The sequence below is a fragment of the Microbacterium sp. PM5 genome, from assembly GCF_003293595.1.
Lineage (GTDB): Bacteria > Actinomycetota > Actinomycetes > Actinomycetales > Microbacteriaceae > Microbacterium.
On sequence record NZ_CP022162.1, the window covers coordinates 651,737 to 876,238 of the forward strand.

Consider the following 224,502-nt stretch of genomic DNA (forward strand, 5'->3'; position numbering starts at 1 on the left):
AAGCCGATGACTTGATAACACACCGTTTTGGTGCTTGCGTCCACTGAGTGGTTCTCGATGTACGGTCGAGAACACACACAAACATCATTTTTGATCGTTGTGTGCTTGATGAAACATCAATAGTGTTTCGGCGGCCATAGCGTGAGGGAAACGCCCGGTCACATTCCGAACCCGGAAGCTAAGCCTCACAGCGCCGATGGTACTGCAGGGGGGACCCTGTGGGAGAGTAGGACACCGCCGGACTTCTTTTCAGGAAATGGCCACCCAACGCTGGGTGGCCATTTCCCGTTAACACGACTGAAAGGAACTCCTTCGATGGCACAGGATCGCGATCCCGAGAACCCGGATGCGACGCCCGAGCGCCGCCGGAGGTTTACCGACCGTGCTGGGTCGTCACGGGGCGCGGCCCGCTCCGACAACCAGCGCCAGCGCGGTGGTGAGCGTAAGCCGTACGTGGCGCGTGATGGTGAGCGTAAGCCGTACGTGAAGCGTGATGGTGAGCGTAAGCCGTACGTGAAGCGTGATGGTGAGCGTAAGCCGTACGTGAAGCGTGATGGTGAGCGTAAGCCGTACGTGAAGCGTGATGGTGAGCGTAAGCCCTACGCGGCGCGCGATGGTGAGCGTAAGCCGTACGTGAAGCGTGATGGCGACCGGACGTCGCGTGTTCCGGCTCGCACCTCGCGTCCGCCGCAGGGTTCGGACCGTCGCAGCGGTCCCGCGGCACCGCAGCTGCCCGATGATGTCACACCCCAGGACCTGCCGGCGTCCGCGCGTAATGAGCTCAAGACGCTGTCGAAGGAGAACGCCGAACAGGTCGCCCGTCATCTGGCCATGGCGGCGCGCCTCATCGACGATGACCCCGAGCGCGCACACGCGCACGCCCTCGCCGCATCCCGTAGCGCCGGCCGTATCGCCATCGTGCGGGAGACAGTGGCGATCACCGCGTACGCGCTGGGCGACTTCGCTCTCGCCGTGCGCGAACTGCGCACATATCGCCGCATCTCCGGCCGTGACGACCAGATCGCTCTTCTCGTCGACAGTGAGCGCGGGGTCGGCCGGCCCGATCGCGCCCTCGAGGTGGGGCGCGCGGTTGATCGCTCCACGTTGACGACGGACGTCCGGGTCGAGCTGGCGATCGCCATGTCCGGCGCCCGGCTCGATCTCGGCGAGACCGAACGCGCACTCAGCGAATTGGACATTCCGGAGCTGGATCCCGATCGGGCCTTCTCGTGGAGTCCGGGTCTGTTTGCCGCCCGCGCCGCGGTGCTCGAAGAGCTCGGGCGCCTCGACGAGGCCCAGCAGTGGCAGCGACGCGCCGAGGTTGCTGCTGAAGCCCTCGGTGCTGTCGACGCTGATCTCGAGGTGATCGAGGTCGACGAGATCGACGAGATCGAGGAAGCCGCCTCTCCGGTGGAGGAGGCGACCGACTGATGGCGCTGTTCTCGAAGCGCACGGCGCCGACTCCGCTCGACGGTGTCGATGTGGTGCTCGCAGACCTCGACGGGGTCGTCTACGCCGGTCCGGGCGCTCTCCCGTATGCCGTCGACAGTCTGAATGCCGCCGCCGCCTCGCGACGTCTGGGGTACATCACCAACAACGCGTCGCGCCGCGATGCCGTCGTGGCGGAGCACCTCCGCGATCTCGGACTGACATCGACACGTGCCGAAGACGTGGTGACCAGTCCGCAGGCGGCGATGCGGTTGCTACGTGGGCGGGTAGCTCCGGGTTCGACGATCCTCGTCGTCGGGGGAGACGGACTCGTGTTCGAGATCGAGAAGGCGGGCTATGTCGTGACCCGCAGCGCCGACGACGCGCCCGCTGCCGTCGTCCAGGGGTTCGCACCCCAGGTGGGGTGGGAGCAGCTCGCCGAGGCTGCATACGCCCTGGCCACACCGGAGGATTCCGGTGGCATCCCATGGATCGCGACGAACACGGATTGGACGATCCCCCAGGCACGTGGGATCGCGCCGGGCAACGGCACCCTCGTTTCCGCCGTGCACACGGCCGTCGGCCGGCTTGCCGTCGTCGCCGGCAAGCCCGAGCGTCCGATCTTCGATGAGGCGGTCGACCGCTTCGGTGCGCACAAGGCGCTCTTCATCGGCGACCGGCTCGACACCGACATCGCCGGCGCTCAGGCAGCCGGCCTCGCCTCGGTGCTGGTACTGACCGGGATCGACCGTCCGAAACACGTGCTCGCCGCTCCGCCGACGTCGCGGCCCACGTTCATCCTCGGAGACCTGCGTGAGCTGCACGAGGAGTATCCCGAGACCGTCGTGCGGGGAGATGTCACCTCGGTGCGAGATGCGGCCGTGCGCATCGACGGTGCCGACATCCACATCGTGTCGGAGGGATCGCGCCCGATCGATCTCGTTCGTGCCGGCGCCGCAGCAATCTGGTCCACCGGACGCGCCATCTACGGTTTCCGCGTGCCCGAGCGTCTCTACGCCGATCCCTTCCACCGCCCGTGAGGTCGCATCGGCACTGACCGTCCTGAGGTTGTCAACCCCTCCGCACCACGAGGGTCTGCAACGTAGCCTCATCGTACGTTTCGTTCGAGGAGGATCCATGTCCGGAGTGAAGTTCTGGCTCACCGCGGCGATCGCCGGTGGCGTCGGCTATGTGCTGGGCGCCCGCGCGGGTCGTGCACGGTACCGCGAGATCAGTGCAGCGGCGAAGCAATTGTGGGATGACCCGTCGTTGAAGAAGGCCCGCGCGCGTTCCCGGAAGCTCGTGGACAAGGCGGCCAAGCGAGCAGCGAAGAAGCTGGGCGTCTGAGGCGCGTTCGGCGGTCACTGCCACCCGAAGGTGTTGAACCACTCTGCGCGCGCTGCGGACTCGGTGACGTCGTCGGCGCCGCGGAATCGGTCGTGGACAGCGATGCGGCCATCGACGAGGGGCACGAAAGCATCGCACTCGAGGCATCGCGCCCGCCCGTCGGGAAATCCGGCAGCGGAGGAAGTGTCTGAGAGGCGAGGCGCGCTGACAGCCTGAACGCCTGACCCCGGGCACCGTGGGGCGTCGGCCTCGTTATCGGACCACATCTGCGACGTGCCGACGCGGTTGTGCAGCCCCGCATGTCCGGACGGTCGCGTACAGAGGGCGCTCCCGCGTCGACTGCGGCACCACCGTGCGGTCGGATAGGTCACTGCTTCAGCTTAGGTATCCTGGCCCGACTCGTGGTCGCCTCCGGTCAGTCCACGAGTGGGCCGCCGTGCTTCCAGTAGCCGAGGAACGAGACCCTCTTCGGCGTGATAACGCCGACCGAGGTGAGATGGCGACGGATCCGGGCCACGGCACCGGTCTCGCCGGCGATCCACACATACGATGTGGCGTCGTCGCGAAGCAGTGCGGACGCGGCATCCGCCCAGCCCCGTACGAGCCGTTCAAGCGCGGAGCCGGGCGAGACGTCGGGCGCGACCGCGGTGGTGAGCGTTGCGAGACCCCCCTCGCCGAGGTCGTCCGCGTCGGCGAGTTCGGCGAGGACCTCGATGCGCGTCGCGTTGCGGTGCGTCTGGACGATGTTCCTCATCGCCGGGATCGCGGACGCATCGCCGACGAGCAGAAGCCGCGTCGGCGGTGTGGGCGGAGTGAAGTGGATGCCGTAACCCGTGTATCCGGCGCGCGCATCGGGCCCCGTCACCATCAACTCGTCGCCGGGCGCGCAGGTCATCGCCCAGTGGGAGGCCGGTCCCGCAGGTTCGTGCAGGAACACATCGACATCGATCTCGGCCTCATCGGGACGGATGGCGGCTGGCGTGTAGGTCCGCAGCGGATTGCGCTGGGAGGCGGGAAGCGACTTCCAACGCGTGTACCACTCGCGCGGGTGCGGCGTCGGGACCTTCCGCAACCCGACGTCAACGATGCCGACTTCCGGCAGGGGGAGGACGAGCTTGATGCGCTGATCGAGTCCCCACGGCGCGAAGTGGCGGAGCGTCGGACCGGCCAGAGTGACGCGCTGGAAGTTCGGGGTCACGCGTCGCACGGCGGCGACGGTCACCGGAAACGCACTGTACTCCCACGGCCGCACGTCGCCCGATGCCAGAGCGGGTACGCTGGTCACCGTGCTCCCGCCGCGGTGTGTCGGGCGCCGAGTGGCACGACGAGCGGTCCGCGCGTGACGGGATCGGTGATCACCACGTTGGGCAGGTCGAAGACCTCCTCCACCCGTTCGGCCGTGATGACCTCGGCCGGGGGGCCTTCCGCTGCGATCCGTCCGTCTCTCATCGCAATGATGTGGTCCGCGTAGCGCGCCGCGTGGTTCAGGTCGTGCAGTACCGCGACGATCGTGCGACCGCGACGGTTGAGCGCTGCGAACAGCTCCATCAGCTCGACCTGGTGCGCGACATCCAGGAACGTGGTGGGTTCATCGAGCAGCAAGAGCTCGGTCTGCTGCGCGAGGACCATCGCGACCCACACGCGCTGGCGTTGGCCGCCCGAGAGCTCGTCGACACGACGGCCCGACAGTGCGCTGATCCCGGTTTCGGCCATCGCCTCACGCACCGCCGCTTCGTCGGCATCCGTCCACTGACGCCAAAGTCTGAGATGGGGATAGCGACCGCGCGCCACGAGGTCGGCGACGGTGATTCCCTCGGGGGCCGACGCGCTTTGGGGCAGCAGACCGAGGCGTCGAGCGACCTCTTTCGGTGAGCGGCGTGAGATGTCGGCACCGTCGAGCACGATGGTCCCGGCCGAAGGGCGCAGCAGTCGAGCCAGCCCTCGAAGAAGCGTCGACTTGCCGCAGGCATTCGGTCCGATGATGACCGTGAACGATCCATCGGGAATGTGCGTCGTCAACTGGGTGATGATCGACGCCTCGTCGTAGCCGAGCGACACCGCGTCGGCCGCGAGGCGGGCATGGCCGCGAGGTCGATCATGGGGGGCGAGGTCGGGAACGGGCTCAGACACGGCGGCGGATCTCCTGGATGAGGGTGAGGACGAGATAGAGACCGCCGACGGACACGGTCACGACCCCGGCCGGCAGCGCCACCGGCAGAAGGTGTTGGGCGATGATGTCGGCGGCGAGCAGCAGCGCCGCGCCCACGAGCGCGGACAGCGGCAGGGAGAGGTAGGGCGTCCGACCCAGCCGACGCGCGATCTGGGGCGCCGCGAGGGCGATGAAGGCGATCGGACCGACCACCGCTGTGGCGATCGAGACCAGCAGCACCCCGATGAACAGCGCGCCGCTGCGGATCATCGACGGGCGCGTGCCGGTCGCGATCGCCAGATCGTCGCCGAGGTCCAGCTGGCGCGGGCCCGGCGCGAGGGGGGCGAGCGCGATCAGCAGAGGGATGCCGCAGAGTGCTGCACCGGCCACCGCCGCCCCTGTCACGCCGTTGAGCGAGCCCGTTCCCCATGCGGAGGCGAACATGGCGGTCTCGAGCTCGATCTGCAGCAGCATCCAGGTGTTCGCTGACGCGAGCATGGCGGCGACGCCGATGCCGATCACGATGATGCGAAAGCCGTCGCTGCGAACGCGACCCGCCAGCAGCACGATGATGCCCGCCGTCAGCAGGCCGCCGACGACGGCGCCCGCCGCCAGGACGGTCCATGACGTGGAGATGAACAGCATCGCCCCCAGCATCCCCGTGAACGCCCCGTTCGAGAGCCCCAGGATGTCGGGGCTGGCGAGGGGGTTGCGGGTGACGGTCTGGAACAGCGCTCCCGCGATCGCGAGGTACGCCCCGAGAGCGATCGCGGCCAGCGTGCGGGGCAGCCGCCACTCGAAGACGACGGTGCGATCCAGGGGAAGGCCGCCGCCCGCGATGACCTCGACGACCGCTGTCGGAGACAGCGGGTACGAGCCGAGCCCGAGCGCGATGACCGCCGCTGTCAGGGTCGCCGCTGCCAGTGCCGCGCCCGTCAGGGCGCCTCGAAGACGGATGTGCACGACGTGCGGGTGCCGCCCGATCGGGATGCGGCGATATCCCCGGTCGGACGTCGTCGCCGGACGTGTTCGTGTCGCCGGCACGTTCATGCTGCGGTCGCCCTGCGACGACGGGCGAGAGCGATCAGCACGGGTGCACCGACGAACGCCGTCACCACTCCGACGGGGATCTCGGCGGGGGCGATGAGCACACGTCCGAGCACATCCGACAGCAGGACGAGGATAGGGGCGAGGATCATCGAGGCGAGCAGGATACGTCTCTGATCGATGCCGAACATCCACCGTGCCACGTGCGGAACCATGAGCCCGACGAACGAGACCGGTCCGGCGATGGCGGTCGCCGCTCCCGCCAGGACGGTGACCGCGGCGACGACACCGAAACGGATGCCGACGACCGAGGCGCCTTGCGCACGCGCGACGTCATCGCCGAGAGCGAGGGCATTCAGCCCCCGAGCGAGAAAGAGCGCGCCGACCACGGTGACAGCGACGAAGGGGAGGAGGGGGAGCAGGACGTCGAAGCCGCGACCCAGCAGCGAGCCGGCGTGCCACGCTCTCATGCGATCGAACGCGTCGGGATCGCTCAGCGTCATCCCCGTCGTCGCGCCCGCGAAGACCGCTCCCAGCGCGACACCGGCGAGCGTGAGACGCAGGGGATCCGCGGGACCCCGACCGGAGGATCCGATGATGGTGACGCCGATGGTCACCACCAGAGCGCCGGCGAACGACAACCAGATCAGCGAGGTGATGTCTCGCAGCCCGAAGACGGCGATGCCGATCGCGATCGCGAACGCGGCGCCGGCGTTGACGCCGAGGATGCCGGGGTCGGCGAGGGGATTGCGTGTGAAGCTCTGAATCAGAGCTCCTGCCGTCCCGAGCGCGGCGCCGACGATCAGCCCTGCGGCCGTGCGTGGCACCCGCAACTCTGCGACGATGTAGCGGACATCCGGCGAGCCGCCGCCGGCGAGGACATCGAGCACCGTGCCCGCGTTCAGCGGACGGGAGCCGATCATCAACGACAGTGCCACCGACACGGCCAGCAGGATGGGGAGCGCGACCAGCGCGAACGCGTGAATCGTCGCGCGTGGCAGGCGGGGCAAGGCAGGGGGGCTCGCCGGTGTGCGAGGCCCCCGGGGCGCGACGACGGTCACCGTGTCGACAGGAAACGCTCGACATCGTCGAGCACGCGCATACCGCCCTTGGGGCCGACGCCCGACACCCAATAGCTCGTGTCGACGAGGGTGACGGAACCGAACGCGTCGGCGTTCTGAGCGATGGCCGCCGGGATCAGGCTCCGGTCGTCGACATCGGCGGCGGTGACGAAGAGGTAGTCGGCGGCGGCGTTGCGGATGTTCTCCGGAGAGATGTCCGCCTGCAGGCCGTCCTTCCAGTTCTGGGCGGGAATCGTGAACCCCACGCACTCGAGGGCGCTGCCGGCGAAGGATGTCGGGCCGTACAGACTCAGCGTCGTCTCGTCGCGCGGTCGGATCATGTTCGCGGTCTTGCCGTCCAGGGCGAACTCGTCCTTGATGGAAGAGCATCGCTGGGTGAATTCGGCCAACAGCGCGGTGGTCTGGGCCGTCTTTCCGAGCGCCTCGCCCACCAGCATCGCGTTCTGCTGCCAGGGGTCGGACTGGGTGGTCATGAACACCGTCGGCGCAATGGAACTCAACTGGTCGTACAGCTTCGAGTGGCGCGACTCTGTTCCGAGGATCAGGTCGGGTCGTAGTGCCGCGATCGCCTCGAGGTCGGGCTCGGGCACCGTCCCCACCGGAGCGACGCCATCGACGCCGAGGTAGGCGGGGACGCCGGCCACGTTGCTCGCGACGGCGGCGCCGACGGGCGTCACGCCGAGCGCTACCGCGGTGTCCAATTCGACGGGTTCCAGCACCACGACGCGCTGCGGGTCGTCGGGTACCTCGGTGATTCCGCGGGCGTGCGCGACGGCATGGGTGCCGCCCGTCGTCGCCGCCGGTGCAGCATCCGCTGTCGACGAACATCCGCCGAAGGCGATGATGGCGGTCACCATGACGGCGAGGGCGGGCAGAGATCGTCGAGCGGGGGAGCGCATGGGGCTTCGCTTTCGTCGGACCGCACCCTCAGGGTGGGTGCGGATGAGGTATGGCTTACCTAACTATGCTCATGTCCGCGGGGTGCGTGCAAACTCGCCGCCTAGGATGGGGGATCGTGAGTGAGAACCAGCGACAGATCTTGGATGCCGACGTCCGCGACATCAGCTACCTCGACGAAGGCACCGGGCCCGCCATCGTTCTGCTGCCCGAAGCCGGACTGGACTTCGCCTACTTCGGCGCTCTGGCGAGCATCCTCGTCGAAGAGGACTTCCGGGTGGTGCGCATCGCCGCGCGACGCTCCGACGCGCAGACGCTGCACGAGCTCGCCCAGGACGTGGTCGACGTCCTGGAGCACCTGGGCATCTCGGAGGCATGGATCGGCGGGCACGGATTCGGCGGCGCTGTCGCGCGGACCGTCGCGATCGACCATCACGAACGAGTGAGCGGCGTGCTGCTGCTGGGTGTGACGCGTGACGCTCCGTACGGTGAGGATTTCGACGCGGAGGTGCGTGCCGTCTTCGGTGACTCGTTCTCGCCGCAGGCCGATGTGCGCCGGGTGCAGGCGGACGCGCTCGCGGCGACGGCTGCCGAGGCGTGGCAGCCCGTCGCGGACGCCACTCCCGTCCTCATCGTCCAGGGGACCGCGGATCGCGTCACGCCGGTCGAAGCCGGAGAGGCACTACGTGAGACCGCGCCGGGGCTGGTCAGCGTGAAGGCGGTCGATGGCGCCGGCCACTTCTTCCCACTGACCCACCCCGGCGAGACGTCGTGGTTCATCGAGGACTACCTCGACTGGGACTGAAAAGCGTCCGCTTCAGGCCGTCTGGCCGTCGTGTGTGCCTTCGCCGATCTCCTCGACGAGCTTCGCGGTGAAGGCGGGCAGATCGTCGGGCGTGCGGCTGGAGACGAACCCTTCATCGACGACGACGTCCTCGTCGACCCACGACGCGCCCGCGTTGGTCAGGTCGGTGCGAAGGCTCGGGAAACTCGTCATCGTACGACCCTCGACCACCCCGGCTTCGACCAGCAGCCAGCCTGCGTGGCAGATCGCGCCGACGGGCTTGCCCTGCGCGAAGAAGTCGCGAGCCAGCCGCACCGCGGCCTCGTCGAGGCGGAGGTTGTCGGCATTGACGACGCCCCCGGGCAGGACCAGGGCGTCGAAGTCGGCGGCGTCGGCCTGCGCCGTCGTCCTGTCGACAGGCTGGCGGTGACCATTCTTGCCCTCGATGTCTCCAGGGGCGGGCGAGATCATGACGGCCGTGGCTCCGGCATCCGTCACCGCCTGCCAGGGGGCGGTCAGTTCGCTGTCCTCGAAGCCGTTCGTCGCGATGAATGCCACCGTCTTGCCGGCGAGTTCGTCTGTCTGCGTGGGAGTGCTCATGTCATCGACGCTACGGATGCCGCCTCGGCCGCGCCCGGGGGTTGACACCGACGTAAGATCGACGCATGACCACTTCGAATCAGCCTGAGGTCTCCGTCGACGCTGACGCTTCGAGCGCGAAGGGCGTCACGACGCTTCTGCCGCTCGTGGACGCGAGCGTCGACGCCTCCGCGTCGTGCTGCGGTGGCGGGGCCTGCAGCATCGGCTGACGGACGGGCCTCCGCCCTCGGCGCCTGCGCCGGTCGGCGTGAGTTTCCTCAGTGCGCGGAGACACCCTCCGGTGCATCATCCGGCTTGCGGATGAGGACGGCGCTGATCAGCAGGGGCGTCCCGATGATCGCCGCGAGCAGGAAGGCCGCTCGGGCACCCGCTGCCCCGGCCGGCGCGTCGGCCGCTCCGCTCTGCGCCGCCGCCGCAGCCACAGACGACATCACAGAGATCAGCAGGGCGATCCCGGCCGCACCGGCGACCTGCTGGATGGTCGAGACCATCGCGCTGCCGTAGGAGTAGAACCGCGGCTCCAGCGAGCCCAAGGATGCCGTGAACAAGGGCGTGAACGACATCGCCAGTCCGATCGACAACAGCGTCTGCGTGACGACGAGGATCCACACGGGGGTCGATTCGGTGAGGAGTGTGAAGCTCCACAGGATCGTCAGCACGACGATGGTGCCCGGAAGCAGAAGCACGCGGGTGCCCCAGCGATCGTAGATGCGCCCGATGACGGGTCCGAGAAGACCCATCGCCAGTGCGCCCGGCAGGACGACGAGACCGGACGCACTCGCCGACAGCCCCAGTGTGTTCTGCAGGTACAGCGGGAGAGCGGTCAGCGTCCCGAAGAATGCCAGCGACATCACCGCGAAATGCGCGACCGAAAGGGAGAAGTTGCTCGAGCGGAAGATCCGCAGATCCAGGAGCGCCTCATCGCGCTTCTGGAGGATCAGCTGACGCCAGGCGAACAGGCCGAGGGCGACGAGGCCGACGCCCAGCGCGATGACGAGAGTCGTCGTCGCCGTCTCGGCGGCGGCGAGATCCGAGCCATGCCCGCCGATCTGGCTGAGCCCGAAGACGACACCGCCGAACCCGACGGCGGACAGCGCCACGGAAAGGATGTCGATCGGCGTGTGGGTGCTCTCACCCAGGTTGTGGATCCAGCGCACGCCCACGACCAGGGCCACCAGTGCGATGGGAAGGACGATCGCGAAGATCCACCGCCAGGTGAGATTGTCGAGGACGATACCCGCCATGGTGGGTCCGATGGCGGGAGCGAGTGAGATCACGACGCTGACACGGCCCATCATCCGTCCCCGCAGGTGCGCAGGAACGACGGTCATGAGTGTCGTCATGAGCAGCGGCATCATGATGGCCGTCCCCGACGCCTGGACGACACGAGCGATGACGAGCACCTCGAAACCCGGAGCGACCAGCGCGATGAGGGTACCCGCCGAGAACAGACTCATCGCCGTCGCGAACATCGCTCGCGTGGTGAAGCGGCGCAGCAGGAAGCCGGTGATGGGGATGACGACCGCCATCGTCAGCATGAACGCCGTCGTGAGCCACTGCGCAGCCACCGCGGTGATGCCGAGGTCGACGATCAGGTGCGGGATCGCGACGCCCATCGTCGTCTCGTTCAGGATCGCCACGAACGCGGCGGCCAGCAGCAGCCAGATGACGCGATTCTCCTTGGCTCCGACCTGAGCGGGTGCGGCCGGCGCGGTGGTCGTGTCGGGAGAAGTCATCGGGCTCCTGGGTGTCGTCGGGACGCTTTCCCGGCGGGCGGGGCAACTCTTCACTGTAACGGGAGGGTCGGACACGGCATTCCCGGTCGCGGTGGGAGCATCGAGGCATGAGTTCTCGCCGTCATCCGTCGCGGGTGGCCGTCCGCGGCCCCCTCTCCCTCGCCGTCGGAGTCGTGGTCGCGGTCGTCGTCTCGATCGCCGCCGGGATCTCGGTCGGTCTTCTCGCCGGCTGGGCCGTCGTGGCAGCGATCAATGTGGTGTGGCTGCTGAGCGTGGTGTGGCCGATGAATGCCGATCAGACGCGCTCGCACACGACGAGCGTCGACCCGGGGCGCCCCGTCGCACGGTTGATCGCACTCGCCGGCAGCGTCGCGAGCCTGGGCGGGGTGGTCGCGGTGCTGGTCGGGGGCGGCGGCGGCGGGCACGCCCGCGCCTTCCTCGTCGCAGGGGTCGCGATCGCGGCGGTGGTCAGCTCATGGGCGCTCATCCAGGTGGACTACATGCTGCGTTACGCCCGCGTCTACTACGCGCGCGTGGCCGCAGGGAAGGCGGGAGGGATCGACTTCAATCAGGACGATGCGCCGATGTACTCCGACTTCGGCTACTTCTCCGTCGGTTTGGGGATGACCTACCAGGTGTCCGACACAGACGTGTCCGCGAACGAGATCCGGCGGATCATCGTCGCGCAGACGCTGCTGGCCTATCTGTTCGGCGCGGTCATTCTGGCGTCGGTGATCAATCTCGTCGCTGGTCTCGGCTGAGCCGCCCCCGTCCGACACGGGGTTAGAGTGACCCGGTGAGCATGGGGATGGGCGGTATGGGCCCGGGCGGGCGTCCGGCGGCCTTTCGCGGTGTCGACGAGGGGGCCCAACGACGACGGAATGCCGAGGCCCCGGTCATCCCGAACCTCGGCGCTCGGGTCGTCGCCCTGTTCCGCCCCTACCGCGTGCGCATCCTGGTGACGGCGGTGATGGTCGTCGTCGGCGCGGCGATCGGCGTCGTACCGCCCCTCATCGTGCAGCGGATCTTCGACGACGCGCTCTTTCCCACCGACGGTGCGCCGCCGGATCTCGCGCTTCTGCTGCGCTTGGTGCTCACGATGATCGGACTGTTCCTGTTCTCCGCCGTGCTCGGCGTCACGCAGACCTGGCTCACCTCGACGGTCGGGAATCGTGTCACCGGAGACCTGCGGGTTCGCTTGTTCGATCACCTGCAGGCGATGGAGCTGGGTTTTTTCACCCGCACGAAGACCGGGGTCATCCAGTCGCGGCTGCAGAACGACGTCGGCGGCGTCTCGGACGTCCTGACCAATACGGTCACCAGCATCCTGGGAAACACGGTCACGGTGATCTCGGCGCTCGTCGCCATGATCCTCATCGATTGGCGGCTGACCGTCATCGCCGTCATCATGATGCCCGCGCTCGTGCTGGTGCAGAGGCGCGTGGGCCAGGTGCGGGCGCGCATCGCGGGTCAGACGCAGGAGTCGCTCAGCGAGTTGACCAGCATCACCCAGGAGACGCTGTCGGTGAGCGGCATCCTCCTGTCCAAGGCTTTCAACCGCCAGCGAGCGGAGTCGGAGCGCTACCGCGCTGAGAACCTCAACCAGGTCCGTCTGCAGGTGCGACGAGCCATGAGCGGCCAGGGCTTCTTCGCTGTCGTGCAGGTCATCATGGCGTCGGTGCCGGCGGTCATCTATCTGGTGTCGGGCTATCTCATCGCGGGCGGAACCGGCGCGATCACAGCCGGTACGGTCGTGGCGTTCACCACAGTGCAGGCGCGCCTGCTCCAGCCGCTGATGGGGCTGATGCGCGTCGCGCTGGATCTGCAGACCTCGCGGGCCCTGTTCGCGCGCATCTTCGAGTACCTGGACTTGACGCCGGCGATCGTCGACGCTCCCGGCGCGATCGAGGTGGGGCGCGCTCCCGGGCCGATCGGACGGGTCGAGTTCCGCGATGTCGTATTCCGCTACCCGGATGCCGCGGGTGACGCCCGCCCGACGCTCGACGGGGTCTCGTTCGTCGCCGAGCCCGGCCAGCACATCGCCTTCGTGGGGCCGTCCGGCGCGGGCAAGACCACCATCGTCTACCTGGCTCCCCGCCTCTACGAGGCGTCCGAGGGTGCGGTCGTCTTCGCCGGCCGGGACGTGCGCGGGCTCACTCAGGAATCGATCGTGGAGAACGTCGGGATCGTTTCCCAGGAGACGTACTTGTTCCACGCCACCATCGCCGACAACCTCCGCTATGCGAAGCCGGATGCCAGCGACGAGGAGCTCGTAGCGGCGTGCACGGCGGCGAACATCCACCACGCGATCGCGAACTTCGAGCACGGCTATGACACGGTCGTCGGCGAACGCGGCTATCGGCTCTCGGGCGGCGAGAAGCAGCGCATCGCGATCGCCCGCGTTCTGCTGAAGGACCCGCCGGTGCTGCTGCTGGACGAGGCCACGTCGGCTCTGGACACCGTGTCGGAACGGGTCGTGCAGGAAGCGCTGGACAATGTGGCGCGGGGGCGCACGACCATCTCCATCGCACACCGGCTGTCCACCGTCGTCGGTGCCGATGTCATCCATGTCGTCGAAGCGGGGCGCATCGTGGAGTCGGGAACCCATGCCGAACTCCTCGCCCAGGGCGGGCTCTATGCGGAGCTGGCCCTCGAGCAGATGGCGGCTGCGACGATCGAGGGCCTGGAGGCACAGGCGCGGGAACAGGCCTGAAAGAGCTCAGGCCGGCTTGTTCCCGTCTTCGGACCCGATCGCGTCCGTGGGGTACGGGATCGGCTCGTTCTCGGCGATCACCTTCGGCTTCGGGTTGACGAGATCCTCCGTGGAGAGGGCGGCGAGCTCGTCGATCTCGGCACGGATCTCGGCGAGATCGGGACCCGTGGGGCGATCGGGGAGGTGAGCGGCGTCGGAAGCGGTCATCCGCTCAGGATATCTCCGGCCCGTCTCACCACAGTTCTGCCGCGCTGCGCAACCGTGCCGCGGCGTGGTCGAGTTCGATGGACTCGGCATCCGCGCGATCATGGAGCACGCGGATGAACGCGCCGAGCGTGCGGCGGTACGCGTCGTCGGGACTGTCCTGCGCGATGCGGACGAGCGGAGGGACATCCATCTCCAGAATGAGACGGATGCGGGCACGGACGGCGGCGCGCTGGCCGGCGCCGTCGAGCACGGCGATGCCTCCGCTGAGGGCGTCGAGATAGTCCACGAGCACGGGGAGCAGATTCTTGTTCTGCGTGATCGATGAGCCATCGGCACGCTCGCGCCAGTGGACGACGACGTCGGGGATGACGTCGATGGCGCGCGCGGCCGTGTACAGGCGTTGCGCGACCAGCTGATCTTCGTAGAGCTTGCCCTCGGGAAAGCGCAGGCCTGTCCGCCGCCACAACTCCACCCGGCTGAGCTTCGACCACGCCACGATGTTGCCGGAAACCTGGGGATGCGCCGCCAGCGTCGTCGCGAGACGTGGCGGATCGGTGGCCGCGCGAACCCACGGCTGCACGGGACCGGGACGGTAGACGCCCGCCTCGTCGGCGCGCAGCCGGACATACGCGCCCACGACGACATCGCTGCCCGATCGTGTCAGCGTGTCGACGAAGCGCTCCAGTGCGCGCGGGGTGAGCACATCGTCGGCATCCAGGAATCCGACGAACGGTGTCTCGACGAGATCCAGTCCGGTGTTGCGGGCGGCTGACAGTCCACGCGCGACGGGATGGGTGACCACGTGGAAGCGATCGTCGGATGCCGCTGCCTCCGCGAAGACCTCTGCGGTCGCGTCGAGGGAACCGTCGTCGACCAAGATGGCGCGCCATCTCGTGAGCGTCTGGGCGCGGAGGGAGTCGACGGCCTCGTGCGCGTAAGCGACGACATCGCGTCCGGGGACGATGACGGTCACGACGGGTGTGCTCACGGCCCCGATCGTACCGCCGCCACCGATGCGGCGACCGCGTCCGCGGCCACATCGAGTATCGCTGTGGCCCGCTCTTCGTCGCCGACACCGAAGTCATGGCTCAGACTGAAGCGCACCGCGGTCTGGGCGAGCTCGGGACAGACGCCCAGCGCGAGCAGCACATGAGAGGGCTCATCGCTGCCGGCGGCGCACGCGGAGCCGCTGGAGGAGATCACCCCTCTGCGCTCGAGCTCCAGCAGTACCGACTCGCCGCTGGTTCCCGCGAAGGTGAAACTGGCCACGGAGGGCAGTCGCCGCGTGGCGTGGCCCGTGAGCCGGGACGACGCAACGAGGCCGAGCACGCGGGCGATGAACCGATCGCGCAACGCGCCGACGCGAGCCGCTGCGGCCACGCGCTCGCGCTCCGCGATCTCCAGTGCTGTCGCGATCGCGACGGCGCCGGCGACGTTCTCGGTGCCGCTGCGTCGCTCCCGCTCCTGGCCGCCGCCGTGCAGCAGCGGCTCCAGAGGCACGCGGCCTCGGAGCGCAAGCACACCGATGCCCGGGGGAGCACCGATCTTGTGTCCGGCGACCGAGATCGCATCGGCGCCCGTGCCGGCGAGCGGCAGCCAGCCCGCAGCCTGTACCGCATCGACGTGCAGCGCCACACCGGCTGCGCGCGTCACCGTCGCGATCGCGTCGAGATCCTGGACCGTGCCGATCTCGTTGTTCGCATAGCCGATCGACACGAGCGCGGTCTCGCGCCGAAGCGCCGCGGCGACGTCGGCGGCCGCGACGAGACCCGTCGCATCGACCGGCAGGTGGGTGATGCGTGCGCCGTGCACACGCTCGAGGTATTCGCAGGAGGCGAGGACCGCCTCATGCTCGATAGGTGTCGTGATCACGTGCACGGGCGCGTCTCGTCCTGTGCCGCGATGCAACGCCGTGCCGATCGTGATCCCCTTCACCGCCAGGTTGTCGGCCTCGGTGCCGCCCGAGGTGAAGACGATGTCGGCGGGGCGCATGCCGAAGACGGCGGCGACGCGCCGCCGCGCATCGGAGAGCACGGATGCCGCGGCTTCGCCGACCGTGTGGTGGCTGGACGGGTTGCCGAAACGATCGCCGAGGAAGGGCAGCATCGCCTCCCGCACTTCCGGACGCACCGGCGTGGTGGCAGCGTGATCGAGATAGAACACGGCTCCTCCGGTCAGGCTCCGACGTCGGCGCCCGACACGCGCGCGTCCAGGCCGAGGTCGAGCGCGCGTGCGGAGTGCGTCAGGGCGCCCACCGAGATCACATCGACACCGGTGGCGGCGATGTCGGCCACGGTGCGCAGACTCACTCCGCCCGACGCCTCGACGGTGGCGCGTCCGGCGACGAGCGCGACGCCCGCGCGGAGGTCGTCGAGGGTGAAGTTGTCGAGCATGATCGTGCCGACACGCGCGGTGCCGTCGCCGGCGGCGAGGACGGGTTCGATCTGCTCCAGTCGATCGACCTCCACCTCGACATGCGTCGTGTGGGGGAGCGCCGCCAGCGCACGGCGCAGCGCGCCCGTCAGATCACCGCCGTCGGCGGTCAGCACCGCGAGATGGTTGTCCTTGGCCATCACCGCGTCCGACAGCGAATAGCGGTGGTTGTGGCCGCCGCCGCTGCGGACGGCGTGACGTTCCAGTGCCCGCAATCCCGGAGTGGTCTTGCGCGTGTCCGCGATGCGCGCGCCGCTGCCTGCGACCGCGTCGACGTAGCGGGCGGTGAGCGTGGCGATGCCGCTCATGCGCTGCACGAGGTTGAGGCCCACCCGTTCAGCCGTCAGCACGCCTCGTGCCGGCCCGCTGACGGTCGCGAGCACATCACCCGCTCCGAAAGCGGCGCCATCGGAAACGGCCAGATCGACGGTGATGTCCGCGTCGGTGAGGGTGAACGCTGCCGCGAACACGTCGCCGCCGCTGAAGACACCGGGCTCGCGCGCGACCAGGTCGGCCGTGGCGGCGGCATCCGCCGGGATCAGATACTCGCTGGTGACGTCGCCCCACGGCGCGTCCTCCTCGAGGGCGGCGATGACCACGCGCTCGATCTGGCGTGGAGTCAGCATGCCGACGCCTGGAGCTCGGGGAGAGCCGGGACGGACGGTGAGCCCGTGTGCATGTCGTCGCGGCGCGCGTGCGCTCCCACCGAGGCTGTCCGCGCGAGCGCGGCATCCACCAGGCAGGCCGCGACGAGCAGCAGGTTGGCGTCCTCGAAGTCGGCCTCCCGGTGCGGCGGGTGCTGCGCGGCCCGCCAGCCGTCGATCACGGATGCGGCATGGCGGAGCCCCGCCGCATCGCGCACGAGTCCGGCGTGCTCCCACATCAGCATCTGCAGCGCCGTTCGGTGCCACGGCGTCGCATCCGCCGTGCTCGGATCGCCGACGACGGCCGTCGTCGCACGGGAACCGCCGACGACCGGCCAGGTTGCGGAGTCGGTGTCGCCCACGATCGCGTCACCGGCACGGGCGCCGAACACGGCGCCCTCCAGCAGCGAGTTGGAGGCGAGTCGGTTCGCGCCGTGCACGCCGGTGCGGGCGACTTCGCCCACCGCATACAGTCGCGGGACGCTCGTGCGTCCGTACAGGTCGGTGGCCACGCCGCCCATGAGGTAATGAGCGGCCGGCGTCACCGGAATCGCCTCCTGCGACCAGTCCAGCCCGCGTTCGCGCACGGCGGCGTCGATCGTCGGGAAGCGGCGTCGCAGGAAGGCAGCCGCCTTCTTGCGCGCCGAGCCCGTACCGGCGGCTTCGAGGCCCAGGCCGGTCGCGTCGAGGAGCACCGGCTCGCCGCCCTGCTCGTCCATCACCGCGGCGATCGCGCGGGCGACCACATCGCGGGGCGCGAGCTCGGCATCGGGGTGGATGTCGAGCATGAAGCGCCGCCCCTCCTGGTCGCGCAAGACCGCACCTTCGCCGCGGACGGCCTCCGAGACGAGGAAGGGCTCGGCGCCGTCGACCGACAGGACGGTGGGGTGAAACTGCACGAACTCCAGGTCGCACACATTCGCGCCGGCGCGTACGGCCGCGGCGATGCCGTCGCCGGTGGCGACGGCGGGGTTGGTGGTGTGCGCGTAGAGCTGACCGATTCCGCCGGTCGCCAGCACGACGGCATCCGCCGGAATCTGTTCGCGCCGCGCATCGCCGATGAGGAGATCGACGCCGGCCGCGCGCCCGTCGCCGTCGAGGATGAGATCGACGAGGAACGCGTGCTCGATGACACGGGCCCCGCTCGTGCGCACGCGCGCGACGAGCGCCTTCTCGATCACGCTCCCGGTCGCGTCACCCCCGGCGTGCAGCACCCGCGGGTAGGAGTGTGCCGCCTCGAGCCCCTTGACGAGAGCGCCGTCACTGCCGCGGTCGAAGGCGACGCCGAGCGCGATGAGCTCGCGGATGCGCTCGGGCCCCTCGGTCACCAGGACGCGGACGGCGGCGGGGTCGCTGAGCCCCGCGCCCGCGACGAGCGTGTCGTGTTCGTGTGCGGCGACGCTGTCGTCGTCGAACATGACGCCGGCGATACCGCCTTGGGCGTACCGCGTGTTGGCGTGTTCGAGCACGTCTTTCGTGACGAGCGTCACGCGGCATCCGGAGGCGGCGGCGTGCAGCGCCGCAGTGAGGCCCGCGATCCCCGAGCCGACCACGACGACGTCAGGTGCGTCCGCGCTCACGGCTTGGCCGCCAGCATCCGCTCGAGGGCGACGCGCGCCGGGTCCGCGACGTCGGCGGCGACCGTGATGCGGTTGACGACCTCGCCGGCGACGAGGCGCTCGAGCACCCAGGCCAGGTAGCCGGGGTGGATGCGGTACATCGTGGAGCACGGGCACACCACGGGGTCGAGGCAGAAGATCTCGTGCTGGGGGAACTGCGCCGCGAGTCGCTGCACGAGGTTGATCTCGGTGCCGATCGCGAAGGTCGTCGGCTCGGTGGCGGCGGCGATGGCCTTACGGATGTAGTCGGTGGAGCCGGCCTCGTCGGCGGCGTCGACGACGGCCATCGGGCACTCGGGGTGCACGATGACGCGCACGCCCGGGTGATCGGCGCGGGCCTTCTCGATCTGGTCGACGGTGAAACGGCGGTGCACCGAGCAGAACCCGTGCCAGAGGATGACGCGCGCGTCGGCGAGCGCGCTCTCGCTGGATCCGCCGAGCGGCTTGCGGGGATTCCACATCGGCATCTGCGTCAGAGGCACCCCCATCGCCTTCGCGGTGTTGCGTCCGAGGTGCTGATCGGGGAAGAACAGGACGCGACGCCCCCGTGCGAACGCCCATTCGAGCACGGTGCGCGCGTTCGAGGACGTGCAGACGATGCCGCCGTGTCGGCCCACGAACCCCTTGATCGCCGCCGAGGAGTTCATGTACGTGACCGGGATCACCGGGACGAGGCCGTCGGCGTCGGGGGCCGTCAAGTCGCCGTAGATGTCTTCGAGCTGCTCCCAGCACTCCTCCACGTCGTCGATGGAGGCCATATCCGCCATCGAACAGCCGGCGGCGAGGTTGGGAAGGATCACGGCCTGCTCCGGGCGGGAGAGGAGATCGGCGGTCTCGGCCATGAAGTGCACGCCGCAGAACACGATGGCCTCGGCGTCGGGGTGCTCCAGCGCCGCGTTCGCGAGCTGGAACGAGTCTCCGACGTAGTCGGCGTGCGTGACCACCTCCTCGCGTTGATAGAAGTGGCCGAGCACGACGACGCGCTCGCCGAGGGCAGCCTTGGCCGCGCGGATGCGTGCGTGCAGCTCGTCCTCGGATGCCGCGCGGTACTCCGCGGGAAGTTCGCCCTGACGCGGCGCGCCGGTGGGGATGACGTCGCCCATCGACGAGCCGGGGCCGTACCCAGGCCGCGCATCGAAGTCCCACGGTCCTGCCGCGAGATCGGTGTTGCAGGTCTCGGCCGTCGAGGCACCCGAGACGATGGCCTGGATGCCGTGGTCGACGCTGGGGTCGATCTCGTCGCCGGGACGGGGCTGGAGGGTGAGGAAGGTGGCGCTCATATCGTGACCTCTTCGGGAAGGGCGGATGGTGCGGACGCGGCGCCGCCGTCGCGGTCCGGGTCGGGTGGCAGGGGCCCGCGGTCGGCGAGCTCCACATCGTGGTTGTAGCGATACAGACGTGCGGGGCGGTGGCTGCCGGTGCGAAACGCGTCGGTGGGGATCAGCGTCGCCGAGTTCTCCACCTGACGGCGGAAGTTGGCGGGGTCCAGATCACGTTCGAGGATCGCCTCGTACACCTCGCGCAGATCCGACAAGGTGAACAGCTCCGGCAGCAGCCCGTGCGCGATCCGGCTGTAGCCGACCTTGTTGCGCAGCCGCCACAGCGCGTAGTCGACGATGTGGTTGTGGTCGAACGCGAGGGCCGGCAGGTGCGCCGCGTCGAACCACCTCACGTTGTGGGCGTCCTCGGGCAGCTGCGCGCCTTCGCGCAGCAGTGCCCAGTAGACGATGGACACGACGCGCCCGGGCGCGCGGCCGACGTCGCCGAACGCGTAGAGCTGTTCGAGGTAGCTCGGAGCCAGTCCGGTCGTCTCGGCGAGGGTCCGCGACGCGGCTGCCTCCAGGTTCTCCGCGGCATCGAGCCAGCCACCCGGAAGCGCCCAGAGACCGTCGTGCGGGTCGCGCGTGCGACGCACCAGCGGCAGGACGACGGCGAGCCGTCCCGACTCGTCGCGGCGCAGGCTGAAGATGACCGTCGAGACGGCGACGCGAATCGTGTCGGTCGGGGAACTTGTTCTTGTCATGATGACCATAACCTCGTCGTCGATCTTAGAGTCATCCGGACTCGAAGGGCAAACCGGCAGCGCCGCGAAAATCCCGTCGGCGCTCGACCGGCAGCATTCGTGCAGGAATCGCGGAGCCGCAGCGGCTACGGTGAGCGCGGAGGTCCCCGTGCTGATCGTCGACATCATCGCCGTCGTGGCGCTGCTTCTCGCCCTCGCGTCGGGTCTGGCGCGCGGCTTCTTCGCCAGCCTCGGCAGCGTCATCGGGATGATCGGCGGCGCGGCCGCCGCTCTCTGGCTGCTGCCTCTGGTGACCCCGTGGCTGTCCACCGTCGTCCCCTCCGGAGGCTGGCGCACCGCTGCGCTCGCCGCCGCCGCGATCGGGCTCGTCGTCGTCGGAACCGCGGCCGGCGCCGCCATCGGAATGGCCATTCGTCGCGGCGTCGACCGCGCGCGACTGCGCGGACTCGAGCGTTTCCTCGGCGGCGTGCTCACCACCGTGGCCGCCACGTTGGCTCTCGTGCTCGTCTCCTCGGGGCTCGCGACCGCGGGCATCCCTTACGTGTCGTCGGCGGTCGCCTCCTCGCGCGTCGTCGGTGCGCTGCAGGCGATCACGCCCCCGCCGGTCCAGGACGCGCTGGCCCAGGCGCGTGGTGCGCTGCTCTCGGACGGCCTGCCGCGGCTGGAGGCGGCGATCGGCGCGATCGTCACCCCCACCGATCCGCCGATCAGCCTCGACGACCCCGCGCTGCAGAACGCTGCGGCATCCGTGGCCCGGGTGAGCGGCACGGCCTACGCGTGCGGGGTCTCGATGACGGGATCGGGCTTCGTGGCCGCGTCGGGACTGGTGGTGACGAATGCCCACGTCGTTGCGGGAGTGGACACGCCCGTCGTGGAACTGCCCGGTGGTCGTGCGGGAGAGGGGCGCATCGTCCTCTTCGATCCGGTGGCCGACCTCGCCGTGCTCTCGATCGGCGGCCTGGCGGCGACCCCGCTCACCATCGCCGACCCCGCTGCCGCCGGAACGCAGGCGGCCGTGCAGGGATACCCGCACGGCGGCCCGTTCACCAACGTGTCGGCGGGGATTCTGTCCGTGTCGTCGGTGCCCGTGCCCGACATCTACGACTCGTCGGTGAATCCGCGGGAGATCTACGCCTTGCAGGCCGACGTCCAGCCGGGAAACTCCGGCGGCCCGCTGCTGGATGCCGCCGGCGACGTCGTCGGCGTGGTCTTCGCCCGCGGCGCGGACGGCGAGGGGCGTGGCTACGCGACCACGACGACCGTGCTGCGCCCGGAGCTGGAACGGGTCACGGCCGACTCGCCGACCGTCCCATCGGGACGCTGCACGCGCTAGCCGCTGATGTGCGTCGAGCCAGGCGCTATGCTGACAGGGCAACTGAAGACAGGCCGCATGACGTGTGCGGGAGAGCCCCGGCATCCAGCGTTTCTCGAGGATCCGGGCACCGAAGGAGCAAGCCTCCCCGCCAATCTCTCAGGTCCGCGTACCGCTCGCGTCCGGCCGCTCTGGAAAGCGATCCCGCAGTGGGGGATCCGCCGACGGTGAAAGCCGGTTCCGCGCAGGCGGGCCCGGCGAAACTCTCAGGCCGATGACAGAGGGGGAGTTCCCGGCTGCCGGTCCCGGCATCCGCCCGCCCGATGTCCCGGGGAGAACTCATGTCAGACCTCCGCACCACCGCACTCGCCGATCGCCATGCTGCGCTCGGCGCCTCGTTCACCGACTTCGGTGGCTGGAACATGCCCGTGCGCTACACGTCCGATCTCGCCGAGCACCACGCAGTGCGAACAGCCGCCGGACTGTTCGACATCTCGCACATGGCGGAGTTCCTCGTGACGGGTTCGGGGGCCGCGGCCTTCCTCGACTACGCGCTCGCCGGGCGGATCTCGACCATGAAGGTCGGCAAAGCGAAGTACTCGCTTCTGCTCGACGAGAACGGCGGCGTGATCGACGACGTCATCGTCTACCGCACCGGCGAGGACCGGTTCCTCGTCATCTCGAACGCCGGCAACCGCGCGCTCGTCGCGGAGGCGTTCGCGGCGCGGGTCGACCGGGCGGCGCAGATCGTGCGATCCGGCCGGGAGGTGCCCGCGGACGGCGTGTTCGGGTTCGTCGTCGGCACCGAGCCCGCTGTCGTCGAGGACATCTCCGATCAGACCGCGCTGATCGCGGTGCAGGGTCCACGTGCTCGCGAGATCGTGGAAGCGACCGCCGGCATCGCCGACGTGGAGCCCGCGCTCGCCGACCTCGGCTACTACGCCTGGTCGCAGGCGCGCTTCCAGGACCGGCCGCTGTTCATCGCCCGCACCGGATACACCGGTGAGGACGGCTTCGAGCTGATGCTGTCGAACGCGCTCGCCCCCGCGCTCTGGGACTCGCTGGTCGAGGCGGGGGAGCCGTTCGGACTCGTCCCCGCGGGGCTCGCCGCGCGCGACACCCTCCGTCTCGAAGCGGGCATGCCGCTGCACGGCCATGAGCTGTCGAGCGCGATCCTGCCCGCCCAGGCGGGGCTCGGGCGCGTCGTCGCCGCCGACAAGGACGAGTTCGTCGGCAAGGCCGCCGTCGCGGTGGACGCCACCGACCGGCCCGTGCTGGTCGGTCTCGTCGCCGAGGGCCGTCGCGCCGGCCGCGCCGGCTACGCCGTGGTGGATGCCGACGGCAACGTGGTGGGTGAGATCACGAGCGGGGCACTGAGCCCGACGCTCGGACACCCCATCGCGATGGCCTTCGTGCCCCCGACTTTCGCCGACCCCGGCACCTCGCTCTTCATCGACGTGCGGGGCACTCTGATCCCCGCGACCGTGACCGCTCTGCCTTTCTACCGGAGGACCGCATGACCGACCTGACCACCCTCAAGTACACCGAAGAACACGAGTGGGTCGCCCTCGAGGGCGATGTCGCGACGGTCGGCATCACCGACTACGCCGCGGACAAGCTCGGCGACGTCGTCTACGTCGACCTGCCCGCGGTGGGCTCCACCGTCACCGCGAACACGGTGTGCGGCGAAATCGAGTCCACGAAGTCGGTCGGTGAGCTCTACGCGCCGCTGTCCGGCGAGATCGTCGCCGTCAACGACGCCGTCGTGGACGACCCGTCCCTCGTCAACAGCGAGTCGTTCGAGGGCGGATGGCTGGTGAAGATCCAGGTCGATCCCGCCGATGTCGACGCCCTGCTCGATCGAGCTGCCTACGTCGCACTCACGGGCGGCGAGGAGTGAACACGGCGCCCTTCCGCGATCGGCACATCGGCACGGACGCCTCCGCGCAGGCGGAGATGCTGCAGGCGCTCGGCTACGAGACCGTGACCGCCCTCGTCGAGCGAGCGGTCCCGGCATCCATCCATGCCGCACCCGTCGCCGACAGCGCGATCCCTTTCGCTGCCACCGAGGCCGAAGCGCTCGCCGAGCTGCGCGAACTCGCGTCGCAGAACCGACCCGCGCGCGCCATGATCGGCCTGGGATACTACGACACGCTGACGCCGTCGGTGATCGCGCGGAACGTCTTCGAGAACCCCTCCTGGTACACGGCCTACACCCCGTACCAGCCGGAGATCTCTCAAGGACGGCTCGAGGCCCTCATCAACTTCCAGACGATGGTCACCGATCTCACCGGCCTTGCGACCGCGAACGCCTCGATGCTCGACGAGGCGACCGCTGTCGTCGAGGGGATGCTGGTCGCGCGCCGCGCCTCGAAGTCGGCCTCGAACGTCTTCCTCGTGGATGCCGACGCGCTGCCGCAGACGAAGGCGTTGCTCGCTCATCGTGCGGCGGCGCTCGGGATCGAGATCGTCGAGGTCGACTTCTCCGCGGAGACCGCGCGTGTGGAGGTCGCGGCGTTCGGTGCCTTCGTGCAGTACCCCGGTGCCTCCGGACGGGTGTGGGATCCCTCGGCCGTCATCGGGAGCGTGCAGGAGCAGGGCGGGCTCGTCGTCGTCGCGGCGGACCTGCTGGCGCTGACGCTGCTGCGCTCGCCCGGCTCTCTCGGCGCCGACATCGCCGTGGGCACCACGCAACGTTTCGGCGTGCCGATGGGCTTCGGCGGTCCGCACGCCGGATACATGGCCGTCAGGTCCGGTCTCGAGCGCCAGCTGCCGGGGCGGCTGGTCGGCGTTTCGGTGGATGCCGAGGGGCGCCCGGCGTACCGCCTGTCGCTGCAGACCAGAGAGCAGCACATCCGTCGCGAGAAGGCGACCTCGAACATCTGCACCGCGCAGGTGCTCCTCGCCGTCATGGCGTCGATGTACGCCGTCTATCACGGTCCGCACGGTCTGCGTCGCATCGCCGATGAGGTCGCGGGCAAGGCGCACCTGCTGCGTGACTGGCTGGTCGAAGCCGGCAACGAGATGCTTCACGACGACTTCTTCGACACCATCGTCGTGTCGGTGCCCGGCCGCGCCGGCGAGATCGTGGACGCGGCGCGGGAGCGCGGGTTCCAGCTGTGGTTCCGCGACAGTGACAGCGTCGGCATCTCCGTCGACGAGGCGACGACGGTCAGCGAACTACATGTGCTCGCCCAGGTCTTCGGTGGCCGCGCGCAGCGGGCCTTCGGGTGGACCGGCGGAGGCGGCGCCCCGTCGCTGCCCGAGTCGCTGCGGCGCGCGGACGAGTTCCTGACGCACCCCGTCTTCCACGCTCACCACTCGGAGACGGCGATGATGCGCTATCTCAAGCAGTTGGCCGACCGGGACTACGCTCTCGATCGCGGCATGATCCCGCTCGGATCCTGCACGATGAAGCTGAACGCGGCGACCGAGATGGCGGCGGTGTCGTGGCCCGAGTTCTCCCGCGTTCACCCGTTCGCACCGATCGAGGATGTCGCGGGCTACCTGGTGCTCATCGAGCAGCTCGAGTCGTGGCTGGCGGAGATCACCGGGTACGACGCCGTCTCCTTGCAGCCCAACGCCGGCTCACAGGGCGAGCTGGCGGGGCTGCTCGCGATCCGCGGCTACCACCACTCCCGCGGCGATGAGCAGCGTGACGTCTGCCTCATCCCCTCCTCTGCCCACGGCACCAACGCGGCATCCGCCGTCCTCGCCGGCATGAGGGTCGTCGTCGTCGCGTGTGACGAAGCCGGCAACGTCGACCTCGCCGACCTGCGCGCCAAGATCGCCGCACACGCAGAGGCGCTCGCCGCTCTGATGATCACGTACCCCTCGACGCACGGCGTCTACGAACAGGACGTCGTGAACATCACCGCCGCGGTGCACGACGCCGGCGGTCAGGTGTACGTCGACGGAGCCAACATGAACGCGCTGGTCGGATTCGCCCGGTTCGGCGACCTGGGCGGCGACGTCTCGCACCTGAACCTGCACAAGACGTTCGCCATCCCGCACGGCGGCGGCGGACCGGGCGTCGGCCCCGTCGCCGCGAAGGCGCACCTCGCGCCGTTCCTTCCCTCGCACCCGCTGGCCCAGCGCGCCGAGCACGCAGGCGGGTTCGTCTTCGACGGCGGACCGATCTCGGCCGCGCCCTACGGCTCGGCATCCATTCTGCCGATCTCGTGGGCGTACATCCGCATGATGGGTGCGGAGGGGCTGCGGGAGGCGACCGGGGCGGCCGTGCTCGCGGCGAACTACATCGCCGTGCGCCTTCGAGAGCACTACCCGGTGCTGTACGCGGGGGAGGACGGTCTCGTCGCGCACGAGTGCATCCTCGACCTGCGACCCCTGAAAGAAGCGACCGGCGTGAGCGTGGACGACGTCGCCAAGCGCCTGATCGACTACGGGTTCCACGCGCCCACGATGTCCTTCCCGGTGGCGGGCACGCTGATGGTCGAGCCGACCGAGTCGGAGGACCTGAGCGAGATCGAGCGATTCATCGAGGCCATGATCGCGATCCGGGCCGAGGCGGATGCCGTGGCATCCGGCACCTGGCCCGCCGATGACAATCCGCTGGTGAACGCGCCGCACACCGCCGAGGCGGCGATCGCGGGGGAGTGGACGCATCCGTATCCGCGCGAACTCGCCGTCTACCCCGTGCACAGCCTGGTGCGCACGAAGTACTGGCCCCCGGTCCGTCGGATCGACAACGCCTACGGCGACCGCAACCTCGTCTGCGCCTGCCCGCCCGTGGAGGCCTTCGCCTAGCCCCGAGCGGTCCGCGCGGTCTCGCGGTCCGTGTGGCCCGCGAGACACGCGTTCCGCACCGAGACACCGATGCACACCCGGTGTCTCGGTGCGGGGGCGGTGTCTCGCGGACGGAGCGGACGGAGCGGACGGAGCGGGTGCGGTCACGGCAGGCCGCGGAGGGCGCGGTCGAGCGAACCCAGCAGCCCGAGATCGGGCTGTCGAACGAGAGTCAGCCCCGCCGACAACAGGATCGCGCGGAGTTGGCTCGGGGCGATCACGTCGGCCCACGTCCAGTGATGGACCGTGTGGACTCCGCGTCGCATCAGCCGCGCGTCCCGAGCACGCCGTTCGCGGAGTGCGACACGAGCGTCGCCCAAGGCGCCGCTGTACTTGAGGTCTCCGTCGGCCTCTCCCGCCACGAGATGGCCGTTGCGCAGCCATGCGAAGTCGACGCGGTCGTCCTCTCCCGGCTCGGGACCTCGCACCCATCGCTGCATCTCCGGAACAGGAAAACCGAGCGCCTCGATAACCGTCGCGCTCACGGACTCCAGCGGCGACTCGGCAACCGCCGACGCGCGGTCGAACACGTCGCGTGCGCGACGGCGGCCTCGCGAGGAAGGGTGGGTCTCGCTCATCGCCCGCATGCAGCCGGTGGTGAGGTGCGGATCGGCCCGGAGTGCGGCATCGGCCGTCGCGCGGGCGACGGCGGGATGCCGTAGTCGTGCGGCATCCACGGCGACTTCGGCACCTGTCGCGACGAGCACACCGCTCACGTCGTCGAACTGCGGCGGGCGTTCGGCGGCATGCAGCCGGACCTCCCCGACGGCATGCGTCGCTCGCGAGCCGAGGGCGACGGCATGGACGTGCGGCGGTTCGCCGAAGACGGGGAGCCCGCGGAGCGCGGCCGCGGACTCTCGTACGAAGACGACGTCGGGGTAGCACCGCGCAGCCGCATGGACGCGAACGAGATAGCGGTCCCATGGCGGCAGGTCCCGCCACAGCCGCGCCGGAGCGTAGACCCCGCGCATCACGCGAACGAGCTCCCCGCGCCGCACCGCGCGATCGACGTGCGGCTCGCCGCCTCGCGTGATCAACGGCACCGGGCACTGTCGGACATCTGGCATAGCGATCGCGGTTGGCATGTCGCCATTGCACCCGGCGATGAGTTGCCGCCTCCGCTGCTCACCGCTTTCCGTGGGAGCCGCCACCGTCTCTCGATGTGGGGAGGAACCCGTGCTCGCCCAGCGAGACACGGTCCGTGCACCGAAACACCGGTGTGCGGCGCGTGTCTCGGTGCGCCACGCGTGTCTCGCGGACCGGGCGGTGGTCGGTGCGGGCCGGGCGGTGGCCGGCGCGGGAGCGTAGGGGGGTGGGTCAGGCGAAGACGCCGGGCCACCAGGCGGCGGCGAGCGGATAGCCGACGAAGGCGATGACGTCGATGAGGGTGTGCGCGATCACCAGAGGCATCACGCGGCCCCAGCGCCGATAGACCCACCCGAACACGATGCCCATCACGATGTTGCCGGCGATCGGTCCCCACCCTTGGTAGGCGTGATACGCGCCGCGCAGCGCCGCTGTGGACAGGATGATCGTCCACGTTCCCCATCCGAGCCGCCGCAGACGATCGAACAGGTAGCCGATGAAGATGACCTCTTCGGTGAGGCCGGCCCGCACGGCTGCCAGCAGGAGCAACGGAATCGTCCACCATGACGAGTCGAGTGGTGCGGCGTCGACCTGCACGGTGATCCCCAGCGCGCGACCGGCGACGTAGAGGCCGAGACCCGGGATGCCGATGACGGCGACGAGCAGCACGCCCGCACCCAGATCCCGCCCGAGAACCCGGAAATCCAAGCCGATGCGACGGAACGCCGAGATCCCGGGCTCCCACAGCAGGTAGATCGCCAGTGCGATGGGGGCGAACGCGAAGAACTGGGCCAGGAACTGGTTGAGGACATCCCAGAACTGGGCGGCGTTCGCGCCCGGGTTCAGCGAGGTCGACTGGTCTCCCAAGGCCTGGTCGCGCGTCAGCGCCTGCACGAGCGCGAGCACCGAGGACAGCGCCGAGCGCCCGACCGACAGAGCGAGCACAATGCTGATCTCCCACCACAACCGGGCGCGCGTGCCCCTCAGTCTTGGCAGTTCGGCGGCCTCGGAATCGATCACCTTGTCAGATTGCCATATCGGCCCTGAACTGAGTTAAGGGTCTGTAACGTTTTCCCTAACGGTTTTGATCAACGCTGATCAGAACTTATGGTTTCGGTATCCGCGCCGTGGGTGTTTCACCCGCCTGCGCATCCATCCCTTACCCAGGAGGAAAATTGAAGAAGTCACGCTGGGGAGCACTTGCCGCGGTCACCGCGGCCGGCGCCCTCGCCCTGACGGGCTGCACGGCCAGCGGCGGCGGCAACGCCACCAACGCTGCGCCGACCGGTGGCACCGTCACGATGGCCATCGTGAACGACCTGACGTCGCTGAACAGCAACACGCCGCAGGGCAACCTGGACACCAACGGTCAGTACGTCTACCTGACCACGGGCGGGTTCTTCTACCCGGACAACAGCTTCAACCTCGTCAAGGACGAGTCGTTCGGCACGTACGAGAAGACCTCGGACGACCCGCTGACCGTGAAGTACACGCTCAAGAAGGACCTGAAGTGGTCCGACGGCGAGCCGATCACGGCCGACGACATGGTGCTCGCGTGGGCGATCGCCTCGGGCCACTACGATGACGCGACCACCGACGCGGACGGCAACGTCACGGGTGGCACGCAGTACTTCCAGATCGCGGGTTCGACGGCGGGCATCAACTCGACCGACTTCCCCGAGGTGGGCGACGACAACACGTCGATCACGCTGAAGTACTCCGAGCCCTACGTGGACTGGGAGATCTTCAACCCCATCGCGCAGCCCGCGCACGTCGTGGCCAAGAAGGCCGGCCTCTCCTCGGCCGCTGACCTGACGAAGCTCCTCCAGGGTCTGCCCAAGGGCGACCCGAAGGCTCCCGTCGCCGCGAACGACACCCTGAAGAAGGCTGCGGACTTCGTCAACACGGGCTACGACATCACGTCGTTCCCGACCGACAAGGACCTCCTGGTCACCTCGGGCCCGTGGGTGCTCTCGGCCTGGACGCCGGGTCAGTCGCTCACGTTCGAGCACAACCCCAACTACAAGGGCAACCTCGCGCCGAAGATCGACAAGCTCGTCATGCGTGTCATCGGCGACGCCGCCGCGCAGGTCACGGCTCTGCAGAACGGCGAGGTCGACCTCGTCTACCCGCAGGCATCCGCCGACACGAAGAAGTCGCTCGAGGCCGTCTCGGGTGCTCAGGTCATGACCGGTGACCAGGTCTCCTACGACCACCTCGACCTGAACTTCGGCTCCGAGGTGTTCAAGGACCCGACCGTCCGCGAGGCCTTCCTCCTGACGGTTCCGCGTCAGCAGATCCTCGACGCGATCGTGACGCCGGTCAACCCCGACGCCAAGGTCCTCGACTCGCAGATCTGGCTGCCCAGCCAGTCGGAGTACGCGACCACGGTCGCTCAGAACGGCTCGGACAAGTACGACCCGTCCAAGCTCGACGACAACATCGCGAAGGCCAAGGAGCTCCTCGCCGGCAAGACGCCGACCGTGAAGATCCTCTACAACACGAAGAACCCGAACCGCGTGGACGAGTTCCAGGCGATCCAGTCCTCCGCGGCCAAGGCCGGCTTCCAGGTCGTCGACGGTGGCGACCCCAAGTGGTCGACCCTGCTGTCGGCGGGCAACTACGACGCGTCGCTGTTCGGCTGGATCTCCCCGGGTATCGGCACGGCGCAGATCCCGCAGCTGTTCTCGACCGACGGTGGTGGAAACTACAACAAGTTCACCGCTGCCAACGACGACGCGATCGCGTCGCAGACCACGGTTGACAAGGACAAGCTGACGCAGCTCCTCCTGAACATCGACAAGACGGCGTTCACCGAGGGCTACGGCCTGCCCCTCTTCCAGGCGCCCGGCATCTACGGCGTCTCCAGCAAGCTGGACGGCGTCAAGTACATGGGCAACCAGACCGGTCCGATCTGGAACAACTGGGAGTGGTCCGTCAAGCAGAGCACCAACACCAAGTAGTACCCACGCCAGGGTGGCGTCTACGGTAGATCCCGAAGGCGCCACCCTGGCCCCTGTCTGTCAACCGATGGGCAAGGCGATCGCAACCCGATGCCGCCCGCCCGTCGCACGTCGAAGTGAGTGACCTTTGGTCGGTTTCATTCTCCGTAGGGTCGGTGTGTCGATCCTCATCCTCCTCGCGGCATCCTTCGTGATGTTCAATCTGGTCGCTCTGTCGACGGATCCGCTCGAGGACCTCCGCTCTTCCAACAACCCGAACAAGCAGCAGCTGATCGAAGCGCGAATTCAGCTCGCCAACCTGGACGTCGCGCCTCCGCTTCGCTGGGCGATGTGGGTCGGCGGCGCCGCCAAGTGCCTCATCCCCTTCGCGAACGCCTGCGACCTGGGCACCACCTTCCAGGGTGCCCCCGTCACCGACGTCCTGCCGATCGCGATGGTGTCCACCATCCAGATGGTCACGGCGGCCCTGCTGCTGGCCATCCTCTTCGGCATCTCGACCGGAATCCTTTCTGCGCTGCGTGAGAACAGCGGCTTCGACGTGTCGTTCACCGTCCTCAGCCTGTTCCTCTACTCCCTGCCGTCCTTCCTGGCCGCCGCGCTTCTCAAGAACTTCGTCGCCATCGGCTTCAACGACTTCCTGCAAGACCCCGTCATCCCCATCGTCGTCGCGGTGATCGTCGGGATCGTGGTGGCCTTGATCGTGCAGGCGGTCGTCGGCGGTGACACCCGCCGTCGCCTCACGTCCGGGGGCACGAGCTTCGTGCTCACCACGGGCCTGCTCATCTACATGAGCGTCACCGGCTGGTTCCTCACGCCCGGGTTCGGCCCGGTCGGCGTCATCGTGCTGAGCGCAGGTGCCGCCCTCGGTGTGACCGTGCTGATCGCCGGCATCCACCAGCGCCGCGCGTTGCTGACGGCCGGCATCGTCGCCGTCGCCGGAATCATCAGCTACTTCGCGCTGCAGGGTCTGTTCGACGTGTCCACGTTCGCGACCATCGGCATTCTCTTCGTCGTGGCGCTGGCGGTCGGTTTCGCGGCCGGCTTCTTCGTCGGCGGAGACGACCGCTCCCAGAACATGCGCATCGGTGTTCTGGTCGCCGTGATCATCAGCGTCATCATTCTCATCGACCGCTTCATGCAGTCCTTCCCCGGCTACATGGAGGACATGAACGGACGCCCGATCGCCACCGTGGGCTCCTCGACGCCGGGATACGCTCCCGACAACATGTGGCGCGTCGGTCTGGACGTCTTCTTCCACCTGCTGCTTCCGACGATCTCGCTGCTGACGATCTCGTTCGCGGGGTACACGCGTTATGCCCGCGCCGGCATGATCGAGGTGCTCAGCCAGGACTACGTGCGCACCGCTCGCGCCAAGGGCATGCCCGAGCGGGTGGTGGTCGTCCGCCACGCATTCCGCAACGTGCTGATCCCGATCACGACGCTCGTGGCGACCGACCTCGGCGGGCTGCTCGGTGGAGCCATCATCACGGAGTTCATCTTCGCGATTCCCGGTATGGGTGCCCTCTTCCAGCGCTCGCTGGGTCCCGGTGACCTGTACCCGGTGATGGGCTACTTCATCGTCATCGCCTTCATGGCCATTCTGTTCAACTTCCTTGCCGATCTCGCGTACGCGGCACTCGACCCGAGAGTGAGGGTGCGCTGATGTCCAGCACCATCTCCGAAACCCCCGGCGACGTCGAAGAGCGCTCGATCAGTCAGAGCCGGATCATCTGGCGCCGTTTCCTCTCCCAGAAGGTCGGCCTCATCGCCGCCATCGTCCTGCTGGCAGTCGTGGCCTTCGCCACGAGCGCCGTCGGGCTCGGCCCGATTCCCGGCTGGTGGAAGTACAACTGGTACGACCTGTCGAACAGCGTCAACGGCGGAGAGCCGACTCTGAGCCTGTTCCCGTTCTCGCTCGGCGACCACCCCTTCGGTCAGGACCGCATCGGGCGCGACTATTTCGCGATGACCATGCGCGGCATCCAGAACTCGTTCGTGGCCATGGTGCTGATCACGGGCATCGCGCTGATCGTGGGTGTCACGGTGGGCGCGATCGCGGGCTACTTCCGCGGCTGGGTCGACGCGGTGCTCATGCGCCTGACCGACGTCTTCATCGTGATCCCCGCCATCGTGATCGCCGCCGTCGTCGGTAACTGGGCCGGCGCGGTCGGCGTATGGGTCTTGGGCTCGATGCTCGGGTTCTTCAGCTGGATGGTGATCGCGCGTCTCGTCCGCGGTGAGTTCCTCTCGCTGCGCGAACGGGAGTTCGTCGAGGCTGCCCGCGTGGCCGGCGCCTCCGATGCCCGCATCATCTTCCGGCACATCCTTCCGAACGCGACCGGCGTGATCATCGTGTCGGGATCGCTCCTGGCAGCCGGTGCCATCCTGCTCGAGGCGGCGATCTCGCTTCTCGGCTACGGCATCCGCTCTCCTGACGTCTCGCTGGGTCTGCTCATCGGTGTCAACCAGTCGGCCTTCACTGTGCGGCCGTGGCTGTTCTGGTGGCCGGCGCTGTTCATCGTCACGCTGGCACTGTCGGCGAACATCTTCGGCGATGCCCTCCGCGAGGCCTTCGACCCGCGCAGCCGTCGGTTCTCCCGTCGTCGCACGAAGGAGCGCGCCGACGGTGTCGAGCCCGATGTCGCCGCTCCGACGAGCCTGATGGATGCCGCGGCGCAGAACCCGCGCACCGGCACGCCGACCCTGCAGGATCCGGAGTAAGACCGGATGCCGTCAGAGGTTCAGCAGCGCCGGAACGGTCGCCGCGGCCAGCAGCAGGCTCAGCGCGAGGGCGGTGACGTGCACGTGCACGCGGGCGCGGTCGCTTCCCGCGCGACCCAGGGGGATGGCCTCGCTCTCCACGAGCCGATGCCATGCTCCCCGGATGATGTACGCGGCGTCACCGGAATCGGTGCCGAGGGCGTCGGACTTGCGCAGGACGCCGCCCTTCTGGTCGGGTCCGAGGCTGTCACGGCCTCCGCGCGGCATGGTGAGTGCGCCGGCCGCGGGCGCCGCAGACGATCGATATCGACGCGAGGGCGTCACCACGGTCAGCGCGAAGCGGGTGTCGATGTCGACGACCATCGTCCACGGGACGGTCGTGGTCGCGTAGGGGTTCACGAGCGTGATGGACTGCTCGTCCCAGATGATGCGCGGACGCCAGAACAGCTCGCCCACCAGCAGCGCGATCAGCGCCAGCGGCACCAGAGCCCACAGCTGCTGCGTCGACCGAGTCGCGCCGAGCAGAACCACCAGCGCCGCGCCGGCGGTCACAGCCACCCATGCGCCGATCGCGATCACGGTGTTCGTGGTCGATCGGTACAGGCGCACGTCATCTGTCATTACCCCATCGTCGCATTCCGGACCACGAGTCCGTTCGCACGCACAACAGAAGGAAACCGCCGATGAGAACCTCCCGCGGCATGCTGCCCACGACCGAGGCGCACCAGCCGGACAGCGGTCCGGTGCTCGAGGTCACCGACCTCAACGTCGACTTCGGCGTCGACGGGTACTGGGTGCCCGCCGCACGTCACGTCTCCTACTCGATCGCTGCCGGCGAAGTGCTCGCCATCGTGGGTGAGTCCGGGTCGGGAAAGAGCGTCTCGTCGATGTCGCTGCTGGGCCTGCTGCCGAAGAACTCCCGCGTGAGCGGCAGTGCGAAGCTGGCTGGCCGCGAGCTCATCGGCATGAAGCCTCGGGAGATGCAGGAGATCCGCGGCAACCAGATCTCGATGATCTTCCAGGAGCCCATGACGGCGCTGAACCCGGTCCTGACGGTCGGGTTCCAGATCGTGGAGACGTTGCGCCAGCACTTCGGCGTGTCTCCGGCGGAGGCCAAGGCGCGGGCCGTCGAGCTTCTGACGCTGGTCGAGCTTCCCGACCCGCAGAAAGCCTTCGACTCGTACCCGCACCAGCTGTCCGGCGGCCAGCGTCAGCGCGCGATGATCGCGCAGTCGCTGTCGTGCGACCCGCTGCTGCTGGTCGCGGACGAGCCGACGACCGCGCTGGATGTGACCGTTCAGGCGGAGATCCTCGAGCTCATGCGAAAGCTCCAGGACCGTCTCGGCTCGGCCATCCTGCTGATTACGCACGACATGGGCGTCGTCGCCGACATGGCCGACCGCATCGTCGTGATGCGTCAGGGCGACATCGTCGAGACCGGCACGGTCGCGAGCGTCTTCGCCGACCCGCAGCATCCGTATACGAAGGCGCTGCTGTCGGCGGTGCCGCGCATCACCACCGAGGATCTGCAGGCTCCCGATGCTGCCACCCCGTCCACTCCCGTGGTGGTGTCGTTCGACGACGTCGCGATCGAGTATCCGAAGCGCGGTCGGGTGCCGGCTTTCCGTGCGGCCGACCACATCGACCTGAAGATCTACCAGGGTGAGGTGCTGGGCCTGGTCGGCGAGTCCGGCTCGGGCAAGACGACGATCGGTCGCGCCACGATCGGTCTGCTGCCCATCCACTCCGGACGCCTGACCGTGGCCGGAATGGACATCTCGAAAGCGAACCGCGAGCAGCTGCACGCCCTCCACCACGAGGTGGGCATCGTCTTCCAGGATCCGTCGAGCTCGCTGAACCCTCGAATGACCATCGGCGATTCGATCGCCGAGCCGATCAAGCTGTCCGAGAAGATCAAGGGCGCGCCCCTCGACAAGCGCGTGCGAGCGCTGTTGGACTCCGTGCGACTGCCGCGCGATTATGCATCCCGTTACCCGCACGAGCTCTCCGGTGGGCAGAAGCAGCGCGTGGGCATCGCCCGCGCCCTCGCTCTCAACCCGAAGGTCCTGGTTGCCGATGAGCCCACGAGCGCACTCGACGTCTCCGTGCAGGCCACGGTTCTGGAGCTGTTGAAGGATCTGCAGCGCGAGCGCGGGTTCGCCTGCCTGTTCATCAGCCACGACCTCGCCGTCATCGATGAGCTGGCCGACCGGATCGCGGTCATGCGCCACGGCGCTCTCGTCGAGGTCGGCACCCGCGACCAGATCATGCGTCGCCCGCAGCAGGCCTACACCAAGCGTCTTCTGGCAGCCGTGCCGGTGCCCGACCCCGACATCCAGCGTGAGCGCCGTGACAAGCGTCTGGCCGATCTCGCCGCCGGTGTGGACGCCGATGAGACACCGGGGGATGCCGCCGCGCACGCCTGATCGAGCGGCGCGGGGCGCGGCGGAGGACGCCGCGGCATCCGGCTTGTAGAATGGGAGGCGCTCTGCTCGGAGCGTCTCCCTTTCTCGTTAGGTCATTTCATGGCGCACGCCCTCCGTCCGGATCTCCGTAACGTCGCGATCGTCGCGCACGTCGACCACGGCAAGACCACGCTCGTGGACGCGATGCTCCGTCAGACCGGCTCCTTCGGTGAGCATGCGCACGTCGAAGAGCGCGCCATGGACTCGAACGACCTGGAGCGTGAGAAGGGCATCACGATCCTCGCCAAGAACACGGCGATCACCTACAACGGCATCCACACCGAGGTTCCGGTGACGATCAACGTCATCGACACCCCCGGCCACGCCGACTTCGGCGGCGAGGTCGAGCGCGGCCTGTCGATGGTCGACGGTGTCGTGCTGCTGGTCGACGCGTCGGAGGGTCCGTTGCCGCAGACCCGCTTCGTGCTGCGCAAGGCGCTGGAGGCGAAGCTGCCCGTGATCCTGCTGGTCAACAAGACCGACCGTCCCGACGCCCGGATCGCGGAGGTCGAGGAGGAGGCCCACGACCTGCTGCTGGGTCTGGCCGGCGACCTCGTCGACGACGTGCCCGACCTCGACGTCGATGCTCTCCTGGACGTGCCGGTCGTCTACGCGTCCGGTCGCGCCGGCGCCGCGTCTCGCAACCGGCCCGCCAACGGCGAGCTGCCCGACAACGAGGACCTCGAGCCCCTGTTCGAGGCCATCCTCGAGCACGTCCCCGCTCCCGCCTACGACGACGAGGCGCCGCTGCAGGCCTGGGTCACCAACCTCGATTCCTCGCCGTTCCTCGGCCGTCTGGCCCTGCTCCGTGTCTTCAACGGCACGCTGAAGAAGGGGCAGACCGTCGCCTGGGTGCGTCACGACGGCTCGCACACCAACGCGCGCATCACCGAGCTGCTCAAGACCCGTGCTCTCGAGCGCTACCCGGCCGAATCTGCCGGCCCCGGTGACATCGTCGCCATCGCCGGCATCGAGGACATCACGATCGGCGAGACGATCGCCGACCCCGAAGACGTGCGGCCGCTGCCCGCGATCACGGTCGATGACCCGGCCATCTCGATGACGATCGGCACCAACACCTCGCCCCTCATGGGCAAGGTGAAGGGTCACAAGCTCACGGCGCGCATGGTCAAGGACCGTCTCGATCGGGAACTGATCGGCAACGTCTCGCTGAAGGTCGTCGACATCGGACGTCCCGACGCCTGGGAGGTGCAGGGTCGCGGTGAGCTCGCGCTGGCGATCCTCGTCGAGAACATGCGCCGTGAAGGCTTCGAGCTGACCGTCGGCAAGCCGCAGGTCGTCACCAAGCGCGGCGAGGACGGCAAGGTCAAGGAGCCGTTCGAGCACCTCACGATCGACGCCCCCGAAGAGCACCTCGGTGCCATCACACAGCTGATGGCCGCTCGCAAGGGCCGCATGGACACCATGACCAACCACGGCACCGGCTGGGTGCGCATGGAGTTCGTCGTCCCCTCGCGCGGTCTGATCGGCTTCCGCAGCGAGTTCCTGACCATCACCCGCGGCACCGGCATCGCGAACGCGATCTCGCACGGCTACGACGACTGGGCGGGGCAGATCACCACCCGCCAGAACGGGTCGATCGTCGCCGACCGTCAGGGTGTCGTGACACCGTTCGCCATGATCGCGCTGCAGGAGCGCATGAGCTTCTTCGTGCAGCCGACCGAAGAGGTCTACGAGGGCATGGTCATCGGCGAGAACTCGCGCGCCGACGACATGGACGTCAACATCACGAAGGAGAAGAAGCTGACGAACATGCGCTCGTCGACGTCCGACTCCTTCGAGTCGATGACGCCGCCGCGCGTGCTCACGCTGGAGGAGTCGCTCGAGTTCGCGCGCGACGACGAATGCGTCGAGGTGACCCCCGAGAAGGTGCGCATCCGCAAGGTCGTGCTCGACGCGACCGAGCGCGGCCGCGCCGCCTCGCGCGCGAAGCGTCAGGACGGCTGAGCGCCGCGGGAAGTCTCATGCCCGCAGAATCTTCTCGAGCGGGCGACCTCGCGCGACCTCGTCGACGAGTTTGTCCAGGTAGCGGATCTTCTGCATCAACGGATCTGCGATCTGCTCCACTCGCACACCGCAGATCACACCCGTGATCTGCGCGGCGCCGGGATGCAGACGCGCACCCGCGAAGAAGTCACGGAAGTTCGTCTGCGCGGCGAGGTGATCCGCGAGTTCCTGGGCGCTGTATCCCGTCAGCCATCGTGTGACGGCCTCGACGTCGTCCGCTGAGCGGCCCTTACGCTGCACCTTCTGGACGTAGAGCGGGTAGACGCGGGCGACGGGCATGTCGAAGATCCGCTCCATGATGGGCACCCTACTCGCCCGCAGGCGTTCGCGGGCAGACGAACTGTCAGGATGGTGGGCATGGATGCCGCAGCTGAGGCCCGAGAGGCTGTGCGTCGCGCGCGGCGCGAGGCCGTCGGCGTCGCCGTCGCGACGAGCGCATACGGTGTCTCGTTCGGCGCTCTGGCTGTGGCGTCCGGCCTCGACGTCTGGCAGACGTGCGTGCTGAGCCTGCTCATGTTCACGGGGGGATCGCAGTTCGCGTTCGTCGGTGTCATCGGCGCGGGAGGCATCGCCGCCGCGCCCGCGGCGATCGCCTCCGCCGCGTTGCTCGGCGTCCGCAACGTCGCCTACGGGCTGCGCATGGCTCCGGTGGTCGGGCGCGGCTGGCGCCGTCTCGTGGCGCCCCACGTCACGATCGACGAGTCGACGGCGGTGGCGCTGGCCCACAGCGATCCTGCGGCGCGGCGTGCGGGCTTCTGGATCACGGGCGTCGGCATCTACGTCGGATGGAACCTCTCGACGCTGGGTGGTGCGCTGCTCGGCGACGTCCTCGGCGATCCTCGTGTCTACGGGCTGGACGCGGCCGCGGCTGCGGCCTTCCTTGCGCTGCTGTGGCCGCGTCTGCGTCGCCGTCAGGCGATTGCCGTCGGCGTCGCCGCCGCGGTCGTCGCCACGGTTCTCACGCCCGTCCTCATGCCCGGCGTACCCGTGCTGGTCGCCGCCGTGGTCGCCCTCGCCGTCGGGTGGACCAACGCGTTCGCGGGCCGCGCATCATGACGATGTGGACGGCCGTGCTGGCGGCGTCGCTCGCGTGCCTGGCGCTGAAAGCCCTCGGGTACGCGATTCCCGCGCGATGGTTCGGCTCGGCTCGCGCGGAACGCTCGATCGACCTGCTGACGGTCGCGCTGCTGGCCGCACTGGTCGCCGTGCAGACGCTGGGCGCCGGTCCGCAGATCGTCGCCGATGCGCGCGTGCCGGCGATCTTCGTCGCCGCGGGGCTGCTGACGCTCCGCGCCCCCTTCCTCGTCGTCGTGGTGGCGGCAGCGGTCGTTGCGGCCGCGCTCCGGGCGCTGGGATGGGCGACGTAGAATCACGGCGTGAGAATCGCACGGATCGGGAGCTGGGCCGTCGCCGCGGTGATCGGCCTCCTCTATGGAGCTGCCGGGACCATCGGTCAGTCCGCACAGTGGGGGGTTATCCCACTGGGGCTGATCGTGGCCGTCGCCGGCACCGGTGCCCTGCTGCTCGCGGTACGACTGCTGACCGGCGACCGCTGGGCGGGGTTGGCGACCGGTCTCGGTGTCATGCTGACGACGTTGGTGCTCTCGGGTCGGGGCCCGGGCGGGTCGGTCGTCGTGCCCGCTCCCGCCGATGGTGAGATCTCCACCGGAGTGATCTGGACGCTGGCCGTTCCGGTGATGGTGGCCATCGTCGTGGCCTGGCCGCGCCTGGCGCCTCGTGCGTCGGCCTCCGGAGCGTCGTCGCTCGACGATGACCCGGCGAGCACGAACTAGACTCGACACGTGACATATGTGATCGCGTTGCCCTGCGTGGATGTGAAGGACCGTGCCTGCATCGATGAATGCCCCGTCGACTGCATCTACGAGGGCGAGCGCTCGCTCTACATCCACCCTGACGAGTGCGTGGACTGCGGCGCGTGTGAGCCGGTCTGCCCCGTGGAGGCGATCTACTACGAGGACGACCTGCCGGCCGAATGGCAGGACTACTACACCGCCAACGTCGAGTTCTTCGAGGACATCGGCTCGCCCGGCGGTGCCGCCAAGGTCGGTGTGATCGCCAAGGATCACCCCGTGATCTCCGCGCTTCCTCCGCAGTCGCACTGATGGCCGTCCGCGATCTCGACGACTATCCCTGGGATGCCGTCGCTCCCTTCGCTGCGCGAGCGCGGTCGCACCCGGGGGGCATCGTGGATCTGTCCATCGGGTCTCCCGTCGATCCGACGCCGGATGTCGTCGCCGAGGCGCTGCGTGCCGCGACGGATGCTCACGCCTACCCGCAGACGGTCGGCACCGCGGCGCTGCGCGGCGCCATCACCGCGTGGTACGACCGCCGCCGCGGGGTTCCCGGTCTGAGCGTCGACGAGGTCCTGCCGACGGTCGGTTCGAAGGAACTCGTCGCCCTCCTCCCGTTGCTGCTCGACCTGTCCGCCGGAGACATCGTCGTGCACCCGCGGGCCGCCTATCCCACCTACGAGGTGGGGGCCAAGCTGGTGGGTGCGACCCCGTTCGCCGCCGACGATCCCGCGCAGTGGCCGGTGGGCACGCGCCTGGTCTGGCTGAACACTCCGGGAAACCCCGACGGGCGGGTGCTCGACGTCCACGAACTCCGTGCCGCCGTCGCGCGTGCACGGGAGCTCGGCGCCGTGATCGTCAGCGATGAGTGCTACGCGGAACTCGGCTGGGACGGGCCCTGGGCCCACGCGCCGATCCCCAGCATCCTCGATCCGCGCATCGTCGGAGACGACCGGCGCGACGTGCTGTCGGTGTACTCGCTCAGCAAGCAGTCGAACCTCGCGGGGTACCGTGCCGCGTTCCTCGCCGGTGACGGCGATCTGGTGTCGCGCCTGCTGACGGCGCGCAAGCACCTCGGTCTCATGCTTCCCGGTCCTGTGCAGAGTGCCATGACGGCGGCGCTGGCAGACGATGCACACGTGGCTGCGCAGCGCGAGCGCTATCGCGCCCGGCGTGAGATTCTCCGGCCGGCACTCGTGGAAGCGGGATTTCGCATCGACAACTCCGAGGGCGGCCTCTACCTCTGGGCCACCGAAGGCGTCGATGCCTGGAAGACCATGGACCGCCTGGCCGATCTCGGCATCCTGGCCGGGCCGGGACACTTCTATGGGCAGCACTTCCCCGAGCACGTCCGCTTCTCCTTGACGGCGACCGATGAGCGGATCGCTGCAGCAGCGGAGCGCCTGGTGACCGTCTCGTAGGTTTCCTCCTACGAATTGCCCGTTCCTTTGCGCGCGATCTGCGTTGGACCGCGCGCCCAGTAGGCTGTAAAAGACCCCACCCACCGCAAGGAGGCTTCGTGAGCGACGCGGGACACCCCCAGAAGGCCACCGTCACCGTCGGTGACCGCACCGCCGAACTGCCGATTCTCTCCGGCACCGCCGGCGCACCCAGTGTCGACTTCTCGACCTTCACGAAACAGACGGGTTACACGAGCCTGGACTACGGCTTCGTGAACACCGCGGCGACCAAGTCGGCGATCACTTTCATCGACGGCGATCAGGGCATCCTGCGCTATCGCGGTTACCCGATCGAGCAGCTCGCGAAGAACAGCACCTACCTCGAGGTGGCGTGGCTGCTGCTGTACGGCGAGCTTCCCACAGCCGATGAACTGGGGGAGTGGGACGACAAGATCCGGCACCACACGCTGCTGCACGAGGACCTCAAGCGCTTTTTCTCGTCGCTTCCGCACACTGCTCACCCGATGTCGGTGCTCTCGGCCGCGACGGCGGCGCTGTCCACGTACTACGAGGGTCAGTCCGACCCCAACAATCCGGAGCACGTCGAGCTCAACACCATTCGGCTGCTGGCGAAGCTTCCGGTCATCGCGGCGTATGCCCACAAGAAGAGCATCGGGCAGGCGTTCCTCTACCCGGACAACTCGCTGAGCTTCGTCGACAACTTCCTGCGGCTGAACTTCGGCAACCTCGCCGAGACGTACCAGGTGAACCCGGTGACGTCGCGCGCACTCGAGCGTCTGCTGATCCTGCATGAGGACCATGAGCAGAACGCGTCGACCTCGACGGTGCGCTTGGTCGGGTCGACCGGCGCGAACCAGTTCTCCTCGATCTCCGCCGGCATCAACGCCCTCTACGGGCCGTTGCACGGCGGGGCGAACGAAGCCGTGCTCGACATGCTCGCGCGCATCCAGGACTCCGGGGAGAGTGTGCAGCGCTTCGTCGAGCGGGTGAAGAACAAGGAGGACGGGGTCAAGCTCATGGGCTTCGGCCACCGCGTCTACAAGAACTACGATCCGCGCGCGAAGCTCGTCAAGGAGTCGGCGGACGAGATCCTCGCCGAGCTTGGCGTCCACGATCCGCTGCTGGATCTCGCGCAGGAACTGGAGCAGGTCGCCCTCGAGGACGACTACTTCAAGGAGCGTCGCCTCTACCCCAACGTCGACTTCTACACCGGCGTGATCTACAAGGCCATGGGCTTTCCCACGCGGATGTTCACGCCACTGTTCGCGATCGGTCGCCTGCCCGGCTGGCTGGCGCACTGGCGCGAGATGCAGTACGACCCGCAGACGAAGATCGGACGTCCTCAGCAGCTGTACGTAGGCGCCGGCGAGCGCACCTACCCCGGGTCCGTCTGACCGGCGCAACACCCGGCATCCCGTGCGAGGCGTGGCGGGCCGATCCGCTAGGGTCGAGCCATGTCGCGTCTGCTCGTTCGTCGTCCTTCTCCGCGTCTCGCCGACGGCGAGGTGACCCACATCGGGAGGACCTCGGTCGATCCCGATCTCGCCCAACGTCAGTGGGAGGCCTACGTCGACGTCTTCCGCACCCGCGGGTGGGAGATCATTCAGATCGATGCGGCTGATGAACAACCCGACGGCGTGTTCGTCGAGGACGCCGTCGTCGTCTTCGGAGATCTTGCGGTCCTCTGCCGCGCGGGAGCCGAGTCACGTCGGGGGGAGGCTCCGACGGTGCGGGAGGCCGTGGCCGCCACCGGCCTCGAGGTTGCCGAGATCGTCGCCCCCGGCACCCTCGACGGGGGCGACGTTCTGAAGATCGGCTCGACCGTGTATGTCGGTGCCTCATCGCGCACGAACGCCGACGGCATCGCTCAACTGACCGCACTGCTTGCTCCGCGCGGATGGCAGGTCGTCGCGGTCCCCGTCGAACGCGTCCTACACCTGAAGAGCGGTGTGACGGCGCTGCCCGACGGGACCGTCGTCGGTTTCGAGCCCCTGGTCGACGACCCGGCCGCGTTCCCGGCGTTCGAGAGCGTGCCCGAGGAGCACGGTACGGCGGTCGTCGTCCTCGGCCCCGACGAGGTGCTGATGTCCTCCGACGCCCCCGAGACCGCCGCCCGCTACGAGGCGCGTGGGCTCCGCGTCGTCGCGACCCCGATCACCGAGTTCGAGAAGCTCGAGGGCTGCGTCACCTGTCTGTCGGTGCGCATCCGCGACTGAGTTCTCCGACCGGCGTCCGGCTCGTGCCGCAGCGGACGCGGACCAACGCAACGGATGCGGATCGCGGGGGGCGCGGCATCCGATTCTGTTGCTGATCTCCGCTTCTGCGGCCGTGATCAGTCCGCGAGCGTCGCCGCGTAGTCGGGGACGTAGTTCTGCAGCTCCCGCGGCGGGCGTTCGTAACCACCGGATGCCGGGCGGGCTGGGATCGCGATCGGCGCGCGCTCGACCTCTTCATAGGGAATCTGCGAGAGCAGATGGTGGATCATGTTGATGCGTCCGCGGCGCTTGTCCTCGTTGTCGACCTCGAACCAGGGCGATTCCGGAATATCGGTGTGCACGAACATGGTGTCCTTCGCGCGTGAGTAGTCCTCCCACTTGGTGATCGAGAGGACGTCGTTGGGGGAGAGCTTCCAGCGTCGCATCGGGTCGTCGTTGCGAGAGCGGAACCGCTTCTCCTGTTCGACGTCCGACACACTGAACCAGTACTTCTTCAGCAGGATGCCGTCTTCGACCAGCATGCGTTCGAAGATGGGCACCTGATGCAGAAACCGGTGGTATTCGGCGTTCGTGCAGTAACCCATCACATGCTCGACACCGGCGCGGTTGTACCAGGACCGGTCCATCAGCACGATCTCGCCCGCCGCGGGAAGGTGGGCGATGTAGCGCTGGAAGTACCACTCGCTCTTCTCGCGCTCGGTCGGAGTGGGAAGGGCGACGACGCGTGTGACGCGAGGATTCAGGTACTGCGAGACGCGACTGATCGTCGAGCCCTTTCCGGCTGCGTCTCGCCCTTCGAAGATGACCACGATGCGTGATCCGGTGCTCTGCACCCACGCCTGCATGTCGACCAACTGCGCCTGCAGCCGCTTCAACTCGCGTTCGTACGTCTTCTTCGGCATCCGGTCGCTCATGACCAGATGCTATCCGTCGGGGGCGCCCGCGTGCTCAGGCGTGCAGCGCCTCGTTCAGGGTCACTCCGACGCCCTCGCGGCGCACTGCTTCGACCGCACCCGTCAGCGAGTTGCGGCGGAAAAGCAGGCTGTTCTGCCCCGACAGCTGGGCGCCCTTGACGATCGGGCGCGACCCGTCGTGCAGCGGAGGCTCGTTCGGGAGCACGATCTTGGATCCGGCCGTGACGTAGAGCCCGGCCTCCACGATGCAGTCGTCGCCGAGCGAGATGCCGATTCCGGCGTTCGCACCCAGAAGTGTGCGCGCACCGATCGATACGCGGTGCGTGCCGCCGCCCGACAGCGTGCCCATGATCGACGCGCCGCCGCCGATGTCCGAGCCGTCGCCGACGACGACGCCCTGCGAGATGCGTCCCTCCACCATCGAGGAGCCCAGAGTCCCCGCGTTGAAGTTCACGAAGCCCTCGTGCATGACCGTCGTGCCGGGAGAGAGGTACGCACCGAGACGCACGCGGGAGGCGTCGGCGATGCGCACACCCGGAGGGGTCACGAAGTCGAGCAGGCGGGGGAACTTGTCGAGGCTGTGCACCTGGATGCCGGCGCGCTGCAGGGCCGGGCGCAGGCGTTCCGCGTCGTCGGGGTGCATCGCGCCCGCCGTGGTCCACGCGACGATGGGAAGGTGGGCGAAGATGCCGTCGAGGTTGAGCTCGTTGGGGCGGACGATGCGGTGCGACAGTGCGTGCAGGCGGAGGTAGGCGTCGGGGGTGGACTCCGGGGCGGCGTCGAGGTCGATCGTGACCGTGACGATGTCGACGTTCACCGCGCGACGTGCGTCGTGGCCCGCATACTCGGCCCAAGCCGGCGTGGCGGCCGTGTCGGCGTCGTCGGGGGCGCCGGTGTGCACCACCGGAAACCAGCTGTCCAGGATCGTGCCGTTCTCGCTCGTCGTCGCGAGGCCGATGCCCCATACCGTCCGCTGTTCGCTCATGCCCTCCAGGCTATCGAAGGCGGACCCCTCGATAGACTCGCCCCATGCCCGTGCTCGACCTCACCGCATCCTCCGTCGACCTGACCCGAGCACTCTGTGACGTCCCGAGCGTGTCGGGCGACGAGACGACACTCGCCGACGCGATCTTCGCGGCGATCTCGCCGTTGGAGCACCTCGACGTCTACCGCGACGGCGACACGATCGTCGCGCGCACCCACCTCGGGCGCGCGCAGCGCGTGGCGATCGCGGGTCACATCGACACGGTGCCGATCAACGCCAACCTGCCGACCCGCGACATCGAGATCGACGGCGAAGCCTTCCTCTGGGGTCGGGGGACCGTGGACATGAAAGGGGGCACGGCGGTGCAGCTGAAGCTGGCCGCCGAGCTGGTCGAACCTCGAGTCGACATCACGTGGCTCTGGTACGACAACGAGGAGGTCGCATCGGACCTCAACGGTCTCACGCGCCTGGCACGCACGCGCCCCGACCTGTTCGCCGCCGACTTCGCGATTCTGGGGGAGCCGTCCAACGGTCAGGTGGAGGGCGGGTGCAACGGCACCCTGCGCGCCGTCGCCCGCACGCGAGGGGTCCGTGCCCACAGCGCCCGCTCGTGGATGGGGGAGAACGCCATCCACGCAGCGGCGCCGATCCTGGCGCGCCTGGCCGAGTATCGACCCCGCGAGATCGACGTCGACGGCCTCGTGTATCGCGAAGGGCTGAACGCGGTGCGCATCTCGGGCGGCGTCGCGGGCAACGTCATCCCCGACCTCTGCGAGGTGGAGGTCAACTTCCGTTTCGCTCCCAGCCGCAGCGTTGCCGACGCCGAAGCCCACGTGCGCCATGTGCTGGACGGATTCGATGTCGAGGTGGTGGATGCCGCAGCCGGCGCCCGGCCGGGACTGGACGCACCGCTCGCACAGGAGTTCCTCGCCGCGGTGGGTGCCGAGGCCCGCCCGAAATATGGCTGGACGGACGTTGCGCGTTTCTCGGCGCTGGGCGTGCCCGCTGTCAACTATGGACCCGGCGACCCGCTCTTGGCCCACCATGACGAAGAGCGGGTGCCGCTCGTCCAGATCGAGGACGTCGAGCGGAGCCTGAGGGCATGGCTGAACGGGCGCTGACCGCCGCCGCGCCGCTGCGAGGGACAGGTCCGCTCGGGCGGCTGCTCGTCCTGCGCCCCGCCGTTGCGGTCGCCGTCGTCTACCTCGCGGCCCGCGTGGTCACCACCGGCTTCCTGCTCGTCGCGGCCGAGCTGTCCGGCCCGACCTCGCGCTTCGGCGCGGATGCGACGATCGGAACCCTGTCGATGGGATGGGATGCCCAGTGGTACTGGGTCGTCGGCAGCGCCGGCTACCCCACGCACCTTCCCGTCGACGCGACCGGCGCGGTGACGCAGAACGCGTGGGCGTTCATGCCCGTCTATCCGGCGTTGACGCGGGTCTTGTCGGTGGTGTTCGCGGGCAACTACCCTCTCTCCGCTGTGGTCCTCGCCATCGTCGCCGGATACGGAGCGTGCCTCGCGTTCTTCCATCTCCTCCGAGAGAAGCTCGAGGCGGATGCGGCGCTGTGGGCGGTCGCGCTGCTGGCGGCATCGCCCCTCGCGGCGCTGTTCCAGATGGGCTACGCCGAGTCGCTGTTCCTGCTCTGGCTGTTCCTCGCCCTGCGGCTTCTGCTGCGGCGCCGGTTCGTGTGGCTGTACCCGTTGATCGTCGTCATGGGATACACGAGACCCGGCGTGCTGGCGTTCGCACTCCTGCTCGGTGCCTACGGCGTCATGCGATGGGTGCGCCGGCGCGACGACCCGCTCCCGCCGGCGCAGGTGATGCACATCGTGGCGCTCGGCGTTCTCGCCGTGGCGGTCGGCTTCTCATGGCAGGTGATCGCGGGCATCGTCACGGGGGATCCCGCCGCCTACATGGAGACCGAGCTGTCGTGGCGGCGCGGGTGGATCGGCGAGGGCGGCTTCGTGCCGTTCGACGGGTTCGTGCAGGGGGCGGCGCTGTGGTTCCGCCTGTGGGGCCTCCCCGAGATCGCGGGATACGTCGCCCTCGCGGTGGCCGTGCTGGCCGTCGCGGCCGTGATCGCGTTCGAGCCGCACGCGCGGCGACTCGGCCCCGAAATGCGACTCTGGTCGGCGAGCTACGTGCTGTATCTGCTGGTCGTGTTCTTTCCGCAGTCGAGCATCTTCCGCCTCCTTCTGCCTCTCGCGCCGCTCTACGGGGCCATCGCCGCCCCGCGGCACGCTCTCTGGCGGTGGGGGATGCTCGTCGTCGGGCTCATCGGCCAGTGGTGGTGGATCTACCAGATGCTGGCGTTGGGCAACTCGTACACCCAGATTCCCTGAAGACGACCCTCCGGCACGCCGCGTGCGGCCGGTGTCTCGGCATACCGATAAACTTGACAGGTAGTCCGACGACGAAAAGGAGCCCGCGATGGCAGCCATGAAGCCGCGAACCGGTGACGGACCGATGGAGGCCGTGAAGGAGGGGCGCCTCATCATCGTGCGTGTTCCCCTCGAGGGCGGCGGACGACTCGTCGTCTCTGTCAATGACGAAGAGGCCAAGGAACTTCACGGCGTGCTCGGCGACGTGGTCGGCGCAGCCTGACGATCTCGCACGTGAAAGGGTCGGTCCTCGGACCGGCCCTTTTCCGTACCCTGCGGTGCGCCGCCGACAGCCCTCAGCCAGCGTTCAGCGCAGATCCGGGGCGACGGTGGTCAGCTGCAGGAGCCCTTCGCCCACGATGGAGAGCGCACCGAGAACCGCGGGCGAGGCCTGTGTCTCCTGGATCAGCGTGCGAAACGCGGTCGTCACGGGTTCGCGGCGCACCGGGTCTGCGATCGCGCCCCCGGACAGCACCCGCGGAATGAGGACGGTGCCGCCCGCGCGGACCAGCCGCAGGCCGTGCTCGACGTGGTCGATGACGCTCTCGGGATCGGCATCCACGAGCACGATGTCGTAGGACGCCTCGTTCATCCGGGGCAGCACGTCGCTGGCGCGGCCGGTGATGAAGCGGGCGCGAGCCGGCGGTACCTTCGCGTCGGCGAATGCCGTTCGTGCCGCCGCCAGATGCTCGGGCTCCTTGTCGATGGTCGTGAGTGTCGCGCGGGGCGCACCGTGCAGCAGCCACAGGCCCGACACCCCCGCACCCGTGCCGATCTCGACGACGTTCAGCGCCGCGGTCGCTGCGGCGATCACGGCGATCTGGGCGCCCACCGCCGGGCTGATCGGATCCGCACCCAGCTCGAGCGCGTGCGCACGGGCGCGCTCGATCGCTTCGGGTTCGACGGTGACGTCGTCGACGTACCTGCGGATCGCGTCCTGATCGGCCATGTGGTTCCTCCAGTCCCCAGCGTACGGGGCGCTCGGCGTCGTTTCCGGCAGGCGCACGGGTAACCTGGAGGCATGTTCTTCGGCCTCGACTGGGACAAGCTCGTCCTGCTCCTGATCGTGGCCGCCCTCCTGGTCGGACCCGAGCGGCTGCCGCAGTATGCGGAGACCCTCGCGAGGTTCACCGTGCGCGCGCGTGAGTGGCTCAGCGGAGCCAAGACGCGCGTGAAGGAGGAACTCGGCGACGACTTCGACGACGTGGAGTGGCGCCGTCTCGACCCGCGTCAGTACGACCCGCGGCGCATCATCCGCGACGCCCTCCTCGACGACGCGCCCGTTCCCACGGTCCGTGCCGCGGCCGTCGGCACGGCGATCGCGGCCACCGCGCCCGCGCCGCCGCTGTCGACGTTCGATCCGAACGGTGAGGTCCCGTTCGACGACGAAGCGACCTGAGCGGCCGACGTCAGCGCGGCGTGACCGGCAGCGACCTGCGGGCCAGCCCGCGGGGCGTCGTCGCGATCCGCTCCGCCAGCGCGGCGATCGCGCGCGCGGCCGCATCATCGGGTCGCGAGACGACCACGGGGGCTCCCTCGTCGCCGCCGCGCCGCAGATCGACACTGAGCGGAACCGAGGCGAGGAGCGGAACGACGTGGTCTGGCGTCGACAGCGACGCGGCCACGGCCTCGCCCCCGCCGGCTCCGAACAGATCGAGGGTGCTGCCGTCGGGAAGGGTCATCGCCCCCATGTTCTCGACGACGCCGATCACCCGCTGGCCGGTCTGCGCCGCCACGAGTCCGCTGCGGACCGCGACGTCGGATGCCGCGGTCTGCGGCGTCGTGACGACGAGCACGTCGGCGTGCGGCAGCAGTTGCCCGACCGAGATCGCCACGTCGCCCGTCCCCGGAGGCATGTCGATCAGGAGCACGTCGAGGTCGCCGAAGAACACATCGGTCAAGAACTGCTGCACCGTGCGGTGGAGCATCGGCCCGCGCCAGGCGACGGCCGCCGAAACGGGCTGGTCGCGCGGGAGGAACATGCCGATCGAGATCGCCTTCACGCCGAAGGCGACGGGAGGGAGCATGAGGTCGTCGATGCGGGTCGGTGCGGGCGGTCGGCCCTCGGCATCCACGAGGCCGAGCAGTCCCGGGATCGAGAAGCCGTGCACGTCGGCGTCGATCAACCCGACCGCGAGCCCGCGCTGCGCCAGGGCGACGGCGAGGTTCGCGGTGATGCTGGACTTGCCGACGCCACCCTTGCCGCTCGTGACCGCGATGACGCGCGTGAGGGCGTCGGGCCCGAAGGGCATGGTCCGCGTGGCACGATCTCCGCGCAGCCGCGTGGTGAGCGCCTGGCGCTGTGCCGAGGACATCACTCCGACGACGACCTCGACATCGGAGATGTCGGAGGCGGTGGATGCCGCCGCGCGCACATCCCGCTCGATGCGGTCGGCGGCGGGGCAGCCCACGATCGTCAGCGCGATCTCGACGCGCGCGCGGGTGCCGGTGACCGCCACGTCGCGGATCATGTCGAGTTCGGCGAGGGGACGGCGAAGCTCGGGATCGACGACGGCGCCGACGGCTCGCCGCACGTCATCCGCTCGCGCGTCGTCGCCGGTGGCCTGCTCAGAACCGCTGGGAGCAGACGTCACGGCTGGTCGGACCTCTCGCCGCGGCGATCCAGGTCGCGGGAATCCTCCAACGACTCGAGCAGAGCCTTCAGCTCCTGGCGCAGCACGTCGCGGGTGACGACGTGCTCGGAGACGTCCGTCATCGCCATGCGGAGGGCGACGACCTCGCGGGCGAGATACTCGGTGTCGGCGAGGTTGCGCTCTGCGCGCTGACGATCCTGCTCGATCTGCACGCGGTCGCGGTCGTCCTGCCGGTTCTGGGCGAGAAGGATCAGCGGCGCGGCGTACGAAGCCTGCAGCGAGAGGATCAGGGTCAGCAGCGTGAAGTTGTTCTCCGCCGCGTCGAACTGCATCTCGCGCGGCATTGCGGTGTTCCACCAGAGCCACACCGCAACGAACACGGTCATGCCGATGAGGAAGCCGGAGGTCCCCATCGCGCGGGCGAAGGCTTCGGAGAAGCGGCCGAACCGGTCGCGAGAGGGCTGCGGGCTGCGGCTGAGCATGCCCGCGCGGCCGCGCGGCGCATCCAGCGAGAAGGTGCGGCGATCCTTCGCCATCAGGGCCTCCTCGGAAGCATCGCGGTCGTCGCGGGGGCGGTCAGTGCGTCGTCGTCGCCGTCGTGCGAACGCCAGTCCTCGGGCAGCAGGTAGTCCAGCACGTCATCGACACTGACCGCGCCGACGAGCCGGTGTGCGGCATCCACGACGGGGAGGGAAACGAGGTTGTAGCTCGCGAGCAGGCGCGCCACTTCGGCGGCGGATGCGGTGACGGGCACCGGATCGAGCGTGTCGTCGATGATCGCGCCGAGCCGCTCGTGCGGCGGGTACCGCAGCATCCGCTGGAAGTGCACCGTGCCCAGCAGTCGCCCTGTCGGGGTCTCATACGGCGGAAGGGTCACGAACACCGCCGCGGCGAGGGCCGGGTGCAGCTCGTGGCGGCGGATCAGGGCGAGAGCCTCCGCGACCGTCGCGTCGGCCGACAGGACGATCGGTTCGCTCGTCATGAGACCGCCGGCCGTGTCGGGGCCGTACTTGAGGAGGGCGCGGACGTCCTCCGCTTCCTCCGGCTCCATGAGCTCGAGGAGCTCCTCTCGCTGCTCCTCCGGCAGCTGCGCCAGCACGTCGGCGGCGTCGTCCGGCTCCATCTGGTCGAGGATGTCGGCGGCGCGCTCGTCGCCGAGAGCCTCGAGGATGTGCACCTGGTCGTCTTCGGGCATCTCCTCCAGCGCGTCGGCGAGACGGTCGTCGGAGAGCTCCTCGGCGACCTCGAGGAGGCGCTCGTCGGGCAGATCGAGCAGGGTGTTGGCGAGGTCGGCGGGCTTGAGCTCGGAAAAGGTCGCCACGAGCTGTTCGGCCGACTGCGCCTCGCCCGGTACGGCCTGTTCGCGCACATCGCCCCAGCTCGCGAACGTGGTCGGTCCCTTTGCGAAGGGGGACGCGCTGGTCTTGGGCTTGCGGAGGAAGAGCTGGCCGATGTCCCACTCGCCGAGACGGTTGCGCTCGATCGCGGCGTCCTCGATCACCGCGTGTCCGGATCCGTCGGTGAAGTACACCCGACGACCGAGCAGCTCGCTCATGACGCGCACCTCGCCACCGCGCTGCTGGAAGCGTCGGACATTGATGAGGCCCGTCGTGATGACCTGCCCGGATTGGATCGAGGTGACGCGCCCGATCGACAGGAAGACGTGGCGACGCCCCGGAATCTCGACCACGAGGCCCACCACACGCGGCGGGTCGTCTTTTCGATAGATGACGACGACGTCACGGACTTTGCCGAGCCGGTCGCCCGCGGGGTCGAAGACGGTGCAGCCCACCAGGCGTGCCACGAAAACCCTCTGCGTACTCACTCGACCAGCGTAGTCCGCGCCTGCTGTCGCCCGGGGCAGACGTCCGTCGCGCCGCGGCGGATGCACAGGGTGCTCATGCGAAGATGGATGCGTGAGCATGTTGGGCGGAATACCCCAGGAACACGGCGAGAAGATCGCCGACTTCGCGACGTATCCGGCGGCGCAGAAGGCGGTGTCTCAGCTCGTGGAGGCGGACATCCCGGCCCGGGACATCGCGATCGTCGGACACGGCCTGCGCTCCGTCGAGACCGTCACCGGGCGTCTCGGATACGCGGCGGCCGCGCGCTCGGGAGCCGTGAACGGCATCCTGCTCGGCCTCCTCTTCTCGGCCATCTTCGTGCTCGGCACGCCGAATGCGGCGATCCAGCTGTTCATCGGCGTCATGCTGGTCGGCATCGCGCTCGGCATGCTCATGAGCATCATCACGTACTCGATCGTCCGCCGCCGCCGCGACTACACGTCGATCACCCAGGTGCTGGCCGACCGGTACGAGGTGACCGTCCTCCCGCGCAGCATCCACCGTGCCCGGGAAGTCGTCGGCAGAACGGTCACGCCTGCGGCCGCCCATCGCGCGCCCTCGGCGCCGGTGTCCGCACCCGTTCCGGACACGAGCGCACCCCCGCAGTACGGAGAGCGCGTCGATCCGCCGCAATACGGTGAACGTCTGGCGCCGCCCGTGGAAGCGCCGACCCAACCCAGCGCCCCGCCGGCCGGAGACGCCGGTGTCCGCGACGGCGGAGAACAGGGACCGACAACGCCGGAGCGGTGATGGAGGTCGCTCTGCCGACGGGGTCCGTCGTCGTCTCGACCGCTCTTCATCAGGCGGTCGACCCGTGGGCGGTGATGGCGCTCGCCCACGGTGCCGGGGCCGGGATGGATCATCCTTTCCTGCTCGGCCTGGGCGAGGGGTGCGCGCGTCAGGGCGTCAGCGTGGTGCGTTTCGCCTTTCCGTACGCGCAGGTGGGACGCAAGATGCCGGGACCTGCGTCGCACGCGATCGCCGCCTGGACCGCCGTCGAGGCGGTAGCGCGCCAGACGGCTCCCGGCGTGCCGTTCGTGGCGGCGGGCAAGTCCTACGGCGGACGCATGGCGTCGATGGCGGCCGCGGAGGGGGCGATCACGCCCGCGGCGCTGGTGTACCTCGGCTATCCGCTGCATCCGCCCGGCGCTCCGGAGAAGCTGCGTGCCGCGCACCTTCCGCAGATCGCGGTGCCGCAGCTGTTCGTCGAGGGGACGAACGATCCGTTCATCCATCCCCGTGAGCAGTACGATCAGGCGCTCAGCGGATGCCGAGACGCCACCACGGTCTGGATCGACGGCGCCACCCACTCCTTCGAGATCAAGGGGCGCCGCCGGCCCGCCGATCAGATCGGCGGCGAGCTCAGCGACCACGTCGTCCCGTGGCTGCGCCGGCGGCTGTGAGCGCTGTCAGCGTGTGGCGTTGTGCCCCGCGACCCACGCCTCGACCTCGTCGGCGGTGCGGGGGATGCCCGCAGACAGGTTCACGGGACCGTCGGCGGTCATGAGGATGTCGTCCTCGATGCGCACGCCGATGCCGCGGAACTCCTCCGGCACCGTCAGATCGTCGATCTGGAAGTAGAGCCCGGGCTCGATCGTGAAGACCATTCCCGCCTCCAGAATGCCGTCGTAGTACATCTCACGCCGCGCCTGGGCGCAGTCGTGCACGTCGAGCCCCAGGTGGTGGCTCGTCCCGTGGACCATGTAGCGGCGATGCTGTCCGCCGTTGTCGGCGTCGAGCGCCTCGTCGGCGGTCACGGGGAGCAGCCCCCACTCGGCCACGCGTTCGGCGATGACGCGCATGGCGGCTTCATGGATCGTGCGGAACTTCACGCCGGGCCGGGCCGCCGCGAAGGCGGCGTCGGCGGCCTCGCGGACCGTCTCGTAGATCATGCGCTGGACGGGCGAGAAGGTGCCGCTGACCGGAATCGTGCGGGTGATGTCCGCGGTGTAGAGGCTGTCGACTTCCGCACCGGCGTCGATGAGGATGAGGTCGCCCGGAAGGACGGCGCCGTCGTTGCGGGTCCAGTGCAGATAGCAGGCGTGCGGACCGGATGCCGCGATCGTGTCATACCCCTCGCCGTTTCCCTCGATGCGGGCGCGATGGTGGAAGATGCCCTCGACCGCACGTTCTCCGCGGGGCGTCTCGATGATCCGCGGCAGATCGGCGACGATGTCGTCGAAGCCGCGAGCGGTGACCTCGACGGCAAGGCGCAGCTGCGCGATCTCGTAGTCGTCCTTGACGAGGCGCAGCTCGGAGACGACACGCGTCAGTTCCGGGTCCTCATCGAGAACCAGGTCGCCGTCTTCCGCCGCGAAGTCCTCGATCGGGGCCGTGGTGAGTCCGAGCTCGCCGGCGACGCCCGCCAGGGCGGGGCGCGGCCCGATCCAGAACTCCCCGATGGTCGCGTCGCTGTAGAACTCAGCGGTGGTCCGGTCGGCGCGCTCGCGCAGGTAGAGCGTCACGTCGTGGCCGGCGCCGCCCTCACGCGGGTCGAACACGAGGACCGAATCCGGCACGCTGTCGCTCGCCCAGCCGGTGAGGTGCGCGAAAGCCGAGTGGGCGCGGAACGGGTAGTCGGTGTCGTTCGAGCGCTGCTTGTACGTTCCCGCCGGCAGCACGAGACGCTGCCCGGGGAAGGCGGCGGACACGACAGCGCGGCGCGCCGCCGTGTAGGGCACCTGCGGCCGTGGCGAGGGGGTGAGCTCGGGCCGTTCGGCCCAGCCGGTCGAGATGGTGTCGAGGAAGCCGCGCGGGAACGGCTGCTTGCGGTTCGCGTTCTCAACGGGGGTGACGTCGGTGTCGGTCGTGGCGATCGTGTCGCTCTCGCTCGTGCTCATGGCACCAGTCTCGCACCTCCTTCTGTGCGACGGAGGGCGGGCGTGAGTCGCTGCTCTTACCGTGCGGCCTCGTACTGCACGACGAGCGGACGGTGGTCGCTGCCGCTCCCGTCGAGCGAGCCGAGAACGACCGATCCCGTCGGCGTCCAGTTCGCCGTCGCCATGATGTGATCGATCGGGGTGCCGATCAGCGGCGGCAGCGACGTGGACCACGTGCCCACCGCCCCCGATCCGGTGCGGGCCGCGGCATCCGTGCATCGGCCCAGGTCGCCGCCGTCGACGCCCAGACGAGCCATGTTGTCGACCGTGGCATTGAAGTCCCCGGCCATGATCACGTCGTCGCTCGCGCACTGATTCGCGATCCAGGTCAGATCGCTGCGCCAATCGTCCATGCGGTCCTGGCGGGGCGCGACCGCGTGGACGGCGACGATCGTGGGGCCGCTTCCGTCCACGGGCATCGCGACGACGCTGGGGACGGCGGAGGTGTTGCTCGCTCCGTCGGAGGTGGACGCCACGACGGCGTAGTCGCCGAGGGCGGGGGAGATGAGCAGGGTCGTGGAGTTCGCGGCCCAGTCCGGGTATCCGGGACGCTCACCGTAGTTCTCGTGATGGGCCCACATCGGCGCACCCATCTCGCGCATGGCGATCGCCACGGCTTCGCCGGTCTCGATCGTCGTCTCGGGCAGAGCGACGACGTCGGCTTTCATCGCCACGGCGGTGCGGGCGATGAGTTCGGCGTCGGTGGCCGCACCGGCGGTGTTCCAGGTCATGACGCGGATGCTCGAGTCCGTCGCCGGCGGAAGGCTGCCGGTTCCCACACCGCGCGCGAGCAGGATGCCGCCGTTCGCGAGTGCTCCGAGCAGGGCGATGACCGCGATCGCGCTCGCGAACGCTCGCAGCGGGCGGGCGAGGGCCAGAAGCAGACCGAGCACGAAGAGAGCCCCGAGCACTAGGACGACGACAGGGCGCAGGGACACGATCTGGGCGAACGGGAATGTCTGCTCGAGGCGGAAGAACTGTGGCCACGTGACGACCGCCGTGGCGATCGCGGCGGCCACCGTCACGAGGATTCCGAGCAGGCGCAGCACGTGTGGGACTCTACGGCAGTGCTCCTGGGAGTTCCCGGACCGTGAGCGGTGGACGCCGGTCCCGTGCGCGCCGGCGGTACGCTCGGGGCATGGTTGTCTCGTCGACTGCGGAGTGGATGCCGCGGTTCCGCGGGCCCAGCGACCTGCACCTGCACTCCGACCATTCCGACGGCACGGAGCCTCCCGCGCGGGTGATGGCCGCCGCTCACGCCGTGGGTCTACACACCGCGGCGCTGACCGACCACGACACCACGTCCGGCTGGTCAGAGGCGGCAGAGGCGGCGGCGTCGCTCGGGATGACGTTGATTCCGGGGATGGAGCTGTCTGCCCGTCACGAGTGGCGCAGCGTCCATGTGCTCGCCTACCTGTTCGACCCGGAGCATGCGGTGCTGCGCGCACTCACCGACCGGATACGCCACTCGCGTCTGACTCGTGCGCAAACGATGGCCGAGCGCATCGGCCGGGATTACGACCTCACCTGGGACGACATTCTCGCCCAGACGACGGTCGGAGCGACCGTGGGGCGGCCGCACCTGGCCGACGCGCTCATCGCACGCGGCTACGTCCGCGATCGGGGTGAGGCGTTCGCCGGCATCCTTCACCCCGGCAGCGACTACTACGTCGACCTGTACGCGCCCGATCCCGTGACCGCGGTGGCGGCGGTGGTGGATGCCGGAGGTGTGCCGATCATCGCTCATCCGGCGGGCAGAGGGGGCTTGCTGCCCGAAGGTCTCGTGGGGCGCATGCTCGATGCCGGGCTCGCGGGCTTCGAACTCGGCCATCGGGAGAACCGGGAGCCGGCACTGGGGGCGCTGCAGACGCTCGTGGCCGAGCGGGACCTCATCGTCACCGGTTCCAGCGACTATCACGGACTGGGAAAGCCCAACCAACCGGGAGAGTTCACGACCGCCGACGAGATGGTGCAGCGCATCATCGGGAGGGCGACGGGCAGTTCGCCCGTTTTCGCCTGATCTCGCGATGCAGCAACCCACACCGCTCGAGCGGCGCATCGATGCGGCCGCTCACCGCGTGCTTCGGGGCGCGCCCGACCGCGGCGCGCGCGCGACAGCCGTGGAGTTGGCCGTCTTCGTGGTCAAGCAGGCGTGGGCCTGCGTGTTCGGCTTCTCGTTGCTGGCGGTGATCGTCGCGGCCCGATTGTGGTGGCCCGACGATGCTGCGGTGGCGCGCAACGACGCGTTGACGATCGCGGCCGTACTGATCCAGATCGCGATGCTCGCGGGGCGGCTCGAAACCGGCCGTGAACTGTGGGTGATCGTGCTCTTCCATGTCGCCGGCACGGTGATGGAACTGTTCAAGACGGATGCCGGATCGTGGACCTACGCGGCCGATGGCGTGCTGCGAATCGGCGGCGTACCGCTGTTCAGCGGATTCATGTACGCCGCCGTCGGCTCGTACATGGTGCGCGTCTACCGGCTGTTCGATCTCGCGTTCGTCCGCTACCCGCCGCGGTGGATCACGACGATCGTGGCGGCATCGATCTACGTGAACTTCTTCGCGCATCACTTCGTCTGGGATCTGCGCTGGGTGCTCCTTGTCGCTGTCGCGCTGCTCTGGGCTCGGACGGTGATGCACGCGCGCGTCTGGCGTCGCACGCTGAGGCTGCCGCTCCTGGCTGCCTACGCCGGCGTGGCGCTGTTCATCTACCTCGCAGAGAACATCGGCACGTGGGCGGGTGCGTGGGCGTACCCCGACCAGCTGGATGGATGGCATCCCGTCTCGATCACGAAACTCGTGTCGTGGTTCCTGCTGATGATCGTGTCGGTCGTCATGGTGACCTGGGTCTACCCGCCGCAGGCGCCGGCGACCGAGCCTGCGGGGCGGTGAACGGCCTCGGCGCGGTGCCCGAGGCGATGCGATCAGCGCGTAAGGTCAGGCTCCCGCGACAGGCGGAGTGGCCGGCGCGCCGCCGCCCGAGCCGCGGCGACGACGGCGGCGACGCGCGGGCGCGGCGTTGCCGTCGCGGTGCTCCTTGCCGGCGCCGTCGTGGGTTCCTGCGCCCTCGGCGGCAGCGGCAGCATCGCCGGTGTGCGCCGTCTCGGCATCCGCGCCCGTCGACGATCCTTCGGCGAACGTCGAGCCGATCGTCGACGATCCGGAGCGGCGACGGCGGCGACGGCGGGTGCCGGTCTCAGCGGCTCCCTCGGCCGCGGCATCCACGGCGCGCTCGGGCGCCGGGCGCTGCGTGCGCACCGACTCCGTCTTGGGCGCCTTCGCGATGCGGCCCTTGGTCCCCGCCGGGATGTCCAGGTCGGTGTACAGGTGCGGGCTCGACGAGTACGTCTCGACCGGCTCCGGCTGCCCGAACTCGAGCGCCCGGTTGATCAGGGCCCACTTGTGCAGGTCGTCCCAGTCGACGAAGGTGATGGCGATACCCGTCTTGCCGGCGCGGCCGGTGCGTCCCGCGCGGTGCAGGTAGGTCTTCTCGTCGTCCGGGATCGTGTGGTTGATGACGTGGGTCACGTCGTCGACATCGATACCGCGGGCGGCGACGTCGGTGGCGATCAGCACGTCCTTCTTGCCGGCCTTGAACGCGGCCATCGACCGCTCACGCGCCTCCTGGCTCATGTCGCCGTGCACGGCACCCGCATTGAACCCTCGGTCGTTCAGCTCGTCCACCAGCTTCTGAGCGGCGCGCTTGGTGCGGGTGAAGACCACCGTCTTACCCCGGCCCTCCGCCTGCAGGATGCGGGCGATCACCTCGTCCTTGTCGAGCGAGTGGGCGCGGTAGACGAGGTGCTTGATGTTGGCCTGCGTCAGTCCCTCATCGGGGTCGGTCGCCCGGATGTGGATCGGGTTGCTCATGAAGCGGCGCGCGAGGGCCACGATGGGGCCGGGCATCGTCGCCGAGAAGAGCTGGGTGTGGCGCACCGGCGCGACCTTCTGGAAGATCTTCTCGATGTCGGCGAGGAAGCCCAGGTCGAGCATCTTGTCGGCCTCGTCGAGCACGACTTCGATCGCACCGCTCAGATCGAGCAGGCGCTGGTTGTTGAGATCGATCAGGCGACCCGGTGTGCCGACGACGATCTGCGCACCGGCTTTCAGCTGGTCGATCTGGCCTTCGTACGCCTTGCCGCCGTAGATGGCGACCACGCTCGTGGAGCGGTTCTGGGTGAGCATGTCCATGTCTTCGTAGACCTGGACGGCCAGCTCGCGGGTCGGAACGACGATGAGCGCCTTCACACCCGGCGCCGGGTCGAGGCCGAGACGCTGGACGACGGGGATGCCGAAGCCGAAGGTCTTGCCCGTTCCGGTCTTGGCCTGGCCGATGATGTCCTGGCCCGGCAGCCCCAGCGGAATCGTCTGCTCCTGAATGGGGAAGGCGTCCACGATGCCCTTGGAGGCGAGGGCCTCGACGATGTCGGGATCGATTCCGAGTTCAGCGAATGTCGTCACAATACGTGCCTGTCTGGCGGTGAGAAGCCGCCGGTGAGGAAGTCCACGCCTTCTACTCATCCGCAGGCGCGGGGGTCTCGATCCATCGCCGAGACCTGACCAGCCTACCGGAGGGTGTCGTGACGACCTCGGAAGCGGCGGGTCGCATCTAGGCTGGGGGCGTGGTGACCTGGCCCTGGCAGCGCGACCGCACCGTCGCACGGACGCTGCGCGTGCGCTCTCGCGGCGACTTCGGCGACGTCCGGCGCGTCGACTTCGAAGAGCTCGCACCCGACATCGACACGTTCCTCGGTCAGGCCGCGTACCTGCAGCTCGGATACTTCGAGACGCTCAGCGAGCTGATCGCACCGACCCCCGAGCTGACGCAGAAGGAATCGATCTCGGTGGCTGCCGGAGCAGCCCTGCACAAACACCGCGCGATCCTCGCCCTCATCCGTGAACGCGGCGACGATCCCCTCGATCTCATGCTTCCCTTCCGTGAGCCGCTCGACGCATTTCGCCGGTCGACGCACGGTGCCCGCTCCCTCGAGACGATGCTCTCGGTGCACATCACGGCGGGCATGCTGGACGACTTCTATCTGGCGCTGTCCTCCAGCTACGGCGTGACGGGCCGGCGGGTCGCGGAGATCCTGCGCGGCGACGACGACCGGCAAGCCCTCGTCGACATCATCGCGGGCGCGATCGCCGCCGATGAGCAGTGGAAATCGCTGCTCGCTCTGTGGGGACGTCGCCTCGTGGGCGACACCCTGCTCATCGCCCGCGCCGCGCTTCGTCCTCAGACCTTGGATGCCGCGGAGGAGCGCAAGGTCGAGCCGGTGTTCACCGACCTTCTCGGTGCGCACTCGCGTCGCATGTCTGCGATGGGGCTCGACGCCTGACAGAGGGGCCGCGCCGTCGGCCCGGCGAGCTCAGGAGATCTTCAGCCGCAACCGCTCGCGCGCGTCGTGGTTCGCGCGCACTCGCGTGAGGATGGCGAGGACCGCGGGTACGACGACCGCGGGGACGGCGATCGAAAGGATCCACAGCCACGGATCCAGCGTCGTCAGACCGGCCCAGGTGAGGGCCATCCAGACCACTCCGCCCAGGACGGCACCGAGCACGGGGGCGACGGCGCTGCCACGCGAGGGGCGTCCGGGCATGAGGTAGTGCAGGACGCCGCCGTAGGCGCCGCCGAAGATGAACGCGAGCAGGATGTCCACGGTGGGATGCCGGTGCTCAGGCGACGAAGCCGACGCGCCGGGACTCTTCCGTGCCGACCTCGATGAAGGTGATGCCGGCCGTGGGAACGATGTAGGTGTTGCCCTTGACGTCGGTGAAGGTGACGAAGGACTCCGAGGCCTCGAGGGCCTTCTGGATCGTGCTTGTCACGGCATCCGCCGACTGGGCCGACTCGAAGCTGAGCTCCCGAGCGGTGTTCGCGATGCCGATGCGGATCTCCACGGTGATTGCCTCACTTCTGTTCATGACCCGCCGCCGTCGGCGGCCGGAGCGGACCGGTACCCCGGCCGCACCTCGACTCTACGACACCGGATCGGGCGCGGGATCGCGCGCAGGGCAGTGCGCCGCTCGCTGTGCGCGAACGCTCGTGTCGGTGTGTCCGGCTAGCGTGAGAGGCATGGATCGTGTGACGTGGGATGCCGCTCAGCGTGCCGTCATCGACCTTCCCGCCGACGCGTCCGGCGTCGTGGTGGGCGCCCCGGGATCGGGTAAGACCGCGACCGCGATCGCGCGGGTCGGCGCACTCGTCCGGCCGCCCGCGGGCCACACCCGCGGCGCGTTGCTGCCGGACGAGGTGCTCGTGCTGACTCCGTCTCGGACCTCCGCGACCGCACTGCGTGATCGCCTCGCTCTCGCCGTCGACGTCGCCACGCCCGGCGCATTGGCGCGCTCGATCGTCGCGTTCGCCTATCAGATCATCCGCGCCGACGCCGTCCATCGCGGCGACCCGGCGCCCCAGTTGCTGACCGGCCCGGACGAGGATCAGGTCATCGCCGACCTCCTGGCCGGGGATTGCGAGGATGAGGCCGAGGGCTTCACCCGGTGGCCGTCCTCGCTGCCGGCCGCGGTGCGCTCCACACGGGCGTTCCGCGCGGAGCTGCGGGCTCTGCTCGCCGAGTGCGCCCAGCTCGGGATCTCGCCGGACGGTCTGTCGGACCTCGCGGCGCAGCACGGCGTCGCGGAGTGGGCGGCGGCGGCGTCCTTTTCCCGGGAGTACCTGTATGCGCGCGACCGCATGCGCGGCGCCCACCGCGACGCCGCGGGTCTCGTGCGCGAGGCACTGGGCCTGGTCCGCACGCTCCCGGCCGGAGCGCCAGGACTTGCCGCGCTGGAGCGGCTGCGGGCGATCGTGGTGGACGACGCCCAGGAGCTGACTCTCGGCGGGATGGAGCTCCTGGAGGCGTGCCGCTCTCGGGGTGTCGCCGTGCTGGCGTTCGGCGATCCGGATGTCGGCTCGGGGAGCTTCCGCGGCGCCAGCCCGGAGAACTTCTCCCGCCTCGCAGCCGCCGGGCCGGTGCACGTGCTGGAGCGGATGCACCGCGGCACCGACGCCCATCGACGCCTGATCGCCGCCGTCACGGCCCGCATCGGAGCTGCCGGCCTCGTCGCGCACCGCCTGCGCCCTCCCACCGCCTCCGACGCGCCGACGGTCGACGACGAGAGTGTCCGTGCCGTCACCGCCCGTTCCGCGTCGGAAGAGCATGACGTGATCGCACGTCTGCTCCGAGAGCGCCACGTCCACGACGCGGTGCCGTGGTCCTCGTGCGCCGTCATCGCGCACGACAGTCGACAGGTTGCGACTCTCGAAGCCGAACTCGCCGCTCGCGAGGTGCCCACGCGCACCCGCGGGCAGCGACCGCTGGCTGAGGCCCGCGCGGTGGCGGATCTGCTGCGCATCGCACTGCTGGCGGAGCTCGATCCCGCCGGCTGGAGCCTCGAGGACGCCGTCGATGCCCTTCGCGCCGGCGGGATGGATCCGGTCGAGATCCGCCGGCTGCGTACCGCCCTGCGGCTGTCGGCGCTCGCTGCGGAGCCGCCGGCGGAGGCTGCCTCCGACGAGCGGGTCGTCTCCAGCGCCGAGCTACTGGTCTCCGCGCTCGGTCATCCCGTCGCGTTCGCCCTGCTCGACACCCGAGAGGGTCGCCGCGCCGAGCGGATCGCGCGGACCCTCGCGGATGTCCGCGCTCACTGGGATCTCGTCCACGCGGGCGGGGCCCAGGCGCCCACCGCCCACGAGATCCTGTGGAGTGCGTGGGACGGCCTGGGTGCCGAGCGGTCATGGGTCGCCGCAGCCGAGGGGTCGGGGCCGCTCGCCGCACAGGCCGGCAGAGAGCTCGACGCGCTGGTGGCACTCTTCCAGGCCGCCAAACGTCACGGCGAGAGAGCGGACGGCACCTCACCCGGGGCGTTTCTGCGCGGCATCCTCGATTCGGACGTCGCCGAAGATCGGCTGGTCGACGATTCCCGGGCGGATGCCGTCGACATCCTCACCCCCGCCGGCGCTCTCGGAGCCGAGTACGACACCGTCGTCGTCGCCGGGGTCCAGGAAGGCGTCTGGCCGAACCTGCGGGCGCGAGGAAGTCTGCTGCAGACCTGGCGGCTGGCGCCGCTCGCCCTCGGGGGCTCCGAAACCGCCGACACGCTGGATCGACGACGAGGGGTGCTCCACGACGAGTTGCGTCTGTTCGCGCGCGCGTGCTCCCGCGCCCGCCGACGCGTCATCGTGACCGCCGTCGACGACGACGACACGGGGCCGAGTCCGCTCTTCGAGATGCTCCCGCAGGCGCAGCCCGCCGCACGCTCGGCGGCGCATCCGCTGACCCTGCGTGGGCTGGTTGCCCAGCACAGACGTGCGCTCACGGAGCGTCGAGCAGACCCCTCCACGCGACGCGCCGCCGCCGAGCAGCTGCGGCTGCTCGCTGCGGCGGGCGTTCCGGGCGCCGCGCCCGACGAGTGGTATGGCATCGCCCCCGTGACGTCCACAGCGCCGTTGCGCGATCTCACGCGCGAGGACGTGCGCGTATCGCCGTCGCGGCTCCAGACGGTGGAGGAGTGCGAGCTCAACTGGCTGCTCGCCGACCTGGGGGCGGATGACGGGGGAGCCGTCGCGGGCCTCGGCACGCTGGTGCACGCGGCGATGGAGCGCGCAACGGGCTCCGACGAGGACGCGCTGTGGGCGGTCGTGGACGCGCGGTGGAGTGAACTGGAGTTCGAGTCCGCCTGGCGCGAGCGCTCGGAGCGCGTGCGGGCGCGCGAACTCGTGCGGCGACTGTCGCTGTATCTGCGGCGGTTCGAACTCGCGGGCGGAACCGTCATCGGCGCGGAACCGCATTTCGAGGTCCCGGTCGCCCTCGATCCGGTCGGCGATCACGGTGCCATCGTCAGCGGCTACATCGATCGCGTGGAGCGCACGGCCTCCGGGGAGGTGGTGATCGTCGATCTCAAGACCGGAAAGCGTGAGCCGCAGACCGATGCGAAGGTCATCGACAATCCGCAGCTCGCCGCCTACCAGCTGGCGCTCGATGCGGGCGCCATCCCCGAGGCTGCCGGCCTCACGCCCGGCGGGGCGAAGCTGCTCGTGCTGCGCCCGTCCGCGGCCACGAAGGATTATGTGGAACCCCGCCAGCCGCCGCTGGACGACGTCGCTCGCGACGCCTTCCTCGCCCGAGTGCGGAGGGCGGCGACCGTCATGAGCGGCGCGGAGTTCTCGGCGCCGTATGAGGAGCACTGTCGCGATGATCACTCCTACGGCCTGTGCCGCATCCACACGATCAACGCGGTGAGCGCGTCATGAGCGCCGTCTCTCCGGCCGCGCTCGCGGCCGCCCTCGGCCAGTTCCCTCCCACGGACGAACAAGCCCGCGTGATCGCGGCGCCCCTTGCGCCCGCGCTCGTCGTCGCCGGCGCCGGCAGCGGCAAGACCGAGACGATGGCGGGACGCGTGGTGTGGCTCGTGGCGAACGGCCTCGTTCCGCGTGACGCGCTGCTGGGTCTGACGTTCACCCGCAAGGCCGCCGGCGAACTCGCCGAGCGCGTGCACCGGCGACTGCAGCGGCTTGCGGAGTTCGAACGCCGCGGACTCGTTCCCCATCTCGAGGCCCTGCACGCGCGGGGGCAGCTGGGGATCCTCGGCGAGCTCGAGCGCAGCGGTGCACCGTCGTCGTCGCGGTACACCGTGCTCGATGAACTCGTCGTCGCCACCGGCGCCGTCGCGGTCCCCGATGAGGTGTCGGCCGACGCGCTGCTGGAGCGGCCGACCGTCTCCACGTACAACAGCTTCGCCGACAGCATTGTCCGCGAGCACGCCGTCAGACTCGGCCGCGACGCCGAAGCCGCCGTTCTCAGCGAGTCGGCGGCCTGGCTGCTGATGCGACGTGTCGTGCTCGAGTCGGACGATCCGCGGCTGGAGGTACGCGAAGAGGCGCTGCGTTCGATCATCGATGCCGCCCTGCGCATCGCCCGTGACGCTGCTGACAACCGCGTCGACCTCGAGCAGCTCGCGCGCTTTCCCGCGCGCTTCTCGGACGTTCTGGAACGGCCATCGACGTCGGCGCGCGTCACGGTGTACGCCGACATCGCGAAAGCGCAGGTGGCCGTCGGCGCACTGGACGTCCTCGCGGATCTTGCACGGGAGTACGCCCGGCGAAAGCTCCGTCGAGGGGTGATCGATTTCTCCGACCAGGTCGCGGGCGCCTGCGAGATCGTCGAAGCGCATCCGACCGTCGGAGAGGAGTTGCGCGATCGCTATCGCGTGGTGCTGCTGGACGAGTACCAGGACACCTCCGTCGTGCAGACCCAGCTGCTCGCCTCCGCCTTTCGCGACGCGGCCGTCATGGCCGTCGGAGACCCTCACCAGTCCATCTACGGCTGGCGGGGGGCGAGCGCCGGCAACCTCGGCGACTTCGCGACGGCATTCAGCAGCACCGGTCGGGCCGAGACCTTCGCGTTGATGACGAGCTGGCGCAACAGCGTCGACGTGTTGCGCGCGGCTGACGCCGTGCTCGCGCCTCTCGCCGAGAGCGTCCCCGTCGTCGTCGAAGGCCTGCGACCTCGTCCGGGAGCGGGCTCGGGCGAGGTGGAGATCCACATCGACACCGACATCGATGCGGAGGCCGACGCCGTGGCGGACTGGTTCGCGCGTGTACGGCACGAGCGCGCCCAAGCGGGCGCCGCGACGACAGGAGCCGTGCTCTTTCGCAGCAAGAAGCACATGGTGCATTTCGCGGACGCCCTGGGCCGGCGCGGCATCCCGCACCGCATCCTCGGCCTCGGCGGGCTGCTGTCCACTCCGGAGGTCGTCGACGTGGTCGCGACGCTCCGCGTGATCAGCGACCCGCGCGCGGGTTCGTCGCTGATCAGGTTGCTTGCCGGCCCGCGCTGGGGGATCGGCGTGGCTGATCTGCGGGCATTGAGTGAGCTGTCCCGCAGGATCAGCCGTCACGACGCCGCGCTTCGACCCTTGGAGCCCGACGTCGTGGCGCGGATGCGTTCGTCGGCGGGGGATGACCAGGGCTCGCTCATCGACGCCCTCGACTTCTTCCTGCGCCACGGCGTCGACCACGGTTGGCTGTCCGACTTCACGGCCGCGGCGCGGGAACGCCTGCGCGAGGCGGCCGCCGTCTTCGCCGGCCTGCGTCGGCAGGCGACGCTGCCGATCCCGGAGCTCGTGCGCATGATCGAACTCGAGCTCCGCCTGGACATCGAGCTCGCCGCGAATGAGGCGCGCGGTCCGGCACGGGTCGCCGGCGATCAGCTGCGCGCTTTCGTCGATGAACTGCACGGCTTTCTGGCGACGGATGACCGTGGTTCGCTGCCGAGCCTTCTCGCCTGGCTCGACCACGCCGAGCGCCTCGATGAGTTCGCACCCCGCACGGAGCCGCCCGAGGACGATGTCGTGCAGCTGCTCACGATCCACGGGTCCAAAGGCCTCGAATGGGACGCCGTGGCGGTCGTCCGCCTGGTCGAGGACGAGCTGCCCTCGCGGCCGAAGGACACGCGTGGGTGGCTCGGGTTCGGCGTTCTCCCGTACGAGTTCCGCGGCGACGCGGATTGGTTGCCCGACTTCCGGTGGGATGCCGACCGGTCCCCGACGCAGCAGGATCTCGTCGGCGCCTTGAACGACTTCGTCGCGGCCGGGCGCGCGCGCCAGCGTGATGAGGAGCGTCGGCTGGCGTACGTCGCCGTCACTCGTGCACGCGACCACCTGCTTCTGAGCGCTTCGCACTGGTCGGGCACCACGTCGCCGCGTCGCCCGAGCGCTTTCCTGGAGGAGATGGCCGCGGCCCTGGGCCGGACGATCGACCCGGACGTCGACCCGGGCGAGAACCCTTTCGAGGGTCGCCGCCGCCTCCTGACGTGGCCGCTCGATCCCCTCGGAGCGCGGCGCGGCACCGTCGCCGCCGCCGCCGATGACGTGCGCCGGGCGGCGGACGCCGAGCCCACCGCCGAACTCGCCCTCCTGCTCGCCGAGCGGGCGGAGCGGCAGCGCTCGGCGCGACCGGCGGCGCCCGTGCGCATCCCGGCATCCCGTTTCAAGGACTTTCTCGGCGATGCGCCGGCGCTGCGCCGTGCGCTGCCCGAGCGTCCGTATCGCCAGTCGCGCCTGGGCACCGCGTTTCATTCGTGGGTGGAGCAGCGTTCCGGCATCGTGGGGGCCGGCGTCTCACTCGAGGACGCGCTGTGGGACGACGATGACGCGAACCCCGCTGCCGACGTTCCGTCCGCCTCGACACCCGCCGACCTCGCGCAGCTGCAGGAGCGCTTTCTGGCGTCGGAGTGGGCGTCGTTACGGCCGTTGGAGGTCGAGACGGAGATCGACGTCACGATCGACGACGCTCTCGGCGACGGTCGGGCGCACGTCGTGATCTGCAAGCTCGACGCCGTCTACCGGCGCGGCGATCGCATCGAGATCGTCGACTGGAAGACGGGCCGTGCGCCGCGCACCGCCGCCGAGAGGGAAGAGCGGATGATCCAGCTGCGCCTGTACCGCGAGGCGTACCACGCCCGGCACGGCATACCGCGAGAGCAGATCGACGTGGTGCTCTTCTACGTCGCCGAGGGGCTCATCCTCCGGGACTGATGTTCGCGGCGGCGCGCGCGGCCGGCGTCAGGCCGTTCCCGTCCACCGCCGCAGCGCGTTGCGGGCGGCGGTATCGCGGTCGATGTCGTCGGGCGAGGGCTCACCGGGGGTGTCGTCTGCCACGGCATCGCCTCGACCGTCCTCGGGCGCGGAGCCGTCGTGCACGGGAATGTCGGACGTGTGCACCGGAACGCGCGTGGCTGACGCGTGTGCCGGCTGCGCCCACTCGGACATCTCGATCGCGACGGTGTCGAGGCGGCTGGTCTCGACCATGCCGGTCGCATTCTCGTCGGCGAGGAAGGTGGCGAGGGTCTCGGGGTCGAAGCTGTCGGTCTGCATCGAGGTGTCCGCGGCCTCGCCCGCTCCGGCAGGCACCCGCTGGGTCGCTGCGAGCGCCTGATCGAGCGTGACGTCATCACGTGCTCGCACGGGCTCGTCGCGAACGTTGGCGTCGAGCGATTCGAGCAGTGCCACGGCGTCGCGGACGACGTCCTGCTGACCGGCCTCGTGGCCGTGCACCAGCCACTTCGCGAACTCCAGCTCCGCGTGCAGCCGAGCCCGCTCGGCGAGAAGGGCGTCGGGCGCGCGGTGCGAACGACGCGCGTACTCGTCGAGCACGTCGGCCTGAGCGGCCGGGGCCGAGGCCGTCCAGCGCACATCGATGGCCGGGTCCCCGACGCCGAGCGCACCCCAGGTCAGAAGGCCGGTGACGGCGGGGGTGCCGTCGGCATCGTCTTCGAAGACGAAGGATGCCGGGTCCACCCCACCCAGAACGACGGTCGTCTCGAAGCGCCACAGCGGATCGGAGCCGATGGCGGTGCTCCAGCGTCGCAGCAGACCGAAGGGCAGCAGGCCCGTCGACTCCGCCCGATCGAGGAGGCGCTCGGCCTCGTCGCGCACCTGCGCAGACGTCAGCATCGGCAATCCCGCGTCGCGGATCACCGTCACCGGGAGGTCGTGAACCGCCGCGATCGCGGCGGCGAGAGCGGTGGCGACCCCCCGGCCCGCGGGCACGTGGGCGGCATCGACCCGGTAGCCGGGCAGCAGGGTCTGGACGAGGGCGCTGCGGCCATCGACCGTCGTCTGACCGAGCACATCCGGGGCGCCGAACGGCAGCACTCCACGCACCCCCGCGGTCAGCGACGTCAACGCCCGCGCCTCGGAGCGCAGATCCTGCTCGGCCTGGTCGTTGACGGGTACGCGCACCACGACTCGTCGGCCGTCGTCGAGCGTGGCGATCGCGCTGTCGTAGCGGCCGGAGACGCCCTCGGTCAGCGGCGCCACACCGACCACCGCGACGCGGGGAAGGGCCGACGTGACCGACGCGGCTAGAGTGAGTGGTGAGCGTGCCATGCCCCCAGGGTAGGTGTGCCGCGCCCCGTCCCCGTGTGCGCCACGCCCGTCGAGGAAGGTCCCGGATGTCGCCATCGGCTGAGCCGCCCGTTCCCGTTCGTCCGCCCGCTCTTGCGCGCGGCGGCATCGACCGCTGCGCCGAGGAGCGCGACGCACCGGACCTGCTTGCGCGTCTTCGCGCGGAGAGGTCGACGCGGGTGGTCGCCGTGCACGGCGATCGCGCCCCGCTCGACGGCGACGGGACGCTGCGCACCGTGCCGGTCGAGAGCATTCGTGACGGGGTGTCGTGGGCATTCCTCGGACGCGACGGCGCAGGCGCCGCGGTGCTGCTCGCGGCATCCGGTGCCGACCATGACGTTCCCCTGAGCGCGCATCCCGCCGACGGGTGGGCAGCGCTGCGGGCGGTCGGCGGAGAGATGTCGGCTACGGACGCCGGACTCCTCGTCGAGGCGGTCGCTCTGGGGCGATGGCTGGTGGAAGCGCCCTTCTGCTCCCACTGCGGTGCGCGCACCGAGGAACGTGCAGCGGGCTGGGCGCGCCACTGCCCGGTCTGCGGGCGCGAGCATTTTCCCCGCACCGACCCCGCCGTCATCGTCGCCGTGATCTCTCCGGACGGCTCGTCGTTGCTGCTCGGCAAGAACGCGCTGTGGGCGGATCGCAACCTCTACTCGACGTTCGCCGGCTTCGTCGAGGCGGGGGAGTCGCTGGAGTCGGCGATCGTGCGCGAGGTGCAGGAGGAGGCCGGCGTGATCGTCGAGGCGCTGCACTACCGGGGGTCGCAGTCGTGGCCCTACCCGCGCTCGCTGATGCTCGGATTCCATGCGACGGCGGTCAGCATGTCGGCGGCCTGCGCCGACGGCGAGGAGATCGTCGACGTCCGGTGGTTCTCGCGCGGGGAGATCCGTGGAGCGCTGCGCGGCGAGGGCGACGTGCTCCTGCCAGGCATGACATCCATCGCGCACCGGCTGATCGCAGACTGGGCGGGAGATCCCGCGTGAGCGGACGCGCACTGGAGGGCCTGGACGACGAGCAGCGGGTCGCGGCGGCGACGCTGCGCGGACCCGTGTGCGTGCTTGCGGGGGCCGGCACGGGAAAGACACGGGTGATCACGCACCGCATCGCCCACGGCGTCGACACGGGGGCTTATTCGCCGTCGAGAGTCATGGCGGTGACCTTCACAGCGAAGGCGGCGGGGGAGATGCGCGGGCGGCTCCGCGCGCTCGGTGTCGAAGGGGTCGCCGCACGCACGTTCCATGCGACCGCGCTGGCGCAACTGAACTTCTTCTGGCCGCAGCTCGCCCGTGACACCGCGCCCTCGATCATCGACAACAAGGTACGCGTGCTCGGGCAGGCCGCCGACAGCCTGGGCCTCCGCCTGGACGGCACCACCCTGCGCGACGTCGCCAGCCGCATCGAATGGCGCAAGGTCGCGATGCGCACGATCGATCAGGATGCCGCGGCGCACCCCGAGGGGCTTGGCGCCGCCCTGGATGCACCGGCGCTCGCAGACCTGCAGCGCCGATACGAGAAGGTGAAGGACGAACGCCGTCAGCTGGACTTCGAGGATGTCCTGCTCGCGTGCGCCGGGATGCTGGAATCGGAGCCGCGCGTCGCGGCGGCCGTGCATGAGCAGTACCGCCACCTGACGGTCGACGAGTTCCAAGACGTCTCGCCTGTGCAGCACCGCCTCCTGGAGCTCTGGCTCGGAGACCGACGAGACCTCTGCGTCGTCGGCGACGCGAGCCAGACCATCTACTCGTTCGCCGGCGCCGACCCGCGCTACCTGCTCGAGTTCCCCGACCGCTACGAGGATGCCACCGTCGTGCGGCTGGAACGCAACTACCGCTCCGACCCGGCGATTCTCGGTGTCGCGAATGCGCTCATGCGCGGACGCCCCGGGGCCCTGGTCCTGCGTTCGGACCGACCGACGGGCCCCGTCCCGTCGGTCACCGCCTACGACGACGATCAAGCGGAAGCCGACGGCGTGGCTGCGGCGGTGGCGGCCCAGCTCGCGTCGGGCATCGAGCCGAACGAGATCGCCGTGCTGTATCGAGCCAACGCGCAATCAGCGCCGGTGCTCTCGGCCCTCGCCTCGCGCGGCATCGCCGCGACCGTGCTCGGCGGCAAGCGATTCTTCGACCTGCCCGAAGTCCGCCAGGCGGTTTCGCTCCTGCGCGGTGCCTCTGTCGCACCGACTGGGGATGGTCTGGTGCGGGCGGTGCGGGACGTGCTGCGGTCGGTCGGCTTGACCGATGATCCGCCTCCGGCCGGTGGGGCACTTCGCGACGCGTGGGAGGCGCGAGCCGCCGTGCTGCGTCTGGCCGAGCAGGCACCGGAAGACACCACCCTGCGGGCGTTCACCGACGAGCTCATCCTTCGTGGGCGCAGTCAGCACGAGCCCACTCTGCGGACGGTGACGCTCGCTACGCTCCACGCGGCGAAAGGCCTGGAGTGGGATCACGTCCACCTCCTCGGGCTCGCGGAGGGACTGCTGCCGATCTCTTACGCCACGGGCTTCGACGAGATCGACGAGGAACGAAGACTCGCCTACGTGGGGGTCACGCGGGCTGCGCGTACCCTTTCGATGAGCTGGTCGGAACGGTCGGGATCGCGCCCGCGTCAGCGTTCCCGCTTCCTTCAGGAGATCGGCACAGGCACCGTGCGTGCGGGCGATGCGCATGCCACGTCCGCCGGACGCGCGCGGCGCTGAGCCCCACCGAGAGGCTCGACTGCGGCTCATCGGGGCGTGACCCAGAGGAATCGAGGGCGTCGCGCAGAAGCCTGCCGGTGAGGATGCCGGCTTCGATCAGCAGGCCGGGATCCGTGCGTACCGGATCACGACCGAGCAGCTGCGCAGCAAGGAGCGGCCACTGCGGGTCTTCGGCGGTGCGACGTGCGTGCTCGCACGCGGTGCACGCCGTCACGCCGGGGACGACGACGGGTCCGACGTGCACGCGGTCGCCGGCGAGTTCGATCGGGATATGGGTGACGTCGGCACGCATGAGCCGCGCGGCACGGCGCGGCTCGATGAGCCGGTCGGCGACGACGATCACCGGCACCCCCTGCTGCGGCGCGTCCACGGCCCAGGTGTCGACCGACACGCGCGCCAGGCCCGCGGCATCCCACCCCGCCATCAGCGCTTCACGCTCGATGCTCGTCAGCGATTCGGGCACCTCCACCCTGACCGCGCGCGGCGTTGGTGACTCACGGGTGAGCGCTTGCTCGATTCGTGCCGCGAACTCCGCGGCTTCCGCCGCGGTGGCGCCGAAGCTGCGTGCCAGAGGCACCAGCCCCGCGTCGGCCACGCCATCGGCGAGGGCATCGAGGAGGCGCTCCTGCCACGGGAGCACGCCGTCGACGCGGATCGCCGGATCCGTGCCGAGTTGGAGGCTGGACGGCGTGCGCCACAGCGGCGGGGACGAAGCGGCCAAGCGGAGCATGCCCCGATTCTGAGGCCCGACGCGCCCGCCTGCCGCGACTGTCCACAGACGCGGCACGGGACACCGGAGAGGTTCCGGCGGGGGAGGAGGCGGTGCCGGTTCACACCGGCCGGGGATCCTCCGGACCGTCGTCATCGGTGGTGCGCGCCTCGGGTGCGCCTCCGCCCTGCTCCGCCTCTCCAGCCGCCTCCTCGGCCGCTTCGGCCAGCAGCGCGTCCAGTGCCTCGTCGAGAGCATCCCGTTCGGGGTCCTCGCCGCGTTCGTGGGCGACCAGACGCGCGACGAGCGCCTGCGGGTCGTCGATGTCACTCGCTCCCGGCATGAGGTCGGGGTAGTCCCAGAGGCGATCGCGCGCCTCGATGCCCACGGCATCCGTGACGGCCCGCCACATCGCCGCCGCTTCGCGCAGTCGTCGGGGGCGCAGTTCCAAGCCGACGAGGGAGGCCATCGCCTGTTCGGCGGGACCGCCCACCGCTCGGCGGCGACGCACCGCCTCGGCGATCTTCGCCGAGGCGGGAAGACGCGAGGTCGCATCGGCGGTCACGACCTCCACCCAGCCTTCGATGGTCGCCAGGAGGTTCTCGAGCCGGCCCAGCGCGGCCTCCTGCGCGGGCGTGCGTTGGGGAAGCAGCGCTCCGGACTCGAGAGCCGAGCGCAGTTCCTCCGGCGAGGACGGGTCGAAGCGTGATGCGAGGTCTTCGAGGGCCGTGGTGTCGACGTGGATGCCGCGGGCGAACTCGGTCACCTGGGTGATCACGTGCAGCCGCAGCCACCGGGCGTGGCGGAACAGGCGAGCGTGCGCCAGTTCGCGGGTGCCCAGATACAGGGCGAGCTGGTCATCGGTCACATCGAGATCGCGGGCGAAGTCGGCGAAGTTCTGCGGCAGGATCGCCGCGATGCCGTCGGGCATGACGGGAATGCCGACGTCACCGCCGGAAACCACCTCCTGCGACAGACGTCCGATGACGCCGCCGAGCTGAGCGGCGAACAGAGAGCCGCCCACGCGCCGCATGAACGTGCCCGCTCCGGCGACCAGCTGTCGCATCTCTTCCGGGGTCTGCTCGTCGATCGCGGCGGTGAGTGCCCCCGCGATCGAATCGGCGACGGGCTCGGCCAGCTCCTGCCAGACCGGAAGTGTCGCCTCGACCCACTGTCCGCGGGTCATGGCCTGCGCCGGGGCCGCGAGGTCGGAGATCGTCGTGGCTTCGCTCAGCCAGAGGGTCGCGAGGCTGAAAGCCTGGTCGAAGTCCTGACGATCGCCCGACGTGATGCCGAGCCCGTCCTTGTTCGCCAGGTGCAGCGCTTGTGTCTTCGCGGCGCTCCAGTCGATGCCGTCGTCGCTGCCGGTGGCGAAAGCGTGCTGCATCTGCGCCATCATCTGCTGCAGCATGGCGGGATCCACGCCCATGCGGGAGAGGCTCTCGAGCTGTTCGGGGTCGAGGCCTGCACCTCCACCGCCGAGCAGGTTCCGCAGCAGTTCTTGGAATTCGTCCTCGGGGCGGTCGGGAGTCTCGTCAGCCATATCAGGCGCCTTTCAGCAGGCGGATATCGTCGCGTTCTACGCTAATGGCTGGACTTCCCCGCACGGCCGCCTCGGCCCGCCACGGAGGATGTCCCGTGTACGCCGATCGCGAACGATCGGCCGGGAGGATCTGCTGTGGCACTGTTCGACGAGGGCACGACGGTCGTGCCCGCTCGCCGCCGTCCGGTGTCTCGCCCCCTGCGCGTGGGCGTGTGGGCTCTTGCGGTCGCCTTGGTGGCGCTGCTCGCCCTCACGCTCCTGCCCACCAACTACGTCATTCAGCGTCCGGGGCCGGTCTTCAACACGCTGGGGTCGGCCCCCGACTCGTCGGGCGCCGACGTGCCGCTGATCACCGTGAAGGGCGCCCCGACCTACCCGACCTCCGGTGCACTGGACCTGCTGACGGTGCAGGTCGTCGGCAATCGCGAACGGACGCCGTCGTGGTTCGAGCTCGCTCTCGCCTGGTTCGACCCGGCGAAGGCGGTGCTCCCCTTGGACGACGTGTTCCCGCAGGGTCAGACGACCGAGCAACGCAACCAGGAGAGCGCGGTGATGATGGTCGACTCTCAGAAGGAGGCGACGGCTGCCGCTCTCACGCAGCTCGGCTACGACGTCAAGCCGATGGTCGAGGTCTACGCGCTCACCGACGACTCGGCGGCGCAGGGCATCCTCCAGAAGGGCGACATCATCCGCAGCGCGAACGGTCAGGCGATCACCGAGACCGATCAGCTGCGCACCATCATCAACGCCGGCGCGGGCGCTCCCGTTCGGCTCACGATCGACCGCTCCGGGGCCAGCGAGAACGTCGAGGTGACCCCGAAGCAGGCCACCGTGGACGGCAAGAGCACGTGGCTCGTGGGAATCTCGACCATGCACGACTACGACTTCCCGGTCGACGTCACCCTGCAGCTGAACAACGTCGGCGGGCCCAGCGCCGGCATGATGTTCGCCCTGGGCATCATCGACACGCTCAGCGACGGGAACCTCAACGGCGGCGAGCAGGTCGCCGGAACCGGCACGATCGATGCCGCCGGCACCGTTGGGCCCATCGGTGGGATCCGCCAGAAGATGTACGGGGCGGTGGGTGCCGGAGCGACCTACTTCCTCGCCCCCAAGGACAACTGCGACGAGGTGGTCGGACACGTCCCATCCGGTCTCCGGGTGTTCTCCGTCGCGACCCTGAAGGACTCGTTGCAGGTGCTGGCGACGATCCGCGACAAGGGTGACCTCGACGCGCTTCCGACCTGCCGCTGACCTCACGGCATCCTGGAAGGTTGCTCGGCATCCCTCCAGAATCACCCCACCTAGGATGGTGGTGTGACCACGACCTCAGCGCCGAACCAGGCCACGCCGAACCCCGTCCGTCGCGCGATCGCCATCACGCTCGCGGTCATCGCGGTCGTCGTCGTCGGCTTCTTCATCTTCGCGAGCCTCTACGCCGACTGGCTCTGGTACGACCAACTCGGGTTCTCGAGCGTGCTGTGGACGCAGTGGACGGCGCGCGTGATCATGTTCGTCGTCGGCTTCCTGGCGATGGCCGTGCCCGTGTTCATCGCGATCCAGCTCGCCTACCGACTGCGTCCGGTCTATGCCCGGCTGACGTCTCAGCTCGATCACTACCAGGAGGTCGTGGAGCCGCTTCGTCGGTTGGCGATGTGGGGCATCCCGGTGTTCTTCGGGTTCTTCGCGGGCTTCGCCGCCTCGGCGCAGTGGGAGACGGTCTGGCTGTGGTTCAATCGCGTCGATACCGGCGACCTGGACCCGCAGTTCCAGATGGACACCGGCTTCTACATGTTCTCGCTGCCGTTCTTCAGTTCGGTCCTCGGGTTCGCCTCGGCTGTGCTGCTCGTCTCGCTGCTGCTGTCGGCGCTCGTGGCGTATCTGTACGGGTCGGTGCGCATCGGGCAGCGCGAGCTGCGCATCTCGAAGGCCGCGCGCATCCAGCTCGCCGTCCTCGCCGGCCTCTACCTGCTCGTGCAGGGCGTGAGCATCTGGCTCGACCGCTACAAGACGCTGACGCAGCAGAGCGATCGCATCACCGGCGCCAGCTACGTCGACGACCACGCGGTCATCCCCGGCCTCACGATCATCGCCATCGCGGCCGCGATCGTCGCCGTTCTCTTCTTCGTGACGGCGATCATAGGCCGGTGGCGGTTCCCGCTGATCGGTGTGGGCCTTCTCGTCGTTTCGGCGCTGGTCGTCGGCGTTGCGTATCCGTGGGTCGTGACCAACCTGCAGGTGCGTCCCAACCAGGAGACCCTGGAGAGCCCGTACTACCAGCGCAACATCGACGCCACGAAGAAGGCGTACGGCATCGACGGCCTGACCAAGAGCGACTTCCAGGCGGTCACGAACGTCGCCCCCGGCCAGCTGCGCTCCGACGCCCAGACGACGGCGTCGATCCGCATCATGGACCCCGCCATCATCTCGCCCACGGTGCGCCAGATCGAGCAGTACCGCGCGTACTACCAGTTCACCAACCCGCTCGACGTCGACCGCTATCAGATCGACGGCAAGTCGCAGGACACCGTCGTCTCGGTGCGCGAGTTGAACATGGCCCAGCTCGGACAGGCCGCCTCCTGGTACAACTCGACGCTCGTCTACACCCACGGTTACGGCATGGTCGCGGCGAAGGGCAATGAGCGCACCGCCGACGGCAACCCCGTCTTCATCGAGCGCGGCATCCCGACCACCGGCGCGCTCACCACGAGCGAGAAGTACGAGCCGCGCATCTACTTCGGCGAGAACTCCCCGCCCTACTCGATCGTGGGTGCGCCGGAGGGCACGCCCGACATCGAGCTGGACTATCCGCGGGGCACCGGTGACGCCGCCCAGACGAAGACGACGTTCCAGGGCAACGGCGGGCCGAACGTGGGCAACCCGTTCAACCGCCTGATCTACTCGTTGAAGTTCCAGTCGACCGACATCCTGCTCTCCGACGGCATCAACGCGGACTCGCAGATCCTCTACGATCGCGATCCGATCGACCGCGTGAACAAGGTCGCGCCGTACCTGGAGCTCGACAACGACCCGTACCCGTCGGTCGTCGACGGACGCATCGTCTGGATCGTCGACGGCTACACGCTGAGTGCCAACTACCCGTACTCGTCGATCGTGAGCCTTCGCGATGCGATCAGCGATACGACGAACACCACGCCGCGGGTGGCCCTTGACGACGTCAACTACATTCGCAACTCCGTCAAGGCCACCGTCGATGCGTATGACGGCAAGGTGACCCTGTACGCGTGGGACGACACCGATCCGCTGCTGAAGGCGTGGCAGAAGATCTACCCCTCGACGGTCAAGCCGCTGTCGGACATGAGCGCCGACCTCATGAGCCACGTGCGCTACCCGACCGACCTGTTCAAGGTGCAGCGCGCGATGCTGGGCACCTACCACGTCGACGACGCGGGCTCGTTCTACCAGCGCGACAACGCCTGGAAGACCCCGAACGATCCCACGCAGAAGAACCCGGTGCTCCAGCCGCCGTACTACCTGACGATGAAGATGCCGGGGCAGGATGCCGCGAGCTACTCCATGTTCACGACGTTCATCCCGGGCGGTGACGACACGCGCAACGTGTTGATGGGATACCTGTCGGTGGACTCGGATGCCGGAGCCACGGCGGGTGTCAAGGACCCGAACTACGGCAAGCTGCGCATGCTGGAGATCAACGCCGAGACACCCGTCCCCGGACCCGGACAGGTGCAGAACACGTTCGATGCCGATCCGAGCGTGTCGGCGTTCATCAACATCCTGAAACAGGGGCAGTCGGAGGTCATCAACGGCAACCTCCTCACGCTGCCGGTCGGTGGAGGACTGCTGTACGTCCAGCCGGTGTTCGTGCAGTCCTCCGGGTCGACGAAGCTCCCGACCCTGCAGAAGGTGCTGGTCGCCTTCGGCAACCAGGTGGCCTTCGAGAGCACGCTCCAGGATGCGCTCGACAAGCTGTTCGGCGGCGATTCGGGCGCGAGTGCCGGCGACGGCGACGTCACCCCGTCGGCGACACCGAGCCCGGCTCCGACCGACGGCTCGGGCTCCGGCTCGGGTGCGACCGGCGGCGGCACCGGGACGAGCGTCGAGTTCCAGGCGGCACTCAAGGACGCCCAGCAGGCGATGATGGACCGGCAGAGCGCCCTGACGCAGGGCGATTGGGCCAAGTACGGCGAAGCCGACGCGCGGCTGACGGCGGCGCTGCAGAAGCTCATCCAGCTGGAGGGTCAGGGCTGAGACCCGGACGCCCATGCACACGGGCCGGAGGCGGTGACGCCTCCGGCCCGTGTGCATGGGCGCGAGGATTCTCGCGGAGGGGTCAGCGGCTGAGCGCGTACCAGATGAGAAGCAGCGTGACCGCGAATCCGGTGAACTGGTTGAGCCACAGGAAGCGTTCCCACCCGCGGGTGGCACGCTCGGCATCCTGGTCCGCGACGTTGCGGTACGGCCAGACGGTGACGATGTAGGGCAGCGCGAGGAGAGCCGCGAGCGGTCCCGGCCACGCGGTGCCGAACATCGCGACGCCAGCCGCCGCATACCCGGCGATGGCGAGGCGGACGGTGGTGCGGGCACCGAAGACCGTCGCGATGGACGAGATGTCGGCCTCTCGATCCGCCACGACGTCCTGCACGGCCCCGAAAGCGTGTGAGGCGATGCCCCAGAGGGCGAAGGCGACGATCACGGCGCTCAGCTGCCACGTCCACGTCGCGCCGGCCAGCACCAACCCGTACACGGCGGGGGAGAAGAAGTGGATGCTGCTGGTCACCGAGTCCGCGACGGGACGTTCTTTCAGACGAAGTGGCGGCGCGGAGTAGAAGACGACGAAGAAGAGGCTGATCGCGAGCACCAGCCAGGAGATGGGTGTGCCGACCAGCGCGAGGTAGACGACGAACGGCAGGCACGACAGAGCGGCCGCCCAGAGCGTGGTGGCGTGCAGGCGACGCTCGAGCACGGCGCCGTGGGCGCCACCCTTGCGGGGGTTGCGCAGATCGGACTCGTAGTCGAAGACATCGTTGATCCCGTACATCGCCAGGTTGTAGGGGATCAGGAAGAAGACGGTGCCGACGATGAGGGTCGCATCGATCCTTCCGGTCGTGAGGACGGTGGCCGCCGCGAAGGGGTAGGCCGTGTTGATCCAGCTGACGGGTCGAGACGAGAGGAGGAGCTGGCGGGCGGTGGCGGTCGCGGTCATCGTGCGGAATCCGTCTCGGTGTCGGTGGGGGAGGAGGGGTCGCGTCGAGGCGGGCGGAGGAGCTCGGCGACCGCGGGGACGGCGAAGGCGGCCACGATCGGATAGGACAGATCCTCGATGGGAGCCAGGCCCACACGGATGCCGCTGATGAGCGCGTCGGGATAGGTGAACAGGCCGGCGGCGATCATCGCGTTGTCGAAGATCACGGTGAGCACGACCAGAACCACAGCGGTGATCACGCTCGCCGTCAGTCGCATGCCGAGCCCTGGACGGCGAGCCGTCGCGGCGAAGGCGATCGCCCCGACGAGGGCGAACGGCGCGACGATCAGAGGATACGTCACGGCATCCTCCGCACTCGCCGGGCCCGTGCCGTCAGCGCGCGGATCGCCGCAGCATGCACCACGAGCGCCAGATAGCACAGGAAGGCGAGGAAGACGGGCTCTTCGACCGGAAGGTGCGGCGCCAGATCGATCCCCAGGAGATAGGGGCTGTCACCCTTGACGAACACGCCGGTGGCGATGCCGACGGCATCCCAGAGCAGGAAGAACGCCGTCGCGACGAGGACCGTGGCGATCGCGCGCCCGCGGCGGCGCTCGGCCGTTCGGGATGCCGGCCACAGGACGAGGCGAAAGCGTGCATCCAGCGCGATGATCCCGCCCAGCGACACCAGGAGGACGAGCAGATAGGCGCCGGGCATGTCAGTCGTCGCCGGCGCCGCGGCGGATGCTCCGTCCTGCTCCCACGCCGCTCGGCTCCGGGAGGCGGGCCGCTCCGTCGTCTCCACGAAGTCTCTTGACGACCAGCTCGGCCGAGATCAGGCACATCGGAAGGCCGATGCCGGGCAGCACGGAGGTGCCGGCATAGAAGAGCCCGTCGACCTTTCGTGACGCGTTCCGAGGTCGGAAGACGGCACTCTGGCCGAGCGTGTGCGCGAGTCCGAGGGCGCCGCCCCGCCACGCTCCCAGATCGGCTTCGAAGTCGGCCGGTGCGATGGTGCGCCGCACCCGGATGCGTGCGGCGAGGTCCGGGATGCCGGTCCATGCCGCGATCTGCGCGATGACGCGATCTGCGGCTGCCTCGATCAACGGCGCGCCTGCCCCGTCGACGCCGCCGTGCCCGAGTGACGGATCGGCGGGCATCGGAACGAGCACGAAGAGGTTCTCGCTGCCCGCCGGGGCGACCGATGGGTCCGTCGCCGAGGGGCGGCACACGTACAGGGAGGCAGGATCGGGAATCCGCGTGTCGCGGCCGAACACATCGCCGAAGTTCTTCTGCCAGTCCCGGGCGAACAGCAGGGTGTGGTGGGCCAGCTGCGGAAGCTCGCCCTCGACGCCGAGCAGCAGCAGAAGGGCGCCGGGTCCGGGGTTGCGCCGTCGCCACCACCGTTCCGGGTAGGTCTGCAGCGACTCCGGCAGCATCGTCGTCTCCGTCGCGTGCAGGTCTGCGGACGACACGACGATGTCGGCTTCGTGCACCGTGCCGTCGGCCAACCGGATGCCGATCGCGCGCGCATCGTGGGTGAGGATCTCCGCCACGGGCGACGCCGTGTGCACGGTGGCGCCCTGGGCCTCGGCCACGCGGGAGACGGCCGCGATCACCTCGGTGAAGCCGCCCTGTGGGTAGAGGACGCCCTCGTCCAGGTCGAGGTGGCTCATGAGGTGGTACAGGCTCGGCGCATCGTAGGGGGATGATCCGAGGAAGACCGCGGGGTAGCCCAGGATCTGGCGCAGGACGGGATCGGCGAAGCGCCGCGCGACGTGGTCGTTGAGCGATCGCGTGAGCAGGGGAGCGAGGCGAGGCAGCTGACCGGCCACGGCCGGGGCCCGCAGACCCTTCGTGGAGGCGTAGGTGTCGTAGAGGAACCGCGACACGGCGAGGTCGTACGCATCGTGGGCCGAATCGAGGTACTCGTCGAGACGTGCTCCGGCGCCCGGCTCGCGGCTCTCGAAGAGCTCCCGCGCCTGCGCGCGACCGGACACCACGTCGATCGGATCGCTGGGTGCGGCGCCGTTTGGCTCGGGATAGACGCGATAGGCGGGGGTCAACGGCACGAGATCGAGCTGCTCGGCCGCTGTGGTGCCGCACAGGCGGAAGAAGTGATCGAAGACCTCGGGCATGAGATACCAGCTCGGTCCCGTATCGAAGCGGAAGCCGTCGCGCTCCCACGAGCCCGCTCGACCGCCCAGCTCGGGGGAGGCCTCGTGGAGGTCGACTCTCCAGCCGTCGCGCGCGAGCAGGGCGGCGGTGGCGAGCCCTGAGATGCCTCCGCCGATGACGAGGGCCGTGCGGCTCATGCGGTGCTCCGTTTCGGGGGGCGGCCGGCGAGGGCACGGGCCGCGATGGTTGCTTTGACGGGGGTGGGCACGGAGACCCGCGCGGTCTCGTCGTCATCGCGCAGGCGGCGGGAGAGCTCCGCGAACAGGCCGTGTGCGGTGGTCACAGCGCGCCGGCAGTCGGCGGGCAGGTCGGCGATCGCCCGCGCGGCGGCATCCAAGTCGGCGTCGATGCGGTCGAGGACGGCGATGCGGTCTCGGTGTCCGTCCTGGAGGCCGAGGTAGTCGCGACCGAGGCGGTTCTCGTCGTCCGCGCGGTCGCGGAGGAAGTTCACGTCCTGGAAAGCGGCACCGAGGCGGCGGGCGCCGTCGACGAGAGCCGGATCGGCGATCAGCGGCGTGCTGCGACCGGCGTTGACGAAGATCTGCAGGCACATCAGACCGACGACCTCCGCCGACCCGTAGACGTAGGCGTCGTGCGATGCGTCGTCGTGCTGCGTGCGTGTGAGGTCGGTTCGCATGGAGGCGAAGAACGGCCGGATGAGATCATGACCGATCCCGCACTCGCGTGCCGCCAACGCGAACGCGTGGACGATGAGGTTGGTGCTGAAGCCCCGAGCCACCGCAGCGAGCGTCTCGGCCTCCAGCTCGTCCAGCAGCAGACGCTGGGTGGATGAGGGCAGACCCGTCGCCTCGGCGGCGCCGTCGACGACCTCGTCCGCCACTCGGACGAGCGCGTAGACGCTGCGCACATGCGTGCGCACGCGCGGACCGAGAAGGCGGCACGCCAGGGCGAAGGACGTCGAATAGGCCGTGATCACGGTCGCTGCCGCGTCTTGTGCGCAGCGGTCGTACGACGATCCGCCGCTCACGGGATGCGCTCCTCGATCGTGTTCGCGACCTCGGCCAGCAGTGCGACGACGGCAGGGGGCAGGGACGGCGATGCGGCGCGGGAACGTGCGCGGCGGAGGCGATCGTGAATGAGAGCGACCAGGTCGTCGCGGGCGCCGCTGGCTTCGAGTTCCCGCTGCGCGCGGCGCACGGCGATCGGGCCCGTGTGCGCGACGGCGAGGGCCGAGCTCACCCGCGGCCAGGCGGCGGTGTCGCGCGCGAGCGCGATCAGGGGAGTGCGCTTGGCCTCGCGAAGATCGGCGCCGGGGTCGCGGCCGGCTTGACGACGTGAGCCGAACGTTCCGATGAGGTCGTCGACCAGCTGGAAGGTGAGCCCGAGGTCGGCGGCGGCGAGGGAGAGCTGCGCCCGGGCGGCATCCGATGCCCCGGCCAGGACCGCTCCGGCCAGCAGCGGCGCTTCGAAGGAATAGGCGGCCGTCTTGTCGTGGGCGGCGCCCAGCAGCGCATCGGTCTCGGGATAGTCCGCACGCGCGGCGTGCTCGACATCGGCGAGTTCGCCGGATGCCGAGACGAGGATCGCGTCGTCCATGATCTGCAGAAGCGCGGCGCGTGCCGGTGCGTCGATGGCGACGGAGGCGACCAGCCGCGTGGCCTCGAACAGGAGGAGATCGCCGGCGAGCACGGCCGCGGCGTCGCCGACCGTTGCCGCCTGGTCCGCCGACGCTCCGAAGGAGTGGGCGCGCGTGCGGAATCGACCCGCGACGTTGGGAATGCCGCGTCGCTCCAGATCGCGATCGATGAGGTCGTCGTGCACGACGAAGGCGGTGTGCAGCAGTTCGAGGGCGGCGGCGACGTCCCAGACGGCCGCACCCGCCGTGTGGAGCGCGTCGGTCGATCCGCCGAATGCGCGATAGGCCGCGACGACCAGTGCCGGCCTCAGGCGTTTCCCGTCGGCGGCTGCCGCGGTCGTCGCGGCTGCAAGCGCACGGGCGCCATCGCCGAGGGGCGCGGCCCGCCGTTCGAGCCGCTCGAGGGCGCCATCGATCGCCGCGTCGATCCTTTGCCGCGCGTCGTCGTCGAGCAGCGTGATCACGAGGCTCTCCGAACGGTCGCTTCCTCGAAGACGCCGAGCTGTTCGGCCTGAAGCACCAGCCATGGGCTGAAGGCCCAGGGGGTCGCTCTCAACGAGACGGCCAGATCGGCCGGATCGACCCAGCGGGCCTCGGCGACCTCGAGGGGATTCAGCCGCGGCTCGTCGTCGACGATGGCGGTGTAGACCGGGCAGATCTCGTGCTCGACGATGCCGCTCGCGTCGACGGCGCGATAGCGGAAGAGCGGCAGCGCGAGCTGCACGTCGCGCAGTGTGAGACCGAGTTCTTGTTCCGCCCGGCGATGGACGGCGTCGATCACCGCCTCCGCGGGCCGGGGGTGGCCGCAGAACGAGTTGCTCCACACTCCCGGCCAGGTCTTCTTGTCGAGCGCTCGCCGGGTGACGAGGGTTTCGCCGCGCGAGTTGTACACGTGGCAGGAAAATGCCAGATGAAGGGCGGTATCGGTGCCGTGGACGCTCGCCTTCGGCGCCGTCCCGATCTCGTCCCCGTCGTCATCGAGCAGGACCACGTATTCTGTCGGGGACACGATCTTCTCCTTATTGCTAGTTTAGCTAGCGATTTTAAGGGATACTACCTTTCGAGTGAGGGGGGTGTCCAGCGTGACAGACCGGTGGATCCCAACGACGGAGCGCGACCAGCTCGTGCGCGAGGCGCTCGTCGCCGTGCGCTCCTTCAGCGATTCTATGGACCGCATGCACGGCGTGCTCCGCAGCGACATGGATATGAACGGCTCGGATTTGGCGGCCCTGCGCATGCTGATCGTCCGCGAGCAGCGAGGTGAGTGGGTGTCTCCGCACGAGATCGCACGACACCTCGCCATCTCCACCGCCTCGACGACGAAGCTTCTCGATCGCCTCGCCGAGCGGGGACACATCGAACGCCGTCCTCACCCGGCCGATCGGCGCGCCCGCATCGTCGTGCTCACCGACCGCGCCCGGAGCGAGTTCTATCGCCATCTCGGCGCGCGCATGGCGAAGATGCGCGATGTCATGGATGCCTACAGCGATGACGAGCTGCGTGCGATCGCCCGTTTCCTCGATGACATGGACGAGGCGATGGTCGACTGAATTCCGCCGCAGACGTAGAAACGAAGAAGGCGTCCCGATCGGGACGCCTTCTTCGTTGACCGGATGACACATCCGACCGATTGGTTGCGGGGACAGGATTTGAACCTGCGACCTCTGGGTTATGAGCCCAGCGAGCTACCGAGCTGCTCCACCCCGCGGCACAAGGAATAGCCTAACACGGGTTTTGCCCACCGGTGCACACCCGCCCGACGAGCCGGCGGTCGTTGCTCCGGGCACGGTGGTTCGGGAGGATGGGACGACCGCGTCACGCACACGCCCATCGCGACGGGATCGATATCGGGGCGCCCCAGTGATCACTCCCGAGAGGACACAACCGATGAGAACGGATGCCGTCGGCATCGCCGTCGCACAGTTCGCGCCCACGGCGGACAAGGCCGACAATCTGCGCGTCATCGACGAGCTGGCCGGTGTGGCCGCGGATCGCGGGGCCGAGGTCGTGCTCTTCCCCGAATACTCGAGCTACTTCGTCGACCCGTTCGATGCGACGCTCGCCGCCAACGCGGAGCACCTGGACGGGGCATTCGTCGCGGGACTGACGGCGATCGCTTCGCGTCGCGGTGTCGTGGTTGTCGCGGGGATGGTCGAACACGGTGCGACCCCGCGCGTGCGCAACACCGTTGTCGCCGTGGACGCGACCGGACTTCAGGCGGTGTCACGCAAGCTTCATCTCTACGACGCGTTCGGGCAGCGAGAGTCCGACTGGGTCGAGCCGGCGCCTGTCAACGCTCCGGAAACCTTCGAGGTGGGAGGGCTGACCATGGCGCTGATGACCTGCTACGACCTTCGCTTTCCGGAGGTGGGGCGCGTGCTCGCCGACGCGGGCGCTCACGTGATCCTGGTAGCGGCGGAGTGGGTCAGAGGGCCGCTCAAGGAACAGCACTGGCGAACGCTTCTGCATGCGCGTGCCATCGAGAACACCCTCTACGTGGCAGGCGCCGATCATCCGCCCCCGCTCGGCGTCGGCGCCTCGATCGTCGTCGATCCTCAGGGCGTGGAGATCGCCGGGGTGGGAACCGCGACCGACGTGGCCGTCGGTTTTGCGTATGCCGGGGCCATCGACCGTGTCCGACGCGTCAACCCGGCGCTGCAGTTGCGGCGGTTCAGGGTCGAGCCGCGCTGATCAGCGCCAGTCGGCGGCTTGCCTCGGCGATGACGTCCGTCCGTTTGCAGGCAGCGAAGCGCACCAGCGTGGCATAGTCGGAGCGGTGTTCGGGAGCGACGAATGCCGTGAGCGGAATTGCCACGACACCGGCGCGTGCCGGCAGTTCGCGGCAGAAGTGTGCCGCGTCAGTTCCGGGTTCCATCAGTGCCGCGGCATCCGCCACCGTGAAGTAGGAGCCGGCCGGCGTCGACACCGTGAACCCCGCGGCACGCAGTCCCTCGGCGAGTCGGTCGCGTTTCCGCCCCAGTGTGGCCGCGATCTCGGTGAAGACGGCGTCGGGAAGTCCGAGACCGACGGCGACGGCGTCCTGGAACGGCGTCGTACTGACGTAGGTGAGGAACTGCTTGACCGCCAGGACGGCGTCGATCAGGTCGGCGGGACCGGTGATCCACCCGATCTTCCATCCCGTGGTGGAGAACGTCTTGCCCGCTGAGGAGATCGACAGGGTGCGCTCTGCGGCTGCGGGATCTGTCGCGATCGGAACATGGGCGCCGTCGAAGACGAGGTGTTCGTAGACCTCGTCCGTGACGATGAGAGCGTCGTGATGCTCTGCCAGCCGGACGATCTCGGCGCGCACGTCCGCGGAGAAGACGGCGCCGGTCGGATTGTGTGGATCGTTCACCAGAATGATCCGCGTGCGGTCGGTCACGGCGGCCGCAAGGAGGTCGAGGTCGGGCTGGAAGTCGGGCCATCGCAGCGGCACGGTGACCAGTCGCGCGCCGGTCAGCGCCACGATGGCCGCGTACGCGTCGTAGTAGGGCTCGAAGACGACGACCTCGTCCGCAGGAGAATCGATCAGCGCCAGCAATGTGGCGGCCAGCGCCTCGGTCGCTCCCGCGGTCGTCACGACCTCGCGGTCGGGATCAACGGTGAGCCCGTAGAAGCGCGCCTGATGCGCGGCGATCGCTTGGAGCAGGGCGGGGACGCCGCGACCAGGCGCGTACTGATTGCGTCCGTTCGCGATGGCCGCGCGGGCCGCCTCCAGAACCACGGCGGGGCCGTCCTCGTCGGGGAAACCCTGGCCGAGGTTGATCGCCCCCGATTGTGCGGCCAGCGCACTCATCTCCGCGAAGATCGTCGGGGCGGCGACTCCCGATGCGGACAGTAGTCCCGCGCCCTGTGCCGTGCGGCGCCACGTGCCCGGAATCTCTCGCATCGCGCTCAGGCTACATGCATAGGCTGGGCGAGGTGCGGGCATAAGCAACACACAGAATCGCGCGACATCCTGGTCAGGTCTTGGGAAGAAGGAAGCACACATGAGCGAGAACACCCCCACCAACAGCGAACCGCAGGATGGCGCCGCGCAGGGCATCGATGCCGCGCAGCAGCGTGAGACCGCGCCGGAGCGTCCGCCGCTGCCCGAGCAGTCGGCCACGCACGCGGCTCAGAATTCGCCGGCAGGCGCCGCGACCTCCGCGCCCGCCGGTACGCCGGAGCCGGGCACCGGCTACGCCGCGCAGGCGCCGTACACGGCCCCGACCCCGCCGACGGCTCACACGCCGAGCCCGCAGGCGCCCCACGCGTCCTACCCGGCCCCGTCGTACGGCAGCCCGGCCTTCGGTACCTCGGCGTTCGGCACTCAGGCCACGGCCGTCTACCCGGCTGCGACGACCGCAACGGAGCACGCGCCGTCGGCGAAGCTCGGTGCGGGCAAGATCGTCGGCATCATGGTCGCGGCGGCGCTCGTCGGTGGCGCGGCCGGAATCGGGGGAGCCGCGGCGGGCGCGTCGTTCTTCCCGCAGTCGCAGACCGTGGTCAGCGGAGCACCCTCCACGGTGACGGTGAACAACACGGCCTCGGTGAATCAGACGACGGCGATCGCCGCGAAGGTCGTCCCGAGCGTGGTCACGATCTCGGCGACCGCGGGCTCTTCGGGCGGCACCGGGTCCGGGGTGGTCCTCACCTCCGACGGCTACGTCGTGACGAACACACATGTCGTGACGCTCGACGGTCAGACCGCTGACGCGAAGCTGTCGGTCACCGCATCGGACGGCAAGGTGTACGCGGCGACCATCGTCGGCACCGACCCGACCTACGACCTCGCGGTGATCAAGCTCACTGATGCATCGGGGCTGACTCCGATCGAGTTCGGCGACTCGTCCAAGCTCAACGTCGGCGACGCGACGGTCGCCGTCGGAGCTCCGTTGGGCCTGTCGAACACGGTGACCACGGGGATCGTCAGCGCTCTCAACCGCTCGATCCAGATCGCCTCGTCGGCCGCGCCGAAGGGTGACTCACAGGATCAGACCCCCCAGCAGGGTGACGGCAACGGCTCGCCGTTCCAGTTCGACTTCGGCCAGGGGCAACAGCAGTCGACCGCGCAGAGCTCCATCTCCATCGCCGTGATCCAGACGGATGCCGCCATCAACCCCGGCAACTCCGGTGGTGCGCTCGTCGACGGCGAGGGCAAGCTGATCGGCATCAACGTCGCCATCGCCTCTGCTGGCGGCTCGAGCTCCAGCGGTCAGTCCGGGTCGATCGGTGTGGGCTTCTCGATCGAGTCCGACATCGTCAAGCGCATCACCGACGATCTGATCAAGAACGGCACCGCCACGCATGGTCTGCTGGGTGCAGGTGTCCGTGACGCCGCCACCCAGGAGGGCGCCACGACCGCCGGAGCCTACATCGCGGACGTGACTTCGGGCGGTGCCGCTGCTGCGGCGGGTCTGAAGAAGGGCGACGTCGTGACGTCGTTCAACGGAGTGCCGATCACCAATGCCACCGACCTGACGGCACAGGTGCGGGCGCTCGCTGCGGGATCGAAGGCGACGATCGTCTACGACCGCGGAGGGAAGACGAGTTCCGCCGAGGTCACGCTCGGCCAGCTCCAGCAGTAGCGTCGCTCCCCGCCCGCCGCAGCCGGGCGCCACCGAAGGCCACCGTGCGAGTTCCTCTCACGGTGGCCTTCGTCGTCGCGCGAGAGGGGAGCGGAGTCAGTCTGCGAGCAGACGCTCGATCGCCGAGAGCGGGATCGCGAGCCAGGCGGGCCGATGCCTGGCCTCGTAGATGGCCTCGTAGACCGCTTTGTCGAGTTCGAGCGCGTTGAGCAGGATCTGGGCGGTCGCGCCTCCGGTGTCGGAGTATCCGTCGAGAAAGGCGGTACGTGCCGAGCGGGCCCAGGCGTCGGCGGCCTCGTCGACAGCGCCGTCGTGCTGCTGGGGCGCGCGCTGCAGTCGCAGCGATCCCGCGACGTAGTCGAACGAGCGCAGCATGCCGGCGATGTCGCGCAACGCGAGATCCGGTGCGCGTCGCTCGGCGATCGGTCGCATCGGTTCTCCCTCGAAGTCGAGCAGCATCCAGCCCCGCGTCGGCGAATGCAGAACCTGGCCGAGGTGGTAGTCGCCATGCACTCGCTGCAGGGCGGGCCAGGAGGAGGCCTCGGCGGCGGCGTAGATCCGGTCGATTGCCGCCGCGTGGGCGGCGAGCGCAGGCACTTCCACCGCCGCGATGGCACGTCGTCGCCGCCACGCCGCGCTGATGGCGCGCCGGGCGACCCCGTCCGCGCGCGGGGTGGGGAACAGGCGGGCGAGATCTCGATGGACCGCGGCGGTGACCTGACCGAGGGAGGCGGCTTCGGCGGTGAAGTCGGTGTTGACGGCCGCCGCGGCAAGAGCCACCCGCCAGGCGTCATCGACGTCGGGCAGGAACTCCTGCGCGAATGCCAGCGATCCCCGCTCTGAACCGCCGCCCGGCGCCATCGTCCAGCGGCCGTCGAGATGGCCCACGACGGGGGGAACGTGGCGGCTGCCGGCGGCTGCGAGGGCGGACTGGAGTTCGATGTCCGGGTTGATGCCCGGATGCAGGCGGCGGAACACCTTGCAGATCGTCGGCGCGGCGTCGCGTGGACGGTAGATGATCGAGGTGTTCGACTGCTCGCCGACCAGCACCTGCGACGGACCGTCCAGATCGCTGCGACCCAGTTCGGCGAGCAACGCCGAGGCGAAGGCGTGATCGTGCGGTCCGTCGATCAACGCACGACCCTCGTGGACCGCGATCGTCCACGGCTCCGTGACATCGGCGGGACGGGTCACGAGCGGAACCTGATAGACGATGGCGTCCTCGTCGTCGCCGTCGGCGACGATCAGGACCTGAACGGCCGCATCCGGGTCGCCGGTCGTCAGCTCGCGTTCGTCGAGAATCCGCAGGCGGGGTGAGCGTCCGGTCGGCGAGTACCACCGCTGCTGCGGCATCCACACAGCCAGGTGCCCCAGCGTCGTCTGCATGCGTCGAGGCTAGTCAGGGGGTCACGGGCTGTCGAGGTCGCCGGTCTGATCGTTGCCGTCGCGGTCGGCCTCGGTCGAGGACGATGACGTCGTGAGAAAGGTCTCGAGCGGAACCGAGATCGCGACGCCAGCAGCGCCGAACACACCGAGATCGTCGATCGGCGGCGGCAGCACTTCTGCCGGCTGCGGCTGTTCCCGCGGGTCTGCGGGCAGCCCGCCCCACTCGGACGGATCCTCGGGCCGACTCTGGAAGATACCCATGCGCCCATTGTGCGCGATGCGGCTGCGACGAGCGCTCGCCGCGCGGGATCACCCGGGTTCGCGGTCCCCCTCATCCGGTGTGAGGGGCCGACCGGACTTGCGCGCGCCGCGGCGCGGAACAAGACCGGCGACGGCCGTCACGGCCGATCGCCCGCGGTCGCCGATGGTGCTGCCGGTGCGCCGGACGAAGCCGAACGCGGTGCTCTCGAGACGTGTCGCGCCCGGCCGTGGCTCGAGCTCGGCGGGGTACTGCAGCGGCGCTCCTCCGAAAGCGCGCCGGGATCCGACCACGACGCGTCGCCCGAGCAGGTGATTGCCGGTGCCGCCCACGGCGGCACCGATACCGAAGGGGAGAGCCTTGCCGATGACGGATGCGCCGCCCTTGGCGGCGAACTGGCGGATGAAGGCCGACTTCAGCCTGTCCACGAGAGGACCCACGGCGGCGCGAGGCAGCGACTTCGTGATCAGTTCGCCCCAGTACGTGGGGCGGGGCGTCCCCGTCCCGGCGAGCTGTCGACCGAGCTGCGCGACGAGATCGACACCCTCCTTGCCGAGCATGAGCGTCAGCACAAGGGCGCGCGCCCGGTCGGGGTTCTCGACACGGATGCCATGCAGCTCCGCCAACGACTGCGCGAACAGCGCGGTCGCTTCGAGGAAGCCCACCGTCTCGACACCGGACAGGGCCAGGGTCATGCCGGTGCCGATGCCGGGGACCACCGCGGTGGCTCCCACGGCCGCGCCGCCGGTGGTCACGGCCGCCAGGTAGCGGCGTTCGAGCATCCGCACGATGTCGCTGGTCGCTGCCTCGGGGTGGCGCAGGCGGATGCTGCGCAGGTGCGCGATGACGGCGGGGCGCTGCACCTGAAGAACCCGGTCCAGGGCACGGATGGTCCGAGGGTGCTCGGAGGACCCTTCCGGCGGCAGGCCTCCGGCCCACGGCGCGTCATCGGGGAGCGAATGGATGCGGGGGATCTGGACCATGTCGGCACGATCCTATGGACGGCCCCTGGAGAGCGGCTGAGCGTTGACGCGCGGGTGTGGACGATCGGGGCGATCGTCGGACCGGCTTGCTAGGTTTGACGGGTGAGCGCCCCCCATCCGACCCCCGCGGAAGACGACGGCGTGCACGATCTGCCGCCGCTGCCGTCGGTGCCCGCTGCCGAGGCGGCAGCTCAGCTCGATCGCCGCGAGGACGAACCGGCGGCGGCGCCCGCGGTGCCCCGACCGCGTCGTCCCGCGGCACAGCGCGGCGCCCCGCGCGTACCGCGGCCACGCAAGCCCAAGGCCACGCTCCCGCCGCCCCCCGACGTGCCGCCGGAGGTGGCTGCCGCACGATTCGAGGCGGCCCCGCCGCCACCGCCGTCGTCCATCGACGCGGGAGCCGAGATCTCGGAGAGTCCCGACCTCGAACCGGCGCTGCCGGAGGCCACCGCTGAGGGTGAGCGAGAGCCTGAGGTCGAGGTCGAGGTCGAGGTCGAGCCCGAGGTCGTGATCGAGGTTGAGCCCGAGGCAGAGGCCGAGCCCGTGATCGAGCCCGATCAGACCGTTGCGGACGACGCCCAGGTCGCGCCCAAGGGTGCCCTCGAGGTCGAATCCGTCGCGGACGACGTTCCCGACCCGGACGCGGCGGCATCCGCGCTCGCGGAGATGCTGGCGGCGACGGGACCCGCCTCGACGGCCGATACCGATGAGTCCGTCGACGACGCCGGCGCGAACGTGCAGATCGAAGCGGTGCGTCTGAGCGGGGTCACGAAGACATTCGGCGCGACCGTCGCGGTCGACGCGATCGATCTGCGAATCCCGGCCGGCACTTTCTACGGGATCGTGGGCCCCAACGGTGCGGGCAAGACGACGACGCTCTCGATGATCGCGGGTCTGCTCCGCCCCGACAGCGGTGAGATCCGCATCGCGGGTGTCGACCTGGCATCCGCGCCTCGTCAGGCGAAACAGAAGATGGGCATCCTGCCCGACCGCCTGCGCACTTTCGACCGGCTGACCGGCAGGCAGCTGCTGCACTACTACGGAGTACTGCGCGGACTGCGCTCGGCCGTCGTGGAGAGTCGTACGGCGGAACTCGCGCGGGCGTTCGATCTCACCGACGCCCTGTCGCGGCCCGTGTCGGATTACTCGGCCGGTATGACGAAGAAGATCATGCTCGCCGGAGCCATGATCCATTCACCCCGCGTGCTCGTCCTGGATGAGCCGTTCGAGTCGGTCGACCCGGTCTCGTCGGCGGTCGTCCTCGACATCCTGTCCGCCTACGTCGCGCACGGCGGCACGGTCGTGCTGTCCAGTCACGGAATGGAGCTCGTCGAGCGTGTCTGCTCCGGACTCGCGGTGATCGTCGGGGGTCGTGTGCTCGCCGAGGGGACCGTCGATGAGGTGAGGGGAGAACTCACTCTCGAGCAGCGCTTCATCGAGCTGTCCGGCGGCATCAGCGACGCGGAGGGGCTCGAGTGGTTGCACACGTTCTCCGACTGAGGCTCGACCTCCTCGTCGGCGCCCTGCGCGCGGACCGACGCCAGATCGCGCGCACACTCGTGGGTGTCGCCGTGGTCGCGCTCGTCGTGGGCGCCGTGTGTGTCGCCGCATGGCGGCTGCGCTCGTCATCGGAGGACGCGGCATTCGCGGTGACGATGGTCGCGGCATCCGCTCTCACCCTCGGATTCTTCGTCACGGCCCTGGTGGGGGGCGTGGACGATCAGCTCGACCCGCGGCGATTCTCCGTCGTCGGAGCGTCGCCTCGCGCGACGGCCGGAGCGACGCTGCTGGCGAGCATGATCAGTGTGCCGGCGATCGCCCTGATTGTCGTCGCGGTGGCGTTGAGCGCGCTGTGGGCTGATCGTGGCGCTGCGGCGTGGGTGTGCATCGTCTCCGCCGTCCTCGGCGTGCTCACGTGCCTGCTGCTCGCGAAGATCGGCCTGGCCCTCGCGGGCATGGTGCGCGATCATCGCTCCAGAGAGCTGACGGGGGTGTTCCTCATCGCCCTGATCGTGGTCGTCGTTCCTGTCGTGGTCTTCCTCGCATCCCTGCAGTGGACCGACGGCGTACCGTCCGCTCTGGTCGCGGCCGTCGACCTTCTGGCGCTCACTCCTCTGGGCGCGCCATGGGCGCTGCCCGAACGCGCACTCAGCGGTGGCGCAGCGGGCCCGGCCGTTGTCGCGGCGCTGTCGGTCGCGGTGCTCGCGGCACTGTGGTTCTGGCTCGTCGACCGGTTGATGACGACCACCGAGCGCCCGGGGGTCGCGCGTCAGAAGCGCGGGCTGGGGTGGTTCGATCTGACGGGCGGCACAGCGGCCGGTGGCATTGCGGCACGCAGCATCGTCTATTGGTTCCGTGATCCGCGTTATCTGGTCAACATCATCATCGTGCCGATCGCGGCGGCCCTGACGATCATCCCGCTCGTGCTGGTCGGCGTGCCGATCGAGCTCGCGGTGCTGCTTCCGGCCCCACTGATCGCGCTCTTCTTGGGCTGGTTGCCGCACAACGACCTCGCCTACGACTCGACGGCTCTCTGGATGCACATCGCGGGCGCTGTGCGCGGCGCGGCGGATCGGGCCGGACGTCTCGTGCCGATCACGGTCGTCGGCGCGGTCCTGCTGGCGGTGGCCGTGCCGGTGACGATCTCCCTGCACGGACGTTGGGCGATGCTCCCGGCGATGGCGGGCGTATGCGCCAGCCTGTTCCTGGGCGGGCTGGGGTTGTCCTCCCTCACCTCTGTCATCGCTCCCTACGCCGTCTCCCGACCCGGCGACAGCCCGTTCCAGCAGCCGCAGCGCACCGGCGGTGGACTCTCGCAGGCGGTGGTGATGTTCGGGGCGATGCTCCTGAGCGTTCCGACGCTGTGGTGCGCCTGGCTTGCGTTGACGGCGGACGAGAGCTGGGCGTGGATCGCGCTGTGGGCAGGTGCGGGGTCGGGCGCGGTGGTGCTGCTGATCGGGATCTTCGCCGGCGGAGCCGTGTTCGATCGCACCGGCGAGCGTCTCATGGAGTTCGCCGAGTCGACGTGACCCTGGGGACGAACCCGTCCACGGGTGCCTCGCCGCCGATAGAATCGGTCACCATGAGCCCCCTCGACAGTCCCGATGCACCCGGTGACGGCGGCGTCGCCACCCTTGATCGTGAGCTCGAAGAGCTTCTGCGCGAGGAGAACATCGAGCCCGGTGACCACGAGCGGTTCTCGCACTACGTCAAGAAGGACAAGATCCTCGAGTCCGCCCTCACGGGCAAACCGGTGCGTGCGCTGTGCGGCAAGAAGTGGACTCCCGGCCGTGACCCGGAGAAGTTCCCGGTGTGCCCCACGTGCAAGGAGATCTACGAGTCGCTCATGAGCTGAGCGGTCCCGCTCACGCGTCGATGTAGACGGTGGGCAGCGCCGGGTCGGACCTGCTCAGGGCGAGCCCCGTCACAGGGAGTTCCTCGCGAACGATCCCGTGATGCTCCCGCGCGCGCGCAACACCGCCCGCCCCCTCGAAGGCGGGGTCGGGCTCGCTCGCCTCGACCAGCGAGACCTGCAGGGCGCGGGCGTCGGGATGGTCCGCCGCCGTCTGGATCTCGTCGAATCCGTCGGAGACGGCGATGAGCTCGCTGGTTGCCGTGCCCCGGGAGAGGGTGCGGAACGCGGCCTTGCGACCGCCCTTGGACCCCTTGTCGGTGGAGGTCTTGGCCACCGCGACCCAACCACCCGCGGCATCCTGCCGAGCGACGAGTTTGTAGACCATCCCTGCCGTCGGCGCGCCGGAACCGGTCACCACGGATGTCCCGACGCCGTAAGCATCGACAGGGGATGCCGCGAGCGCTGCGAGGGCGAACTCGTCGAGGTCGCTCGTCACGGTGATGCGCGTTCCGGTCGCGCCGAGCTCGTCCAGCTGCGCGCGCACCTCCGCGGCGACGGTGGGCAGGTCGCCGGAGTCGATGCGCACCCCGCCGAGGCCGGTGCCGGCGACGCGAATCGCGGTCTCGACGCCGCGGCGGATGTCGTAGGTGTCGATGAGCAGCGTCGTGTCGGTGCCGTGTGCCGCGATCTGGCTGCGGAAGGCGTCCTCTTCGCTGTCGTGCAGCAGAGTCCACGCGTGGGCGGCGGTTCCCATCGTCGGGATGCCCCACTCCCGCCCTGCCTGCAGGTTGCTCGTCGCACCGAACCCGGCGATGTAGGCGGCGCGCGCGGCCGCGACGGCGGAACGCTCTCCGGCGCGGCGGGAGCCCATCTCGGCGAGGGGACGGTCCCCGGCGGCGATACTCATACGTGCGGCGGCGTTGGCCACCGCGGAGTCGTGGTTGAGGATGCTGAGGGCCAGCGTCTCGAGCACGACCGCTTCGGCGAAGGAGCCCTCGACGGTGAGTACCGGCGATCCCGGAAAGTACAGCTCGCCTTCGCGGTAGCCGCGGATGCTCCCGGTGAAACGGTAGTTCTCGAGGTAGCGCAGGGTCTCGGCTCCGACGACGCGGTTGTCGCGGAGGTAGCGCAGCTCGTCGTCGCCGAAGCGGAACGCCCGCAGCTCCTGCAACAGCCGTCCGGTGCCGGCGACGACGCCGAAGCGGCGCGCTCCCGGGAGGCGCCGTCCGAACAGCTCGAACACGCAGCGGCGGGCCGCTGTCCCGTCCCGCAGGGCCGCATCGATCATGGTCAGCTCGTAGCGATCGGTGAGGAGGGCGGACGACGGGGCCTCGGCGCGGGTCATGCCGTCACTCTAGCGATGGCGCTGGTGACGTCGCCGTCAGCGCAGCGGCGGGTAGGGTGGAGAACCGTGAATGACGCACCGATCGGGATCTTCGACTCCGGTGTGGGTGGACTCACGGTGGCGCGCGCGGTCTCGCAGTTGCTGCCGCGCGAGTCGGTGCTGTACATCGGCGACACCGCGCATTCGCCCTACGGCCCCAAGCCGATCGCGGATGTCCGCCGCTACAGCCTCGAGGTGCTCGACACCCTCGTGGATCAGGGCGTGAAGATGCTGGTGATCGCCTGCAACACGGCATCCGCGGCGGTGCTGCGCGACGCGCGGGAGCGCTACGACGTGCCTGTCGTCGAAGTGATCGGGCCGGCCGTTCGCACAGCGATCTCCACCACGCGCAACCGCCGTGTGGGCGTCATCGGCACGGTCGGCACGATCGGCTCAGGCGTCTACCAGGACATGCTCGGCGTCAACGAGGATCTGTCGGTGTTCACGCAGGCGTGCCCGCGGTTCGTCGAGTTCGTCGAGGCGGGTGTGACCGGGTCGGCGGAAGTGCTCACCGTCGCCGAGGAGTACCTCGCGCCGCTGCGCCATGCCGGTGTGGACACCCTCGTGCTGGGGTGCACGCACTACCCGTTCCTGGAGGGTGCGATCAGCTATGTCATGGGCTCGGACGTCTCGCTCGTCTCGAGCGACTCCGAGACGGCCAAGGACGTCTACCGCCAACTCGTCTCACGTGATCTTCTGGCGGGGCCGGATGCCGTCGCCACCCATGTCTACGAAGCGACCGGCGACTCCGCCGACGACTTCCTCCGTCTCGCCGATCGGCTGATGGGCCGTGGCGTGTCCAGCGTGCGCCTGGTGCAGACCGGCGCCATCGACCTCCCGCACCCCTGGAAGGGGACCCCATGACCGATTCCACCACCCGCGCCGACGGCCGCACTCCCGACCAGCTGCGCCCCGTCACGATCGAACGCGGCTGGTCCGCGCACGCCGAAGGCTCGGCGCTGATCTCCTTCGGCGGCACGAAGGTGCTGTGCACGGCATCCTTCACCGGCGGCGTGCCGCGCTGGCTCACCGGCAAGGGCAAGGGGTGGGTGACCGCGGAGTACGCGATGCTGCCGCGTGCGACGAACTCACGCAACGACCGGGAAGCCGTCAAGGGCAAGATCGGCGGACGCACCCACGAGATCTCCCGCCTGATCGGGCGCGCGCTGCGCGCCGTCGTCGACACCAAGGCGCTGGGCGAGAACACGATCGTCATCGACTGCGACGTGCTGCAGGCCGATGGCGGCACCCGCACCGCCGCCATCACGGGCGCCTACGTCGCCCTCGCCGACGCGATCGAGTGGGGGCGGGCCAAGGGGCTGGTCGGCAAGAATGCCAAGGTGCTGCTCGACTCGGTCGCGGCGGTGTCGGTGGGCATCATCGACGGCGAGCCCATGCTCGACCTCGCCTACGTCGAAGACGTGCGCGCCGAGACGGACATGAACGTCGTGGTCACCGGGCGCGGCCTGTTCGTCGAGGTGCAGGGGACGGCGGAAGGTGCGCCCTTCGACAAGCGCGAACTCGATGCTCTGCTCGAACTCGGCGTGGCGGGATGCGCCGATCTGCGCGACGCGCAGATCGAGGTGCTCGCGTCGTGACCGGTGTTGCGAACTCCTCCGCGGCGGGCGACGGCGTCCGCCGCATCGTGCTGGCGACCCACAATCCGCACAAGGTGGAGGAGTTCGGTGCCATCGTCGCGCGCGTGCGCCCCGATCTCGAGGTGATCGGTTATGACGGCCCCGAGCCCGTCGAGGACGGCGTGACCTTCGCGGCGAACGCCCTCATCAAGGCGCGAGCCGCCGCGGCGCACACCGGGTTGCCGGCGCTCGCGGACGACTCCGGCGTGTGCGTGGACGTGCTCGGCGGTGCCCCCGGTGTGTTCTCCGCGTACTGGGCCGGGCACCGTAAGGACGCGCGGGCCAACCTGGAACTGTTGCTCGATCAGCTCTCCGACATCGCCGACCCGCATCGCACCGCTCAGTTCGTCTCGACCATCGCTCTGGTCGTTCCGGGGCCAGGCGGTGTCGTCCGTGAGGAAACGGTGGAAGGCGTCTGGCCGGGAAGACTCGCGACCGCTCCGTCGGGTACGGGCGGGTTCGGCTACGACCCGATCTTCCTGCCCGACGACCAGGGCGGGCGATCGGCCGCTGACCTGTCGCCGGCGGAGAAGAACGCCGCGTCGCACCGGGCTCGCGCCTTCGTCGCGCTGGCTCCGCTGCTGAGCACGCTGGAGCGATAACCGCTTTCATTCCCGACTAGGCGAAAGCTGCCGCGTGAAGGCTGAGCGCGGCCTAGCCTCGTTCCTATGCACGATCACGCACCGACCGGCATCCGTGGCGCGAGCAATCGCCGCCTGCTCACGATCTCGCTCTGTCTCACCGCAACCGTCATGCTGGTGCAGGTCATCGGCGCCCTCCTGACCGGGTCGCTCGCGTTGCTGGCCGACGCGGCGCACATGTTCACGGACTCGTCCGCACTCGTGGTCGCACTGATCGCCTCGACCGTGGCCGCGCGTCCTGCGAACGACCGCAACACCTACGGCTACCAGCGCGCGGAGGTGTTCGGCGCGCTGGTCAACGCGGTGATCCTGATCGCGCTGATGGTGTGGATCGCCGTCGAGGCGGTGCAGCGACTGCTCGCTCCGTCGGAGGTCGAGGTGGCCGGAGCGCTGATGCTGCTCGTCGCCGCCGTCGGCCTCGTTGCCAACGCCGTGTCGATGTACCTTCTCAGCGCCGCGCAGCGCCGCAGCATCAACGTGCGCGGCGCGTACATCGAGGTGCTCGGAGATCTCATCGGCTCGGCGCTGGTGATCGTCGCCGCCGTCGTCATCTGGACGACGGGATGGATGCCGGCCGACGCGCTGGCGTCGCTGCTCATCGCGGTGATGATCCTGCCACGCGCGATCGGACTGCTGCGCGAGGTGTTCTCGGTGCTGGGGGAGCGCGCGCCGCGGGGGACCGAGGTCGCGGAGATCCGCGATCACATCCTCGGCGAGGACGGCGTCGTCGACGTGCACGACGTGCACGTGTGGCAGCTCACCCGCGGCGCTCCGGTCTTCACCGCGCACGTCGTCGTCAGCGACGATCTGCTTGCCGGGGGATCGGCGGGAACGGGCGCGTTGCTGTCCCGTCTGCAGGGGTGCCTGTCCCGACACTTCGACGTGGAGCACTCGACCTTCCAGTTCGAGCCCGCCGGTCATCGGGAGCACGAGGCGCACGTCTGACACGCGGAACGGCTGCCAGCGACGCATCGCGTCGACGATATGTCACGATGCAGAGCATGGATGCCGCCACACGCGAGGAGTTCGCGACGCTGCGCCGACGCGCGTACGGGCCGGATGCCGACATCGACGACGACCCGGCGGCGCTCGCGCGGCTTCGCGAACTCGAGCAGCGTCAGGACCGCGGTTTTGCCGCCGAGCAGTCGGCACGGATGGCGGAGGCCGAGCGCCCGGCCGAACCGCCGGTGCCGCGACCGGAGAGCGCCGTGCCGGAGACGCCTGCGCCCGCCGGGGACGCGGCCGCTGTCGGCGTTGCTGAGCCGCACGGGGCGGGGCAGCACTATCTCTCGTCGCCGACCCCTCCGCCGATCGGCCGTGCGCTGCTCATCGGGTGGGCTGCGTCGATCGTGGTCGTCGCGATCGTCGTGGGCGCGCTCGTGTTCGCACTGGCGTCCCTGCGACCGGTGTCGGCGGTCACCGGTGCCCGTCAGGTCGCGAGCCTGGACCAGCCGACGGCGGACGTGCCGATGGTGCTGCCGTGGGCGCGCAACGGCGACCGGGGCACCACCTACAGCTTCGCTGGTCTGCTCATCGTCGTGTCCTCCGGCGAGAACCGCGGTTTCGAGGGGGAGTGCGTCACCGTGCTCCAAGACGCGCCGGACGTCGCGGGCTCCCAGATCGGCAATAGCGCGTGCAGCGCGAGCCCCTTTCACCCGGCGGTGTCCATCCACGTCGACCGCGGCAGCTCGGAAGAACTGACGGCAGCCTTCCCCGTCGGCACGGTGCTTCAGTTTGAGTGGGACGGCACCGCCGTAGCTGTCTTCGCCGCGGACCCGCCTGCGCCGACCAGTGCGCCGGCGTGAGGGCTACTCCTCGCGGCGAACGTCCATCGGCTGCTTGTCGGCGCGGAGTCCTCGCCACCGTGCGTGACGGAGCGTGCCGTTGGGCGTGAACTCGGCGTACTGGACCTCGCCGACGAGTTCCGGGCGCAGCCAGAGGGCGTCGGAGGCGTCTGCGGCGGGCACGCCGACGAACGGGTTGGTGTCGGCGCGCAACGGCCGCATCCGCTCCTCGAGTCGGGCGAGCTCGCGGTCGGTGAACCCCGAGCCCACGCGGCCGACATAGCGCAGGCCCCCGGCATCCGGGATGCCGAGCAGCAACGATCCGATGCCGCCGCGTCGTTCGCCCTTTCCGGGGCGGATGCCGCCGATCACGACCTCCTGCGTCGCCGTCAGCTTGACCTTGAGCCATCGTTCGGAGCGGATGCCGCGTCGATATGGCGACTGCGGATCCTTCACGACGACACCTTCCAACCGCAGGTCGGCGGCAGCCGTCAACGCGTCGGCGATGTCATCGGTGACGGGCGGCACGACGAGCGGTGATGCGGCGTCTGCCGTCACCGACTCGAGCAGTTCTCGTCTTTCGCGGAGGGGTCGCTCTGCGATGTCGTCGTCGCCGATGCACAGCAGGTCGAAGACGAAGTAGTGCACGGGTGTGGCGGTGGCTTCGCGGGCGATGTCGCGGGCGCCCGTGAGATGCATCCGCGACTGCAGTCGCGTGAAGCTCGGGTGCCCGGCGGCATCGAGCGCGACGATCTCGCCGTCGAACACGGCGGGCAGCGCGCCGAGCCCGAGGTCTGCGGCGGTGAGCTCGGGATAGCGCTCCGTGATGTCGACGCCGCTGCGTGCACGCAGCCGCATCCGCTCGCCATCCCATGTTGCGACGCCCCGGATGCCGTCCCACTTGAACTCGACCCACGGGAGGCCGCCCCAGCGTCGGGCCGCGGAGGTGGCCAGCGCGGGTGTCGACGACACGGCGAGCATCGGCGCCGCGCTGTCGCTAGACGAGCGAGACGGCATGCGGTGACCGGCGCCGGCAGCGGCCACGGCGGACGTCGCCGCATCCTTCCCCGCCGGCTTCGTGCGGTGCAGCAGCCACTGCGACTTCTCGCCGGCGCCCGACGTGCGGATCAGGGCGAGGCGCACGCGTCCGAGCGGTCCGCCGGGACGGCCCGTGAGGGTCGCGATGACCTCGTCATCCCGCCACTTCTCCACGGTGAAGGTGCCGGAATCCCACACGGTCATGGCACCCGCCCCGTACTCGCCGGCGGGAATCTCGCCGGCGAACGTCAGGTACTCGATCGGGTGCGGTTCGGTCATCACCGCCAGGTGGTTGCGGTCGGGAGAATCGGGGATGCCGCGAGGCACCGCCCAGCTCACGAGCACGCCGTCGCGCTCGAGCCTGAGGTCCCAATGCAGCCGCGACGCGTGGTGCTCCTGAATCACGAACCGCCATGTTTGCGCCGAGCCGCCATGAGTCGGCGCGTCAGAACGTGGCGGCTCGGCGGAAGAATGGCGGCTCGGCGGGAAGGGCTCGGGCGTGGCGGAGGGGGTGCGCTTGGCCACGTACGCGGCGAGCGGATCGGGGGCGGCGGGGGCGAGGGGGGCGAGCAGGTCGCCGTCGGCGGCGGCGCGGGTGAGTACCTCGTCGAACAGCAGGTGCCGCAGGTCGGGATCGTCCAGCTCGGCCCAGGTGCGCGGAGCCGCGACGGTCGGTCGGGCGCGCCCGCGGAGCGAATACGGGGCGATGGTGGTCTTCGCCGCGTTGTTCTGCGACCAGTCGACGAACACCTTGCCGGGACGGGCGGCCTTGCTCATCGCGCTTACGACGAGATCGGGATCGTCCGCTTCCAGGGCGCGTGCCAGTTCGCGGGCGAACGCCGAGATCTCGTCGCTGGATCGAGTCGTGTCCAGCGAGGCATACAGGTGAATACCCTTGGATCCGCTCGTCACCGGCGACGGCTCCATGCCCATGTCCGACAGGATGCCGCGGGCGCGTCGTGCCACTTCCGCACACTCGGCGAGCCCGACGCCGGGGCCCGGGTCGAGGTCGAGCACGAGGCGGTCGGGGTATCCGCGCCCGCCGTGGTCGAAGCGCCACTGCGGCGTGTGGAGTTCGAGGCTCGCGACCTGCGCGAGGTAGACGAGTCCGGCGACGTCGGCGACCAGCGGGTAGTCCTTCGCTCCGCCGGAATGGTCGATCGGGTGTCGCGGCATCCAATCGGGCGCGCCGGCTTCGAGGTCTTTCGCGAAGAAGGGCGCCTCGCCGGTGCCTTCCGGCCAGCGCAGCCTCGTGACCGGCCTGCCGGCAAGGTGCGGCAGCATCACGGGAGCGATGCGCGAGTAGTAGTCGATCACCTCGGCCTTCGTGGTGCCCGTGTCGGGATAGAGCACTTTGTCGAGGTTGCTCAGACGCAGGCGACGGCCCCCGACGTCGACCACCTGCGCTGACTGTGCCATGGCGCCAGGCTAGCGTCCAGCCCCTGGCGTCGGCCGCCGCGAGCCTGTTGGATGGCCCCATGAGAGCGATCTGGAAGGGCGCGTTGACGTTCGGCCTCGTCAACGTGCCGGTGAAGGTGTACTCGGCGATCGAGGACCACGACGTGCCGCTGCACCAGGTGCACGCGGCCGACGGCGGGCGCATCCGGTATCAGCGCATCTGCGAGCTCGACGGCGAGGTCGTGCCCTACGCCGACATCGACAAGGCATACGACGACGGCGAGCGCACCGTGGTGCTCACGGCGGAGGACCTCGCCGCACTGCCGTCAGAGCGCAGCCGCGAGATCGAGGTGGTCGAGTTCGTCCCCAGCGACCAGATCGATCTGCTGACGCTCGACCGGCCGTACTATCTCGAGCCCGACTCGTCGTCGCCCAAGGCGTACGTGCTGCTGCGCAAGACCCTGGAACGCACCGATCGGACGGCCGTTGTGCGCTTCTCGCTGCGGCAGAAGACGAGACTGGCCGCCCTGCGCGTGCGCGGCGATGTGCTCGTCCTGCAGACGCTGCTGTGGGCCGACGAAGTACGCGAGGCGACCTTTGCCGCTCTCGACGAGCCGGTGAAGATCTCCGACAAGGAACTGGAGCTGTCGGCGTCCCTCGTGGAGAGCTTCTCGGCCGACTTCGATCCCGACCAGTTCGTCGACGAATACCAGCAGGAGCTGCGCACCCTCATCGACGCCAAGCTGGAGAAGGGCGATGCCCTCGACACGTCCGAGACCTTCGGCGAGAAGGGCGAGAAGGATGCCGGCGGCGAGGTCATCGACCTGATGGCGGCGCTGAAGGCCAGTGTGGAGCGCAGCCGCGCGGCGCGGGCCGAAAACGATAAGGTGGCCCCGCCCGAGAAAGGCAAGGCCACCAAAGCATCCTGAGTCAGGCCGCGGGCGTGCCGTCTTCGAGGGGCTCGACCGTCTCGGCCGGCGAGCCGGACTGCTGCTCGTTCTTCACCTTGCGGCGCTCGGAGAAGTAGTGCCAGACGGTCACCAGTGCGGTGCCGCCCACAGCCGCGAGCAGGATCAGGTCGATGTAGTGCTCGACGAAGGTGGCCACCGGCGGGATGAAGCCGATCAGGTAGCCGAACATCGTGAGGCCGAAGCCCCAGAGGATGGCGCCGATCAGGTTGTACAGCGAGTACTTGCGCCACGGCATGTGACCGACGCCGGCGGCCACCGGGGCGAAGGTGCGGACGATCGGCACGAAGCGGGCGAGGATGACAGTGAGGCCGCCGTACCGCTCGAAGAACGCGTTGGTGCGCTCCACGTTCTTGCGGCTGAACAAGCCGGATTCTTTGCGCTCGAAGACGGCGGGTCCGCCCTTGTGCCCGATGAAATACCCGACCTCGCCGCCGATGAAGGCCGCGAGGCCGATGAGCAATGCCACCCACCACACGCTGATGCCGAAGATGCCGTGCGGCGTGGTCGCCGTCGAGTGCGACAGCAGGCCCGAGATCACGAGGAGTGTGTCACCCGGAAGGAGGAAGCCGACCAGTAGGCCGGTCTCGGCAAAGACGATGAAGCACACCACCAGCAGGGCCCACGGGCCGGCGCTCTGGATGATGGCCGCAGGGTCGAGCCAAGGGATGAGGGCGAGAGCGTGCACGAAGTTCCCGTCGGTAGATCGGCGGTGGAGGGGCCCGCTCCGAGAGGTGAGCGGTCGCGGTCAGTCTACCGGGGCGGTTCCCGAGTGATTGCGGTGAATCGGCTGATCAATCCAGGCGCGGATCGTTGAGCGGTCCCAGCTAGCTTGCTAGCATGCTGTCATGCCCCTCGACCCCATCGCCGGTCGCGCCGACAAGGCGCAGTTCAACGTCTATCTGCCGCGTGCGCTCATCACGCAGGTCAAACACCGGGCAATCGATGAAGGGCTGAGTCTCAGCAGCTTCGTCGAGCGGGTGCTGCAGGCCTCTCTCGACACTCCATCCTCGACCCGTCAGAAGGGGGATCCCTCATGATCGTCACTCGTCCCGTGCAGTACACCTCCGACGTTGCCGGATACCGGCGCCTCTTCGCGGCGCTGGGGCTGGTCGCTCTCGTGGAGGAGGCGGACTGGTCGGTCTACGCGGCGGGAGACGGGCGCGTCGCGCTGCACCGCGTGGAGCCGGGTGACCCGCTGGACGGCCTCGCCGCGTTGGGCTTCGAGTCCGACGACCTGGATGCCGCGGCCAACGCCTTCGGTGATGCGGCCCGGCGCTTCGTCGCGGACAACGGTGCATCGGGCGTCGCGATCGCCGGCGAGCTCGAGCTCGTGGTGCTCGAGCTCGCCCCGGGGGAGCGGCACGGAACGCAGGGCTTGCGCGCGCTCGGCCTGTGGGTGAGTGCGCATGTGGATGCCGCGGCATCCGTGCTGGAGCGTCTGGGACTGCGCGCCGAGGTGCGCAGCGACACCGGCCGGTGGGTGCAGCTCGTGGCGGATGCCGGGCTTGCGGCCGTGCACGACGGCGATGTGCCTGCGGCGCAGGTGTCGTTCGAGTACGAGGGTGATGTGGACGAGCTGGCCGCGCGGGTGCGCGCGGAGGGAGTGGACGCGCACGTCGTGGACGAGTCGTATGGGCGGACGCTTCTGATCCCGCGACCGGAGGGCGGCGAGCCGATCTGGATCAATGAACGCCAAAGCGACCTTTACGGCTACACCGCGCTCTGATCGGGCGTCGGTGCGCCCCTCCGTCCATGCTTCTGTGCGGAAGGTGGGACTTGAACCCACACGCCCGAAGGCACAGGAACCTAAATCCTGCGTGTCTGCCGATTTCACCACTCCCGCGCAACGGCCAGTCTATCCGGCGGCCTCGACCGTCTCGGGAGTGCGGGCGTCGGTGAGCGCCGTGACGCGGGGGCGACCGCCCACGATCCAGTAGCCGAGTCCGACGACGATGCCGCCGCCGACGAGGTTGCCGAGCCCCACCCACAGCATGTTGTTCGCGAACAGGCCCCACGTGAAGTGGGGGTCGCCGCTGAACAGGCCGATGCCGTAGGTGGTCATGTTCGCCACGACGTGCTCGAAGCCCGAGCTGATGAAGGCAAGGATCGCGGCGAAGATCAGCAGGATCTTGGCGACGTCGGAGCGCACGCGCGCGCACATCCAGATCGCGAGGCACACGAGGACGTTGCAGAGGACGCCGCGGACGAACAGCTGCAGCGGTGCTTCTTCCGCCTTGGCGGCGAGCATGTCGGCGAGCATCTTGCCGGCGGGAGCGTTGGCGTGCAGCACGCCCGAGGCCACGATCAGCCCGGCGAAGATGAGGGCACCGACGAGGTTGGCGACGAAGGTCGCGAGCATCGTGCCGATCGCACGCCACCAGCCCACCGCCCCCATGAGTGCCCCCTGGGGGAGGATCATCATCGCGCTCGTGAGCAGGTCGGCGCCAGCGAAGACGACGAGCGTGAGAGCGACGCCGAAGACGAGCCCCGACACGAGCTTCGCGAGCCCGTCTCCCGCGGCCAGGAGTGGCCCTGCTGTCGCGAGCATCAGCACGACCCCGATGCCGATATACGCACCGGCGAGCATGCCGGAGACGGCGAAGCGGCCGGGGGAGCGCACTCCCTCGGCCTTGTGGACCGCGGCGTCGGCCTGTACCTGCAGAGTCTCGGGAATCGTGAGCACGGAGTGAGTCTACGGAGAGTGGTCGGACCATATGGGGTGGATGGGCTGTGGATAATCGCTGCCGCTGCTGAGGCGCGATGCCAGGATGCCGGGGTGAGCCCCACCACGTACACGCCTGACGCGCCGCTCGCGTCAGCGCGCGCGTCGGTGGCCGTCGTCCAGGCCATCGCCGAACGGGTGCGGGACCGACTTCGTGAGGACGAGTCCGACCCGCTCCGGCATCCTGATCGCGTCCATCAGGTGGCCGTGTCGGAGGTGCGCCGTCACAACGACTACGCCCTCGCTCGGGGTCTCGAGCTCGTCGACGACGAGGCCGCCGCCGTCCGCGACGTGCTCGCCCGGGTGACGGGCTACGGCCCGTTGCAGGCGCTGCTGGACGACCCCGAGGTCGAGGAGATCTGGATCAACGGTCCTGGCGCGGTCTTCGCGGCGCGCGCGGGGCGCAGCGAACGCGTTCTGATGAGCATCAGCGATGAAGCGGTACGCGATCTCGTCGAGAAGATGCTGCACGCCACCGGGCGGCGGGTCGATCTCAGCCAACCGTTCGTGGACGCGTCACTTCCGGACGGAAGCCGACTTCACGTCGTCATCCCCGACATCACGCGTTCACACCTCGCCGTCAACATCCGCAAGTTCCTGCCCGCGCGGCGGACGCTGGACGACCTCGTCGGAGCCGGGGCGCTGCCCGCGCAGGTCGCCGACATGCTGCGCGACGCCATGGTGGAAGGGCGAAACGTCCTGGTGTCCGGAGCCACGCACGCGGGCAAGACGACGATGCTGGCGGCCCTCATCGGCGCCTGCCGACCAGAGCAGAGGATCATCACGGTCGAGGAGACCTTCGAACTCGCCGTCACCGCCCCCGACGTCGTCGCTCTGCAGGGGCGCCAGGCGAGTCTGGAGGGGACGGGCGCGGTGAGTCTGCGTCGCCTCGTGAAGGAGGCGCTGCGCATGCGCCCCGATCGCCTGATCGTCGGGGAGGTCCGTGACGCGGAGGCGCTCGATCTCCTCCTCGCCCTGCACACCGGCGTTCCCGGCGCGGCGACGATCCATGCCAACAGCGCCGACGATGCGCTATCGCGGCTCGCCACTCTGCCGTTGCTGGCCGGACGGAACATCGACGCCGCCTTCGTCCAGCCTGCGATTGCGACCGGCGTCCACCTTGTCGTGCATTGCCGTCGCGGGCCGAGCGGCGAACGGTTCATCGAGGAAGTGATCGAGACGACCGGACGCATTCATGAGGGCGTCATCGACACCCGCGTGGTCTACCGACGGGGCCGCTCATGACGGTCGTCTGGGGTGCGGCGCTTGCGGCCGGCATTCTTCTCGTCCTGTCACCCTGGCTGTGGCCGGTGCGCGAGCGGGACGAGGCACCGCGCCGAGACGGACGTGTGTCGCGGATGCTCGATGAGGCCGGCTTCGCACACGCCTCCACCATGCGTCCGGTGTTGATCGCCGTCGTCCTCTGCGCACTGTTCTGCGCCATCAGCTGGCTGGTGACCGGACTCGGCGCGGTGGCGGTGGTCGCGGCGCTGGCCGGCGCGGCAGCGCCGTTCGCCTGGCTCCGCGGGCGTGCGCGGCGGCTTCGGAGGTCGCGCCGCGCGTTGTGGTCCGACGTGTGCGACCTCTTGATCTCCTCCGCCCGTGCGGGTGTGTCGCTTCCGGATGCCGTGGCGGCTCTCGCGACGAGTGGTCCGCCTCCGCTGCGAGCTGCGTTCGAGCGCTTCCGCTTCGACATGGCGGCGTCCGGACACTTCGACTCCAGCGCGCTGCGCCTCAAGGCAGCCCTCGCCGATCCGGTGGCCGACCGCATCATCGAGACTCTCCGGATGGCGCGGCAGGTCGGCGGAACCGAGCTGACCGCCGTGCTCCGCGCGCTCTCGGCATCCGTGCGTGCCGACGCCACCCTTCGCGCCGAGGTGGAGGCGAGACAGTCCTGGGTGCGCGGAGCGGCGATCGTCGGGGTCGTGGCGCCGTGGATCGTTCTCGGCCTGCTGGCACTTCGCCCCGAGGGTGCCAGCGCCTACGCGAGCCCTGCCGGCGTCGCGGTGATCCTCGTCGGCGCGGTCGTCTCCGTCGGCGCGTACCGACTCACGATTCGCATCGGCCGCTTGCCGGAACCGCGGCGGTGGTTCGCATGAGCGTTCTGAGCCTCGCTGCATCCGCCGTCGTCCTCGGTGTCGCGCTCGGCACGGGATTGCTGTTGGTCTTCGGGCGACTCCCGCGGTGGGCGGCGCCCTCGCTCTCGCGTCGCGTCGCGCCGTATCTGCGCGACATCGCCGATCCGCTCGGCATCACTCCGCTCCCGCCCGCGGCGGTGACGTCGTCGTGGCGGCTTCTGCGAGACCGCATGGCCTCCTCCTGGGTGGCACTCGGAGGAGGAGGAAGTGTCGCGCGTCGCCTGCGTCAGGCGGGGTGGCGTCGGGATGTCGTGGCCTTTCGTGCCAGGCAGCTCGGATGGGCTGTGGGTGGGCTCGGAGCAGGTGGACTTCTCGTCGTCGCACTGACCCTTCTCGGGCGTGGCGGGCCGACGCTCGCCGTGCTGCCTCCGCTGTTCGCCGCGGCCGGAGTTCTCGGCTGCGACTACCGCCTGACGAGAGCGGCGCGCCAGCGGATCGCGCGCGTCGAGGAGGAGCTTCCGACCGTGCTGGAGTTCCTTTCGCTGTGCCTGGCTGCCGGGGAAGGTCTGCGTGACGCGCTGCGTCGCGTGGGCGAGGTCGGCTCCGGCGTTCTGACCGGTGAGCTCCGTGCGGCAGTGCTGGCGAGCGGCACCGGCTCGAGCCTGCCGGATGCGCTGCTCTCGGTGTCGAAGAGCCTCGACGTTCCGGCACTCGCGCGAGCAATTGAGCATCTGGTGGCGGCGATGGACCGTGGAGCGCCCCTCGCGCACGTTCTGCAAGAGCAGGCCGTCGATGCGCGAGAGGACGCTAAACGGGGGTTGTTGGAACTGGCGGGGCGCAAGGAGATCTTGATGCTTCTGCCGCTCGTGTTCTTGATCCTGCCGCTTTCGGTTCTCTTCGCGATCTTCCCCGGCATCGTCATGCTGCGGCTCGGCGTCGGTTGATGTCGGCGGAACTCGTCGGACATCCTCGACCACAGATCCGACGGATGTCGTGCAGCGCCGCCGAAGGTCATAGGCGGTGCCGGAGCGGCCTCTGCGGCACCTATCGGCCCGTGCAACATTCCACGGCGCCGTCACGCACCGCGAGGCGTGCACGTCCGTAGCCCCGGGCGGCACGCTCAGCATTCTGAACGGGGTTCCCACCCTGACGGCGCGGTGGAGCTGGACCTACTGCTGAGCCGTATCGGCCGTCGCCGCGAGGAGCGATGGGTCATTCCTCGTTCCCACTGCTGTGGATAACTCCGGCGCGAGAGGGCGCGTCCGAGCACACTCGACGCATGGACAGTTCACAGCGATCCGCGATCCGCGAGTTCGTCGACGACGAAACGGGTGACGTTCCGGGCTGGGTGCTCGTCACATTGATGACCGCCGGACTCGTCGTCGCGATCTGGACTCTCGCCGGCCCCGCGTTGGCTGCGCTGTTCGAGCAGGCGCTGAGCCGCGTCTCCGGTCTCTGATCCCGGGAGCCGGCGTGGAGAGCCTCCGCCACGACCAGCGCGGCTCGAGCACCGTTGAGTTCGTGCTCGTCGGAACGCTTCTGACTCTCTTGACCCTCGGTGTGCTGCAGCTGGCGCTCGCCGTGTACATCCGCAACGTCGTCCACGATGCGGCGGTGGAGGGCGCCTATTTCGGCGCGCTCGCCGACACGGATGCCGACGCTGGCGCCGCCCGCACGGCGCAACTGATCGCGACGGCTGTGGGTGACGGCATCGGCGCGGGGGTGAGCGCGTCGGACACCGACACGGCGCGCGGACCGGAAGTGGAGGTCCGCGTGGTGGCGACGCTCCCGCTGGTGGGACTGCTCGGAGTGCCCTCCGGGATGGAGGTGAGCGCACGTGCCCCGCGCGAGAGTTTCGACTGACCCACCGCGGGCGGTTCAGGGTGTGACGCTCAGAGACGACAGCGGCTCGGCATCCCTGGAGTTCATCACCGTCGGGCTCATCCTGCTCGTGCCCCTCGTCTACCTCATCGTCGCGCTCGGCAGCATCCAATCCCAGGCGCTGGGGGCCGAAACAGCTGCGCGGCAGCTCGCTCGCACGATCGCCTCGTCGTCCGACCTCGCGACGGCCGACGCCCGCACCCAGCGCGTCGTCGATGCCATCGTCGCCGAATACGGCATCGACCGCTCGACCCTCGACATTCACGTGCAGTGCGACACGTCCGGTCCGTGCCCCGCGGCCGGCGCGATGCTCTCGGTCACCGTGACGGCAGAGGTGCCGTTGCCGCTCGTCCCGCCGGTGCTCGGTCTCGACCAGGCGGCGCGCGTGCCGGTCACCGCGACCGGGGTGCAGAAGGTCTCCCGTTATTGGGTCGAGCCGTGAGGGCGTTCGCGTCGCGACGTCACGATGACGAAGACGGCAGCGTGCTGATCCTGGCACTCGGCTACTTCGTCATCGCGGTCGTGCTGGTACTCGTCTGTGTCGACGCGACGAGTCTCTACCTCACACAGAAGCGCCTGGATGCTGCCGCCGACGCGGCCGCGCTCGCCGGGGCGGACGGCTTCACTCTCACGGTCGACGCTTCGGGCCCGGCCGCACGGTTGACGGATGCCGGTGTCTACGATCAGGCCGAGGAGCTGCTCGCGGCCACCCAGACGGCCGAGCTGGTCGCGGCATCCACCCCCGACGGCGTCTCGGCACGCGTCACGGTCGCGACGACCTGGCGCCCGCCCGTGCTGACGCTGTTCGTCCCGGACGGCTGGCCGCTGGAGTCCACCGCGACCAGCCGTACCGCGTTGCGATGAGAGCTACTCTGCCCCTGCGCGCCGTGGCCATGCCCGCCACCCGGACGGCAGACTCCGCAGAATGGACTCCGCCGCCGCACGGCGTTCCGCAGGCACGGGGACCGCGTTCGAGAAGCCTCCCGACGAGCCGGTCGGGTATCGCACCTGATACCACGCCGCCGCTTCTGCGTCGCGCGGCCCGACGCTTTCGCTGTAGTTGCCGCTGACGACGGCGAAGACATGCTCCTCGAGCTCGTCGGCCTCGCGCTGCCACGGGGTGTCGCACGCGTCGCACCCGCACAGCGGGAAGGGGAAGTCGTGCAGCAGGCCCGCGTGCAGGAGCAGACCCGGGAAAGCCGTGAACACGAACGTCAGCCCAGCGCAGTCCGGCTCGCGCGGGCGCACCCTGACGGCCCGCGGCACCTCCCAGCTCGGTGGCGCGAGAAGGTCGGCGACGACATGTGGGCCGTCGTCGATCTCCACGTCGTACGTGAGCCGCAGGTGATCGATGAGCGCCGCTGCGACCGTGTGCAGCGGCGCGTAGCGTTCCGGATGCACGGTGACCGAGTACGCCTCGGTCGGCGGAGAGCCCTCCCACCGGTTTCCGTAATCGATGACCTCTCCGTCGGCATCGACGAACACCTGCGGTGCGATCGACGGGCGGGTGTACCGGCTCATCCCGTCATCCTGCCGCAGCCGTGATCGGCGCGCACTCACCGCGTGCGCGGCACGAACCTCGGCACCCAGCGGATGAACCCGGCCGCCCCCGCGAGGCCGATCACGCCGATGACGCCGGTGGCGACCGACAGGGAGACGACCGCGGCGACGGCTGAGACGAGCAGGGGAGCGATCGCGCCCCCGGCATCCGTCAGCGTCCGCCACGACCCGAGGAAGGCCGCCGGGTCGTCCTGCGGCGCGACGTCGGCGCCGAGCGTGAGCAGGATGCCGCTGGAAAGACCATTGCCCACGCCCAGAACCGCCGCGAACAGGGCGAACCACATCGCCGCCTGCGAGAGGTCGTGCGTGAACGCGAGCGCGAGGAAACCCGACCCCATCAGCACCATCGCGGGAAGCGCGGCCCAGAGGCGGCCGAAGCGGTCCATCACCTGGCCGCTCGCGTAGAAGAGGGCGAAGTCGATCGCGCCGGAGATGCCGACGACGAGCGCGATCGTCTGCGCGTCGAGCCCGATCGACACGCCCCACAACGGCAGCACCACCTGACGCGCCGATCGCACCGCCGAGAGGGATGCCGCAGCCAGCCCCAACCGCGACAGCACGCCGCGGAAGCGCCACATCGTGCGGAAGACACCCACCCGGTCGGGGACGGGGATCGACCCGGTGACAGGCTCACCGGTGTCTTCGGCGAGCCTCGAGTCGCCGGACGAGCGCGTGACGCGGGGGACCGGCACGGCATCCTCCGGGTCGGGACCGAACACGAGCAGTGCGATCGTGGCGAGCAGGCACGCGCCGAAGAACCAGACCGTCGAGTGCTCATCGCCGAAGATCGCGATGAGGGCGGCGGCGAGGAAGGGCCCGACGAACATGCCGAGGCGGAACGTGCCGCCCAGCAGCGACAGCGCCCGCGCCCGGTAAGCGATCGGCACCCGCGTCGTCATGAACGAGTGCCGTGCCAGACCGAACGCGGCCGCGCAGAATCCGATGAGGAACACCGCGGCCGCCAGCACCGGCAGGCTCGGTGCGAACAGCATCCCGGCGACGCCGCCGAGTGCGAGGACCCCGCCGACGATCATCGTCATCCGCTCGCCGATGCGGCTCACGGCCCAGCCCGCCGGGATGTTGCCGCAGAGCTGTCCGACGACGAGTGCCGAGGCCACGAGTGCTGCGGTCGGAACGTCGGCGCCCAGCTGCGCCGCGATCACCGGGAAGAGCGGAACGACGGCCCCCTCGCCGAGGGCGAAGAGCACGGTCGGACCATAGATCATGGGCGCAAGACGCCAGAGCATCGGTCCCATGCCGGGCGCGGACGCGGGATCTGGCATGCGGGAGCTCACCCGATCCACGTTAGTCTGGAGTGTCATGCTTGATTTCGATCCTTCCGCCGACATCCAGGCCCTGCGTTCCACCTTCTCCGACATCCAGGCGGTGGTCGACGTCGAGGGACTGCGTGCGGAGATCGCGCGCCTGTCCGACGAAGCCGGTGCCCCCGACCTCTGGGACGACGTCGAGAAGGCGCAGAAGGTCACGAGCGCACTCAGCCACCGTCAGGCCGACCTCAAGCGCGTCGCCGACGTCGAGCAGCGCCTCGACGACCTCGATGTGCTCGTCGAGCTGGCGCACGAGATGGACGACGAAGACACCGCGGCCGAGGCGCGCCGCGAGATCGCCGCCTTGCAGGACGTCATCGGCCAGCTCGAGGTGCAGACGCTGCTGGACGGCGAGTACGACGACCGCCCCGCGGTCGTCACGATCCGTTCCGGCGCGGGCGGCGACGACGCCACCGACTTCGCCGAGATGCTCCTGCGCATGTACCTGCGTTGGGCGGAACGCCACAAGTACTCCGTGAAGGTCATGGACACCTCCTACGCGGAGGGCGCGGGCATCAAGTCCGCCACGTTCGAGGTCGACGCCCCCTACGCGTACGGCACCCTGTCGGTCGAGGCCGGCACGCACCGACTGGCCCGCATCAGCCCGTTCGGCGGCGCGGACAAGCGCCAGACGTCGTTCGCCGCGGTCGAGGTCATCCCCGCGCTCGAAGAGGCCGTCGAGGTCGAGGTGCCCGAAAGTGACATCCGCGTCGACGTGTTCCGCTCGTCGGGCCCGGGCGGTCAGTCGGTCAACACGACCGACTCCGCGGTGCGCATCACCCACCTGCCGACAGGCCTCGTCGTCTCGATGCAGAACGAGAAGAGCCAGATCCAGAACCGCGCTGCGGCCATGCGCGTGCTCCAGACGCGTCTGCTGCTGCTCAAGCGCGAAGAGGAGGCCGCGAAGAAGAAGGAGCTCGCCGGTACCATCACGGCCAGCTGGGGCGACCAGATGCGTTCCTACTTCCTCTACGGCCAGCAGCTCGTCAAGGATCTCCGCACCGGCTACGAGGTCGGCAACCCCGCCGTCGTCTTCGATGGCGACCTCGACGGCCTCATCGCCGCCGGCATCCGGTGGCGCAAGCGCAAGGACGACGACGACTGATCAGTCGCGGCCCAGCCATCTCGTGATGGCGTCGCGGAACGCGGTGGGATGCTGGACCCAGGGGTAGTGCCCGCAGGCGGCGAGCCAGACGAGGTCGGCTCCGAGTGCTGCGGCGTAGTCGGCAACCGGTGGAACGCCGGTGAGCAGGTCGGCGTCGCCGGCGACGATCGTCGTGGGTGGAAGAGACGCCGAGCGGATGCGCTCGGCCGCATCGGCCGGAATGTCGTGGAACCACGCGGATGCCGCCGGAACTGCTCGACGACGTCGGCGTCGGTGGTTGCGGTGTCCTCGCCCAGCGCGACGAGCGCGGAAACCACCTCGGGCTCGGTGCGGGCGGCGCCGATGGCCGCGGCGTCGGATGGCGATCCGCACAGCCGGGTCGCCGGCGGAGCGATCAGCGCCAGGGACGCGATGCGGCCCGGGTATCGCCGCGCGGTCGCGCTCTCGCCGATGCCGGCGATCGAGCATGCGCACCCGGCCACGCTATCGGGAGTGCAGTCGACACGCGGCGAGTGTCGCACCCGGCATCCGCAGAGGGGCGACGTAGGCTCATCGAGTCATGATCCGGTTCGAGCACGTCACCAAGAAGTACCGAGGGACCAGCAAGCCGGCGCTGAGCGACGTCGACTTCGAGGTGCAGCGCGGGGAGTTCGTCTTCCTCGTGGGCGCCTCCGGCTCGGGAAAGTCCTCCTGTCTGCGCCTGATCCTGCGGGAGGACGGTCCCAGCGAGGGGCGCGTCGTCGTGCTCGGTCGCGACCTCAAGACCCTCTCGACACGCAAGGTTCCGTACTTTCGTCGGCACATCGGGTCGGTCTTCCAGGACTTCCGGCTGCTGCCCAACAAGACGGTGTTCCAGAACGTCGCCTTCACGCTGCAGGTCATCGGCGCATCCCGCGCCTTCATCCAGCAGGCCGTACCCGAAGCGCTCGCTCTCGTCGGCTTGGACGGAAAGCAGAAGCGCCTGCCGCACGAGCTGTCGGGTGGCGAACAGCAGCGCGTCGCGATCGCGCGGGCGATCGTCAACCGGCCGCAGATCCTGCTCGCCGACGAGCCCACGGGAAACCTCGACCCGGCGACCTCCATCGACATCATGCAGCTGCTCGCCCGCATCAACGCCGGTGGCACGACGGTGGTCATGGCCACCCACGAGGCCGGCTTCGTCGATCAGATGAAGCGCCGCGTCATCGAGCTGCGCGGCGGTGTGATGGTGCGCGACGACCGCCACGGCGGCTACGGCGACACGTCATCGCTGCCCTCGCTGCAACCGCAGACGGAACGCGGCGCGGCAGCAACGGCCGCACTGACCGCGGTGCTCGAACTGCAGCGCGAGATCGCGGAAGCTCCCGTCGAGCCCGTCCCCGCCCCGCCGGACGCTTCGACGGCACCGGATGCCGCGGCATCCCCGCCCCTCACACGCCCGGCCGCTCCCGCGCCTGCAGCCACGACGCCTGCCGACCGGGCGGCGGACGCGTCGCCGCGACCGGCCATGCAGCGCCCCGCGCCGCTGCCGGCGACGACGGAGCCGGTGCCGCTCACGCGTCCGATCACCATCGCCGCCCCCGAGGTCGACCTCGGTGAGCTGGGCGTGGGTGACATCGACCTCGGCAAACTCGGGGTCGCAGACCGCCGCGGCCGCGAAGCCGACGAGAACGACGAAGTGGGACCCACCTCATGAGGATGCAGCTGATTCTCGGCGAGGCGCTCACCGGGCTGCGTCGCAACGCGTCGATGGTGATCTCCGTTGTGCTCGTGACGTTCGTCTCGCTGACGTTCGTCGGTGCCGCGATGCTGATGCAGATGCAGATCGGCAAGATGCGCGACTACTGGTCCGAGCGTGCGCAGGTCTCGGTGATCATGTGCCGCGAGGATTCCACGGCCACGACGTGTGCCGACGGCGCCGCGACGCAGGAGCAGATCGATCAGGTCTCGCAGCGGCTGTCGAGCTCCGCGCTGGGCGGAGTCGTTCGGGATGTGCGGTTCGAGTCGTCCGATGAGGCGTACCAGAACCTGCTGAAGCTCTACGGCGACGAGTACAAGGACTATGTGACGCCAGCGCAGCTGGGTGACACCTACTTCGTCGGGCTCATCGATCCCGAGAAGGCCGACGTCATCACTGAGGCGTTCAACGGGATGGCCGGTGTGGAGGAGGTGAAGAACCAGCTGCAGTATCTCGAGCCGCTGTTCTCCGCCCTCACGATCGCCACCTACATCGCCGTCGGAATCGCCGTGCTGATGCTGATCGCGGCCGTGCTCTTGATCGCGACCACCATCCGGCTGTCCGCGTACGCACGACGGCGGGAGGTGGGCATCATGCGACTGGTCGGCGCCTCGAACCGCTTCATCCAGACGCCGTTCGTGCTCGAAGGCGTCTTCGCGGCGTTCATCGGATCGCTCATGGCGGGCGCCGCGATCGTCGTGGGTGTGCACTTCGGTGTGGGGGAGTACCTGAAGGGCCGCGTGAGCTTCATCACCGATTGGATCGACATGGGCGATGCCGCCATCGTCATCCCGGTCATCATCGTCATCGGCCTGGTGCTGGCGGCGTTGTCGGCGAGCTTCGCGATCCGTCGGTGGCTGCGGGCGTGAGATAGACTGACGGGCTGCCGTGTCCGCGGCATCCCGTCGTTCGTCGGCGGAACAACGCCATCCACCACAGAGGATCAACCATGCCCAGGGAACGCGGGGAGAAGGTCGTCGCGACCAACCGTCGCGCGCACCACGACTACACCATCGAGAAGACGTACGAAGCGGGCCTCGTGCTCACGGGTACCGAGGTGAAGTCTTTGCGTCAGGGCCGGGCCAACCTGTCGGACGGATACGCCTACATCGACGGGGGCCAGGCCTACCTCGATGCCGTGCACATCCCGGAGTACTCGCAGGGGCACTGGACCAATCACGCCTCCAAGCGCACACGCAAGCTGCTGCTGCACAAGGACGAGATCGTCAAGCTGTCGCACGCCGTCAGCGCCGGCGGGTACACGTTGGTTCCGTTGAAGCTCTACTTCTCCGACGGGCGAGCGAAGGTCGAGATCGCGATCGCCAAGGGCAAGCGCGAGTACGAGAAGCGGCAGACGATCCGCGAGCGCGAAGACAAGCGCGAGGCCGAGCGGGCGATGCGCAGCCGCAACCTCCGCGGCGAGTAGAACGCACGATCCCCGCAGAATGTGACGAACTCCGCAGCCGACAGCGTGACCGGACGCGGAGGAGGGGTGATTCTGCGGAGTCGGAGGGATGCCGTGCGCCGCAGGCGGCGCGAACTGACGAGACCTAGCGTGCGATGAAGCGGGCCTCGACTCCCGCCGACACGACGATCTCGTCGGGCCGGAACTCGACGGCGGCGGCCCGATCGAACTCGGCCATGCCGGCGGCCTTCGCCATCACCCGCGGCGCGGGACCGGGGGAGGATGCCGCGCCCAGCAGCCCCAGGTCGGCGATCTCGACCGGGACGACCTCTCGCCGTCCGATCGCCGCGGCATAGGCGGAGGCCCGCTCGACCGCGACGGCGACGGCGTCCGTGGCGACGTCGCGCTCGACACGCGCGCGCGTCTCGGGCGTGAGCTGCCACTCCACAGCTCCCACCTGCAGCCCGTCGGTTCCGGCGATCTCATTGACCCAGTCCGACAGGGCAACCGTGTCGGTGAAGGTCGCGGTCAGCTCCACCGACGCGTGATGGACGAGGTCCAGCTGGCGGCCCTCGTCGTTCCACGGCCGGTCGGCCCACACCGACATGCGTTGACTCGACCAGTCCGAGATCGTGCCCGCCGTTGCGAGCGTGGCGAGGTGGGTGCGGACCGGCTCCGAGAGGCCGGCGACCCGCGAGACGACGGCGGCGCGCTCGGGTCCGTCGGCGGATGCCGTCACGTGCGCGACGGCGCGCTCGGGCAGCACTCGGGTGTGGCTCTCGCCGCGGACGGTGATCGTGACCTCGCTCATGGGGTAAACTGTAATGCTCGGGTGCCGACGGCAACCGAGAGACAACTCCACAGCGTGACCGTGGCTCATTCGCCGCACGGCACGTCGCCGTGACGCACACGGGGCTGATCGGTTTCGACAGCGTCTGTGAATCTGCGAGAAGCGGGCCGAGGATGCAGGGTTATCTCGTTAACGATCTCTGCGAACCTATAAGTGCCGAATCCAAGCGCACTGACTTCGCCCTCGCTGCCTAAGCGAGCCCGATAGTCCGTCAGACCGTGTGTGACCCCGCCACGGACCCTGGCGTCATCTAGGGGTCTTGCTGCGTGACGGCGCCTGGACGTCACGCGGGACTCTTCCCAGGCTGGGCTCGTCGACTTAGGTGTCTGTGACAAAGGTCGGAGCCGAGCAGAACGTCTTCACAGACTGCGCCCGGAGAAGACGCAGTATCCCAGCGTTGGACGGGGGTTCGATTCCCCCCAGCTCCACGACGTCACTGTCACCGGCGAAGGCCCCGGCATCCGATCATGGATGCCGGGGCCTTCGCCGTCTGCGGGTGTCAGTCCGCCGTGCGCTTCGTGCGACGGCGCGCGAGCAGGATGCCTCCGGCCAGCACCAGTGCCGCGCCGATGCCGCCGACGAGCAGCGCGGCGGTGTCGTCGCCACCGGTCTCCGGCAGTGTCGCCCTGGTCGTTGCGGTCGCCGCGGCCGCGACGGGCGTCGAGGTGCCGCTCGCCGCCGCGGGCAGGGCCGCGTTCACGACGTAGTGGTCGACGGTGGTGCCGTCCTGTGCGGTGACGGTGACCGTGACGGTGCGGCCCGCGATGCTGACGGCCGCTGCGGCATTCGGGTTCGTGGTGGTCACCGTCACGTCCCCAGCAGCGATCGCGGTCTGCGGGTCGGTGATGGTCGCGCCGGCCGTGCTGGTCGCGGCATCCAGGGGGACGGAGACGCCGTCGACGGTGATCGACGAGGCGGACGCGTCGTTCGAGACGAGCAGGTTCGTGCGCAGCGCGGCGACGTCCTGCTCGGTGAGGCCGATGGTCTTGCGCAGGTACGCGTCGACACCGCCGTACTTCGAGGTCACATCTGCCTCGAACGTCCCCTGCAGCAGTTGGGGGGTCGCCCAGGTCACGCCCAGCTGCGTGTTCGACAGCAGGTAGTCGTGCAGGATGTCGGAGGCGCTCACGCCGAGGATGTTGTACAGGAGGTCCATCACGGTCCCGGTGCGGTCCATGCCGTGCGAGCAGTGGATGAGCACGGTGCCGGTCGTGTCCTGGGCGATGAGGCGGAGGATCTGCGCGTAGGCCGTGATCATGGGGCCGCGATCATTCGGGCCGTTGTAGCCCTTGTCGACCAGGTCGTGGTACATCACGGTGTCGTCGGGGTAGTTGCCGTCGGCGCCGAACATGGAGATGTTCACCGACTTTGCGCCGGGGACCGGCACGTCGGGCTTCGCAGCGATCTGCGTGGCCGTGCGCAGGTCGATGACGAGGTTCACATGGTACTTCGTCGCCAGGGTCGCGGCGCCGTCGCTGGTGATCTTGTCGAGCGACTCGGTGCGCAGTAAGCGCGGCGCGTTGACCACCTGGCCGCCCAGCCCGGTGAACGATCCGAGTTCGCGGCCGTTGACGAGGCCGGGGACGTCGGTGATGGCGTGGTCCTTCGCCGTCAGCGGGGGCTGGCTTGCGGCGTCGGCGGCGCTGGCGCTGGTGGCGCCGAAGCCGATGGAGCAGACGACGGCGGCGGCGGCGAGGGTGGTTGCGCCGAGTCGGTCGATGAATCCGCGTCGGGTGCGGTGCGAGATCACGATTTTCCTTACAGTCGAGAGGGAGATGTCATCCGCCTTCGCCCGCACCGATCAGGTAGCGGGGAAGGGGCGGCGATCACCCAGACTGCGGGCCGTGCGCGGCGCGCACGGCAACGGGGCGTGAATCGCGACTGACGTCGGCTGATGGATCTCGTGAGCGTCGGTTGTGGACGCGCTGAGAGGGGTGCTCCCGAGGAGCGGTCGGCGCATCAGCCGGCGGTGACCGGCATGAGCAGCAAGTTCTGCTTCGTGTCCGATACAGCGACCCAGCCGTCGCCGAACTGGTACGTCATGCCGTATCCCTTGTCATCCACGGTGATCACGCGCGACGGGTCCTGCGTGATGTAGAAGCCCGAATCGGCCGGCTCGCGGCGCCAGCCCTCCTTCTCGAGCTGTGCGGCCACCGTCTCGGCGTCGGCGGTGCTGATGGGTGCCCAGCCGAACTCGATGAGGTTGCCCGATGCGACCGAGTAGTTCGCCCAGGTGCAGATCAGCCCACCGTCGATCGGTGCGCTCGGCGGCTGGGTTTCGAACGTGAAGGGCGTCTGCTTGGCTGTCCATCCCTTGCTCTTGAACTCGGCGAGGGTGTCGGAGACGATCATGCTGTCGCAGGTCACGGCGCCGCCCGTCGTCGGCGAGGCGTCCGGCGTCGGCCCGGGCAGCGCCTCGGTCGACGTGGGTGACACGGCGTTGCCGGTGGGGGTCGGATCGGCCGAGGGGGCGGCTGACGTGCAACCGCTCAGCAGAAGAGCCGTTGCGAGGGCGACGGTGGACAGCGCGAGGGGCGCGAAGCGTGCACGTGTCATCGGCGGGGGTCCGATCGGTCAGGAGATGGCGGGCGAAGCGCCGAGGAGGGAGAGGAAGTCGCGATGAAGACGTCCGTTGGTCGCGAGCGACGAGCGCGACGACAGCGAGTCGGCTCCGTCGATGTCGGTGAACCTGCCGCCGGCTTCGTGGACGATCGGCACGAGAGCGGCGATGTCGTACTCCTTGACGCCGAACTCCGCCACGAACTCGAGTCGCCCCTCAGCGAGGAGCATGTACGGCCAGGTGTCGCCATAGCCGCGGTCGCGCCAGACTGCGCGGCTGAGGCGCAGCAGATCGTCGGCGCGGCCGACCTCGTCCCATTGCGCGAGCGACTGGAAGCTCACGCTGGCCTCGGCGACCGCGTCGACGTTCGACACACCGAGGCGACGCGTGCCGCCGTCCGGAGTGTTGGTCCAGGCGCCGTGACCGGATGCCGCCCACCAGCGCCGCCCGAGGGCCGGCTGGCTGGCCACCCCGACGCGGGGCACGCCGTCGATGGCGAGGGCGATGAGGGTCGTCCACATCGGGATGCCCTTGAGGTAGTTGGCCGTGCCGTCGATCGGATCGATGATCCACTGCCGGGCCGCGTCACCCGACGTGCCGTACTCCTCGCCCAGGATGCCGTCGCCGGCGCGTTCGGCGGACAACAGCTCCCGCAGCACACGCTCGGTGGCGAGATCGGCCTCCGTCACGGGGGAGGCATCGGACTTGACCTGGACGTCGAGATCGGTGGCATCGAAGCGTGACATCGTCACGGCATCCGCCGCATCGGCCAGGCGCAGCGCGAGCTGGAGATCTTCGGTCAAATCGCCGTCGAAGGGCGTGCTCCAGGCGGACGCGGTGGCGGGGGAGGTCACACCCTCAAGGATAAGGGGCGCGCGTCGTCTCGATTCGCGGTGTGACGTTCGGGATGGTAACGTTGTCCCTCGGTTCGCCAGTGATCTTCTCGAGAGATTCAGCGGCCGACGGAACGCACCTCTAGCTCAATCGGCAGAGCAACTGACTCTTAATCAGTGGGTTCTGGGTTCGAGTCCCAGGGGGTGCACCAAAGCGAAGGCCCGGACCGTGAGTGATCACGGTCCGGGCCTTCGTCGTTGCTGCCGGCCTCGCCGCACGCAGAGGGGGAGGAGAAATCGCCCCGGGAGGATGAGCGCGCCGTTGCGCTCCTCCCGAGGCGAAATCTCCTCCCGAGCTGTCCCCACGCTGCCCTGACTTGCCCCGAGCTCGGGTGAGGACGGCCTACGCCGCGTCGCCCACGAGCACCGCGGCGGCCTCCTCCGCGGCATCCGCATCGTGTGCATCGATGCGCGCGAGCGCCCGTCGCCCGATCAGGATCGTCGCGGCCGACACCAACACGGAGATGCCGGCGAACACGAACGGTACGGAGGCGTTGAACGCGTGCCACAGAGCGGCGGCGATCGGGGGAGCGGCCGCCCCGCCGAGGAAGCGGACGGCGGAGTACGCCGACGATGCCACCGATCGAGGCAGGTCGGTCGCCTCCATCACCGACTCCGTGAGGATCGTGTTCATGAGACCCAGCAGCAGACCGCCGACGATGATGCAGATCACCAGTCCCGCGGCGGATCCCACCACGACCGCGGCCGCGAAGAGGTCGATCGCGAGCAGGGGAAGCACGATGAGCATCGCCGTACTGCGCGACAGTCGGCGCAGCAGGATCGGGGCGATCCACACGCTCGTGATCGCGAGGGCCACGCCCCAGCCGAAGAAGGTCAGGCCGATGCCCATCGCACCGAAGCCGAGCGGAAACGGCGAGAAGGCCAACAGGACGAAGAAGCCGATGTTGTAGAAGAGGGCCGCGATCGCGAGCACCGCCAACGCGGGCTGGCGAAGCGCCTGGAAGGGGGCGGACAGCTTCACCGGCGTCCGCTTCTCCTCGCCGCCCCGCAGCAGAACGAGCACCGCCACGAAGGCGATCGCCATCAGCGCCACGACGCCGAAGAACGGCCCGCGCCAGCTGAGCTCGCCCAGGATGCCGCCGAGCAGCGGGCCGATCGCGATGCCCAGTCCGAGGGCTGCCTCGTAGAGGATGATCGCCGCCGCGCTGCCGCCGGAGGCTGCACCCACGATCGTGGCCAGTGCGGTGGAGATGAACAGGGCATTGCCGAGGCCCCACCCGGCGCGGAAGCCGATGACCGCATCGACGCTTCCCGACACGGCGCACAGCAGTGCGAACACGACGATGAGGCCGAGGCCGATGAGGAGGGTCGCCTTCGTGCCGATGCGGGAGGAGATCCAGCTCGTGACGAGCATCGCGAGTCCGGTGACGACGAGATAGCTCGTGAAGAGCAGCTCGGTCTCCACGGGGCTCGCCTGCAGCGACTCCGCGATGGCGGGCAGGATCGGATCGACCAGGCCGATTCCCATGAAGGCGATGACGCACGCGAAGGCGACCGCCCAGACCTGCGCCGGCTGGCGCCAGATGCTGACCTTGTGGGACGTGGAGGCGTTGTTCATCGAGCCACCTCCGCGACGCGAGTGCGCGCGTTGACGATGTCTGCGGCGCGGCGGATGGTGCGCCACTCATCCTCGTCCAGGTCGGCGAAGCGCGGCGCGAGCGCGGAGCTCAGAACGCTCAGCCACTCCTCGAGGGCCGTCATCCCGGCATCCGTCGCCGAGACGAGGGTCGCGCGCGAGTCGTCGGGATCGACGGTTCGCTCGAGGAGCCCGGCGTCGGCCATCTGTGCGACCAGCCGTGTCATACCGGGCTGCGTGACGCGCGAAAGCGTCGCCAGGTCGCCGATGCGCAGCGGGCCGTGGTCGCGCAGGAGCACGAGCGTGCGCCATTGGGCGGAGGGGGCTTCGGTGCGGGTGTCCAGCGCGGCCACCCGTGTCAGGGCGTGCGCGCCGAGCAGCAGTCGCAGAATGTCGTCGGAATGATGCATACCAACAGTATATACCGCCGGTATGCAAAAGGGGTTATGGGATCGTGACCGTCCCGTCGGGGGTGAGGTTTGACAACGCGCCGTCGCCTGAAGATGATTGCAGTACCTGAATCAGTTCTCAGGTATTCCTTCCAATGGTGAAAGGTACGCACATGCGGGTTACGAAGAAGTTGCTCCACGCGAGTTTTGTGGCCGTCGTCGCGACGACGGCTCTCGCACTGTCGGCGTGCGCGCCGCAGGACGCGACGACCAGTGGAGCGGCGACCGCCGGTGGCGGACCCGCGGACGTCACTGTCGGGGTGGTGACGAGCGAGACGGGCCCGCTCGCCAGCTACGGCAAGCAGTATCTCGACGGTTTCAAAGCAGGTCTCGACTACGCCACCGACGGCTCCAATGAGGTGAACGGCACCAAGATCACCGTCGACTACCGCGACGACGCGGGCGACCCCGACACGGCCGTCGGCGTGGCGAAGGAGCTCATCGGACAAGGGGTGAACATCCTGGCCGGCAGCGCCTCTTCGGGTGTCGCCGCCGCGGTCGCCGAGCAGGCGGGGCAGAACAAGGTCCTCTTCATCTCGGGACCGGCCGCTGCGGATGCACTCACCGGTGTCAACCCCTACACGTTCCGCAGCGGTCGTCAGTCCGCGCAGGACGTCGCCACGGCGGGCACCTTCCTCGGCGACCTCCAGGGCAAGACCGTCACGGTGTTCGCCCAGAACAACGCCTTCGGCAAGGGCAACGAGGCCGCCGTGACGGCGATCCTCGGGGCGAAGGGAGCCACGGTGAACAGCGTGCTGGTCGCCGAGGACGTCACCGAGTTCACGCCGTTCGCCCAGCAGGTGCTGGCGGCCAAGCCTGACCTCGTGTTCGTCGCCTGGGCAGGTGCCACATCGGGCGCCATGTGGCAGTCCATGAGCCAGCAGGGCGTGTTGGACGCCGTGCCGGTGGTCACGGGGCTCGGCGACTCGGCGACGTTCGGGGCGTATGGAGCCGCTTCCGAGAAGATCAAGTTCCTGAACTACTACTTCCCCGGGGCGCCGGACAACGAGGTGAACACCAAGATGATCGACGCCGTCACCAAGGCGGGTGGGACGCCCGACCTCTTCACTCCCGACGGCTTCAACGCGGCGCTGATGGTCGTGCAGGCCGTCAAGGCAGGAAAGGGCGACGTCGAGGCCATGGTCAAGAGCCTCGAGAACTACACCTTCCAGGGCCCGAAGGGCTCGCTCACCGTACGCGCCGGCGACCACGCCCTGATCCAGGACATGTATCAGGTCAAGCTCGTCGCGAACGGCGGCAGCTTCACGCCCGAGCTCGTCGACACCGTGCCGGCAGACCAGGTCGCCCCGGCGAAGAAGTAGTCGGCGAGACGGCATCCGAAAGCGAGGCGAAGCCGCATGAGCACCCCCGTCCCGTCCGCACTCCTGATCGACGGCCTCGGCCTGCAGATCGGCGGAGCGACCATCCTGAAAGACGTCGACCTGGATGTCGCGCCCGGCAGCATCGTCGGCGTGATCGGGCCGAACGGCGCCGGAAAGACCACGCTGTTCAATGTGATCTCCGGCGTCGCACGGCCGACCGCAGGTCGCATCGTGATGGACGGTGTCGACATCACCCGCGCGTCGATCGCACAGCGAGCGCGGACGGGGCTGGGGCGCACCTTTCAGACCTCCAGCCTCTTTCCGCGACTCAGCGTCCTCGAGAACGTGCGCCTTGCCGCCCAGGTCGGTCTCGGTGGCAGCTTCTCTCTGCTGCGCTTTCCCCGCAGGACGGATGCCGCGACCGAGCTCGCCCTGGAGCAGCTCGTCAAGGTCGGGCTGACCCACAAACTCGACACGGCGGCCGGCGACATCTCCCACGGCGACAAGCGCAAGCTGGAGATCGCCGTGCTGCTCGCCACCGAGGCGAAGATCGTGCTGCTCGACGAGCCGATGGCGGGGGTCGCCTCCGGCGACGTCGCGGGACTCGTGGACACGATCCGCGAGATGCAGGAAGCGACCGGGTGCACGGTGTTGATGGTCGAACACCACATCGACGTGCTCATGGGCTTCGTCCAGAAGGTCGCCGTCATGTACTCCGGGTCGATCATCGCCTTCGACTCGCCCGCGCAGATCATGGAGAACCCTCTCGTGCAGAGCGCTTACCTCGGCCGCGGTCTGCATCCGGCGGGAGAGTCTGCCGCATGAGCGCACCGATCCTCACCGTGACGCACCTGTCGGCATCCATCGCGGGTCAGCAGGTCGTCGAAGACGTCTCGTTCGAGGTGCCGGCAACGGGCATCACGGCCGTTCTCGGCCGTAACGGGGTCGGCAAGACCTCGACCATTCGGGGGGTCCTCGGTCTCATCTCTCGTCGGGGTCGGGTCGTGCTCGCGGGTGAGCGCATCGACGCCCTTCCCACCCATCGCATCGTCCAGCGCGGTGTCGGCTACGTCCCCGAAGACCGCGAGGTGTTCGCCGGCTTGACCGTCGCCGAGAATCTGGCCCTCGCGGAGCGCGACCGAATGCCGCGCCGTGATTTCGTCGCCGAGCTCTTTCCCGACCTCATGGCCCGGCGATCACAGCTCGCCGGCACGCTCTCCGGCGGACAGCAGCAGATGGTGTCGGTTGCGCGAGCGCTGCTCAATGAGAACCGCATCCTCTTGGTCGACGAGCCCACCAAGGGACTCGCTCCGAAGATCGTCGACGACGTCGCGCGAGCCCTGCAGGAGGCTGCCAAGATCGTGCCCATCCTGCTCGTAGAACAGAATCTCGACGTCGTACGGACCCTGGCCGACGATGCGATCGTGATCGCCGGAGGACGCGTGGTCCACACCGGCAGCGCGCGCCAGATCCTCGACGACGACGCGCTGACCACGCGCCTGCTGGGCGTCAGCGCGGAGGTGCACTCATGAGCAGCATCGTCCTCATCCTTCTCACCGGTGTCGGCCTCGGAGCACTGTATTTCCTCGTCGCATCGGGGCTGAGCCTGATCTACGGGCTCATGCACGTGCTCAACTTCGCGCACGGCGCCTTCCTCACGCTCAGCGCCTTCATCGGATGGCAGGTGGCGCAGGCGCTGGGAACCGCGTCGTGGGGGTCGTTCCTCGTCTCGATCCTCGTCGGTGCCGTCGTCGGTGCGGTGTTCGCGACGCTCACCGAACTGGTGCTCATCCGGCCGCTCTACGAACGCCACATCGAGCAGGTCCTGGTGACCGTCGGACTCTCCTTCGCGGCGGTCGCTCTGTTCGAGGGGATCTGGGGGACGGATGCCGTGAACATCGCCGGTCCCGGCTGGCTGAAGGAGACCACGGAGATCCTCGGAGCGCGTATTCCCAACACCTACTGGGTGCTGATGATCGCCGCCGCCCTCGTGCTCGTCGCACTCGTGCTGTTCTTGAAGAAGACGCGGTACGGCATGATCATCCGCGCCGGCGTCGAGAACCGCGCGATGGTGACCGCCCTCGGCATCGACGTGCGGCGCAGCTTCACCCTCGTGTTCGCGATCGGCGGCGCGGCCGCCGGCATCGGCGGGGTGCTCGCCATGCACTACACGACGTTCGTCTCGGCTCACCTCGGTGCGACGCTGCTCATCTTCGCCTTCATCGTGACCGTCATCGGCGGCCTCGGCTCGCTCACGGGGGCCGCGATCGCGTCGGTGCTCGTCGCGGTGCTGCAGCAGTTCGCCAACGTCTACCTCAGCGGCACGGGCGACTTCATCGTGGTCGTGCTGCTGGCCGTCGTGCTCCTGGTGCGACCCACCGGGCTCATGGGGAGGAAAGCATGACCGTCACCACCGGAGTTCCCACCCTCGTGCCGGGCCGCACCGGGGCCTTCATCCCCTTCGTCGTCGGTGCCGTCCTCGTCGTCGTCATGGCCGTGTTGCCGCTGCTGAACATCTCGATCCCCGGCATCCTGCCGGGAGCGACGTACACACCGGGCTCGCTCGCTCTGCTTTCGCTCTGCATGGTCTTCGCCGCGCTCGCCCTCTCGTACAACCTGCTGCTGGGCACCTCCGGGATGCTGTCCTTCGGCCACGCCTTGTACTTCGGTGTCGGCGCGTACGGACTCGGGCTCGCGCTGAAGTTCTTCGGGGTGCCGCTGTGGCCCGGTGCTCTCATCGCTCTCGTCGGTGGGCTCGTCATCGCCGCATTCACGGGCGCCATTTCGATGCGCGTCTCCGGCATCCCCTTCGCGATGGTGACACTGGCATTCGCGCAGGCCGGGTCGGTGCTGGTGCGTCGCAATCAGGACATCACCGGTGGTGAGGAGGGACTGCGGCTGCCCGTCGACCAGGTGCCCTCGTGGCTGGTGGGTGTGTCGAACACCCGCAATCTGTACTGGCTGACTCTCGTCGTGCTGGTGGTGGTGTACCTGGTGGTGCTGTGGGTGGACCGCTCGCGGCTCGGACATCTCGCACAAGCGGCACGCGAGAACGAACTGCGCGTCCAGGTGCTGGGGTTGCGGCCGTACACCGCGAAGCTTCTCGTCTTCGTCCTCGCCGCTCTCTGCGCCTCGCTCGCCGGCATCGCCTACATGCTGCTGCAATCGGGAACCCAGCCCAGCACCGTCGGCGCCGATCTCACGATCACCGTGCTCGTGATGGTGGTTCTCGGTGGCGTCGGGTTCCGGTGGGGTGCCATCGTGGGGGGTGTGCTCTACACGATCCTCGATCAGCGGTTGACGGTTCTCGCACGCTCGCCGTGGATCCAGGATCTCCCCGACGCGCTGCGCATCCCGCTGTCGGAGCCGCTGTTCCTGCTCGGGGTGCTGTTCATCCTGGTGGTCATGTTCCTGCCGGGCGGCATCGCGGGCACGATCGACACCGCGGTCCGCCGACGTCGTGGTGAGCGCACCCGTTCGCAGTTGCGTCAGATCGACGATGCGGACGAGACCACGGGCGGCGTGCGGGGCGTGGATGCCGAGGCGCGGGCATGAGGTCACGGGTGGAGGGGCTCGCGTGAGGGGCGAGTCGGACGGAGCGCACACGATCGGTCGCTGGCTGCGTGACCGGGCCGTCTCTGCCGCCGGCCGCACGGCGATCGACGACCGCGGTGTCCGGATCGGCTACGGCGACCTGGAGGCCCGCGCACACGAGCTCGCGCTGTCGCTGCGGCGTGCGGGATACGGACCCGGAGATCGTCTGGCGACCATCACCGGCAACTCGATCGATCACGTCGTGGTGTTCTTCGCATGCGCGAAGGCGGGAGTGGCGATGGTTCCCCTGTCGTGGCGCCTGTCATCGCGCGAACTCGCCGAGATGCTGCGCCATGCGGAACCGGCACTCGTGGCCATCGAGGACGAGTATCTCGCCATCGCCACCGATGCCTTCGCGCGTCTGTCCTCATCGCCACCGATCACTCTGCTGGGCACCACCGGCATCGAATCGGCGGTGCCGGCCCGAGCGGGCGCCGGACGATCATCGGCGTCAGCCACGGCCGGCCGCGCCGTGCGCGACGACGACCCCCTCCTCGTCATCTACACCTCCGGCAGCGAGGCGGCGCCCAAAGGCGTCGTGCTCACGCATGCGAACTGCTTCTGGAACAACCTCGCTCTCGCCGGAGTGGCCCAGCTCACCGCCGATGACGTCGTGCTCGCCGTGCTGCCGCAGTTCCACGTCGCCGCGTGGAACTGTCAGCCGCTCCTCGCCTGGTGGGTCGGCGCCACCGTCGTCCTGGAGCGTTCCTTCCAGCCTCGACGGGCGCTGCAGCTGATCCGAGAACGCGGCGTGACGGCGATGATGGGAGTTCCCACGCAGTACCGGATGCTGGCCGATGACCCCGATTTCACGGCGCGTGGTCTCGGGCGCGTTCGGCAGGCCCTGGTGGGCGGTGCGACGATCCCGCCGGCTCTGGCCCAGCGGTGGGCGGATGCCGGGGTACCGCTGAGCCAGGGGTACGGCCTGACCGAGGCGGCGCCGAACGTGCTGTGCCTGCCGGCATCCGAAGCGCGTGAGAACCCCGGAGCGGTGGGGCGCCCGTATCCGCACGTCGACGTACGGATCGTCGATCCCGAGAGCGAGCTCGTTCTCGACGGGGAGGCGACGGGTGAGCTGTGGGTGCGCGGACCGAGCGTGTTCGCGGGATACCTCCACGATGAGGAGGCGACCTCCCGAGTCCGATCGGGGGCGTGGTTGCGCACCGGTGACATCGTGCACCGCGACGCCGAAGGCATCTTCCGCATCGTCGACAGGATGAAGGACATCTTCATCTCCGGCGGCGAGAACGTCGCGCCCGCGGAGGTCGAGCGCGCGCTCCTGCTGCATCCCGGCGTCGCCGATGCGGCCGTGGTCGGTGTTCCCGATGATGTGTGGGGCGAGCGCGGTGTCGCTTTCATCGTGAGAGAAGACGGCGCCGCGCTGGGTGCCGACGAGGTGCTCGCCCACGCGCGGTCGGAGCTCGCGGGTTTCAAGGTCCCCGTGCGCGTCGTCTTCGTCGATGACCTGCCACGGTCCACGATCGAGAAACTGGCTCGTGCGCGATTGCGCGCGTGGGCCGCCGACCTGGTGAGAGGAAGTGCTCATGAGCACAGTTGAGCAGTTCGAGCCCGAAGCGGCTTTCTCCGCAGCCGGCAAACCCTTGACCAAGCGCGGCGAAGCCACACGTCGCAAACTCCTCGAGGCCGCAGAGGAGGTCTTCGCCGACCTCGGCTATCACGAGGCGTCGATCGTGAAGATCACCGAGCGCGCGGGAGTCGGACTGGGGACGTTCTATCTCTACTTCGACAGCAAGCAGCAGATCTTCGAGGAGCTCGTCGTCGACCTCAACCGTCGCGTGCGTCACGCGATGGCGCAGGCGATGGCAGACACCGACAACCGCATCGACGCGGAGCGTGCCGGCTTCGAAGGCTTCTTCCGGTTCACGGCGGCCCATCCCGCCCTGTACCGCGTGGTGCGTGAGGCCGAGTTCGTCTCTCCCGAGATGCTGCGTCTGCACTACACCCGCATCGTGGAGGGCTACGAAGCCGGTCTGCGCGCCGCCCAGGCGTCGGGCGATGTCGACACCGCCCTGGATCCCGAGGTCACGGCGTGGGCCCTCATGGGGGCCGGGGAACTCATCGGTATGCGCTTCCTGCTGTGGGAGCGCGATGAGGAAGGCCGTCCGCCGGCCGCGATCGGCGACGAGATCATCGACGGCATGATGCGCTTCATCCGCAACGCGCTCGCGGTGCGCACCGAGAAGGGATCAAGGCATGAGTGAACAGGAACTCTCGGGTCGTCGCGCGGTGATCACTGGCGGTGCCAGTGGTATCGGGCTTGCCTGCGCGGAAGAGTTCGCGCGCCGTGGCGCACACGTCGTGATCGCGGACTTCAACGGTGAAGCCGCCCAGCGCGCTGCCGACCGCGTGGGGGGAGAGGCCTGGGTCGTGGACCTGTCCGACACGGTCGCGCTCGACGAGCTGTCGCTGCACGTCGACATCCTCCTCAACAACGCGGGTGTGCAGACGGTCGCGCCCCTCGAGACGTTCTCGCCGGAGCGGTTCCGTTTCATGCAGCGACTCATGGTCGAATCGCCCTTCCTCCTCATCCGCGCCGTTCTGCCCGGGATGTACGAGCGGGGCTGGGGGCGGATCATCAACATCTCCAGCGCCCACGGTCTGCGCGCGAGCGCCTACAAGTCGGCGTACGTGACGGCGAAGCACGCGCTGGAAGGGCTGTCGAAGGTCACGGCGCTGGAGGGCGGCGCTCATGGGGTGACCAGCAACTGCATCAACCCGGCCTACGTGCGCACGCCACTGGTCGAGAAGCAGATCGCCGACCAGGCGCGCGTCCACGGCATCGGCGAGGACGAGGTGGTCGAGAAGGTCATGCTCACCGAGTCGGTGATCAAACGCTTGATCGAGCCGCACGAGGTCGCCTCACTGGCCGCGTGGCTCGCCGGCGACGACGCCGGCATGGTCACGGGCGCCAGCTACACGATGGACGGCGGGTGGACGGCACGATGAGCACCCGTACCGCGCGCGCCGTCGACGTGGACGTTCCCGGGGGGCGGCTGAGGGTGGGGGTGTGGGATGCCGAGTCTGGTGCCCCCACGATCCTCGCCGTCCATGGAGTGACGTCGTCGCACCTCGCGTGGGAGCTGCTGGCCGCGGCGCTGCCGGGAGTGCGGATCGTCGCGCCCGACCTGCGCGGACGCGGACGGAGCAACCGGCTGACGGGACCCGCCGGCATGGCTGTGCACGCCGATGACCTCGCCCTCGTCTGTCGCGCACTCGAGGTCGTGCCCGATCTGGTGGTCGCGCACTCGATGGGCGCGTTCGTCTCGGTGGTCTTCGCAGATCGGCATCCGGAGCTCGCTCGACGACTCCTCCTCGTCGACGGAGGTCTCCCGCTGGCCGCGCCAGAGGGGCTCTCGCCGGACGAGCTCGTCGCTGCCATCCTGGGCCCGACGGCCGAGCGGCTGTCGAAGAGGTTCGCCACCGTCGACGCGTACCTCTCGTTCTGGCGAGGACACCCCGCATTCGCGGACGACTGGTCGAGCGAGCTGGAACACTACCTGGCTTACGATCTCGAGCCCGAGCCGGACGGTTCGTATCGACCGGCGACGAGCTATGCGACGACGCTCGAGGACACCGTCGACATGAACACGCGCTCGACGGTTGCGGATGCGCTCGGCGCTCTCACGACGCCCTCGACACTGGTGACGGTGCCGCGCGGCCTGCAGGACGAGACCCCCGGACTCTATCCACCGGCGCACCTGGCGGCGCAACTGCGGGCCTACCCTCCGGTGGCGCACGTCGCGTGGCCCGAGTTCAATCACTACACGGTGGTGCTCTCGCGCGCCGGAGCAGACAGGTTGGCGGCGCTCGTGGAGGAGCAGCTCGGGGCTTCCGTTCCGCGGCTTCCGGCCGCCTAGCTTCTCTCGCGCTCAGCGGGCGCCCGCGGCCACGCGGGTCGTCAGTTGGTGTGCGTGGGCGAGCAGTGTGCGGCCGAGCTCCGGGATGCGCTCCGGCGTGAAGCGGAACTCCACGCCCGTCAGGCTCAGTGCCCATTGCGGATGGCCGGAGCGCGTGAACACGGCGGCTCCCAGACCGAAGCTGCCTTCGACGATGAGGCCCGGATTGAGGGCGTAGCCGCGAGCCTGCGTCTCGCGCAGCCGCGCTCGCAGACGTGGTTCGGCGTGCGGGGCGCCGTGGCGCTCGCCGAGGTCGGGATGGCGATCGAAGTAGGCGTCCACATCGTGAGGAGGAAGAAAGGCCAGGATGGCCAGCCCGGCCGAGGCGACGCCGAGGGGGAAGCGCACGCCCTCCGACAGCACGAACGAGCGGATGGGGAAGGCGCCGTCCTCGCGGATGAGACAGACCGTCTCGTCGCCGCGGCGCACGGACAGGAACGCGCTCTCCTCCGTGCGGACCGCCAGCGACCGCACGATGTCACGCGCGATCGCCGTGATGTCGTACCGGGATGCCGCGACCGTTCCCATGAGATAGAGCTCGGGCCCGGGCACCCAGGCCCCCGACTTCTCGTCCTGATCGACGAGACCTTCGTGACGCAGCGCGGACAGCAAACGGTGCACCGTGGGTCGGGTGAGATCCGCCCGGCGCGCGATCTCGGCGCCCGACACGCCGTCTGCGCCCGCGGACGTCACCAATCGCAACAGAGCTGCTGCGCGGGCGACGGACTGGGCGCCGGGCACGGTGCGTCGCGAGGTGTCCATGATGTGGACAGTAGGCGACGCGGCATCCACATGGCAAGCGGCGAGGTGCGGACCGCGCCGACGGGGCGGAGGATGGGAGGGCACACGCGATGACAAAGGAGTGATTCGTGATCGACAAGACCTATCCGTCCGCGGCCGACGCCGTGGCCGACATTCCGGACGGCGCGTCGCTCGCCGTCGGCGGGTTCGGCCTGTCCGGCAACCCCATCGCACTCATCCAGGCATTGCTCGCTCAGGGCACGAGCGAACTGTCGGTGGTGTCCAACAACTGCGGTGTCGACGACTGGGGGCTCGGTGTACTCCTGAATGCCAAGCGCATCCGCAAGATGACCTCGTCGTACGTCGGCGAGAACAAGGAGTTCGAGCGCCAGTTCCTCTCCGGCGAGCTCGAGCTCGAGCTCACCCCGCAGGGGACTCTCGCGGAGAAGCTGCGTGCCGGCGGCGCCGGGATCGCGGCGTTTTATACGCAGACGGGGGTCGGTACGCAGGTGGCCGAAGGGGGACTGCCTCGCGCCTACGACGGCGCGGGGGGTGTGGCTGTCGCGTCGCCGCAGAAAGACGTCCGCGCCTTCGATGTGACGGGTGAGAAGCGCGACTACGTGCTCGAAGAGGCGATCGTGACCGATTTCGCGCTCGTCCACGCCGCCAAGGGCGACACGCACGGCAATCTCGTCTTCCACCGCGCGGCACGCAACTTCAATCCGCTCGCCGCGATGGCGGGCCGCGTCTGCATCGCGCAAGTCGAAGAGCTCGTCGCGCCGGGCGACCTCGACCCGGACAGCATCCACCTGCCGGGCATCTACGTGCATCGCATCGTCGAGGTGGGCAGCGACATCGAGAAGCGGATCGAACGGCGCACCGTCACCGTGTCGGACGCGGCCGCACGGACATTTCCCGAAGGAGCCTGACATGGCATTGACCCGCAACGAGATGGCCGCCCGCGCGGCCGCCGAACTCACGGACGGCTCGTACGTGAACCTCGGTATCGGCCTGCCGACCCTGGTGCCGAACTTCGTGCCCGACGGCGTCACCGTCGTGCTGCAGTCCGAGAACGGCATCCTGGGCGTCGGCCCGTACCCCACCGAGGAGCAGGTCGATCCCGACCTGATCAACGCGGGCAAGGAGACCGTGACCGTGCTTCCGGGCGCCTCGTTCTTCGACTCCGCGCTGAGCTTCGGAATGATCCGCGGTGGCAAGATCGACGCCGCGATCCTCGGAGCGATGCAGGTCTCGGCGTCGGGCGACCTTGCGAACTGGATGATCCCGGGAAAGATGGTGAAGGGTCCCGGCGGCGCCATGGACCTGGTGCACGGTGCCGCCCGTGTGATCGTGCTGATGGAACACGTCGCCCGTGACGGCTCGGCCAAGATCGTCCATCAGTGCACGTTGCCGCTGACCGGGCGCGGAGTGGTGGACCGCATCATCACCGACCTGGCCGTCATCGACGTCACCGACCGAGGACTCGTTCTCGTCGAGACCGCTCCGGGCGTCAGCGTCGACGAGGTCCTCGCCGCCACGGAACCCCCTCTGATCATCGCCGAGAAGCTCAAGGAGATCGCATGAGCACCGCCGACATCGTCATCGTCGCTGCCGCCCGCACCCCGCAGGGGCGACTCAAAGGCCAGCTGGCCGCTTTCACCGCCCCGCAGCTGGGTGGCCTCGCGATCGCGGGGGCGCTGGCGGCGGGCGCGATCCCTGCGGATGCCGTCGACGCGGTCATCATGGGGCAGGTGCTGCCCGCGGGATCGGGACAGAACCCCGCGCGCCAGGCCGCGCTGGCCGGCGGGATCGGATGGGACGTCCCGGCATCCGGTGTCAACAAGGTGTGCCTGTCGGGGCTCACGGCCATCATCGACGCGAAGCGGATGATCGCGTCGGGCGATGCGACCGTGGTCGTGGCCGGCGGTATGGAGTCGATGACGCGCGCCCCGCACCTGCTCATGGGCTCGCGCGACGGATGGAGCTACGGCTCGGTGGAGGTGCTGGACCACATGGCCTACGACGGCCTCACCGACGCCTACGACCGCGAGAGCATGGGCGCATCGACGGAGCGCCTCAACCCGCGATACGAGGTGACGCGTGAGCAGCAGGACCATGTCGCTGCCCTCTCGCACCAGCGCGCGGCAGCGGCACGGGATGCCGGCGTCTTCGACGCGGAGATCGTGCCCGTGGAGGTCCCGCAGCGCCGCGGAGCGGCGGTCACCGTGACGAGCGACGAGGGCATCCGTGCAGACACGACCGAACTGACCCTGGCCGGGCTTCGCCCCGCGTTCTCCGCCGACGGCTCCATCACCGCCGGCAACGCCTCGCAGATCTCCGACGGTGCTGCTGCCGTCGTCCTGACGACGCGCGCGCACGCAGATGAGAACGGGTGGCCGGTGCTGGCCGTCGTCGGAGCCGCGGGTCAGGTCGCGGGCCCGGACAACTCCCTGCACGCGCAGCCGGCGCGAGCGATCGCTCAGGCTCTGCAGCGGCAGCACCTTGCGGCATCCGATCTCGATCTCGTCGAGATCAACGAAGCGTTCGGGGCGGTCGTCGCACACTCGCAGCGCGAGCTGGGAATCGGCGAGGACGTCGTGAATGTGCACGGGGGAGGCATCGCCCTGGGTCATCCGATCGGAGCGTCCGGCGCACGTCTGGTCGTGCACGCCGTGCACGAGCTCGTTCGCCGAGGCTCGGGAACCGCGGCCGTCGGTCTCTGCGGCGGCGGTGGTCAAGGGGAGGCGCTGATCCTGACGCGCTGAGCCGCGCCGATCGGGTAGCGCGCTGGGGTCAGCCCTCGCGCAGACCGAGCGCGGGCAGGAGCACGTCGTCGACGAGGGAGATGACGAAGTCGCGGTCGACGGGTCTGCCGAGCATGAGAGTGCGGTAGGCGGTCATCGACGGGATCACCTGCGAGAGCAGCGCGAGGTCGACGTCGCGGGCGACCTCGCCGCGATCGATGGCGCGTTGGATCAGCACACGCAGCGCGGCCGCCCTCGGCTCGACGATGGCGGCGCGCGCGGCATCCGCGAACTCGGGGGACTCCGACATCAGCGAGACCATTCCCGCCATGATGCGCAGTTTCCGCTCCCCGTCCTTCATGACGGGAGCCTTGATGTTCGCGACCAGGTCGCCGCGCAGCGATCCCGTGTCCGGAAGATCGGCGTGGGAAGAGCTCTTCATGCAGGCGACGGCGTCGATGACCAGCTCCGCCTTGGAGGGCCACCGTCGGTAGAGCGTGGCCTTGCCCGCACGCGCACGTGCGGCGACCATATCGACGGTCATGCGCTCGTACCCCTTCTCGGCGAGGATGTCGAGAGCAGCGGCGAGGATCTCGGGGTCGCGGGAGTGATCGCGCTTGCGACCCAGCTTGGGGGTGGGATCGACGTCCTCATCGGCGAGGGTGGTATCCGTCATGGGAAACAGTCTAGTTCAGGAACCGGCATGTTCAGGAACTGGTTGGTTTCGGAACTCGCAAGTGTCGTATAAAGTCTCCCGCATGACCTCACCCTCACCCGAAGCCGCTGCGGCGGCGCCCTCCGGCCGGCGCTGGCTGACACTCGGTGTCGTCGCGCTGGCACAGCTGATGGTCGTCCTGGACGCGACCGTCGTGAACATCGCGCTGCCGGCGGCGCAGGCCGATCTGCAGTTCTCGGTCGGCGACCGGCAGTGGATCATCACCGCGTACTCGTTGGCCTTCGGCTCACTCCTGCTGCTCGGCGGCCGTCTGTCGGATCTCATCGGACGCAAGCGCGCCTTCATCATCGGACTCGTCGGGTTCGCGCTCGCATCGGCGCTCGGCGGGATGGCGGGGTCCTTCGGGCTGCTCGTCGTCGCTCGCGCACTGCAGGGCGCGTTCGGTGCACTGCTGGCTCCCACCGCACTCGCCGTGCTGACGACGACCTTCACCGACCCCAAGGAGCGGGGTCGTGCCTTCGGCGTCTTCGGCGCGATCGCGGGCGCCGGCGGCGCCATCGGCCTCCTGCTCGGCGGCATCCTGACCGAGGACCTCAGCTGGCGCTGGAACCTCTACATCAACGACGTCATCGCGGTCGTCGCCGTCATCGGGGCGATCTTCTTCGTGCACACGGTCGCCCGCACCGGTCCCCGTCCGAAGCTCGACGTGCCGGGCACGATCCTCGTCTCCGGAGCCCTGTTCTCTCTCGTGTTCGGCTTCTCACGGGCCGAGACCGACGGCTGGGGCGCGCCCATCACCTGGGGGACGCTCACTACCGCGGGCGTTCTGCTCATCGCCTTCGTGCTGTGGCAGCAGCGCGCCGAACATCCTCTGCTGCCGCTGCGGATCGTCCGCGATCGCAACCGGGCGTCGGCGTACAGCTCGATCCTCATCGCCGGTGCGGGGATGTTCGGGATCTTCCTGTTCGTCACCTACTACCTGCAGACCACGCTGGGGTACTCGCCGATCCAGACCGGTCTGTCGTTCCTGCCGATGATCGCCATGCTCGTGCTCAGCGCGCAGCTGTCGACCAACATCTTCCTGCCGCGCTTCGGCCCGAAGGTCATGGTGCCGATCGGTATGACACTCGCGGCCGTGGGCATGGTGCTGCTGACGCGGCTCGACGCGTCCAGCCAGTACCTCGTCGACCTCCTGCCTGCGCTGATGCTGCTCGGGCTCGGCATGGGGTCGATCATGCCCCCGTCGATCCAGACCGCGACGCTCGGTGTCGATCGCGAATTCGCCGGTGTCGCGTCGGCGATGGTCAACACCTCGCAGCAGGTCGGCGGCTCGATCGGCACGGCATTGCTGAACACCCTCGCAGCGACGGCGGCCGCCGACTTCGTCGCGGCGCACGCTCCGGCCACGCCGCAGGTTCTGGCCGATGCCGCTCTGCACAGCTACGCGACGGCGTACTGGTGGGGGGCCGGCGCATTCGCACTCGGCGCGGTGGTGGCCGCCCTCGGATTCCGGCGCAAAGCGTCCGTTCGCCGGGCCGCGGATGCCGCGACCACCTCGGTCGACACCGCGGGCGAGCCCGTGCTCGCCCACTGAGCGAGGTCCTCGCCGCGCGACCGCATCAGCCGGTCGGGCGGCGAGGCCGTGCGCGGTAGCCTCGGTGCATGGTGACGATCACTGCGCTGAGCGCGACCGACCGCGAGGAATGGGCTGACCTGTGGTCCGGCTACCTGACGTTCTACGAAAGCGATCTCGCCGAAGAGGTGACCGACGACGTCTACCGTCGTCTCGTCGCCGGGGTCGAGCTGCACGGGGCCATTGCGCGCGATGACGAGGGCCGCGCGGTCGGCATCGTCCACTGGCTGTTCCACCCGTCCACGTGGGCGACCGGTCCGTACTGCTATCTCGAGGATCTCTTCGTGTCACCGGACGCGCGCGGCGGCGGTATCGGCGGCGCACTCATCGCTCACGTGCGCGCGCAGGCCGACGCCGCCGGCGCGGTCAAGATCTACTGGCTGACGCAGAAGGACAATGCGACGGCGCGCGCTCTCTACGACCGGGTCGCAACCGACACCGGTTTCGTGCATTACGAGATCGGGCTCTGAACGCGCGTCTCAGCTCTCGATGCTCACCGTTGCAGGCGCTTCGCCAGCAGCTTCTCCTCGCTCCCGCGCACGGGGGAGTCGGTGGAGATGATCCGTCCGCGGGAGGCGCGATAGGTGTCCACGATCGTGCCGATGGACAGGGCCAGAGTGATTCCCCAGCTCAGCCACGCGAGCGCCTGACGCCACGTGAACGGCACGTCGCCACGGAGGCCGCGCAGCAGCGCGAGGCCGCTGGTCACGGCGGAGATGATCCCGGTCCCGAACAGGTACTTGCGCATGCGACCACGTTAGCCTGGAAGAACGCCTGCCGAGAGGAGCCGCGTGAGCGACCCGAAGTCCGAGGCCGACATGATCGTCGTGTCCAACCGCCTGCCCGTCGACCATGATCCGAGCGTCGAGGGTGGGTGGCGTCGTTCGCCGGGCGGCTTGGTCGCCGCTCTCGAACCGGTGCTGCAGCGCACCGGCGGGGCGTGGGTGGGCTGGCCCGGCACCGCCGACCTCGAGATCGATCCCTTCGAACTGGAGGGGATGTCGCTCGTGCCCGTCGCATTGTCCGCCGAGGACGTGGCGCTGTATTACGAGGGATTCTCCAACGACACGATCTGGCCGCTCTACCACGACGTGATCTCGCCGCCGGCCTACCACCGTGAATGGTGGGAAGCCTACGTCCGCGTCAACCGCCGTTTCGCCGAGGCGGTGGCGTCGACCGCCGCGGACGGCGCGGTCGTCTGGGTGCAGGACTATCAACTGCAGTTGGTGCCGCGGATGCTGCGCGAGCTGCGGCCCGACCTGGTGATCGGCTACTTCCACCACATTCCGTTCCCGGCATACGGCATCTATGCTCAGCTTCCCTGGCGCAAGCAGGTGCTGGAGGGACTTCTGGGGGCCGATGTCATCGGATTCCAGCGGGTGCAGGATGCCGGCAACTTCGCCACGGCCGTGCGCCGTCAACTGGGGTTCGAGACGAAGGCGGGTGCGATCCGGGTCCCCGAGCCCGACGGCGCGGTTCGCACCGCCGTCGCCAAGGCATACCCCATCTCGATCGACGCCGACCTGTACGACGAGCTGGCTCGCCGCCCGGAGGTGCAGGCCCGGGCCGCCGAGATTCGAGAGAGCCTCGGCAACCCGAAGACGATCCTCTTCGGCGTCGACCGTCTCGACTACACCAAAGGCATCGGTCACCGCCTGAAGGCGTATGGAGAGCTTCTCGAGGACCACCGCCTCGATGTCGAGGACGTCACGCTCGTGCAGGTCGCGAGCCCGAGCAGGGAGCGCGTCGCGGCCTACATGCAGCTGCGTGACGAGATCGAGCTCACGGTCGGCCGCATCAACGGCGACCACGACACCGTCGGGCATACGGCCATCCGCTACCTGCATCACTCGTATCCCCGGGAGGAGATGGTCGCGCTGTACCTCGCGGCGGATGTGATGCTCGTGACCGCCCTTCGCGACGGGATGAACCTGGTGGCGAAGGAGTATGTCGCCAGCCGCGTCGACGGACGCGGCGTGCTCGTACTCAGCGAGTTCACCGGCGCCGCCGACGAGATGTCGCAGGCGGTGAAGGTCAATCCTCACGACATCGAGGGACTGAAGGACGCCATCATGACGGCGATCGAGATGTCACCCTCCGAACAGGGGCGCCGCATGCGCGCCCTCCGCCGCCGCGTGCGCGACCACGACGTCGCCGACTGGTCGCGGCGTTTCCTCAGCGATCTCGACGCGGTGAGGGCGACGTCGTGAGCGTCGACGACGCTCTGGCACGCCTGGCGGTCACGGATCGTCTTCTGGTGGCCCTGGATTTCGACGGCACCCTGGCGCCGTTGATCGACGAGCCGATGGCGGCGCGCATGAGTGCCCCCGCGCGGGCCGCCGTCGACGCGCTCGCTCGCGTTCGCGCGACGACCGTCGCCCTCGTGTCCGGGCGCACGCTGCGCGATCTGCGGATCATCGCCGAGCACGACGATGACTCGCCTCTGCTGCTGGCGGGTTCGCACGGCGCGGAGCAATGGCCGCCGTCCGGCTCCGACGACGCGTCGACGGTCGACGTTGCGCTCCTGGCGCTGCGCGACCGGCTGCGCGCTCGAGCCGAGGCGATCGCGGCCGGCGTCCCGGGCGCCTGGATCGAGCCGAAGGAGTTCGGGTTCGCGCTGCACACGCGTCTCGCGACGGATTCTGCGGGCACACGCTCGGCGCACGATGGTATCGCTCGCCTCATGGAGGCCGAGGCGCCCACGTGGCGCCGTCGCGACGGGCACGACATCCTCGAGTACGCCTTCCGCACGGAGGGCAAAGACGGCGCGGTGGCGCGCCTGCGGGCGCAGACGGAAGCGACCGCGGTCCTGTTCGCGGGCGACGACGTCACCGATGAGGACGCCCTGCGCAGTCTCGAGCCCGGCGACGTCGGCGTGCGCGTCGGGCCGGGGGAGACGGCGGCACGTGTCCGTGTGGCCGGCATCCCCGAACTGGCGGCGTTGTTGACGCGTCTCGCGCACGATCGGGACACCCTGCGGGAATAGACTTCGAGGATGCCGGACAGCGATCCCACCATCGACATCAAGCCGCGCAGTCGTGTCGTCACGGACGGCATCGAGGCGACGACCTCCCGCGGCATGCTGCGTGCCGTCGGCATGGGCGATGAGGACTGGGACAAGCCCCAGATCGGCATCGCCTCCAGCTGGAACGAGATCACGCCGTGCAATCTGAGTCTGGACCGGCTCGCGCAAGGCGCCAAGGAGGGCGTCCACGCCGGCGGCGGGTACCCGCTGCAGTTCGGCACCATCTCCGTGTCCGACGGCATCTCCATGGGCCACGAGGGGATGCATTTCTCGCTGGTGTCCCGTGAGGTCATCGCCGACTCCGTGGAGACCGTGGTCATGGCCGAGCGGCTCGACGGCACCGTCCTGCTCGCCGGCTGCGACAAGTCGATCCCGGGCATGCTCATGGCCTCGGCGCGTCTCGATCTCTCCAGTGTGTTCCTCTATGCGGGTTCCATCGCGCCCGGCTGGGTGAAGCTCTCGGACGGCACGGAGAAGGACGTCACGATCATCGACTCCTTCGAGGCGGTGGGCGCGTGCCTTGCGGGGAAGATGAGCGAAGCGGACCTCAAGCGCATCGAGTGCGCGATCGCGCCCGGCGAGGGCGCGTGCGGCGGCATGTACACCGCGAACACGATGGCCTCCGTCGCCGAGGCGCTGGGGTTGAGCCTTCCCGGCTCCGCCGCACCGCCGTCGGCGGACCGTCGCCGCGACTACTACGCCCACCGCTCCGGCGAAGCGGTCGTGAACCTGCTGCGTCAGGGCATCACGACGCGCGACATCCTCACCAAAGAGGCGTTCGAGAACGCCATCGCACTGGCCATGGCCCTCGGCGGCTCGACCAACGTCGTGCTGCACCTGCTCGCCATCGCCCGCGAAGCCGAGGTGGAGCTCAGCCTGCACGACTTCAACCGCATCGGCGACAAGGTCCCGCATGTGGCGGACATGAAGCCGTTCGGGAAGTTCGTCATGAACGACGTCGACCGTCACGGCGGCATTCCCGTCATCATGAAAGCGATGCTCGACGAGGGGCTGCTGCACGGCGACGCCCTCACGGTCACCGGCAAGACCCTCGCGGAGAACCTCGCCGAGCTCGATCCCGACCCGATCGACGGCACCGTCATCCACACCTTCGACGACCCCATTCATGCCACGGGCGGCATCACGATCCTCCACGGCTCGCTGGCCCCGGAAGGGGCGGTCGTGAAGACCGCGGGCTTCGACGCGTCGGTGTTCGAGGGCCCTGCACGGGTGTTCGAGCGGGAGCGCGCCGCGATGGACGCCCTGGAGGCGGGCGAGATCGCCGCCGGCAGCGTCATCGTCATCCGCTACGAGGGCCCGAAGGGCGGCCCCGGCATGCGCGAGATGCTCGCCATCACGGCGGCGATCAAGGGCGCAGGGCTCGGAAAAGATGTACTACTCTTGACGGACGGCAGATTCTCAGGCGGCACAACCGGCCTGTGCATCGGCCACATAGCACCCGAAGCGGTGGACGCAGGTCCTATCGCCTTCGTGCGCGATGGTGATCTGATACGGGTCGATATCGCGGCTCGCACTCTCGACCTACTCGTCGACGACGCAGAGCTGAACTCCCGCCGTGACGGCTGGGAGCCGCTTCCCCCGCGCTACACCCGTGGCGTTCTGGCCAAGTACTCGAAACTCGTGCGCTCCGCAGCGGAGGGCGCGACGACCGGCTGAGGCCGTGACACCAGGGCGGGAAGCCGCCCTCACACGCATCTGACACCCGAGGTACCACTATGTCTCTCGACACCGCGGCCGTGCCGCGACCACCTGCCCGCGGAGCTGCCGCTCCTGTGATGACCGGCGCCCAGGCCGTCGTCCGATCCCTGGACATGCTCGGGGTCACGGACGTCTTCGGTCTGCCCGGCGGCGCCATCATGCCGGTGTATGACCCCCTGATGGACGATGAGGCGGTGCGCCACATCCTCGTCCGTCACGAGCAGGGCGCCGGCCACGCGGCGGAGGGATATGCCGCCGCATCCGGACGCACGGGCGTGGCGATCGCGACGTCCGGTCCGGGCGCGACCAACCTGGTCACCGCCATCGCCGACGCCTACATGGATTCGGTCCCGCTGGTCTGCCTCACCGGCCAGGTGTTCAGCCACCTCATGGGCACCGACGCCTTCCAGGAGGCGGACATCGTCGGCATCACCATGCCGATCACGAAGCACTCGTTCCTGGTCAAGACAGCCGAGGAGATTCCCGCCGCGATCGCGGCGGCGTTCGAGATCGCCTCGACGGGCCGGCCCGGACCCGTCCTCGTCGACATCACGAAGGATGCGCAGCAGGCCTCGGCACCGTTCGTGTGGCCCCCGAAGATCGAGCTGCCCGGATATCGCCCCGTGACGAAGGCCCACGGCAAGCAGATCCAGGCGGCGGCGCAGTTGATCGCGCATGCGAAGAAGCCCGTGCTGTACGTCGGTGGCGGCGTCATCCGCGCCCGTGCCGCGGCGGAGCTGCGCGTGTTCGCCGAAGCGACCGGCGCCCCCGTCGTCACGACGCTGATGGCGCGCGGAGCGTTCCCCGACTCGCACCCGCAGAACCTCGGCATGCCCGGGATGCACGGCACGGTGCCCGCGGTGCTCGCCCTGCAGGAGTCCGATCTGATCGTCGCCCTGGGCGCGCGCTTCGACGACCGCGTCACCGGAAAGGCCGACGAGTTCGCGCCGAACGCGCAGGTCGTCCACGTCGACATCGACCCGGCGGAGATCTCGAAGATCCGCACGGCCGACGTGCCGATCGTGGGGGATCTGAAGGAGGTGCTCGTCGACCTGGATGCCGCCTTCCAGAGCGCCCGCGCCGATCACACGCCCGACATCGCCGAGTGGTGGTCGTACCTGGATGGTCTGGTCACCGAGTTCCCGCTGGGCTACGCCGAGCCGGAGGACGGCCTCCTTGCTCCGCAGTACGTCATCAAGCGCATCGGCGAGCTCACCGGGCCCGAGGCCGTCTACGCCGCCGGCGTCGGACAGCATCAGATGTGGGCGGCGCAGTTCATCGGCTACGAGCGCCCCAACGCGTGGCTCAACTCCGGCGGTGCCGGAACGATGGGCTACTCGGTACCGGCCGCGATGGGCGCCAAGGTCGCCGAGCCCGACCGCGTCGTGTGGGCGATCGACGGCGACGGCTGCTTCCAGATGACGAATCAGGAACTGGCCACGTGCGTGCTGAACGACATCCCGATCAAGGTCGCGATCATCAACAACTCGAGCCTCGGCATGGTGCGCCAGTGGCAGACGCTGTTCTTCGCGGGACGTCACTCCAACACCGATCTCAACACGGGTCACGGGACAGTGCGCGTGCCCGATTTCGTGAAGCTCGCGGAGGCCTATGGCTGCCTCGGCATCCGTGTGGAGAAGCTCGAAGAGGTGGATGCCGCCATCACGCTGGCACTCGAGACGAACGATCGACCGGTCGTGATCGACTTCGTCGTGTCGGCCGACGCGATGGTGTGGCCGATGGTCCCGCAGGGCGTCAGCAACAGCTTCGTCCAGTACGCCCGCGATCATGCGCCCAGCTTCGACGGGGAGGACTGAGATGAGCCGTCATGTCCTGAGTCTTCTGGTCGAGAACAAGCCGGGTCTGCTGACCCGGGTGGCCGGCCTGTTCGCCCGCCGCGGCTTCAACATCGAGTCGCTCGCGGTGGGCGTCACCGAGGTGCCCGGCCTGTCGCGCATCACGGTCGTCGTCGACGTCGAGGAGCTCCCGCTGGAGCAGGTGACCAAGCAGCTGAACAAGCTGATCAACGTCATCAAGATCGTCGAACTGGAGCCGGCGGCGTCCGTACAGCGCGATCACATGCTGATCAAGGTGCGCGCCGACAACCAGACGCGCTCCAACGTGATCGAGGTCGTGAACCTCTTCCGTGCGTCCGTGGTCGACTATGCGACGGACGCCCTCGTCGTCGAGGTCACGGGTGATCGCGGCAAGATCGACGCCATCCTTCGCGCCCTCGAGCCGTTCGGCATCAAGGAGCTCGCCCAGTCGGGCCTGTTGGCCATCGGCCGCGGCGGCAAGTCCATCACCGAACGCGTCCTGCGCGGCTGATTCCCTCACGGGCGCCTCGACTCGCTGCGCCCGCTCAATGACCGGAAAGAAATCAAGGAGAAACACACACCATGGCTGAGATCTTCTACGACTCCGACGCCGACCTGTCCGTCATCCAGAACAAGAAGGTCGCGATCGTCGGCTACGGCTCGCAGGGACACGCGCACGCGCAGAACCTCCGCGACTCGGGCGTCGAGGTCGTCATCGCGCTCAAGGACGGCTCGAAGTCGATCGCGAAGGCCCAGGAGGACGGCTTCGAGGTGAAGAACGTCGCCGATGCCACCGCATGGGCCGACCTGATCATGATCCTCGCGCCCGACCAGCACCAGCGCGGCATCTACAGCGAGAGCATCCTGCCGAACCTGTCGGCCGGCAAGACCCTGGCCTTCGCCCACGGCTTCAACATCCGCTTCGGCTACATCGACGCCCCCGAGGGTGTCGACGTGATCCTCGTCGCCCCGAAGGCGCCGGGGCACACCGTGCGTCGCGAGTTCGTCGCCGGCCGCGGCATCCCGGACATCATCGCCGTCGAGCGCGACGCCTCTGGCCACGCCTGGGAGACCGCGCTGTCGTACGCGAAGGCGATCGGCGGCACGCGCGCCGGCGTCATCAAGACCACGTTCACCGAAGAGACCGAGACCGACCTGTTCGGTGAGCAGGCCGTGCTCTGCGGTGGCGTGTCCCAGCTCGTCCAGTACGGCTTCGAGACGCTGACCGAGGCCGGCTACCAGCCGCAGATCGCGTACTTCGAGGTGCTGCACGAGCTCAAGCTCATCGTCGACCTCATGTGGGAGGGCGGAATCGCCAAGCAGCGCTGGTCGGTTTCCGACACCGCCGAGTACGGCGACTACGTCTCGGGCCCGCGTGTCATCGACCCGCGCGTCAAGGAGAACATGCAGGGCGTTCTGGCCGACATCCAGTCCGGCGCTTTCGCCGAGCGCTTCATCGGCGACCAGGACGCCGGTGCGCCCGAGTTCCAGGAGCTGCGTGCGAAGGCCGCCGCCCACCCGATCGAGGCCGTGGGCAAGGACCTGCGCGCCCTGTTCGCGTGGAAGCAGCAGGACGCCGACTACACCGAGGGCTCCGCCGCGCGCTGACCTCGTCCAGACCTCGGCACACCCGCCGAGAAGGCTTGCGAAAGCCACACCGGCCCGGCCCCCACACAAGGGGGCCGGGCCTTTCGCTTGCTAGCGTGACAGGATGACCGTCGCGTTGGAGATCGCCGTTCAGGATGTCGCGGGCGCCCGCGCCGCCATCGACGCAGGAGCGGACCGGCTCGAGCTCTGCCAGGCGCTGGCTGTCGGTGGGCTCACGCCGTCGATCGCGCTGGTGGAGATGACGGTCGCCGCTGTCGGCGGGGAACGCGTGAACGTGCTCGTGCGTCCCCGCGCGGGAGGATTCGTCTACGACGACGACGAGATCGCCCTCGTCGCCGCCGACATCCACGCGGTGATGGCCGCCGGGGCCGCGGGTGTCGTCGTCGGCGCACTGACTCGCGACGGGCACGTGGACGCGGCGGCGCTGCGCAGGTGGAGAGACGCCGCCGGCGACGGCACGCTCGTCTTCCACCGGGCGATCGACGCGGCAGACTCGCCGCTCGCCGTTCTCGATGGGCTCGCCGCGGCCGGTGTCGACCGTGTGCTGAGCTCGGGCGGGGCCGCGCGATCGGTCGACGGCACGGAGGTGCTGCGACGTCTGGTCTCGGCGGGCACCGGTGTCGAGATCATGGCCGGCGGCGGCATCCGCGTGGGCGACATCGCGCGTATCGCGGACGCGGGCGTCGACGCCGTGCATCTGTCCGCCCGGGCCGTCACCGGTCTCGACGTCCCGTCGGGGCCCGGGGGAGGAACGGGCGGCCACGACGTCACCGACCCGGTCGTGGTGGCGGCAGCTGCGGCCGCGGTGCGCAGTACGCTTTCGGAGTGAGCACGCCACGTGATGACGACGCCCTGACCTGGGACGGCGACGACGATCCCACTCTCGACGTGGGACACCGTCCCACCGTCGAGTCGACGCCCGAGCCGGCGCCCGAGCCGGAACCGGCCGTGCTTCCCGACGGATTCACCGCCGTCGGCAAGGGCAGCGCCACCGTCGGCCACATCGACGCGGACGGCACCGTCACGATGCCCGATGAGCCGACGCAGATGTCGAACGCGATGCTCGTGACGCTCGGCATCCTCGCCGGTGCCTACCTGCTCTTCACGATCGGCTGGATCATCGGCGGCCTGCGTCTGCAGGGCACGGCGGAGTTCCTGGTCAGCCCGGTGGGATACGCGGCGGCCCTGTGGCTGGCCGTCGCAGCGGCGCCGGTCTGGTTCCTCACGGTGTTCGTCCTGACGCGCGCCGCGAAGGCGTGGGTACGCGTGCTGCTGTTGGTCGGCGGGCTCGCGCTGCTCGTGCCGTGGCCGTTCATCCTCGTCGGGGCGGTGGGACGATGACCACGAGTGCTCCCACCCCGCAGCGGACGCGTGTGCTGCCCACCTGGCTGATCGTCGCCATCTCGGTCGTGTTCGGCCTGTTCTACGCCTATTTCGTGTGGAACGCCGTCGGCTTCCTCTCGCAGGCGGCCTCCGGCGCGCAGCCGCTGAACGCCTACGGCTGGTTCGTGCTGCTGCTGTCGGTTCTGTTCCCGCTGATCGCGTTCGGTGTCGCCTTCGCCGTCGGCTGGCGGCGGAGGTGGTGGGAGTTCGCGCTCGTCCTCATCGCCGGTCTCTGCGTCGTCGCGGTGTTCTGGCTGAACATCCTGACGTACACGGTCGGACCGTCCGGCTCCTCGATGCTCGGCTGAGGGATCGCTTTTCCCCGGTCGTCACACGGTCGGGGGCGTTGCGGTGCGACCGGTAGGCTGGCATCCTTCCACCCGCTCCGATCCTGCGCAAAGGTCCTGCCGCTGTGTCCAAGCCTGTCGTCCTCATCGCCGAAGAACTCTCACCCGCCACGATCGACGCCCTGGGGCCGGACTTCGATGTCCGTCAGGTCGACGGCACCGACCGTCCCGCGCTCCTGTCGGCGCTGGCCGACGCCCACGCCATCCTGATCCGGTCGGCGACGAAGGTGGATGCCGAGGCGATCGCCGCGGCTCCCGTGCTCAAGGTCGTCGCGCGCGCCGGCGTCGGACTGGACAACGTCGACATCAAGGCCGCCACGGCGGCCGGCGTCATGGTCGTCAACGCGCCGACCTCCAACATCATCTCGGCGGCCGAGTTGACGATCGGGCACATCCTCAGCCTTGCCCGGCACATCCCGGCCGCACATGCTTCGCTCGCCGCCGGTGCGTGGAAGCGCAGCTCCTTCACGGGCACGGAACTCTTCGAGAAGACGGTCGGCATCATCGGCCTCGGCCGCATCGGCGCCCTCATCGCCGCGCGTCTGCAGGCATTCGGCGTGAGTGTCGTGGCGTACGACCCGTACGTCACGCCGACGCGCGCACAGCAGCTCGGTGTGACGCTGCTGAGCTTGGACGACCTGCTCGCGCAGAGCGACTTCGTCACGATCCACATGCCGAAGACGCCCGAGACGACGGGCATGATCGGCGCGGCGCAGTTCGCGCTGATGAAGCCGACCGCGTACGTGGTGAATGTCGCGCGTGGCGGGCTCATCGACGAGGAGGCGCTGCACACAGCGCTGACCACGGGTGAGATCGCCGGCGCCGGCCTCGACGTGTTCACGAGCGAGCCGCCGAAGGCCGACGGCACCGCGTTCCCGCTGCTGTCGCTGCCGAACGTCGTCGTCACCCCGCATCTGGGTGCCTCGACCGATGAAGCGCAGGAGAAGGCCGGCATCTCGGTGGCCCGTTCGGTCAAGCTCGCCCTCGAAGGCGACCTCGTGCCCGACGCCGTCAACGTCGCCGGCGGCGTCATCGACCCGTTCGTGCGTCCCGGCATCGCCCTCGTCGAGCAGCTCGGACAGGTCTTCTCGGGCCTTGCGACCAGCGCCCTCACGAGCCTCGACATCGAGGTGCGCGGCGAGCTCGCTGCGTACGACGTGAGCGTGTACCGCCTCGCGGCGCTGAAGGGCATCTTCACGAAGATCGTCAGCGAGAACGTGTCGTACGTGAATGCGCCGCTGTTCGCCGAGCAGCGCGGCATCGAGACGCGCTTGATCGTCGAGGCGGACAGCCCGCTGTACCGCAACATCACGATCCTGCGCGGCACCCTTTCGGACGGCACCGTTCTCGAAGTGGCCGGAACGCTTGCCGGCACGCGGATGGTCCCGAAGATCGTCGGCATCAACGGCTACGAGATCGAGGTGCCGATCGACAAGCACCACATCCTCATGCGCTATGCGGACCGCCCGGGCATCGTCGCGATCTACGGGCAGAAGCTCGGTGAGGCGGGGATCAACATCGCCGGTCTGTTCGTCGCTCAGCCCGACGCCTCGGGTCGCGCTCTCTCGGTGCTCACGGTCGATCAGCCCGTGCCGGACGCGATCCTCGACGACACCCGCGAGGCCATCGGCGCCGACCTCTTCCGTCAGCTGGAGATCGTCGAAGCCTGATCCCGCGCCCGCGGGTGTTCGCCGTGCCACGGCATCCCGTCGTCGAGCCGCCATGACCTCTCCGAGCCGCTACGGTTTGGCGCGCAGCACCATAGCGGCTCGGTGAGAACGTGGCGGCTCGGCAGGATGCGTGCGGGGTCAGCGGACCGCGCGCTCGACGAGAGCGACCAGCGCGTCCAGCGCGGCGCCGCGGGGGACCGGCCCCGGGATCGATCCGCCCGACAGCGCGTTGTTGAAGTACAGGCCGTCGCCCACGAGCATCACGAGATCGAGCGCGGCGCCGTCGGGAGCGTACGGACGCAGGGCGTCCGCCCACTTCTCCCTGACCTCGCGCAGTGCTTCAGCGGCCTGGCCGTTCCCGCCCTGGGCCAGGCGGGAGGTGGCGAGGATGACGCGGTCGATCGGGTCGTTCGACATGACCGATGAATGCAGATAGTGGGCGATGGGGCCGCCCGGGTAGGTCGACATCGCCGCGACGTCCTCGTCGACGAGGGTCTGGAGGCGTTCGATGAGACCTGCCTCGAGCATCTCCTTCGAGGCGAAGTGGTAGAGCAGGCCGCCTTTGGAGACACCCGCGGCCCGCGCCGTGGCATCGATCGTCGCCGCTCGCTCGCCCTCGTCCACGAGGATCGCCTCGAAGGCGTCGAGCACCTTCTCGCGGGCCAGGGGAGGGCGACTCATGGTCTCGATCGTATCCAGCGAGCGGCATCCATGTCTGTTACTATACCGGCTGGACGGTTTACAAATGATGACACTGACTGAAGAGATCACCCTGGCCGAGTCGAACGGGAAGCGCGTGGGATGGCGCGGCTGGCTCGCACTGATCGTGCTGATGCTGCCGGTTCTGCTCGTCTCTGTGGACAACACGGTGCTGAGCTTCGCCCTGCCCGACATCGCCCTGAGCCTGAACCCCTCCAGCGCCCAGCAGCTGTGGATCATCGACGCCTATCCGCTGGTGCTCGCGGGGCTCCTGGTGACGATGGGCACGCTCGGCGACCGCTTCGGGCGTCGACGGATGCTGCTGATCGGCGCGACCGGCTTTGCCGCGGTGTCGGTGCTGGCCGCCTTCGCGCCCAGCGCCGCCTGGCTCATCGCCGCACGTGCCGGTATGGGCGTGTTCGGCGCGATGCTGATGCCGTCGACCCTGTCGCTGCTGCGCAGCATCTTCACCGACCGCGACCAGCGCCGCATGGCGATCGCGGTATGGGCGTCGATGTTCTCCGCGGGGGCGGCCCTGGGGCCGATCGTCGGCGGGATCTTGCTCGAGCACTTCGCGTGGGGCTCGGTCTTCCTCATGTCGGTGCCGGTTCTCGTGCCGCTGCTGATCCTGGCGCCGCTGCTGGTGCCCGAGAGCCGTGATCCGCGCCCTGGACGCATCGACCCGATCAGCATCGCTCTGTCGATGTTGACGATGGTGCCGATCGTCTACGCGATCAAGGAGGTCGCGGTGCACGGCTTCGGCGTGCTCCCGGTGGTGCTGACGATCGCCGGGCTCGGCTTCGGTGTCGTGTTCGTTCGCCGTCAGCTCGCTTCCGCGCAGCCGATGCTCGACATGCGGCTGTTCGCCCGTGGCACCTTCAGCGGCGCGCTGCTGGTGAACCTGCTCAGCGTCGTCTCTCTCGTGGGCTTCCTGTACTTCGTCGCGCAGCATCTGCAGCTCATCGTCGGTCTGTCGCCGATGGAGGCGGGATTCGCGCTCGTTCCCGGCATGGCGGCGATGATCGTCGCCGGACTGCTCGTCGTGCCGATCGCCCGCCGCGTCTCGGCGCGCGTGATCGTTCCGATCGCACTGTCGTTCTCGGTCATCGCCTACCTGCTCGTTCCCGGCGCGGTCGGAGACGGCGCCCTGGCGCTGCTGATCGCCGCCTTCGTGCTGCTGGGCATCGGCATCGGTGCCGCCGAGACGGTGTCGAACGAGCTCATTCTCGCCAGTGCGCCGCCGGCGAAGGCCGGCGCGGCCAGCGCCGTGTCGGAGACGGCCTACGAGCTGGGCGCCGTCTTGGGCACGGCGGTGCTCGGCGGCATCCTGACAGCCGCGTATCGCACGGGCATCGTGCTCCCTGCGGGTGTCGCGGGTGCCACGGCGGATGCCGCGCGCGAGACCCTGGCAGGGGCGATGACCGTCGCGGGCGCCCTGGACGGTGCCACCGCCGATGCGCTGCGCACGGCGGCGGCTCACGCTTTCGACGCGGGTGTCGGCATCACCGCGGTGATCGGAGCCGTGCTCGTCGCCATCGCAGCGGTCATCGCGGCCACTACGCTGAAGGGGTCGCGCAGCGCCCACGTCGAGCACTGATCCGTCCTCACGGACGTCCGCACCGACGGCGCCGCGCATGCCCGAGTACGAGCTGTGTCGAGGAGTTCCATGTCGCGTGTGATCAAGCTGGCCGTCATCCCCGGTGACGGCATCGGTCCGGAGGTCGTCGCAGAGGCGGAGAAGGTGCTCGACGCCGTGACCGCGGCATCCGAGGTCACCTTCGACAAGACGCTCTTCTCCCTCGGGGCGGCGCGCTACCTCGAGACGGGAGACACGCTCACGGACGATGATCTGGCCGCCATCGCCGCACACGACGCGATCCTGCTCGGTGCCGTCGGGGGCGTACCGGGCGATCCGCGTCTGAAGGACGCGAACATCGAGCGTGGGCTGCTGTTGAAGCTGCGGTTCTCGCTGGATCACTACGTCAATCTGCGTCCTTCGAAGCTGTATGCGGGAGCGCCGGGGCCGCTTGCCGATCCCGGTGAGATCGACTTCGTCGTGGTCCGGGAGGGCACGGAGGGCCCCTACGTCGGTAACGGCGGTTCCATCCGCACCGGGACACCGCACGAGGTGGCCAACGAGACGTCGGTCAACACGGCCTTCGGTATCGAGCGCGTCGTCCGGTACGCGTTCGCTCATGCCGAGCGCCGCCGCAAGAAGGTGACCCTCGTGCACAAGACGAACGTCCTGGTGCACGCGGGCGGGATGTGGAAGCGGATCGTGGATGCCGTGGCATCGGAGCACCCCGAGGTGACCGTAGACTATGTGCACATCGACGCGGCCACCATCTATCTGGTCACGAACCCGGGCCGCTTCGACGTGATCGTCACCGACAACCTCTTCGGCGACATCCTCACCGACTTGGCCGGCGCCGTCACCGGAGGCATCGGCCTCGCCGCTTCGGGAAACATCAACCCCGACGGCGCGTTCCCCTCGATGTTCGAGCCCGTGCACGGCTCGGCGCCGGACATCGCGGGACAGCAGAAGGCCGACCCCACGGCCGCGATCCTCTCCGTCGCCCTCATGCTCGATCATCTCGGGCTCGCCGACGAAGCCGCGCGCGTCACCCGCGCCGTCGAGGAGGACATCGCCCACAGGGGCTCCGCACCCCGCGCCACCGCTCAGGTCGGCGACGCCATCGCCGCCGCGGTGCAGGCGTAGCCTGGAACCGCCGCACGTACGCCGACCGCTCACACCCTCAGGACACGACATGAGCCTCATCTACGAACCCGACGCCGGACTCGCCCCTCTGGAGTTCGCGGTCACCCGCAACCTCGCAGCGAAGTCCGCTGCGGAGCGCGAGCAGCTGCTCGCCGATCCTGCCTTCGGAACGACCTTCACGGACCACATGGTCGACATCTGCTGGTCGGTGCGCGGCGGGTGGCACCGTCCCCGCGTGCAGCCCTACGGCCCGCTGTCGCTCGACCCCGCTGCCGCCGTGCTGCATTACGGGCAGGAGATCTTCGAGGGCATCAAGGCCTACCGGCATGCCGACGGTTCCGTGTGGACCTTCCGTCCCGATCAGAACGGTCGTCGCCTGCAGCGCAGCGCACGACGCCTGGCGCTTCCCGAGCTGCCGGTGGAGTACTTCATCGAGTCCTTGAAGGCGCTCATCGCCGTCGATGGCGCCTGGGTGCCCGCCGGCGCCGACCAGAGCCTCTACCTGCGCCCGTTCATGTTCGCCAAGGAGGCGTTCTTGGGTGTGCGTCCGGCGAACAAGGTCGGTTACTACGTGATCGCGTCGCCGGTCGGCGCGTACTTCAAGGGCGGCGCCAAGCCGGTGTCGATCTGGCTCAGCGAGGACTATGCGCGCGCGGGCAAGGGCGGCACGGGCGCGGCGAAGACGGGCGGCAACTATGCCGCCAGCCTGCTGCCGCAGGCGGAGGCGTACGAGCAGGGCTGCGACCAGGTCGTCTTCCTCGACCAGGATCGCAACGTGGAAGAGCTGGGCGGGATGAACGTCGTGTTCGTCTACAAGGACGGCACGATCGTGACGCCGCAGTCGGACTCGATCCTCGAAGGCATCACACGCGACTCGATCCTGCAGCTCGCTGCCGACCGCGGCCACAAGATCGAGGGCCGCGCGGTCTCGATCGACGAGTGGCGTTCGGGTGTCGCCTCCGGCGAGATCGTCGAGGTGTTCGCATGTGGCACCGCCGCCGTCGTCGCTCCGATCGGTGTGCTGAAGGGGCGCGACTTCGTCGACGAGCAGCCCCTCGGCCCGCTCGCCCAGTCGCTGCGCGACGAGCTCACCGACATCCAGTACGGGCGTCGCGACGACACGCACGGCTGGCTCGTGCGTCTCGACGAGCCGGTGACAGATGCGGAGCCGGCCGCGTGAGGATCGTCCGTTTCAGTCACAACGAGGCGATCCGCTTCGGCATCGTCGACGGGGCCGAGCTGGTCGTCTTGGCGGGTGATCCGTTGTTCGCGGGTTTCGAGACGACGGGGGAGCGGGTTCCGCTCGGTGAGGTCGCGCTGCTCGCTCCTGTCATCCCGCGCTCGAAGATCGTCTGCGTCGGCAAGAACTACCGCGACCACGCCGCCGAGATGGGCGGCGAGGCTCCGGCCGCGCCGCTGCTGTTCCTGAAGCCGAACACCGCGGTGATCGGACCGGGAGATGCGATCGTGCGGCCTTCGCAGTCCGAGCGCACCGATTTCGAGGGCGAGCTCGCGATCGTGATCGGCCGTGTGGCCAAGAATGTCCCGGCATCCGCTGCGCTCGATTACGTGTTCGGGTACACGATCGGCAACGACGTGACCGCGCGTGATCTGCAGAAGTCGGATGGGCAGTGGGCGCGCGCCAAGGGGTTCGACACGTTCTGCCCGCTCGGTCCGGCGATCGAGACGGAGTTCGACCTCGAGGGCGGCGCGCGCATCGTGACGCGGGTGGACGGCGACGTGCGCCAGGACGGCCCGATCTCCGACATGGTGCACTCGGTGCCGGAGATCATCGCCTACGCCTCGGCCGCGTTCACGCTGCTGCCGGGGGATGTGATCCTCACCGGTACGCCGGCCGGCATCGGACCGTTCGACGCGGGCCAGACCATCGAGATCGAGATCACGGGCCTGGGCACGCTGCGCAACACCGCGCGAAACGCGTGAGCGCCCTGGCGCCGGCGATGGACCCTGTCGCCGTCGCGCGTATCCAGCGGCGCACCGTCACCGTCCTCGCCGCCGGACAGGTGCTGGGCGGCATCGCCTTCGGCGCAACAGTCTCGCTCGGCGCGCTGCTCGCGGCCGATCTGTCGGGCCAGGAGGCGCTGTCGGGGCTGGCGACGGCATCCGTGACGCTCGGAGCATCGTTGTGCGCCATCCCGCTCGCGCGGATGGCGGCACGGCGCGGGCGACGGGTGGCGCTGACGCTCGGCAACCTCTTCGCGCTGATCGGCATCGGGATCGTCATCACGGCGGCCGCCGTGCGCAGCTTCCCGCTGCTGATCGTGGGTGTGGTGCTCATCGGCGCCGGCAACGCGGGCAATCTGCAGTCGCGCTTCGCCGCGACCGACCTCGCTCCCGCCCCGCGGCGCGGACGCGACCTCGGCACCGTCGTCTGGGCGACGACCGTCGGGGGTGTGGTGGGCCCGCTGCTTCTGACACCGGGAGAGGTCGTCGGCGCCGCGCTGCGGATGCCACCGCTCACCGGCTCGTACGCGTTCTCGATCGTGGCGCAGCTGATCGCTTTTGCGCTCTACGTGGCGGCGCTGCGACCCGACCCGCTCCTGCTCGCACAGCGCCTGGCGCGCAGCGGCGAGGCGCAGCGTGAGCGCATCGACGATGTCGACCGGCCGGTCGCCGCGCGTTATGCGGTCTTCGCGGTGGCCGGGTCGCACGTGGTGATGGCGTCGGTGATGGCGATGACGCCGATCCATCTGGCGCACCTGGCACCCGAGCACGTCACGCTCGTGGTCGGAACCACGATCGCGCTGCACGTGTTCGGCATGTATGGCTTGTCGCCGGTGTTCGGGGTGCTGGCCGACCGATGGGGACGCATCGCGACGATCCTCCTGGGTCAGGCGCTCCTGGCGGTGTCGCTGATCGTGGCGGCGACCATGCCCGATTCGCAATGGGCGGTGCTGGTCGCGCTGTTCCTGCTGGGAGCGGGGTGGAGCGCTGCGACCGTGTCGGGCGCAGCTCTGCTCACCGAGAGCTCTCCGACGAGCCTGCGGCCGCGACGGCAGGGGCTCAGCGACACGATCATGACCTTCAGCGCCGCTGTCGGCGCCGTGCTCGCGGGCGTCGTCCTCAGTCAGATCGGCTACGGCGGACTCGCGCTGGTCGCGCTCGTGCTCGTCGTCGCGGTCACGGTGCTCTCGCCCTACGCGCGTCGCGGGTGAGGAGCGCCGCGAGGAGGTGTCAGCCGCGGAGGGCTGCGACGGCCCGGTCCACGTCGGTCTCGTCGTTGAACACGTGAAAGGCGACGCGCGCGCGCCCGTTGCGGCCGGATGCCGTGATGCCGGCGGCCTGCAGACGCGCGAGGTCGTCTCCGCCCGGGTCGACCCAGGTGACGATCGCCGTCGGGATGTCCGGTTGCTCCAGCTCCAGCGCCCGACGAAGGCGGGACGCGAGACCCGTGGCGTGAGCGTGGACGGCCGCGATGTCGGCCTGCGCGAATGTTCGCAGCGCGGGCTCGGCGCCGACGAATGCCTGCCAGGCGGGGGAGACGTCGAAGCGTCGCGCGCAGGCGGCGAGATCCGCGTCACCGCCGTAGCATGACGTCCAGGGATCGTCGCCGGCGTACCACCCGGCCTGTACGGGCGCGAGCGTGCGCGCGTAGTCCGCGCTCACCGACATGAAGGCGACGCCGCGTGGGCAGCACAGCCACTTGTAGGCGTGACAGAGCAGCGCATCGAATCGCCCGGCGTCGACCGGCATCCAGCCCACGGCCTGCGTGGCATCGCATACCGTGCGTGCACCGACCGTGGCTGCCGCGGTGCAGATGGCGTCGACATCGGCGACGTGACCGCACGCGGACTGCACCAGGGAGAACGCGACGAGCGTCGTACTGGACGTGATCGCGTCGGCCAGGCGCGACAGCGGAGCGGTGCGGACGCGGATGCCGCGGCCTGCGTGCACGAACGGCAGGACGAGCGAGGAGAACTCGTGTTCCGGTACCAGGACCGTCGAACCCGCGGGGAGCGCCGCCGCGAGAAGTGCAACCTGAACCGACGTCTGGGAGCCGATCGCGACGCGCTCGGGGGCGACACCCACGAGCGACGCGAAGTGTGCTCGCGACTGCTCCACCGCGCGACTGTAGCTCGCGATGTCGGGGCGTCCGGCGAGGTCCGCGGCGACCGCGTGCCGCGTCGCGTCCATCGGCAGCCCCACCGTGCACGCGGCCAGGTAGCCGTCGGCGGAGCCGAACTCGGCGCGCACCGAGGCGAGGGGGTCGTGGACAGCGGTGATCATGGTTTCAGCTTCGCGCGTCGCGACGTATGCGTCTACGGCAGGTATTGCATGAGAAGCATGCCATGCGATGATGTGTACGTGAAGGAGATCGCCCCGGAACTGGACGTCCAGAGCCTGCGTACCGTGCGCGCGATCGCCGACACCGGCTCGATCACAGCGGCCGCCGCCGCTCTGGGATACAGTCAGCCCGCCATCAGCCAGCAGCTGCGGCGTGTGGAGAACCGGCTGGGGGTTGCGCTGATCGAGCGCGTCGGTCGCGGCGTGCGGCTGACGGAGGCCGGCCGCGTGCTCGCCCGTCATGCGCCGGCCGTGACGCACGCCTTCGACGCCGCCGCCGAAGAACTGGCACAGCTGAGGGGGCTGCGCACCGGTGTCGTCCGCCTTGTCGCCTTCCCCTCGGCTTCGCCCGTGCTCGTTCCCCGTCTGCTGGCGTCCCTCTCGGCATCCCACCCCGGACTCGCGCTCACCTATGTGGAGGCGGAGCCACCGGAGGCGGTGGAAGCGATTCGCGAAGACCGCGCCGACATCGCGCTGACGTTCAGCTACCCGGGCGACCGCGACGACCCGCACGGATCGAGCGCCCGGGGGCTCACCGTACGCAGCGCGGGTCGCGACGACCTGCTGCTCGTGTTGCCCGGAGGCCATGCGGGTGTGGCGGACGTCGCGGCACTCGCCGACGCGACGTGGATCGCCGGTTGCCCACGCTGTCGCGGCCATCTGCTGGAGCTCTGCGGTCGCGCGGGGTTCGAACCGCGCATCGGGTTCGAGACCGACAATGCCGTCGCGGTCGAAGGACTCGTGGCGCAGGGGTTGGGCGTGGCGACGTTGCCGCGGATGGCGGTCGAGTCGTTCCCGCTGCTGCCCGGCGTGCAGACCGCTCCGCTGCCGCCGGCCGAGTCGCGCGGACTCCACGTCGTCACGGCACGCGACGCCGAGCGGGTCCCGTCGGTGAGCACCGTGCTCGAGGTGCTCGGGCGGGAACTCGCTGCGGTGCAATCCGCATCATCCTGACCCGCGGCGTGATCGCCGGACCGCGCCGCGCGCTCGTCGTCGCGACGCGGGGCTGACGATTCGCTGCGCCCGCCCGCCGCCTAGACTGGAGGCGATGTCTGCCGCGATCCATCCCCGTACCACCACCGCCTCCGGAGCCGACGTCCGCGTACGGTTCTGCCCGTCGCCGACCGGCCTTCCGCACGTCGGCATGGTGCGCACGGCGCTCTACAACTGGGCGTACGCGCGACACACCGGCGGCAAGCTCATCTTCCGCGTCGAAGACACCGACGCCGCTCGCGACAGCGAGGAGAGCTACCGTCAGCTCGTCGACGCGCTCACCTGGCTGAAGATCGACTGGGACGAGGGCGTCGAGAAGGGCGGCCCGCACGAGCCGTACCGCCAGTCGCAGCGCCGCGACATCTACGCGGGCGTCCTCGAGACCCTGATCGCCTCGGGTGCCGTCTACGAGTCGTACTCGACGGCGGAGGAGATCGATGCGCGCAACGAGGCCGCAGGGCGAGCGAAGCAGCTGGGCTACGACAACTTCGACCGTGACCTCACCGAAGACCAGAAGGCCGCTTTCCGCGCCGAGGGCCGCGAGCCCGCGTGGCGCCTGCGCGTGCCCGATGAGGACCTGACGTACGTCGACCTCATCCGCGGCGAGGTGACGTTCCCTGCCGGCTCCTTCCCCGACTTCGTCGTCGTGCGCGCCGGTGGCCAGGCGCTTTACACCTTCACCAATCCGGTGGACGACGCGCTCATGGGCATCACCCACGTGATCCGCGGCGAGGACCTCATGCCCTCGACGGCGCGTCAGCTCGCCCTCTACGGTGCGCTCATCGAGGCCGGTGTGACCGACTTCATGCCCCGATTCGGTCATATGCCGCTCGTCCTCGGCGAGACCGGCAACAAGAAGCTCTCCAAGCGCGACCCGCAGGCCGACCTGTTCCTGCATCGTGAGCGGGGCTTCATCCACGAGGGGCTGCTGAACTACCTCGCGCTGCTCGGCTGGTCGATCGCCGCCGATCGCGACGTCTTCTCGCTCGAGGAGTTCATCGCGGCGTTCGACATCGTCGACGTGAACCCCAATCCCGCCCGTTTCGACCAGAAGAAGGCCGAGTCGATCAACGGTGACCACATCCGAATGCTCGCCGCCGAGGACTTTGCCGCCCGGCTCGTTCCGTATCTGCATGCCGCGGGTCTGATCGAGAATCCGCCCACCGCCGTGCAGCAGGCGACACTGGATGCCGCCGCGCCTCTCGTGCAGGAGCGCATGCAGCTGCTCGGTGAGGCGCCCGGGCTGCTGGGCTTCCTGTTCCGCGACGATGTCGTGTACGAAGACGATGCGCTGAAGGGTCTGCCCGCCAATGCGGGAGAGGTACTCGTGGCATCCGTGGGAGCACTCGAGCTGGTACCCGAGCACGGATTCACCGCTGCGGCGGTGCAGGATGCGCTGTCGGCGGCGCTGATCGACGGTCTGGGGCTGAAGCCGCGAGTCGCCTACGGCCCACTCCGGGTTGCCGTCAGCGGACGACGCGTATCGCCGCCGCTGTTCGAATCGATGGAGCTGCTCGGCAAGTCCGCATCGGTGCGCCGCCTCGGCGCACTCGTTCAGCACCTCGGCTGAGACAACTGTCGCAGCCCATCAGGCGCCGCAGGAGTAGAGGCCTGACATCGGGGCGTCCATGACTTCGGTGCAGTTCGCCACGACCCACGTGCGTATCTGACCGGCCGCGGTGCTCGCGGTGTCGGTGCCGCCGAGCCCGCCCGATGGGCCTCCGCCACCGCCAAAGCCCCCGTTGCCGGCGATCACGTACCGCAGCTTCCCGTCGGCGACGAGCGTCTGGAATGTCGCGAGCGTCGGTGCCGGATCACGCTCGTCGAAGCCGCCGATGGGCAGGAACGACCCGCCGTCCGAGGCCAGGATGAGCGAGGCTGCGCTCTGCGCCCCGAAGGTCGCGGCGAGGTACGCGGTGCCCTGTTGGTGCTCCGTCAGCCAGGCCACGGTAGCGGCGGCGCCTGTGCCCGCCTCACCGGACGAAGCGGCGAAACCGCCGGAGTTGCGAGTGCCCGTGCCCTGCACGCTGGAACGTTCGCGTGCTCCGTCGGTTGAGGCTCCGGTCTGTCCGCCGGACCGCGAGAACCCGTCCCCGCGGTGCCCCGCCCCGAGCGGCCCCGAGGCACCGCTCCCGGATCCGGAGGCCCCCGAACCGGGTCCGCCGAGGCCTGTTGCTCCCGGTGCGCCGCCGCGGGTACCGGGTCCGAACCCTCCGAAGCCGCCGACACCGCCGATGCCGGACACACTGGCGACGCCGGCCGCGGTCGGGTTGGTCGAGTTGGGCGACCACATCGTCACGACGGCCCAGCTCGCCGGCGTCAGCAGCATGGCGATCGCAGCGACGACGGCAGTGAGCAGCCGCGGGTGTGCCCGACGGTGGTCCACCACGACGGCTGCCACCGCGGCGACGGCGACGAGAACCTGTGCCACCGCGATCGGCAGTGAGAATGCGGCTCCGCGGTCGGAGGCGACACTCAGGCTGATGATCAGCGCCGTCGTGGCCGCGACAGCCGGGAGTGCGATCTGCGCCCACAGGATGCGGCGTCGCCGCGCCCAGGCGAACGCGGCGCCGGTCAGCAGCGCCATCGGGATGGCCATCGAGGCGGTGTAGAACTGGTGCATTCCGGCCACGAGCGAGAACATTCCGGCGAACGTGACGAACCACACGGCCCCGAACAGCAGCAACGGCAGGCGGAAACGAAGGACCGCGAGGATCACGATGGCGAGGATTGCGGTCGGGATCAACCACCCGATCTGATCGGCCAGCGAACCGTTCAGCAGCCGCACGGCAGAGGGCGTTCCCGAGAACGGCGGAGTGAATGAGCGGTAGGCCGCGCTGTCGGCGGTCGTGGAGCCGAACCTGCCGAGTCCGTTGTAGCCGAACACCATCTCCCACGGATTGTTCGTCAACGTGCTGCCGATATAGGGGCGGTCGGATGCCGGAACGAGCGAGACCGCGATGATCCAGCCCAGCGACAGCACGAGGCTGAGCGCTGCGGACACGGCGACGTGCCAGACCCGGCGCCACCACGGCTGTCGGGTGCAGAGATAGGCGACGGCGAGTGCAGGCCAGACCGCCCACGCCTCGAGCATGTAGGTCTGGAAGCCGGCGGCGATGAACACGCCCGCAAGTACCAGCCATCCGAAGCTGGCCCGGCGCAACGCGTGCGTCGCTGCCCACGCCGTCAAGGCGAGGGCGAGCACGAAGAACGTCTCTGGCTGGTTGGAGCGCGCGACCGCGACCAGGATGGGCGTCGTGGCGACGACCGCCCCGGCGACGAGGCCCGAGGTGATGCCCGCCCATCGCCGTGCGGTGATCGCGGTCACCACGGCCGCGACCGCCGCGGCCAGAGCGTTCGGAATGATGACCGCGGCGGGGGAGAAGCCGAAGATGCGTACGGTGAGGGCGGGGATCCAGAACGAACCGGGGATCTTGTCCAGGGTGATCGTTCCGGCCGGGTCGAACGAGCCGAAGAAGAAGTTCGGCCAGCTGCGGCTCATCGACAGCGCGATCGACGCGTAGTAGTCGGACATCGAACCCCCGACGCCCCAGGCTGTGAGGATCGCGGCCGCGACTGCCATGAAGAGGAGGGACCAGTGCCACGGCGTGCCCATCCGCCGCCGGGTCGTCGCGGCGGTGTGGACGGGCGAGAAGGCGGCGGCGGGGGAGGCGGGGAGCGCGGTCACAACGGTCACCGTAGGACCGCTTCACCAGCGGCGTCGTTGTGCGGCCTATGAAATCGCCCGGATCGCGCCCGTCAGTCCGACGCCCACGTCGCCCAGATGACGTTCTGGCCGTCGATCTGTTGGGGACCGGCCCCCACCGCGTACCGGGCTGAGCTGGCGTCCTCACCGTCGAGCCACCAGATGTAGGCGCCGTAGCCGGAACTCTGCTGGTACCCCGCGGCCGTCAGCGTGGCGCCGATCTGCGCGATGGCGGCGTCCGCGTCGCCGACGAAGATCGCTCCCTTGCGCTTTGTTCCGCCGTAGTCGTCCTCGACGTAGCAGGCCGGCGAGGCGCCGGGCTTTCCCGCTTCCGGAAAGACGAACCGGGTGGGGTCGGCGGGAGTGGGATTCAGGTAGCCGTTGGCGTCCATGAACGAGATCATCGCGTCGGTGCAGCCGAACAGCTGACCGCCGCCGACGGCCGCCGGTGTGCCGGCCTCGGCGGTGGGACCGGCGTCGTTCTCGGTGGACGGCGTCGATGCGGGCGAGGCCGCGCAGCCGGCGAGCACGAGGACGGCGATGGCCGTCGCGGGCAGGAGCAACGGGGATTTCACACGGCTCAGTGTCCGACCTGCCCGGCGTCGGGGCAATGCGTGGTCCGGCTGGTTTGGACTCGGTCCGCGCGTGGGCTAAGCTAGACCCTCGGTACGACTTCGGTCGTCACCCCCTGGGGTATGGTGTAATTGGCAACACGGCTGATTCTGGTTCAGTTGTTCTTGGTTCGAGTCCAGGTACCCCAGCAAGACAGATAGCCCCGGAGATCCGCGTCACAGCGGTAACCGGGGCTCTTGCTTTTTCGGTCGGAGCGCGCTCGGCGTCCGTGTTATCGTGCGATAACACCCGTGCCCGAGAGGAAACCTGCATGGCGACCGGCCGACGTCCGCCCGCGCGCAACGAGGAACTCCTCGACGCGTCGGTCCGGGCATTCGCGCCGCGCGGCTACTTCGGTACGTCGACCGACGAGGTCGCGAAGGCGATGGGTGTCTCGCAGCCCTACGTCATCCGCACCTTCGGGTCGAAACGAGAGCTCTTCCTGCGCACGCACGCACACGCCGCGGCGGCCATCCTCGCGGCGTTCCGATCCGCATCGCGTGGTCGCGTCGCCGGCGACGGATTCGATGCCGAGCGCGTCGGCGCCGCCTATCGAGATCTCGTGCGCGCCCGTCCTGAAGCCGTCCTGGTGTGGGCTCACGCCTTCTCTGCGGCGACGGCGGAGCCCGCCATCGGCGAGGAGTCCCGCCGGATGTTCCAGGAGGTCTATCGCGCGCTGCGCGAGCTGGGTGCCTCCGACATGGAGATGTGGGCGTTCATGGCCCGCGGCATGCTCATCAACACGCTGCTGCTCATGCAGGCCCCCCGTTTCGCCGCCGACTACGACTTCGCCCCCCTCATCGATCTGGTCTTCAGCTCGGCATCCGCTCCCGTCCCCTCCGATGCCCAGCGCATCCGACACGAACAGGAAACGTCACGTGAGTGATCTCGTCCCCTTCACCGACAACTTCAACGATCTGTCGAACGCCGACGGCTATCAGTTCGAGTTCCGTTGCGAGCGCTGCGGAAACGGCTACCGCTCGGCCTTCCGTCGCGACCCGCGTGCGGCCGGTCAGAAGCTGGCCCGGGGACTGGGCAACCTCTTCGGCGGATCGCTGTACGAGATCAGCTCCATGGCCGATCGCCTCCTGGACCGCGGCACGAACTCGCCCGCGAAAGACGAGGCGCTGCGCGCCGCAACGGCAGAGATCGCCCCGAGGTTTCATCAGTGCCGGGCGTGCAGCGACTGGGTGTGCGGTGACGTGTGCTGGAACGACGCCGTCGGACAGTGTGTACGATGCTCCCCGATCGCGACGGAGGAACTGGCCCAGCTGCAGGCCGAGGCGCGCCGCCGGCAGATGCAGGAGCGACTCGAGACGGTCGACCTCCTCGGCGGAATGGATCTGAAGACGCAGTCGCAGCCGCGCTGCGCAGCGTGCGGTGCGCAGTCCCACGGAGGCAAGTTCTGCGGCGAGTGCGGGTCACCGCTCGCCGTCGTCGCGGCGTGCCGCGGCTGCGGTACCGACAACCCCGCCGGTGCCAAGTTCTGCGCGGAATGCGGCACGTCTCTGGCGGGCTGACCCCTCGCGCGCGGCAGGGACGCTCTCTATGCTCTGGGCATGACTGAACCCACGCAGAGCCAGCTCGAAGCCTCCGACAAGGTCGACAAGCGCACGATCGGCGGCGAGATCCGGTACTACCTCAAAGACATCAAGGCGCATTGGCCGGCCGTCGTCGAGCAACACCCGGATGCCGCGGGCCACGAGGCCTGGTGGACGGCGGACGGTACGTTCCACGCGACGCACGAGCAGCTGCGCCGCGACGCGATGATCGGCGGGATCGTCTGAATCGACCTCGTCCCCGCAGCGTGCGCCGATAGGCTCGAGGCATGGCTCCCGCACGCTCCGCCCTCCCACATCGCGCACTCGGCCGCACCGGCCGTGAGGTCTCGGTGATCGGTGTGGGTACGTGGCAGTTGGGCGCGGACTGGGGGGATGTCTCGGAGGAGGACGCGGCCGCCGTGCTCGCGGCATCCGTCGACGCCGGCGTCACCCTCTTCGATACCGCTGACGTCTACGGAGACGGCCGTTCAGAGCAGATCATCGGCCGCTTCCTCGCCGCACGGCCCGGGCACGGCGTCGTCGTCGCGACGAAGATGGGACGCCGCGACGAGCAGCGTGCCGAGAACTACACGGCGGAGAACTTCAGGACGTGGATCGACCGCTCTCGCCGCAACCTCGGCGTCGACACCCTCGACCTCGTTCAGCTGCATTGCCCGCCGACCGCCGTGCTCGAGGACCAGCGCACCTTCGATGCTCTCGACCGCCTCGTCGACGCGGGCGCGATCGCTGCGTACGGCGCCTCGGTCGAGACGGTCGACCAGGGGCTGTCCGTCCTCCGCCGCCCCGGATTGACGAACGTGCAGATCATCATCAATCCGTTCCGGCTGAAGCCACTGGATGAGTTCTTGCCCGCCGCGGCCGACGCGGGCGTGGCCGTCTTCGCCCGCGTGCCGCTGGCAAGCGGGCTGCTGTCGGGCCGCTACACAACTGCCACGACCTTCTCCGCCGCCGATCACCGTACGTACAATCGCGAGGGTCAGGCGTTCGATCGGGGAGAGACGTTCTCGGGCGTCGACTTCGAGACCGGGGTGGCAGCAGCAGCGGAGCTCGCGGGCGCGCTGCCCGAGGGCGTGAGTCTGCCCGCTGCCTCGCTCGCGTGGACCGTGGCGCAGCCCGGCGTCACGGCCGTGATCCCCGGCGCGCGGGCGCCGGCGCAGGCCGCAGCGAACGCCGCCGCAGCCTCGTCTTTGGACGCACCCGAGGCGTACGCCGCGTTCGACGCGGCGGTGCACGATGTCTACGACCGTCGTCTGCGCCACGCCATCCACGCCCAGTGGTGAAATCCGCTCATAGGCTTCGCTCAGCCGTCGCCGAGCCGATGCCGAAGCTCCGCGCCTAGCGTCGGCCCGTGCCGATGACACCCGCCCTCTCGCGGTGGTGGCGAGAGCCCTGGTGGGCGCGCGTCACGCTTGCCGCGATTCTCTTGGCTTTCGCCGTGCTCACGACATGGAACCTGGCGCGCGGGGGTGACTTCTCGTTCTACGAGGCGTCGGCGCGGTCGATGTCGCAGTCGTGGCAGGCGCTGCTGTTCGGCGCGTTCGATCCGGCTGCCACCGTCACTCTCGACAAGCTGAGCGGTTTCGCCGTGCCGCAGGCGCTGAGCGTGCGACTGTTCGGGATGTCGACGTCGGCGCTGGCGCTTCCGCAAGTGATCGAGGGGCTCGTCACGATCTTCGTCTGCGCGGTGATCGGTCTGCGCTGGCGCGGTCGCGTCGTCGGGTTGATCGCTGCGGGAGCCGCGGCATCCACGCCGATCTTCGTGTCGATGTTCGGCCATCCCATGGAAGACGGCCTGCTGACGATGTCGCTGGCCGTTGCGCTGCTCTGGTGGCAGCGTGCGGCGCTGACGAGCCGCCTCTGGCCGCTGGTGTGGGCCGGCGTGTTCATCGGCATCGGCTTCCAGGCCAAGATGATGCAGGCATGGTTCATCGTGCCCGCGTTGGTGATCGGTACGGCCATCGTCGGCGAGGGCCGATGGCTCCGCTGTCTCGCCCGCGTCGGCGTGCTTCTCGCGAGCACGGTGGTGACGTCGCTGTCGTGGATGATCGCCATGGAAGTGGTTCCGGCGGGGTCGCGACCCTTCGTGGACGGCTCCACCGACGACGACGTCTTCGCCATGGTGTTCGGATACAACGGCATCGATCGGCTGTTTCCCAACGCCATCGCCGGCGCTGTGCGGAGCGGATCGGGTACCGGCGCTGCCGGCGCTGCAGCGTCGGCGACGAAGCTCATCGATCCCGCGTATGTCGGTGAGATTGGCTGGCTCTACCCTGCGGCGATGTTCGGCATCGTTCTGGGTGTCGCTGTCGCGGTACGCGCCTGGCGGCGACGGGGGGCCACCGCTCCTCCCTCCGTCAGATGGGGCGCGGGGCCGGCGACATTCGTGGTGCTCGTCGTGTGGCTCGCGACCGGCGCCGCGATCCTCTCCGCGGCGCGCATGCCTCACACGGCATATCTGTCGGCGATCGGCATCCAGCTCGCCCTCCTGGCCGCGCTCGGAATCAGCGAGGCGGTTCGGCTCCGCGCCGACGCCAGAGGGTGGGCGCGCGCAGCGCTGCCCGTTCTGGTCACGCTGCAACTTGCGTGGTTCATCGCGCTGTCCGCGCTGTCACGGATGCCGCGATCTCTGACGCTCGCCATGCTGATCGTGGCTGGCGTGACGTGCGCACTGGTGGTCGCCGCGGCGCTGTCGCCGAGCGTGCGCCGACGTCTCGGTCGCGGCATCGTGGTGGCCTCGGCGGTCGCCGTTCTGGCGGGACCCGCGATCTTTTCTGCGCAGGTCGTCGATGCCTCACGCGACGGGAGCGGGGGAGACGCCTACGTGGGGGTGAAGCCGTCGGCCACGACGGGGTCGGCGTCTCAGGCGTTCGTGCCGTCACCGCCGCAGCTCTGGGGAGGCTCCCCGGGAATCACGCCCCCGTTGGTCGAACTGGTCACGGCGGCGCGGGCTGCCGGCGGCGGTGTGGACGGCGCCCCGCTGTTCCTGACGGACTCTTGGAGCATCGCCGCTCCCGTCATCGACGCGACCGGGACCGAAGTACTCACCGACGGTGGATACTCCGGTCAAGCCGTGGTGTTCACGGCGGCAGAGGTCCGCGCGCGTATCGCGTCCGGCGTGCACCTGATCGTCGTGAAGGATCACGCGCCGAAGACCGATCCGGTGGCGGTCGCCGTGCGCGCGGCGTCGTGTCACGCGCTGCGCTCCTGGCCGTCGACGGCGGGCGGCGGGCAGGGGAAGACCTCGATGTCGAAGGAGAGCGCGCTCGGATTCACCCTCTACGCGTGCTCGTGAGGCGGCGACGGGGTCAGCAGAACGGCGAGGCGCTTCTTGGCGCGGTTCTCCCGCACGATCCATGCGACGTCGGGATCGTCGAGCGCGAGGGCGTGGAACGCGGCCAACCCCGGGGCGGGGTCGGAGGCGACCGCGACACTCCAGCCGTACCCGAGCGTCTGGCGCAGGGTACGAACGTCCGGATCACGTCGCCTGTCGGCGGACAGCGAGCGGAGGCTCTCGGTGGCTGTCGCGCAGACGGCGACGGCCCGAGCGGCCTCGCGCGGCGACGTCAACAGCCGTGGCTCGCAGATCGCCGCGACGGCGGCGCGCTGAACGAGCGGATGGGCATCGCGCGCCCACATCGTGGCCACCTCGGCCATCGCGTTCGGCTCCACATCGCCCCACAGCTGAAGTCCGATGGCGACGGCTTCACGAACACGCCACCGTCCGTCGCACGCCAGGTCGCGTGCACGTGCCTGCTCCTGGGGATCCGCGGCGCGGCGAGCGATTGCCGCGGCGGCGCACATCGTTGCGAACTCGCTTCCGGATCGCAGCAGGGCATCGATCTCCCGAGCCCCCGCGATCGCGGCCGCAGCCGCGACGAGGCGGAGGTTGGCGCGGTGACCGGGGAGCCCGGATGCCGCCTCGACCACCGGCGCCCACTCCTCGGCATCGAGCTTCCGCAGTCGTGCCGACCAGTCGACAGGCGCTTCCATGACGCGAGCGTAGCGCCGCGCCGACGGCTGAGAGCCCCCGTGAGCCGTGTCAATGGTGACGATCGCGCCGTCAGCGGGCGGAGGCTGCCGGAGCGATCACGGTGAGGGCGCGGGGGAGCACACGAGCACGGAGGCGATCGACCTCTTCGCCGAGCTCGCCGTCGCGGGCGATGCGATACGGGCCCCCTAGCAGCTCGAGGTCGAACTCGGCATCCGAGAACTCCTGGTAGCGACGGTTTCGGGAGATCCGTCCGGTGAACAGATCGACGAAGATCCGCGCGCGGGAGCCCAGACGCGAGACGCCGAGCACCCGCAGATCCAGTCGCGCATCGTCGAGCGTCGCCCGGTGCACCGGAGCGAACCCCCGCGGCTCGTACCTTCCGTTGCCCAGGAAGAGAAGACTGAAGCGGGCGTCGACCGTTTCACCGTCGAGGTCGCGTACCCGGACCCGGACGGCCCGAGCGGCCCCCAGTGTCGTGACGGCGGCGACGACCGCGGCCAGCGGCTTGCCGATGCGGTGTTCGTAGCGTTCCCGGATCGTCACGAAATCGGTGTACGCGCCGACGCTGGCCGTGTTCACGAAGATCTTGCCGTTGACCTCCCCGAGGTCGACTTTCGCGACCGTGCCCGCCCGGATCGCCGCGATCGCCGTCGACAGCGGATACATGCCGAGGTCTTTGGCGAAGTGATTGAACGTGCCTGCCGGCAGTACGGCGAGCGGGATGCCGCGTTCGCGGGCGGCCTCCGCGGCTTGTTGCACCGTGCCGTCCCCGCCGGCGACGGCGAGAACCTCGCAGTCGGCTGCCGTCGCGCGGATGACCTCTGCATAGTCGTCGCCGGCGCCGAGCTCGACGACCCGCAGGCGGGGGAGGGCGCGGCGCACGGCGGGAAGGATGCGCCCCGCACGCCCGGAACCCGAGCGCGGGTTGATCACCAGCGCGATCCCGGCACCGTCCGGGCGCGGAGTGCCGGCGTGCACAGCGAGCGCGTCCTGGAGGGGGTTGACGCGCTCGACCGGCACGGCGCGAGTGGTCAGCCAGGCGATCGCCTCGCCGAGGGCGAAGCCTGCCGCCACATCCGACGGGTAGTGAGCTCCGGTGGCGACACGGGAAAACCCGACCAGCCCGGCGAGGGCACGCAAGGGAACGGTCAACGCGGGCATCTCGGCAGATGCGGCCGCGGCGAAGGCCATGGCGCTGGCCGAGTGACCGCTGGGAAACGAGGTGGAGTCGGGAATACGCCGTGCCAGCCGCCTCGTCGGCACCTGCGTGATGGACGGTCGAGGGCGGCGGTGCAGGCGCTTGGAGACCTGGTTCGCGAGAAGACTCGTCACCCCGATGGCCGCCAGTCCCCGCGCCGCGGCGCGCCGGCCGCGCCCACGAGCGAGGAGAGTGAGCAGACCTGCGACGGCCATCCACAGCACGGAGCGGTCGGCGGCACGTGTGAGCGCCGGCATCGTCGTGTCCAGGAGCGGGCTGCGCGTGCGCGCCACCGCCGCGAAGGTCGCGACGTCGAGGGCGTCGACCTGTCGCCGGACGTCGCGCCAGCGGCGTGCCGTGCCCCGCGCAGTGCGGGAGCGGCGAGGCGTCGTCGATCGGCGAGGCATGAGGGCTCCGATCACTTCATCGCATTGCCGATGTAGGAGTACTTGACGAACACCTCCGAGGCCCATCCGGCCTCGTCGAGCACGCCCTGCACCGCGGTGAGCATGTACTTCGAGTCCCACCCCATGTAGAGGTAGCGACCCTCGCCCAGCTCGTCCCACTGGCCGTTCCACGCCATTGCCGGATAGACGGGACCGCCCCGTCGCGCGCTGAAATCGATGACGCTCTGGCGCGAGTCGGCCCACAGCCGTTTGAAGATGCGGTTGAAGAGGTAGCGGATGTCCGGCACCTCCCAGTGCTCGCCGCGGAACTCGACGTAGTCGAACTCGCGTTGCCATCCCCGCGGCCAACCGCGCCGCTTCACGGCGTCGAGGATGGGCGTGAGATTGTCGTCGTCGATGCTGACGACGGCGGGGCGGCGCCATACCTGCAGGAACAGTTCGGTCAACGCCTGCGTGCGGGCGGCGATGGCAGCCGTGCTCCACGAGCCGGTCTCGGCGATCGCCCGGGTGATGTCGACGGCGCTCTCGTCGTACACCGCGCGTTTCTGCGGGAACGAGGCGTCGAACGCCCGCTCGAAGAGCGAATCCTCCAGCAGTGTGAGGTTGCCGAGCGTGGGCGCCAGCGCACGGAAGCTGTTCTGCTCGTCGTCGGAGAGGTCGGCCCAGCGGCGGATGCCGTCGGGCGTCCAGTCGTCGGAGGGTGCGGCAGGGGCGATGTGCTCCAGGCCGATGCCGGGAACGTCGATGTCGCCCGCCAGTCGCTTCAGCACATAGGCGGGGTACGGCAGCTCCGTGTACTTCAGGCCCACCCGGGTGCGTTCGTCCGACGGCGTGATGCGGGCGATCGCGTGCACCAGGGCGTCGCGGGACAGCGTGGCGGCCCGACACAGGCGCGCGACCAGGCGGTCGGTGGTCACACCGACGACGGTGCGACGGAGCAGAAGCGACTGCACGTGCTCCAGCGAGACGAGCAGGTCGGCGGCGCTGAGGTCTCCCTCGCCGTGCTCGTGGAGCAGACGCAGCGCCAGGGGGTACATCCCGCGGCCGAAGGTGTTGAGGTAGGTCAGTTGGCGTGCGATGACGGGATCGTCGGCCCGGGACGGGTCGAGGAGGATCCGGTAGATGCCCGCATACCGGCGCCACTGTCCGGCGCGCTCCCGCAGCGTCGCGAGGTCCAAGCGGGGGAACTGGGCACGGAACGTGTCGTAGACGCCCCGCTCGCCGGCGACGGTGACCTCGCGCCCGGTGAGCATGACCAGGTAGTGGCGCCAGAAATCGCCGATCTGCTCGCCGGTGTCGTGCTCGATCGGCATCCAGTACTCGTCTTCGATCTCACCTTGCTCGGCGTGCGAGAGCCCCATCAGGACGTAGTTGTGGATGAGTTCGTGATCGCGCAGCGGCTCGCCGGTCGAGTTGAGACTCTCGAAGGTCTGCTGGGCGTTCGCGTCGGCGCCCAGCGTGATCGAGACGTGCTCGAGGCGCTGCAGACCGCGCCAGATGTCAGCAGCCTCGTCGGGTCGGATCTGGCTGCGGAAGAACGCGTAGTTGTCGTCGAACCGGGACTCGCGCATCTGCTCACCCGCCTCTCGGCGACCGAGCACGACGCTCTCGAAGACATCGGCCCACGCCCGGTGCGGACGCAGCTTGGTGCGGGTCGGGTCCTCGCTGCGCACGAGGACGCGCTCGAGCTCGGCGGCGAGGTCGGGGTCGTCGTCTCGCAGCGTGTGATGCAGGGCGGCCACGAGGAGCATCAGAGTGGTGATGCGCTGCTGTCCGTCGATGAGCACCAGATGCGCGTCGTCGTCAGAGGTGCTCGACGCCGTGGACAGGATCGAACCGATGAAGTGCGTCTGTCCGGCGCCGGCATCCGCAACGGCGCGCACGTCCGCCAGCAGCTGCTCGCACCCGCCGATATCCCATCGATACTGGCGTTGGTAGACCGGGACCACGATGGTCGTCTCGGATGCCGAGAGCCAGCCGATCGTCGAAACAGCGGTGGCCGAGACGTGTGTCGCTGCGACCGAGGAGGCGAGATGCGTAGGGCTGTTCATGCTGTTCGTGTCGCCTCCGCGCTCGCTCTCGATGACCGCCGTCGAGTCTAATCGCGTTCACATCGCCGCTCTGTAGGCTTGCCTCAGTCGGGCCTGTAAAAACTTCGCTTGTCCGGCAGAAAGGTTGAATCCGTCATGGGTTACATCAAGAGCGCGGCTCTCGAGGAGACCGGATACGTCGTCCTCGACCGCTACAACAAAGAGATCGATCCCAAGGAGTGGCTCGACGTCGAATACGTCGACTGGAAGTCCTCGGGCGACACCCGTTTCGCACCGTTGGCCTCCGCCAAGGGCGAGATCGAGTGCAACGGCTTCTGGAACCACAAGCCGCCGCGCACCGACAAGGACGGGGTCTGGATCGACTCGCAGACAGCGATCGCGCCGACGCTGACCGCGCGTGCGCAGGAGCCGGGAGCGAACGTCGGTCGTTGCCGCATCATCGAGCTGCAGCCGAACACCTATGCGGACTGCCTCTACAACCTGCACCAGGACGACAACAACCGCCTGAACCCCGATGGCACGGGCTGGGTGGTGCGTGGCTTCTTCAACCTCACGGATGACACCACGAGCTACTTCGTCCTGCGTGAGAACCGCACCGATCCGAGCGAAGAGACGCGTATCGCGCTGCCCGCCGGCGCGCAGCTCATCGTCGACACGCAGCGACTGTGGCACGCCGCCGCCCACTACGGCACGGAGCCCCGGTACTGCCTCATCACCTCGTGGGAGTCGGGCCCCGAACTGGACGCGTACATCGCCAAGTACAACGGCGTGAACAAGGTGGACAGCTACCCCGTCGACCAGGAGACCCTCGACGCCGGCCAGATCGAGCAGGAGCGTCGCATCGCCGCACGCGCGGCCGCTCTGGCCGCCCGTGGTCAGCAGGAAGTCACGGTGATGAGCGAGGCCTGAGCCTCCGCATCCCTCCGCGCACCGCGCGCAGAAGGGCCCCGGTCTTCGGATCGGGGCCCTTCTGCGCGTGATGTGGTTTTTCCCGGCAGGGGTGTTGATGCATCTGTGTTTGTGTTGTAACGTGTGGCTATTCAAGGAGGAACCGTGTACGCAACGGAGCGACAGCAGCTCATCGAGCAGCTGATCACCACTGAGGGTCGGGTCGTCGTCGTCGATCTGGCTCGCCGCTTCGGCGTGACGACCGAGACGGTGCGCCGCGATCTCGATCAGCTCGAGTCGTCGGGTCTCGTGCGCCGCGTGCACGGGGGAGCCGTCGCCCGCACCCGCGTCAGTACCGCGGAGACATCTTTCGTCGAGCGCACGCAGCGACGCACCGACGCGAAGCTCGCGATCGCCGCACGCGCCCTGGATGCCATCGGCACCCAGGGCGACGGTTCGGTCTACATCGATGCCGGCACCACCACGGCCGCTCTGGCGGGTCTGCTGGCTCAGCGCAGCACGAGTTCGCACCCGCTCGAGGTGGTCACGCACTCCATGACGGTCGCACACCTCCTCGCGGGCGCGTCGGCGCTGAACCTCACCGCGATCGGCGGTCGTGTCCGCGGATTGACGGCCGCCGCGGTGGGCGCGCAGACGGTCGACGCGATCACGCGCCTTCGTCCCGACCTCGCCTTCATCGGAACGAACGGACTGTCGGCGTCCTTCGGACTCAGCACGCCCGACCCGGACGAGGCCGCCGTCAAGCGCGCCGTCATCGCATCGGCGCGTCGCATCGTGGTGCTCGCAGACGCGGAGAAGTTCGACGGCGAGCTCCTCGTCTCGTTCGGTCGCCTCGCCGATCTCGACATCCTCGTCACCGACGCCGAGCCCCCTGCCGACCTCGTCGCCGCCCTCGGCGACGCCGATGTGGAGGTGTGGATCGCATGATCGTCACCCTGACCGCCAATCCGTCTCTCGATCGCACCGTGACGCTGGCCGACGCCCTCCGCGCGGGCGAAGTGCAGTCTGCGGTCTCGGTCCGCGAGGATGCCGGGGGCAAGGGCATCAATGTCACCCGTGTGCTGGCCGGCTCCGGCGTCACCACGCGCGCCGTCCTCCCGTTGGACGCCGACGACCCGTTCGCGGCTGTTCTGCGCTCCGCGCACGTGCCGGTGCTCGCCGTGCCGTTGCCGGGGGTGGCCCGCGCCAACCTGACGCTCACCGACCGCGAGGGTGTCACGACCAAGATCAACCTTCCGGGGGTGACGCGCACCGCCGAAGACGCGGCGACGCTCATCGACGCGACCGTGCGCGCATCTGCCGGCGCCGACTGGCTCGTGCTGGCCGGATCGCTTCCCCCCGGCCTTGCCGAGGACTTCTACGTCGAGGTGATCGGCGCCGTCCGCGCGGCCGGAGCGTCTGCTCCCCGCGTCGCGGTCGACACGTCGGGAGCCGCGTTGCGCGCCGTCGTGGAGCGCGGGCTGCCCGACCTCATCAAACCCAACGACGAGGAGCTGGTGGAGCTGGCCGGCGTCGCTCTCGATGCAGATCTTCCCCTGCCCGAGGCCGTCCTCGCCGTCGCACGCGAGCTCGTCCCTGCCCGCGTCGGTGCCGCCTTCGTCACGCTCGGCGGCGACGGCGCCGTGCTCGTCGACGCCGACGGAGCTTGGTTCGGCACCCCTCCGCCCACGCGCGTGCGCAGCACCGTGGGTGCGGGCGACAGCTCGTTGGCCGGCTTCCTGCTCGCCGACGTCGCCGGGGCTGCTCCCGACGAGCGGGTGCGCAGCGGCATCCGCTACGGATCGGCGGCGGCCGCGCTGCCGGGCACACAGGCCCCCACCCCGACCGATCTCCTCCCCGGCGACGTGCCGGTGCGGAGCCTCGCTCTCTGAAAACCCACCCTGAACCCAAACGACCACTGGAGGTCACCGTGTCAGAGATCATCACGCCGGCGCTCGTCAGCCTTGACGAGTCGCTCGGCACCGACAAGCGGGCCGTCATCGACGCCCTCGCCGCCCGCGTTGCGGCTGCGGGACGGGCGTCCGATGCCGCAGCCCTCGCCGCCGACGCCTGGAAGCGCGAGCTGACGGACGAGACCGGCCTCCCGGGCGGCATCGCGATCCCGCACGCGAAGAGCGCAGCGGTGCGCGAGGCGACGCTCGCGTTCGCGCGTCTGAAGCCCGGTATCGACTTCGGCGCCGACGACGGCCCGGCCGACCTCGTCTTCCTCATCGCGGCTCCCGACACCGCGGCCGAGGAGCACCTGGCGGTGCTGTCGCAACTGGCCCGCAGCTTCATGCGCGAGGACTTCACCGCCGGGCTGCGCTCCGCGGCGACCCCTGAAGCGGTGGTCGACCTCGTGACGGCAGCCGTGTCGGGCACCGGTGCTCCCGCCGCGGCGACGCCGGCTCCGGCGGCTGCGGCCGACAGCGCTCACCTGATCGACGGCCGGCCGGCGCGTATCGTCGCCGTCACCGCCTGTGCCACCGGCATCGCACACACGTTCATGGCCGCCGACGCGCTCACCGCGCAGGGCGGCAAGGACGGGGTCGATCTGATCGTCGAGCCGCAGGGCTCCAGCGGCTACAAGGCTCTCGACCCGAAGATCATCGAAGCGGCCGATGCCGTCATCTTCGCCGTCGACGTCGACGTGCGCGAGCCCCAGCGCTTCGCGGGCAAGCCCGTCGTGCGCGCCAGCGTCAAGCGCGGCATCGAGGCGCCGGCGCAGCTGGTGGCCGAGGCGATCGCCGCCGCCAAGAACCCGAACGCGACGCGCGTCAGCGGGTCGGCAGCCGCCGCATCCACCTCGACGTCCGGTGCGGGGGAGTCGTACGGCGCGAGCATCAAGCGTGCCCTGCTCACCGGTGTCAGCTACATGATCCCGTTCGTCGCGGGCGGCGGTCTGCTCATCGCGCTCGGCTTCCTGCTCGGCGGCTATACGATCGCATTCGACGCCGACAAGATCCTCGGTGCGTCGACGCTGTGGAACCTCGGCGACACATCGCTGATCGTCTACCTCGGCGCGGTGCTGTTCAAGATCGGTGCGCTCTCGTTCGGCTTCCTCGTGCCGGCACTGGCCGGCTACATCGCGTACGGCATGGCCGACCGCCCCGGTATCGCACCCGGTTTCGTGGCGGGTGCCGTCGCGGGCTTCATGGGCGCCGGCTTCCTCGGCGGTATCGTCGGCGGTCTGCTCGCCGGTGTCGCCGCACGTTGGCTGAACGGTCTGGACGTGCCGCGCTGGCTGCGTGGCCTGATGCCCGTCGTGATCATCCCGCTGCTGGGTTCGATCTTCGCCTCCGGGCTCATGCTGCTGGTCCTCGGTGGACCGATCGCGTGGCTGACCAAGGCGCTCAACGACTGGCTGTCCGGCCTCACCGGAGCCGGTGTGATCATCCTCGGCATCATCCTCGGCCTCATGATGTGCTTCGACCTCGGCGGCCCCGTGAACAAGGTGGCCTACGCGTTCGCGACGGGCAACCTGGCCGCGGGCATCGCCGGTGACGAGCGCTACCTGCAGATCATGGCCGCCGTCATGGCCGCCGGCATGGTGCCGCCGCTCGCGATGGCCCTCGCCTCGACCGTCATCGATCGCAAGCTCTTCACCGAGCCGGAGCGAGAGAACGGCAAGGCGGCGTGGCTGCTCGGCGCGGCGTTCATCTCCGAGGGTGCGATCCCGTTCGCTGCGGCGGACATCTTCCGGGTCATCCCGTCGATGATGCTCGGCGGCGCGGTCACCGGTGCCCTCTCGATGGCCTTCGCCGTCACGAGCAAGGCACCCCACGGCGGCGTCTTCGTCTTCTTCGCGATCGACAACTTCTGGCTGTGGCTCGTCGCCATCGCGGCCGGTACCGTCGTCGCCGCGTTCTCGGTCGTCGCCCTCAAGCGCTTCGCGCGCCGCGGGTCGGCCGTCGACGAGGGTATCTCCGGCGCTGCCGCGGTTTCTCCCGAAGCCGTCAGCGCCTAGGCTCGAAGACAGAAGAATACGACCGATCCAAGGAGGATCCCATGGCAGAACGCCAGGCCACCGTCGCCAGCAGCTCGGGACTGCACGCGCGCCCCGCGAAGCTCTTCGTGCAGGCGGTTCAGCAGACCGGCGTCCCCGTGACGATCGCGGTCGAGGGCGGTCCTGACCTCAACGCCGGCAGCATCCTCACGCTGATGGGTCTCGGCGCCACACAGGGCACCGTCGTCACGCTCAAGGCTGAGGGCGAGGGCGCGGATGCCGCGCTCGACACGCTCGTCGCGTTCCTCGAGACCGACCACGACGCCGAGGCCTGATCGGCCCACACGAACGGATGCCGCGCCCGCTGGAGTGACCAGCGGGCGCGGCATCCGGCGTTCACGGTGGGTCAGAGATCGATGGCATCGCCCGGATCGAGTGGTCTGAACCGTCCGCCGCCCTGCTCCGTCGCCCACTGCAGCCTTCCGCGATGCATGTCCAGCCCGATGGGCGAGAGCGTCATGTCGTGCGTCGCGAAGGCGTGCTCCGGACGGACGGCGAGGACGAAGTCGATCGCCTCTCCGATCTTCAGCCAGGGAGCGCCCACGGGGGCCGCCAGCAGCCGTACGTCGACGCCGTCGGGCGCCGAGAACGAATCGCCGGGATAGTAGAACTCGTCGTCGACCAGGACGCCGACATTGTCGATGACCGGAATCGACTCATGGATGACGGCATGCCGCCCGCCGAAGAAGCGCAGCGAGAACGGACCGACGCTCACGCTGTCGCCGGGCGCGACGACGGTGATGTCGAAGTCCGCCGCCGCATCGGCGACGCCTTGGGGGCCGTAGATCGGCACGTCGGGGGAGTGCTCGCGGATTGCGCCCAGGTGCTCCGGGGTCCAGTGGTCCTGGTGCTGATGGGTGAGAACCACGCCCACGGTGCCGGCGAGATCCTGCAGCGGGAGCGTGAAGCTTCCCGGGTCGATGATCAACTGACTGCCGTCGCGCTCGAGGCGCAGGCAGGCGTGTTCGTGTTTGGTGACGCGCATGCCGTCAGTCAACGCCTCTCGAGCGACGCGGGCAAGCCCGCGGTGCGTCCTGGTCTCGATTTGGCGAGGCGTTGATCGTCATGGCATAATCGAACGGTTGCTTACGCAGCGAAAAAGTACGGCCCCATCGTATAGCGGCCTAGTACGCCGCCCTCTCACGGCGGTAACGCGGGTTCGAATCCCGCTGGGGTCACCACGACAGAAGCCCGGTCCAGACGGACCGGGCTTCTGTGCGTCACCGCCGTCGTCGTGGAACCGATCACCCCTCCGCGGAAGCGTTCCGTCGGCTGTGACGGCGTCGACGCGCTCGCACGACGAGCACCACGACGGCCGTGACGACGAGCCCCACGCCGAGCCACGGGAGCAGGAACCCGACCGCGACGACCAGGGCGTTGAGCGTGGCGATGAGTCCGTTCCACCCGGCCGCGACGCCATCGCCGAAGCCGGCCGGGTCGGCGGTCACGGCGGGGGACGGCTCCACGAGCGAGACCGTGAGCGTCGACATCGCGACCTGCGACTCGGTCCAGGTCAACTGCTGACGCAGGGAGTCGAGCTCCGATTGGCGTTCGGAGAGGGCGGACTCAGCGGCGATGAGATCGGCCGTCGAGCTCGACTGCTTCATGAGGTCGGTCAGGCGCGCGACCGAGGTCTCCAGCGCGCTGACACGAGCTCGAAGATCGAGGGTCTCGGTCGTCACGTCCCGCCGGTCGGTCTGCGATGCGGTGACGGTGCCGAGTGTGGACAGTCCTTTCACGACCTGTGACAGCGCATCGGCGGGAACCCGAACGGTGATCCACGCGGTCGTCGGAGCGGGCATCATCTTGCCCGTGTCGGACAGCGGAACGGCCGGTTGCCCGGGCGAGGTCCCCGTGCTCTGAGATTCGACGTATCCGCCGGCGTCAGCTGCCGCCGTCGCGATCGCCTGGGCCGCGGATGCCGCGTCCTGCACGTCCACGGTGGCGGACGCGCTCACGGCGATCTGCCGTTCTGCGGTGGTTATCGCGACGGCACCATCGGAGGCTGCTCCGCCGCCGGAGGGGTCTGCGCCGCTCATCGGCTCGGTGCGGGTATCCGGAGCGGTGGCGATCGCGCTGCCAGCGTCCAGAGAGACGGATGTCACAGACGACGCGCCCGAGGAACCGGAGAGTGCGTGCAGCACGGACGGTGCGATGATCGCGGCGACCGCGACCAGCGCCGCTGCGGCAGTACCGCCCATCCAGAGACGTCCGCGGCGCACGGCGCGCACTCGGTCTCTCTCCGCCTTCTGCCATTGCGCGCTGCGTTCCTCGGCGATCTGGGCGAACAGCCGCTGCTCGATGACGTCCACGCGGTCGTCGGCGAGCTCGGTCAGTGCGTTGTCTTCCGTGGTCATGACCCCTCCGAGGTGATGGTGGTGCGCAGCGAGCTGCGGATGCGGGAGAGGCGGTTTCGGACCGCACCGTGACTGATGCCGAGTCGGTCGGCGGCCTCGCGATAGCCGTAGCCCTCGGCTGCGCACAGGCGGAAGATCTCCTGATCCACGTGGCCGAGTGCCGACAGCTCCGCCGCGATCCGATCGGCGAGGTCGGCGTCGATCACCGCGCGCTCGACATCGACCGCCGCAGGAAGGGTCTCGTCGACTCCTGCCGCCAGATGCTCGCGGTCGCGCTTCTGACGCCGGACGCGGTTCGCGGCCTGGAAGCGGCAGATGGTCACGAGCCACGGGAGGAGGGATTCGCTCTCCAGCTGCAGCCCGCCGATCTTGCGCCACGCCACAAGGAAGGTCTCCTGTGTGACGTCCTCGGCATCCGTCGCCGTGCCCACCAGTGCGTGCGCCACCGCGTAGACCGCGCGCACGTAGGAGCGATAGAGCGTACGGAAAGCGAGGTCGCTGCCCGCGGCCGCGGCCGCGACCAGCTCCGCGTCGGTGCGCAGGCCGGAGTGGTCGGTCATGGTGTCCTCATCGTCTCTCACTGGGTGAGTGTCCGCGAGGGGCGAATCGTCTCAGAGAACTCGGCGTCATCGAAGCCGGTATCGTGGATGCAGCGAGAGGGAGTATCCCGTTCTCGCGTGTCCGTCATCACGGGCCCGACGTCGGGACCCCGGGCACGCGCCGCAGCACCGCTGTCGGGGGAGAGACTTTCGACGTTTCGTCATCCCTCGAAAGGCCTGCATGGACCTCCCCGTCTGGTTCGAGATCGGTTCGCTGGTCGTCCTCGTGCTCATCCTCGTCGCCGATCTCGCACTCATCGCGAAGCGCCCGCACATCCCGACGCCCAAGGAGTCGAGCCTGTGGGTCGTCTTCTACGTGGCGCTTGCGCTCGTGTTCGCGGGACTGATGTGGTTCTTCGCCGGGGGTGAATACGCCGGCCAGTTCGTCGCGGGTTGGCTCACGGAGTACAGCCTGTCGATCGACAACCTGTTCGTGTTCGTGCTCATCATGAGCCAGTTCTCCGTGCCACGGCGCTATCAGCAGAAGGTGCTGATGGTGGGCATCATCATCGCGCTCGTCCTCCGGGGGCTGTTCATCCTGGCCGGAGCCGCCATCATCGAACAGTTCAGCTGGGTGTTCTACATCTTCGGCGCGTTCCTGATCTACACCGCGTGGAAGCAGGCGTTCCCGGGCGGCGATCACGACGAGGAGATCAAGAAAGAATCCTTCGTCGTGCGGCTGTTGCGGCGCACGATCGACATCAGCGACGACTACGACGGGCCGAAGGTGCGCACCGTCGTCAACGGCAAGCGCATGTTCACCCCGATGATCATCGTGTTCGTCGCGATCGGCATGACCGATCTGTTGTTCGCCCTCGACTCGATCCCGGCGATCTTCGGCATCACGCAGAGCCCGTTCATCGTCTTCACCGCGAACATCTTCGCTTTGATGGGCCTTCGCCAGCTCTACTTCCTGCTCGGCGATCTGCTCGACCGCCTGAAGTACCTGCACTACGGCATCGCGTTCATCCTCGCCTTCATCGGTGTCAAGCTCATCGCGCACGCGATGCACGAGAACGAGCTGCCCTTCATCAACGGCGGAGAGCACATCGCGTGGGCACCGGACATCTCGACCTGGATGTCACTCGGTGTCATCGTGGTCTCGATGGTCGTCGCAACGGGCGCGAGCCTCATCGCCGCGCGGCGCGACCGACGTCTGGGAGCGATCGACGGACGGTGACGATCCGGCGCCGATCCGCACGGTGGTAGTCTGAGCCGGTGCGGATCGCTCGCCTTCTCCTTAGCCGCCGCGACGAGACCTCGTTCTGAGCCCTCTCTCGTCGCGGAGTCCGTCGCGGGCTTGATCCCCTTATCTGGAGAACGAGACAGCATGAGCACCACGATTCCCGACCGTCCGCGGACCCTGGCCGAGAAGGTCTGGGACGACCATCTCGTCGTGAAAGGCGAAGACGGTCAGCCCGACCTCATCTACATCGACCTGCATCTCGTGCACGAGGTCACGAGCCCGCAGGCGTTCGATGGGCTGCGCGCCGAGGGGCGTCCGGTGCGCCGGCTCGACCTGACGATCGCGACCGAGGACCACAACACACCCACGCTCGAGATCGACAAGCCGATCGCCGATCTGACCAGTCGCACGCAGATCGAAACGCTGCGACGCAACGCCGAGGAGTTCGGCGTGCGGCTGCATTCCCTCGGCGACAAGGAGCAGGGCATCGTGCACGTGGTCGGCCCCCAGCTGGGTCTGACCATGCCGGGGATCACGGTCGTCTGCGGCGACAGCCACACCTCGACGCACGGCGCTTTCGGCGCGATGGCCTTCGGTATCGGCACCAGCGAGGTCGAGCACGTGCTCGCCACGCAGACCCTTCCGCTGAAGCCGTTCAAGACGATGGCGATCACGGTCGAGGGCGAGCTCAAGCCCGGCGTCACGGCCAAGGACATCATCCTCGCGATCATCGCGAAGATCGGCGCCAACGGCGGCCAGGGGTACGTGCTGGAGTTCCGCGGCAGCGCCATCCGGTCGCTGTCGATGGAAGGCCGCATGACGATGTGCAACATGTCGATCGAGGCGGGAGCCCGCGCCGGCATGATCGCCCCCGACGAGACCACGTTCGCGTACGTCAAGGACAAGCCGCACGCGCCGCAGGGTCAGGACTGGGACGACGCCGTCGCGTACTGGCGGACCCTGCCCAGCGATGAAGGTGCGGTCTACGACGCCGAGGTCTTCCTCGACGCGAACGAACTCGAGCCCTTCGTCACGTGGGGCACCAACCCCGGCCAGGGCGTCTCGCTGAGCGACGTCGTCCCTGACCCGGCATCCTTCGCCGACGCCAATGAGCGCGCGGCCGCGGAGCGTGCCCTGGAGTATATGGACCTCGCCGCGGGAACACCGCTGAAGGACGTGGCAGTGGATGCCGTCTTCATGGGCTCCTGCACGAACAGCCGCATCGAGGACCTGCGCGCCTTCGCGTCGGTCATCGATGGCCGCCGAAAGGCCGACAACGTCCGCGTCATGGTTGTCCCCGGATCGGCGCGGGTGCGACTGGAAGCAGAGGCAGAGGGTCTCGACAAGGTCTTCACCGCGTTCGGCGCGGAATGGCGTTTCGCCGGCTGCTCGATGTGCCTCGGGATGAACCCCGATCAGCTGGCCCCGGGGGAGCGGTGCGCATCGACGAGCAACCGCAACTTCGAGGGACGCCAGGGCAAGGGAGGACGCACTCATCTGGTGTCGCCCCTGGTCGCCGCCGCGACGGCGGTGCTGGGCCGGCTGGCCAGCCCGTCCGATCTGCCCGCCGTCGAGAAGGTCGAGGCCTGACATGGAGAAGTTCACGACGCACACGGGTATCGCGGCCGCGTTGACGCGCTCGGCGGTCGACACCGACCAGATCATCCCCGCCGTCTATCTCAAGCGGGTCACCAAGACCGGCTTCGAAGACGCCCTGTTCGCCAACTGGCGACAGGACCCCGATTTCGTCCTCAACCAGCCGGCTTTCGCGCGTGCCTCGGTGCTCGTGGCGGGACCCGACTTCGGCACCGGTTCGAGTCGTGAACACGCCGTCTGGGCGCTGCGCGACTACGGCTTCCAGGTGGTGCTGAGCCCGAAGTTCGCCGACATCTTCCGTGGCAACGCGGGCAAGCAAGGCCTGGTCACGGGGGTGATCTCCGAAACCGACGTGGAGGCCATCTGGGCCCGGATCGCCGCAGAGCCGGGCATCGAGATGACGGTCGACCTGGTCGAGCGCACCGCCACGATCGGCGGGCTCCGGGTCTCGTTCGACATCGACGATTACACTAGGTGGAGGCTCCTCGAAGGTCTGGACGACATCGGACTGACCCTGCGCAATGAGGACAAGATCGCGCAGTTCGAGGCGCGCCGCGAGGCGTGGCGCCCGCGGACGCTCCCCGTTCGCTAGGCCGGATGGCGCCCCGAACCGGGGCGAACATCTGTCTTTCGCATCCCCGTCCTCGACACACACTGTGAGGTCCGATCCATGAACACCCTTCTGAGCGCTTCGGCGTCCACACCCGCCGGAGGCGAGGTTTCGGTCCTCGAGATCCGCGGCGGACGACCCCTGAGGGGGCGCGTCGAGGTCAAGGGCGCGAAGAACCTCGCAACGAAGGCGATGGTGGCGGCGTTGCTCGGTGAGACCGAGAGCGTGCTGCGCGATGTCCCCGACATCAGCGACGTGAAGGTCGTCCGCTCTCTGCTCGAGGTGCACGGCGTCACTGTCACCGATGACGGAGAAGGCGTGCTGCGGCTGGACCCGCGCGGTGCGGTCTCCGCGCACATGGAAGAGATCGACGCACACGCCGGTGCGTCCCGCATTCCGATCCTCTTCTGCGGCCCGCTCCTGCACCTGCTCGGCCAGGCCTTCATCCCGGACCTCGGCGGATGCCGCATCGGCGACCGTCCGATCGACTTCCACCTGGATGCGCTGCGTGCCTTCGGCGCCACGGTCGACAAGCTGCCCAGCGGCATCCGGCTGTCTGCTCCGAACGGACTCACGGGCGCGAACATCGCCCTGCCGTACCCCAGCGTGGGCGCCACCGAGCAGGTCCTGCTGACCGCGGTGCGCGCGAAGGGCACGACCGAACTGCGCAATGCCGCGATCGAGCCCGAGATCATGGACCTGATCGCCGTGCTGCAGAAGATGGGCGCGATCATCTCGTACGAGCCCAACCGCGTGATCTTCATCGAGGGTGTCGACACCCTCCGCGGCTACGACCATCGGAGCATCTTCGACCGCAACGAGGCCGCATCGTGGGCGTGCGCGGCACTGGCCACCGACGGCGACATCTTCGTCGGCGGTGCCAAGCAGCAGGAGATGCTCACGTTCCTCAACGTCTTCCGCAAGGTCGGCGGTGATTTCGACATCCATGAGGACGGCATCCGCTTCCGTCGTGGGGGAGCGTTGAAGCCCGTCGTCGTCGAGACCGACGTGCACCCCGGGTTCATGACCGACTGGCAGCAGCCTCTCATCGTCGCCCTCACACAGGCCGAAGGCGTCTCGACGGTGCACGAAACCGTGTACGAGAACCGGCTCGGCTTCACGCAGGCTTTGAACAAGATGGGAGCCGACATCGTCGTGCATCCCGAGGGCATCGCCAGTCCCGATCGGCGCGTTGCGCGCCGTGCGCTGGAGCAGGCTGCGGTGATCACCGGCCCGACGCCGTTGCACGGCGCCGATGTCGTCGTTCCCGACCTTCGCGGCGGCTACAGCTATGTGATCGCGGCGTTGGCGGCGCAGGGGCGTTCGCGCGTGGCGGGCGTCGACATCATTCGTCGCGGATACGAGAAGTTCCTCGAGAAGCTCACGATCCTCGGCGCCGACTTCGACGTCGTCGGATGACGGGCACGGCGCGCCCGGCGCCGCGGCGCCGGGCCTCTCCGGAGAAGACGCGTCCGTCGGTCTTCTGGCCGCTCGCGGCGATCATCGTGCCGGCCGTCGGTTGGTTCGCCAAGATCGAGATCAGCGGTGCGGAGCACCTTCCGGCGGAGGGCCCGTACGTGCTCGCCCCGAATCACTACAGCGAGTTCGATCCACTGATCATCGCGGTGGGCACGTGGCGTATGGGCCGCGCGCCGCGGTTCATGGCGAAGGAGAGCCTGTTCCGCGTACCCGTGCTCGGGGCGGCCTTGCGCGCAACCGGCATGGTCCCGGTCGCCCGGGCCTCGTCGTCGGCCGCGGCGAAGCAGACCCTTCAGCAGTCGGAGGATCTGGTGACCCATGGCCGCGGCGTCATCGTCTACCCGGAGGGCTCGCTCACGCGTGACCCCGATATGTGGCCGATGCGCGGCAAGACCGGGGCGGTGCGCCTCGCTCTGGCCGCCGGTGAGCCGATCCCCGTGATCCCGGCGGCGACGTGGGGCGTGCAGCAGATCCTCCCGCGGTACGGCAAGCTCCGCTTCTGGCCGCCGCGCCGTCGCGTTCGCCTTGCCCTCGGGCCGGCGACCGACCTGTCGGCCTTCAACGGCCCTGGAGCGACGGGGTCTGCGAACCTCATCGCCGCCACCGACGCCGTGATGGCGGACATCGCTGCGCTGTTGGGCACCTTGCGCGATGAACAGCCGCCGAGCGAACGGTGGAACCCGTCTGCGCACGGGCAGAACGAGACGGGTCGCCTTGACGCGTAGGGGCGAGTCGGCATTGCCGCGGGTCGCGGTGATCGGCTCGGGCAGCTGGGGAACCACGTTCGGCAAGGTGCTCGCCGATGGCGGTGCTCACGTGGTGATGTGGGCTCGCCGCGCGGAGCTCGCCCAGGAGATCCAGGAAGGGCACCGCAACAGCGAGTACTTGCCCGGCATCAACCTGCCCCGCACGATGTCGGCGACCACGCACCTCTCGGAGGCGCTGGAGGGTGCGTCGCAGGTCTACCTCGCGATCTCGAGCCAGGCCCTCCGGCAGAATCTGAAGGCGGTGCGTCCTCTGGTGCGCGACACCGACGCACCGATCGTGTCGTTGATGAAGGGCGTCGAAAAGCGCAGCGGACGGCGGATGAGCGAGGTGATCGCCGAGGAGCTGCACTGCGACGCGGGCCGCATCGCGGTCGCGTCCGGCCCGAACCTGGCCCTGGAGATCGCCCGCGAGCAGCCGACGGCTGCGGTCATCTCTTCCACCAGTCGCGAGACCGCCGAGGCCGTCGCGCGGCGCGCCCGCAACGGCTACTTCCGCACCTTCGTGAACACGGACGTCATCGGCACGGAGTTCGGCGGCGTGCTGAAGAACCTCATCGCCGTTGCCATCGGAATCGTCGACGGCGTCGGGTACGGCGAGAACACCAAGGCGTCGATCATCACACGCGGTCTCGTGGAGATGACCGACTTCGCCGTGGCCCAAGGCGCACAGCCGGAGACGTTGCAGGGGCTCGCCGGTCTCGGCGACCTCATCGCAACCTGTCAGTCCCCGTTGAGCCGCAACAACACCGCCGGACGACTCCTCGGCCAGGGCTACAGCTTCCAGGACGTCGTCAAGCAGATGAACCAGACCGCCGAAGGGCTCGCCTCGGTGGCGCCGGTGCTGCAGCTGGCGCGCGCTTCCGGCGTGCAGATGCCCATCGTTGAGCAGGTCAAGATGGTTCTGGACGGCACCATGAATCCCCGCGACATCGCGCCGCATCTCACCACCGACGACGACAAGCCCACGGGCGAGAGGACCCAGAATGGACAAAGCGGTAGTGGCGGTGCTCTTCGGAGGGCGCTCCAGCGAGCACGCGATCAGTTCCGCGACGGCGGGCGGCGTGCTTCAGGCGATCGACCGTGACCGCTTCGAGGTCATTCCGGTAGGTATCACGCGCGAGGGGGCGTTCGTCCTCGAAGACGACAATCCCGACAAGTTCGCGCTCGATCCCGAGCGCCTGCCCGAAGTCGTCGACAACGGCACCCGCATCCTGTGGCCGGACTCCATCCGCTCCCGCGAGCTGCGCGTTCAGGATGCCGACGGCATTCGATCCCTCGGCGACGTCGACGTCGTCTTCCCGATCCTGCACGGCCGCTTCGGCGAGGACGGCACGATCCAGGGCTTCCTCGAGCTGCTCGATCTGCCCTACGTCGGCGCTGGGCTGCTGATGTCGGCGATCGGCATGGACAAGCACACCACCAAGAGCGTTCTGAAGGCTGCCGGCGTTCCCGTCGTTCCCTGGGTCACCGTCACCGAGGCGGCGCTGGCGCGTGACAGCGACCTGTGGCACCGGCGCATCCGCGCGCTCGGGCTGCCGGCGTTCGTCAAGCCGGCCCGCGCCGGGTCGAGCGTCGGCGTGTCGAAGGTGTCCGAGTGGAGCGAGCTGGATGCCGCGCTGGCGACCGCCTTCGCGGAAGACGGCACGGTGCTGGTCGAGCAGGCGGTCGTCGGCCGCGAGGTCGAATGCGGCGTGCTTGCCGGTCGAGACGGCGACGCCCCGCGGGTCAGCGTCGCCGGTGAGATCGTGATCACGGGACGGGACTTCTACGACTTCGAGGCGAAGTACCTCGATGCCGCCGGCATCGAGCTCGTCTGCCCCGCCCAGCTGCAGAGTGGTGAGCTCGCCGAGATGCAGCGCGTCGCTGCCCGTGCGTTCGAGGCGCTGGGCGGCGAGGGTCTGGCTCGAGTCGACTTCTTCTTCACCGGAACCGAGTTCTTCGTCAACGAGGTGAACACGATGCCGGGGTTCACGCCCATCTCGATGTTTCCGAAGTGCTGGATCGCGACGGGAATGAGCTACCGCGACCTCATCAGCGAGCTGATCGATCTCGCGCGCGTGCGCTGACGACCGGCACGGGTCCTCTCAGGAGGACGGGCGGGCGGTGCAGCTGCGGCCGTCCGTGGGCAGCTGCTGTACGGCGGAGGACAGTGCGCTGAGCACGTCGCGTCCGCTGACGACGTCGTAGTCGAGGTACACCTGCACCGCGGGGGTACGACCGAACGTGGTGAACCGGTACTTCGGCGCCTCGGAATCATCCATCAGCCAGTCGATGCCGTCGACGGTCTGGCAGACGAGCGTCGACGGTCCAGGCGCGTCGAGCCCGCACGTCAGCAGGACGCTGGCGGGGCTGCCCCACGCACCCGTGGCCTGGGCGTCGGTCCATCGGCGCGGCTGGCCGTCGACGGTGGCCGGCAGACGGGAGGTCACCGCCGCACATGCCGGGTCGTTGGCGCCCTTCGCCGGTGTCATCGAGACGGTGGAGCTGCAGCCGGCGGTGCCGAGGGCGATGCCGAGCGCCACTGCCACGCTCAGAGGGGCGACGATCAGGCGCGAGCGGGACATCACTCCAGGCTACCGTGGAGCGGTGAGCACACCGATCGCCCCGACCGTCCGCGACCTGGGGGAGCGGCAGCTCTTGTCGCGCATCTTCGCCGTCCTCGACGGCTCGTCGCGCGCGCTCGTCGGGCCCGGCGACGATGCCGCGGTGCTGGCGGCTCCGGACGGCCGCGTCGTGGTCTCGACCGACACGCTCGTGCACGGCCCCGATTTCCGGCTCGCGTGGTCGAGCGGGGAGGACCTGGGCTGGAAGGCCGCCGCGGTCAACCTCTCCGATATCGCCGCGATGGGCGCCCGCCCGACCGCGCTGGTGGTGGCTCTCACGCTTCCCGATGACACGCCGGTCGCGTTCGTCGAGGCTCTCGCGCGCGGACTGCGGGCGGCGTGCGACGCACTCGCGCCGGGATGCGCGGTGGAGGGTGGGGATCTCGCGGCATCCGACACGCTGACGATCGCGGTCACGGTGCTCGGAGCGCTGGATGGCGTCGAGCCGGTGCGGCGGTGCGGGGCGCGGCCCGGTGACGTCGTCGCGGTGACGGGGCACCTGGGGGCGGCCGGGCGCGGTCTGGCCCTGCTGTTCGATCGCTTCCGCGATGCCGAGGGCCGCCCCCTCGCCGTCGATCCGTCGGTCCTCACCGACCGTGAGCGCGCCGATCTCGCTGCCCAGCTGCGTCCGCGCCCGCCGCTCGCGCTCGGTCCTCTGGCCGCGCGCTCGGGCGCGACCGCGATGATGGACGTGTCCGACGGACTTCTGCTGGATGCGACGCGTATGGCGGAAGCGTCCGGCGTGCGGATCGATCTGAGCCCGGAGCTGGACGAGATGGCGCTTCGCGGCGGGGAGGATCACGAGCTGCTCGCCACGTTCCCGTCCGGAGCCGCCCTGCCGGAGGGCTTCCGGCGCATCGGCACCGTGATCGCCGACGCGACGCCACACGTCACCGTCGGAGGTGCGGCGTCAGCCGGCGTCGGCGGGTGGGATCCGCACCGGGACTGGGACGCGGCCCGCGGCTGATGCGGCCGAGGCGCCGCGCACCGCGGCGACGGCGCGGTCGATCGCCGTCGTCTCAGGCCCGCGGGCGTACCCACCACAGCGTCGTGTCGCCGTAGCTCTTGTCACGCTCGTACTGCAGCGCGTCGGGCAGCGTGGGGGCGCCGGAGCGGGTCGCGCGCTCGACGACCACGAGCGCGTCGGGCCCCAGTCGCGGCGCGAGCAGTTCCAGCACGCGAGCGAGTTCGGTGTCGGCGAGGTCGTACGGCGGATCGATGAAGACGAGATCGAACGTGCGGGCGGCGGCCCGCAGGTACGCCTCGACGGAGCTGCGGTGCACCCGGATCGGCGTGCCCGGGAGCACTTTCGCAACGGTGTGAGCGTTGCGGTCGGCGACGGCCGCGGCGCGCGGCGCCTTCTCGACGAGATCGACGGATGCCGCGCCCCGGCTGGCTGCCTCGAGCCCCAGGGCGCCCGAACCCGCGAAAAGATCCAGCACGGCGGCTCCGTCGACGACGTCGGCCGCGTCGAGAGCGCCGAAGAGCGATTCACGCACGCGGTCGCTGGTCGGGCGCGTACCGGCATCCGGGACACCGAGCGTGAGCGAACCGGCGGCTCCGGAGATGATGCGCGTCACGTGTTCACCCTAACCGTGGTCTGACGGACCCGCCGCGCCCGTCTCGTCGCGGAGCCGGGGCTCGGTGCGGCGCTCCGGCCGAAAGCCCGCCTTGTCGGCGTAGAAGGCACGGATGGCGTCCATGTCGCGGGCCACGTCACCCGTGAGAGCCAGGGTCGGCCCGAGCCCGGTCGTCATCGTCGTACGGTCGACGTAGCCGAGCGTCAGCGGCATGCCGGTCTCGCGGGCGATGCGGTAGAAGCCGTTCTTCCAGAACGCGTTGCCCCCGCGGGTGCCGTCGGGAGTGACCACGAGGCCGAAGACCTCCCCGGCGCGAATGCGGGCGACGATGTCCTCGACCACGCGGCCGGCGTCGGCACGGTCGACGGGGATGCCGCCGAGAGCGTTCATGACGGGTCGTCGCCAGCCGCGGAAGAGCGTGTCCTTGCCGAGCCAGTGGATGCGCATCCCCAGACGCCACGAGATGGCGAGCATGAACACGAAGTCCCAGTTGGACGTGTGCGGCGCGCCGATGAGTACGGTGGGGCGCTCCGGAGCGGGGGTCGTCGCCAGCCGCCACCGGCTGCACGACCAGAACACGCGGGCAACGGTGCGGCGGATCACGAGCCGACTCTACGGGTGTCTCCTGGACGATCCGTGCATGTCCGATCGCCCGGGGACGGCTACGGCGTCGGTGGGCCTCAATAGACTCGGAGCATGCCCGCGATCACGCTCGACACCGGTCTTGTCGATGCGCTGGGAGCGGCGACCGCGAAGCTGTTCGATCGGGCGTTCGGCATGAGCACGGTGGCCGATCTCCTGACGCACTACCCGCGGCGATACGCCCGACGCGGCGAGCTCACGCCGATCGACTCGCTGCCGCTGGGCGAGCAGGTCACGATCGTCGCCGAAGTGCGCTCGGTATCGTCGCGACAGATGCGTCAACGGCGCGGTTCTCTTCTCGAGGTCGTGATCAGCGACGGCGCGGGAGCACTGACGCTCACGTTCTTCAACCAGGCGTGGCGCGCCAACGATCTCCAGGTGGGCCGTCAGGGGATGTTCTCGGGGAAGGTCGGCCAGTTCCAGGGGCACCAGCAGCTGGCTCATCCCGATTACACGCTCTTCGACGATGCCGACGCGGCCCGTATGAACGCCCAGGCCCAGCAGCACACACCGATCCCGATCTATCCCGCGACGAGCACGGTGGCGACCTGGCAGGTGCAGAAGGCCGTCGCGACCGTGTTGGCCGCGTTGGCGCCGGTTCCCGACCCCCTGCCGGACGCGATGCGCAGCGAGGAAGGGTTGCTCGACGCGACGACCGCTCTGCGACGCATCCACGCTCCGGAGAGCTTCGACCAGATCGACGACGCGCGACGCACCCTGCGCATGCACGAGGCGTTCATCCTGCAGACCGCGCTGCTCCAGCAGCGGCAGACCGTGCGGGCGATGGCCGCGACCTCGCGTCCGGCCGGCGCACTGTTGGACGACTTCGATTCGCGCCTGCCGTTCACCCGGACCCCCGACCAGGAGGCCGTCGGTGCGCAGATCGCCGCCGATCTGGAAGGTCCGTGGCCGATGAACCGTCTTGTTCAGGGAGAGGTCGGTTCGGGAAAGACGCTCGTGGCGCTGCGCGCCATGCTGCAGGTCGCGCAGTCCGGTGGGCAGTCTGCGCTGATCGCCCCCACCGAGGTGCTCGCGGCGCAGCACGTGCGCTCGATCGCGCGGATGCTGGGACCGCAGCTCGCTCCGGATCTGATGCCTACTCTGCTGACCGGGCAGCTGCCCGCCGCCGAACGGCGCAAAGCGGCGTTGCGGGTGGCGTCGGGACAGGCGCGGATCGTCGTGGGAACGCATGCCCTGCTGAGCGCGTCGACGACGTTCGCCGACCTGGGGCTCGTCGTCGTCGACGAGCAGCACCGTTTCGGCGTCGAGCAGCGCGAGACGCTGCGAGCGAAAGGGACGGCGCCGCACGTGCTGGTGCTCACCGCGACACCCATTCCTCGCACGGTCGCGATGACCGTATTCGGAGACCTGGACGTCTCCACCATCCGCACCCTTCCGAGCGGGAGAGCGGGCATCGCGACGCACGTCGCACCGCTCGCGGAGAAGCCCGGCTGGTTCGGACGCGTGTGGGAGCGCGCCGCCGAAGAGGTGGCCGCCGGACACCAGGTCTTCGTCGTCTGTGCCGCCATCGACGCCGAAGCCGTCGGTACCACGGCGAAGGATGCCGCGGAGGACGTTCCCGTCGATGTGGGCGCGCCCGAAGGCGAACAGCCGCGCACACGATGGGGTGTCGTCCAGGTCGCACAGATGCTCGACGGCATCCCCCTCTTCGACGGCCTGCGCGTCGAGATTCTTCACGGGAAGATGTCGGGGGAGCAGAAGGATGCCGTCATGCAGGCGTTCGCGGCCGGCCAGATCGACGTCCTCGTGGCGACCACGGTGGTGGAAGTCGGCGTCGACGTGCCCAATGCCTCGACGATGATCATCATGGAGGCCGATCGGTTCGGCGTCTCGCAGCTGCACCAGCTTCGCGGGCGGGTGGGTCGCGGTGCGGTCGCCGGCTTGTGTCTTCTCGTCACGGAGGCGCCGGAAGGGACGCCGGCCCGGTCTCGCGTGGAAGCGGTCGCGTCCACGACGGACGGCTTCCTGCTCGCCGAGATCGACCTCGAACTGCGGGGAGAGGGCGACGTGCTCGGAGATGCCCAGTCGGGGGCGCGCACCTCTCTGCGGCTTCTTCGCGTCGTCCAGGATGCCGATCTGATCGCGCGAGCCCGTGCGGCGGCGGCAGACGTGCTCTCCCGCGACCCGATGCTCGAAGACCACCCCGGCCTCGTCGCAGCGATCGAGCGGCGCATCGGGCAACAGGAACGGGCGGCCCTGTCCAAGAGCTGATGGGGCTCGAAAGTGACGCCGCTAGGCTGGCGGCATGAACAACCGCATCGCGGTGGTCCCCGGTTCGTTCGATCCGCCGACCCTCGGACATCTCGACGTCATCCGCCGCGCCGCGGCCCTGTACGACGAGCTGCACGTGCTCGTTGTACACAACCCGGGCAAAGAGGCCATGCTGCCGATCGCACAGCGGCTGAGTCTGCTCGAGCAGTCGATCGGGGAGGAAGGCGTCGAAGGCAATGTCGTCGTCGCCTCCTGGAGCGTCGGGCTTCTGGTCGACTATGCCCAGGACGTCGACGCCGGCGTGCTCGTCAAGGGCATCCGGTCCCAGATCGACGTCGCCTACGAGACGCCGATGGCGATCGTCAACCGGCACCTGGCCGAGATCGAGACGGTCTTCCTGCTGCCCGACCCTGCGCACGCACTGGTGTCGAGTTCTCTCGTGCGACAAGTGGCCGCTTTGGGCGGCGATGTCTCGCCATTCGTGCCGGGGCCGGTCGCCCGCTTCCTCGATACAGGGGGACGGGCGGGCTGACCGCCGTCGATGCCCGCGGGGCGGCTAGCATTGCGTGGTGGTCAGAAAGCATGTGAGCGGTCCGTTCGTGTTCCCGGTGCGCGATATCTCGCATCGTGCGGGGGAGATGCGCGAGTTCGACATCGAGGTCCCCGCGCCGGCGAAATGGGGCGAGGGACTCGTGTCCGTTGCCGAGGGTGAGCCCATCGAGCTGGCCGTTCGTCTCGAGTCGGTCCACGAGGGCATTCTGGTGACCGCCGAGATCGACACAGAGTACTCCGGGGTCTGCGGCCGATGCCTCACCGACATCGCCCGGCCTGTCGAAGTCGAGTTTCAAGAGCTCTTCGGGTATCCTGGGACGGAAGCGATCGACTTCGAGGTTCAAGACGACCACGTGGATCTTGAAACTCCGGTCAGGGATGCGATCGTCCTCTCGCTTCCGTTCCAGCCGGTGTGCCAGCCGGACTGCCCGGGGCTCGACCCCATCACGGGTGAGAGGCTGGCCGCAGGAACCGTGCCGGAGATTCCGATCGACGAGCGCTGGGCCGCGCTGAAGGCCCTCACCCCAGACCCTGACGACGAGGCCTCGAGCCGCGTCGCCACCGATACAGAGAAGAGCTAGCCATGGCAGGTAACCCCCCGAAGCGGAAGGTCTCCCGCTCCAACACTCGTTCGCGTCGCGCACAGTGGAAGGCCGAGGCGCCCACGCTCGTCAAGACCGTCGAGAACGGCAAGGTCGTCTACAGCCGTCCCCACCAGGCGAAGGTCGTGACCGACTCGCAGGGTACCGAGCTGTTCCTCGAGTACAAGGGCCGCAAGGTCGCAGACATCTGATCGCGGCGGCCATCTGATGGCGGATGCCGTGATCGAGCACCGTGTGCTCTCCGACAAGCTCGGGGTCGATATCGACCCCGAGCTTCTGTCGGTTGCGCTGACGCACCGCTCGTTCGCCTATGAGAACGGCGGGATCCCGCACAACGAAAGACTGGAGTTCCTCGGGGACTCGATCCTCGGTCAAGCGGTGACGGTGCACCTGTTCTTGACGCACCCTGAACTGGAGGAGGGTGCCCTGGCCAAGCGCCGGGCGAGCGTGGTCTCCACCGTCGCTCTCGCCGAGGTCGCCCGCGGTATCGACCTCGGCGCGCACCTGCGTCTCGGACGCGGTGAGGATCAGACCGGTGGGCGCGACAAGGACTCGATCCTCGCCGACACGATGGAAGCGGTCATCGGCGCCACATTCCTCTCCTCCGGGCCGGAAGCGGCCACGGCACTCGTGCTGCGCCTCGTCGAGCCGCTGATGGCGGACCCCGACCGCTACGGCGCCGCGATGGATCCGAAGACGAGCCTCCAGGAGCTCGCAGCGCGGCTCACCCTCGCGCCGCCGTCGTACGTGATCACCGCCGAAGGCCCCGATCACAATCGCGTGTTCACCGCGACGGTGAGCGTCGGCGAGGCGTCTGCGGCGGGCGTCGGGTCCAGCAAGAAGCAGGCGGAGATGGCGGCGGCGCTGACGCTCTGGCGCCTTCTCAGCGATCGTGCCTGAGCTTCCCGAAGTCGAAGTCGTCCGCGCTGGACTCGCCCCGGCGCTTGCCGGCGCCCGCATCATCGGGGTCGATGCACGGGACCCGCGAGCGCTGACGCGCCACGACGGCGACGCCGTCTCGTTCGAACGCGAGCTGGTGGGTCGACGGGTGACGAGTGTGGCGCGGCGCGGGAAGTTCCTGTGGATGCCGTTGGCTCCGGCATCCGCTACGGCCCGTCGTGCGATCATCGCCCACCTCGGGATGAGCGGTCAGATGCTGCTGCGTGCTCCGGGCGCGCCTGCGGAGCGTCACGAACGCGTGCGCATCGATATCGATCACCCTGAGCACGGAGAGCTCGCCGTGGTTTTCTCGGACCAGCGGACCTTCGGATCCCTCGCGATCGACGAACTGGTGCCCACCGCCGACGGCCGTGCCGGCGGGTGGGGGAGCGCCGAGGCGCTCGTCCCCTCGCAAGTCGCCCACATCGGGCGAGACCCGCTCGATGACGCCTTCGATGACGCCGCCGTCCGGGATCGCGTGCGGGCGAAGCGTTCCGCGATCAAACGCGTGCTTCTCGATCAGACCGTGCTCAGCGGCGTCGGGAACATCTACGCGGATGAGGCGCTGTGGGCTGCGCGGATCCACCCCGAGTCGCCCGCCGCTGCCCTCAACGAGCGCGACGTGACCCGCCTGTTCGCCGAGGTGCGGGCCGTGCTGCTGAAGGCCTTGGCCGAAGGCGGAACCAGCTTCGACGCGCAGTATGTGAATGTCAACGGCCAGGCCGGCTACTTCGCTCATTCGCTCAACGTCTACGGCAGGGACGGCTTGCCCTGCCCGCGATGCGGACGTCCCATCGTGCGCGCATCGTTCATGAACCGGTCCAGCCACTACTGTCCACGCTGCCAGCGCCTCAGCTGAGACGCTTCTGCCACTCGCCGGCACAGGACACCGGCGTGAACCCGATGGCCTCGTTGATCACGAGCATTGGTTCATTCTCCTCGGCGTTGTAGGTCTCGACGTGCGTCACCTGCGGAAAGAACTCGCGCAGGCGCGCGAGGGTCGCGCACTTGACCCACGTGCCCAGCCGGCGACCGCGATGTTCCGCGCGTACGAGCGTGTCGTTCTGGTGCGCGATCGTCGGATCGGCCGGTGAGACGTTCAGCTCGTTCAGCGCGACGAGCACTCCTGACGGCTCATGCCGCACCGCCCCGATCAGGCGCCGCACACCGCCGACGGCGTCGTGTGCCTCAATGCGCGCGATGCGCTCGGCATCCCACTCGCCGTCTTCGACGTCGACGTTGCCCGAGGGGGCGTCGGTGGCCATTCGCGACTTCAGGTCGGCCAGCGCGGGCGCAAGAGCTGCGGGCGTGGGCGAGAGCCAGAACAGGTAGCGATAGTCGTCGCCGGCGTGGGTGCGCGCACGCGCGCGGAGCGCATCCGTGTGAAGGGCAGTGGACCTGAGGTCGAGGGTGCTCTGACGATAGACCTGCTCCAACCGGAACCCCCGTTTCCGTGCGAACATCGCCGTCGCATCGCGGGGCACGGATCCGAATCCGGTCGATGCCCGCAGGCCCGCACCGCCGGAATGCCTGTGTTCGGTCCAGGACTGCAGCACCGAGCGGCCCAACTCGGCAGCGATGGCCTCGGCCTCGCGCAGCAGACGCGTGCCGATGCCCTGACGGCGGTGCTCTGCGTGCACACGTTCCATCACGCCCGCGGTCCGAGACTGCGCATCGGGGAGATGATCGACGCTCGCCGTACCGAGGATGAGGCCGTTGCGCTCCGCGAGACGTCCGATCACCGGACGATCCGACTGATCCTGCCACGCGGCCAGAACCTGAGGCAGCGTCAGGTCATAGGCGCTCGAGCCATGCACGTGAGCGGCGTGCGCATTGCGCAATTGCCGCACCGCCTCGAGGTCCACGATCTCCGGCGCATCGATCGAGTGCGGTACCCGGATGGAGCGGACGGTGACATCGATCACGTCAGCACCTTCTTCCATGCCCCGTTGTAGGCGACGGGCACGAAGCCGATTCTCTCGTTGATGTCGAGCATCGGCCGGTTCTCCTCCGCGTTGTAGGTGATGACCTTCGGCGACTGCGGGGCGACGTCGCGGCGCCACGTCTGCAGGCCCGCGCACTTGACGAGCTGTCCGAGCCGATGGCCTCGGTGCTCGCGAAGCACCAGGGTGTCCTCCTGGTGACTCGGACCGGTCGCATCGGTGCCGAGGACGAGCTCGTTGAATGCCACCAGGTGACCGCTGTCGATATGCTGGGCCGCGGTGACGAGTTTGGTGCGGCCCGACTGGACGTACTTGGCGTCGTGGCGAGCGACCCGCTCGGCATCCCAGTTCTCCTCGTCGAAGTCGAGATCGGAACTCGGTGCGTCCGTCGACATGCGGGATTTCATCCAGGCGTACGCCTCGACATGCGCCGCCGGCGTCACGCCCTGCCATTGGACGACGCGGTATCCGCCCGATGCCGTCACAGCCTCGGTGAGCAGGCGGTCGATGTTCGTGTCGGCGCCCGCGAGGATCAGCTCGCTCTGACGCTCGATCTGTTCTAGGGTGTAGCCGTGGCGCAGGTAGAAGCGCGCCGCATGGTCGCGCGGAATCGTTCCGTAGCCGGTGGGTGCACTCAACCGCTCGCCGTCGGCATCCGGATGCTGCGCCCACGACTGCAGGATCGTGCGATCGTGTTCGCGTGCGGTCTGCTCGATCAGGGCGTAGCCGGCGGATCCGATGCCGCGACCGTGGTACGAGCGGAGCAGTTCGACAAGCCAGAAGGCGGTGCGAGATCCGTCTTCCAGCGGCAGATCGACGCCGACGCGACCGACGAACTCGTCGTCGACGATCACCGCCCACGCACGACGGATCTCGTTCGGATCCGGCTGGTAATGCGGCAGCAGTTCTTCCGGCGTCATCGCGTCGTCGTCGTTGCCGGCGATCTCGCGATAGACGAGGTTGCGTACGCGGGTGAACTCGCGGAAGTCGGCGGCGTCGCCGGCATCCATGGAGGCAGGGATCGTGAGGGGGCGGAACTGGAGTCCGGGAATCGCGGTGGTCATGAGATGTCCTTGAGATGGGGCCGGGGCGTCGCGGTCGGACGCCCCGGCCCGGGGCGGATCAGAGGTACGGAAGGATCTGTCGGCGACGCTGCCATTCGAGCTCGCGCTGCTCGCGCTCGCGCTCGGCGAGACGGATGCGGCGGCGTTCGGGGTCGTTGGCGTGCAGGACCGACGCGATGAAGGTATGCATCGTGGTGCTTTCGGTGGGTGCGCGCGGATGCGCGGCGGGCAGAGTGAGAGGCCGGGCTGCGGCGGGGGCACACGCAACGAGAAGACGTGGGTGCCGGAAGGCTGTGTGCGAGAGCGAACTCGCACCTCGACGAGGCGAGGGCGGAGTTCTCCTCTGATCGCGTCAGCAGGCGACGCGGAAGGCGTCGAAGGAGACGGCCCCCGCGGGCTCACGGAACCAGAAGGAACGCATCGCGGATGCGATGCGGCCGGTGGCGTTCATACGAATCATGTCGGGGACCTCCTTTCTCGACTTCAGACGCGATCTGTGACGATAGCGGGTGTTCTCGACGCGCGTCAAGCGAGGATCCGCGTGTCGTTCCGCTAGCGTGGGTGGACGATCACCCAGGAGGACCCGCGGATGCACCTGAAGAGCCTGACGCTCAAAGGCTTCAAGTCGTTCGCGCAACCGACCACTTTCGCGCTCGAGCCCGGCGTCACCTGCATCGTCGGTCCGAACGGTTCCGGCAAGTCGAACGTGGTCGACGCTCTCGCCTGGGTCATGGGCGAGCAGGGCGCGAAGACCCTTCGCGGCGGGAAGATGGAAGACGTCATCTTCGCGGGCACCTCTACGCGCGGTCCGCTCGGCCGCGCCGAGGTGCAGTTGACGATCGACAACAGCGACGGGGCGCTGCCGATCGAGTACAGCGAGGTCACAATCAGCCGCACGCTGTTCCGCAACGGAACCAGTGAGTACGCGATCAATGGCGCGAGCTGCCGCCTGCTCGATGTGCAGGAGCTGTTGAGCGACTCCGGGCTCGGGCGCGAGATGCACGTGATCGTGGGCCAGGGCCGTCTGGACAGCGTGCTGCAAGCGAGCCCCGAGGACCGTCGCGGCTTCGTGGAGGAGGCCGCCGGCATCCTGAAGCATCGTCGACGCAAGGAGAAGACTCTTCGCAAGCTCGAAGCGATGGAGGCGAATCTCACGCGACTCAGCGACCTTGCCGGAGAGCTGCGTCGACAGCTGAAGCCGCTCGGCAAGCAGGCGGAGATCGCTCGCGAGGCGGCGACGATCGCGGCAGTGGTGCGTGACGCAAAGGCCCGCCTGTTCGCTGATGAACTGGTCGGTCTGCGTGCGCAGCTCGCCGACCACGCCCGCACCGAGCAGGAGCGCAGCGCCGAGCGCCTCGTGCTGCAGGATCAGTCGGAGCAGCTGAAGCTGCGCATCGATGCGCTGGAGGCGCAGCAGCGCTCGGAAGCCGTGGATGCCGCGCGGGCCGTCGCCTTCGGTTTGGAACGCGTGCAGGAGCGACTGCGCGGTCTCTTCTCGCTCGCGGGCCAGCGTCTCGCTCTGCTCGAAGACGACGGCACGCTCGGGATCGAGGTCGCCACGGTCAGCCAGGCCGCGATCGACGAGGCACGGGCCGATATCGATGAGATCTCGGCCGGACTCGGAGGCGCTCAGGATGCCGCGGAGGCGGCCGCGCGCGACGTGATGCGGGCCCGTGCCGAACTCGACGCGCTCGACTCCGACATCGCGGCCCAGAGCGCGCTCGTGTCCGCGCACGACATGCGCATCACGAAACTTCGCGGAGCCGCAGATGCCGCAGCATCCCGCCTGGAGGCCGTGCGCGCGGGCGTCGAACGCCAGCAGCGTGCGCTCGACGCGGCCCTGGCGCGGCGCGCAGAAGCGGAAGAGGCACTCGCAGGGGTCGATCCCGAACTGGTCACCGAGGGATCCTCTGCCCAGCACGCTGCCGCTTACGAGCGTGCGCAGCGCGACGCCACCGCCGCCGAGAACGAGGTCGGGGCGATCCGTGAGCGGCTTCACGCCGCCGAACGCGAACGCGAATCCCTGACGGCGCAGACCGCGGCGCTCGGACGGGCGCTGGATGTCCGCAACGCCGCGGCCGAGATGATCGCGGTCGGAGGCGCCGGCATCCGCGGCCTGGTCGGCGACGCGGTCAAGGTGCGCTCGGGATACGAGGCGGCGATCGCAGCCGCGCTGGGGACGCTCGCGGAGGGGCTGCTCGTCGACGACATCGACGCGGGTATCGCCGCCGCTCGCGCTGCGCGCGACGCCGACCTCGGCCGGCTCGACATCACGATCGCCGACGTGGAAGCGGGTGCGCCGGCGGCGGCGATCCCCGAGGGAGCGATCGCCGCTGCGGAGGTGGTGACTGCACCGGCCGGCATCCTCGGCATCCTCGCCCGTGTCCTGATCGTCGACGACCTCGATTCCGCGCACGCCGTTCGCCGCAGGATCATCGACGTTCCGGATGCCGCGACGACGATCGTCACGCGCGCGGGCGAGCGGTTGACGCCGTACACGATCCACGCCGGCTCCGGGGCCGGACGCTCGCGGCTGGAGCTGGCGGCGGAGCGAGATGCCGCCGCCGAACGCCTCGCGGAGATCACGGTCGTCGCAGACTCGCTCCGCGAGGCTCTCTCGGACGCCCAGACGACCTGGAACGACGCACGGGCGCGGACGAAGGATGCGCTTCAGAGCCTGCGCGAACACGATGCCGCCCTGGCGGCGCACACCGAGCAGGTCAACCGCGCCACCGTGCGTCATGAGGCAGCCGTCGCAGAGTGCGAGCGGTTGGAGGCCGGGCTCGCTCAGGCGTCGTCCGCGGTCGCGGATGCCGAGAGAGCAGCACGCGTCGCCAACGACGCCTTCGAGGGTGCCCAGCAGGCTCCCCGTCCGATCCTGGACGCCTCCGCGCGTGACGGTCTGCTCGACGCTCTGGAGAGTGCGCGCGACCGCGAGATGCGCGCACGTCTGGATGTCGAGACGCTGCGCGAGCGCGTGCGCGCCGGAGAGGGACGTGTCGATCAGCTCGTGCGCCAGCGCGAACGCGAGCGCGCGGCGGCGGCGGAGGCCGCCCGCCGCGCCGTGATCCGTCGTGCACAGCGTGCGCTGGCGGCCGAGGTCGCAGATGCGCTGCCGCCGGTACTGGACTCGGTCGATCGTTCGGTCACCCAGGCACGCGTGGAGCTTCAGCTCGCCGAGCAGGCACGCACCGCGCTGACCGCCGAACTGACCTCCCTGCGCGCCGAGGAGGCGACCGTGCGCGAGCGGCTCGGGCGACTCACCGAAAGCGTCCACGGACTCGAGTTGCAGATGCACGAGAAACGCCTGCACGTCACGAGTCTGCTGGACCGCGTCCGATCCGAGTTGAGCCTCGACGAACATATTCTGGTTGCGGAATACGGCCCCGATGTTCCGCTGCCCTCGGACGAAGGCGAAGAGGGCGTGGCGTACGACCGGGCGGCGCAGCGCAAGAGACTGCAGGATGCCGAGCGCAAGCTCGGCCAGCTCGGGCGCGTCAATCCGCTCGCGCTCGAGGAGTACGCCGCGCTCGAGCAGCGGCACGCGTTCCTCACCGAGCAGCTCGCCGATCTCGTCCAGACGCGCTCCGACCTGCAGACGATCATCGCGGAGCTCGACGAACGTATGCAGACCATCTTCCTCGCGGCCTTCGAAGACACGCGCGTCGCTTTCGGCGAGGTGTTCCCGATTCTGTTCCCGGGCGGCTCCGGCAGCATCTCCCTGACCGACCCGGACAATCCTCTGACGACGGGGATCGAGGTCTCGGTGCGTCCCGTCGGCAAGAAGATCGAGCGTCTGTCGCTGCTGTCCGGCGGAGAGCGCTCTCTCGCCGCCGTCGCGCTGCTGACCGCGATCTTCATGGCGCGACCGAGCCCCTTCTACATCCTCGACGAGGTCGAAGCCGCCCTTGACGACGCCAATCTCGGCAGACTGCTCGGCGTGTTCGAGAAGCTCCGCGCGTCCAGCCAGCTGATCGTGATCACCCATCAGAAGCGCACGATGGAGATCGCGGACGCGCTCTACGGGGTCTCGATGCGGCAGGACGGCGTCTCGGCGGTGGTCGGTCAGCGCGTCCGCGAACGCGCCGACGCGTGATCCCCAGAACGCGGGCGTACGTCGCGGCGAGAGGGGTGGAGCGCGCCGACCCGTAGGCTGAAGTCATGGCGGAGAACTCCTGGTCGCTCGGCCGCGCCCTGCGCGGCATGTTTGTGAAGCCGACGATCGACGACAACACGTGGGAGGATCTCGAGACGGCACTTCTCACCGCCGACTTCGGTCCCGACATCACCGAGCGGATCGTCGACGAGCTCCGTGAGAAGGTCGAGCGGTTCCGCACGACCGATCCGCGCGATCTCCAGCGGATGCTCAAAGAGACCCTGGAAGAGCGTTTCGCGAAATTCGACACCACCCTCCGGCTCACCGAGCGTCCGGCTGTCGTCCTCGTCGTCGGGGTGAACGGCGTCGGCAAGACGACAACCATCGGCAAGTTCGCGAAGTTCCTCCAGCGCTATGGTCGTTCCGTCGTCGTCGGCGCCGCCGACACCTTCCGTGCGGCAGCCGTCGATCAGCTCGCCACCTGGGCTGAGCGCGGCGGCGCCGCCATCGTCCGTCCCCAGCACGAGGGGCAGGACCCGGCATCCGTCGCGTTCCAGACGATCGACTACGCCAAGCAGAACGGCGTCGAGATCGTGCTCGTCGACACCGCGGGCCGCCTCCACACGAAGGGCGGCCTCATGGACGAGCTGACCAAGATCCGCCGCGTCATCGAGAAGCAGGCGCCCATCAGCGAGGTGCTGCTCGTTCTCGATGCGACCACGGGGCAGAACGGCGTCATGCAGGCCGAGGCCTTCCTCCAGCACGCCGGCGTCACCGGTCTCGTGATCACGAAGCTCGACGGTTCGGCCAAGGGCGGCTTCGTTCTCGCCGTTCAGGAACGCACCGGCATCCCCGTCAAACTCCTCGGCCAGGGTGAAGGCGTCGGTGACCTGACCGGCTTCACGCCGCACGTGTTCGCCTCGGCGCTCGTGGACTGATCGCGCAGCGGGGTCGCGCACGGACGCCGAGGATGGTTGCATAGGGTCATGGCGATCGAGCACGACTACTTCGGGCTGTTGGAATCCGGGCCGGACGGATCCATCTTCTGGTCCGAGGTCGTCGACTTCGCCGACCAGCGGGTCACCGTCGATCTGACCGCACCCGATCAGGACGACGTCTCCGCCGCCGCACTCGATGTCGCGGCCGCCATGATCAATGCGCTGGAGCAGATCGACTTGCAGGCCCGCAACGCGATGGTGGCCGAGCTCGACGACCGTACCAGCGAGGTCACCGAGTACCTCCTTCAGCAGCAGGAGGCGCTGGGAGAAGATCTGGAAGACGTCCTCGTCGACATCTCCGGCGACACGCACATCGACATCATCCGGTCGCTGCAGCTCGTGAGCATGACGATCCTCGCCGACGAGCACGGTGGAACGGATCCCTTCGCCGTCCTCGAGTACGCCCTCGACCCCGACGCCACCGATGAAGTGCTGCTGGTGAATCTGACCAGCGACGGCGACGTGCAGTCGGTCACCAGCGCCGACTGACCGTCGTCCGCGGTGCCGCGCGCCTTACACCGCTTGCGCGAAGCCGAGCTCGGTGTCGGCGAGGTGCGACAGGTGTGCCGGGATTTCCCGTCCCTTGGCGACCATCGATTGGGCCCACAGCCGCCCCGCCCGGTAGGACGATCGAACCAGGGGGCCGGCCAGAACGCCGAGGAAGCCGATCCGCTCTGCCTCCTGCTTGAACGCCACGAACTCGTCCGGCTTCACCCACCTCGCAACCGGAAGGTGCCGAGGCGAGGGCCGCAGGTACTGAGTGATCGTGATGATGTCGGTGCCGGCCCCGTGCAGGTCCTGGAGGGCCTGGACGACCTCCTCCGGCTCCTCGCCCATGCCGAGGATGAGGTTCGACTTCGTGATCAGCCCTGCGGCCCGCGCCTGCGTGAGCACGTCGAGCGAGCGCTCGTACCGGAAGGCGGGCCGAATGCGCTTGAAGATACGGGGAACGGTCTCGACGTTGTGCGCGAAGACCTCGGGACGAGCCGCAAACACTTCATCGAGGAGACGAGGCTCCCCGTTGAAGTCCGTGGCGAGCAGTTCGACGCCGGTTCCCGGATTGACGGTATGGATCTGCCGGATGGTCTCGGCATTGAGCCAGGCGCCGCCATCCGGGAGGTCGTCGCGCGCGACGCACGTGACGGTGGCGTAGCGCAGCTGCATGCGACGCACGCTGTCGGCGACGCGTCGCGGCTCGTCCGTGTCGTAGTCGGCCGGCTTGCCGGTATCGATCTGGCAGAAGTCGCAGCGCCGCGTGCACTGCGACCCACCGATCAGGAAGGTGGCCTCCCGATCCTCCCAGCACTCGTAGATGTTGGGACATCCCGCTTCCTGGCAGACCGTGTGCAGCCCCTCGCCCTTCACGAGCGACTGCAGCGCCTGGTACTCCGGACCCATCCTCGCCTTCGTGCGAATCCACTCGGGCTTTCGCTCGATCGGCGTCTGCGCATTGCGCACCTCGAGGCGCAGGAGCTTCCGGCCCTCGGGGACGTTCGCGGGGCCGGCCTCGCCGCCGGTCGGGGTGATGCCGCAGGCGCTCACGCGGCCACCTCCGCGGGCGCGGCGAACGAAGCGCGGAAAGCGTCGGCGACCGCAGCATGCACGTCGGCGGGAGAGACGTCGCGACCCAGCACCTCGCTGATGGTCGTCACCCCGGCATCCGAGATGCCGCACGGCACGATCTGGGAGAAAGGACGAAGCGAGTTGTCGCAGTTGAGGGCGAAGCCGTGCATCGTGACGCCGCGCTGGACGCGGACGCCGATCGCTGCGATCTTGTCCTCGGAGAGCGGGCGGCGCACCCAGACGCCGGAGCGTCCCTCGACGCGGTAGCCGTCGACGCCCAGCGTGCCCAGCACGTCGATGAGGATCTGCTCGAGCCGTCGCACGTGGGCGACGACGTCCACGGGTTCGGTGAGTCGAACGATCGGGTAGCCGACGAGCTGGCCGGGTCCGTGCCACGTGATCTTGCCGCCGCGGTCCACATCGACGACCGGCGTACCGTCGGTGGGCCGTTCGTTTCGCGCCGTGCGCGCACCCGCGGTGAAGACGGCCTCATGCTCCAGGAGCAGCAGCGTGTCGGGGCGCTGCCCGGCGACGACGTCGGCGTGGATCTCGCGCTGCAGCGCCCACCCGTCGGTGTACGCAATGAAGTCGGGCGCGAGGCCGACGGTCTGCACGTCGAGCATGGTGGGCTCCTTCGCGAATGGAGGGCGGGGTTTGTGGACCGCGTCCAACAATACGCCTCGCTACAGTGGACAGATGTCCTCGGGTCGCCCGCGCGCCACCTCGCGCTCCACGATCGCGGAGGCGGCGACAGAGCTCTTTCTCGAACGGGGATTCGCGGAGACGACGATCGCCGCCATCACGCAGCGCGCGGGCGTGAGCCGGTCGAGCTTCTTCAACTACTTCTCGTCGAAGTCCGCCGTCCTGTGGGCGGGGCTCGACGACGGCATCCGCCGTGCGGTCGACGCGTTGCGCGCCGGCGCAGCTCCGACGGCTGCCCTGCGGGCGGCGGTGTGCGACATCGAAGCCGACAGCCTCGCACTGGCCATCATCCACGGCGCGGTGATGGGGTTGTCCGATGAGCTCGCCGACGAGCGGGCGATCCGTGCGGGGGTCCTCAGTCGCGCCGTGTCCGACAACCTGGTCGCCGCGGGCGCGTCGCGCCTCGAGGCCGACGTGCACGCCGCCGCCCTGTCGGCCGCCGTGTTCGCCGCCGTCTGGGCATGGGCGGCATCCGAGGCTCCGCGCCCGGCGCTGAGCGGATTGGTCGAGCGCGCACTGGCGGCCGCCGGAGCGTCGCAGTGACCGGGGCCACCGGCTCGGCCTCAGCAGCGCAGAGCCGGTGAGGGGCTTCCCGTAGAATCAGGGGATCATGGCGACTTTCGGCACCCTCAGCGATCGGCTGACAGAGACCTTCCGCAACCTCCGCACGAAGGGCAAGCTCAGCCCCGCAGACGTCGACGGCACCGTCCGAGAGATCCGGCGCGCCCTGCTCGATGCGGACGTGGCACTGGTCGTCGTCAAGGAGTTCACCGCGAAGGTTCGCGAGCGTGCTCTCGGCGACGAGGTCAATCGCGCCCTCAACCCTGCCCAGCAGGTCGTGCAGATCGTCAACGAAGAGCTCGTCGCGATTCTGGGTGGTCAGCAGCGTCGTCTGCAGTTCGCGAAGACCCCGCCCACCGTGATCATGCTGGCCGGCCTCCAGGGATCCGGCAAGACCACCTTCGCCGGCAAGCTCGCCCGACAGCTCGAGAAAGACGGGCACACGCCGCTGCTCGTGGCCGCCGACCTCCAGCGTCCGAACGCCGTCAACCAGCTGCAGGTCGTTGCCGAGCGCGCCGGCGCCGCCATCTACGCACCCGAACCGGGCAACGGCGTCGGCGACCCGGTTCGCGTTGCGCGTGACGGCGTCGAGACGGCGCGCCGCCAGCAGCACGATGTCGTGATCATCGACACCGCGGGACGGCTCGGTGTGGATGCCGAGCTCATGAAGCAGGCGGCCGACATCCGCACGGCGACGGATCCCGACGAGGTGCTCTTCGTCATCGACGCGATGATCGGTCAGGACGCCGTGAACACGGCGAAGGCCTTCCAAGACGGTGTCGACTTCACCGGTGTGGTGCTGAGCAAGCTCGACGGCGATGCGCGCGGTGGTGCCGCCCTGTCCGTGGCCTCGGTGACCGGCCGCCCGATCATCTACGCGTCCACGGGCGAGAACCTCGAGGACCTCGAGGCGTTCCATCCTGACCGCATGGCCAGTCGCATCCTCGATCTCGGCGACATCCTGACGCTCATCGAACAGGCGCAGCAGGCCTTCGACGAGGAGGAGGCTCGCAAGGTCGCGGAGAAGCTCGCGACCGAGCAGTTCACCCTCGAAGACTTCCTCGAGCAGCTTCAGCAGATGAAGAAGATGGGCTCGATGAAGAAGATGCTGGGCATGCTTCCCGGCATGGGACAGATGAAGCAGCAGCTCGAGAACTTCGATGACCGCGAGATCGATCGCACCGAAGCGATCATCCGGTCCATGACACCGGGGGAGCGCCGCAACCCCAAGGTCCTGAACGGCTCGCGGCGACTTCGCATCGCCCGTGGATCCGGGATGACCGTCACCGATGTCAACCAGCTGGTGCAGCGTTTCGAACAGGCAGCGAAGATGATGAAGACCGTCGCGCGCGGCGGTGTGCCCAACATCCCCGGAATGGGCCCGATGGGCGGTAAGCCCGGCGCATCCACGAAGCGCGGGAAGCAGAAGTCCCGCGCCGGCTCACGATCGGGCAACCCCGCCAAGCGCGCCGCGGAGAACGCCGGACTGGCCGCTGCCGCCAGCGCCCCGACCGGCTCGGGTTTCGGACTCGGCACCCCCGCGGCGCCGCCGAGCGAGGCCGACCTCGCGGAGATTCAGAAGCTGTTCGGCAAGAGCTGAGCGCTCACAGGACGACGCCCGCATCGTCCAACGCGGCCTCCACGGCGTCGCTGAGCACGATCTGCCCGTCGCTGTTGGGATGCTCCCCGTCCCACTGCAGCAGCTCCGGGCGGCCTCTCAGAGGCTGGCCGAGGGAGACGAAGACGCCGTCGTCATCCGACACGGCGCGCTGGAGGGCCTCACTGGACCAGCCGATGGCGTCGGGCTCGTCCCAATCCAGATGCCAGAGCGTGGCGATCCCGATCAGCTGCACGTCGGGCAGCGCGGCCCGCAGCTGGTCGACCGCCGCTCGCGTCGACGCGTCGATCTCGTCCTGCGATGCGCCGCTGTCGTTGTCGGAGGACTGGATGATCACGATCGCGGGACGCAGAGCGATCGCTTGCTGCACGAGACCGGCGTAGTCATCGCCGCAGTCACCGGTGATCGTGAAGCCCGCGCCACTGCAACCGAGGTTCACGATGTCCGCGCCGGTGTCGGCGGCGACCAGAGACGGCCACGCCTGATCGGGGTCGAGACCGAGACCGGCCATGATCGAGTCCCCGATCGTGACGACGACGCCGCTCGGTGCGGGTGCGGGGACTCGCGCGGCGTCGACGGCCGCCGCCGGCACCGAATCCGCGGGCGACGCGGCAACGGGTCGATCTGGTGCCGACACGCCGCATCCCGCCATCGTGAGCACCGCGATGCCGACCACGGCAGCGCTCGTCGCGGTCGTCGGGGCGAACCTGCGGACGGACACGACGTCACTCTACGTCGGGCAGGATGTGAAAGCCCTTTGTCGCAGATCTGGTCTCGTCGGGAACACGTCAGCGCACCGGCGCGGGCGCTCGCCCCATCGTCAGGGAAGGCGGGAGGCCAGGTGGTCGTGCAGCGTTGGGCCCGCCCGGAACTCGCGGATCAGATGGTGCACAACGGCGCGAAGGTCTCCGTCGGCGGCATCAGCGACCAGCAGCTGACGCGCCGAACTGCCGCCTTCGTCGAGGATCGTTGCGACTCCGTCGAGCTCGCGCGCGCAGTGCAGGTCGACCGCGACGTCGGCCAAGGCATCGATCGTCTCGCGCAGGTGCTCCGAGACGGGACGCTGCGTGCCGTCGCGGTCGACGATGACCCGCGCCTGGGTGCCGTATCGCGCCGCCCGCCACTTGTTCTCCCGGACGAACCACGGCTGCAGCGTCGGCAGTTCGCGTCCGGCGTCCAGCTCACGCGAGAAGTGCTCCACGAGAACCTGGACCAGTGCGGCCACCGCTGCCAACTCCGGGAGCGTCGACATGCCGTCGCACGCCCGCACCTCGATCGTGCCCCATTTCGGCGCCGGACGAATGTCCCACCGCACTTCGGTGGCGTCTTCCATGACGCCCGTGCGCACCATGTCATCGAGGTATGCCTCGTACTGCGACCACGCGGTCAGCGGCCACGGCAGCCCGGCGGTGGGAAGTTGTTGGAAGACCAACGCGCGATTGGAGGCGTACCCGGTGCGCTCGCCCGCCCAGAACGGACTCGACGCCGACAGCGCTTGCAGATGCGGCAGGTAGGCCGTGAGGGCACCGATGATCGGGAACACCTTGTTCACGTCCTCCACGCCGACATGAACGTGGATGCCCCAGATCATCATGTTCCGCCCCCACCACTGGGTGCGCTCGATGAGCTTGTGATACCTGGTCTTATCGGTGACGCCCTGCTCGTACCACTGCGCGAACGGATGACTGCCGGCGCACAGGAGGGCGATGCCGCGGCGGTCGGTCGCGGTGCGGATCTCGGCGATGGCGTCGGCGATGTCGTCGATGACCGCCGCCACGGTGTCGCCGACGCCGCTCGTGACCTCGATGGTGTTGGTCAGCAGCTCGCCCGTGATCGTGTGGCGCTCGAGGGCCGCTCCGCCACCCACCGCAGCCAGGACCTCCGGCGCGCGGGGGACGAGGTCGCCGGTGCGCTCGTCGGCGAGCATCAGCTCCCATTCGACTCCGACGGAGGAACGGCGGGATGTCGCGAAGGGCACCGTCATGGGCACAGTCTGACACGCCTGCGGCGATGGTTCGCGGCATCCGTCCCGATCTGGCAAAATAGGACGCTGGACCGTTCGCTCGACCCTCTATCCGGCGATCGCGTCCACCCTAGAGCCTCCGCCGGGTGTGCACCCCACAGCCCGAGCGTCGTTCATCACCTCACAACACCATTCAGGAGAATTGTGGCTGTCAAGATTCGTCTCAAGCGCCTCGGCAAGATCCGTGCGCCCTACTACCGCATCGTCGTCGCCGACTCGCGCACCAAGCGCGACGGTCGCGTGATCGAGGAGATCGGCAAGTACCACCCGACCGAGGAGCCCTCGTTCATCGAGGTCGACTCGGAGCGTGCGCAGTACTGGCTCTCGGTCGGCGCGCAGCCCACCGAGCAGGTCGCCGCGCTGCTCAAGCTCACCGGCGACTGGGGCCGCTTCAAGGGTGACGCCGACGCCGTGTCCACCGTGAAGACGGCAGCGACCAAGGAGGAGTTCCAGGTCGACACCGCCAAGAAGTCGGTCATCAAGCCCAAGGCGGAGAAGAAGGCCGAAGAGCCCGCCGCCGAGGCAGCCGAGGTCGAGGCTCCGGCCGAGGCCGAGTCGACCGACGCAGAGTAAGACCGTTGCTCTCCGCCGCGCTCGAGCACCTCGTCAAGGGGATCGTCGATCACCCTGACGAGGTCACCGTCCGTTCGTCCTCGTCGCCGCGTGGCGACGTCCTGGAGGTGCGTGTGCACCCCGATGATCGGGGACGGGTGATCGGGCGCGGCGGACGCACGGCCAAGGCCCTGCGGACGCTCGTGTCCGCCCTCGCCGACGGCGCGCGCGTGCGCGTCGATGTCGCGGACGACTGAGATGGCTGCCGCAGGACCCGCGCGAACGCAGCTGCGCGTCGGGCGTCTCGTCAAGGCCCATGGACTGAAGGGCGCCTTCAAGCTCGAGCTCTACACCGACGATCCGGATGGCCGTTTCGTGCCCGGCGCGGTCTTCACGCTGCAGGTGCCGGAGTCCTCACCCTGGCATGGCAAGACGGTCACGGTTCGGGAGTTCCGATGGATGAACTCCCACCCGGTCGTCTTCTTCGAAGACGTCGAGGACCGCACGGCCGCCGAGAGCATGGTGCGCGCGATCCTGTGGGTCGATCAGGACGAGAACCCCTCCCAGGAGGAGGACGCCTGGTACGACCACCAGCTCGTGGGTCTCACCGTGCTTCGTGACGGGGCCGATGTCGGGCGTGTCGTCCGTGTCGACCACCTGCCCGCGCAGGACCTTCTCGTCGTGCGCACGCACGACACGGATGCCGAGATCCTCGTGCCCTTCGTCTCCGCCATCGTGCCGGAGGTCGACGTCGCCGCCGGCACCGTCACCGTCACACCACCGTCCGGCCTCTTCGAGGAGCTGCCCGGCGAGGACGATCGCGAACCGGCGACGTCCGGCGAGGACGACGACGAGGCGGATGCCGCGGCGGCCGATCCCGAGGGCTGACGTGCGGATCGACGTCGTCACGATCTTTCCCGCGTTCTTCGACGTCCTGGAAGTCTCTCTTCTCGGACGGGCCCGCGGAGCGGGCATCCTCGACGTCCGCGTCCACGATCTGCGGGACTACACCCAGGATCGCCACCGCACGGTCGACGACACGCCGTATGGCGGCGGCGCCGGCATGGTGATGAAGCCCGAGCCCTGGGGCCAGGCATTGGACGCCATCGCGGCCGACGCTGCCGGGCCGCTCCGCTTCGTCTTCCCTTCGCCCGCCGGCGCCGTCTTCACGCAGGGGACGGCACGCAACTGGGCAACCGGCGGAGAGCATCTCGTCTTCGGATGCGGCCGCTACGAAGGCATCGACGAGCGCGTATTCTCCTACGCGGCGACGTTGGGACAGGTCAGTCTGACCAGCATCGGCGACTATGTCCTCAACGGCGGCGAGGTGGCCGCGATGGCGATGATCGAGGCCGTGGGTCGTTTGATTCCCGGCGTCGTCGGCAATCCCGAGAGCCTCGTCGAAGAGTCTCACGAAGACGGCCTGCTCGAGTACCCCTCCTTCACGAAGCCCGCGGCGTGGCGGGGCTACGACGTACCCGACGTGCTGCTGTCGGGTCATCACGGCCGCGTTTCGCAGTGGCGTCGAGAGCAGCAGCTCGAGCGCACACGGGAGCGACGGCCCGATCTTCTCCCGTAATAGTCGGCGCGCCGGGCAGGATCTCGGCGCCGGCGCCTCAGTCGACGCCGAGGAACGAGCGATCGGTGAGGATGACGGGACCGTCGTCGGTGATCGCGACGGTGTGCTCGGCGTGAGCGCCGCGTGAACCGTCGGCGCTGCGCAGCGTCCAGCCGTCCGGGTCGGTGACGAGCTTGTCCGTCGTCTGTAGGAACCAGGGTTCGAGAGCCAGCACGAGACCGGCGCGCAGGGGGTAGCCGCGCCCGGGCTTGCCGTCGTTCGGGACGTGCGGGTCGCCATGCATCGTGCGTCCGACACCGTGACCGCCGAAGTCGGTGTTGATCGTGTACCCGTCGGCGTGCGCGACCTCGGCGATGGCGTGCGAGATATCGCCGATCCGCCCTGCCGTCGTTGCGACGCTAATCGCCGCATCCAAGGCGCGCTGCGTCGTGTCGATGAGAGCGAGGTCTTCGTCGCGCGGCGTCCCGACGATGAAGGAGACCGCCGAGTCGGCGACCCAGCCGTCGACGGCGACGGCGAAGTCCAGGGTCACGAGGTCGCCGTCCTGGAGGGCGTAGTCATGCGGCAGACCGTGCAGGACGGCGTCGTTGACCGACGTGCAGATGACCTTCCCGAACGGACTCGCGCCGAACGAGGGGTGGTAGTCGATGTAGCACGATTCAGCGCCTGCCCGCCGGATCAGGTCGTGCGCACGGCGATCGATGGTCAGCAGATTGGTGCCCACCTTCGTCTCGTCCCGCAGCGTCGCCAGAGTCTCTGCGACGAATCGCCCCGCGGGACGCATCGCCTCGAGCTCGGCGGGAGTGCGCAGTTCGATCATCGTGATCCTTTCGTCAGGATCCATTCTGTCTGACCGGCGTAGCATCGAAGGTATGTGGCTGCGTCAGACGTTCTTCCGGTGGCTGATTCCGGCGGCGTTCGTGCTGCCGTTGTGGCTCGTCGTCGGCTGGATCGTCTTCGGGGCAAGTCCCTGGGCGCTGCTGTGGGTTCTGCTGTCGGCGCCGATCGTCTTCGTCTGGCAGCTGGTGCTCGCTCTGCTCGTGCGCGCCCGCGGAACCGTCCGCGCCGAACGTGCCGTCTCGTGGACGGATGCCGGCCTCATCGGAGCCTGGCATGTGCTCGTCGTCGCGCTGGGCGTCTTCGACGGTCGGTGGTGGTGGCCCACGCTGGCCGTGACCATCGTCCTCGGTGTCGTCGCACTGTCGTCGGCGCTGCGGCAGCTGTGGCGCGAGACGGGGCCGCGCGTCTCGATCCTGCGCACTGTCAGCGGGGTCGGCTACGTGCCGCCCGCGCGCCCTGAGCACACGGGTGGGTCGAATCCCGAGGAGATCATCGTCATCCGCGAGAACACGCCGCCCGGATCGTGAGACGCCGGTTTTGATGCGCTCGGCATCCATGGCAGAATGGCTGTTTGTGCCCTGAACAGGCTCTGCCTCAGGGGAGTACGGCGCCGGCAACGGATGCCTCGGGCACACGATACCTTTCCCAATCCCCATCTCGCGATCGACCTGTGGCGGTCGCAGGAAGTGACGATCATGCAGATTCTCGACGCCGTCGATGCGGCTTCGCTGCGCAGCGACATCCCCGTCTTCGCCCCCGGCGACACCGTCAAGGTGCACGTCAACATCACCGAGGGCAACCGTTCCCGTATCCAGGTCTTCCAGGGCGTCGTCATCGGCCGCTCGGGAGACGGCGTTCGCGAGACCTTCACGGTCCGCAAGATCAGCTTCCAGGTGGGTGTGGAGCGCACGTTCCCGGTGCACAGCCCGACGATCGACCACATCGAGGTCGTCACCCGTGGCGACGTCCGCCGCGCGAAGCTCTACTACCTGCGGAACCTCCGCGGCAAGAAGGCCAAGATCAAGGAGAAGCGCGACCGCTGACGCGCTCTCGCCTCGGATGCCCCGGACCCTGCGGTCCGGGGCATCTGTCGTCCGCACGCCACGGCGCATACCGTCGGATGCGCGCTGGGCACAGCCGGCATGTGCGACCCTTGAGAGACGGCACAGACGGGTGCCGGGACCGAAGAAAGACAGGCATGAGCTCGGACAACACAACGGCCCCGGATACGGTGCTTCCCTCCCGTCAGCGCCGACGCCGCGGCGTCTGGCTGCTTCTGCGCGACGTGCTGGTGATCGTGGTGATCGCGGTGGTCGTCTCGTTCGTCATCAAGACCTTCCTGGTGCGCTCCTTCTACATTCCGTCGGGTTCGATGGAACAGACGCTGCTCATCAAGGACAGGATCCTCGTCGACGAGCTCACGCCGCATTTCGGGGGGTACCAGCGCGGTGACGTCGTCGTCTTCCGCGATCCCGGCGGATGGCTGCCGCCGGCCCCGGCGACCCCCGCCCAGCCGCCCCTGGCCCAGGCCGCCGATTGGCTGCTCTCACTCGTCGGCATCACAGCCTCGGACAGCGATGAGCACCTCATCAAGCGGATCATCGGCGTGGGCGGCGATCACGTCGTCTGCTGCAACGCGATCGGTCAGGTCACGGTCAACGGGACACCGATCGATGAGACCCCCTACCTGAATCTGTCTCCCGGCCAGAGCGCGCCGCAGCCGGTACCGTTCGATGTCGTCGTACCGCAGAACTCGCTCTGGGTGATGGGCGACAACCGCGACCACTCTCGCGACTCGCGCTACAACATGGATCAGCCCAACAAGGGGTTCGTGCCGTTGGGCAACGTCGTCGGGCGCGCTTTTCTCATCACCTGGCCGTTCGACCGCTTCGGCACCATCGACGGGCACCATGCCGTCTTCGCGGGGGTGCCGGCCCCCGGCGCCGGATGAGTGTCATCACGCCGCGGCTGACCGTCGAGCGACGCCTGCTGCGTGAACATCCGATCGTCATCGCATGCGATGAGGTGGGGCGGGGCGCCCTTGCGGGTCCTGTCGCGGTCGGCGCGGCGGCGATCGGAGCTGCGGGTGTCCGGCGGCGGATCCCGGAGGGGCTGCGGGACTCGAAGCTCGTCGCCGCGCATCATCGGCACGCCGTCGCCGCGCGAGCGGCCGCCTGGGTCGACGCGTCTGCGGTCGGCTGGGCGAGTTCCGCAGAGATCGACGAGGTCGGGATCATGCGTGCGCTCGGGCTCGCGGCGTTGCGCGCCCTCGCGGATCTGCGCGCGCAGGGGTGCGTTCCCGACGAGGCGATCGTCATTCTCGACGGCAACCACGACTACATCACCGCGGCGGGCGGCACGAATCTGCGCGTCCAGCCGATCGTCAAGGCCGACCGCGACTGTGCGTCGGCCGCGGCCGCCTCGGTCGTGGCGAAGGTTGCGCGCGACGACCTGATGATGCGCCTGCACGACGAGCACCCCGTGTATCTGTGGGAGCGCAACAAGGGCTACGCCAGCCTCGAGCACCGCAGCGCGATCCGTTCGCACGGTCTCAGCCCCCACCATCGGGCGTCCTGGGCGATCGCCGACGCTCCCACGTTGTTCTGAGCGGATGCCGCGGCATCCGCTCCGCTGCTCCGCCCGCATAGGATGGGATCACCATGGACGACGAGGGCTTTGACGACTACGACCGCGAACTCGAGCTGGCGCTGTACAAGGAGTATCGCGATGTCGTCTCGCAGTTCGCGTACGTCATCGAGACCGAGCGACGCTTCTATCTCGCGAACGACGTGAATGTCGTGCGCCGCGACACCGAGCACGACTTCTATTTCGAGATCTCGATGACCGACGTCTGGGTGTGGGACATCTATCGCGCGGATCGTTTCGTGAAGTCGGTGCGCGTGCTCACCTTCAAGGACGTCAATGTCGAGGAGATGCAGCGCCGGGACTTCCAGCTTCCCGACGAGCTCGCTCTCGACTCCTGACCCGCGCGTCCCTCAGATCGCCTCCTCCTCCCCACTCCTGCCTTGTGCGGGAATGTCCACCGAACGCCTGAGATCCCGAGGTGCGCGGCGGACGGGCCGGCACGCTTGTTCCCATGGCAGCCAAGGATGAACGCGGACGGTCGGGCGAAGCGCGAGCGGCGCAATACCTGAGCGATGCCGGGTACACGATCCTCGCGCGCAACTGGCGTTGCGCTGTCGGAGAGATCGACATCGTTGCTCTGCGCCACGACGAGGTGGTCATCGTCGAGGTGAAGTCCCGACGCTCCGACTCGTACGGCCATCCGTTCGAAGCCGTCGATGCGCGAAAGCGCGCGCGACTGTGGCGTCTGGCGACCACGTGGGCAGCCGTGCACCCCGCCGCCCGCGGTCGTCGCCTGCGCGTGGACGTCATCGGCGTCACCGGCCGCGACGCGACGACTGCGCGTATCGAGCATCTCGAGGATGTCCGATGACGGTGGGCAGGACCTGGGGGGTCGTGTTGACGGGGCTCCGCGGTGATCTGGTCGAGGTCGAGGCCGACCTGTCCAGCCAGACACCGGCATTCGTGATCATCGGGCTCGCCGACAAGGCGATCGCCGAGGCGCATCAGCGGGTGCACAACGCCTGCGCCAACAGTGAGCTGCCGCTGCCGCGGCGAAAGCTCACCGTCAACCTGTCGCCGGCCAACCTTCCCAAGCAGGGCTCCGCGCTCGACGTGGCGATCGCGGTTGCTGCACTCGCCACTGAGCACGATCTCGATCGCACCTCGCTCGCACAGACGGCCCACATCGGCGAACTCGGACTCGACGGTCGACTGCGGCCCGTCGCCGGGGTACTGCCGGCGGTCGCGGCCGCTGCCCGGATGGGCATCCGCAGGGCCGTGGTGCCGTTCGCCAACCGAGAGGAGGCTGCGCTCGTGGAGGGCGTCGAGGTGCTGGGCGCCGTCTGCCTCCGCGATGTGGCACGCTGGCACGGCCTCGATGTCGACGAGGTGTCGCTCGAACCCGTTCCGCACCCGGGGGTGGGAAGCGCGCCGTCTTCCGCCGCCGTCCCCGATCTGTCCGACGTGATCGGGCAGGCCGACGCGGTCGACGCGCTGACAGTCGCGGCAGCGGGTGGGCACCACGTTCTCATGAGCGGTCCGCCCGGTGCGGGCAAGACGATGCTCGCGCGGCGGCTGCCCGGCATTCTGCCCGGTCTCGATGACGACGATGCCGTGCAGGCGGCGTCGTTGCGCTCGCTGGCGGGGGAGCGGGTCGACACGCTGAGTCGGACGCCTCCTTTCGAGGCGCCCCATCACAGCGCCAGCGCGACGGCGCTGATCGGAGGTGGAAGTCGCACCGTGCGGCCGGGCGCCATCGCCCGCGCGAGCGGGGGAGTACTCTTCCTCGACGAGGCTGGCGAGTTCGCCCCGCACGCGCTGGACGCGCTGCGTCAGCCTCTGGAGTCGGGACTGATCGAGATCCACCGTGCCGGCTTTCGTGCAGTCTTTCCGGCACGTTTTCAACTGGTGCTCGCGACGAACCCGTGCCCGTGCGGCAACTACGGCGTACCGGCCGCCGAATGCACGTGTCCGTCTCTGGCGATCCGGCGCTACCTCGGAAAGCTGTCGGGTCCGCTCCGTGACCGCATCGACATCGAACTCGGGCTGCGGCGGGTCTCGAGCGCGCAGAGCGCGACGTCGACCGCGACCACCTCGTCGGCGCAGGTCCGGGAGCAGGTTGGTAGCGCTCGTGAGCGCGCCCGCCACCGTCTGCGCTCGACCCCGTGGCGCACGAACGCACAAGTGTCCGGTCCCTGGCTGCGCAACGGCCCCCTGGCCGCGGATCCCGACATCCGCCGGCCCCTGGATGCCGCGCTGCACCGCGGCGCGCTGACCTTACGAGGCTACGACCGTGTGCTGCGCGTGGCGTGGTCGGTCGCAGATCTCGCCGGTCACGATCGGCTGCGCGCCGCTGATATCGGGCGCGCGCTCTACCTCAAGAAGGGTGTGGAGGCATGAGCATCAGGCCCGAAGCCGACGCCGCTCGTGCGGCTCTTGCCGGCCTCGTCGGCGAGGGACTGTCCGACGAGCAGATATGCGCCGCGTCGGCAGCGGCGAACTGGTCGACGCTGGTCGAGCCGGGCGACGGCACGGCGGGTGCGCTGATCGCGCAGTACGGTGCGGTCGAAGCGCTGCAGCGTGTCGAGGTCGACAGCACGACGGCACTCGCCCGCGGCGCGGGGCTCACCGAGCAAGACGTCAGCGCGGCGCGAGCCCGTTGGCTGCCCCGACGCGGTGACGTCGACCGCGCCTTGGCAGCCGCACGTCGAGCGGGAGCTCGACTCCTCATGCCGGGCGAGGACGTCTGGCCGCGCGCGCTCGACGACCTCGGAGTGCATGCACCCGTGTGCCTGTGGGCGCGCGGTGACGCCGACGCGCTCTCGGGCCACGCCGCTCTCGCGCTCGTCGGCGCCCGCGCCGCAACGGCGTACGGCACGCAGGTCGTGACAGAGCTCGCCGCAGAGGCGGCGACAGCCGGAGTGGTCGTCGTCTCCGGCGCGGCCTACGGCATCGACGCTGCGGCGCACCGGGGGGCACTGCGAGCCGACGGCACGACAGTCGCTGTCCTGGCCGGCGGCGTCGACCGCCCCTACCCTTCGGGTCACGACGAGCTGATCTCGGCGATCGTGCGGACGGGAGTCGTTCTCGCCGAGGTCCCGTGCGGCACGGCCCCGACCAAGTGGCGCTTCCTCGCGCGTAACAGGATGATTGCGGCGTTGGCGGGCGCGACGATCGTCGTCGAAGCTGCCCACCGCAGCGGTGCGCTCAACACCGCCCACCACGCCGCTGCACTCGGACGCGCCCTCGGCGCCGTTCCGGGGCCTGTCACGAGCGCCGCATCGGCCGGCTGTCATCGGCTTCTGCGCGACGCGGACGCCGTGTGCATCACCTCCGCCGCTGATGCCTGGGAGCTGCTCGGAATCCTGGGCGGCCCCGGCGGCGAACCCGATGCTGACCATAGGGAGCGCATCGACGAGCGCACCAGAGTGCTCGACGCGCTGAGCGGACGCCGCGCACGGGCGACCGCGGAGATCGCACGCCTTTCGGGGCTCTCCGCAGCAGAAACCAGCAGCATCCTCGGGCTGCTGGACCTGGATGGACGTGTCGAGCGCCTCCCGGACGGGTGGCGACGGCGGTCGGGGCCTGGAGCCGCGCGACTGTGGTGATGCCTTCCCCGTGGGAACCTCGTGTCGGCGAAGGGCGTCGTCGTCGGTGCGCCGTCTCCCATGCTGTCGTCGTGCGCGAGATGCTGTTGCGGTGAGACTCTCCGACGCCGCCGACGCGTATGCGCGCGAGCTCTCGGACGTGCGCCGACTGTCCGCGGCCACCGTGCGCGCGTACAGCGCGGACCTGCGCGATCTCCTCGCGGTGATCGGTGACCGCGAGCTGGCCGATGTCGACCTCGAACATCTGCGGGAGTGGCTGTGGGTGGCAACGCGTCGCGGCGATGCGCGGTCGACGCTGGCGCGGCGAACGGCGGCCGTCCGCGGATTCTTCGCGTGGGCTCGGCAGACGGAGCGCATCGGAGCCGATCCGTCGCTGCGTCTGGTGGCGCCGCGACGCGGGCGGCCGTTGCCGAAGGTGGCGACGGCACCGGCGATGGCCGCCGTTCTCCGGGACGCCGAGGTGCGCGCTGACGGCGGCGATGCCCTTGCGCTGCGGGATGCGGCGCTCGTCGAACTGCTCTACGCCTCCGCTCTTCGCGTGTCTGAGCTCTGCGGAGCGGATGTCGACGACATCGACCGCGACCGCCGCACGGTCCGCGTCCTCGGGAAGGGCAGAAAGGAGCGTGTGGTGCCGTACGGTTCTCCCGCCGCCCACGCACTCGACGCCTATCTGGCGCGCGGACGACCCGCGCTGGCGGCCCGCGGTTCCGGCACGCCGGCGCTGTTCGTCGGAGCTCGCGGCGCGCGACTCGGTGCCCGCTCCGCCTATGACGTCGTCGCACGCGTCGTTGCTCCCGCGGTCGGACAAAGCGTGGGGCCCCACACGCTGCGCCATTCGGCCGCCACGCATCTGCTCGACGGGGGAGCCGACCTTCGCACGGTGCAGGAGATGCTCGGACACGCCAGTCTCGGGACGACCCAGATCTACACGCACGTGTCGGCGGAGCGACTGGCCGCGGCGTACCGCCTCGCTCATCCACGCGCGTAGACGGAGCACTACCCTGCTCTCATGAAGATTCGCGTGCTCGCCGTCGCTGCCGCCGTCATCGCCGCGTCTCTTCTCGCCGGCTGTGCAGGCGAGGCCGCGCCCCGACGCACCGTTGTCCCGACCCCGGACGCCACCTCCGCCTCCACCCCCGACGCCACCTCCACCCCGACGCTGCCGGCATCGGGCCCGGACACCGGGGCACCGACCAGTGCCGTCTCGACCACCCCGGTCGCGTGCACGAACGGACTCGCCACCGTCGCTGGCGCCGCGGGACGGTACGCGTTGTCCGGAGACTGCGCGGCGGTGACGATCGCCGGCAACGACCTCTCCCTACAGGTCGACGGATCGATCGGAACGATGACGCTTCAGGGAGACCACAGTCATGTCAGCGGTGGGGCCGACGTGTCGACGATGGTCGTCGAAGGGCAGGACAACTCCCTCGCCATCGCGAAGGTTGACGACCTCACGATCCGCGGGCAGCGCAACAGCATCACCAGCACCACGGATCTGCCGCGCCTGCAGATCGCGGGGACCAACAATACGGTCGCCGCCGCCGGTGTGGGCAGCGCCGAGGTCAGCGGAACCGGCAACACCTATCCCGGGTCCTGACCGACCTCGCAGCACGGCAGCAGCACCGCTCGCGGCAGCCCGCCCAGCAACCGGAGCGGATTGAGATAGACGTCGTCGCGGCGCGCTCCCAGGTGCAGGTCACCGGGCGTCGTGTGACCACCCAGCCCCACGGTGCCCACCCACTCGCCACGTTGCACCCGCGCTCCCACCGGCACGCCGGCGTGCACGGGCTCCATCGTCGATACCAGTCCATCGCCATGGTCGATCGTGATCAGCGGGCGATCGACCACCACCCCGGCGAAGGCGACGATCCCGTCGTCGGGTGCCCGCACGTCCGCGCCCACGTCGCTGGACAGATCGATGCCTCGGTGTCCGGGTCCGTAGGCATGGGCGGGCGCACGGTAGGCCACCGTGATGAGCGGCCGCGAGATCGGCCACCCCCACCGACCGCGCATGTCGTCGGAGGCATCCGCCGCAACCAATGCCCCCTGCCCTCCGCCGCCGGCGGCAGCGGAGGCACCGCAGGCGAGGCCGAGGCTCACCGCCAGCGCCGCGATACTCGCCGCGCCGACGCGCCTGGCCACATCACCCCGTCGGTGCCCGTTCATCTCTTCAGCCTCCGCGCCGCGGCCGACCGACCTCGACAGCCACCGACATCTGTGGACGGGCGAGGTGCGCCGCCCGTCGGGGGAGGAGGCCCCGCGGCTGATACACTGACTGAGCACCCCGCTGGTCGGGGTGACTCCGCGTGCCCACAGCGGCGCCGTCCTCGGACGGATGCCGCGGCATCCACACCCTGAGGTCTCCCCGCGACAGCGGTGAGCGGGTGTGCGCCGGGCGCCAGGCGCACGGGACCATCCGGTCCTCGCGATCAACCCAACGAAAAGGAGAACGGCCATGGCCGTCGTCACCATTCGCCAGCTGCTCGACAGCGGCGTGCACTTCGGACACCAGACCCGCCGGTGGAACCCGAAGGTGAAGCGCTTCATTCTCACGGAGCGCTCCGGCATCCACATCATCGACCTGCAGCAGTCGCTGTCGTACATCGACAAGGCGTACGAGTACGTGCGCGAGACGGTCGCCCACGGCGGCACCGTGCTGTTCGTCGGTACCAAGAAGCAGGCTCAGGAAGTCATCGCCGAGCAGGCGACGCGCGTGGGCCAGCCCTACGTCAACCAGCGCTGGCTCGGCGGCCTTCTGACGAACTTCTCGACCGTCAGCAAGCGCCTCGCCCGCATGAAGGAGCTCGAGGAGCTCGACTTCGACAACCCGGCCGACAGCGGCTTCACCAAGAAGGAGCTCCTGCTCAAGAAGCGTGAGCTGGACAAGCTGCACAAGTCGCTGGGCGGTATCCGCAACCTGCAGAAGACGCCCTCCGCGATCTGGGTCGTCGACGCCAAGCGCGAGCACCTCGCCATCGACGAGGCCAAGAAGCTCGGCATCCCCGTGATCGGCATCCTCGACACGAACGCCGACCCGGACGAGTTCCAGTTCCCGATCCCGGGCAACGATGACGCGATCCGCTCGGTGGGCCTGCTCACGCGCATCATCGCCGACGCCGCCGCCGAGGGTCTCATCCAGCGTCACCAGCCGACCGACGAGTCCGCCGACGCCGAGCCCCTCGCCGATTGGGAGCGCGAGCTGCTCGAGACTCCCGTCGTCACGGACGTCGCCGAGGTCGAGACCATCGCCACCGAGTCGGCCGCCGACGCCGCGGGCGCCGAGGCCAAGGCCGAGGGCGACGCCGCAGCGACCGCTGCCGAGTAAGACCACGTCGCCGGTGCGAGGCCCATCCTGAGGGACGGCTTCGCACCGGCATCCCACGAGAACTCACGACACGCAAGGAGCCACCACCCATGGCAAACTTCACCATCGCCGACATCAAGGCCCTGCGCGAGCAGCTCGGCACGGGCATGGTCGACACCAAGAAGGCGCTCGAGGAAGCCGACGGCGACCTCGAGAAGGCCGTCGAGATCCTGCGCCTGAAGGGCGCGAAGGGCAACGCGAAGCGCGCTGACCGCTCGACGAGCGAGGGCCTGGTCACCGCTGTCGAGAAGGACGGCAAGGTCACCATCATCGAGCTGAACACCGAGACCGACTTCGTCGCCAAGAACGAGCGCTTCATCGCGCTGGCCGACAAGGTCCTGGCTGCGGCCGCGGCCGTGGGCGCCGACTCGGTCGAGGCGGCTCTGGCCGCGGATGCCGAGGGCAAGACCGTCGCCGACCTCATCTCCGACGAGGCAGCGATCATCGGCGAGAAGGTCGAGCTGCGTCGCGTGCGCACGATCGCGGGTGACAAGTTCGAGATCTACCTGCACAAGACGAGCAAGGACCTGCCGCCGCAGGTGGGTGTCGTGCTCGCCTACACGGGGGACGACGCCGAGACCGCGCGCTCGATCGCTCAGCACATCTCGTTCGCCAACCCGACGTACCTCTCGCGTGAGGACGTCCCCGCCGAAGAGGTGGAGAAGGAGCGCGAGATCGTCACGGAGATCTCCCGCAACGAAGGCAAGCCGGAGGCCGCGCTGCCGAAGATCGTCGAGGGTCGCGTGAACGCGTTCTTCAAGCAGGTTGCTCTGCTCGATCAGGACTACGCGAAGGACAACAAGCTGTCCGTCGCCAAGGTCGCCGGTGACGCCGGAATCACGATCACCGACTTCGCCCGCTTCAAGGTCGGCGCGTAAGTCGCCTCAAGGGGTCCGCATTCACCGAATGCGGACCCCTTTTCCATGCCCCGCCTTCGATAGTCTGCATCTCGACGAGAGGAACCCCCCTGTGACCGATGAGAACACCGGACGCCGTCGCGTCCTCCTGAAGCTGTCCGGAGAGGCCTTCGGAGGAGGTCAGCTCGGGGTCAACCCCGACGTCGTCGGTCAGATCGCGCGCGAGATCGCCGCGGCGGTCGATCCGGTGGAGATCGCCATCGTCGTGGGCGGCGGCAACTTCTTCCGCGGTGCAGAGCTGAGCCAGCGCGGCATGGACCGTGGACGTGCCGACTACATGGGCATGCTCGGCACGGTGATGAACGCCTTGGCGCTGCAGGACTTCCTCGAGCAGGCGGGAGCTGCGACACGCGTTCAGTCCGCGATCTCGATGACCCAGGTCGCCGAGCCCTACATTCCTCGGCGGGCGGAACGCCACATGGAGAAGGGCCGGGTCGTGATCTTCGGTGCCGGCGCCGGTCTTCCCTACTTCTCGACCGACACGGTCGCCGCCCAGCGCGCACTGGAGATCGGGGCGGACGAGGTGCTCGTCGCCAAGAACGGCGTCGACGGCGTCTACACGGCCGACCCCAAGACCAATCCCGATGCCGAGCGGATCGACACCATCACCTATCGCGACGCCCTCCAGCGCGGGCTCAAGGTGGTCGACTCGACGGCCTTCAGCCTCTGCATGGACAACGGCATCGACATGCGCGTGTTCGGCATGGAGCCGGCCGGCAACGTCACGCGCGCGCTGCTCGGCGAGTCGATCGGCACGCTCGTCAGCGTCTGAGCGACGGGGCGCCCCGCACTAGACTCGATCTGACGTACCGAACGAATGGAGTGACCGTGATCGCCGAGATCCTGGCCGACACGTCCGCCCGCATGGACCGCGCCGTGGAGGCCGCGAAGGACGACTTCGCGACCGTGCGCACGGGACGCGCGAACCCCCAGCTCTTCCAGAAGATCCTGGTCGACTACTACGGGTCGCCGACGCCGCTGTCGCAGCTGGCGTCGCTGAACACGCCCGAAGCACGCACGCTCGTCGTGACGCCGTACGACAAGTCGGCACTGAAGGCGATCGAACAGGCGATTCGCGACATGCCGAACCTGGGCGCGAACCCCACGAACGACGGCAACATCATCCGTGTCACGATGCCCGAACTGACGGCGGACCGCCGCAAGGAGTACGTGAAGCTCGTGCGCTCGAAGGGTGAAGACGCGAAGGTGCACCTTCGCGGCATCCGTCGCAAGGCGAAGGACGAGCTCGACGCTCTCAAGAGCGAGGTCGGCGAGGACGATCTCGTTCGCGCCGAGAAGGAGCTCGACGGCGTCACGCGCAGCCATGTCGACGAGATCGATGAGGCTCTGAAGCGCAAAGAAGCCGAGCTTCTCGAGGTCTGAGGACGTGCCCACCACCGCCTCGCCAGGGGATGCCGGGACCGGAGGCGCTTCGGACCCGGAGGGGGATCGTACGCGCTCCGCAAGCCCGGCGAGCTTCCAGGCTCACGTGCGCGCCGCGCGCACCGAGATCGAGCACCAGATGGACCGGGCTCGGGCGGACTTCGAAGAAGTCACAGATCGCATCAACGCGCGCACCGGTCGCAACCTTCTGATGGCGATCCTCATCGGCCTCGCCGTCGGAGCGGTCGTGCTGGGCTCGTTGCTCTTCATCAAGTGGCTCTTCCTCGTCTTCGCCGTGCCGGTGTGTCTGCTCGGAGTGTTCGAGTTCAGCCGCGCGTTGCAGACGGCGGGCCGGCGCGTCGATGTGTGGCCGCAGATCGTCGCCGGCGCGGTCATCATGCTGTCGGCCTTCTTCGCCGGCCACCTGACCCATTGGGCGCTCACCTTCGGCGCTGTCACCGCGGTGATCGTCTGGCGGCTTCTCGCCCAGATGGTGGCTCGTGACGGCCGCCGCTACGGCGAGGTCCTCGGCGATGTGCTGATCGCC

The 224,502-nt window shown here is 69.2% G+C and carries 222 protein-coding genes, 5 tRNA genes, 1 rRNA gene, 1 other RNA gene and 1 riboswitch (1 of these 230 running past the window's edge); of the genes, 147 read left to right on the top strand and 82 right to left on the bottom strand.

Annotation, left to right across the window (positions count from 1 at the left end; all coding sequences use genetic code 11):
* Positions 1-126 precede the first annotated feature (126 nt).
* From rrf to CEP17_RS03260, 4 genes are all read left to right on the top strand, one after another.
* Positions 127-243, top strand: a 5S ribosomal RNA gene (gene rrf / locus CEP17_RS03240).
* A gap of 72 nt (positions 244-315) precedes the next feature.
* The gene (locus CEP17_RS15220) at positions 316-1,431 is read left to right on the top strand and encodes a hypothetical protein (RefSeq protein WP_239498572.1); all 1,116 of its coding nucleotides are present in this window, start codon (positions 316-318) and stop codon (positions 1,429-1,431) included.
* Positions 1,431-2,468, top strand: coding sequence for an HAD-IIA family hydrolase (locus CEP17_RS03255; protein WP_112931255.1), 1,038 nt, complete (start codon positions 1,431-1,433; stop codon positions 2,466-2,468). The genes CEP17_RS15220 and CEP17_RS03255 overlap by 1 nt, the downstream gene beginning before the upstream one ends.
* 97 nt (positions 2,469-2,565) lie before the next feature.
* Positions 2,566-2,775: a hypothetical protein gene (locus CEP17_RS03260; protein WP_112931256.1), complete on the top strand. Its 210-nt coding sequence runs from the start codon at positions 2,566-2,568 to the stop codon at positions 2,773-2,775.
* Positions 2,776-3,190: 415 nt separating this feature from the next.
* On the opposite strand, the gene CEP17_RS03270 is transcribed toward CEP17_RS03260, so the two are convergent.
* The 5 genes from CEP17_RS03270 to CEP17_RS03290 are packed head-to-tail and all read right to left on the bottom strand — an operon-like array spanning position 3,191 to position 7,952.
* On the bottom strand, positions 3,191-4,060 hold the full coding sequence (locus tag CEP17_RS03270; protein WP_239498573.1) for a siderophore-interacting protein: 870 nt from the start codon (positions 4,058-4,060) through the stop codon (positions 3,191-3,193).
* The gene (locus CEP17_RS03275) at positions 4,057-4,905 is read right to left on the bottom strand and encodes an ABC transporter ATP-binding protein (protein WP_112931257.1); all 849 of its coding nucleotides are present in this window, start codon (positions 4,903-4,905) and stop codon (positions 4,057-4,059) included. The genes CEP17_RS03270 and CEP17_RS03275 overlap by 4 nt, the downstream gene beginning before the upstream one ends.
* Complete coding sequence (locus tag CEP17_RS03280) at positions 4,898-5,974, bottom strand: iron chelate uptake ABC transporter family permease subunit (protein WP_112931258.1); 1,077 nt, start codon at positions 5,972-5,974, stop codon at positions 4,898-4,900. Before CEP17_RS03280 ends, CEP17_RS03275 begins: the two co-directional genes overlap by 8 nt.
* Complete coding sequence (locus CEP17_RS03285; RefSeq protein ID WP_239498574.1) at positions 5,971-6,981, bottom strand: iron chelate uptake ABC transporter family permease subunit; 1,011 nt, start codon at positions 6,979-6,981, stop codon at positions 5,971-5,973. Before CEP17_RS03285 ends, CEP17_RS03280 begins: the two co-directional genes overlap by 4 nt.
* A 47-nt stretch (positions 6,982-7,028) precedes the next feature.
* Positions 7,029-7,952 carry an iron-siderophore ABC transporter substrate-binding protein gene (locus CEP17_RS03290; protein WP_112931259.1) on the bottom strand — a complete coding sequence of 308 codons (924 nt, stop codon included), beginning with the start codon at positions 7,950-7,952 and terminating at the stop codon, positions 7,029-7,031.
* A gap of 116 nt (positions 7,953-8,068) precedes the next feature.
* Here CEP17_RS03290 and CEP17_RS03295 point away from each other — a divergent pair, with 116 nt between their 5' ends.
* Positions 8,069-8,755: an alpha/beta hydrolase gene (locus CEP17_RS03295; RefSeq protein ID WP_112931260.1), complete on the top strand. Its 687-nt coding sequence runs from the start codon at positions 8,069-8,071 to the stop codon at positions 8,753-8,755.
* A 12-nt stretch (positions 8,756-8,767) separates the two neighbouring features.
* Here CEP17_RS03295 and CEP17_RS03300 read toward each other — a convergent pair whose 3' ends face one another.
* Entirely contained in the window at positions 8,768-9,334 is a 567-nt protein-coding gene (locus CEP17_RS03300; protein WP_005053760.1) for a type 1 glutamine amidotransferase domain-containing protein, read from the bottom strand.
* A gap of 65 nt (positions 9,335-9,399) precedes the next feature.
* Here CEP17_RS03300 and CEP17_RS15080 point away from each other — a divergent pair, with 65 nt between their 5' ends.
* Positions 9,400-9,543 (top strand): hypothetical protein, encoded by a 144-nt coding sequence (locus CEP17_RS15080; protein WP_155947569.1) that lies wholly within the window; start codon positions 9,400-9,402, stop codon positions 9,541-9,543.
* 48 nt (positions 9,544-9,591) lie between these two features.
* Here the strand turns inward: CEP17_RS15080 and CEP17_RS03305 are convergent, their stop codons facing one another.
* Positions 9,592-11,070: an MDR family MFS transporter gene (locus CEP17_RS03305; protein WP_112931261.1), complete on the bottom strand. Its 1,479-nt coding sequence runs from the start codon at positions 11,068-11,070 to the stop codon at positions 9,592-9,594.
* Between the two features lie 107 nt (positions 11,071-11,177).
* Here CEP17_RS03305 and CEP17_RS03310 point away from each other — a divergent pair, with 107 nt between their 5' ends.
* Positions 11,178-11,831, top strand: a complete 654-nt coding sequence (locus tag CEP17_RS03310) for a DUF1345 domain-containing protein (RefSeq protein ID WP_039415849.1) — start codon at positions 11,178-11,180, stop codon at positions 11,829-11,831.
* Positions 11,832-11,878: 47 nt separating this feature from the next.
* Entirely contained in the window at positions 11,879-13,783 is a 1,905-nt protein-coding gene (locus CEP17_RS03315; protein WP_112931262.1) for an ABC transporter ATP-binding protein, read from the top strand.
* A 6-nt stretch (positions 13,784-13,789) separates the two neighbouring features.
* Here CEP17_RS03315 and CEP17_RS03320 read toward each other — a convergent pair whose 3' ends face one another.
* The 7 genes from CEP17_RS03320 to CEP17_RS03350 are packed head-to-tail and all read right to left on the bottom strand — an operon-like array spanning position 13,790 to position 20,709.
* Positions 13,790-13,990 carry a hypothetical protein gene (locus CEP17_RS03320; RefSeq protein WP_036316184.1) on the bottom strand — a complete coding sequence of 67 codons (201 nt, stop codon included), beginning with the start codon at positions 13,988-13,990 and terminating at the stop codon, positions 13,790-13,792.
* 25 nt (positions 13,991-14,015) lie between these two features.
* A complete protein-coding gene (locus CEP17_RS03325) occupies positions 14,016-14,978 on the bottom strand; it encodes a glycosyltransferase family 2 protein (protein ID WP_112931263.1) in 963 nt (320 codons plus the stop codon).
* Positions 14,975-16,153 (bottom strand): cysteine desulfurase family protein, encoded by a 1,179-nt coding sequence (locus CEP17_RS03330; protein ID WP_112931264.1) that lies wholly within the window; start codon positions 16,151-16,153, stop codon positions 14,975-14,977. The genes CEP17_RS03325 and CEP17_RS03330 overlap by 4 nt, the downstream gene beginning before the upstream one ends.
* A gap of 11 nt (positions 16,154-16,164) precedes the next feature.
* Positions 16,165-17,049, bottom strand: a complete 885-nt coding sequence (gene nadC, locus CEP17_RS03335; protein ID WP_039415840.1) for a carboxylating nicotinate-nucleotide diphosphorylase — start codon at positions 17,047-17,049, stop codon at positions 16,165-16,167.
* Positions 17,043-18,647: an L-aspartate oxidase gene (gene nadB / locus CEP17_RS03340; RefSeq protein WP_112931265.1), complete on the bottom strand. Its 1,605-nt coding sequence runs from the start codon at positions 18,645-18,647 to the stop codon at positions 17,043-17,045. Before nadB ends, nadC begins: the two co-directional genes overlap by 7 nt.
* Complete coding sequence (nadA, locus tag CEP17_RS03345) at positions 18,644-19,966, bottom strand: quinolinate synthase NadA (protein ID WP_112931266.1); 1,323 nt, start codon at positions 19,964-19,966, stop codon at positions 18,644-18,646. The genes nadB and nadA overlap by 4 nt, the downstream gene beginning before the upstream one ends.
* Positions 19,963-20,709 carry an NUDIX domain-containing protein gene (locus tag CEP17_RS03350; RefSeq protein WP_112932857.1) on the bottom strand — a complete coding sequence of 249 codons (747 nt, stop codon included), beginning with the start codon at positions 20,707-20,709 and terminating at the stop codon, positions 19,963-19,965. The genes nadA and CEP17_RS03350 overlap by 4 nt, the downstream gene beginning before the upstream one ends.
* A 130-nt stretch (positions 20,710-20,839) precedes the next feature.
* Here CEP17_RS03350 and CEP17_RS03355 point away from each other — a divergent pair, with 130 nt between their 5' ends.
* The 4 genes from CEP17_RS03355 (at position 20,840) to gcvP (ending at position 26,788) form a co-directional block, all read left to right on the top strand.
* The gene (locus CEP17_RS03355; RefSeq protein WP_239498575.1) at positions 20,840-22,042 is read left to right on the top strand and encodes a MarP family serine protease; all 1,203 of its coding nucleotides are present in this window, start codon (positions 20,840-20,842) and stop codon (positions 22,040-22,042) included.
* A gap of 57 nt (positions 22,043-22,099) precedes the next feature.
* A riboswitch (glycine riboswitch) is annotated at positions 22,100-22,206 on the top strand.
* Positions 22,207-22,362: 156 nt separating this feature from the next.
* The gene (locus tag CEP17_RS03360; protein WP_112931267.1) at positions 22,363-23,541 is read left to right on the top strand and encodes a glycine cleavage system aminomethyltransferase GcvT; all 1,179 of its coding nucleotides are present in this window, start codon (positions 22,363-22,365) and stop codon (positions 23,539-23,541) included.
* Positions 23,538-23,921, top strand: a complete 384-nt coding sequence (gene gcvH / locus CEP17_RS03365; RefSeq protein WP_112931268.1) for a glycine cleavage system protein GcvH — start codon at positions 23,538-23,540, stop codon at positions 23,919-23,921. Before CEP17_RS03360 ends, gcvH begins: the two co-directional genes overlap by 4 nt.
* Positions 23,918-26,788, top strand: a complete 2,871-nt coding sequence (gene gcvP / locus CEP17_RS03370) for an aminomethyl-transferring glycine dehydrogenase (RefSeq protein WP_112931269.1) — start codon at positions 23,918-23,920, stop codon at positions 26,786-26,788. Before gcvH ends, gcvP begins: the two co-directional genes overlap by 4 nt.
* A 143-nt stretch (positions 26,789-26,931) precedes the next feature.
* On the opposite strand, the gene CEP17_RS03375 is transcribed toward gcvP, so the two are convergent.
* Both CEP17_RS03375 and CEP17_RS03380 read right to left on the bottom strand, forming a co-directional pair.
* Positions 26,932-27,870, bottom strand: a complete 939-nt coding sequence (locus CEP17_RS03375; protein ID WP_239498576.1) for a hypothetical protein — start codon at positions 27,868-27,870, stop codon at positions 26,932-26,934.
* Positions 27,871-28,144: 274 nt separating this feature from the next.
* Positions 28,145-28,933 (bottom strand): CPBP family intramembrane glutamic endopeptidase, encoded by a 789-nt coding sequence (locus CEP17_RS03380; RefSeq protein WP_112931271.1) that lies wholly within the window; start codon positions 28,931-28,933, stop codon positions 28,145-28,147.
* A 155-nt stretch (positions 28,934-29,088) separates the two neighbouring features.
* On the opposite strand from CEP17_RS03380, the gene CEP17_RS03385 reads away from it, so the two are divergent.
* The 3 genes from CEP17_RS03385 to CEP17_RS03395 all read left to right on the top strand — a co-directional run bounded on the left by CEP17_RS03385 (position 29,089) and on the right by CEP17_RS03395 (position 33,597).
* Positions 29,089-30,876, top strand: coding sequence for an ABC transporter family substrate-binding protein (locus tag CEP17_RS03385; protein WP_112931272.1), 1,788 nt, complete (start codon positions 29,089-29,091; stop codon positions 30,874-30,876).
* A gap of 157 nt (positions 30,877-31,033) precedes the next feature.
* Positions 31,034-32,539 (top strand): ABC transporter permease, encoded by a 1,506-nt coding sequence (locus CEP17_RS03390; RefSeq protein ID WP_112931273.1) that lies wholly within the window; start codon positions 31,034-31,036, stop codon positions 32,537-32,539.
* Complete coding sequence (locus CEP17_RS03395; protein WP_036284938.1) at positions 32,539-33,597, top strand: ABC transporter permease; 1,059 nt, start codon at positions 32,539-32,541, stop codon at positions 33,595-33,597. The genes CEP17_RS03390 and CEP17_RS03395 overlap by 1 nt, the downstream gene beginning before the upstream one ends.
* A 12-nt stretch (positions 33,598-33,609) precedes the next feature.
* On the opposite strand, the gene CEP17_RS03400 is transcribed toward CEP17_RS03395, so the two are convergent.
* On the bottom strand, positions 33,610-34,218 hold the full coding sequence (locus CEP17_RS03400; protein WP_036284935.1) for an integral membrane protein: 609 nt from the start codon (positions 34,216-34,218) through the stop codon (positions 33,610-33,612).
* Positions 34,219-34,280: 62 nt separating this feature from the next.
* Between CEP17_RS03400 and CEP17_RS03405 the strand changes: the two genes are divergently transcribed.
* Entirely contained in the window at positions 34,281-36,023 is a 1,743-nt protein-coding gene (locus CEP17_RS03405) for an ABC transporter ATP-binding protein (protein ID WP_039415815.1), read from the top strand.
* A gap of 99 nt (positions 36,024-36,122) precedes the next feature.
* The gene (gene typA, locus CEP17_RS03410; protein ID WP_036284930.1) at positions 36,123-38,030 is read left to right on the top strand and encodes a translational GTPase TypA; all 1,908 of its coding nucleotides are present in this window, start codon (positions 36,123-36,125) and stop codon (positions 38,028-38,030) included.
* Between the two features lie 15 nt (positions 38,031-38,045).
* Here typA and CEP17_RS03415 read toward each other — a convergent pair whose 3' ends face one another.
* Positions 38,046-38,387, bottom strand: a complete 342-nt coding sequence (locus tag CEP17_RS03415) for a DUF2200 domain-containing protein (protein WP_036284927.1) — start codon at positions 38,385-38,387, stop codon at positions 38,046-38,048.
* Between the two features lie 60 nt (positions 38,388-38,447).
* Between CEP17_RS03415 and CEP17_RS03420 the strand changes: the two genes are divergently transcribed.
* From CEP17_RS03420 to ddaH, 7 genes are all read left to right on the top strand, one after another.
* A complete protein-coding gene (locus CEP17_RS03420; protein ID WP_112931274.1) occupies positions 38,448-39,146 on the top strand; it encodes an AzlC family ABC transporter permease in 699 nt (232 codons plus the stop codon).
* The gene (locus CEP17_RS03425) at positions 39,143-39,457 is read left to right on the top strand and encodes an AzlD domain-containing protein (RefSeq protein ID WP_036314955.1); all 315 of its coding nucleotides are present in this window, start codon (positions 39,143-39,145) and stop codon (positions 39,455-39,457) included. Before CEP17_RS03420 ends, CEP17_RS03425 begins: the two co-directional genes overlap by 4 nt.
* Before the next feature lie 9 nt (positions 39,458-39,466).
* A complete protein-coding gene (locus tag CEP17_RS03430) occupies positions 39,467-39,883 on the top strand; it encodes a histidinol dehydrogenase (protein ID WP_112931275.1) in 417 nt (138 codons plus the stop codon).
* A gap of 9 nt (positions 39,884-39,892) precedes the next feature.
* On the top strand, positions 39,893-40,213 hold the full coding sequence (gene fdxA / locus CEP17_RS03435; RefSeq protein WP_036314968.1) for a ferredoxin: 321 nt from the start codon (positions 39,893-39,895) through the stop codon (positions 40,211-40,213).
* A complete protein-coding gene (gene dapC, locus CEP17_RS03440) occupies positions 40,213-41,322 on the top strand; it encodes a succinyldiaminopimelate transaminase (protein WP_112931276.1) in 1,110 nt (369 codons plus the stop codon). Before fdxA ends, dapC begins: the two co-directional genes overlap by 1 nt.
* A gap of 98 nt (positions 41,323-41,420) precedes the next feature.
* Positions 41,421-42,716 carry a citrate synthase gene (locus CEP17_RS03445; protein WP_039415799.1) on the top strand — a complete coding sequence of 432 codons (1,296 nt, stop codon included), beginning with the start codon at positions 41,421-41,423 and terminating at the stop codon, positions 42,714-42,716.
* Positions 42,717-42,776: 60 nt separating this feature from the next.
* A complete protein-coding gene (gene ddaH / locus CEP17_RS03450; RefSeq protein ID WP_112931277.1) occupies positions 42,777-43,538 on the top strand; it encodes a dimethylargininase in 762 nt (253 codons plus the stop codon).
* Positions 43,539-43,654: 116 nt separating this feature from the next.
* Here ddaH and ppk2 read toward each other — a convergent pair whose 3' ends face one another.
* Positions 43,655-44,440: a polyphosphate kinase 2 gene (gene ppk2, locus CEP17_RS03455; protein ID WP_036317436.1), complete on the bottom strand. Its 786-nt coding sequence runs from the start codon at positions 44,438-44,440 to the stop codon at positions 43,655-43,657.
* A gap of 46 nt (positions 44,441-44,486) precedes the next feature.
* Entirely contained in the window at positions 44,487-45,437 is a 951-nt protein-coding gene (dapD, locus tag CEP17_RS03460) for a 2,3,4,5-tetrahydropyridine-2,6-dicarboxylate N-succinyltransferase (protein ID WP_112931278.1), read from the bottom strand.
* Positions 45,438-45,481: 44 nt separating this feature from the next.
* Here dapD and dapE point away from each other — a divergent pair, with 44 nt between their 5' ends.
* The 3 genes from dapE to CEP17_RS03475 all read left to right on the top strand — a co-directional run bounded on the left by dapE (position 45,482) and on the right by CEP17_RS03475 (position 48,043).
* Complete coding sequence (dapE, locus tag CEP17_RS03465) at positions 45,482-46,558, top strand: succinyl-diaminopimelate desuccinylase (RefSeq protein WP_036317430.1); 1,077 nt, start codon at positions 45,482-45,484, stop codon at positions 46,556-46,558.
* Positions 46,540-47,781, top strand: a complete 1,242-nt coding sequence (locus CEP17_RS03470; RefSeq protein WP_112931279.1) for a hypothetical protein — start codon at positions 46,540-46,542, stop codon at positions 47,779-47,781. Before dapE ends, CEP17_RS03470 begins: the two co-directional genes overlap by 19 nt.
* A gap of 88 nt (positions 47,782-47,869) precedes the next feature.
* A complete protein-coding gene (locus CEP17_RS03475) occupies positions 47,870-48,043 on the top strand; it encodes a DUF3117 domain-containing protein (RefSeq protein WP_005053677.1) in 174 nt (57 codons plus the stop codon).
* Between the two features lie 84 nt (positions 48,044-48,127).
* Here CEP17_RS03475 and CEP17_RS03480 read toward each other — a convergent pair whose 3' ends face one another.
* Entirely contained in the window at positions 48,128-48,769 is a 642-nt protein-coding gene (locus CEP17_RS03480) for a class I SAM-dependent methyltransferase (protein ID WP_112931280.1), read from the bottom strand.
* A gap of 72 nt (positions 48,770-48,841) precedes the next feature.
* On the opposite strand from CEP17_RS03480, the gene CEP17_RS03485 reads away from it, so the two are divergent.
* Positions 48,842-49,219: a Sec-independent protein translocase TatB gene (locus CEP17_RS03485; protein WP_112931281.1), complete on the top strand. Its 378-nt coding sequence runs from the start codon at positions 48,842-48,844 to the stop codon at positions 49,217-49,219.
* A 10-nt stretch (positions 49,220-49,229) separates the two neighbouring features.
* Here the strand turns inward: CEP17_RS03485 and CEP17_RS03490 are convergent, their stop codons facing one another.
* From CEP17_RS03490 to CEP17_RS03500, 3 genes are read right to left on the bottom strand one after another with little or no spacing between them, the layout of a single operon-like run.
* Positions 49,230-50,414 carry an Mrp/NBP35 family ATP-binding protein gene (locus tag CEP17_RS03490; protein ID WP_112931282.1) on the bottom strand — a complete coding sequence of 395 codons (1,185 nt, stop codon included), beginning with the start codon at positions 50,412-50,414 and terminating at the stop codon, positions 49,230-49,232.
* Positions 50,411-50,950: a DUF1003 domain-containing protein gene (locus CEP17_RS03495; protein ID WP_036315034.1), complete on the bottom strand. Its 540-nt coding sequence runs from the start codon at positions 50,948-50,950 to the stop codon at positions 50,411-50,413. Before CEP17_RS03495 ends, CEP17_RS03490 begins: the two co-directional genes overlap by 4 nt.
* Entirely contained in the window at positions 50,950-52,239 is a 1,290-nt protein-coding gene (locus CEP17_RS03500) for a CBS domain-containing protein (protein ID WP_039415784.1), read from the bottom strand. The genes CEP17_RS03495 and CEP17_RS03500 overlap by 1 nt, the downstream gene beginning before the upstream one ends.
* Positions 52,240-52,336: 97 nt before the next feature.
* Between CEP17_RS03500 and CEP17_RS03505 the strand changes: the two genes are divergently transcribed.
* Entirely contained in the window at positions 52,337-53,008 is a 672-nt protein-coding gene (locus CEP17_RS03505; protein WP_112931283.1) for a general stress protein, read from the top strand.
* On the top strand, positions 53,008-53,661 hold the full coding sequence (locus CEP17_RS03510; RefSeq protein WP_112931284.1) for an alpha/beta family hydrolase: 654 nt from the start codon (positions 53,008-53,010) through the stop codon (positions 53,659-53,661). Before CEP17_RS03505 ends, CEP17_RS03510 begins: the two co-directional genes overlap by 1 nt.
* A 6-nt stretch (positions 53,662-53,667) precedes the next feature.
* On the opposite strand, the gene CEP17_RS03515 is transcribed toward CEP17_RS03510, so the two are convergent.
* Positions 53,668-55,098, bottom strand: coding sequence for an aminopeptidase P family protein (locus tag CEP17_RS03515; protein ID WP_112931285.1), 1,431 nt, complete (start codon positions 55,096-55,098; stop codon positions 53,668-53,670).
* A gap of 56 nt (positions 55,099-55,154) precedes the next feature.
* Complete coding sequence (locus tag CEP17_RS03520; protein ID WP_112931286.1) at positions 55,155-56,186, bottom strand: endonuclease/exonuclease/phosphatase family protein; 1,032 nt, start codon at positions 56,184-56,186, stop codon at positions 55,155-55,157.
* Positions 56,187-56,275: 89 nt separating this feature from the next.
* Between CEP17_RS03520 and CEP17_RS03525 the strand changes: the two genes are divergently transcribed.
* Complete coding sequence (locus CEP17_RS03525; protein ID WP_112931287.1) at positions 56,276-57,157, top strand: PHP domain-containing protein; 882 nt, start codon at positions 56,276-56,278, stop codon at positions 57,155-57,157.
* A gap of 7 nt (positions 57,158-57,164) precedes the next feature.
* Entirely contained in the window at positions 57,165-58,031 is an 867-nt protein-coding gene (locus tag CEP17_RS03530) for a DUF817 domain-containing protein (protein WP_112931288.1), read from the top strand.
* 45 nt (positions 58,032-58,076) lie between these two features.
* Here CEP17_RS03530 and CEP17_RS03535 read toward each other — a convergent pair whose 3' ends face one another.
* Entirely contained in the window at positions 58,077-59,600 is a 1,524-nt protein-coding gene (locus tag CEP17_RS03535) for a DEAD/DEAH box helicase (RefSeq protein WP_112931289.1), read from the bottom strand.
* A gap of 161 nt (positions 59,601-59,761) precedes the next feature.
* On the opposite strand from CEP17_RS03535, the gene CEP17_RS03540 reads away from it, so the two are divergent.
* Positions 59,762-60,478: a ferritin-like fold-containing protein gene (locus CEP17_RS03540; RefSeq protein WP_036315065.1), complete on the top strand. Its 717-nt coding sequence runs from the start codon at positions 59,762-59,764 to the stop codon at positions 60,476-60,478.
* A 30-nt stretch (positions 60,479-60,508) separates the two neighbouring features.
* Here the strand turns inward: CEP17_RS03540 and CEP17_RS03545 are convergent, their stop codons facing one another.
* Complete coding sequence (locus tag CEP17_RS03545) at positions 60,509-60,799, bottom strand: hypothetical protein (protein ID WP_036315068.1); 291 nt, start codon at positions 60,797-60,799, stop codon at positions 60,509-60,511.
* A gap of 16 nt (positions 60,800-60,815) precedes the next feature.
* Positions 60,816-61,040 (bottom strand): DUF3107 domain-containing protein, encoded by a 225-nt coding sequence (locus CEP17_RS03550; protein WP_036315071.1) that lies wholly within the window; start codon positions 61,038-61,040, stop codon positions 60,816-60,818.
* A 175-nt stretch (positions 61,041-61,215) separates the two neighbouring features.
* On the opposite strand from CEP17_RS03550, the gene CEP17_RS03555 reads away from it, so the two are divergent.
* Together CEP17_RS03555 and CEP17_RS03560 are read left to right on the top strand one after the other, a co-directional pair.
* Positions 61,216-64,392 (top strand): ATP-dependent DNA helicase, encoded by a 3,177-nt coding sequence (locus tag CEP17_RS03555; protein WP_239498577.1) that lies wholly within the window; start codon positions 61,216-61,218, stop codon positions 64,390-64,392.
* Complete coding sequence (locus CEP17_RS03560; protein ID WP_112931290.1) at positions 64,389-67,676, top strand: ATP-dependent DNA helicase; 3,288 nt, start codon at positions 64,389-64,391, stop codon at positions 67,674-67,676. Before CEP17_RS03555 ends, CEP17_RS03560 begins: the two co-directional genes overlap by 4 nt.
* Before the next feature lie 27 nt (positions 67,677-67,703).
* On the opposite strand, the gene CEP17_RS03565 is transcribed toward CEP17_RS03560, so the two are convergent.
* The gene (locus CEP17_RS03565; protein ID WP_112931291.1) at positions 67,704-69,029 is read right to left on the bottom strand and encodes a phosphotransferase; all 1,326 of its coding nucleotides are present in this window, start codon (positions 69,027-69,029) and stop codon (positions 67,704-67,706) included.
* 65 nt (positions 69,030-69,094) lie between these two features.
* Between CEP17_RS03565 and nudC the strand changes: the two genes are divergently transcribed.
* The gene (gene nudC / locus CEP17_RS03570) at positions 69,095-70,027 is read left to right on the top strand and encodes an NAD(+) diphosphatase (RefSeq protein WP_112931292.1); all 933 of its coding nucleotides are present in this window, start codon (positions 69,095-69,097) and stop codon (positions 70,025-70,027) included.
* Entirely contained in the window at positions 70,024-71,739 is a 1,716-nt protein-coding gene (locus tag CEP17_RS03575; RefSeq protein ID WP_112931293.1) for an ATP-dependent helicase, read from the top strand. The genes nudC and CEP17_RS03575 overlap by 4 nt, the downstream gene beginning before the upstream one ends.
* An 830-nt stretch (positions 71,740-72,569) precedes the next feature.
* On the opposite strand, the gene CEP17_RS03585 is transcribed toward CEP17_RS03575, so the two are convergent.
* Entirely contained in the window at positions 72,570-73,991 is a 1,422-nt protein-coding gene (locus tag CEP17_RS03585) for a zinc-dependent metalloprotease (RefSeq protein ID WP_112931295.1), read from the bottom strand.
* Positions 73,992-74,126: 135 nt separating this feature from the next.
* Here CEP17_RS03585 and CEP17_RS03590 point away from each other — a divergent pair, with 135 nt between their 5' ends.
* Positions 74,127-75,245 (top strand): S16 family serine protease, encoded by a 1,119-nt coding sequence (locus CEP17_RS03590; protein ID WP_036316597.1) that lies wholly within the window; start codon positions 74,127-74,129, stop codon positions 75,243-75,245.
* A 63-nt stretch (positions 75,246-75,308) separates the two neighbouring features.
* Positions 75,309-78,221: a UPF0182 family protein gene (locus CEP17_RS03595; protein ID WP_036316598.1), complete on the top strand. Its 2,913-nt coding sequence runs from the start codon at positions 75,309-75,311 to the stop codon at positions 78,219-78,221.
* An 82-nt stretch (positions 78,222-78,303) separates the two neighbouring features.
* Here the strand turns inward: CEP17_RS03595 and CEP17_RS03600 are convergent, their stop codons facing one another.
* From CEP17_RS03600 to idi, 7 genes are read right to left on the bottom strand one after another with little or no spacing between them, the layout of a single operon-like run.
* Positions 78,304-79,176: a prenyltransferase gene (locus CEP17_RS03600; protein WP_112931296.1), complete on the bottom strand. Its 873-nt coding sequence runs from the start codon at positions 79,174-79,176 to the stop codon at positions 78,304-78,306.
* Complete coding sequence (locus CEP17_RS03605) at positions 79,173-79,517, bottom strand: lycopene cyclase domain-containing protein (RefSeq protein WP_112931297.1); 345 nt, start codon at positions 79,515-79,517, stop codon at positions 79,173-79,175. Before CEP17_RS03605 ends, CEP17_RS03600 begins: the two co-directional genes overlap by 4 nt.
* Positions 79,514-79,873, bottom strand: a complete 360-nt coding sequence (locus CEP17_RS03610; protein WP_112931298.1) for a lycopene cyclase domain-containing protein — start codon at positions 79,871-79,873, stop codon at positions 79,514-79,516. The genes CEP17_RS03605 and CEP17_RS03610 overlap by 4 nt, the downstream gene beginning before the upstream one ends.
* A gap of 1 nt (position 79,874) precedes the next feature.
* Positions 79,875-81,470, bottom strand: coding sequence for a phytoene desaturase family protein (gene crtI, locus CEP17_RS03615; protein WP_112931299.1), 1,596 nt, complete (start codon positions 81,468-81,470; stop codon positions 79,875-79,877).
* Positions 81,467-82,321 (bottom strand): squalene/phytoene synthase family protein, encoded by an 855-nt coding sequence (locus CEP17_RS03620; protein ID WP_039415737.1) that lies wholly within the window; start codon positions 82,319-82,321, stop codon positions 81,467-81,469. Before CEP17_RS03620 ends, crtI begins: the two co-directional genes overlap by 4 nt.
* Positions 82,318-83,394 carry a polyprenyl synthetase family protein gene (locus CEP17_RS03625; protein ID WP_112931300.1) on the bottom strand — a complete coding sequence of 359 codons (1,077 nt, stop codon included), beginning with the start codon at positions 83,392-83,394 and terminating at the stop codon, positions 82,318-82,320. Before CEP17_RS03625 ends, CEP17_RS03620 begins: the two co-directional genes overlap by 4 nt.
* Positions 83,391-83,939: an isopentenyl-diphosphate Delta-isomerase gene (gene idi / locus CEP17_RS03630; RefSeq protein ID WP_112931301.1), complete on the bottom strand. Its 549-nt coding sequence runs from the start codon at positions 83,937-83,939 to the stop codon at positions 83,391-83,393. Before idi ends, CEP17_RS03625 begins: the two co-directional genes overlap by 4 nt.
* 73 nt (positions 83,940-84,012) lie before the next feature.
* Between idi and CEP17_RS03635 the strand changes: the two genes are divergently transcribed.
* The gene (locus CEP17_RS03635; protein WP_036318202.1) at positions 84,013-84,480 is read left to right on the top strand and encodes a MarR family transcriptional regulator; all 468 of its coding nucleotides are present in this window, start codon (positions 84,013-84,015) and stop codon (positions 84,478-84,480) included.
* Positions 84,481-84,561: 81 nt separating this feature from the next.
* Here the strand turns inward: CEP17_RS03635 and CEP17_RS03640 are convergent.
* Positions 84,562-84,638: transfer RNA gene (locus CEP17_RS03640), tRNA-Met, on the bottom strand.
* A gap of 179 nt (positions 84,639-84,817) precedes the next feature.
* On the opposite strand from CEP17_RS03640, the gene CEP17_RS03645 reads away from it, so the two are divergent.
* On the top strand, positions 84,818-85,621 hold the full coding sequence (locus CEP17_RS03645) for a carbon-nitrogen hydrolase family protein (RefSeq protein ID WP_112931302.1): 804 nt from the start codon (positions 84,818-84,820) through the stop codon (positions 85,619-85,621).
* Here the strand turns inward: CEP17_RS03645 and CEP17_RS03650 are convergent.
* Complete coding sequence (locus CEP17_RS03650) at positions 85,602-86,819, bottom strand: aminotransferase class I/II-fold pyridoxal phosphate-dependent enzyme (RefSeq protein ID WP_112931303.1); 1,218 nt, start codon at positions 86,817-86,819, stop codon at positions 85,602-85,604. The genes CEP17_RS03645 and CEP17_RS03650 overlap by 20 nt on opposite strands.
* Positions 86,820-86,919: 100 nt before the next feature.
* Between CEP17_RS03650 and CEP17_RS03655 the strand changes: the two genes are divergently transcribed.
* The gene (locus CEP17_RS03655) at positions 86,920-88,500 is read left to right on the top strand and encodes a trypsin-like peptidase domain-containing protein (RefSeq protein WP_036318198.1); all 1,581 of its coding nucleotides are present in this window, start codon (positions 86,920-86,922) and stop codon (positions 88,498-88,500) included.
* 96 nt (positions 88,501-88,596) lie between these two features.
* Here the strand turns inward: CEP17_RS03655 and CEP17_RS03660 are convergent, their stop codons facing one another.
* The 3 genes from CEP17_RS03660 to CEP17_RS03670 are packed head-to-tail and all read right to left on the bottom strand — an operon-like array spanning position 88,597 to position 91,128.
* On the bottom strand, positions 88,597-89,886 hold the full coding sequence (locus tag CEP17_RS03660; protein WP_036318199.1) for an aminoglycoside phosphotransferase: 1,290 nt from the start codon (positions 89,884-89,886) through the stop codon (positions 88,597-88,599).
* A 21-nt stretch (positions 89,887-89,907) separates the two neighbouring features.
* Positions 89,908-90,147: a hypothetical protein gene (locus CEP17_RS03665; protein ID WP_051039532.1), complete on the bottom strand. Its 240-nt coding sequence runs from the start codon at positions 90,145-90,147 to the stop codon at positions 89,908-89,910.
* A 48-nt stretch (positions 90,148-90,195) separates the two neighbouring features.
* On the bottom strand, positions 90,196-91,128 hold the full coding sequence (locus CEP17_RS03670) for a hypothetical protein (RefSeq protein WP_112931304.1): 933 nt from the start codon (positions 91,126-91,128) through the stop codon (positions 90,196-90,198).
* A 102-nt stretch (positions 91,129-91,230) separates the two neighbouring features.
* On the opposite strand from CEP17_RS03670, the gene CEP17_RS03675 reads away from it, so the two are divergent.
* The 3 genes from CEP17_RS03675 to CEP17_RS03685 are packed head-to-tail and all read left to right on the top strand — an operon-like array spanning position 91,231 to position 94,483.
* Complete coding sequence (locus CEP17_RS03675; RefSeq protein ID WP_112931305.1) at positions 91,231-92,628, top strand: ABC transporter ATP-binding protein; 1,398 nt, start codon at positions 91,231-91,233, stop codon at positions 92,626-92,628.
* Entirely contained in the window at positions 92,604-94,157 is a 1,554-nt protein-coding gene (locus CEP17_RS03680) for a hypothetical protein (protein ID WP_112931306.1), read from the top strand. The genes CEP17_RS03675 and CEP17_RS03680 overlap by 25 nt, the downstream gene beginning before the upstream one ends.
* 53 nt (positions 94,158-94,210) lie before the next feature.
* A complete protein-coding gene (locus tag CEP17_RS03685) occupies positions 94,211-94,483 on the top strand; it encodes a DUF3039 domain-containing protein (RefSeq protein ID WP_005055043.1) in 273 nt (90 codons plus the stop codon).
* 10 nt (positions 94,484-94,493) lie between these two features.
* Here the strand turns inward: CEP17_RS03685 and CEP17_RS03690 are convergent, their stop codons facing one another.
* Complete coding sequence (locus tag CEP17_RS03690; protein ID WP_112931307.1) at positions 94,494-95,828, bottom strand: nicotinate phosphoribosyltransferase; 1,335 nt, start codon at positions 95,826-95,828, stop codon at positions 94,494-94,496.
* A 66-nt stretch (positions 95,829-95,894) separates the two neighbouring features.
* Between CEP17_RS03690 and murI the strand changes: the two genes are divergently transcribed.
* The 5 genes from murI to CEP17_RS03715 all read left to right on the top strand — a co-directional run bounded on the left by murI (position 95,895) and on the right by CEP17_RS03715 (position 99,950).
* The gene (gene murI / locus CEP17_RS03695) at positions 95,895-96,731 is read left to right on the top strand and encodes a glutamate racemase (protein ID WP_039415710.1); all 837 of its coding nucleotides are present in this window, start codon (positions 95,895-95,897) and stop codon (positions 96,729-96,731) included.
* Positions 96,728-97,465, top strand: a complete 738-nt coding sequence (gene rph, locus CEP17_RS03700) for a ribonuclease PH (RefSeq protein ID WP_112931308.1) — start codon at positions 96,728-96,730, stop codon at positions 97,463-97,465. Before murI ends, rph begins: the two co-directional genes overlap by 4 nt.
* Positions 97,462-98,106 (top strand): RdgB/HAM1 family non-canonical purine NTP pyrophosphatase, encoded by a 645-nt coding sequence (gene rdgB / locus CEP17_RS03705; protein ID WP_112931309.1) that lies wholly within the window; start codon positions 97,462-97,464, stop codon positions 98,104-98,106. Before rph ends, rdgB begins: the two co-directional genes overlap by 4 nt.
* Before the next feature lie 66 nt (positions 98,107-98,172).
* The gene (locus CEP17_RS03710; protein WP_112931310.1) at positions 98,173-99,090 is read left to right on the top strand and encodes a cation diffusion facilitator family transporter; all 918 of its coding nucleotides are present in this window, start codon (positions 98,173-98,175) and stop codon (positions 99,088-99,090) included.
* A gap of 56 nt (positions 99,091-99,146) precedes the next feature.
* Complete coding sequence (locus tag CEP17_RS03715; RefSeq protein WP_239498578.1) at positions 99,147-99,950, top strand: spermidine/putrescine ABC transporter permease; 804 nt, start codon at positions 99,147-99,149, stop codon at positions 99,948-99,950.
* Between the two features lie 3 nt (positions 99,951-99,953).
* On the opposite strand, the gene CEP17_RS03720 is transcribed toward CEP17_RS03715, so the two are convergent.
* Positions 99,954-102,386, bottom strand: coding sequence for an ATP-dependent DNA ligase (locus tag CEP17_RS03720; RefSeq protein WP_112931312.1), 2,433 nt, complete (start codon positions 102,384-102,386; stop codon positions 99,954-99,956).
* Positions 102,387-102,445: 59 nt separating this feature from the next.
* Here CEP17_RS03720 and CEP17_RS03725 point away from each other — a divergent pair, with 59 nt between their 5' ends.
* Positions 102,446-103,294, top strand: a complete 849-nt coding sequence (locus tag CEP17_RS03725) for a Ku protein (protein ID WP_112931313.1) — start codon at positions 102,446-102,448, stop codon at positions 103,292-103,294.
* A 1-nt stretch (position 103,295) separates the two neighbouring features.
* Here the strand turns inward: CEP17_RS03725 and CEP17_RS03730 are convergent, their stop codons facing one another.
* Positions 103,296-104,021: a VTT domain-containing protein gene (locus CEP17_RS03730; RefSeq protein WP_112931314.1), complete on the bottom strand. Its 726-nt coding sequence runs from the start codon at positions 104,019-104,021 to the stop codon at positions 103,296-103,298.
* 160 nt (positions 104,022-104,181) lie between these two features.
* Between CEP17_RS03730 and CEP17_RS03735 the strand changes: the two genes are divergently transcribed.
* Both CEP17_RS03735 and CEP17_RS03740 read left to right on the top strand, forming a co-directional pair.
* The gene (locus CEP17_RS03735; RefSeq protein ID WP_112931315.1) at positions 104,182-104,373 is read left to right on the top strand and encodes an Arc family DNA-binding protein; all 192 of its coding nucleotides are present in this window, start codon (positions 104,182-104,184) and stop codon (positions 104,371-104,373) included.
* Entirely contained in the window at positions 104,370-105,062 is a 693-nt protein-coding gene (locus CEP17_RS03740; RefSeq protein ID WP_112931316.1) for a hypothetical protein, read from the top strand. Before CEP17_RS03735 ends, CEP17_RS03740 begins: the two co-directional genes overlap by 4 nt.
* 35 nt (positions 105,063-105,097) lie before the next feature.
* Here the strand turns inward: CEP17_RS03740 and CEP17_RS03745 are convergent.
* Positions 105,098-105,179 (bottom strand) — tRNA-Leu (locus tag CEP17_RS03745).
* Between the two features lie 12 nt (positions 105,180-105,191).
* On the bottom strand, positions 105,192-106,019 hold the full coding sequence (locus CEP17_RS03750) for a formate/nitrite transporter family protein (protein WP_112931317.1): 828 nt from the start codon (positions 106,017-106,019) through the stop codon (positions 105,192-105,194).
* Positions 106,020-106,112: 93 nt separating this feature from the next.
* Between CEP17_RS03750 and CEP17_RS03755 the strand changes: the two genes are divergently transcribed.
* From CEP17_RS03755 to CEP17_RS03785, 7 genes are all read left to right on the top strand, one after another.
* Positions 106,113-107,303: an ATPase, T2SS/T4P/T4SS family gene (locus CEP17_RS03755; protein WP_112931318.1), complete on the top strand. Its 1,191-nt coding sequence runs from the start codon at positions 106,113-106,115 to the stop codon at positions 107,301-107,303.
* Complete coding sequence (locus CEP17_RS03760; RefSeq protein ID WP_112931319.1) at positions 107,300-108,157, top strand: type II secretion system F family protein; 858 nt, start codon at positions 107,300-107,302, stop codon at positions 108,155-108,157. The genes CEP17_RS03755 and CEP17_RS03760 overlap by 4 nt, the downstream gene beginning before the upstream one ends.
* Positions 108,154-109,080: a type II secretion system F family protein gene (locus CEP17_RS03765; RefSeq protein WP_112932860.1), complete on the top strand. Its 927-nt coding sequence runs from the start codon at positions 108,154-108,156 to the stop codon at positions 109,078-109,080. Before CEP17_RS03760 ends, CEP17_RS03765 begins: the two co-directional genes overlap by 4 nt.
* A 335-nt stretch (positions 109,081-109,415) precedes the next feature.
* Entirely contained in the window at positions 109,416-109,595 is a 180-nt protein-coding gene (locus CEP17_RS03770) for a hypothetical protein (RefSeq protein WP_112931320.1), read from the top strand.
* A gap of 14 nt (positions 109,596-109,609) precedes the next feature.
* Positions 109,610-109,999: a TadE/TadG family type IV pilus assembly protein gene (locus CEP17_RS03775; protein WP_112931321.1), complete on the top strand. Its 390-nt coding sequence runs from the start codon at positions 109,610-109,612 to the stop codon at positions 109,997-109,999.
* A 22-nt stretch (positions 110,000-110,021) separates the two neighbouring features.
* Positions 110,022-110,459 carry a TadE family protein gene (locus CEP17_RS03780; protein ID WP_331439159.1) on the top strand — a complete coding sequence of 146 codons (438 nt, stop codon included), beginning with the start codon at positions 110,022-110,024 and terminating at the stop codon, positions 110,457-110,459.
* Positions 110,456-110,881 (top strand): pilus assembly protein TadG-related protein, encoded by a 426-nt coding sequence (locus CEP17_RS03785; protein WP_112931323.1) that lies wholly within the window; start codon positions 110,456-110,458, stop codon positions 110,879-110,881. The genes CEP17_RS03780 and CEP17_RS03785 overlap by 4 nt, the downstream gene beginning before the upstream one ends.
* A 3-nt stretch (positions 110,882-110,884) precedes the next feature.
* On the opposite strand, the gene CEP17_RS03790 is transcribed toward CEP17_RS03785, so the two are convergent.
* Positions 110,885-111,538, bottom strand: a complete 654-nt coding sequence (locus CEP17_RS03790) for a DUF6226 family protein (RefSeq protein ID WP_112931324.1) — start codon at positions 111,536-111,538, stop codon at positions 110,885-110,887.
* A 35-nt stretch (positions 111,539-111,573) separates the two neighbouring features.
* The gene (locus tag CEP17_RS03795; protein WP_112932861.1) at positions 111,574-112,824 is read right to left on the bottom strand and encodes an MFS transporter; all 1,251 of its coding nucleotides are present in this window, start codon (positions 112,822-112,824) and stop codon (positions 111,574-111,576) included.
* Between the two features lie 73 nt (positions 112,825-112,897).
* On the opposite strand from CEP17_RS03795, the gene prfB reads away from it, so the two are divergent.
* Entirely contained in the window at positions 112,898-114,010 is a 1,113-nt protein-coding gene (gene prfB, locus CEP17_RS03800; RefSeq protein ID WP_112931325.1) for a peptide chain release factor 2, read from the top strand.
* On the opposite strand, the gene CEP17_RS03805 is transcribed toward prfB, so the two are convergent.
* Positions 114,011-114,382 carry a hypothetical protein gene (locus CEP17_RS03805; RefSeq protein WP_239498579.1) on the bottom strand — a complete coding sequence of 124 codons (372 nt, stop codon included), beginning with the start codon at positions 114,380-114,382 and terminating at the stop codon, positions 114,011-114,013. It abuts the gene before it with no gap.
* 187 nt (positions 114,383-114,569) lie between these two features.
* Here CEP17_RS03805 and ftsE point away from each other — a divergent pair, with 187 nt between their 5' ends.
* From ftsE to smpB, 3 genes are all read left to right on the top strand, one after another.
* Positions 114,570-115,685, top strand: coding sequence for a cell division ATP-binding protein FtsE (gene ftsE, locus CEP17_RS03810; protein ID WP_112931326.1), 1,116 nt, complete (start codon positions 114,570-114,572; stop codon positions 115,683-115,685).
* Positions 115,682-116,596 (top strand): permease-like cell division protein FtsX, encoded by a 915-nt coding sequence (ftsX, locus tag CEP17_RS03815; protein WP_039415663.1) that lies wholly within the window; start codon positions 115,682-115,684, stop codon positions 116,594-116,596. Before ftsE ends, ftsX begins: the two co-directional genes overlap by 4 nt.
* An 80-nt stretch (positions 116,597-116,676) precedes the next feature.
* Positions 116,677-117,153, top strand: coding sequence for an SsrA-binding protein SmpB (smpB, locus tag CEP17_RS03820; RefSeq protein ID WP_039415660.1), 477 nt, complete (start codon positions 116,677-116,679; stop codon positions 117,151-117,153).
* A gap of 124 nt (positions 117,154-117,277) precedes the next feature.
* On the opposite strand, the gene CEP17_RS03825 is transcribed toward smpB, so the two are convergent.
* Positions 117,278-117,943, bottom strand: coding sequence for an SIMPL domain-containing protein (locus CEP17_RS03825; RefSeq protein WP_112931327.1), 666 nt, complete (start codon positions 117,941-117,943; stop codon positions 117,278-117,280).
* Between the two features lie 100 nt (positions 117,944-118,043).
* Here CEP17_RS03825 and ssrA point away from each other — a divergent pair.
* Positions 118,044-118,413: a transfer-messenger RNA gene (ssrA, locus tag CEP17_RS03830) on the top strand.
* A gap of 68 nt (positions 118,414-118,481) precedes the next feature.
* On the opposite strand, the gene CEP17_RS03835 is transcribed toward ssrA, so the two are convergent.
* The 3 genes from CEP17_RS03835 to CEP17_RS03845 form a co-directional block, all read right to left on the bottom strand.
* The gene (locus CEP17_RS03835; protein ID WP_112931328.1) at positions 118,482-119,732 is read right to left on the bottom strand and encodes a tyrosine-protein phosphatase; all 1,251 of its coding nucleotides are present in this window, start codon (positions 119,730-119,732) and stop codon (positions 118,482-118,484) included.
* Positions 119,733-119,941: 209 nt separating this feature from the next.
* Positions 119,942-120,538, bottom strand: coding sequence for a nitrate ABC transporter substrate-binding protein (locus CEP17_RS03840; protein ID WP_112931329.1), 597 nt, complete (start codon positions 120,536-120,538; stop codon positions 119,942-119,944).
* 18 nt (positions 120,539-120,556) lie between these two features.
* Positions 120,557-121,396 (bottom strand): inositol monophosphatase family protein, encoded by an 840-nt coding sequence (locus CEP17_RS03845; RefSeq protein WP_112931330.1) that lies wholly within the window; start codon positions 121,394-121,396, stop codon positions 120,557-120,559.
* Between the two features lie 115 nt (positions 121,397-121,511).
* Between CEP17_RS03845 and CEP17_RS03850 the strand changes: the two genes are divergently transcribed.
* Positions 121,512-121,587: transfer RNA gene (locus CEP17_RS03850), tRNA-Lys, on the top strand.
* A 191-nt stretch (positions 121,588-121,778) separates the two neighbouring features.
* Here CEP17_RS03850 and CEP17_RS03855 read toward each other — a convergent pair.
* The gene (locus CEP17_RS03855) at positions 121,779-123,014 is read right to left on the bottom strand and encodes an MFS transporter (RefSeq protein ID WP_036318182.1); all 1,236 of its coding nucleotides are present in this window, start codon (positions 123,012-123,014) and stop codon (positions 121,779-121,781) included.
* Positions 123,011-123,442, bottom strand: coding sequence for a MarR family transcriptional regulator (locus CEP17_RS03860; protein ID WP_112931331.1), 432 nt, complete (start codon positions 123,440-123,442; stop codon positions 123,011-123,013). The genes CEP17_RS03855 and CEP17_RS03860 overlap by 4 nt, the downstream gene beginning before the upstream one ends.
* 152 nt (positions 123,443-123,594) lie before the next feature.
* Here CEP17_RS03860 and CEP17_RS03865 point away from each other — a divergent pair, with 152 nt between their 5' ends.
* From CEP17_RS03865 to CEP17_RS03905, 9 genes are read left to right on the top strand one after another with little or no spacing between them, the layout of a single operon-like run.
* Entirely contained in the window at positions 123,595-124,803 is a 1,209-nt protein-coding gene (locus CEP17_RS03865) for a substrate-binding domain-containing protein (RefSeq protein WP_112931332.1), read from the top strand.
* A 36-nt stretch (positions 124,804-124,839) separates the two neighbouring features.
* Positions 124,840-125,628: an ABC transporter ATP-binding protein gene (locus CEP17_RS03870; protein WP_112931333.1), complete on the top strand. Its 789-nt coding sequence runs from the start codon at positions 124,840-124,842 to the stop codon at positions 125,626-125,628.
* Positions 125,625-126,335 (top strand): ABC transporter ATP-binding protein, encoded by a 711-nt coding sequence (locus CEP17_RS03875; protein ID WP_112931334.1) that lies wholly within the window; start codon positions 125,625-125,627, stop codon positions 126,333-126,335. Before CEP17_RS03870 ends, CEP17_RS03875 begins: the two co-directional genes overlap by 4 nt.
* Positions 126,332-127,207 (top strand): branched-chain amino acid ABC transporter permease, encoded by an 876-nt coding sequence (locus tag CEP17_RS03880; protein ID WP_112931335.1) that lies wholly within the window; start codon positions 126,332-126,334, stop codon positions 127,205-127,207. Before CEP17_RS03875 ends, CEP17_RS03880 begins: the two co-directional genes overlap by 4 nt.
* The gene (locus CEP17_RS03885) at positions 127,204-128,358 is read left to right on the top strand and encodes a branched-chain amino acid ABC transporter permease (protein WP_112931336.1); all 1,155 of its coding nucleotides are present in this window, start codon (positions 127,204-127,206) and stop codon (positions 128,356-128,358) included. The genes CEP17_RS03880 and CEP17_RS03885 overlap by 4 nt, the downstream gene beginning before the upstream one ends.
* A 22-nt stretch (positions 128,359-128,380) precedes the next feature.
* Entirely contained in the window at positions 128,381-129,955 is a 1,575-nt protein-coding gene (locus CEP17_RS03890) for an AMP-binding protein (RefSeq protein ID WP_112931337.1), read from the top strand.
* Positions 129,942-130,619 carry a TetR/AcrR family transcriptional regulator gene (locus CEP17_RS03895; protein ID WP_112931338.1) on the top strand — a complete coding sequence of 226 codons (678 nt, stop codon included), beginning with the start codon at positions 129,942-129,944 and terminating at the stop codon, positions 130,617-130,619. The genes CEP17_RS03890 and CEP17_RS03895 overlap by 14 nt, the downstream gene beginning before the upstream one ends.
* Entirely contained in the window at positions 130,612-131,364 is a 753-nt protein-coding gene (locus tag CEP17_RS03900) for a 3-hydroxybutyrate dehydrogenase (protein WP_112931339.1), read from the top strand. The genes CEP17_RS03895 and CEP17_RS03900 overlap by 8 nt, the downstream gene beginning before the upstream one ends.
* Positions 131,361-132,275: an alpha/beta hydrolase gene (locus tag CEP17_RS03905; protein WP_112932862.1), complete on the top strand. Its 915-nt coding sequence runs from the start codon at positions 131,361-131,363 to the stop codon at positions 132,273-132,275. The genes CEP17_RS03900 and CEP17_RS03905 overlap by 4 nt, the downstream gene beginning before the upstream one ends.
* Before the next feature lie 12 nt (positions 132,276-132,287).
* On the opposite strand, the gene CEP17_RS03910 is transcribed toward CEP17_RS03905, so the two are convergent.
* Positions 132,288-133,076 carry an IclR family transcriptional regulator gene (locus CEP17_RS03910; protein WP_112931340.1) on the bottom strand — a complete coding sequence of 263 codons (789 nt, stop codon included), beginning with the start codon at positions 133,074-133,076 and terminating at the stop codon, positions 132,288-132,290.
* 107 nt (positions 133,077-133,183) lie between these two features.
* On the opposite strand from CEP17_RS03910, the gene CEP17_RS03915 reads away from it, so the two are divergent.
* From CEP17_RS03915 to CEP17_RS03925, 3 genes are read left to right on the top strand one after another with little or no spacing between them, the layout of a single operon-like run.
* Complete coding sequence (locus CEP17_RS03915) at positions 133,184-133,984, top strand: CoA transferase subunit A (RefSeq protein ID WP_112931341.1); 801 nt, start codon at positions 133,184-133,186, stop codon at positions 133,982-133,984.
* 1 nt (position 133,985) lies between these two features.
* Complete coding sequence (locus tag CEP17_RS03920) at positions 133,986-134,639, top strand: CoA transferase subunit B (RefSeq protein ID WP_204359856.1); 654 nt, start codon at positions 133,986-133,988, stop codon at positions 134,637-134,639.
* Positions 134,636-135,820, top strand: coding sequence for an acetyl-CoA C-acyltransferase (locus tag CEP17_RS03925; RefSeq protein WP_112931342.1), 1,185 nt, complete (start codon positions 134,636-134,638; stop codon positions 135,818-135,820). Before CEP17_RS03920 ends, CEP17_RS03925 begins: the two co-directional genes overlap by 4 nt.
* 28 nt (positions 135,821-135,848) lie before the next feature.
* Here CEP17_RS03925 and CEP17_RS03930 read toward each other — a convergent pair whose 3' ends face one another.
* The gene (locus tag CEP17_RS03930) at positions 135,849-136,475 is read right to left on the bottom strand and encodes a TetR/AcrR family transcriptional regulator (protein WP_112931343.1); all 627 of its coding nucleotides are present in this window, start codon (positions 136,473-136,475) and stop codon (positions 135,849-135,851) included.
* 82 nt (positions 136,476-136,557) lie between these two features.
* On the opposite strand from CEP17_RS03930, the gene CEP17_RS03935 reads away from it, so the two are divergent.
* Together CEP17_RS03935 and CEP17_RS03940 are read left to right on the top strand one after the other, a co-directional pair.
* The gene (locus CEP17_RS03935) at positions 136,558-138,069 is read left to right on the top strand and encodes an MFS transporter (protein WP_239498580.1); all 1,512 of its coding nucleotides are present in this window, start codon (positions 136,558-136,560) and stop codon (positions 138,067-138,069) included.
* Between the two features lie 68 nt (positions 138,070-138,137).
* Positions 138,138-138,578 (top strand): GNAT family N-acetyltransferase, encoded by a 441-nt coding sequence (locus CEP17_RS03940; protein WP_112931345.1) that lies wholly within the window; start codon positions 138,138-138,140, stop codon positions 138,576-138,578.
* A 23-nt stretch (positions 138,579-138,601) separates the two neighbouring features.
* Here the strand turns inward: CEP17_RS03940 and CEP17_RS03945 are convergent, their stop codons facing one another.
* Complete coding sequence (locus CEP17_RS03945; RefSeq protein WP_112931346.1) at positions 138,602-138,856, bottom strand: hypothetical protein; 255 nt, start codon at positions 138,854-138,856, stop codon at positions 138,602-138,604.
* A gap of 70 nt (positions 138,857-138,926) precedes the next feature.
* On the opposite strand from CEP17_RS03945, the gene otsA reads away from it, so the two are divergent.
* The 10 genes from otsA to serA all read left to right on the top strand — a co-directional run bounded on the left by otsA (position 138,927) and on the right by serA (position 149,677).
* A complete protein-coding gene (otsA, locus tag CEP17_RS03950; RefSeq protein ID WP_112932864.1) occupies positions 138,927-140,318 on the top strand; it encodes an alpha,alpha-trehalose-phosphate synthase (UDP-forming) in 1,392 nt (463 codons plus the stop codon).
* The gene (gene otsB, locus CEP17_RS03955; protein WP_112931347.1) at positions 140,315-141,094 is read left to right on the top strand and encodes a trehalose-phosphatase; all 780 of its coding nucleotides are present in this window, start codon (positions 140,315-140,317) and stop codon (positions 141,092-141,094) included. The genes otsA and otsB overlap by 4 nt, the downstream gene beginning before the upstream one ends.
* Before the next feature lie 9 nt (positions 141,095-141,103).
* Positions 141,104-142,810: a dihydroxy-acid dehydratase gene (ilvD, locus tag CEP17_RS03960; protein ID WP_112931348.1), complete on the top strand. Its 1,707-nt coding sequence runs from the start codon at positions 141,104-141,106 to the stop codon at positions 142,808-142,810.
* A 59-nt stretch (positions 142,811-142,869) separates the two neighbouring features.
* Positions 142,870-144,669, top strand: a complete 1,800-nt coding sequence (locus CEP17_RS03965) for an acetolactate synthase large subunit (RefSeq protein ID WP_112931349.1) — start codon at positions 142,870-142,872, stop codon at positions 144,667-144,669.
* Between the two features lies 1 nt (position 144,670).
* Positions 144,671-145,180: an acetolactate synthase small subunit gene (ilvN, locus tag CEP17_RS03970; RefSeq protein ID WP_112931350.1), complete on the top strand. Its 510-nt coding sequence runs from the start codon at positions 144,671-144,673 to the stop codon at positions 145,178-145,180.
* Between the two features lie 71 nt (positions 145,181-145,251).
* Positions 145,252-146,277, top strand: a complete 1,026-nt coding sequence (gene ilvC / locus CEP17_RS03975; RefSeq protein ID WP_039415608.1) for a ketol-acid reductoisomerase — start codon at positions 145,252-145,254, stop codon at positions 146,275-146,277.
* Positions 146,278-146,380: 103 nt separating this feature from the next.
* Positions 146,381-147,106 (top strand): copper homeostasis protein CutC, encoded by a 726-nt coding sequence (locus tag CEP17_RS03980; protein WP_112931351.1) that lies wholly within the window; start codon positions 146,381-146,383, stop codon positions 147,104-147,106.
* Entirely contained in the window at positions 147,103-147,618 is a 516-nt protein-coding gene (locus tag CEP17_RS03985) for a DNA polymerase III subunit gamma/tau (RefSeq protein WP_112931352.1), read from the top strand. The genes CEP17_RS03980 and CEP17_RS03985 overlap by 4 nt, the downstream gene beginning before the upstream one ends.
* A complete protein-coding gene (locus tag CEP17_RS03990) occupies positions 147,615-147,968 on the top strand; it encodes a bacitracin resistance protein (RefSeq protein WP_112931353.1) in 354 nt (117 codons plus the stop codon). The genes CEP17_RS03985 and CEP17_RS03990 overlap by 4 nt, the downstream gene beginning before the upstream one ends.
* 104 nt (positions 147,969-148,072) lie before the next feature.
* On the top strand, positions 148,073-149,677 hold the full coding sequence (gene serA / locus CEP17_RS03995; RefSeq protein WP_036318364.1) for a phosphoglycerate dehydrogenase: 1,605 nt from the start codon (positions 148,073-148,075) through the stop codon (positions 149,675-149,677).
* A 138-nt stretch (positions 149,678-149,815) separates the two neighbouring features.
* Here the strand turns inward: serA and CEP17_RS04000 are convergent, their stop codons facing one another.
* Entirely contained in the window at positions 149,816-150,358 is a 543-nt protein-coding gene (locus tag CEP17_RS04000; protein ID WP_039415597.1) for a TetR/AcrR family transcriptional regulator, read from the bottom strand.
* A gap of 64 nt (positions 150,359-150,422) precedes the next feature.
* On the opposite strand from CEP17_RS04000, the gene CEP17_RS04005 reads away from it, so the two are divergent.
* From CEP17_RS04005 to CEP17_RS04025, 5 genes are all read left to right on the top strand, one after another.
* Positions 150,423-151,973: an MFS transporter gene (locus tag CEP17_RS04005; protein ID WP_112931354.1), complete on the top strand. Its 1,551-nt coding sequence runs from the start codon at positions 150,423-150,425 to the stop codon at positions 151,971-151,973.
* 69 nt (positions 151,974-152,042) lie between these two features.
* Positions 152,043-153,095: a 3-isopropylmalate dehydrogenase gene (locus CEP17_RS04010; RefSeq protein ID WP_112931355.1), complete on the top strand. Its 1,053-nt coding sequence runs from the start codon at positions 152,043-152,045 to the stop codon at positions 153,093-153,095.
* Positions 153,096-153,144: 49 nt separating this feature from the next.
* A complete protein-coding gene (locus CEP17_RS04015) occupies positions 153,145-154,275 on the top strand; it encodes a branched-chain amino acid aminotransferase (protein ID WP_112931356.1) in 1,131 nt (376 codons plus the stop codon).
* Positions 154,272-155,039 (top strand): fumarylacetoacetate hydrolase family protein, encoded by a 768-nt coding sequence (locus CEP17_RS04020; protein WP_112931357.1) that lies wholly within the window; start codon positions 154,272-154,274, stop codon positions 155,037-155,039. Before CEP17_RS04015 ends, CEP17_RS04020 begins: the two co-directional genes overlap by 4 nt.
* Before the next feature lie 17 nt (positions 155,040-155,056).
* Positions 155,057-156,271, top strand: coding sequence for an MFS transporter (locus tag CEP17_RS04025; protein ID WP_112931358.1), 1,215 nt, complete (start codon positions 155,057-155,059; stop codon positions 156,269-156,271).
* Between the two features lie 19 nt (positions 156,272-156,290).
* Here CEP17_RS04025 and CEP17_RS04030 read toward each other — a convergent pair whose 3' ends face one another.
* Positions 156,291-157,343 (bottom strand): aminotransferase class V-fold PLP-dependent enzyme, encoded by a 1,053-nt coding sequence (locus tag CEP17_RS04030; protein WP_112931359.1) that lies wholly within the window; start codon positions 157,341-157,343, stop codon positions 156,291-156,293.
* A gap of 48 nt (positions 157,344-157,391) precedes the next feature.
* Between CEP17_RS04030 and CEP17_RS04035 the strand changes: the two genes are divergently transcribed.
* Positions 157,392-158,354 carry a LysR family transcriptional regulator gene (locus CEP17_RS04035; protein WP_112931360.1) on the top strand — a complete coding sequence of 321 codons (963 nt, stop codon included), beginning with the start codon at positions 157,392-157,394 and terminating at the stop codon, positions 158,352-158,354.
* Positions 158,355-158,448: 94 nt separating this feature from the next.
* Positions 158,449-159,963 carry a glutamate--tRNA ligase gene (gene gltX / locus CEP17_RS04040; RefSeq protein ID WP_112931361.1) on the top strand — a complete coding sequence of 505 codons (1,515 nt, stop codon included), beginning with the start codon at positions 158,449-158,451 and terminating at the stop codon, positions 159,961-159,963.
* 18 nt (positions 159,964-159,981) lie between these two features.
* Here gltX and CEP17_RS15310 read toward each other — a convergent pair whose 3' ends face one another.
* Positions 159,982-162,081, bottom strand: coding sequence for a glycosyltransferase family 39 protein (locus CEP17_RS15310; protein WP_275427318.1), 2,100 nt, complete (start codon positions 162,079-162,081; stop codon positions 159,982-159,984).
* A gap of 71 nt (positions 162,082-162,152) precedes the next feature.
* Complete coding sequence (locus tag CEP17_RS04050) at positions 162,153-162,674, bottom strand: hypothetical protein (protein WP_036318231.1); 522 nt, start codon at positions 162,672-162,674, stop codon at positions 162,153-162,155.
* A 114-nt stretch (positions 162,675-162,788) separates the two neighbouring features.
* On the opposite strand from CEP17_RS04050, the gene CEP17_RS04055 reads away from it, so the two are divergent.
* The 6 genes from CEP17_RS04055 (at position 162,789) to CEP17_RS04080 (ending at position 167,565) form a co-directional block, all read left to right on the top strand.
* Positions 162,789-162,860: transfer RNA gene (locus tag CEP17_RS04055), tRNA-Gln, on the top strand.
* A 122-nt stretch (positions 162,861-162,982) separates the two neighbouring features.
* Complete coding sequence (locus CEP17_RS04060) at positions 162,983-163,597, top strand: TetR/AcrR family transcriptional regulator (RefSeq protein WP_112931364.1); 615 nt, start codon at positions 162,983-162,985, stop codon at positions 163,595-163,597.
* Complete coding sequence (locus CEP17_RS04065) at positions 163,590-164,231, top strand: zinc ribbon domain-containing protein (RefSeq protein ID WP_112931365.1); 642 nt, start codon at positions 163,590-163,592, stop codon at positions 164,229-164,231. Before CEP17_RS04060 ends, CEP17_RS04065 begins: the two co-directional genes overlap by 8 nt.
* 39 nt (positions 164,232-164,270) lie before the next feature.
* Positions 164,271-164,498, top strand: a complete 228-nt coding sequence (locus CEP17_RS04070) for a hypothetical protein (protein WP_036318229.1) — start codon at positions 164,271-164,273, stop codon at positions 164,496-164,498.
* A gap of 41 nt (positions 164,499-164,539) precedes the next feature.
* A complete protein-coding gene (locus tag CEP17_RS04075; protein WP_112931366.1) occupies positions 164,540-165,553 on the top strand; it encodes an aldo/keto reductase in 1,014 nt (337 codons plus the stop codon).
* A 74-nt stretch (positions 165,554-165,627) separates the two neighbouring features.
* On the top strand, positions 165,628-167,565 hold the full coding sequence (locus CEP17_RS04080) for a glycosyltransferase family 39 protein (RefSeq protein ID WP_112931367.1): 1,938 nt from the start codon (positions 165,628-165,630) through the stop codon (positions 167,563-167,565).
* On the opposite strand, the gene CEP17_RS04085 is transcribed toward CEP17_RS04080, so the two are convergent.
* The 3 genes from CEP17_RS04085 to CEP17_RS04095 all read right to left on the bottom strand — a co-directional run bounded on the left by CEP17_RS04085 (position 167,550) and on the right by CEP17_RS04095 (position 171,920).
* Positions 167,550-168,263, bottom strand: coding sequence for a HEAT repeat domain-containing protein (locus CEP17_RS04085; protein ID WP_112931368.1), 714 nt, complete (start codon positions 168,261-168,263; stop codon positions 167,550-167,552). The genes CEP17_RS04080 and CEP17_RS04085 overlap by 16 nt on opposite strands.
* 70 nt (positions 168,264-168,333) lie before the next feature.
* Complete coding sequence (locus tag CEP17_RS04090; RefSeq protein ID WP_112931369.1) at positions 168,334-169,869, bottom strand: bifunctional phosphatase PAP2/diacylglycerol kinase family protein; 1,536 nt, start codon at positions 169,867-169,869, stop codon at positions 168,334-168,336.
* An 11-nt stretch (positions 169,870-169,880) separates the two neighbouring features.
* Positions 169,881-171,920, bottom strand: a complete 2,040-nt coding sequence (locus CEP17_RS04095; protein WP_112931370.1) for a DUF262 domain-containing protein — start codon at positions 171,918-171,920, stop codon at positions 169,881-169,883.
* A 135-nt stretch (positions 171,921-172,055) separates the two neighbouring features.
* Between CEP17_RS04095 and CEP17_RS04100 the strand changes: the two genes are divergently transcribed.
* The 5 genes from CEP17_RS04100 (at position 172,056) to CEP17_RS04120 (ending at position 177,089) form a co-directional block, all read left to right on the top strand.
* Positions 172,056-172,829, top strand: coding sequence for a hypothetical protein (locus tag CEP17_RS04100; protein ID WP_039415559.1), 774 nt, complete (start codon positions 172,056-172,058; stop codon positions 172,827-172,829).
* A gap of 144 nt (positions 172,830-172,973) precedes the next feature.
* Complete coding sequence (locus CEP17_RS04105; RefSeq protein ID WP_036318225.1) at positions 172,974-173,756, top strand: DeoR/GlpR family DNA-binding transcription regulator; 783 nt, start codon at positions 172,974-172,976, stop codon at positions 173,754-173,756.
* Entirely contained in the window at positions 173,753-174,700 is a 948-nt protein-coding gene (locus CEP17_RS04110) for a 1-phosphofructokinase (RefSeq protein ID WP_112931371.1), read from the top strand. Before CEP17_RS04105 ends, CEP17_RS04110 begins: the two co-directional genes overlap by 4 nt.
* Positions 174,701-174,738: 38 nt before the next feature.
* A complete protein-coding gene (locus tag CEP17_RS04115; RefSeq protein ID WP_112931372.1) occupies positions 174,739-176,775 on the top strand; it encodes a fructose-specific PTS transporter subunit EIIC in 2,037 nt (678 codons plus the stop codon).
* A 41-nt stretch (positions 176,776-176,816) separates the two neighbouring features.
* A complete protein-coding gene (locus CEP17_RS04120) occupies positions 176,817-177,089 on the top strand; it encodes an HPr family phosphocarrier protein (RefSeq protein WP_036318222.1) in 273 nt (90 codons plus the stop codon).
* 71 nt (positions 177,090-177,160) lie between these two features.
* On the opposite strand, the gene CEP17_RS04125 is transcribed toward CEP17_RS04120, so the two are convergent.
* Positions 177,161-177,799, bottom strand: a complete 639-nt coding sequence (locus tag CEP17_RS04125; RefSeq protein WP_112931373.1) for an MBL fold metallo-hydrolase — start codon at positions 177,797-177,799, stop codon at positions 177,161-177,163.
* A gap of 120 nt (positions 177,800-177,919) precedes the next feature.
* On the opposite strand from CEP17_RS04125, the gene CEP17_RS04130 reads away from it, so the two are divergent.
* Positions 177,920-177,995 (top strand) — tRNA-Glu (locus CEP17_RS04130).
* A gap of 63 nt (positions 177,996-178,058) precedes the next feature.
* On the opposite strand, the gene CEP17_RS04135 is transcribed toward CEP17_RS04130, so the two are convergent.
* Both CEP17_RS04135 and CEP17_RS04140 read right to left on the bottom strand, forming a co-directional pair.
* A complete protein-coding gene (locus CEP17_RS04135; protein WP_112931374.1) occupies positions 178,059-179,171 on the bottom strand; it encodes a DUF4349 domain-containing protein in 1,113 nt (370 codons plus the stop codon).
* Entirely contained in the window at positions 179,168-179,731 is a 564-nt protein-coding gene (locus CEP17_RS04140; protein WP_112931375.1) for an RNA polymerase sigma factor, read from the bottom strand. The genes CEP17_RS04135 and CEP17_RS04140 overlap by 4 nt, the downstream gene beginning before the upstream one ends.
* 220 nt (positions 179,732-179,951) lie before the next feature.
* Here CEP17_RS04140 and CEP17_RS04145 point away from each other — a divergent pair, with 220 nt between their 5' ends.
* The 7 genes from CEP17_RS04145 (at position 179,952) to CEP17_RS04175 (ending at position 187,474) form a co-directional block, all read left to right on the top strand.
* Entirely contained in the window at positions 179,952-180,950 is a 999-nt protein-coding gene (locus CEP17_RS04145) for a TerC family protein (protein WP_112931376.1), read from the top strand.
* 150 nt (positions 180,951-181,100) lie between these two features.
* Positions 181,101-182,546 (top strand): 3-isopropylmalate dehydratase large subunit, encoded by a 1,446-nt coding sequence (leuC, locus tag CEP17_RS04150; protein WP_112931377.1) that lies wholly within the window; start codon positions 181,101-181,103, stop codon positions 182,544-182,546.
* Position 182,547: 1 nt separating this feature from the next.
* Positions 182,548-183,144 carry a 3-isopropylmalate dehydratase small subunit gene (leuD, locus tag CEP17_RS04155; RefSeq protein WP_039415529.1) on the top strand — a complete coding sequence of 199 codons (597 nt, stop codon included), beginning with the start codon at positions 182,548-182,550 and terminating at the stop codon, positions 183,142-183,144.
* Between the two features lie 78 nt (positions 183,145-183,222).
* Positions 183,223-184,581, top strand: a complete 1,359-nt coding sequence (gene murA, locus CEP17_RS04160) for a UDP-N-acetylglucosamine 1-carboxyvinyltransferase (protein ID WP_039415526.1) — start codon at positions 183,223-183,225, stop codon at positions 184,579-184,581.
* Positions 184,578-185,366, top strand: coding sequence for a lysophospholipid acyltransferase family protein (locus tag CEP17_RS04165; protein WP_112931378.1), 789 nt, complete (start codon positions 184,578-184,580; stop codon positions 185,364-185,366). The genes murA and CEP17_RS04165 overlap by 4 nt, the downstream gene beginning before the upstream one ends.
* Positions 185,356-186,492, top strand: a complete 1,137-nt coding sequence (locus CEP17_RS04170; RefSeq protein ID WP_112931379.1) for an NAD(P)H-dependent glycerol-3-phosphate dehydrogenase — start codon at positions 185,356-185,358, stop codon at positions 186,490-186,492. Before CEP17_RS04165 ends, CEP17_RS04170 begins: the two co-directional genes overlap by 11 nt.
* A complete protein-coding gene (locus CEP17_RS04175) occupies positions 186,392-187,474 on the top strand; it encodes a D-alanine--D-alanine ligase family protein (RefSeq protein WP_112931380.1) in 1,083 nt (360 codons plus the stop codon). The genes CEP17_RS04170 and CEP17_RS04175 overlap by 101 nt, the downstream gene beginning before the upstream one ends.
* Positions 187,475-187,492: 18 nt before the next feature.
* Here CEP17_RS04175 and CEP17_RS04180 read toward each other — a convergent pair whose 3' ends face one another.
* On the bottom strand, positions 187,493-187,972 hold the full coding sequence (locus tag CEP17_RS04180) for a DUF3515 family protein (protein ID WP_239498581.1): 480 nt from the start codon (positions 187,970-187,972) through the stop codon (positions 187,493-187,495).
* Between the two features lie 22 nt (positions 187,973-187,994).
* On the opposite strand from CEP17_RS04180, the gene thiL reads away from it, so the two are divergent.
* Complete coding sequence (thiL, locus tag CEP17_RS04185) at positions 187,995-188,978, top strand: thiamine-phosphate kinase (RefSeq protein ID WP_112931382.1); 984 nt, start codon at positions 187,995-187,997, stop codon at positions 188,976-188,978.
* Between the two features lie 52 nt (positions 188,979-189,030).
* Here thiL and rsmD read toward each other — a convergent pair whose 3' ends face one another.
* Entirely contained in the window at positions 189,031-189,591 is a 561-nt protein-coding gene (gene rsmD, locus CEP17_RS04190) for a 16S rRNA (guanine(966)-N(2))-methyltransferase RsmD (protein WP_112931383.1), read from the bottom strand.
* A 9-nt stretch (positions 189,592-189,600) separates the two neighbouring features.
* On the bottom strand, positions 189,601-190,194 hold the full coding sequence (locus CEP17_RS04195; RefSeq protein WP_112931384.1) for a 1-acyl-sn-glycerol-3-phosphate acyltransferase: 594 nt from the start codon (positions 190,192-190,194) through the stop codon (positions 189,601-189,603).
* A gap of 93 nt (positions 190,195-190,287) precedes the next feature.
* Between CEP17_RS04195 and CEP17_RS04200 the strand changes: the two genes are divergently transcribed.
* From CEP17_RS04200 to mutM, 6 genes are read left to right on the top strand one after another with little or no spacing between them, the layout of a single operon-like run.
* A complete protein-coding gene (locus CEP17_RS04200; protein WP_112931385.1) occupies positions 190,288-192,465 on the top strand; it encodes an ATP-dependent DNA helicase RecG in 2,178 nt (725 codons plus the stop codon).
* 34 nt (positions 192,466-192,499) lie between these two features.
* Positions 192,500-192,997, top strand: a complete 498-nt coding sequence (gene coaD, locus CEP17_RS04205; RefSeq protein ID WP_036285302.1) for a pantetheine-phosphate adenylyltransferase — start codon at positions 192,500-192,502, stop codon at positions 192,995-192,997.
* 52 nt (positions 192,998-193,049) lie between these two features.
* A complete protein-coding gene (locus tag CEP17_RS04210; protein WP_036316584.1) occupies positions 193,050-193,598 on the top strand; it encodes a YceD family protein in 549 nt (182 codons plus the stop codon).
* A 2-nt stretch (positions 193,599-193,600) separates the two neighbouring features.
* A complete protein-coding gene (gene rpmF, locus CEP17_RS04215) occupies positions 193,601-193,810 on the top strand; it encodes a 50S ribosomal protein L32 (RefSeq protein WP_005050211.1) in 210 nt (69 codons plus the stop codon).
* A gap of 16 nt (positions 193,811-193,826) precedes the next feature.
* Positions 193,827-194,519 carry a ribonuclease III gene (gene rnc, locus CEP17_RS04220; protein ID WP_112931386.1) on the top strand — a complete coding sequence of 231 codons (693 nt, stop codon included), beginning with the start codon at positions 193,827-193,829 and terminating at the stop codon, positions 194,517-194,519.
* Positions 194,512-195,417 carry a bifunctional DNA-formamidopyrimidine glycosylase/DNA-(apurinic or apyrimidinic site) lyase gene (gene mutM / locus CEP17_RS04225; RefSeq protein ID WP_112931387.1) on the top strand — a complete coding sequence of 302 codons (906 nt, stop codon included), beginning with the start codon at positions 194,512-194,514 and terminating at the stop codon, positions 195,415-195,417. Before rnc ends, mutM begins: the two co-directional genes overlap by 8 nt.
* On the opposite strand, the gene CEP17_RS15230 is transcribed toward mutM, so the two are convergent.
* From CEP17_RS15230 to CEP17_RS15315, 3 genes are read right to left on the bottom strand one after another with little or no spacing between them, the layout of a single operon-like run.
* Complete coding sequence (locus CEP17_RS15230; RefSeq protein WP_239498582.1) at positions 195,410-196,483, bottom strand: GNAT family N-acetyltransferase; 1,074 nt, start codon at positions 196,481-196,483, stop codon at positions 195,410-195,412. The genes mutM and CEP17_RS15230 overlap by 8 nt on opposite strands.
* Entirely contained in the window at positions 196,480-197,565 is a 1,086-nt protein-coding gene (locus tag CEP17_RS04240; protein ID WP_112931388.1) for a GNAT family N-acetyltransferase, read from the bottom strand. Before CEP17_RS04240 ends, CEP17_RS15230 begins: the two co-directional genes overlap by 4 nt.
* Positions 197,566-197,623: 58 nt before the next feature.
* Complete coding sequence (locus tag CEP17_RS15315; RefSeq protein ID WP_255266054.1) at positions 197,624-197,755, bottom strand: hypothetical protein; 132 nt, start codon at positions 197,753-197,755, stop codon at positions 197,624-197,626.
* 399 nt (positions 197,756-198,154) lie between these two features.
* On the opposite strand from CEP17_RS15315, the gene smc reads away from it, so the two are divergent.
* From smc to CEP17_RS04255, 3 genes are all read left to right on the top strand, one after another.
* Positions 198,155-201,661 carry a chromosome segregation protein SMC gene (gene smc, locus CEP17_RS04245; protein ID WP_112931389.1) on the top strand — a complete coding sequence of 1,169 codons (3,507 nt, stop codon included), beginning with the start codon at positions 198,155-198,157 and terminating at the stop codon, positions 201,659-201,661.
* 65 nt (positions 201,662-201,726) lie between these two features.
* Positions 201,727-202,599, top strand: a complete 873-nt coding sequence (gene ftsY, locus CEP17_RS04250; protein WP_036320575.1) for a signal recognition particle-docking protein FtsY — start codon at positions 201,727-201,729, stop codon at positions 202,597-202,599.
* 48 nt (positions 202,600-202,647) lie between these two features.
* Complete coding sequence (locus tag CEP17_RS04255) at positions 202,648-203,148, top strand: DUF2004 domain-containing protein (protein ID WP_036320573.1); 501 nt, start codon at positions 202,648-202,650, stop codon at positions 203,146-203,148.
* A 24-nt stretch (positions 203,149-203,172) separates the two neighbouring features.
* Here the strand turns inward: CEP17_RS04255 and lipA are convergent, their stop codons facing one another.
* Together lipA and lipB are read right to left on the bottom strand one after the other, a co-directional pair.
* A complete protein-coding gene (lipA, locus tag CEP17_RS04260; RefSeq protein WP_204359880.1) occupies positions 203,173-204,186 on the bottom strand; it encodes a lipoyl synthase in 1,014 nt (337 codons plus the stop codon).
* Positions 204,187-204,197: 11 nt separating this feature from the next.
* A complete protein-coding gene (lipB, locus tag CEP17_RS04265; protein ID WP_112931391.1) occupies positions 204,198-204,845 on the bottom strand; it encodes a lipoyl(octanoyl) transferase LipB in 648 nt (215 codons plus the stop codon).
* A gap of 73 nt (positions 204,846-204,918) precedes the next feature.
* On the opposite strand from lipB, the gene CEP17_RS04270 reads away from it, so the two are divergent.
* A complete protein-coding gene (locus tag CEP17_RS04270) occupies positions 204,919-205,467 on the top strand; it encodes a TetR/AcrR family transcriptional regulator (protein WP_239498583.1) in 549 nt (182 codons plus the stop codon).
* Positions 205,468-205,534: 67 nt separating this feature from the next.
* The gene (gene ffh / locus CEP17_RS04275) at positions 205,535-207,085 is read left to right on the top strand and encodes a signal recognition particle protein (RefSeq protein ID WP_112931392.1); all 1,551 of its coding nucleotides are present in this window, start codon (positions 205,535-205,537) and stop codon (positions 207,083-207,085) included.
* A gap of 4 nt (positions 207,086-207,089) precedes the next feature.
* On the opposite strand, the gene CEP17_RS04280 is transcribed toward ffh, so the two are convergent.
* A complete protein-coding gene (locus CEP17_RS04280) occupies positions 207,090-207,824 on the bottom strand; it encodes an SGNH/GDSL hydrolase family protein (RefSeq protein ID WP_239498584.1) in 735 nt (244 codons plus the stop codon).
* 99 nt (positions 207,825-207,923) lie between these two features.
* Complete coding sequence (locus tag CEP17_RS04285) at positions 207,924-209,087, bottom strand: glutamate--cysteine ligase (RefSeq protein ID WP_112931393.1); 1,164 nt, start codon at positions 209,085-209,087, stop codon at positions 207,924-207,926.
* Between the two features lie 183 nt (positions 209,088-209,270).
* On the opposite strand from CEP17_RS04285, the gene rpsP reads away from it, so the two are divergent.
* Genes rpsP through trmD form a run of 4 tightly spaced genes read left to right on the top strand, consistent with a single transcriptional unit; the run spans position 209,271 to position 211,257 of the window.
* Entirely contained in the window at positions 209,271-209,699 is a 429-nt protein-coding gene (rpsP, locus tag CEP17_RS04290; protein WP_036317112.1) for a 30S ribosomal protein S16, read from the top strand.
* A gap of 5 nt (positions 209,700-209,704) precedes the next feature.
* Positions 209,705-209,935: an RNA-binding protein gene (locus CEP17_RS04295; RefSeq protein ID WP_112931394.1), complete on the top strand. Its 231-nt coding sequence runs from the start codon at positions 209,705-209,707 to the stop codon at positions 209,933-209,935.
* 1 nt (position 209,936) lies between these two features.
* A complete protein-coding gene (gene rimM / locus CEP17_RS04300) occupies positions 209,937-210,566 on the top strand; it encodes a ribosome maturation factor RimM (RefSeq protein ID WP_112931395.1) in 630 nt (209 codons plus the stop codon).
* A 1-nt stretch (position 210,567) separates the two neighbouring features.
* Positions 210,568-211,257 carry a tRNA (guanosine(37)-N1)-methyltransferase TrmD gene (trmD, locus tag CEP17_RS04305; protein WP_112931396.1) on the top strand — a complete coding sequence of 230 codons (690 nt, stop codon included), beginning with the start codon at positions 210,568-210,570 and terminating at the stop codon, positions 211,255-211,257.
* Between the two features lie 37 nt (positions 211,258-211,294).
* Here the strand turns inward: trmD and map are convergent, their stop codons facing one another.
* Positions 211,295-212,077 carry a type I methionyl aminopeptidase gene (gene map / locus CEP17_RS04310; protein WP_036317104.1) on the bottom strand — a complete coding sequence of 261 codons (783 nt, stop codon included), beginning with the start codon at positions 212,075-212,077 and terminating at the stop codon, positions 211,295-211,297.
* A gap of 52 nt (positions 212,078-212,129) precedes the next feature.
* On the opposite strand from map, the gene CEP17_RS04315 reads away from it, so the two are divergent.
* From CEP17_RS04315 to CEP17_RS04360, 10 genes are all read left to right on the top strand, one after another.
* Positions 212,130-212,624, top strand: a complete 495-nt coding sequence (locus CEP17_RS04315; protein WP_112931397.1) for an MFS transporter permease — start codon at positions 212,130-212,132, stop codon at positions 212,622-212,624.
* Between the two features lie 168 nt (positions 212,625-212,792).
* Positions 212,793-213,140 (top strand): 50S ribosomal protein L19, encoded by a 348-nt coding sequence (gene rplS, locus CEP17_RS04320; RefSeq protein WP_036317132.1) that lies wholly within the window; start codon positions 212,793-212,795, stop codon positions 213,138-213,140.
* A 155-nt stretch (positions 213,141-213,295) separates the two neighbouring features.
* Positions 213,296-214,048 (top strand): signal peptidase I, encoded by a 753-nt coding sequence (gene lepB / locus CEP17_RS04325; RefSeq protein WP_039416882.1) that lies wholly within the window; start codon positions 213,296-213,298, stop codon positions 214,046-214,048.
* The gene (locus CEP17_RS04330; RefSeq protein WP_036316629.1) at positions 214,045-214,704 is read left to right on the top strand and encodes a ribonuclease HII; all 660 of its coding nucleotides are present in this window, start codon (positions 214,045-214,047) and stop codon (positions 214,702-214,704) included. Before lepB ends, CEP17_RS04330 begins: the two co-directional genes overlap by 4 nt.
* Positions 214,705-214,757: 53 nt before the next feature.
* Positions 214,758-215,081: a DUF2469 family protein gene (locus CEP17_RS04335; RefSeq protein ID WP_005050243.1), complete on the top strand. Its 324-nt coding sequence runs from the start codon at positions 214,758-214,760 to the stop codon at positions 215,079-215,081.
* A 113-nt stretch (positions 215,082-215,194) separates the two neighbouring features.
* Complete coding sequence (locus CEP17_RS04340) at positions 215,195-215,554, top strand: YraN family protein (RefSeq protein ID WP_112931398.1); 360 nt, start codon at positions 215,195-215,197, stop codon at positions 215,552-215,554.
* The gene (locus CEP17_RS04345) at positions 215,551-217,083 is read left to right on the top strand and encodes a YifB family Mg chelatase-like AAA ATPase (protein ID WP_112931399.1); all 1,533 of its coding nucleotides are present in this window, start codon (positions 215,551-215,553) and stop codon (positions 217,081-217,083) included. The genes CEP17_RS04340 and CEP17_RS04345 overlap by 4 nt, the downstream gene beginning before the upstream one ends.
* Positions 217,080-218,291: a DNA-processing protein DprA gene (gene dprA / locus CEP17_RS04350; RefSeq protein WP_112931400.1), complete on the top strand. Its 1,212-nt coding sequence runs from the start codon at positions 217,080-217,082 to the stop codon at positions 218,289-218,291. Before CEP17_RS04345 ends, dprA begins: the two co-directional genes overlap by 4 nt.
* Positions 218,292-218,382: 91 nt before the next feature.
* Entirely contained in the window at positions 218,383-219,279 is an 897-nt protein-coding gene (locus CEP17_RS04355; RefSeq protein ID WP_112931401.1) for a tyrosine-type recombinase/integrase, read from the top strand.
* A 21-nt stretch (positions 219,280-219,300) separates the two neighbouring features.
* Positions 219,301-219,888, top strand: coding sequence for a hypothetical protein (locus CEP17_RS04360; protein WP_112931402.1), 588 nt, complete (start codon positions 219,301-219,303; stop codon positions 219,886-219,888).
* Here CEP17_RS04360 and CEP17_RS04365 read toward each other — a convergent pair.
* On the bottom strand, positions 219,873-220,457 hold the full coding sequence (locus CEP17_RS04365) for a M23 family metallopeptidase (RefSeq protein WP_112931403.1): 585 nt from the start codon (positions 220,455-220,457) through the stop codon (positions 219,873-219,875). The two genes, CEP17_RS04360 and CEP17_RS04365, sit on opposite strands and share 16 nt — an antisense overlap.
* Before the next feature lie 289 nt (positions 220,458-220,746).
* On the opposite strand from CEP17_RS04365, the gene rpsB reads away from it, so the two are divergent.
* The 5 genes from rpsB to CEP17_RS04390 all read left to right on the top strand — a co-directional run.
* A complete protein-coding gene (gene rpsB, locus CEP17_RS04370; protein ID WP_036316642.1) occupies positions 220,747-221,616 on the top strand; it encodes a 30S ribosomal protein S2 in 870 nt (289 codons plus the stop codon).
* 89 nt (positions 221,617-221,705) lie between these two features.
* The gene (tsf, locus tag CEP17_RS04375) at positions 221,706-222,533 is read left to right on the top strand and encodes a translation elongation factor Ts (protein WP_112931404.1); all 828 of its coding nucleotides are present in this window, start codon (positions 221,706-221,708) and stop codon (positions 222,531-222,533) included.
* A gap of 91 nt (positions 222,534-222,624) precedes the next feature.
* Complete coding sequence (gene pyrH / locus CEP17_RS04380) at positions 222,625-223,344, top strand: UMP kinase (protein ID WP_112931405.1); 720 nt, start codon at positions 222,625-222,627, stop codon at positions 223,342-223,344.
* A 56-nt stretch (positions 223,345-223,400) separates the two neighbouring features.
* Positions 223,401-223,955, top strand: coding sequence for a ribosome recycling factor (frr, locus tag CEP17_RS04385; protein ID WP_036316663.1), 555 nt, complete (start codon positions 223,401-223,403; stop codon positions 223,953-223,955).
* Between the two features lie 4 nt (positions 223,956-223,959).
* On the top strand, positions 223,960-224,502 hold the 5' portion of the coding sequence (locus tag CEP17_RS04390) for a phosphatidate cytidylyltransferase (RefSeq protein WP_112931406.1). Its footprint extends 480 nt past the window's final position; 543 of the gene's 1,023 nt are visible here — the first part of the coding sequence; its start codon is at positions 223,960-223,962; its stop codon lies beyond the right edge, outside the window.

Coding starts and splice junctions, on each gene's coding strand:
- CEP17_RS15220 (WP_239498572.1), top strand. CDS start 316: ATGGCACAGGATCGCGATCCCGAGAACCCGGATGCGACGCCCGAGCGC.
- CEP17_RS03255 (WP_112931255.1), top strand. CDS start 1,431: ATGGCGCTGTTCTCGAAGCGCACGGCGCCGACTCCGCTCGACGGTGTC.
- CEP17_RS03260 (WP_112931256.1), top strand. CDS start 2,566: ATGTCCGGAGTGAAGTTCTGGCTCACCGCGGCGATCGCCGGTGGCGTC.
- CEP17_RS03280 (WP_112931258.1), bottom strand. CDS start 5,974: ATGAACGTGCCGGCGACACGAACACGTCCGGCGACGACGTCCGACCGG.
- CEP17_RS03290 (WP_112931259.1), bottom strand. CDS start 7,952: ATGCGCTCCCCCGCTCGACGATCTCTGCCCGCCCTCGCCGTCATGGTG.
- CEP17_RS03300 (WP_005053760.1), bottom strand. CDS start 9,334: ATGAGCACTCCCACGCAGACAGACGAACTCGCCGGCAAGACGGTGGCA.
- CEP17_RS15080 (WP_155947569.1), top strand. CDS start 9,400: ATGACCACTTCGAATCAGCCTGAGGTCTCCGTCGACGCTGACGCTTCG.
- CEP17_RS03305 (WP_112931261.1), bottom strand. CDS start 11,070: ATGACTTCTCCCGACACGACCACCGCGCCGGCCGCACCCGCTCAGGTC.
- CEP17_RS03310 (WP_039415849.1), top strand. CDS start 11,178: ATGAGTTCTCGCCGTCATCCGTCGCGGGTGGCCGTCCGCGGCCCCCTC.
- CEP17_RS03315 (WP_112931262.1), top strand. CDS start 11,879: ATGGGCGGTATGGGCCCGGGCGGGCGTCCGGCGGCCTTTCGCGGTGTC.
- CEP17_RS03320 (WP_036316184.1), bottom strand. CDS start 13,990: ATGACCGCTTCCGACGCCGCTCACCTCCCCGATCGCCCCACGGGTCCC.
- nadC (WP_039415840.1), bottom strand. CDS start 17,049: ATGCTGACTCCACGCCAGATCGAGCGCGTGGTCATCGCCGCCCTCGAG.
- nadA (WP_112931266.1), bottom strand. CDS start 19,966: ATGAGCGCCACCTTCCTCACCCTCCAGCCCCGTCCCGGCGACGAGATC.
- CEP17_RS03350 (WP_112932857.1), bottom strand. CDS start 20,709: ATGACAAGAACAAGTTCCCCGACCGACACGATTCGCGTCGCCGTCTCG.
- CEP17_RS03360 (WP_112931267.1), top strand. CDS start 22,363: ATGTCAGACCTCCGCACCACCGCACTCGCCGATCGCCATGCTGCGCTC.
- gcvH (WP_112931268.1), top strand. CDS start 23,538: ATGACCGACCTGACCACCCTCAAGTACACCGAAGAACACGAGTGGGTC.
- CEP17_RS03395 (WP_036284938.1), top strand. CDS start 32,539: ATGTCCAGCACCATCTCCGAAACCCCCGGCGACGTCGAAGAGCGCTCG.
- CEP17_RS03400 (WP_036284935.1), bottom strand. CDS start 34,218: ATGACAGATGACGTGCGCCTGTACCGATCGACCACGAACACCGTGATC.
- CEP17_RS03405 (WP_039415815.1), top strand. CDS start 34,281: ATGAGAACCTCCCGCGGCATGCTGCCCACGACCGAGGCGCACCAGCCG.
- typA (WP_036284930.1), top strand. CDS start 36,123: ATGGCGCACGCCCTCCGTCCGGATCTCCGTAACGTCGCGATCGTCGCG.
- CEP17_RS03415 (WP_036284927.1), bottom strand. CDS start 38,387: ATGGAGCGGATCTTCGACATGCCCGTCGCCCGCGTCTACCCGCTCTAC.
- CEP17_RS03420 (WP_112931274.1), top strand. CDS start 38,448: ATGGATGCCGCAGCTGAGGCCCGAGAGGCTGTGCGTCGCGCGCGGCGC.
- CEP17_RS03425 (WP_036314955.1), top strand. CDS start 39,143: ATGACGATGTGGACGGCCGTGCTGGCGGCGTCGCTCGCGTGCCTGGCG.
- dapC (WP_112931276.1), top strand. CDS start 40,213: ATGGCCGTCCGCGATCTCGACGACTATCCCTGGGATGCCGTCGCTCCC.
- ddaH (WP_112931277.1), top strand. CDS start 42,777: ATGTCGCGTCTGCTCGTTCGTCGTCCTTCTCCGCGTCTCGCCGACGGC.
- ppk2 (WP_036317436.1), bottom strand. CDS start 44,440: ATGCCGAAGAAGACGTACGAACGCGAGTTGAAGCGGCTGCAGGCGCAG.
- dapD (WP_112931278.1), bottom strand. CDS start 45,437: ATGAGCGAACAGCGGACGGTATGGGGCATCGGCCTCGCGACGACGAGC.
- dapE (WP_036317430.1), top strand. CDS start 45,482: ATGCCCGTGCTCGACCTCACCGCATCCTCCGTCGACCTGACCCGAGCA.
- CEP17_RS03470 (WP_112931279.1), top strand. CDS start 46,540: ATGGCTGAACGGGCGCTGACCGCCGCCGCGCCGCTGCGAGGGACAGGT.
- CEP17_RS03475 (WP_005053677.1), top strand. CDS start 47,870: ATGGCAGCCATGAAGCCGCGAACCGGTGACGGACCGATGGAGGCCGTG.
- CEP17_RS03480 (WP_112931280.1), bottom strand. CDS start 48,769: ATGGCCGATCAGGACGCGATCCGCAGGTACGTCGACGACGTCACCGTC.
- CEP17_RS03485 (WP_112931281.1), top strand. CDS start 48,842: ATGTTCTTCGGCCTCGACTGGGACAAGCTCGTCCTGCTCCTGATCGTG.
- CEP17_RS03495 (WP_036315034.1), bottom strand. CDS start 50,950: ATGGCGAAGGATCGCCGCACCTTCTCGCTGGATGCGCCGCGCGGCCGC.
- CEP17_RS03505 (WP_112931283.1), top strand. CDS start 52,337: ATGTTGGGCGGAATACCCCAGGAACACGGCGAGAAGATCGCCGACTTC.
- CEP17_RS03510 (WP_112931284.1), top strand. CDS start 53,008: ATGGAGGTCGCTCTGCCGACGGGGTCCGTCGTCGTCTCGACCGCTCTT.
- CEP17_RS03515 (WP_112931285.1), bottom strand. CDS start 55,098: ATGAGCACGAGCGAGAGCGACACGATCGCCACGACCGACACCGACGTC.
- CEP17_RS03525 (WP_112931287.1), top strand. CDS start 56,276: ATGGTTGTCTCGTCGACTGCGGAGTGGATGCCGCGGTTCCGCGGGCCC.
- CEP17_RS03530 (WP_112931288.1), top strand. CDS start 57,165: ATGCAGCAACCCACACCGCTCGAGCGGCGCATCGATGCGGCCGCTCAC.
- CEP17_RS03555 (WP_239498577.1), top strand. CDS start 61,216: ATGGATCGTGTGACGTGGGATGCCGCTCAGCGTGCCGTCATCGACCTT.
- CEP17_RS03560 (WP_112931290.1), top strand. CDS start 64,389: ATGAGCGCCGTCTCTCCGGCCGCGCTCGCGGCCGCCCTCGGCCAGTTC.
- CEP17_RS03565 (WP_112931291.1), bottom strand. CDS start 69,029: ATGGCACGCTCACCACTCACTCTAGCCGCGTCGGTCACGTCGGCCCTT.
- nudC (WP_112931292.1), top strand. CDS start 69,095: ATGTCGCCATCGGCTGAGCCGCCCGTTCCCGTTCGTCCGCCCGCTCTT.
- CEP17_RS03585 (WP_112931295.1), bottom strand. CDS start 73,991: ATGGCTGACGAGACTCCCGACCGCCCCGAGGACGAATTCCAAGAACTG.
- CEP17_RS03600 (WP_112931296.1), bottom strand. CDS start 79,176: ATGACCGCGACCGCCACCGCCCGCCAGCTCCTCCTCTCGTCTCGACCC.
- CEP17_RS03610 (WP_112931298.1), bottom strand. CDS start 79,873: ATGCCCGGCGCCTATCTGCTCGTCCTCCTGGTGTCGCTGGGCGGGATC.
- crtI (WP_112931299.1), bottom strand. CDS start 81,470: ATGAGCCGCACGGCCCTCGTCATCGGCGGAGGCATCTCAGGGCTCGCC.
- CEP17_RS03645 (WP_112931302.1), top strand. CDS start 84,818: ATGAGAACGGATGCCGTCGGCATCGCCGTCGCACAGTTCGCGCCCACG.
- CEP17_RS03650 (WP_112931303.1), bottom strand. CDS start 86,819: ATGCGAGAGATTCCGGGCACGTGGCGCCGCACGGCACAGGGCGCGGGA.
- CEP17_RS03655 (WP_036318198.1), top strand. CDS start 86,920: ATGAGCGAGAACACCCCCACCAACAGCGAACCGCAGGATGGCGCCGCG.
- CEP17_RS03660 (WP_036318199.1), bottom strand. CDS start 89,886: ATGCAGACGACGCTGGGGCACCTGGCTGTGTGGATGCCGCAGCAGCGG.
- CEP17_RS03665 (WP_051039532.1), bottom strand. CDS start 90,147: ATGGGTATCTTCCAGAGTCGGCCCGAGGATCCGTCCGAGTGGGGCGGG.
- CEP17_RS03670 (WP_112931304.1), bottom strand. CDS start 91,128: ATGGTCCAGATCCCCCGCATCCATTCGCTCCCCGATGACGCGCCGTGG.
- CEP17_RS03685 (WP_005055043.1), top strand. CDS start 94,211: ATGAGCCCCCTCGACAGTCCCGATGCACCCGGTGACGGCGGCGTCGCC.
- CEP17_RS03690 (WP_112931307.1), bottom strand. CDS start 95,828: ATGACCCGCGCCGAGGCCCCGTCGTCCGCCCTCCTCACCGATCGCTAC.
- rph (WP_112931308.1), top strand. CDS start 96,728: ATGACCGATTCCACCACCCGCGCCGACGGCCGCACTCCCGACCAGCTG.
- CEP17_RS03710 (WP_112931310.1), top strand. CDS start 98,173: ATGCACGATCACGCACCGACCGGCATCCGTGGCGCGAGCAATCGCCGC.
- CEP17_RS03715 (WP_239498578.1), top strand. CDS start 99,147: ATGGATGCCGCCACACGCGAGGAGTTCGCGACGCTGCGCCGACGCGCG.
- CEP17_RS03720 (WP_112931312.1), bottom strand. CDS start 102,386: ATGGCACAGTCAGCGCAGGTGGTCGACGTCGGGGGCCGTCGCCTGCGT.
- CEP17_RS03725 (WP_112931313.1), top strand. CDS start 102,446: ATGAGAGCGATCTGGAAGGGCGCGTTGACGTTCGGCCTCGTCAACGTG.
- CEP17_RS03735 (WP_112931315.1), top strand. CDS start 104,182: ATGCCCCTCGACCCCATCGCCGGTCGCGCCGACAAGGCGCAGTTCAAC.
- CEP17_RS03740 (WP_112931316.1), top strand. CDS start 104,370: ATGATCGTCACTCGTCCCGTGCAGTACACCTCCGACGTTGCCGGATAC.
- CEP17_RS03760 (WP_112931319.1), top strand. CDS start 107,300: ATGACGGTCGTCTGGGGTGCGGCGCTTGCGGCCGGCATTCTTCTCGTC.
- CEP17_RS03765 (WP_112932860.1), top strand. CDS start 108,154: ATGAGCGTTCTGAGCCTCGCTGCATCCGCCGTCGTCCTCGGTGTCGCG.
- CEP17_RS03770 (WP_112931320.1), top strand. CDS start 109,416: ATGGACAGTTCACAGCGATCCGCGATCCGCGAGTTCGTCGACGACGAA.
- CEP17_RS03790 (WP_112931324.1), bottom strand. CDS start 111,538: ATGAGCCGGTACACCCGCCCGTCGATCGCACCGCAGGTGTTCGTCGAT.
- CEP17_RS03795 (WP_112932861.1), bottom strand. CDS start 112,824: ATGCTCTGGCGTCTTGCGCCCATGATCTATGGTCCGACCGTGCTCTTC.
- prfB (WP_112931325.1), top strand. CDS start 112,898: ATGCTTGATTTCGATCCTTCCGCCGACATCCAGGCCCTGCGTTCCACC.
- ftsE (WP_112931326.1), top strand. CDS start 114,570: ATGATCCGGTTCGAGCACGTCACCAAGAAGTACCGAGGGACCAGCAAG.
- ftsX (WP_039415663.1), top strand. CDS start 115,682: ATGAGGATGCAGCTGATTCTCGGCGAGGCGCTCACCGGGCTGCGTCGC.
- smpB (WP_039415660.1), top strand. CDS start 116,677: ATGCCCAGGGAACGCGGGGAGAAGGTCGTCGCGACCAACCGTCGCGCG.
- CEP17_RS03825 (WP_112931327.1), bottom strand. CDS start 117,943: ATGAGCGAGGTCACGATCACCGTCCGCGGCGAGAGCCACACCCGAGTG.
- CEP17_RS03840 (WP_112931329.1), bottom strand. CDS start 120,538: ATGACACGTGCACGCTTCGCGCCCCTCGCGCTGTCCACCGTCGCCCTC.
- CEP17_RS03855 (WP_036318182.1), bottom strand. CDS start 123,014: ATGAACAACGCCTCCACGTCCCACAAGGTCAGCATCTGGCGCCAGCCG.
- CEP17_RS03860 (WP_112931331.1), bottom strand. CDS start 123,442: ATGCATCATTCCGACGACATTCTGCGACTGCTGCTCGGCGCGCACGCC.
- CEP17_RS03865 (WP_112931332.1), top strand. CDS start 123,595: ATGCGGGTTACGAAGAAGTTGCTCCACGCGAGTTTTGTGGCCGTCGTC.
- CEP17_RS03870 (WP_112931333.1), top strand. CDS start 124,840: ATGAGCACCCCCGTCCCGTCCGCACTCCTGATCGACGGCCTCGGCCTG.
- CEP17_RS03875 (WP_112931334.1), top strand. CDS start 125,625: ATGAGCGCACCGATCCTCACCGTGACGCACCTGTCGGCATCCATCGCG.
- CEP17_RS03880 (WP_112931335.1), top strand. CDS start 126,332: ATGAGCAGCATCGTCCTCATCCTTCTCACCGGTGTCGGCCTCGGAGCA.
- CEP17_RS03885 (WP_112931336.1), top strand. CDS start 127,204: ATGACCGTCACCACCGGAGTTCCCACCCTCGTGCCGGGCCGCACCGGG.
- CEP17_RS03895 (WP_112931338.1), top strand. CDS start 129,942: ATGAGCACAGTTGAGCAGTTCGAGCCCGAAGCGGCTTTCTCCGCAGCC.
- CEP17_RS03900 (WP_112931339.1), top strand. CDS start 130,612: ATGAGTGAACAGGAACTCTCGGGTCGTCGCGCGGTGATCACTGGCGGT.
- CEP17_RS03905 (WP_112932862.1), top strand. CDS start 131,361: ATGAGCACCCGTACCGCGCGCGCCGTCGACGTGGACGTTCCCGGGGGG.
- CEP17_RS03910 (WP_112931340.1), bottom strand. CDS start 133,076: ATGGACACCTCGCGACGCACCGTGCCCGGCGCCCAGTCCGTCGCCCGC.
- CEP17_RS03920 (WP_204359856.1), top strand. CDS start 133,986: ATGGCATTGACCCGCAACGAGATGGCCGCCCGCGCGGCCGCCGAACTC.
- CEP17_RS03925 (WP_112931342.1), top strand. CDS start 134,636: ATGAGCACCGCCGACATCGTCATCGTCGCTGCCGCCCGCACCCCGCAG.
- CEP17_RS03930 (WP_112931343.1), bottom strand. CDS start 136,475: ATGACGGATACCACCCTCGCCGATGAGGACGTCGATCCCACCCCCAAG.
- CEP17_RS03935 (WP_239498580.1), top strand. CDS start 136,558: ATGACCTCACCCTCACCCGAAGCCGCTGCGGCGGCGCCCTCCGGCCGG.
- CEP17_RS03940 (WP_112931345.1), top strand. CDS start 138,138: ATGGTGACGATCACTGCGCTGAGCGCGACCGACCGCGAGGAATGGGCT.
- CEP17_RS03945 (WP_112931346.1), bottom strand. CDS start 138,856: ATGCGCAAGTACCTGTTCGGGACCGGGATCATCTCCGCCGTGACCAGC.
- otsA (WP_112932864.1), top strand. CDS start 138,927: ATGATCGTCGTGTCCAACCGCCTGCCCGTCGACCATGATCCGAGCGTC.
- ilvD (WP_112931348.1), top strand. CDS start 141,104: ATGCCGGACAGCGATCCCACCATCGACATCAAGCCGCGCAGTCGTGTC.
- CEP17_RS03965 (WP_112931349.1), top strand. CDS start 142,870: ATGTCTCTCGACACCGCGGCCGTGCCGCGACCACCTGCCCGCGGAGCT.
- ilvN (WP_112931350.1), top strand. CDS start 144,671: ATGAGCCGTCATGTCCTGAGTCTTCTGGTCGAGAACAAGCCGGGTCTG.
- ilvC (WP_039415608.1), top strand. CDS start 145,252: ATGGCTGAGATCTTCTACGACTCCGACGCCGACCTGTCCGTCATCCAG.
- CEP17_RS03980 (WP_112931351.1), top strand. CDS start 146,381: ATGACCGTCGCGTTGGAGATCGCCGTTCAGGATGTCGCGGGCGCCCGC.
- CEP17_RS03990 (WP_112931353.1), top strand. CDS start 147,615: ATGACCACGAGTGCTCCCACCCCGCAGCGGACGCGTGTGCTGCCCACC.
- CEP17_RS04000 (WP_039415597.1), bottom strand. CDS start 150,358: ATGAGTCGCCCTCCCCTGGCCCGCGAGAAGGTGCTCGACGCCTTCGAG.
- CEP17_RS04005 (WP_112931354.1), top strand. CDS start 150,423: ATGATGACACTGACTGAAGAGATCACCCTGGCCGAGTCGAACGGGAAG.
- CEP17_RS04010 (WP_112931355.1), top strand. CDS start 152,043: ATGTCGCGTGTGATCAAGCTGGCCGTCATCCCCGGTGACGGCATCGGT.
- CEP17_RS04015 (WP_112931356.1), top strand. CDS start 153,145: ATGAGCCTCATCTACGAACCCGACGCCGGACTCGCCCCTCTGGAGTTC.
- CEP17_RS04025 (WP_112931358.1), top strand. CDS start 155,057: ATGGACCCTGTCGCCGTCGCGCGTATCCAGCGGCGCACCGTCACCGTC.
- CEP17_RS04030 (WP_112931359.1), bottom strand. CDS start 157,343: ATGATCACCGCTGTCCACGACCCCCTCGCCTCGGTGCGCGCCGAGTTC.
- CEP17_RS04035 (WP_112931360.1), top strand. CDS start 157,392: ATGAGAAGCATGCCATGCGATGATGTGTACGTGAAGGAGATCGCCCCG.
- gltX (WP_112931361.1), top strand. CDS start 158,449: ATGTCTGCCGCGATCCATCCCCGTACCACCACCGCCTCCGGAGCCGAC.
- CEP17_RS04060 (WP_112931364.1), top strand. CDS start 162,983: ATGGCGACCGGCCGACGTCCGCCCGCGCGCAACGAGGAACTCCTCGAC.
- CEP17_RS04070 (WP_036318229.1), top strand. CDS start 164,271: ATGACTGAACCCACGCAGAGCCAGCTCGAAGCCTCCGACAAGGTCGAC.
- CEP17_RS04075 (WP_112931366.1), top strand. CDS start 164,540: ATGGCTCCCGCACGCTCCGCCCTCCCACATCGCGCACTCGGCCGCACC.
- CEP17_RS04080 (WP_112931367.1), top strand. CDS start 165,628: ATGACACCCGCCCTCTCGCGGTGGTGGCGAGAGCCCTGGTGGGCGCGC.
- CEP17_RS04085 (WP_112931368.1), bottom strand. CDS start 168,263: ATGGAAGCGCCTGTCGACTGGTCGGCACGACTGCGGAAGCTCGATGCC.
- CEP17_RS04090 (WP_112931369.1), bottom strand. CDS start 169,869: ATGCCTCGCCGATCGACGACGCCTCGCCGCTCCCGCACTGCGCGGGGC.
- CEP17_RS04095 (WP_112931370.1), bottom strand. CDS start 171,920: ATGAACAGCCCTACGCATCTCGCCTCCTCGGTCGCAGCGACACACGTC.
- CEP17_RS04100 (WP_039415559.1), top strand. CDS start 172,056: ATGGGTTACATCAAGAGCGCGGCTCTCGAGGAGACCGGATACGTCGTC.
- CEP17_RS04110 (WP_112931371.1), top strand. CDS start 173,753: ATGATCGTCACCCTGACCGCCAATCCGTCTCTCGATCGCACCGTGACG.
- CEP17_RS04120 (WP_036318222.1), top strand. CDS start 176,817: ATGGCAGAACGCCAGGCCACCGTCGCCAGCAGCTCGGGACTGCACGCG.
- CEP17_RS04125 (WP_112931373.1), bottom strand. CDS start 177,799: ATGCGCGTCACCAAACACGAACACGCCTGCCTGCGCCTCGAGCGCGAC.
- CEP17_RS04135 (WP_112931374.1), bottom strand. CDS start 179,171: ATGACCACGGAAGACAACGCACTGACCGAGCTCGCCGACGACCGCGTG.
- CEP17_RS04140 (WP_112931375.1), bottom strand. CDS start 179,731: ATGACCGACCACTCCGGCCTGCGCACCGACGCGGAGCTGGTCGCGGCC.
- CEP17_RS04145 (WP_112931376.1), top strand. CDS start 179,952: ATGGACCTCCCCGTCTGGTTCGAGATCGGTTCGCTGGTCGTCCTCGTG.
- leuC (WP_112931377.1), top strand. CDS start 181,101: ATGAGCACCACGATTCCCGACCGTCCGCGGACCCTGGCCGAGAAGGTC.
- leuD (WP_039415529.1), top strand. CDS start 182,548: ATGGAGAAGTTCACGACGCACACGGGTATCGCGGCCGCGTTGACGCGC.
- murA (WP_039415526.1), top strand. CDS start 183,223: ATGAACACCCTTCTGAGCGCTTCGGCGTCCACACCCGCCGGAGGCGAG.
- CEP17_RS04165 (WP_112931378.1), top strand. CDS start 184,578: ATGACGGGCACGGCGCGCCCGGCGCCGCGGCGCCGGGCCTCTCCGGAG.
- CEP17_RS04175 (WP_112931380.1), top strand. CDS start 186,392: ATGGACAAAGCGGTAGTGGCGGTGCTCTTCGGAGGGCGCTCCAGCGAG.
- CEP17_RS04180 (WP_239498581.1), bottom strand. CDS start 187,972: ATGTCCCGCTCGCGCCTGATCGTCGCCCCTCTGAGCGTGGCAGTGGCG.
- CEP17_RS04200 (WP_112931385.1), top strand. CDS start 190,288: ATGCCCGCGATCACGCTCGACACCGGTCTTGTCGATGCGCTGGGAGCG.
- coaD (WP_036285302.1), top strand. CDS start 192,500: ATGAACAACCGCATCGCGGTGGTCCCCGGTTCGTTCGATCCGCCGACC.
- rpmF (WP_005050211.1), top strand. CDS start 193,601: ATGGCAGGTAACCCCCCGAAGCGGAAGGTCTCCCGCTCCAACACTCGT.
- rnc (WP_112931386.1), top strand. CDS start 193,827: ATGGCGGATGCCGTGATCGAGCACCGTGTGCTCTCCGACAAGCTCGGG.
- CEP17_RS04240 (WP_112931388.1), bottom strand. CDS start 197,565: ATGACCACCGCGATTCCCGGACTCCAGTTCCGCCCCCTCACGATCCCT.
- CEP17_RS15315 (WP_255266054.1), bottom strand. CDS start 197,755: ATGCATACCTTCATCGCGTCGGTCCTGCACGCCAACGACCCCGAACGC.
- smc (WP_112931389.1), top strand. CDS start 198,155: ATGCACCTGAAGAGCCTGACGCTCAAAGGCTTCAAGTCGTTCGCGCAA.
- ftsY (WP_036320575.1), top strand. CDS start 201,727: ATGGCGGAGAACTCCTGGTCGCTCGGCCGCGCCCTGCGCGGCATGTTT.
- CEP17_RS04255 (WP_036320573.1), top strand. CDS start 202,648: ATGGCGATCGAGCACGACTACTTCGGGCTGTTGGAATCCGGGCCGGAC.
- lipB (WP_112931391.1), bottom strand. CDS start 204,845: ATGCTCGACGTGCAGACCGTCGGCCTCGCGCCCGACTTCATTGCGTAC.
- CEP17_RS04270 (WP_239498583.1), top strand. CDS start 204,919: ATGTCCTCGGGTCGCCCGCGCGCCACCTCGCGCTCCACGATCGCGGAG.
- ffh (WP_112931392.1), top strand. CDS start 205,535: ATGGCGACTTTCGGCACCCTCAGCGATCGGCTGACAGAGACCTTCCGC.
- CEP17_RS04285 (WP_112931393.1), bottom strand. CDS start 209,087: ATGACGGTGCCCTTCGCGACATCCCGCCGTTCCTCCGTCGGAGTCGAA.
- rimM (WP_112931395.1), top strand. CDS start 209,937: ATGGCTGCCGCAGGACCCGCGCGAACGCAGCTGCGCGTCGGGCGTCTC.
- map (WP_036317104.1), bottom strand. CDS start 212,077: ATGATCGAACTGCGCACTCCCGCCGAGCTCGAGGCGATGCGTCCCGCG.
- CEP17_RS04315 (WP_112931397.1), top strand. CDS start 212,130: ATGTGGCTGCGTCAGACGTTCTTCCGGTGGCTGATTCCGGCGGCGTTC.
- rplS (WP_036317132.1), top strand. CDS start 212,793: ATGCAGATTCTCGACGCCGTCGATGCGGCTTCGCTGCGCAGCGACATC.
- lepB (WP_039416882.1), top strand. CDS start 213,296: ATGAGCTCGGACAACACAACGGCCCCGGATACGGTGCTTCCCTCCCGT.
- CEP17_RS04330 (WP_036316629.1), top strand. CDS start 214,045: ATGAGTGTCATCACGCCGCGGCTGACCGTCGAGCGACGCCTGCTGCGT.
- CEP17_RS04335 (WP_005050243.1), top strand. CDS start 214,758: ATGGACGACGAGGGCTTTGACGACTACGACCGCGAACTCGAGCTGGCG.
- CEP17_RS04340 (WP_112931398.1), top strand. CDS start 215,195: ATGGCAGCCAAGGATGAACGCGGACGGTCGGGCGAAGCGCGAGCGGCG.
- CEP17_RS04345 (WP_112931399.1), top strand. CDS start 215,551: ATGACGGTGGGCAGGACCTGGGGGGTCGTGTTGACGGGGCTCCGCGGT.
- dprA (WP_112931400.1), top strand. CDS start 217,080: ATGAGCATCAGGCCCGAAGCCGACGCCGCTCGTGCGGCTCTTGCCGGC.
- CEP17_RS04360 (WP_112931402.1), top strand. CDS start 219,301: ATGAAGATTCGCGTGCTCGCCGTCGCTGCCGCCGTCATCGCCGCGTCT.
- CEP17_RS04365 (WP_112931403.1), bottom strand. CDS start 220,457: ATGAACGGGCACCGACGGGGTGATGTGGCCAGGCGCGTCGGCGCGGCG.
- rpsB (WP_036316642.1), top strand. CDS start 220,747: ATGGCCGTCGTCACCATTCGCCAGCTGCTCGACAGCGGCGTGCACTTC.
- tsf (WP_112931404.1), top strand. CDS start 221,706: ATGGCAAACTTCACCATCGCCGACATCAAGGCCCTGCGCGAGCAGCTC.